The 209,915-nt window shown below is 52.0% G+C and carries 206 protein-coding genes, 3 tRNA genes, 3 rRNA genes, 2 pseudogenes, 3 riboswitches and 1 other annotated feature; of the genes and pseudogenes, 147 read left to right on the forward strand and 67 right to left on the reverse strand.

All coding sequences use genetic code 11. The features are described from left to right. The 27 genes from EVJ34_RS12440 to clpB form a co-directional block, all read left to right on the forward strand. Positions 1–121 (forward strand): 23S ribosomal RNA (locus EVJ34_RS12440); the annotation flags it as partial. Between the two features lie 58 nt (positions 122–179). Continuing rightward, positions 180–295, forward strand: a 5S ribosomal RNA gene (rrf, locus tag EVJ34_RS12445). A gap of 83 nt (positions 296–378) precedes the next feature. Further along, positions 379–570 carry an NETI motif-containing protein gene (locus EVJ34_RS12450; protein ID WP_131437343.1) on the forward strand — a complete coding sequence of 64 codons (192 nt, stop codon included), beginning with the start codon at positions 379–381 and terminating at the stop codon, positions 568–570. A gap of 138 nt (positions 571–708) precedes the next feature. Further along, a riboswitch (purine riboswitch) is annotated at positions 709–810 on the forward strand. A 70-nt stretch (positions 811–880) separates the two neighbouring features. Further along, positions 881–1,369: a 5-(carboxyamino)imidazole ribonucleotide mutase gene (gene purE, locus EVJ34_RS12455; RefSeq protein ID WP_131437341.1), complete on the forward strand. Its 489-nt coding sequence runs from the start codon at positions 881–883 to the stop codon at positions 1,367–1,369. After that, complete coding sequence (gene purK, locus EVJ34_RS12460) at positions 1,369–2,463, forward strand: 5-(carboxyamino)imidazole ribonucleotide synthase (protein WP_201739946.1); 1,095 nt, start codon at positions 1,369–1,371, stop codon at positions 2,461–2,463. The genes purE and purK overlap by 1 nt, the downstream gene beginning before the upstream one ends. Continuing rightward, entirely contained in the window at positions 2,460–3,752 is a 1,293-nt protein-coding gene (gene purB, locus EVJ34_RS12465) for an adenylosuccinate lyase (protein ID WP_131485826.1), read from the forward strand. Before purK ends, purB begins: the two co-directional genes overlap by 4 nt. A 48-nt stretch (positions 3,753–3,800) precedes the next feature. After that, positions 3,801–4,502: a phosphoribosylaminoimidazolesuccinocarboxamide synthase gene (purC, locus tag EVJ34_RS12470; RefSeq protein WP_131485827.1), complete on the forward strand. Its 702-nt coding sequence runs from the start codon at positions 3,801–3,803 to the stop codon at positions 4,500–4,502. Beyond that, positions 4,502–4,744, forward strand: a complete 243-nt coding sequence (purS, locus tag EVJ34_RS12475; RefSeq protein WP_131437333.1) for a phosphoribosylformylglycinamidine synthase subunit PurS — start codon at positions 4,502–4,504, stop codon at positions 4,742–4,744. The genes purC and purS overlap by 1 nt, the downstream gene beginning before the upstream one ends. Continuing rightward, the gene (gene purQ / locus EVJ34_RS12480; RefSeq protein ID WP_131437331.1) at positions 4,741–5,421 is read left to right on the forward strand and encodes a phosphoribosylformylglycinamidine synthase subunit PurQ; all 681 of its coding nucleotides are present in this window, start codon (positions 4,741–4,743) and stop codon (positions 5,419–5,421) included. Before purS ends, purQ begins: the two co-directional genes overlap by 4 nt. Further along, positions 5,405–7,624: a phosphoribosylformylglycinamidine synthase subunit PurL gene (gene purL, locus EVJ34_RS12485; protein WP_131485828.1), complete on the forward strand. Its 2,220-nt coding sequence runs from the start codon at positions 5,405–5,407 to the stop codon at positions 7,622–7,624. Before purQ ends, purL begins: the two co-directional genes overlap by 17 nt. Further along, positions 7,600–9,009, forward strand: a complete 1,410-nt coding sequence (gene purF, locus EVJ34_RS12490) for an amidophosphoribosyltransferase (protein WP_131437327.1) — start codon at positions 7,600–7,602, stop codon at positions 9,007–9,009. Before purL ends, purF begins: the two co-directional genes overlap by 25 nt. Before the next feature lie 12 nt (positions 9,010–9,021). Beyond that, positions 9,022–10,056, forward strand: a complete 1,035-nt coding sequence (gene purM / locus EVJ34_RS12495; protein ID WP_131485829.1) for a phosphoribosylformylglycinamidine cyclo-ligase — start codon at positions 9,022–9,024, stop codon at positions 10,054–10,056. After that, on the forward strand, positions 10,053–10,631 hold the full coding sequence (purN, locus tag EVJ34_RS12500; protein WP_131485830.1) for a phosphoribosylglycinamide formyltransferase: 579 nt from the start codon (positions 10,053–10,055) through the stop codon (positions 10,629–10,631). Before purM ends, purN begins: the two co-directional genes overlap by 4 nt. Beyond that, complete coding sequence (purH, locus tag EVJ34_RS12505) at positions 10,628–12,148, forward strand: bifunctional phosphoribosylaminoimidazolecarboxamide formyltransferase/IMP cyclohydrolase (protein ID WP_131437321.1); 1,521 nt, start codon at positions 10,628–10,630, stop codon at positions 12,146–12,148. The genes purN and purH overlap by 4 nt, the downstream gene beginning before the upstream one ends. A 13-nt stretch (positions 12,149–12,161) precedes the next feature. Further along, a complete protein-coding gene (gene purD / locus EVJ34_RS12510) occupies positions 12,162–13,415 on the forward strand; it encodes a phosphoribosylamine--glycine ligase (protein WP_131485831.1) in 1,254 nt (417 codons plus the stop codon). A gap of 100 nt (positions 13,416–13,515) precedes the next feature. Then, a complete protein-coding gene (locus tag EVJ34_RS12515; RefSeq protein ID WP_236636708.1) occupies positions 13,516–15,798 on the forward strand; it encodes a bifunctional diguanylate cyclase/phosphodiesterase in 2,283 nt (760 codons plus the stop codon). 182 nt (positions 15,799–15,980) lie between these two features. Beyond that, complete coding sequence (locus EVJ34_RS12520; RefSeq protein WP_131485833.1) at positions 15,981–17,723, forward strand: adenine deaminase C-terminal domain-containing protein; 1,743 nt, start codon at positions 15,981–15,983, stop codon at positions 17,721–17,723. Positions 17,724–17,791: 68 nt separating this feature from the next. Further along, positions 17,792–18,097 carry a YerC/YecD family TrpR-related protein gene (locus tag EVJ34_RS12525; protein ID WP_034781303.1) on the forward strand — a complete coding sequence of 102 codons (306 nt, stop codon included), beginning with the start codon at positions 17,792–17,794 and terminating at the stop codon, positions 18,095–18,097. 36 nt (positions 18,098–18,133) lie between these two features. Continuing rightward, positions 18,134–19,516: a TrkH family potassium uptake protein gene (locus tag EVJ34_RS12530; RefSeq protein ID WP_131437311.1), complete on the forward strand. Its 1,383-nt coding sequence runs from the start codon at positions 18,134–18,136 to the stop codon at positions 19,514–19,516. 12 nt (positions 19,517–19,528) lie between these two features. Continuing rightward, the gene (locus EVJ34_RS12535; protein ID WP_131437309.1) at positions 19,529–19,765 is read left to right on the forward strand and encodes a hypothetical protein; all 237 of its coding nucleotides are present in this window, start codon (positions 19,529–19,531) and stop codon (positions 19,763–19,765) included. A 93-nt stretch (positions 19,766–19,858) separates the two neighbouring features. Then, positions 19,859–20,536, forward strand: a complete 678-nt coding sequence (gene pcrB / locus EVJ34_RS12540) for a heptaprenylglyceryl phosphate synthase (RefSeq protein WP_131485834.1) — start codon at positions 19,859–19,861, stop codon at positions 20,534–20,536. 38 nt (positions 20,537–20,574) lie between these two features. Then, on the forward strand, positions 20,575–22,791 hold the full coding sequence (pcrA, locus tag EVJ34_RS12545) for a DNA helicase PcrA (protein ID WP_131437306.1): 2,217 nt from the start codon (positions 20,575–20,577) through the stop codon (positions 22,789–22,791). A 9-nt stretch (positions 22,792–22,800) separates the two neighbouring features. Then, complete coding sequence (gene ligA, locus EVJ34_RS12550; protein ID WP_131485835.1) at positions 22,801–24,795, forward strand: NAD-dependent DNA ligase LigA; 1,995 nt, start codon at positions 22,801–22,803, stop codon at positions 24,793–24,795. A gap of 238 nt (positions 24,796–25,033) precedes the next feature. Next, positions 25,034–26,545 carry a DUF7507 domain-containing protein gene (locus EVJ34_RS12555; protein ID WP_131485836.1) on the forward strand — a complete coding sequence of 504 codons (1,512 nt, stop codon included), beginning with the start codon at positions 25,034–25,036 and terminating at the stop codon, positions 26,543–26,545. Positions 26,546–26,686: 141 nt separating this feature from the next. Next, complete coding sequence (locus EVJ34_RS12560; protein WP_131437301.1) at positions 26,687–27,859, forward strand: CamS family sex pheromone protein; 1,173 nt, start codon at positions 26,687–26,689, stop codon at positions 27,857–27,859. 141 nt (positions 27,860–28,000) lie between these two features. Beyond that, positions 28,001–28,864, forward strand: a complete 864-nt coding sequence (locus EVJ34_RS12565; RefSeq protein WP_131485837.1) for a DnaJ C-terminal domain-containing protein — start codon at positions 28,001–28,003, stop codon at positions 28,862–28,864. A gap of 18 nt (positions 28,865–28,882) precedes the next feature. After that, entirely contained in the window at positions 28,883–31,474 is a 2,592-nt protein-coding gene (clpB, locus tag EVJ34_RS12570; protein ID WP_131437297.1) for an ATP-dependent chaperone ClpB, read from the forward strand. A gap of 38 nt (positions 31,475–31,512) precedes the next feature. Here the strand turns inward: clpB and EVJ34_RS12575 are convergent, their stop codons facing one another. Both EVJ34_RS12575 and hemG read right to left on the reverse strand, forming a co-directional pair. Further along, positions 31,513–32,586 (reverse strand): TIGR04053 family radical SAM/SPASM domain-containing protein, encoded by a 1,074-nt coding sequence (locus EVJ34_RS12575; RefSeq protein ID WP_131485838.1) that lies wholly within the window; start codon positions 32,584–32,586, stop codon positions 31,513–31,515. Further along, positions 32,583–33,947 carry a protoporphyrinogen oxidase gene (hemG, locus tag EVJ34_RS12580; protein WP_131485839.1) on the reverse strand — a complete coding sequence of 455 codons (1,365 nt, stop codon included), beginning with the start codon at positions 33,945–33,947 and terminating at the stop codon, positions 32,583–32,585. The genes EVJ34_RS12575 and hemG overlap by 4 nt, the downstream gene beginning before the upstream one ends. A gap of 111 nt (positions 33,948–34,058) precedes the next feature. Between hemG and EVJ34_RS15840 the strand changes: the two genes are divergently transcribed. Continuing rightward, positions 34,059–34,232 carry a hypothetical protein gene (locus EVJ34_RS15840; RefSeq protein ID WP_201739947.1) on the forward strand — a complete coding sequence of 58 codons (174 nt, stop codon included), beginning with the start codon at positions 34,059–34,061 and terminating at the stop codon, positions 34,230–34,232. 58 nt (positions 34,233–34,290) lie between these two features. After that, positions 34,291–35,232, forward strand: a complete 942-nt coding sequence (gene glsA / locus EVJ34_RS12585; RefSeq protein WP_034781271.1) for a glutaminase A — start codon at positions 34,291–34,293, stop codon at positions 35,230–35,232. On the opposite strand, the gene EVJ34_RS12590 is transcribed toward glsA, so the two are convergent. Beyond that, on the reverse strand, positions 35,229–36,002 hold the full coding sequence (locus EVJ34_RS12590; protein ID WP_131485840.1) for a CHAD domain-containing protein: 774 nt from the start codon (positions 36,000–36,002) through the stop codon (positions 35,229–35,231). The two genes, glsA and EVJ34_RS12590, sit on opposite strands and share 4 nt — an antisense overlap. Positions 36,003–36,039: 37 nt before the next feature. Between EVJ34_RS12590 and EVJ34_RS12595 the strand changes: the two genes are divergently transcribed. From EVJ34_RS12595 to EVJ34_RS12610, 4 genes are all read left to right on the forward strand, one after another. Further along, on the forward strand, positions 36,040–37,410 hold the full coding sequence (locus EVJ34_RS12595) for an MATE family efflux transporter (RefSeq protein WP_131485841.1): 1,371 nt from the start codon (positions 36,040–36,042) through the stop codon (positions 37,408–37,410). A 172-nt stretch (positions 37,411–37,582) separates the two neighbouring features. Beyond that, positions 37,583–38,728, forward strand: coding sequence for an N-acetylglucosamine-6-phosphate deacetylase (gene nagA, locus EVJ34_RS12600; RefSeq protein WP_131437287.1), 1,146 nt, complete (start codon positions 37,583–37,585; stop codon positions 38,726–38,728). Beyond that, positions 38,725–39,489, forward strand: coding sequence for a glucosamine-6-phosphate deaminase (gene nagB / locus EVJ34_RS12605; protein WP_131485842.1), 765 nt, complete (start codon positions 38,725–38,727; stop codon positions 39,487–39,489). Before nagA ends, nagB begins: the two co-directional genes overlap by 4 nt. A gap of 151 nt (positions 39,490–39,640) precedes the next feature. Next, positions 39,641–40,744 carry an LCP family protein gene (locus EVJ34_RS12610; protein WP_131437283.1) on the forward strand — a complete coding sequence of 368 codons (1,104 nt, stop codon included), beginning with the start codon at positions 39,641–39,643 and terminating at the stop codon, positions 40,742–40,744. Positions 40,745–40,776: 32 nt separating this feature from the next. Here EVJ34_RS12610 and EVJ34_RS12615 read toward each other — a convergent pair whose 3' ends face one another. Beyond that, positions 40,777–41,505, reverse strand: coding sequence for a GntR family transcriptional regulator (locus tag EVJ34_RS12615; protein ID WP_131437281.1), 729 nt, complete (start codon positions 41,503–41,505; stop codon positions 40,777–40,779). Between the two features lie 96 nt (positions 41,506–41,601). Here EVJ34_RS12615 and EVJ34_RS12620 point away from each other — a divergent pair, with 96 nt between their 5' ends. The 11 genes from EVJ34_RS12620 (at position 41,602) to EVJ34_RS12670 (ending at position 52,089) form a co-directional block, all read left to right on the forward strand. Then, positions 41,602–42,762, forward strand: coding sequence for an alanine--tRNA ligase-related protein (locus EVJ34_RS12620; RefSeq protein WP_131485843.1), 1,161 nt, complete (start codon positions 41,602–41,604; stop codon positions 42,760–42,762). Continuing rightward, the gene (locus EVJ34_RS12625) at positions 42,756–43,184 is read left to right on the forward strand and encodes a GNAT family N-acetyltransferase (RefSeq protein WP_131485844.1); all 429 of its coding nucleotides are present in this window, start codon (positions 42,756–42,758) and stop codon (positions 43,182–43,184) included. The genes EVJ34_RS12620 and EVJ34_RS12625 overlap by 7 nt, the downstream gene beginning before the upstream one ends. A gap of 77 nt (positions 43,185–43,261) precedes the next feature. Continuing rightward, positions 43,262–43,442: riboswitch (Lysine riboswitch) on the forward strand. 114 nt (positions 43,443–43,556) lie between these two features. Further along, a complete protein-coding gene (locus EVJ34_RS12630; protein ID WP_131485845.1) occupies positions 43,557–44,756 on the forward strand; it encodes an aspartate kinase in 1,200 nt (399 codons plus the stop codon). Positions 44,757–44,768: 12 nt separating this feature from the next. Then, a complete protein-coding gene (locus EVJ34_RS12635) occupies positions 44,769–45,764 on the forward strand; it encodes an aspartate-semialdehyde dehydrogenase (RefSeq protein WP_131437273.1) in 996 nt (331 codons plus the stop codon). A 12-nt stretch (positions 45,765–45,776) separates the two neighbouring features. Next, positions 45,777–46,658, forward strand: a complete 882-nt coding sequence (dapA, locus tag EVJ34_RS12640; RefSeq protein ID WP_131437271.1) for a 4-hydroxy-tetrahydrodipicolinate synthase — start codon at positions 45,777–45,779, stop codon at positions 46,656–46,658. Continuing rightward, positions 46,655–47,404 carry a 4-hydroxy-tetrahydrodipicolinate reductase gene (dapB, locus tag EVJ34_RS12645; RefSeq protein WP_131485846.1) on the forward strand — a complete coding sequence of 250 codons (750 nt, stop codon included), beginning with the start codon at positions 46,655–46,657 and terminating at the stop codon, positions 47,402–47,404. Before dapA ends, dapB begins: the two co-directional genes overlap by 4 nt. After that, positions 47,382–48,089 carry a 2,3,4,5-tetrahydropyridine-2,6-dicarboxylate N-acetyltransferase gene (dapD, locus tag EVJ34_RS12650; RefSeq protein WP_131437267.1) on the forward strand — a complete coding sequence of 236 codons (708 nt, stop codon included), beginning with the start codon at positions 47,382–47,384 and terminating at the stop codon, positions 48,087–48,089. The genes dapB and dapD overlap by 23 nt, the downstream gene beginning before the upstream one ends. Positions 48,090–48,135: 46 nt before the next feature. Next, on the forward strand, positions 48,136–49,062 hold the full coding sequence (locus EVJ34_RS12655; protein WP_131437265.1) for a branched-chain amino acid transaminase: 927 nt from the start codon (positions 48,136–48,138) through the stop codon (positions 49,060–49,062). Between the two features lie 12 nt (positions 49,063–49,074). Then, entirely contained in the window at positions 49,075–50,163 is a 1,089-nt protein-coding gene (alr, locus tag EVJ34_RS12660) for an alanine racemase (protein WP_131485847.1), read from the forward strand. Beyond that, a complete protein-coding gene (gene lysA, locus EVJ34_RS12665; protein ID WP_236636709.1) occupies positions 50,133–51,425 on the forward strand; it encodes a diaminopimelate decarboxylase in 1,293 nt (430 codons plus the stop codon). Before alr ends, lysA begins: the two co-directional genes overlap by 31 nt. A 115-nt stretch (positions 51,426–51,540) precedes the next feature. Further along, on the forward strand, positions 51,541–52,089 hold the full coding sequence (locus EVJ34_RS12670) for a nitroreductase family protein (RefSeq protein ID WP_131485848.1): 549 nt from the start codon (positions 51,541–51,543) through the stop codon (positions 52,087–52,089). A 142-nt stretch (positions 52,090–52,231) separates the two neighbouring features. On the opposite strand, the gene EVJ34_RS12675 is transcribed toward EVJ34_RS12670, so the two are convergent. Together EVJ34_RS12675 and EVJ34_RS12680 are read right to left on the reverse strand one after the other, a co-directional pair. Next, a complete protein-coding gene (locus EVJ34_RS12675; RefSeq protein WP_114167301.1) occupies positions 52,232–52,411 on the reverse strand; it encodes a hypothetical protein in 180 nt (59 codons plus the stop codon). 110 nt (positions 52,412–52,521) lie between these two features. After that, positions 52,522–53,058: a gamma carbonic anhydrase family protein gene (locus EVJ34_RS12680; protein WP_131437259.1), complete on the reverse strand. Its 537-nt coding sequence runs from the start codon at positions 53,056–53,058 to the stop codon at positions 52,522–52,524. 120 nt (positions 53,059–53,178) lie between these two features. On the opposite strand from EVJ34_RS12680, the gene ade reads away from it, so the two are divergent. The 3 genes from ade (at position 53,179) to EVJ34_RS12695 (ending at position 57,227) form a co-directional block, all read left to right on the forward strand. Then, positions 53,179–54,888, forward strand: coding sequence for an adenine deaminase (gene ade, locus EVJ34_RS12685; RefSeq protein ID WP_131485849.1), 1,710 nt, complete (start codon positions 53,179–53,181; stop codon positions 54,886–54,888). 116 nt (positions 54,889–55,004) lie between these two features. Continuing rightward, positions 55,005–55,289, forward strand: a complete 285-nt coding sequence (locus EVJ34_RS12690; protein ID WP_131437255.1) for a hypothetical protein — start codon at positions 55,005–55,007, stop codon at positions 55,287–55,289. A gap of 57 nt (positions 55,290–55,346) precedes the next feature. Continuing rightward, a riboswitch (Lysine riboswitch) is annotated at positions 55,347–55,521 on the forward strand. Between the two features lie 113 nt (positions 55,522–55,634). Further along, a complete protein-coding gene (locus EVJ34_RS12695; RefSeq protein ID WP_131437253.1) occupies positions 55,635–57,227 on the forward strand; it encodes a Na+/H+ antiporter NhaC family protein in 1,593 nt (530 codons plus the stop codon). 104 nt (positions 57,228–57,331) lie between these two features. Here the strand turns inward: EVJ34_RS12695 and EVJ34_RS12700 are convergent, their stop codons facing one another. Continuing rightward, positions 57,332–58,963: a peptide ABC transporter substrate-binding protein gene (locus EVJ34_RS12700; protein ID WP_131437251.1), complete on the reverse strand. Its 1,632-nt coding sequence runs from the start codon at positions 58,961–58,963 to the stop codon at positions 57,332–57,334. 223 nt (positions 58,964–59,186) lie between these two features. Here EVJ34_RS12700 and EVJ34_RS12705 point away from each other — a divergent pair, with 223 nt between their 5' ends. Then, positions 59,187–60,590, forward strand: coding sequence for a basic amino acid/polyamine antiporter (locus EVJ34_RS12705; RefSeq protein ID WP_131485850.1), 1,404 nt, complete (start codon positions 59,187–59,189; stop codon positions 60,588–60,590). Positions 60,591–60,630: 40 nt separating this feature from the next. On the opposite strand, the gene EVJ34_RS12710 is transcribed toward EVJ34_RS12705, so the two are convergent. Then, positions 60,631–62,673, reverse strand: a complete 2,043-nt coding sequence (locus tag EVJ34_RS12710; protein ID WP_131485851.1) for a bifunctional diguanylate cyclase/phosphodiesterase — start codon at positions 62,671–62,673, stop codon at positions 60,631–60,633. A gap of 158 nt (positions 62,674–62,831) precedes the next feature. Between EVJ34_RS12710 and EVJ34_RS12715 the strand changes: the two genes are divergently transcribed. The 3 genes from EVJ34_RS12715 (at position 62,832) to EVJ34_RS12725 (ending at position 64,874) form a co-directional block, all read left to right on the forward strand. Beyond that, entirely contained in the window at positions 62,832–64,034 is a 1,203-nt protein-coding gene (locus EVJ34_RS12715; protein ID WP_131437245.1) for an ornithine--oxo-acid transaminase, read from the forward strand. A 91-nt stretch (positions 64,035–64,125) separates the two neighbouring features. Further along, positions 64,126–64,533 carry a fluoride efflux transporter CrcB gene (gene crcB / locus EVJ34_RS12720; RefSeq protein WP_131485852.1) on the forward strand — a complete coding sequence of 136 codons (408 nt, stop codon included), beginning with the start codon at positions 64,126–64,128 and terminating at the stop codon, positions 64,531–64,533. Next, the gene (locus EVJ34_RS12725) at positions 64,530–64,874 is read left to right on the forward strand and encodes a fluoride efflux transporter FluC (protein WP_131485853.1); all 345 of its coding nucleotides are present in this window, start codon (positions 64,530–64,532) and stop codon (positions 64,872–64,874) included. Before crcB ends, EVJ34_RS12725 begins: the two co-directional genes overlap by 4 nt. Positions 64,875–64,908: 34 nt before the next feature. Here EVJ34_RS12725 and yhfH read toward each other — a convergent pair whose 3' ends face one another. Next, on the reverse strand, positions 64,909–65,067 hold the full coding sequence (yhfH, locus tag EVJ34_RS12730) for a protein YhfH (protein WP_131437239.1): 159 nt from the start codon (positions 65,065–65,067) through the stop codon (positions 64,909–64,911). 147 nt (positions 65,068–65,214) lie between these two features. On the opposite strand from yhfH, the gene EVJ34_RS12735 reads away from it, so the two are divergent. Continuing rightward, on the forward strand, positions 65,215–65,589 hold the full coding sequence (locus EVJ34_RS12735; RefSeq protein ID WP_131437237.1) for an ArsR/SmtB family transcription factor: 375 nt from the start codon (positions 65,215–65,217) through the stop codon (positions 65,587–65,589). Positions 65,590–65,695: 106 nt separating this feature from the next. Then, entirely contained in the window at positions 65,696–67,729 is a 2,034-nt protein-coding gene (locus EVJ34_RS12740; protein WP_131485854.1) for a heavy metal translocating P-type ATPase, read from the forward strand. A 38-nt stretch (positions 67,730–67,767) separates the two neighbouring features. Here EVJ34_RS12740 and EVJ34_RS12745 read toward each other — a convergent pair whose 3' ends face one another. Beyond that, on the reverse strand, positions 67,768–68,394 hold the full coding sequence (locus EVJ34_RS12745; RefSeq protein WP_131485855.1) for a hypothetical protein: 627 nt from the start codon (positions 68,392–68,394) through the stop codon (positions 67,768–67,770). Positions 68,395–68,553: 159 nt separating this feature from the next. On the opposite strand from EVJ34_RS12745, the gene EVJ34_RS12750 reads away from it, so the two are divergent. Then, positions 68,554–70,623, forward strand: coding sequence for an alpha-amylase family protein (locus EVJ34_RS12750; protein ID WP_131485856.1), 2,070 nt, complete (start codon positions 68,554–68,556; stop codon positions 70,621–70,623). A 40-nt stretch (positions 70,624–70,663) separates the two neighbouring features. Here the strand turns inward: EVJ34_RS12750 and EVJ34_RS12755 are convergent, their stop codons facing one another. The 3 genes from EVJ34_RS12755 to EVJ34_RS12765 form a co-directional block, all read right to left on the reverse strand. Then, positions 70,664–73,267 carry a putative bifunctional diguanylate cyclase/phosphodiesterase gene (locus EVJ34_RS12755; RefSeq protein WP_236636710.1) on the reverse strand — a complete coding sequence of 868 codons (2,604 nt, stop codon included), beginning with the start codon at positions 73,265–73,267 and terminating at the stop codon, positions 70,664–70,666. A 100-nt stretch (positions 73,268–73,367) separates the two neighbouring features. Continuing rightward, positions 73,368–74,234: a YitT family protein gene (locus EVJ34_RS12760; RefSeq protein ID WP_131437229.1), complete on the reverse strand. Its 867-nt coding sequence runs from the start codon at positions 74,232–74,234 to the stop codon at positions 73,368–73,370. A gap of 87 nt (positions 74,235–74,321) precedes the next feature. After that, positions 74,322–74,729 (reverse strand): YkvA family protein, encoded by a 408-nt coding sequence (locus tag EVJ34_RS12765; RefSeq protein ID WP_131485857.1) that lies wholly within the window; start codon positions 74,727–74,729, stop codon positions 74,322–74,324. 113 nt (positions 74,730–74,842) lie between these two features. Here EVJ34_RS12765 and EVJ34_RS12770 point away from each other — a divergent pair, with 113 nt between their 5' ends. Further along, the gene (locus tag EVJ34_RS12770) at positions 74,843–76,081 is read left to right on the forward strand and encodes an aminopeptidase (RefSeq protein ID WP_201739948.1); all 1,239 of its coding nucleotides are present in this window, start codon (positions 74,843–74,845) and stop codon (positions 76,079–76,081) included. A 42-nt stretch (positions 76,082–76,123) separates the two neighbouring features. On the opposite strand, the gene EVJ34_RS12775 is transcribed toward EVJ34_RS12770, so the two are convergent. After that, a complete protein-coding gene (locus EVJ34_RS12775) occupies positions 76,124–76,906 on the reverse strand; it encodes an alpha/beta hydrolase (protein WP_131485858.1) in 783 nt (260 codons plus the stop codon). A gap of 125 nt (positions 76,907–77,031) precedes the next feature. On the opposite strand from EVJ34_RS12775, the gene EVJ34_RS12780 reads away from it, so the two are divergent. From EVJ34_RS12780 to EVJ34_RS12805, 6 genes are all read left to right on the forward strand, one after another. Further along, positions 77,032–77,610: a TetR/AcrR family transcriptional regulator gene (locus EVJ34_RS12780; protein WP_131485859.1), complete on the forward strand. Its 579-nt coding sequence runs from the start codon at positions 77,032–77,034 to the stop codon at positions 77,608–77,610. Positions 77,611–77,621: 11 nt separating this feature from the next. Beyond that, complete coding sequence (locus EVJ34_RS12785; RefSeq protein ID WP_131485934.1) at positions 77,622–77,951, forward strand: DMT family transporter; 330 nt, start codon at positions 77,622–77,624, stop codon at positions 77,949–77,951. After that, a complete protein-coding gene (locus EVJ34_RS12790; protein ID WP_021065258.1) occupies positions 77,948–78,262 on the forward strand; it encodes a DMT family transporter in 315 nt (104 codons plus the stop codon). The genes EVJ34_RS12785 and EVJ34_RS12790 overlap by 4 nt, the downstream gene beginning before the upstream one ends. Before the next feature lie 67 nt (positions 78,263–78,329). Next, positions 78,330–78,887, forward strand: a complete 558-nt coding sequence (locus EVJ34_RS12795; protein ID WP_131437219.1) for a GNAT family N-acetyltransferase — start codon at positions 78,330–78,332, stop codon at positions 78,885–78,887. Between the two features lie 88 nt (positions 78,888–78,975). Next, positions 78,976–79,048: transfer RNA gene (locus EVJ34_RS12800), tRNA-Val, on the forward strand. 157 nt (positions 79,049–79,205) lie between these two features. Then, positions 79,206–79,907, forward strand: a complete 702-nt coding sequence (locus EVJ34_RS12805) for a DUF554 domain-containing protein (RefSeq protein ID WP_131485860.1) — start codon at positions 79,206–79,208, stop codon at positions 79,905–79,907. Between the two features lie 40 nt (positions 79,908–79,947). Here the strand turns inward: EVJ34_RS12805 and EVJ34_RS12810 are convergent, their stop codons facing one another. Continuing rightward, on the reverse strand, positions 79,948–80,730 hold the full coding sequence (locus EVJ34_RS12810; protein WP_131485861.1) for a pyrroline-5-carboxylate reductase family protein: 783 nt from the start codon (positions 80,728–80,730) through the stop codon (positions 79,948–79,950). Between the two features lie 175 nt (positions 80,731–80,905). Between EVJ34_RS12810 and yidD the strand changes: the two genes are divergently transcribed. Continuing rightward, positions 80,906–81,205: a membrane protein insertion efficiency factor YidD gene (yidD, locus tag EVJ34_RS12815; RefSeq protein WP_131485862.1), complete on the forward strand. Its 300-nt coding sequence runs from the start codon at positions 80,906–80,908 to the stop codon at positions 81,203–81,205. 130 nt (positions 81,206–81,335) lie between these two features. Then, positions 81,336–82,694 carry an alanine/glycine:cation symporter family protein gene (locus EVJ34_RS12820; RefSeq protein ID WP_131485863.1) on the forward strand — a complete coding sequence of 453 codons (1,359 nt, stop codon included), beginning with the start codon at positions 81,336–81,338 and terminating at the stop codon, positions 82,692–82,694. Positions 82,695–82,712: 18 nt separating this feature from the next. On the opposite strand, the gene EVJ34_RS12825 is transcribed toward EVJ34_RS12820, so the two are convergent. After that, a complete protein-coding gene (locus EVJ34_RS12825) occupies positions 82,713–83,072 on the reverse strand; it encodes a potassium channel family protein (RefSeq protein ID WP_131437209.1) in 360 nt (119 codons plus the stop codon). Between the two features lie 84 nt (positions 83,073–83,156). Here EVJ34_RS12825 and EVJ34_RS12830 point away from each other — a divergent pair, with 84 nt between their 5' ends. Continuing rightward, the gene (locus EVJ34_RS12830; protein WP_131485864.1) at positions 83,157–84,398 is read left to right on the forward strand and encodes a cytochrome P450; all 1,242 of its coding nucleotides are present in this window, start codon (positions 83,157–83,159) and stop codon (positions 84,396–84,398) included. A 16-nt stretch (positions 84,399–84,414) separates the two neighbouring features. Here the strand turns inward: EVJ34_RS12830 and EVJ34_RS12835 are convergent, their stop codons facing one another. Continuing rightward, a complete protein-coding gene (locus EVJ34_RS12835) occupies positions 84,415–85,164 on the reverse strand; it encodes a sugar nucleotide-binding protein (protein WP_131485865.1) in 750 nt (249 codons plus the stop codon). Between the two features lie 100 nt (positions 85,165–85,264). Here EVJ34_RS12835 and EVJ34_RS12840 point away from each other — a divergent pair, with 100 nt between their 5' ends. Both EVJ34_RS12840 and EVJ34_RS12845 read left to right on the forward strand, forming a co-directional pair. Next, entirely contained in the window at positions 85,265–85,819 is a 555-nt protein-coding gene (locus EVJ34_RS12840; protein WP_131485866.1) for a GNAT family N-acetyltransferase, read from the forward strand. 104 nt (positions 85,820–85,923) lie between these two features. Beyond that, the gene (locus EVJ34_RS12845; RefSeq protein WP_131437201.1) at positions 85,924–86,733 is read left to right on the forward strand and encodes a DUF368 domain-containing protein; all 810 of its coding nucleotides are present in this window, start codon (positions 85,924–85,926) and stop codon (positions 86,731–86,733) included. A gap of 65 nt (positions 86,734–86,798) precedes the next feature. On the opposite strand, the gene EVJ34_RS12850 is transcribed toward EVJ34_RS12845, so the two are convergent. Both EVJ34_RS12850 and EVJ34_RS12855 read right to left on the reverse strand, forming a co-directional pair. Next, positions 86,799–87,353, reverse strand: coding sequence for a methyltransferase family protein (locus EVJ34_RS12850; protein WP_131437200.1), 555 nt, complete (start codon positions 87,351–87,353; stop codon positions 86,799–86,801). 115 nt (positions 87,354–87,468) lie between these two features. Then, positions 87,469–88,317, reverse strand: a complete 849-nt coding sequence (locus EVJ34_RS12855) for an ABC transporter ATP-binding protein (protein WP_131437198.1) — start codon at positions 88,315–88,317, stop codon at positions 87,469–87,471. A 189-nt stretch (positions 88,318–88,506) separates the two neighbouring features. Between EVJ34_RS12855 and EVJ34_RS12860 the strand changes: the two genes are divergently transcribed. Next, positions 88,507–89,556 carry an NAD(P)/FAD-dependent oxidoreductase gene (locus tag EVJ34_RS12860; protein ID WP_131437196.1) on the forward strand — a complete coding sequence of 350 codons (1,050 nt, stop codon included), beginning with the start codon at positions 88,507–88,509 and terminating at the stop codon, positions 89,554–89,556. A 15-nt stretch (positions 89,557–89,571) separates the two neighbouring features. Here EVJ34_RS12860 and EVJ34_RS12865 read toward each other — a convergent pair whose 3' ends face one another. Next, on the reverse strand, positions 89,572–89,988 hold the full coding sequence (locus EVJ34_RS12865) for a VOC family protein (RefSeq protein WP_131437194.1): 417 nt from the start codon (positions 89,986–89,988) through the stop codon (positions 89,572–89,574). 102 nt (positions 89,989–90,090) lie between these two features. Between EVJ34_RS12865 and EVJ34_RS12870 the strand changes: the two genes are divergently transcribed. Next, a complete protein-coding gene (locus tag EVJ34_RS12870) occupies positions 90,091–90,462 on the forward strand; it encodes a hypothetical protein (RefSeq protein WP_131437192.1) in 372 nt (123 codons plus the stop codon). 53 nt (positions 90,463–90,515) lie between these two features. On the opposite strand, the gene EVJ34_RS12875 is transcribed toward EVJ34_RS12870, so the two are convergent. Next, the gene (locus tag EVJ34_RS12875; RefSeq protein WP_131485867.1) at positions 90,516–91,232 is read right to left on the reverse strand and encodes a hypothetical protein; all 717 of its coding nucleotides are present in this window, start codon (positions 91,230–91,232) and stop codon (positions 90,516–90,518) included. Positions 91,233–91,708: 476 nt separating this feature from the next. On the opposite strand from EVJ34_RS12875, the gene EVJ34_RS12880 reads away from it, so the two are divergent. Further along, positions 91,709–91,933, forward strand: a complete 225-nt coding sequence (locus EVJ34_RS12880; protein ID WP_131437188.1) for a hypothetical protein — start codon at positions 91,709–91,711, stop codon at positions 91,931–91,933. A gap of 182 nt (positions 91,934–92,115) precedes the next feature. Here the strand turns inward: EVJ34_RS12880 and EVJ34_RS12885 are convergent, their stop codons facing one another. Beyond that, entirely contained in the window at positions 92,116–93,030 is a 915-nt protein-coding gene (locus EVJ34_RS12885) for a hypothetical protein (RefSeq protein ID WP_131485868.1), read from the reverse strand. 202 nt (positions 93,031–93,232) lie between these two features. Here EVJ34_RS12885 and EVJ34_RS12890 point away from each other — a divergent pair, with 202 nt between their 5' ends. From EVJ34_RS12890 to EVJ34_RS12900, 3 genes are all read left to right on the forward strand, one after another. Next, positions 93,233–94,456 (forward strand): LCP family protein, encoded by a 1,224-nt coding sequence (locus EVJ34_RS12890; RefSeq protein WP_131485869.1) that lies wholly within the window; start codon positions 93,233–93,235, stop codon positions 94,454–94,456. A 79-nt stretch (positions 94,457–94,535) separates the two neighbouring features. Continuing rightward, positions 94,536–95,240 (forward strand): SDR family oxidoreductase, encoded by a 705-nt coding sequence (locus tag EVJ34_RS12895; RefSeq protein WP_131437182.1) that lies wholly within the window; start codon positions 94,536–94,538, stop codon positions 95,238–95,240. 27 nt (positions 95,241–95,267) lie between these two features. After that, entirely contained in the window at positions 95,268–95,486 is a 219-nt protein-coding gene (locus EVJ34_RS12900; protein WP_034781174.1) for a PspC domain-containing protein, read from the forward strand. Positions 95,487–95,520: 34 nt separating this feature from the next. Here EVJ34_RS12900 and EVJ34_RS12905 read toward each other — a convergent pair whose 3' ends face one another. Beyond that, the gene (locus EVJ34_RS12905) at positions 95,521–96,372 is read right to left on the reverse strand and encodes an aldose 1-epimerase family protein (protein ID WP_236636712.1); all 852 of its coding nucleotides are present in this window, start codon (positions 96,370–96,372) and stop codon (positions 95,521–95,523) included. Positions 96,373–96,446: 74 nt separating this feature from the next. On the opposite strand from EVJ34_RS12905, the gene EVJ34_RS12910 reads away from it, so the two are divergent. Continuing rightward, positions 96,447–96,998, forward strand: a complete 552-nt coding sequence (locus EVJ34_RS12910; protein WP_131485870.1) for a TlpA family protein disulfide reductase — start codon at positions 96,447–96,449, stop codon at positions 96,996–96,998. Positions 96,999–97,044: 46 nt separating this feature from the next. Here the strand turns inward: EVJ34_RS12910 and EVJ34_RS12915 are convergent, their stop codons facing one another. The 4 genes from EVJ34_RS12915 to EVJ34_RS12930 form a co-directional block, all read right to left on the reverse strand. Then, the gene (locus EVJ34_RS12915; RefSeq protein ID WP_016508383.1) at positions 97,045–97,251 is read right to left on the reverse strand and encodes a DUF3006 domain-containing protein; all 207 of its coding nucleotides are present in this window, start codon (positions 97,249–97,251) and stop codon (positions 97,045–97,047) included. Between the two features lie 396 nt (positions 97,252–97,647). Further along, positions 97,648–98,448, reverse strand: coding sequence for an MBL fold metallo-hydrolase (locus EVJ34_RS12920; RefSeq protein ID WP_131485871.1), 801 nt, complete (start codon positions 98,446–98,448; stop codon positions 97,648–97,650). A gap of 179 nt (positions 98,449–98,627) precedes the next feature. Beyond that, a tRNA-Gly gene (locus tag EVJ34_RS12925) sits at positions 98,628–98,701 on the reverse strand. Positions 98,702–98,717: 16 nt separating this feature from the next. Then, positions 98,718–98,791: transfer RNA gene (locus EVJ34_RS12930), tRNA-Gly, on the reverse strand. Between the two features lie 128 nt (positions 98,792–98,919). On the opposite strand from EVJ34_RS12930, the gene EVJ34_RS12935 reads away from it, so the two are divergent. Genes EVJ34_RS12935 through EVJ34_RS12945 form a run of 3 tightly spaced genes read left to right on the forward strand, consistent with a single transcriptional unit; the run spans position 98,920 to position 100,246 of the window. Beyond that, positions 98,920–99,279: a hypothetical protein gene (locus EVJ34_RS12935; protein ID WP_131485872.1), complete on the forward strand. Its 360-nt coding sequence runs from the start codon at positions 98,920–98,922 to the stop codon at positions 99,277–99,279. Between the two features lie 2 nt (positions 99,280–99,281). Next, complete coding sequence (locus tag EVJ34_RS12940; RefSeq protein ID WP_131437173.1) at positions 99,282–99,836, forward strand: hypothetical protein; 555 nt, start codon at positions 99,282–99,284, stop codon at positions 99,834–99,836. Continuing rightward, positions 99,833–100,246, forward strand: coding sequence for a hypothetical protein (locus tag EVJ34_RS12945; protein WP_131485873.1), 414 nt, complete (start codon positions 99,833–99,835; stop codon positions 100,244–100,246). The genes EVJ34_RS12940 and EVJ34_RS12945 overlap by 4 nt, the downstream gene beginning before the upstream one ends. Before the next feature lie 41 nt (positions 100,247–100,287). On the opposite strand, the gene EVJ34_RS15970 is transcribed toward EVJ34_RS12945, so the two are convergent. The 4 genes and pseudogenes from EVJ34_RS15970 to EVJ34_RS12960 form a co-directional block, all read right to left on the reverse strand. After that, entirely contained in the window at positions 100,288–102,255 is a 1,968-nt protein-coding gene (locus tag EVJ34_RS15970) for an SH3 domain-containing protein (RefSeq protein ID WP_304988508.1), read from the reverse strand. 90 nt (positions 102,256–102,345) lie between these two features. Next, a pseudogene (locus EVJ34_RS16015) lies at positions 102,346–102,936 on the reverse strand (SH3 domain-containing protein); the annotation flags it as partial. 275 nt (positions 102,937–103,211) lie between these two features. Further along, positions 103,212–104,135, reverse strand: coding sequence for an alpha/beta fold hydrolase (locus EVJ34_RS12955; RefSeq protein ID WP_131485875.1), 924 nt, complete (start codon positions 104,133–104,135; stop codon positions 103,212–103,214). Between the two features lie 21 nt (positions 104,136–104,156). Further along, complete coding sequence (locus EVJ34_RS12960) at positions 104,157–105,842, reverse strand: formate--tetrahydrofolate ligase (protein ID WP_131485876.1); 1,686 nt, start codon at positions 105,840–105,842, stop codon at positions 104,157–104,159. A 242-nt stretch (positions 105,843–106,084) separates the two neighbouring features. Between EVJ34_RS12960 and EVJ34_RS12965 the strand changes: the two genes are divergently transcribed. From EVJ34_RS12965 to EVJ34_RS13085, 25 genes are all read left to right on the forward strand, one after another. Continuing rightward, positions 106,085–106,990, forward strand: a complete 906-nt coding sequence (locus EVJ34_RS12965; RefSeq protein WP_483297331.1) for a carbohydrate ABC transporter permease — start codon at positions 106,085–106,087, stop codon at positions 106,988–106,990. Then, entirely contained in the window at positions 106,987–107,892 is a 906-nt protein-coding gene (locus EVJ34_RS12970; protein ID WP_131485877.1) for a carbohydrate ABC transporter permease, read from the forward strand. The genes EVJ34_RS12965 and EVJ34_RS12970 overlap by 4 nt, the downstream gene beginning before the upstream one ends. A gap of 107 nt (positions 107,893–107,999) precedes the next feature. Continuing rightward, positions 108,000–108,241: a binding site (T-box leader), on the forward strand. A gap of 66 nt (positions 108,242–108,307) precedes the next feature. Then, on the forward strand, positions 108,308–109,291 hold the full coding sequence (gene asnA, locus EVJ34_RS12975) for an aspartate--ammonia ligase (protein ID WP_131485878.1): 984 nt from the start codon (positions 108,308–108,310) through the stop codon (positions 109,289–109,291). Positions 109,292–109,470: 179 nt separating this feature from the next. Next, positions 109,471–110,766: an ABC transporter substrate-binding protein gene (locus EVJ34_RS12980; protein ID WP_131485879.1), complete on the forward strand. Its 1,296-nt coding sequence runs from the start codon at positions 109,471–109,473 to the stop codon at positions 110,764–110,766. Between the two features lie 147 nt (positions 110,767–110,913). Beyond that, positions 110,914–112,101 (forward strand): right-handed parallel beta-helix repeat-containing protein, encoded by a 1,188-nt coding sequence (locus tag EVJ34_RS12985; RefSeq protein ID WP_131485880.1) that lies wholly within the window; start codon positions 110,914–110,916, stop codon positions 112,099–112,101. Further along, positions 112,088–112,633, forward strand: coding sequence for a nitrous oxide reductase accessory protein NosL (locus EVJ34_RS12990; RefSeq protein ID WP_131485881.1), 546 nt, complete (start codon positions 112,088–112,090; stop codon positions 112,631–112,633). The genes EVJ34_RS12985 and EVJ34_RS12990 overlap by 14 nt, the downstream gene beginning before the upstream one ends. 3 nt (positions 112,634–112,636) lie before the next feature. Then, positions 112,637–113,437 carry an ABC transporter permease gene (locus tag EVJ34_RS12995; protein WP_131485882.1) on the forward strand — a complete coding sequence of 267 codons (801 nt, stop codon included), beginning with the start codon at positions 112,637–112,639 and terminating at the stop codon, positions 113,435–113,437. Next, positions 113,424–114,143, forward strand: a complete 720-nt coding sequence (locus EVJ34_RS13000; protein ID WP_131437704.1) for an ABC transporter ATP-binding protein — start codon at positions 113,424–113,426, stop codon at positions 114,141–114,143. Before EVJ34_RS12995 ends, EVJ34_RS13000 begins: the two co-directional genes overlap by 14 nt. A 63-nt stretch (positions 114,144–114,206) precedes the next feature. Further along, positions 114,207–115,667 (forward strand): MDR family MFS transporter, encoded by a 1,461-nt coding sequence (locus EVJ34_RS13005; RefSeq protein WP_131485883.1) that lies wholly within the window; start codon positions 114,207–114,209, stop codon positions 115,665–115,667. 35 nt (positions 115,668–115,702) lie between these two features. After that, entirely contained in the window at positions 115,703–116,812 is a 1,110-nt protein-coding gene (locus EVJ34_RS13010; protein ID WP_236636713.1) for a PQQ-dependent sugar dehydrogenase, read from the forward strand. A gap of 94 nt (positions 116,813–116,906) precedes the next feature. Continuing rightward, positions 116,907–118,106, forward strand: coding sequence for a M48 family metallopeptidase (locus tag EVJ34_RS13015; protein ID WP_161568920.1), 1,200 nt, complete (start codon positions 116,907–116,909; stop codon positions 118,104–118,106). Positions 118,107–118,213: 107 nt separating this feature from the next. Then, positions 118,214–119,962, forward strand: a complete 1,749-nt coding sequence (locus EVJ34_RS13020) for a sensor histidine kinase (RefSeq protein ID WP_131485885.1) — start codon at positions 118,214–118,216, stop codon at positions 119,960–119,962. Beyond that, positions 119,959–120,666 (forward strand): response regulator transcription factor, encoded by a 708-nt coding sequence (locus EVJ34_RS13025; RefSeq protein ID WP_131485886.1) that lies wholly within the window; start codon positions 119,959–119,961, stop codon positions 120,664–120,666. Before EVJ34_RS13020 ends, EVJ34_RS13025 begins: the two co-directional genes overlap by 4 nt. Positions 120,667–120,681: 15 nt before the next feature. Next, on the forward strand, positions 120,682–121,395 hold the full coding sequence (gene deoD, locus EVJ34_RS13030; protein WP_131437714.1) for a purine-nucleoside phosphorylase: 714 nt from the start codon (positions 120,682–120,684) through the stop codon (positions 121,393–121,395). Between the two features lie 141 nt (positions 121,396–121,536). Then, entirely contained in the window at positions 121,537–122,694 is a 1,158-nt protein-coding gene (locus tag EVJ34_RS13035; RefSeq protein ID WP_131485887.1) for an MFS transporter, read from the forward strand. 90 nt (positions 122,695–122,784) lie between these two features. Continuing rightward, entirely contained in the window at positions 122,785–124,170 is a 1,386-nt protein-coding gene (locus tag EVJ34_RS13040; RefSeq protein WP_131485888.1) for an aldehyde dehydrogenase, read from the forward strand. Positions 124,171–124,342: 172 nt separating this feature from the next. Beyond that, the gene (locus EVJ34_RS13045; RefSeq protein ID WP_131485889.1) at positions 124,343–125,053 is read left to right on the forward strand and encodes a Crp/Fnr family transcriptional regulator; all 711 of its coding nucleotides are present in this window, start codon (positions 124,343–124,345) and stop codon (positions 125,051–125,053) included. Between the two features lie 259 nt (positions 125,054–125,312). Continuing rightward, the gene (locus EVJ34_RS13050; RefSeq protein WP_236636714.1) at positions 125,313–125,432 is read left to right on the forward strand and encodes a cytochrome c oxidase subunit 2A; all 120 of its coding nucleotides are present in this window, start codon (positions 125,313–125,315) and stop codon (positions 125,430–125,432) included. A 21-nt stretch (positions 125,433–125,453) separates the two neighbouring features. Continuing rightward, positions 125,454–125,924, forward strand: coding sequence for a cytochrome c oxidase subunit II (locus EVJ34_RS13055; protein WP_131437724.1), 471 nt, complete (start codon positions 125,454–125,456; stop codon positions 125,922–125,924). Then, the gene (locus tag EVJ34_RS13060) at positions 125,925–127,610 is read left to right on the forward strand and encodes a b(o/a)3-type cytochrome-c oxidase subunit 1 (RefSeq protein WP_131485891.1); all 1,686 of its coding nucleotides are present in this window, start codon (positions 125,925–125,927) and stop codon (positions 127,608–127,610) included. It begins immediately after the preceding gene. 52 nt (positions 127,611–127,662) lie between these two features. After that, a complete protein-coding gene (locus EVJ34_RS13065; protein ID WP_131485892.1) occupies positions 127,663–128,268 on the forward strand; it encodes a kinase in 606 nt (201 codons plus the stop codon). 126 nt (positions 128,269–128,394) lie between these two features. After that, complete coding sequence (locus tag EVJ34_RS13070; RefSeq protein WP_131485893.1) at positions 128,395–128,787, forward strand: GntR family transcriptional regulator; 393 nt, start codon at positions 128,395–128,397, stop codon at positions 128,785–128,787. Beyond that, positions 128,765–129,445 carry an ABC transporter ATP-binding protein gene (locus tag EVJ34_RS13075; RefSeq protein WP_131485894.1) on the forward strand — a complete coding sequence of 227 codons (681 nt, stop codon included), beginning with the start codon at positions 128,765–128,767 and terminating at the stop codon, positions 129,443–129,445. Before EVJ34_RS13070 ends, EVJ34_RS13075 begins: the two co-directional genes overlap by 23 nt. Then, positions 129,442–130,242: a hypothetical protein gene (locus EVJ34_RS13080; protein ID WP_131485895.1), complete on the forward strand. Its 801-nt coding sequence runs from the start codon at positions 129,442–129,444 to the stop codon at positions 130,240–130,242. Before EVJ34_RS13075 ends, EVJ34_RS13080 begins: the two co-directional genes overlap by 4 nt. Positions 130,243–130,253: 11 nt before the next feature. Next, positions 130,254–131,339, forward strand: coding sequence for a hypothetical protein (locus EVJ34_RS13085; protein ID WP_131485896.1), 1,086 nt, complete (start codon positions 130,254–130,256; stop codon positions 131,337–131,339). 29 nt (positions 131,340–131,368) lie between these two features. On the opposite strand, the gene EVJ34_RS13090 is transcribed toward EVJ34_RS13085, so the two are convergent. The 3 genes from EVJ34_RS13090 to EVJ34_RS13100 are packed head-to-tail and all read right to left on the reverse strand — an operon-like array spanning position 131,369 to position 133,650. Further along, positions 131,369–132,010 carry a hypothetical protein gene (locus tag EVJ34_RS13090; protein ID WP_131485897.1) on the reverse strand — a complete coding sequence of 214 codons (642 nt, stop codon included), beginning with the start codon at positions 132,008–132,010 and terminating at the stop codon, positions 131,369–131,371. Next, on the reverse strand, positions 132,007–133,173 hold the full coding sequence (locus tag EVJ34_RS13095) for a DEAD/DEAH box helicase (RefSeq protein ID WP_131485898.1): 1,167 nt from the start codon (positions 133,171–133,173) through the stop codon (positions 132,007–132,009). Before EVJ34_RS13095 ends, EVJ34_RS13090 begins: the two co-directional genes overlap by 4 nt. Before the next feature lie 54 nt (positions 133,174–133,227). Continuing rightward, positions 133,228–133,650: a hypothetical protein gene (locus EVJ34_RS13100; RefSeq protein WP_131437742.1), complete on the reverse strand. Its 423-nt coding sequence runs from the start codon at positions 133,648–133,650 to the stop codon at positions 133,228–133,230. 360 nt (positions 133,651–134,010) lie between these two features. Between EVJ34_RS13100 and pflB the strand changes: the two genes are divergently transcribed. Next, entirely contained in the window at positions 134,011–136,257 is a 2,247-nt protein-coding gene (gene pflB, locus EVJ34_RS13105) for a formate C-acetyltransferase (protein WP_131485899.1), read from the forward strand. 59 nt (positions 136,258–136,316) lie between these two features. Then, complete coding sequence (gene pflA, locus EVJ34_RS13110) at positions 136,317–137,033, forward strand: pyruvate formate-lyase-activating protein (RefSeq protein WP_021067805.1); 717 nt, start codon at positions 136,317–136,319, stop codon at positions 137,031–137,033. A gap of 39 nt (positions 137,034–137,072) precedes the next feature. Here pflA and EVJ34_RS13115 read toward each other — a convergent pair whose 3' ends face one another. Further along, a complete protein-coding gene (locus EVJ34_RS13115) occupies positions 137,073–138,299 on the reverse strand; it encodes an NAD(P)-dependent malic enzyme (RefSeq protein ID WP_131485900.1) in 1,227 nt (408 codons plus the stop codon). A gap of 209 nt (positions 138,300–138,508) precedes the next feature. After that, positions 138,509–139,483, reverse strand: a complete 975-nt coding sequence (rsgA, locus tag EVJ34_RS13120) for a ribosome small subunit-dependent GTPase A (protein WP_131485901.1) — start codon at positions 139,481–139,483, stop codon at positions 138,509–138,511. Positions 139,484–139,727: 244 nt separating this feature from the next. On the opposite strand from rsgA, the gene EVJ34_RS13125 reads away from it, so the two are divergent. The 6 genes from EVJ34_RS13125 to EVJ34_RS13150 all read left to right on the forward strand — a co-directional run bounded on the left by EVJ34_RS13125 (position 139,728) and on the right by EVJ34_RS13150 (position 143,792). After that, the gene (locus EVJ34_RS13125; protein WP_131437751.1) at positions 139,728–140,111 is read left to right on the forward strand and encodes a lmo0954 family membrane protein; all 384 of its coding nucleotides are present in this window, start codon (positions 139,728–139,730) and stop codon (positions 140,109–140,111) included. 22 nt (positions 140,112–140,133) lie between these two features. Continuing rightward, positions 140,134–140,805: a PspA/IM30 family protein gene (locus EVJ34_RS13130; protein WP_131437753.1), complete on the forward strand. Its 672-nt coding sequence runs from the start codon at positions 140,134–140,136 to the stop codon at positions 140,803–140,805. Positions 140,806–140,891: 86 nt separating this feature from the next. Then, positions 140,892–141,584, forward strand: coding sequence for a cell wall-active antibiotics response protein LiaF (gene liaF, locus EVJ34_RS13135; RefSeq protein WP_131437755.1), 693 nt, complete (start codon positions 140,892–140,894; stop codon positions 141,582–141,584). Then, positions 141,581–142,609 carry a sensor histidine kinase gene (locus EVJ34_RS13140; protein WP_131437757.1) on the forward strand — a complete coding sequence of 343 codons (1,029 nt, stop codon included), beginning with the start codon at positions 141,581–141,583 and terminating at the stop codon, positions 142,607–142,609. Before liaF ends, EVJ34_RS13140 begins: the two co-directional genes overlap by 4 nt. Next, the gene (locus EVJ34_RS13145; RefSeq protein ID WP_034781089.1) at positions 142,606–143,241 is read left to right on the forward strand and encodes a response regulator; all 636 of its coding nucleotides are present in this window, start codon (positions 142,606–142,608) and stop codon (positions 143,239–143,241) included. The genes EVJ34_RS13140 and EVJ34_RS13145 overlap by 4 nt, the downstream gene beginning before the upstream one ends. Before the next feature lie 5 nt (positions 143,242–143,246). Beyond that, positions 143,247–143,792: a GNAT family N-acetyltransferase gene (locus EVJ34_RS13150; protein WP_131485902.1), complete on the forward strand. Its 546-nt coding sequence runs from the start codon at positions 143,247–143,249 to the stop codon at positions 143,790–143,792. Positions 143,793–143,801: 9 nt separating this feature from the next. Here the strand turns inward: EVJ34_RS13150 and EVJ34_RS13155 are convergent, their stop codons facing one another. The 5 genes from EVJ34_RS13155 to EVJ34_RS15845 all read right to left on the reverse strand — a co-directional run bounded on the left by EVJ34_RS13155 (position 143,802) and on the right by EVJ34_RS15845 (position 147,351). Beyond that, on the reverse strand, positions 143,802–145,694 hold the full coding sequence (locus EVJ34_RS13155) for an ABC-F family ATP-binding cassette domain-containing protein (RefSeq protein WP_131485903.1): 1,893 nt from the start codon (positions 145,692–145,694) through the stop codon (positions 143,802–143,804). Next, positions 145,691–146,392, reverse strand: a complete 702-nt coding sequence (locus EVJ34_RS13160) for a lysophospholipid acyltransferase family protein (RefSeq protein ID WP_131437763.1) — start codon at positions 146,390–146,392, stop codon at positions 145,691–145,693. Before EVJ34_RS13160 ends, EVJ34_RS13155 begins: the two co-directional genes overlap by 4 nt. A gap of 94 nt (positions 146,393–146,486) precedes the next feature. After that, positions 146,487–146,747, reverse strand: a complete 261-nt coding sequence (locus EVJ34_RS13165; RefSeq protein WP_034781079.1) for a hypothetical protein — start codon at positions 146,745–146,747, stop codon at positions 146,487–146,489. 83 nt (positions 146,748–146,830) lie between these two features. Further along, positions 146,831–147,073 carry a hypothetical protein gene (locus tag EVJ34_RS13170; protein ID WP_131437765.1) on the reverse strand — a complete coding sequence of 81 codons (243 nt, stop codon included), beginning with the start codon at positions 147,071–147,073 and terminating at the stop codon, positions 146,831–146,833. A gap of 128 nt (positions 147,074–147,201) precedes the next feature. Continuing rightward, positions 147,202–147,351: a hypothetical protein gene (locus EVJ34_RS15845; protein ID WP_201739711.1), complete on the reverse strand. Its 150-nt coding sequence runs from the start codon at positions 147,349–147,351 to the stop codon at positions 147,202–147,204. 289 nt (positions 147,352–147,640) lie between these two features. On the opposite strand from EVJ34_RS15845, the gene EVJ34_RS13175 reads away from it, so the two are divergent. The 5 genes from EVJ34_RS13175 (at position 147,641) to map (ending at position 152,508) form a co-directional block, all read left to right on the forward strand. Further along, on the forward strand, positions 147,641–148,492 hold the full coding sequence (locus tag EVJ34_RS13175) for a CvfB family protein (protein WP_131485904.1): 852 nt from the start codon (positions 147,641–147,643) through the stop codon (positions 148,490–148,492). A gap of 163 nt (positions 148,493–148,655) precedes the next feature. Next, the gene (cshA, locus tag EVJ34_RS13180) at positions 148,656–150,164 is read left to right on the forward strand and encodes a degradosome RNA helicase CshA (protein WP_131485905.1); all 1,509 of its coding nucleotides are present in this window, start codon (positions 148,656–148,658) and stop codon (positions 150,162–150,164) included. 101 nt (positions 150,165–150,265) lie between these two features. Continuing rightward, complete coding sequence (locus tag EVJ34_RS13185) at positions 150,266–150,517, forward strand: hypothetical protein (RefSeq protein ID WP_131437768.1); 252 nt, start codon at positions 150,266–150,268, stop codon at positions 150,515–150,517. A gap of 44 nt (positions 150,518–150,561) precedes the next feature. Continuing rightward, complete coding sequence (locus EVJ34_RS13190) at positions 150,562–151,746, forward strand: EAL-associated domain-containing protein (RefSeq protein WP_131485906.1); 1,185 nt, start codon at positions 150,562–150,564, stop codon at positions 151,744–151,746. A gap of 12 nt (positions 151,747–151,758) precedes the next feature. Next, on the forward strand, positions 151,759–152,508 hold the full coding sequence (gene map, locus EVJ34_RS13195; protein WP_131485907.1) for a type I methionyl aminopeptidase: 750 nt from the start codon (positions 151,759–151,761) through the stop codon (positions 152,506–152,508). Positions 152,509–152,547: 39 nt separating this feature from the next. On the opposite strand, the gene menC is transcribed toward map, so the two are convergent. Genes menC through EVJ34_RS13225 form a run of 6 tightly spaced genes read right to left on the reverse strand, consistent with a single transcriptional unit; the run spans position 152,548 to position 159,651 of the window. After that, a complete protein-coding gene (gene menC, locus EVJ34_RS13200) occupies positions 152,548–153,615 on the reverse strand; it encodes an o-succinylbenzoate synthase (RefSeq protein ID WP_131485908.1) in 1,068 nt (355 codons plus the stop codon). Further along, positions 153,599–154,969 carry an o-succinylbenzoate--CoA ligase gene (menE, locus tag EVJ34_RS13205; protein WP_131485909.1) on the reverse strand — a complete coding sequence of 457 codons (1,371 nt, stop codon included), beginning with the start codon at positions 154,967–154,969 and terminating at the stop codon, positions 153,599–153,601. The genes menC and menE overlap by 17 nt, the downstream gene beginning before the upstream one ends. 49 nt (positions 154,970–155,018) lie before the next feature. Beyond that, positions 155,019–155,843 (reverse strand): 1,4-dihydroxy-2-naphthoyl-CoA synthase, encoded by an 825-nt coding sequence (menB, locus tag EVJ34_RS13210; protein WP_131437778.1) that lies wholly within the window; start codon positions 155,841–155,843, stop codon positions 155,019–155,021. Then, positions 155,844–156,620 carry an alpha/beta fold hydrolase gene (locus EVJ34_RS13215; protein WP_131485938.1) on the reverse strand — a complete coding sequence of 259 codons (777 nt, stop codon included), beginning with the start codon at positions 156,618–156,620 and terminating at the stop codon, positions 155,844–155,846. After that, positions 156,620–158,269, reverse strand: coding sequence for a 2-succinyl-5-enolpyruvyl-6-hydroxy-3-cyclohexene-1-carboxylic-acid synthase (gene menD / locus EVJ34_RS13220; RefSeq protein WP_131485910.1), 1,650 nt, complete (start codon positions 158,267–158,269; stop codon positions 156,620–156,622). The genes EVJ34_RS13215 and menD overlap by 1 nt, the downstream gene beginning before the upstream one ends. Then, positions 158,266–159,651 (reverse strand): isochorismate synthase, encoded by a 1,386-nt coding sequence (locus EVJ34_RS13225; RefSeq protein WP_131437782.1) that lies wholly within the window; start codon positions 159,649–159,651, stop codon positions 158,266–158,268. The genes menD and EVJ34_RS13225 overlap by 4 nt, the downstream gene beginning before the upstream one ends. Positions 159,652–159,817: 166 nt before the next feature. Here EVJ34_RS13225 and EVJ34_RS13230 point away from each other — a divergent pair, with 166 nt between their 5' ends. Both EVJ34_RS13230 and EVJ34_RS13235 read left to right on the forward strand, forming a co-directional pair. Then, positions 159,818–160,717: a 1,4-dihydroxy-2-naphthoate polyprenyltransferase gene (locus tag EVJ34_RS13230; protein ID WP_131485911.1), complete on the forward strand. Its 900-nt coding sequence runs from the start codon at positions 159,818–159,820 to the stop codon at positions 160,715–160,717. A gap of 19 nt (positions 160,718–160,736) precedes the next feature. Then, the gene (locus EVJ34_RS13235) at positions 160,737–161,288 is read left to right on the forward strand and encodes a beta-class carbonic anhydrase (protein ID WP_131437785.1); all 552 of its coding nucleotides are present in this window, start codon (positions 160,737–160,739) and stop codon (positions 161,286–161,288) included. A gap of 41 nt (positions 161,289–161,329) precedes the next feature. Here the strand turns inward: EVJ34_RS13235 and EVJ34_RS13240 are convergent, their stop codons facing one another. The 4 genes from EVJ34_RS13240 to EVJ34_RS13255 form a co-directional block, all read right to left on the reverse strand. After that, a complete protein-coding gene (locus EVJ34_RS13240) occupies positions 161,330–162,277 on the reverse strand; it encodes a YihY/virulence factor BrkB family protein (protein ID WP_131485912.1) in 948 nt (315 codons plus the stop codon). A 68-nt stretch (positions 162,278–162,345) separates the two neighbouring features. Further along, positions 162,346–162,783 carry an NUDIX domain-containing protein gene (locus tag EVJ34_RS13245; protein ID WP_236634629.1) on the reverse strand — a complete coding sequence of 146 codons (438 nt, stop codon included), beginning with the start codon at positions 162,781–162,783 and terminating at the stop codon, positions 162,346–162,348. Between the two features lie 66 nt (positions 162,784–162,849). Then, on the reverse strand, positions 162,850–163,776 hold the full coding sequence (locus EVJ34_RS13250; protein WP_131437790.1) for a carbohydrate kinase family protein: 927 nt from the start codon (positions 163,774–163,776) through the stop codon (positions 162,850–162,852). Positions 163,777–163,895: 119 nt separating this feature from the next. Next, positions 163,896–165,803, reverse strand: a complete 1,908-nt coding sequence (locus EVJ34_RS13255) for a heavy metal translocating P-type ATPase (RefSeq protein WP_131485913.1) — start codon at positions 165,801–165,803, stop codon at positions 163,896–163,898. A 199-nt stretch (positions 165,804–166,002) separates the two neighbouring features. On the opposite strand from EVJ34_RS13255, the gene EVJ34_RS13260 reads away from it, so the two are divergent. Both EVJ34_RS13260 and EVJ34_RS13265 read left to right on the forward strand, forming a co-directional pair. Continuing rightward, positions 166,003–166,938: a DMT family transporter gene (locus EVJ34_RS13260; RefSeq protein WP_131437794.1), complete on the forward strand. Its 936-nt coding sequence runs from the start codon at positions 166,003–166,005 to the stop codon at positions 166,936–166,938. A 137-nt stretch (positions 166,939–167,075) separates the two neighbouring features. Then, entirely contained in the window at positions 167,076–167,378 is a 303-nt protein-coding gene (locus EVJ34_RS13265) for a hypothetical protein (protein ID WP_131437796.1), read from the forward strand. 38 nt (positions 167,379–167,416) lie between these two features. Here EVJ34_RS13265 and EVJ34_RS13270 read toward each other — a convergent pair whose 3' ends face one another. The 3 genes from EVJ34_RS13270 to yfkAB are packed head-to-tail and all read right to left on the reverse strand — an operon-like array spanning position 167,417 to position 169,959. Beyond that, on the reverse strand, positions 167,417–168,559 hold the full coding sequence (locus EVJ34_RS13270; RefSeq protein WP_131437798.1) for an MFS transporter: 1,143 nt from the start codon (positions 168,557–168,559) through the stop codon (positions 167,417–167,419). A 45-nt stretch (positions 168,560–168,604) separates the two neighbouring features. After that, the gene (locus tag EVJ34_RS13275; RefSeq protein WP_021067771.1) at positions 168,605–168,799 is read right to left on the reverse strand and encodes a hypothetical protein; all 195 of its coding nucleotides are present in this window, start codon (positions 168,797–168,799) and stop codon (positions 168,605–168,607) included. Between the two features lie 53 nt (positions 168,800–168,852). Continuing rightward, positions 168,853–169,959, reverse strand: a complete 1,107-nt coding sequence (gene yfkAB / locus EVJ34_RS13280; RefSeq protein WP_131437800.1) for a radical SAM/CxCxxxxC motif protein YfkAB — start codon at positions 169,957–169,959, stop codon at positions 168,853–168,855. Between the two features lie 85 nt (positions 169,960–170,044). On the opposite strand from yfkAB, the gene EVJ34_RS13285 reads away from it, so the two are divergent. The 3 genes from EVJ34_RS13285 (at position 170,045) to EVJ34_RS13295 (ending at position 172,130) form a co-directional block, all read left to right on the forward strand. Then, the gene (locus tag EVJ34_RS13285; protein ID WP_016510454.1) at positions 170,045–170,254 is read left to right on the forward strand and encodes a hypothetical protein; all 210 of its coding nucleotides are present in this window, start codon (positions 170,045–170,047) and stop codon (positions 170,252–170,254) included. Continuing rightward, positions 170,251–171,627 carry a 23S rRNA (uracil(1939)-C(5))-methyltransferase RlmD gene (rlmD, locus tag EVJ34_RS13290; protein WP_131485914.1) on the forward strand — a complete coding sequence of 459 codons (1,377 nt, stop codon included), beginning with the start codon at positions 170,251–170,253 and terminating at the stop codon, positions 171,625–171,627. Before EVJ34_RS13285 ends, rlmD begins: the two co-directional genes overlap by 4 nt. Before the next feature lie 95 nt (positions 171,628–171,722). Beyond that, the gene (locus EVJ34_RS13295; RefSeq protein WP_131437804.1) at positions 171,723–172,130 is read left to right on the forward strand and encodes a cytidine deaminase; all 408 of its coding nucleotides are present in this window, start codon (positions 171,723–171,725) and stop codon (positions 172,128–172,130) included. A 32-nt stretch (positions 172,131–172,162) separates the two neighbouring features. On the opposite strand, the gene EVJ34_RS13300 is transcribed toward EVJ34_RS13295, so the two are convergent. Beyond that, positions 172,163–172,372 (reverse strand): hypothetical protein, encoded by a 210-nt coding sequence (locus tag EVJ34_RS13300; protein WP_131437806.1) that lies wholly within the window; start codon positions 172,370–172,372, stop codon positions 172,163–172,165. Positions 172,373–172,498: 126 nt separating this feature from the next. On the opposite strand from EVJ34_RS13300, the gene EVJ34_RS13305 reads away from it, so the two are divergent. Then, on the forward strand, positions 172,499–172,786 hold the full coding sequence (locus EVJ34_RS13305) for a hypothetical protein (RefSeq protein ID WP_034781013.1): 288 nt from the start codon (positions 172,499–172,501) through the stop codon (positions 172,784–172,786). Positions 172,787–172,814: 28 nt separating this feature from the next. Here EVJ34_RS13305 and EVJ34_RS13310 read toward each other — a convergent pair whose 3' ends face one another. The 5 genes from EVJ34_RS13310 to EVJ34_RS13330 all read right to left on the reverse strand — a co-directional run bounded on the left by EVJ34_RS13310 (position 172,815) and on the right by EVJ34_RS13330 (position 177,897). Continuing rightward, the gene (locus EVJ34_RS13310; protein ID WP_131485915.1) at positions 172,815–174,200 is read right to left on the reverse strand and encodes a sensor histidine kinase; all 1,386 of its coding nucleotides are present in this window, start codon (positions 174,198–174,200) and stop codon (positions 172,815–172,817) included. Further along, a complete protein-coding gene (locus tag EVJ34_RS13315; protein WP_021067764.1) occupies positions 174,197–174,886 on the reverse strand; it encodes a response regulator transcription factor in 690 nt (229 codons plus the stop codon). The genes EVJ34_RS13310 and EVJ34_RS13315 overlap by 4 nt, the downstream gene beginning before the upstream one ends. 169 nt (positions 174,887–175,055) lie before the next feature. Further along, entirely contained in the window at positions 175,056–175,622 is a 567-nt protein-coding gene (locus EVJ34_RS13320; RefSeq protein ID WP_021067763.1) for a GNAT family N-acetyltransferase, read from the reverse strand. A 201-nt stretch (positions 175,623–175,823) separates the two neighbouring features. Next, the gene (locus tag EVJ34_RS13325; protein WP_131437810.1) at positions 175,824–176,975 is read right to left on the reverse strand and encodes an amidohydrolase; all 1,152 of its coding nucleotides are present in this window, start codon (positions 176,973–176,975) and stop codon (positions 175,824–175,826) included. Between the two features lie 13 nt (positions 176,976–176,988). Then, a complete protein-coding gene (locus EVJ34_RS13330; protein WP_131437812.1) occupies positions 176,989–177,897 on the reverse strand; it encodes a TIGR01777 family oxidoreductase in 909 nt (302 codons plus the stop codon). Between the two features lie 152 nt (positions 177,898–178,049). Between EVJ34_RS13330 and recX the strand changes: the two genes are divergently transcribed. The 13 genes from recX (at position 178,050) to EVJ34_RS13395 (ending at position 191,487) form a co-directional block, all read left to right on the forward strand. After that, positions 178,050–178,862, forward strand: coding sequence for a recombination regulator RecX (recX, locus tag EVJ34_RS13335; protein WP_131485916.1), 813 nt, complete (start codon positions 178,050–178,052; stop codon positions 178,860–178,862). 49 nt (positions 178,863–178,911) lie between these two features. Next, entirely contained in the window at positions 178,912–180,549 is a 1,638-nt protein-coding gene (locus EVJ34_RS13340; protein ID WP_131485917.1) for an L-lactate permease, read from the forward strand. A gap of 316 nt (positions 180,550–180,865) precedes the next feature. After that, the gene (locus tag EVJ34_RS13345) at positions 180,866–182,590 is read left to right on the forward strand and encodes an ABC transporter ATP-binding protein (RefSeq protein ID WP_131485918.1); all 1,725 of its coding nucleotides are present in this window, start codon (positions 180,866–180,868) and stop codon (positions 182,588–182,590) included. A 22-nt stretch (positions 182,591–182,612) separates the two neighbouring features. Then, entirely contained in the window at positions 182,613–184,658 is a 2,046-nt protein-coding gene (locus EVJ34_RS13350; protein ID WP_131437819.1) for an ABC transporter ATP-binding protein, read from the forward strand. A 9-nt stretch (positions 184,659–184,667) separates the two neighbouring features. Beyond that, positions 184,668–185,846 carry an RtcB family protein gene (locus tag EVJ34_RS13355; protein ID WP_131485919.1) on the forward strand — a complete coding sequence of 393 codons (1,179 nt, stop codon included), beginning with the start codon at positions 184,668–184,670 and terminating at the stop codon, positions 185,844–185,846. A gap of 124 nt (positions 185,847–185,970) precedes the next feature. After that, positions 185,971–186,360 (forward strand): hypothetical protein, encoded by a 390-nt coding sequence (locus EVJ34_RS13360; RefSeq protein WP_131485920.1) that lies wholly within the window; start codon positions 185,971–185,973, stop codon positions 186,358–186,360. Between the two features lie 49 nt (positions 186,361–186,409). Then, positions 186,410–186,724, forward strand: a complete 315-nt coding sequence (locus EVJ34_RS13365; protein WP_131437824.1) for a YfhH family protein — start codon at positions 186,410–186,412, stop codon at positions 186,722–186,724. Then, positions 186,721–186,990 (forward strand): YfhJ family protein, encoded by a 270-nt coding sequence (locus tag EVJ34_RS13370; RefSeq protein ID WP_131485921.1) that lies wholly within the window; start codon positions 186,721–186,723, stop codon positions 186,988–186,990. The genes EVJ34_RS13365 and EVJ34_RS13370 overlap by 4 nt, the downstream gene beginning before the upstream one ends. Positions 186,991–187,155: 165 nt before the next feature. After that, positions 187,156–187,695 (forward strand): helix-turn-helix domain-containing protein, encoded by a 540-nt coding sequence (locus EVJ34_RS13375; protein ID WP_131438327.1) that lies wholly within the window; start codon positions 187,156–187,158, stop codon positions 187,693–187,695. Between the two features lie 13 nt (positions 187,696–187,708). Continuing rightward, entirely contained in the window at positions 187,709–188,815 is a 1,107-nt protein-coding gene (locus EVJ34_RS13380) for an ABC transporter ATP-binding protein (RefSeq protein ID WP_131438325.1), read from the forward strand. After that, entirely contained in the window at positions 188,802–189,623 is an 822-nt protein-coding gene (locus EVJ34_RS13385; RefSeq protein ID WP_034780994.1) for an ABC transporter permease, read from the forward strand. Before EVJ34_RS13380 ends, EVJ34_RS13385 begins: the two co-directional genes overlap by 14 nt. Further along, positions 189,620–190,420 carry an ABC transporter permease gene (locus EVJ34_RS13390; RefSeq protein WP_131438323.1) on the forward strand — a complete coding sequence of 267 codons (801 nt, stop codon included), beginning with the start codon at positions 189,620–189,622 and terminating at the stop codon, positions 190,418–190,420. The genes EVJ34_RS13385 and EVJ34_RS13390 overlap by 4 nt, the downstream gene beginning before the upstream one ends. Further along, positions 190,417–191,487: an ABC transporter substrate-binding protein gene (locus EVJ34_RS13395; RefSeq protein ID WP_131485922.1), complete on the forward strand. Its 1,071-nt coding sequence runs from the start codon at positions 190,417–190,419 to the stop codon at positions 191,485–191,487. Before EVJ34_RS13390 ends, EVJ34_RS13395 begins: the two co-directional genes overlap by 4 nt. A gap of 48 nt (positions 191,488–191,535) precedes the next feature. Here the strand turns inward: EVJ34_RS13395 and EVJ34_RS13400 are convergent, their stop codons facing one another. After that, positions 191,536–191,895, reverse strand: a complete 360-nt coding sequence (locus tag EVJ34_RS13400; RefSeq protein WP_131485923.1) for a DUF779 domain-containing protein — start codon at positions 191,893–191,895, stop codon at positions 191,536–191,538. 1 nt (position 191,896) lies between these two features. Then, the gene (adh, locus tag EVJ34_RS13405; RefSeq protein ID WP_131438318.1) at positions 191,897–193,417 is read right to left on the reverse strand and encodes an aldehyde dehydrogenase; all 1,521 of its coding nucleotides are present in this window, start codon (positions 193,415–193,417) and stop codon (positions 191,897–191,899) included. 220 nt (positions 193,418–193,637) lie between these two features. Here adh and EVJ34_RS13410 point away from each other — a divergent pair, with 220 nt between their 5' ends. Next, on the forward strand, positions 193,638–194,171 hold the full coding sequence (locus EVJ34_RS13410; RefSeq protein ID WP_131485924.1) for a YceI family protein: 534 nt from the start codon (positions 193,638–193,640) through the stop codon (positions 194,169–194,171). A gap of 31 nt (positions 194,172–194,202) precedes the next feature. Here the strand turns inward: EVJ34_RS13410 and EVJ34_RS13415 are convergent, their stop codons facing one another. Beyond that, complete coding sequence (locus EVJ34_RS13415) at positions 194,203–195,183, reverse strand: metal-dependent hydrolase (RefSeq protein WP_131485925.1); 981 nt, start codon at positions 195,181–195,183, stop codon at positions 194,203–194,205. A gap of 87 nt (positions 195,184–195,270) precedes the next feature. Here EVJ34_RS13415 and mutY point away from each other — a divergent pair, with 87 nt between their 5' ends. The 6 genes and pseudogenes from mutY to EVJ34_RS13445 all read left to right on the forward strand — a co-directional run bounded on the left by mutY (position 195,271) and on the right by EVJ34_RS13445 (position 201,855). Beyond that, positions 195,271–196,305, forward strand: coding sequence for an A/G-specific adenine glycosylase (gene mutY / locus EVJ34_RS13420; RefSeq protein WP_131485926.1), 1,035 nt, complete (start codon positions 195,271–195,273; stop codon positions 196,303–196,305). Continuing rightward, on the forward strand, positions 196,292–196,717 hold the full coding sequence (locus EVJ34_RS13425; protein ID WP_131485927.1) for an SRPBCC family protein: 426 nt from the start codon (positions 196,292–196,294) through the stop codon (positions 196,715–196,717). Before mutY ends, EVJ34_RS13425 begins: the two co-directional genes overlap by 14 nt. Before the next feature lie 89 nt (positions 196,718–196,806). Continuing rightward, entirely contained in the window at positions 196,807–197,349 is a 543-nt protein-coding gene (gene ntdP / locus EVJ34_RS13430; protein WP_021067741.1) for a nucleoside tri-diphosphate phosphatase, read from the forward strand. A 37-nt stretch (positions 197,350–197,386) separates the two neighbouring features. Beyond that, positions 197,387–199,135 (forward strand): ABC transporter ATP-binding protein, encoded by a 1,749-nt coding sequence (locus tag EVJ34_RS13435; RefSeq protein ID WP_131485928.1) that lies wholly within the window; start codon positions 197,387–197,389, stop codon positions 199,133–199,135. A 91-nt stretch (positions 199,136–199,226) separates the two neighbouring features. Beyond that, positions 199,227–200,375, forward strand: a complete 1,149-nt coding sequence (locus EVJ34_RS13440; protein WP_131485929.1) for a DUF3238 domain-containing protein — start codon at positions 199,227–199,229, stop codon at positions 200,373–200,375. 290 nt (positions 200,376–200,665) lie between these two features. Further along, positions 200,666–201,855, forward strand: a pseudogene (locus tag EVJ34_RS13445) (transposase). 97 nt (positions 201,856–201,952) lie between these two features. Here the strand turns inward: EVJ34_RS13445 and EVJ34_RS13450 are convergent. Both EVJ34_RS13450 and EVJ34_RS13455 read right to left on the reverse strand, forming a co-directional pair. Continuing rightward, positions 201,953–202,369: a thiol-disulfide oxidoreductase DCC family protein gene (locus EVJ34_RS13450; RefSeq protein ID WP_131485930.1), complete on the reverse strand. Its 417-nt coding sequence runs from the start codon at positions 202,367–202,369 to the stop codon at positions 201,953–201,955. 53 nt (positions 202,370–202,422) lie between these two features. Continuing rightward, a complete protein-coding gene (locus EVJ34_RS13455) occupies positions 202,423–203,655 on the reverse strand; it encodes an MFS transporter (protein ID WP_131438354.1) in 1,233 nt (410 codons plus the stop codon). Positions 203,656–203,747: 92 nt separating this feature from the next. Between EVJ34_RS13455 and EVJ34_RS13460 the strand changes: the two genes are divergently transcribed. Next, on the forward strand, positions 203,748–205,385 hold the full coding sequence (locus tag EVJ34_RS13460; RefSeq protein ID WP_161566942.1) for an ABC transporter substrate-binding protein: 1,638 nt from the start codon (positions 203,748–203,750) through the stop codon (positions 205,383–205,385). A 33-nt stretch (positions 205,386–205,418) separates the two neighbouring features. Here the strand turns inward: EVJ34_RS13460 and EVJ34_RS13465 are convergent, their stop codons facing one another. After that, positions 205,419–206,717 (reverse strand): glutamate-1-semialdehyde 2,1-aminomutase, encoded by a 1,299-nt coding sequence (locus EVJ34_RS13465; RefSeq protein WP_131438350.1) that lies wholly within the window; start codon positions 206,715–206,717, stop codon positions 205,419–205,421. Positions 206,718–206,908: 191 nt separating this feature from the next. On the opposite strand from EVJ34_RS13465, the gene perR reads away from it, so the two are divergent. Continuing rightward, entirely contained in the window at positions 206,909–207,340 is a 432-nt protein-coding gene (gene perR, locus EVJ34_RS13470; RefSeq protein ID WP_131438360.1) for a peroxide-responsive transcriptional repressor PerR, read from the forward strand. Between the two features lie 28 nt (positions 207,341–207,368). Here perR and EVJ34_RS13475 read toward each other — a convergent pair whose 3' ends face one another. Beyond that, positions 207,369–207,728 carry a YgzB family protein gene (locus EVJ34_RS13475; protein WP_131438348.1) on the reverse strand — a complete coding sequence of 120 codons (360 nt, stop codon included), beginning with the start codon at positions 207,726–207,728 and terminating at the stop codon, positions 207,369–207,371. A gap of 169 nt (positions 207,729–207,897) precedes the next feature. Between EVJ34_RS13475 and EVJ34_RS13480 the strand changes: the two genes are divergently transcribed. The 3 genes from EVJ34_RS13480 to EVJ34_RS13490 all read left to right on the forward strand — a co-directional run. Further along, on the forward strand, positions 207,898–208,764 hold the full coding sequence (locus EVJ34_RS13480) for a nucleotidyltransferase-like protein (RefSeq protein ID WP_131438358.1): 867 nt from the start codon (positions 207,898–207,900) through the stop codon (positions 208,762–208,764). 32 nt (positions 208,765–208,796) lie between these two features. Continuing rightward, positions 208,797–209,282: a hypothetical protein gene (locus EVJ34_RS15850; RefSeq protein ID WP_201739950.1), complete on the forward strand. Its 486-nt coding sequence runs from the start codon at positions 208,797–208,799 to the stop codon at positions 209,280–209,282. Between the two features lie 527 nt (positions 209,283–209,809). After that, a 16S ribosomal RNA gene (locus tag EVJ34_RS13490) occupies positions 209,810–209,915 on the forward strand; the annotation flags it as partial.

A 209,915-nucleotide genomic window follows, 5' to 3' on the forward strand; every position in this document is an offset into this window, starting at 1 on the left:
TGAGATTTCCCTTTGAGCAATCAAGAAAGACCCCTCAGAGACGATGAGGTAGATAGGTCATGGGTGGAAGCACGGCGACGTGTGGAGCTGAATGATACTAATCGGTCGAGGCTTTGATCTAGTCTAATGGTTTGTATGAATTGATGAGTCTTCAGTTTTGAGAGAACAATCTCTCGATGTCTGGTGGCGATGGCGAAGTGGTCACACCCGTTCCCATGCCGAACACGGAAGTTAAGCACTTCAGCGCCGAAAGTAGTTGGGGGTCTCCCCCTGTGAGGATAGGACGTCGCCAGGCAAACGGTGGTTCTGGAGCATTCGCTCAAGGGCCGCCGCTTTTTTTATTTATATCGTGATTCAAATGAAAGAGAGGAAGAACAGATGGCCAAAAAAATCAAAGTATACGTCGAGCCAAACGAGACGATCGATGAGTGTTTAAATCGAATTGCTCAAATGGGGTATCGCCCGGTACGTAGGATTGAAAAGCCTGTCTTTGAACAAACGGGAACCAAAGACGAACCTGTACATTCCCATCAGTCGATTTTATTTGAGTGCGTTACTCTCGAATCGTAATGCCAAACCGTCACTCGTTCGTGACGGTTTTTTTGTATTTTGATAGCGCTAAAGACGAACGATGAATATTCAGACAATTAAATTGTTCGCAGTTTGTTGACATGTTTTAAAGGAACAAGGTACGATAGGCGTGTGAGTTAAGAAAATTAAATAGTGCTCCATATAATCGCGAGGAAATGGCTCGCAAGTTTCTACCTGATCGCCGATTCTGATCAGACTATGGGGTATAGTCGACATTTTTTTTGTCGTGGTCTATACCCTAAACTGGTTATTCGGTTTAGGGATTTCTTTTTTTAAGGGGGACATTTAAGTGAAGGCAACAGTAGGTGTGATCATGGGTAGTTCATCTGATTGGGAAACAATGAGCCACGCTTGTGAAATCCTTGAAGAGTTGAGTATTCCATATGAAAAACAAGTTGTCTCGGCGCATCGGACGCCGGACTTAATGTTCGACTACGCCGAGGAAGCACGAGCACGTGGCATACAGGTCATTATCGCAGGAGCGGGAGGGGCAGCCCATCTACCAGGCATGGTCGCCGCAAAGACGACGCTTCCTGTCATCGGGGTCCCCGTACAATCCAAGGCATTAAATGGACTCGATTCATTACTCTCGATTGTTCAAATGCCGGCAGGTGTGCCGGTCGCAACCGTCGCCATCGGTCGAGCTGGGGCGACAAACGCAGGTCTTCTCGCGGCACAAATCTTGAGCCTCCAATCTCCTGAATTGATTGAACGTCTCGAGAAGTACCGTCAAGCGAAACGAGATATGGCACTCAAAGCGACGGAGGAGCTGATTTGATGAGAATAGGAATTTTAGGCGGAGGTCAGCTAGGTCGGATGATGTCACTTAGTGCGAGTGCTATGGGATACGATACGCTAAGTCTTGATCCAAACCCAAACGCACCGGCCGCTCAGGTCTCACCAAGCATCGTGGCTACATTTGATGACGTCACAGCAGCTCGTGAACTTGCTCAACGTTCAGATATTATCACATACGAATTCGAAAATATCGATACAGCGATGATTGAAGCCATTGCTGACAAATGCCCGCAAGGGATGGATGTCTTGAAGGCGACACAGCATCGAATCTTTGAAAAGCAAATGATTGAAGGGGCAGGTCTTCAAGTCGCACCGTACATTCCAGTCCGTTCCGTCCGTGATGTCATTCGAGCAAGAGACGTGTTAGGTTTTCCGTTCGTGATTAAGACGTGCCGGTTCGGATATGACGGGAAAGGTCAAACGGTACTGAAGTCGGAACAAGATATTCGCGCATTTACGGATCAGTTCGAAGAGACGGAGTACGTGGCAGAAGCTTGGCTACCTTTTAAAAAAGAAATCTCTGTCATCGTAACGAGAGGGACGCACGAGACGACAACGTTCCCGATCAGCGAGAATATTCACCGGAACAATATTTTACACTTATCGATCGTGCCAGCACGAGTGGACCAAGACATTTTGGAAGAGGCCCGGCATTTGGCCCTTCAACTCGCAGACCACATCGGATTGATTGGAACGCTTGCGGTGGAATTATTCATCATGGAAGACGGTTCATTGTATGTGAATGAACTAGCCCCACGCCCCCATAACTCAGGGCATTATACGATTGACGCCTGTGAGACGTCACAGTTCGAACAACACATTCGGGCGATCGTCGGGATGAACCTTGGGAGAACGACGCTACGTACCCCGGTTGTCATGGTCAACTTGTTAGGCGAACACCTGGACGAGCTGAATCCGCAAACGTTACCGTCGAATGTTAAACTACATTTGTATGGGAAAGAAGAAGCGAAGGTTGGTCGGAAGATGGGGCACTTGAACGTGCTCGCCGATTCCGTCGAAGAAGCGCTTCAGACCATCGAACAATTGGCAATTTGGAAGGAGACCGTTTTATGATTTCACGTTATACCCGTCCCGAGATGGCGGCGATTTGGACAGATCAAAACAAATTTGAGGCATGGCTTCAAGTAGAGCTTTACGCATGTGAGGCGTGGAGCGAACTAGGCGTTATTCCGAAAGAAGACGTCTCGGTATTGTGGGACAAGGCATCGTTTGATGTCGAACGCATCCTGGAGATTGAACAAGAGACACGCCATGATGTCATTGCCTTCACTCGTGCCGTCTCAGAGACACTCGGCGAAGAGAAGAAGTGGGTACATTACGGATTGACTTCGACGGACGTCGTCGATACGGCCTTGTCGTACTTGATTAAGCAAGCGAACGACATTTTAGAAGCCGATATCGACCGTTTCATAGACATCCTCGCCGAGAAAGCAAAAGCACATAAGTACGACATCATGATGGGACGTACACATGGCGTTCACGCAGAACCGACGACGTTCGGATTAAAGCTCGCCCTTTGGTACGAAGAGATGAAACGTAACAAGAAGCGATTCATGGCCGCCCGTGAGACGATCGAGTTCGGAAAGATGAGTGGTGCGGTAGGCACGTTCGCAAACATCGATCCATTCATCGAATCGTATGTGTGTGACAAGTTAGGAATTCAAGCAGCGCCAATTTCGACACAGACGTTGCAACGTGACCGTCACGCCGAGTATATGTCGACGCTCGCGTTAATCGCCACATCAATCGAGAAGATGGCGACAGAGATTCGAGGACTCCAAAAGACAGAGACACGCGAAGTCGAAGAATTCTTCGCCAAGGGCCAAAAAGGTTCGTCAGCAATGCCGCATAAACGTAACCCAATCGGTTCAGAGAACATGACGGGCCTTGCCCGTGTCATTCGCGGTCATATGGTGACGGCGTATGAGAACGTCCCGCTCTGGCATGAACGTGATATCTCGCACTCATCAGCAGAACGAATCATCCTTCCGGATGCGACGAGCCTCCTCAACTATATGCTGAATCGATTCGGCAATATCGTGAAGAACTTGACGGTCTTCCCGGACAACATGCGACGGAACATGGACCGGACGTTTGGTATCATTTTCTCACAACGGATTTTGCTCGCGTTGATTGAAAAAGGATGGTCGCGCGAAGCGGCGTATGACGCTGTTCAGCCAAAGGCGATGCAAGCGTGGGAAGAAGAGACGATGTTCCGCACCTTGATTGAACGAGACGAAGAGATGGGCGCGCTCTTCACGAGTGACGAGCTCGACGAACTATTCGACCCGAGCCATCACGTGCGACGTGTCGATGTCATTTTTGAACGCTGTGGTTTGTGATCGTTGAGGGGCATCATGCCCCTCTCACTTTTAAGGGGGACGATACAGATGGAAGCAATTTACGAAGGTAAGGCGAAAGCGTTATTTGAGACAGAAGATCAGGGTGTGCTCCGCGTCTATTACAAAGACGACGCGACAGCATTTAACGGGGAAAAGAAAGAATCGATTGCCGGAAAAGGTGTTTTGAACAACGCCATTACGACGCGTTTGTTCGAGCTCATGCACGACAACAAGATTCCGACACATTTCATTAAGCGTCTATCGGACCGCGAGCAACTCGTGCGCCGTGTAAAGATCATCCCGCTTGAGGTCGTCGTGCGAAACGTGGCCGCAGGAAGCCTTGCGAAACGACTCGGTTGGGAAGAAGGGACACCGCTCCTGTCACCAATCGTCGAGTTCTACTATAAAGATGACGCACTTGGAGACCCGCTCTTAACAGAGGACCATATCCGTTTACTACAAGTCGCCACACACAAAGAAGTCGAAACATTGCGACAACTCGGGCTGTGGGTCAACGATGTGTTGCTTGATTTCTTCAACGGACACGGCATCGATTTAATCGATTTTAAACTCGAGTTCGGTAAAGTCGATGGCACGATTATCCTTGCCGATGAGATTTCGCCAGACACGTGCCGACTCTGGGACAAAGAGACGAAACAAAAGCTCGATAAAGACGTTTTTCGTAGAGACCTCGGATCTCTGACAGACACGTATAGCCAGTTGTTAACACGCATAGGGGGAATGAACTGATGAAAAAAGTAAACGTGTACGTGACATTACGTGAAAGTGTACTCGACCCACAAGGGGTCGCCGTCAAAGGCGGACTCGAACATCTCGGTTTTACAGGCGTTGAATCAGTACGGATCGGGAAAGTCATCGAACTCCAAGTTGAAGATGCAACGACCGAAGCGATGGTCCGTGACATGTGCGAGAAGCTACTCGTCAACACGGTCATCGAGAACTATCGGATCGAGATGGGGGTACTCGCATGAAATTCGCTGTCATCGTCTTCCCGGGATCAAACTGTGACCTCGACATGTACCATGCTGTAAAAGATGTCCTCGGCGAAGAAGCAGATTATGTGTTCCATACGGAAACGTCGCTTGACGGTTACGACGGTGTGCTCCTTCCAGGCGGATTCTCATACGGAGATTACTTGCGCTGTGGCGCCATCGCCCAGTTCTCGCCAATCATGAGTGAAGTCAAACGGTTCGCCGAAGAAGGGCGTCCAGTACTCGGCGTCTGTAACGGTTTCCAAGTGCTCGTCGAAGCGGGACTTCTCCCAGGCGTGTTGATGCGCAACCGAGACTTGAAGTTCATGTGCAAGACGGTCGAATTGAAAGTCGAGACGAACGAGACGATGTTTACGAACGATTATGGGCTCGGGGAGACGATTCAAGTCCCGATCGCGCATGGAGAAGGCAACTATTACTGTGACGAGGCGACGCTAGAGGAGCTCCGAGCGAATGGGCAAATCGCCTTCACATATACCGACAATCCGAACGGATCGGTCGCGAATATTGCAGGAATCACGAACAAACAAGGCAACGTGCTCGGAATGATGCCACACCCGGAACGAGCGGTCGAAGCATTGCTCGGCGGGGAAGACGGCAAACGATTATTCACTTCGATGGTGAAATGGGGGACTCGACATGCTACTTACAACTGAACCGACAGCAACACACATCCGTGAAGAGCGACTTTACGCCACGATGGGCTTGACCGACGAAGAATACGCGCTCGTTGTCTCACTCCTTGGACGTGAGCCGAATTACACAGAGATTGGGTTATTCTCGGTCATGTGGTCTGAACACTGTTCGTACAAAAACTCGAAGCCTGTCCTGCGGAAATTCCCGACCACTGGGAAACACGTCCTTCAAGGACCTGGGGAAGGTGCTGGCATCGTCGATATCGGCGATGGTCAGGCCGTCGCATTTAAAATCGAGAGCCATAACCATCCGTCGGCCATCGAGCCTTACCAAGGAGCGGCTACGGGTGTTGGCGGGATTATCCGTGACATCTTCTCGATGGGCGCGCGTCCGGTCGCACTCCTCAACTCGCTTCGCTTCGGAGATTTGAACGAATCACGTGTGAAACATCTCTTCGGACATGTCGTCTCAGGCATCGCCGGGTACGGCAACTGTGTCGGCATCCCGACAGTCGGCGGGGAAGTCGCCTTCGACCCGGCCTATGCCGGCAATCCACTCGTCAACGCCATGTGCGTCGGACTCATTCGCCATGAAGACATTCAAAAAGGAATTGCCGAAGGGGTCGGCAACTCGGTCATGTATGTCGGTGCGACGACCGGACGTGACGGCATTCACGGAGCGACGTTCGCCTCGGAAGAACTCGGTGAGGATGCGGACGAGAAACGTCCGGCCGTCCAAGTCGGTGACCCGTTCATGGAGAAGCTATTGATTGAGGCGTGTTTGGAAGTCATCAAGCACCCGGCGCTCGTCGGCATCCAAGACATGGGGGCAGCCGGTCTCACGTCGTCTTCGGCCGAGATGGCGTCGAAGGCGGGGATGGGGATCGAGATGAACCTCGACCTCGTGCCACAACGCGAGGCGGACATGACGCCTTACGAGATGATGTTGTCCGAGTCACAAGAACGGATGCTCCTCGTCGTTAAGGCAGGACATGAAGAGGAAATCGAAGCCATCGTCACGAAGTGGGGACTTCATGCAATCAAAGTCGGCGAAGTCATCGAAGACAAAGTGCTCCGTCTTCTTCATCACGGGGAAGTCGCGGCCGAAGTACCGGTCGACGCGCTCGCAGAAGATGCACCGGTTTACCATAAGCCGTCGAAAGTACCGGCTTATTATGAGACGTTCCAAGCGATGGAACCGGTCCAACCGGTCGTCACGGACGTGCTCACGACATGGAAAGATGTGCTCGCCATGCCGACAATCGCTTCGAAACGCTGGGTGTATGAGCAATACGATCATATGGTCCAAACGTCGACCGTGGTCGCACCAGGCAGTGACGCGGCCGTCATCCGGATTCGTGACACGGACAAGGCGCTCGCGATGACGACGGACTGCAACGCCAAATACGTGTACCTTGACCCACGTGTCGGCGGTGCGATCGCGGTCGCAGAGGCGGCGCGCAACATCGTCGCGAGTGGCGCCACGCCGCTCGCGCTCACCGACTGCTTGAACTTTGGTAGTCCGGATAAGCCAGAAGGCTTCTGGCAGCTTGACCAAGCGGTAGAAGGGATGGCCGAGGCGTGCCTTGCCCTCGACACACCGGTTATCGGTGGAAATGTGTCACTTTATAACGAATCGAACGGGACGGCAATTTATCCGACTCCGGTCGTCGGTATGGTCGGTTTGATCGACAAGCCGGAACATATCACGACGTCGTTCGCGAAAGCGACAGGCGATATCATCTTCCTTCTAGGCGAGACGAAACCTGAATTCGGGGGCAGTGCGCTTCAAATGCTGCAAGATGGTAAAGTGAGCGGTCAAGCGCCGACGCTTGACCTTGAAACAGAGAGCCGTCAGCAACAAGCACTCCTCACGGCAATCCGTGAAGGACTTGTCACGGCGGCCCATGACGTCTCGGAAGGCGGACTCGCCGCGGCACTTCCTGAGCTCGTGTTCGGCACGGGCTTCGGCGCAGACGTCACGGTCGACACAGATCTCGTGACGACGCTCTTCAGTGAATCACAGTCACGATTCCTCGTCACGGTCGCGCCAAGTCATGCTGATACATTCGCTTCATTGACGAAAGCGACACGCATCGGGCAGGTGACAGACACGACACAACTGACGATCCGTGCGAGCGATCGTTTGATTGAAATGGACGTCACGGAACTTGAACGGGTATGGGAAGGAGCTATTCCATGTTATATGACATCCGAGGCATGAACGAGGAGTGTGGAGTGTTCGGGGTGTTTAATCACCACGAAGCGTCACACCTCGCCTACTACGGCCTCCACAGTCTGCAACACCGGGGACAAGAAGGCACGGGCATCGTCACGGCTGACGGTGAGCACTTGCACGCCAAACGCGGGCTCGGGCTCGTTGCCGAAGTGTTCGACGAACCGTCGCTCGACGCATTGACCGGGCAGCACGCCATCGGTCATGTCCGTTATTCGACGGCAGGCGGTAACACGCTCGAGAACGTTCAACCGCTCCATTTCAAGTCACTCACAGGTGACCTCGCGATGGCGCACAACGGCAACCTCGTCAACGCGAACGAGTTGAAACATATGCTCGAAGCGGAAGGGGCCATCTTTCAGACGACGTCCGACACGGAAGTCGTCGCTCACTTGATTAAGCGGAGCCGCGGTAATTCGATGAAAGAGCGAATCGCAGACAGCTTGGCTCGTCTCGTCGGCGCGTTCGCCTTCCTTTTCTTGACGGAAGACGCGCTTTATGTCGGCGTTGACGTCCATGGGTTACGTCCACTCTCGCTCGGGCAAACTGAGGACGGGGCTTACGTATTCGCCTCAGAGACATGCGCGTTTGACGTCGTGGGGGCGACGTACGTACGCGATGTCGAGCCAGGAGAACTGTTGATGATCACAAAAGACGGGATTGTGTCGGAGCGGTACAGCGAAGCAGCGGTCCGCGCGATGTGTTCAATGGAATACATCTACTTTTCGCGGCCGGACTCCATCATCGACGGGATTAACGTGCATACGGCTCGTAAGGCGATGGGGAAAAAAATGTTCGATGAGGCGCCGGTCGAAGCGGATGTCGTCACCGGCGTCCCTGACTCGAGCATTTCGGCGGCCATCGGTTATGCCGAGGCGAGCGGGATTCCGTACGAGATGGGACTCATCAAAAACCGTTACGTCGGGCGGACGTTCATTCAACCGTCGCAAGAATTACGGGAGCGCGGCGTCAAGATGAAACTGTCGGCGCTTCGAGGCGTCGTGAGCGGGAAGCGGGTCATCATGGTCGACGATTCGATCGTCCGCGGTACGACGAGCCGACGCATCGTCAAGTTGCTCCGTGAAGCCGGGGCGACCGAGGTGCACGTGCGCATCACGTCACCACCAATCAAGCATCCGTGCTATTACGGCATCGATACATCATCAAAGGAAGAGTTAATTGCGGCCACCAAATCCATCGAAGAGATTAAAGAAGAGATTGGGGCCGATTCACTAGCGTTCCTCACATTGGACGGGACGGTCGAAGCGATTGACCGTCCGTTTGAAGGGAACTTGCGCGGGCAGTGTGCCGCTTGCTTCACCGGACTTTATCCAACTGAACTGGCGGAACTTGTAACCGAGACAAAAGCTTGAGGGGGACTGACGATGAGTTTAAGATATGAACAAGCGGGTGTGAATTTAGAAGCAGGCTATGAGGCAGTATCACGTATGAAGCGTCACGTTGCACGGACGATGCGTCCAGAAGTGATGACTGGGCTCGGCAGTTTCGGGGCGATGATTGACCTTGGCTCGATGCAGTTGAAACATCCGATTCTCGTCAGCGGAACGGATGGGGTCGGCACGAAGCTTAAACTCGCGTTCGCGCTCGACCAACATGATACGATTGGAATTGACTGTGTAGCGATGTGTGTCAATGACTGTCTCGTCCACGGTGCCGAACCGCTTTATTTCTTAGACTATATCGCGACCGGCAAAGCGGAACCGGCCAAACTTGAGCGCATCGTCGCAGGCGTCGCCGAAGGATGTGTCCAAGCAGGCTGTGCCCTCGTCGGCGGCGAGACGGCCGAGATGCCGGGTATGTATCCGGACGGCGAGTATGATATCGCCGGATTCGCCGTCGGTGTCGTCGAGAAAGAAGCACTCATCGATGGACGAACGATTGAAGCGGGGGATATCGTCCTAGGGTTAGCATCATCGGGTGTCCACTCGAACGGTTTTTCCCTCGTCCGCCATATCGTCGAGTCGCAAGGACTTGCCTACACCGATGAGATCGCCATGCTCGACACGACGCTCGGGAACGCCCTCTTGTTGCCGACGCGCATTTATTCCGAGGCGGCGAAAGCGGCCATCGCGACGGGACGCGTCCAAGGCATGGCCCATATCACGGGCGGTGGGTTTTACGAGAACGTGCCACGCATGCTGCCGGAAGGCTTTGGTGTCACATTTGATGCCTCGAGTTGGCCGAGCCTGCCGGTGTTCGACTGGCTCGAACAAGTCGGACACGTCTCGAAACAAGAGATGTTCAACGTCTTCAACATGGGTATCGGCTTCATCATCACGGTCCGTCCTGAAGATGTCGAAGCCGTCGAAGCCGCACTCGAGCGCGCCGGCGAGACGTCACATCGCATCGGGAAAGTCGATGCCAAACCAGGAGTCCGCATCATGGGGGTCGACCAGTGAAAAAGTTTGCCATCTTCGCCTCCGGGTCCGGTAGCAACGCCGAAGCGATTTGGCAAGCCATCGACCGAGGTGACTTGTCAGGGGAATGCGTCCTCCTCGTCACGGACAAACCGGAAGCGAGAGTACTCGAACGGGCGGAGCGATTCAACATCCCGAGCTTCTCGTTCGAACCGAAGACGTATGCGTCAAAAGTAGAATTCGAACAAGAGATTCTCGTCTTATTACAGGCACTCGGCGCAGACTATATCGTCTTGGCCGGGTATATGCGGTTGATTGGGGACGTGCTGCTTACCGCGTACCCAAAGCACATCATCAACATCCATCCGTCGCTCTTACCGGCGTTCCCTGGTAAAGATGCCATCGGACAAGCACTCGCGGCGAACGTGCCGACGAGCGGCGTCACCGTGCATTACGTCGATGCCGGGATGGATACGGGACCGATGATTGCGCAACAAGAAGTCGTCATTTCAGGCTGTGATGCGGCCGAAGCGACACGACGCATCCAAGCGGTCGAGCATCAGCTCTATCCGCGCGTACTACAACAAGTGTTTATCCAACAGGAGGTTTTCAAGTGAGAGCATTACTGAGTGTGTCAGATAAAACAGGAATCGTCGAACTCGCACAAGCATTGCATGAAGCGGGTATCGAACTCATTTCGACAGGCGGGACGGAAGCGGCGCTCATCGCGGCCGGCCTTCCCGTGAAAAACATCTCGGAAGTGACATCGTTCCCAGAGATGCTCGACGGTCGCGTGAAGACGCTCCATCCGCTCGTGCATGGCGGACTTCTCGGACGCCGTGATTTGGACTCGCACGTCGAGCAGATGAAAGACCACGACATCGAACCGATTGACTATGTCGTCGTCAATCTGTATCCGTTCAAAGAGACGATCGCGAAAGAGAATGCGACGTATGATGAAGCGATTGAGAATATCGATATCGGTGGGCCGAGCATGCTCCGTTCGGCTGCGAAAAACCATGCCAGCGTGACGGTCGTCGTTGACCCGGCCGACTATGGTCATGTGGCCGAAGCAGTTCGTGACGGCGGGACGACGTTCGAAACACGTCAACGTCTTGCGACAAAAGCGTTCCGTCACACGGCGGCGTATGACGCCTTGATTGCCGACTATCTAGGACAACAGATCGGCGAGACGTTCCCAGAGCAGCTCACGGTCACGTATGAGAAAGTACAAGACCTCCGTTACGGGGAAAACCCGCACCAGCAGGCAGCGTTTTATAAGACGCCCCTCTATCACGGGATGACGCTCGCAAACGCAGTGCAGCTCCACGGCAAGGAACTTTCGTATAACAACATCCAAGACACGAACGCTGCGCTCGAGGCGCTAAGTGAATTGACGGAGCCGGCTGCCGTCGTCGTCAAACATATGAACCCGTGCGGCGTCGCCGTCGGACGGACGATTAGCCAAGCGTTCTCAAGAGCCCATGCGGCCGATCCGGTCTCGATTTTTGGTGGGATCGTCGCTTTGAACCGTGAAGTCGATGTAGAGACGGCAGAGGCGCTTCGTAACATTTTCTTAGAAATCATCATCGCACCATCCTTTAGTGAGGCAGCACTTGACCGATTGAAAGAGAAGAAGAATCTTCGGTTATTGACGCTCGAAATGGGTCAGATGACCGGTATGCGTTTGACCGCGGTCGCAGGTGGCCTTCTCGTGCAAGACGGGGACGACGTCACACTCGACGATGCGTCATGCCAAATCGTGACCGACCGTCGCCCGACGGCGTCTGAGTGGGAAGACTTGAAACTCGCGTGGCGCGTCGTCAAGCACGTGAAATCAAACGCCATCGTCGTAGCGAAAGATGAGACGACAATCGGTATTGGCGCTGGACAGATGAACCGCGTCGGCGCGGCGAAAATCGCTTTCGAACAAGCCGGTGAACGTGCGCAAGGGGCTGCGCTCGGTAGCGATGCGTTCTTCCCGATGGGGGACACGGTCGAAGCCGCAGCTGCAGCCGGGATCACAGCCATCATCCAACCAGGCGGATCGATTCGTGACGAAGAATCAATCGAAGCGGCGAACCGACACGGAATCACGATGGTGTTCACGTCAGTTCGACACTTTAAACACTGAGAGGAGCGATACGATGAACGTACTCGTCATTGGACGCGGCGGGCGTGAGCACGCACTCGCCTGGAAGTTGAGACAAGACGGACATGAAGTGTTCGTCGCTCCGGGTAATCTTAATATGAGCGGAGTGACGTGTGTGCCGATCGAAGAGACGGATGCTTCGGCTCTTGTCGCGTTTGCGAAGCGTGAAGCGATGGACTGGACGATTGTTGGTCCGGAGTCATCTCTCATGGCCGGCGTCGTCGATTTGTTTCAAGACCATGGTCAAAAAATCTTCGGACCGACGAAGGCAGCGGCGTTGCTTGAAGGCAGTAAAGCGTTCGCGAAAGAAGTGATGCGCGAAGCCGATATTCCGACAGCGGGGTATGACACGTTCACGGACGCAGCGTCAGCGCTACGTCATATCGATCAGTCGGCAGCCCCACTCGTCGTCAAAGCGGACGGGCTCGCTGCCGGCAAAGGCGTGACCGTCGCGTTCACACTCGATGAGGCGCGGGCTGCGATTCACGACATCTTCGACACCGATAAGTTCGGAGACCAGTCTCGTGTCGTCATCGAAGAGTTTTTGGATGGGGAAGAGTTTTCGCTCATGGCGTTCGTCTCAGGAGAGCACGTCATCCCGATGATCACGTCACAAGACCATAAGCGCGCTTATGACGGAGACGCGGGACCGAACACGGGTGGCATGGGCGCGTATAGCCCGATGCCTCACTTAGATGATGCTGTGTATCAAGAGGCGGTCGAACGTGTGCTCTTCCCGCTTGCACGGACGATGGTCGAGCGGGGCACCCCGTTCGAAGGGTTCTTGTACGCGGGTCTCATTCTAACAGAGGACGGTCCGAAAGTGATCGAGTTCAACGCGCGGTTCGGCGACCCCGAGACCGAGGTCATTCTCCCGAACTTGGCGTCCCCGCTCCTCGAGGTCATCGAGGCGGTCGTGGAAGAGAAGCCGTATCCGATTGAATGGGTGGATGGCTACACGATCGGTGTCGTCGTCGCAGCGGAAGGGTATCCTGATAAAGCGGCGACCGGCCAAGTATTGTCAGGTTTTGAGCGTTTACCAGACGATGTGATTGTGTTTCATGCAGGGACGACCCGTGACGGATCCCACATCGTCGGTAACGGGGGACGATTGTTCGTGCTCACGTCAACGAAACCAACGTTGCTCGAAGCGAAGACGGCCGTTTATACGGCACTCGAACAGCTCGAATTGCCTCAGACATTTTATCGTCGAGATATCGGTGGACGGGCATTGGCACAGATTTTTTAAAGGATGGGTCAACCCGTCCTTTTTTTTCATGCGAAAAGAAGGGAATTCTCGCTTCCTGCTCTACAATAGTGGAGTAGATTGAAGGAAGAAGGTGGTCGACGTGCGCATTCGGACGAAGCTCATGATTGCAGTGGCCGTGAATATAATTGTGTTTGTCGGTGTCATCTTTTTTGGGGTCCGCCCTTATTTCATTGAGAAAAGCATGGAGCAAGACCGCCAAATGGTTGAACGGCGAATCGCCAGTGTGACTGAGACGTTGGTCAATCGAAAAAGTACGCTCGAACGGACGCTCGTCGATTGGGCGGTCTGGAATGATACGTATACGTTCGTTCAAAATCAGAATGATAAGTATATAAATAGCAACATCAGTGAGGAGACACTTGAAAATTTGGGTGTACAGGCGATGGTGTTTTTAAATCGTACAGGCGAGGTCGAATACTCGACATTCCGTCAAGAAGATTCGCCATTATCAAAAGCGAGTCAGCAAACGATTATCTCTGATATTACGAAACGGTTGAGACCGAACCTAGAACTACAAGACGGTGTATATGATAGCGAGTACGGGCCAATTTTATACGCCAGTCATCCGATTTTACGAAGTGATTCGAGCGGACCCGCACAAGGAACACTCGTCATGCTTGAATTCGTTGACGTTGATTTTTTGGCAGACTTAAGCGCTCAAACGAAAATCCCGCTGACCATTCAGCCTGCTCAATATAGCGAGACGAAGATGACGCTTCAAAATGATGGGACCGAGGTGATCGTGCCTCTCGATACTGTTTTTCAAACAACAGACTTCGAAGTCAGTTTTATCGTTGAACCGACTCATTATCAGAACACGATTTCGATGCTGCGACTAGGTATGTTTGCGTTACTTGTGCTCGGGTTAGGTTTGTTTTTATCGCTTCTATGGACGATTCATCATGTTGTGATTCGACGATTGATAGAAATTGTCGATGAGTTGAAACAAATCACGCTCGAGCGAGATAGCCGGCTTCGACTCAGTCGTGACAAACATAGCCGAGACGAGATCGAACAGATGGCAATGAGCATGAACGAAGTGCTGTCTGCACTCGAAGATACACGGGCAGAAGTACTCGATCGCGCGTTCCGCGACGCATTGACCCAACTGCCGAACCGCCTCGGTCTCGAAGACTATTTTTCAACCGTGAGAGGAAGACATGGACGAATCGGTGTGATTGGTTTGGATTTGGATGACTTCCGACGGATCAACGACCAATACGGACATCGAACGGGTGACTCGGTTCTGATCTATATCGCCTCGCGACTCAATTTCTATAAAGAAGCCGGATTCGTCGCCCGCATCGGAGCCGATGAGTTTATGCTCGTGCACCCGGGGTGGACGCTCGAGCAGTTACAGCCGGTCGCCCGGCACTTGACGAAAGATTTGAAGGACTGGGCCGATGTCAACGGAGTGAAAGGTATGGCGGTGACGATTGGAATCGATGTGTTTACTTGTGCCGAACCGCACCATACTTACGAGATCATGATGGGGCGGCTTGACGTCGTCATTCATGAGGCGAAAATGTCCGGGAAAAACCGTGTCCTCACATTCCAAGAGATTGAGGATGGGAGCCATTATTTACAGACGCTCGAGATGGAACGCGATTTGCGACATGCCCTCGAGCATGATGAGTTTGAGTTATACTATCAGCCCATCGTATCGCCTCGACCATTTTCGGTGCGAGGCGTCGAAGCACTCATCCGTTGGAATCATCCGAGCAAAGGTCAAATCTCACCGGGGTTGTTTATCCCGGTCGCTGAACAGCTCGGTCTGATTTCAGACTTGGGACGTTGGGTGCTCGAACAAGCAGTCAGAGAAATGACAGAGCAAGTGAAGCGCCATCACTTGTTCCTTTCGATTAACGTATCGAAACGCCAAATTGCCGACGGATCGTTTTTAGATTCATTGGAACACGTACTGACTGAAACGGGATTTGACCCTCATCGTCTTCATGTTGAAATCACTGAAAGTGAGGTCGGTGGGAACTTGTATGAACTTCAGCAGTTCATCCACGCACTAAAAGCAATTGGTGTTAAAATCTCGCTCGACGACTTTGGTGTTGGCACGTCGTCGTTGTCCTTTTTACAGTCGCTTCAACTCGATATTATTAAAATCGATCAAAACTTCGTCAAAGGGATTCCGGAGAATACGTTCGACCGGGCCCTCCTTGAAGGACTGTACCAGACGTTCCACACACTCGGTCTTGATATCGTCACCGAAGGGGTCGAACGTCCCGAACAGCTCGCCTTCGTGCTCGAGCATAGTAGTTCACTCATTCAAGGTTATCATTACAGTAAACCGGTTCCGCTCGCTCAACTCGAGCATTATTTGAAGCAAACGGTCATGATGTATGACTGATAAAGACGCCTCCCGAGAGAGGTGTCTTTATTTGTGTGAATTTCATGTGAATTCCGTTACAATGGTCAACATAGCTTGCGACCCTTTCATAGAAAAGGTAAACTTGAAACAGATGAAAGAAAACGCTTACAAAATTATTGTTTAATAATAATGGCGAGGCGATTAAGGGAGGATTGGGTTCGATGCCAACAAAACGATCGGCGCGGGCACCGTGGTCTAAAGCGATGATTCGGTCACAATTAGAAGTCGTGAGCCAAGTCAGGCCACCTTCGCTCGTATTGACGAATGCCACATACTTGAACATGTACGTGAAGCAATGGAAACAAGCAAATATTTGGATAGAGCATGACCGAATCGTCTACGTCGGGCCGGATTTGCCGAAAACGGCCGTCGAGACGGTGGACGTATCCGGAAAATATATCGTCCCCGGCTATATCGAGCCACACGCTCATCCATTTCAACTTTATAATCCGGCGACGCTGTCGAAGTATGCAGGCGAGCGGGGGACAACGACGCTCGTGAATGACAACATGCTTCTTTTTTTACAAAATAAGGAGCAAGCGTTTGCACAACTCGACGCGATGCAACAGTTACCGACGAGCACGTATTGGTGGGCCCGTCTTGATACACAAACCGAACTCGACCGGGACAGTGTCCTTGTCGATTCAGAGCGGATTCACGACTGGTTTAATCATCCAGACGTCATCATGGCCGGTGAATTAACAGCATGGCCGCGCACGTTAAAAGGTGATGACGAGATGCTCCAATGGATGCTCGACGCGGAGACGTGCGGGCTCCCGGTCGAAGGACATTTCCCAGGTGCTTCGGCGAAGACATTGACGAAGATGGCGTTGATGGGTGTTCACAGCGACCATGAAGCGATGACAGCAGACGAGGCGCTATGCCGGCTCGAACACGGCTATACGACGACGCTCCGTCATTCTTCGATTCGTCCCGATCTTCCAGGATTGATCCGCGGTCTTCTCGACGCCGGACTTGAGGCGTTCGATCATGTGATGGTCACGACGGACGGATCGACCCCAGGTTTTTATCAAGACGGGCTTCAAGACGCGCTCGTCAAGATTATGATTGATGCCGGGTTGCCGCCGATTGAGGCGTATCGGATCGTGTCGTTGAATGTGGCGCGACATTTTGGTCTCGACCACGTCCTCGGTTCGATTGCGCCGGGGCGCATCGCCCATCTCAATATTCTTGATGCGATCGACGAGCCACGTCCGACCGCCGTCATCGCCAAAGGTCAATGGATTTATCGGGACGGGACGTCATTGTTCCCGAACGAGCTCGTCGATGCGGCGCTCGCGCTCATGCCATCGACGGACGTCGATATCGAACTGACGCCGAACGATCTGTCGTTCAGCATGCCGGTCGGGCTTGATATGGTCAACTCGGTCATCATGAAACTGTTCAAAATCTCGCACGACACCGGGCAAGATGAACTGCCGCGTGAAGGGGACGAATCGTTCCTCATGTTGCTTGATAAAGAAGGGAAATGGCGCCTCAATACGGTGTTAAAAGGGTTTGCCAACGACTTTGGCGGTCTCGTCAGTTCGTATTCAATCAGTGGTGACTACTTGATTCTCGGAAAATGCAAACAAGATATGTTGATGGCGTTCGAACGAATGAAACAGCTCGGCGGCGGCATCGTTCTCGTCGACCGTGGCGAGATGATCGCGGAAATTCCGCTCCCGCTCTGTGGCATGACGTCGCAAGAGCCGGTCGAACAGTTGATCGTCCAAGAAGAGCGGTTGCGGTCTGAGCTGCTCGCGCGCGGATACAAGTTCGAAGACCCGATCTATACGCTCTTGTTCTTGGCATCGACACACTTGCCGTACGTCCGGGCCACACCGCTCGGAATTTACGAAGTGATGAAGAAACAAATACTATTTCCGGCGATTTTACGATGAACAGTTGAGTCCGAGCCGGTCGTGCTTTAGAATGATAAAGAAGTACGATGGAGAGAGGATGCTTGCGGATGCAACTCGATAAATTACGAGGACGAGAGCTCGATCAGCTGTTTGAGGCGATTTTGAAGCTCGATACACTCGAAGATTGTTATCAACTATTTGAAGATTTAGCGACCGTGAACGAAGTGCAGGCGCTCGCCCAACGGCTAGAAGTGGCCCGCCAAATTCGTGAAGGTAGCACGTACCATAAAATTGAAGAAGCGACAGGAGCTTCGACGGCCACGATTTCCCGCGTCAAGCGTTGCTTGAACTACGGGTCAGGCGGCTATGATCTTGCCCTTGAACGTCTACAACAATCAGAAGGTGACTCGTAAGAGTCATCTTGTTTTTGATGGGAGAGGAGGGGCGAGATGCAAGACAAGTTTATGAAGCGAAATTTACAGCTGTTCTTTCGGAAGCTGACACCGGTCCAGACACTCGTGTTGATTTATAGCGCTGCGGTCGTGTTGGCCGTCATTTTGCTCGCTTTACCGATTGCGCGACAACCGGGCGTCTCGATTACGTTCACCGATCTTGTCTTTTTCGCGGTCAGCTGTGTCAGCGTCACCGGATTGACCCCGATCGTCGTGACCGATACGTTCTCGACGTTCGGATTATTTATCATCTTGTTCATCGTTCAAGTGAGCGGGGTCGGTCTGATCAGTCTTCACGTCATCATGTGGATTTTGCTTGGCAAGCGCATCGGTTTTCGCGAGCGCCAGCTCATTTTACGTGACCAAAACCAGACGTCGATGTCTGGGATCGTCAAGTATATCACCGAAATCGTCATCACCGTTATCGCGATTGAAGCGGTCGGTGCGGTATTGCTTGGGGTCCATTACTTAAATTACTTCGATACGGCCAGCGAGGCGTTCCTGCAAGGCCTGTTCGGTTCGATCAGTGCGACGACGAACGCCGGCTTCGACATCACCGGCAGCTCGCTCGCACCATTCCGGGAAGATCCGTTCGTCATCTTTACGCAAATCGCGCTCATGACCGGTGGTGCCATCGGGTTCCCGGTCCTCGTCGAGATTCGCACGTATTTGACGAACCGGATCATTCGGAAGCGCGAGAATTTCCCGCGCCGCTTCTCACTGTTCACAAAACTGACGGTATCGACGTTCTTCATCTTGATTGCCATTGGGACCGTCGGCTTGTTCCTGTTTGAGTATGATAACGCGTTCAAAGAGTTACCGCTCTGGCTCGCACTCTCGGACTCGTTGTTCCAGTCCGTGACGACGCGAAATGGGGGGTTGTCGACCGTCGATGTCAACTTGTTCTCGGAAGGAAGTATGTTGCTACTGTCGATTCTCATGTTCATCGGGGCGTCACCGTCCTCGGTCGGTGGGGGGATTCGAACGACGACGTTCGCCGTCGCCGTGCTCGGGGTCATCGCGTTCATTCGCGGGGACTCGTCCATTAAAATCTTCGGACGTGAGATTGTGCTCGAGGACATTTGGAAAGCGTTCGTCATCATCACCGTATCACTGGCCGTCCTGTTGACCGGGGTCATGGTGCTGACGTTCTTCGAGGATGCATCGCTCACCCGGATTTTGTTCGAGGCATGTTCGGCGTTCGGGACGACCGGATTGTCGGTCGGCCTATCGTCTGAATTCAGTAACGTCGGCAAGTGGGTGCTCACCATTTTAATGTTCATTGGACGCATCGGTGTCATCGCCTTCATCTTGATTTTGCAGCGGAGACAGCCGAAGCGGATGTACAACTATCCGAAAGAATCGATCATCTTAGGGTAAGGAGATCAGAACATGAAAGCTTTTTGGATCAATTTCGGTTACGTGTTCGCCGTCCCGGTGTTGCCGTTCATCGCAGTCGTGAACGGAACGGCGCTCTGTTCACCAGATTCACCGCTACTTGATATTCCAGTGCTCGGCTTTTTCTTGGCCAACCCGCTTTGGTTCATCCCGGTGTACGGGCTGTTCGCGCTGCTCGTCGCCAAGTGGATGACGGCCCGCGAACAAAAGACGCACGCCAGACGTGCTTGAGACTTGCCTCGGCAAGTCTTTTTTTGTTCAACAGATGCAAGTGACGAGAAAAATCGCTACACTAGAGAAGGTATCGAAGGGGAGGGAAGTTGAATGAATTTTCAATCGTGGCGCCACGTGTTTAAACTAGATCCGAATAAACGACTCGATGATTCGGCGCTCGCGGCGCTCATTCGCTCTGGTACGGACGCCTTCCTCATCGGAGGGACCGACGGGGTCGATGCGGAGAACACATTCGCGCTCTATGCCCGACTCGAAGGGTGCGGCATTCCACTCGCGCTCGAGATGAGCCATCCCGAGCAAGTGATTCGTGGTTTCGATCACTATTTTATTCCGACCGTCCTGAATGCTGGAACGGTTGACTGGCTCATCGGTCATCAAGTGAAGGCGTTTGAACGGCATGGACACTTGTTTCATGACCATGTGACCGGACAAGGCTATATCGTTTTGAACCCTGAGGCGAAAGTGGCTCACGTGACCGAGGCGAAAAGCAATCTCTCGATCGAGCAGGCGGTTGCGTATGCGGAAGCAGGTCATCGCTTGTTCCGTTTGCCTTCGCTCTACTTGGAGTATAGCGGCACACTCGGGTCCGTCGAGCTCGTCAAAGAAGTTCGCTTGGCGGTGCCGGACGCCCATTTGTTTTATGGGGGCGGTATTACCGGGTACGAGTCGGCCCGGATGATGGCCGAACACGCGGACACGATTGTCGTCGGCAATGTGATTTATGACAATTTCGAAGGAGCGCTTGCGACTGTCGCGGCACTCCGATAAAATAAGAACAAACGTTTGGTTATAGAAAGGAAACGATTATGTACAACTTGAGTGAAGAATTAGTCAAAGGCATGAACCCCCCGCAGGCGGAGGCAGTCAAATATACGGACGGTCCGCTCCTCATCATGGCCGGGGCAGGGTCTGGGAAAACGCGTGTCTTGACACATCGCGTCGCCTACTTGATGGCATCGAAACAAATCGCCCCGTGGAACATTCTCGCCATTACGTTCACGAACAAAGCGGCCCGCGAGATGAAAGACCGGATCGCCCGCCTCGTCGGTGGCGTCGCGGACGATATTTGGATTTCAACGTTCCACTCGATGTGTGTCCGGATTTTACGCCGTGATATCGATCGCATCCGCTATGACCGGAACTTCTCGATTCTCGATTCGTCCGATCAGTTGACGGCAATCAAGCAAGTGCTCAAAGAGTTGAACCTTGACCCGAAAAAATATGAGCCGCGGACGCTCCTCGGCATGATCTCGAACCATAAGAACGAACTCCGCACGCCGCAAGACGCAGCCGCACTCGTTGGCAACAACCCATACGAGAAAGTCATTTCGGACGTCTATACGGCGTATGAGAAGAAGTTGAAGCAGAACAACGTGCTCGACTTTGACGACTTGATCATGAAGGCGATCCAGTTATTCCAAGAAGCACCGGACGTACTCGCGTTTTATCAGAAGAAATTCCAATACATCCACGTCGACGAGTATCAAGATACGAACCGGGCCCAATATACGCTCGTTAAACTGCTCGCGCAAGCGCATGAGAACTTGTGTGTCGTCGGTGACTCGGACCAGTCGATCTATCGCTGGCGCGGGGCCGACATCGCCAACATCTTGACGTTCGAGAAAGATTACCCGAGCGCGCACGTCATCTTACTCGAACAAAACTATCGATCGACGAAACGGATTTTGGAAGCGGCGAACGGTGTCATTCAAAATAACTCGAGTCGTAAAGACAAGAAGCTCTGGACGGAGAATGTTGAAGGGGAGAAATTGCTCCTTCACGTCGCTTCGGACGACCGGGATGAAGCGTTCTTTATCATCAATCAGATGAAAGAACTCCGCCAAGAAGGCGTCGATTACGGCGAGATGGCCGTCTTGTATCGGACGAACGCCCAATCGCGTGGACTCGAAGAAATGCTCCTCAAGTCGAACATTCCATATAAGATGGTCGGCGGGACGAAGTTCTATGAGCGAAAAGAAATCAAGGATATCTTGGCGTATTTACGCTTGATCGCCAATCCGGATGAGGATATTTCCTTCGTCCGTGTCGTCAACGAACCGAAACGCGGCATCGGCGCCGCGACGGTCGATAAGCTCGGTGACTTTGCCGGGATGCAAGGCGTGTCGCTCATGGAAGCGATCCGTGACATCGAACTGTCTGGGATTGCCCCACGCACAGCGACGAAGCTCGCCGAGTTCCGTCAATTGATGGTCGATTTGCGTCAAATGGCCGATTACTTGTCGATTTCCGAATTGATTGAAGAAGTGCTGAAGAAGTCAGGCTATGAAGAGATGCTCAAAATCGAGAAGACGCTTGAAGCCGAGAGCCGCCTCGAGAACTTGCAAGAATTCCTCTCGGTCGCTCAAAACTTTGAGAAAGAGAGTGACGAACAGACGCTCGTCGCGTTCCTGACCGATTTGACACTCGTCTCGGACCTCGACACACTCGAAGAAGTCGATGAGTTGCACCAAGTGACGCTCATGACGCTGCACTCGGCCAAAGGACTCGAGTTCCCGGTCGTCTTCTTGATCGGGATGGAAGAAGGACTGTTCCCACACAGTCGTGCCTTGAACGACCCGGAAGAGATGGAAGAAGAACGCCGCCTCGCGTACGTCGGCATCACCCGGGCCGAAAAGCGTCTCTATTTGACGCGGGCCCAGTCGCGCATGTTATACGGGCGTTTCCAAAACAACCCGGAATCACGATTCTTGCATGAGTTGCCAGAGACGCTCTTAGAGCGGTCGGGCAAAGCGAAAAAGCCGATGCCATGGAATCCGGTCGAGTCGCCTGGGAAACTTCCGGTGAACGGATTCAGCTCGAAACCAAAACCGAAACTCGCCCAGTCGTCCGGTGCCGAATCAATCGGTTGGGGAGTCGGAGACAAGGCAAATCATAAAAAGTGGGGACAAGGCACGGTCGTTCAGACGCGTGGCGAAGGCGATCAGCTCGAACTTGATATCGCGTTCCCGGCAGTCGGCATCAAACGCCTGCTCGCCAAGTTTGCCCCAATCGAAAAAGCGTGAGGTGATTCTATGGAGATGGCAGAACGCGTTGAAGCGATTCGTCAAAAGTTAAATCAATACGGATATGAATATTATGTGCTCGACCGGCCGAGTGTCCCGGATGCGGAGTACGACCGGCTCATGAACGAATTGATTGAAATCGAGACGGACTATCCCGAACTCCGGAGTCCGGACTCACCGACGCAACGTGTCGGCGGTGCCCCGCTCGATGCGTTCGTCAAAGTGACGCATGACACACCGATGCTGTCGCTCGGGAACGTGTTCTCGAAAGAAGAGCTCGTCGAATGGGTCGGGCGCATCGAAAAAGATCTTGGCTACAGTCCGCTCTTCGTCGCCGAGCTCAAGTTTGACGGGCTCGCCGTATCGCTGAAATACGAGAGCGGTCGATTCGAGCGGGGGGCGACACGCGGCGACGGGACGACGGGGGAAGACATCACACAAAACTTGAAGACAATCCGCTCAATCCCGCTCCGATTGAACGAGGACGTGACGTTCGAGGTGCGTGGTGAGGCATATATGCCGAAGCGGTCGTTCGAACATTTGAACGATGAGCGGGAACGCCTTGGGGAACCGTTATTCGCCAACCCACGAAATGCGGCTGCAGGCTCGCTCCGCCAACTCGACTCGAAAGTCGCGGCGTCGCGGAATTTGGCGTTTTTCGCCTACGGGCTTGTCTCGACGGACGATCTCGTCGCCTCGCACGACGCGTCGCTTGCGTACTTGGGCCGTCTCGGAATTGCCGTCAGCCAAGAATACACGACGTGTCATACGGCCGATGAGTTATGGGACTATATTGAAACGTACGTAACGAAGCGGTCGGAACTGCCGTACGAGATTGACGGCATCGTCATCAAAGTCGCGGCCTACGAGGAGCAAGAACAGCTCGGCTTTACGGCGAAGAGTCCACGCTGGGCCGTCGCGTATAAATTCCCGGCCGAAGAAGTCGTGACGACGATCGAAGACGTCGACTTCAGTGTCGGGCGGACTGGAAAAGTCACGCCGCGGGCGCGGTTCGCACCGGTCTCGGTCGCAGGGTCGACCGTGACGTACGCGACGCTCCATAACGAGGACTTCATTTTAGAGAAGGACCTTCATATCGGGGACCGCGTCGTCATCAAGAAAGCCGGCGATGTGATCCCGGCCGTCGTCTCTGCGCTCGTCAGTGAGCGGACAGGCGATGAGACGGAAATCGTCTTCCCGACCCATTGTCCAGCTTGTGAATCTGAACTCGTCCGGTTAGAAGGGGAGGCGGACCATCGTTGCGTCAATCCGGAATGTCCGGCCCAACTGCTTGAAGGGCTGATTCATTTCGTGTCGCGCCCGGCGATGAATATCGATGGCCTCGGCGAGAAAGTGATCACACAACTCCACGCGTCCGGGCTCGTCCATAACGTGGCCGACCTGTACCGTCTCGACCGGGACGCGCTCCTCGCGCTCGACCGGATGGGCGAGACGTCGGTGACGAACTTGCTCGCGGCGATTGAACAGTCGAAACAGAACTCGCTCGAGCGTGTCTTGTTCGCCCTCGGCATCCGTCTTGTCGGCCAGAAAGCGGCTGTGTTGATTGCGGAGCGGTTCGAGACGATGGACGCGGTCATGGAAGCATCCATCGACGAATTGACGTCAATCGATGGCATCGGGACGAAGATGGCGGAATCGATCGCCTTATACTTCGAGAAGCCGGAAGCCCGTGACCTCGTCCGTGACCTCGGTGAGGCGGGTGTCAATTTGACGTTCAAAGGTGCAAAACGACCAGTTGATCTGGATGCCCCACTCGCCGGCAAGACGGTCGTCTTGACCGGGAAACTCCATGAGATGACGCGCGGCGAAGCCGGGAAGCGACTTGAGTTGCTCGGTGCGAGCGTCACGGGAAGTGTCAGCAAGAACACCGATCTTCTCGTCGCTGGCGAGAAGGCCGGGTCGAAACTGACGAAGGCCGAATCGCTTGGCATCGAAGTCTGGGACGAGGCGGCGTTGCTCGCTTTCTTAGCAGAACAGTCTTAACAGAAAGGTCTTCCATGAGAAGGCCTTTTTTCATTGACCTGATTTTCAACGGTTTTGAGATGGCGACGGGTTCGTTGGAACGTGCGACGGGTAATGAATAGTATCTACAAATACTTTTTGACACCAAGAACTCACACCACGACTCGCGCACAATCATCCTCCATTCCTCTCCCGTGCCGGAGCGTGTCATCGCAGACGTTCGTCACAGTTTGGCAGACACCTTAGAGGAGGAACCATCATGAGAAACACAAAACGACGTATGTTTGCACTCATCACATTCGTCCTCGTATTGATTAGTATGTGGGCACCGAATAGTATTTATGCGAACTCGATGATGACACCGACCACGATTTACGCACAAATTGAGTTGAGCACCGACGAAATCGAGGTGTACGAGGAAGCGAGCCTAATCTACGCGGACGTGACGTATTATGGGGCTCGTGAAACGGAAACGGTTTGGCGGTTCATGATTGACGCGACCGAGGTCGACGTGACGACTATCGATCAAGTCACGTTATATAACAATGAGGGCGTTCCGTATTCATTTCCGAGTGCCGTCTATGCGTTCGAGATGGAGGAACTTGCAGATGAGTCGAGTGAACCGGGTGACGATGGGACGGAGACGGTTCCGGACGTCGAAACACCAATCGAGCCTCCGCTCGTTGAACCGGAAGCATCGCCAGAAGAACCTGTGACAGAAGAACCTGTGACAGAAGAGGTGACTGAACCGTCCGCCACACCCGATGTGACGAGTGAGACGGATGTGACGAACGAGATGATTGGCCTCGAGGTCGGAAAAGAGGCAAATATTGACCAAGCCGTCGTCGGTGGGATGATCCCGTATACGTTCGTCATCGAGAACACAGGCGAGACGACACTCACGATTACATCCATCGAGGATGAGTTCTTTAGTGGCGACATCGACGCTGACAAGGTCGAAGCATTCAATGCTGACGTGCGTGAGCAGTTGATGGCGCTCATCGGGAAAAACGGCCTCGCCGCAGGTGAACGCGTCGAGACGACGGTCCACTTAACAATCCCGAGCGACTATGACCGGACGAACGCGCCTGAAATCGGGAACGTGTTCCGCGTTGAGGCGACTGATCCTTACGGTCGGGTCATCGATGCCGAGAGTCAACAAATCGTCTTGTTGAATCAGGCCGATTTCACGGTCACGAAGACGGCGCGCCCGGAGACGGTGCACCCGGGAGAGACAATTCGTTACACGTATACGATCACGAACACGTCGAACGTCACGTTATATTTTGTCGACGTCATCGATGAATGGACGAGTGGGGCGTTGACGACCGAGGAACAACGCGAGACGACCGAGACACTTCGAGACGGTATGCGGGCCCTCGCTGAAATCGAGAACGGACTCGTACCGGGTGAAGAAGTTGTGCTTGAGATGGAAAAAGTGCTTTTGCCGTCCTATGATGTGCGAGCGGGCGCGATCTTGACGAACCGGACGACGTTCACGTTCGAGGTCAATCGTGAGGCGCGTGTGTCGCGGACGGTCGAGGCGACCGTGCACGTGAAGCAACATATTCCGAAACCGGACAACGATAACCATGATGACCAAGATGAATCGGTCTATGTGCCGGAACCGACGACCCCGGTGACACCGGACCAAGCGACGTTGCCGATGACAGGTTCGACGGAAACGCGGGGGACGGTCATTGGTCTCATCTTGATCGGACTCGGTCTCTTGTTCGTGACACATCGACGCCGTCCAACCTCGAAAGCGTGAACGTGGCACCCTTCAGCGTGAGTTGGAGGGTGTTTTTTTGTGAATCGGGACTGATTCCGCTTCGACACTTTTTTCGGCGGACGATTTTGTTATAATGGATGAAGTGTAACGAAACGAATCATCAAAGGAGTTTAGACATAGATGAAATGGAAACAATTGATCATCCCAGCTCTCGCCGCGACAGTTTTTCTCGGCGGATGCTCCATGAAAATCCCGATGGGGGAAGAGGAAGTCACACCGACGGGCGAAGAGACGGCGGCTGAAGGGGTCACGCAAGCGATCGAAGCACGCGACTCGTATTATCAAATGGTCATTCCGTTCAAACCTGCCGCGGCCCGAGGCTTGGCGCAGCGCCAAGTGAGCTCGTCGCTCGAACTTGAAGAAGTCGAACTTGGACTCATGCGTCATTCGACCGGTGCATTCAAACCGGGGGACTATGCGTATCAAGAAGGACAGCTGTTGACGAGCGAAGACGTCTCGCGTCTGCTCAGTCGTAAAGACAAAACAGCAGAGGGGCTCGTTCCCCTCAACCCGTCGTACGCGAACGGCACAGCCGAAGTGGCCGAAACCAAGTTCGTCGAAGAGAACAAAAAGTCTCCGCTTTATTTGGCGTCTCTCGTCGAACAGAATTACATGACGAAGACAGATAGCGGTTATGAACTCGGTGGCGTCTCATTCGCTTTGATTTTGAACCAGGAGTATGTGTTCCAAGCGCCGAACTTTGGTCCCACGTACACGGAGAAGCTTGACGAGAAGAAAGTCATTGCCGAAGGCGAGCGTATGGCCAACGAACTTATCGCCCAGCTACGTAAGCGGGAAGACTTCAAAGATCTCGACATCAACGTCGCTCTCTATATGAAGGCACCACAAGGCTCCCCGACGCCTGGTAACTATGTCAAATCGGCATTCGTCGGTACGGCCGAAGAGGTGACAGCGAACGACTGGAAAGCTATCGACGAAACGTATTATTACTTCCCGTCCGCGAAAGCGACGACGGAAGTGCGCGATGACGCCCAAAAATTCTCACTCTTCAGCGACCGGATCGCCGATGTGTTCCCGGATTTCAGTGGAATGATTGGAAAAGGGTTTTATCAGAACGGGGAGTTGTCACGGATTGAAATCGACATTCCGATCCAGTTTTATAGCCGGGCTGAACTCGTCGGTTTCACTCAGCACGTCGTCGGTCTGCTCGAAAATCGATGGGAGTATAACCGGAACGTACCTGTACGCATTAACGTCACCTCGCTCGGTGGCAATCAGGAAGTGACCATCGTGTTCGAAGAGGACATGGATAGTCCAAAAGTGTATTTCTAATCAACAAGAGGGCTTCGTGATGAAACGAATGCCCTCTTTTTTTCGTATGACAAGTAACGAGGAAAATCTTTGACCTTCTTTGACCAAATCGGTAGAATAGACTTAACAGAATCGGGAAAGGGATAGGTGAGGTGAAACGAGATGGCAAAAAACTATTATGACGTCCTTGGCGTGCCTAAACAGGCATCCGACCAAGACATTAAACGAGCGTATCGAAAGCTGGCAAAACAATACCATCCGGACGTGAACAAAGACCCGGGTGCCCAAGACAAGTTCAAAGCGATTCAAGAGGCGTTTGACGTGTTGAGCGATCCTGACAAGAAAGCGAACTATGACCGTTACGGAAGTCCGGATGGGCCGACGTTCGGCGGAGGATACAGCGGCGATGGTTACGGGGAAGGGTCGGCCCAGTTCGAGGACTTGTTCCGTCAATTCGGCGGCGGATCACGGACGACATCGCGGACGTTCGGGTTCGAGGACATGTTCGGCAGCTTCTTTGACCAGGCGGTCGAGGAAGACCTCGATGAGACGGTCCGCGTCAACGTCCCGCTCAGTCAGTTGACGAGTGAGGCCAAAGTGAGCCTGCGCCTACAGACGGGAACGGTCAACGTCAAAATCCCGCAAGGCGCACATGAAGGACAAAAGCTGCGGCTTAAAGGCAAGAGCAGTAAAGTCGGACAATCGGGCGATCGTGGCGACGTGTACGTCGAGCTCCACTTCACCGATGACGACACGTATCGGCGGGAAGGAGCGAACGTCATCACTGTCAAACGGTTGCGACCGCTCGCTTTCCTTGACGGTACGGAAGTCGTCGTGGCGACACTCGATGGCGGTCGGGTCAAACTAAAAGTCAAACCGGGATCACGTCCTGGTCAACGGATGCGCATCCCGGGACGCGGATTCATGACCGCCTCAAAAGTCCGGTCAGATCTGTTCGTCCAACTCGAAGTTGATTTGCCGCTAGACGCCGCCCACCGATCTGTTTACGAACAACTCGAGCGCTGAGCCTAAGGAGGAAGCAGAATGGATTTCAATCGATTTACCGATAAAGCACATGAAGGCATCGTCAGCTCGCAGGCACTTGCGAAACAGTACCACCATAGCGAGATGAACGAATGGCACGTCTTGGCGTCGATGATCTCACAAACGGACGGCATCGCGCCGCTCTTACTTCAAAAAATGGAACTGAGCGTCGCCGATATCGAGGCCGAGGTCGCGATGGCGCTCAAAAACGCACCGAAACTTCAAACGCCGCCGACGCCGATGATTTCAGCCTCGTTGTTGAACGTGTTGACGACGGCGGAACGTGAAGCGACAGGGATGAGTGATGAATACGTCTCGGTCGAGCACATCCTGCTCGGGATCGTCATGAACAAGAGTCAAGCGCAAAGCATGCTCGAGCGTAAAGGCGTAACCGAGGAGAGATTGCGTGAGGCACTCGTCGCCGTTCGTGGTAATCGACGGATCACGTCGAAATCACCGGAAGCGACATACGATGTCTTGACGAAGTACGGACGCGACTTGATTCAAGAAGTGAAGACCGGAAAAATCGATCCTGTCATCGGGCGCGATAGCGAGATTCGGCGTGTCATTCGCATTTTGAGCCGGAAGACGAAAAACAACCCGGTCTTGATTGGAGAACCAGGCGTCGGGAAAACGGCGATTGTCGAAGGGCTCGCCCAGCGCATCGTCCGCGGCGATGTTCCAGAGAGCTTGAAAGATAAGACGATTTTCAGTCTCGACATGAGTTCGCTCGTCGCCGGGGCCAAATATCGCGGCGAGTTCGAAGAGCGGCTCCAAGCTGTGTTGAACGAAGTGAAAGAAGCGGAAGGGAAAATCATCCTCTTCATCGATGAACTACACACAATCGTCGGGGCCGGCAAGTCCGAAGGGGCGATGGACGCCGGGAACATGCTCAAACCGATGCTCGCTCGCGGAGAGCTTCATTGTATCGGCGCGACGACGCTCGACGAATATCGGCAATATATCGAGAAAGATCCGGCGCTCGAGCGCCGCTTCCAACAAGTGATTGTCGATGAACCGGACGTCGAGGATACGGTGTCGATCTTACGTGGTTTGAAAGAGCGCTTCGAGATTCACCACGGGGTGCGGATTCACGATAACGCGCTCGTCGCGGCGGCCGTTTTATCGAACCGTTATATTACCGACCGGTTCATGCCGGACAAGGCGATCGACCTCGTCGACGAATCGTGCGCGATGATTCGGACGGAGATGGAGTCGATGCCGGCCGAGCTCGATGAACTCGTCCGTCGCGTCATGCAACTCGAGATCGAGGAGGCGGCTTTGAAGAAAGAGAGCGATGACGCCTCGAAGAAACGGCTCGACACACTGCAGCAAGAACTCGCCTCGATTCGCGAACAGTCGGACGCGCTCCGGCTCCGTTGGGAGAACGAGAAAGAGTCGACGCACCGCGTGCAACATATCCGTGGGGATTTAGAGAAAGTGAAACTCGAACTGCAAGAAGCCGAGAGCCGCTACGATTTGAACCGGGCCTCTGAACTCAAATATGGCCGTATCCCGGAACTCGAGCGCGAACTTGCGGAAGCGGAACGGCTTGCCGGGTCCGTGACGCGTGAACTCGTCCGCGAGGAAGTGACCGAGGAAGAAATCGCCGAGGTCGTCTCAAAATGGACGGGCATTCCCGTGACGAAATTGACCGAAGGCGAGCGGGATAAATTGCTCAATCTCGAGACGGTGCTTCACCAACGCGTCTTCGGACAAGACGATGCAATTCGTCTCGTCAGTGATGCCGTCATTCGGGCTCGGGCGGGTATTAAAGATCCGAACCGCCCGATCGGTTCGTTCCTCTTCCTCGGACCGACCGGTGTCGGGAAGACCGAACTCGGAAAAGCGCTCGCCGAGGCGATGTTCGATTCGGAAGACCATATCGTTCGTCTCGACATGAGCGAATATATGGAGAAACATGCCGTGTCGCGTCTCGTCGGGGCGCCTCCCGGCTATATCGGTTATGAAGAGGGCGGTCAATTGACAGAAGCGGTCCGCCGCAACCCGTATTCGGTGCTCCTGCTCGACGAGGTCGAGAAAGCGCACGCCGATGTGTTCAACATCTTACTGCAACTGCTCGATGATGGACGCTTGACGGACTCCCATGGGCGTGTCGTCGACTTCAAAAACACGATTGTCATCATGACGTCGAACATTGGTGCCGACATCTTGCTTGAAGCGGCGAAAGACGGCATCATCGATGAGGCGGAAGAACGCCAAGTCATCGAGCGACTCCGTCGCCACTTCCGTCCCGAGTTTTTGAACCGGGTCGATGAGACGATTTTATTCCATCCGCTCACGCGTGCTCAAATCGGTCAAATCGTCGAGAAAGCGGTCGCGCGCATGGGCAGTCGCTTGACGTCGCGATCGATTCAAATCGAGATTACGGATGCCGCGAAAGTGTTCATCGCCGACGAGGCGTATGAGCCACAGTTCGGGGCCCGTCCGATCAACCGGTACGTGCAACGGACGATTGAGACGAAACTCGCCCGTAGCATTCTCGCAGGAGACATCGAGGACGGCCAGACAGTCGTCATCGATGTCGAGAACGACGAGTTGACGCTTCGTCCCGCGACGGTCACTCACTGAATAAGGAAAGAGCGCTGGCTGATGCCGGCGCTCTTTGTTTATGCAATCGGTTCGGGTTGATAGATGCAATACGGTTCCTCGGCCTTATAATCGCCGGTGACGGCATAAGCGCGGGCTCGAGAACCTCCGCACACGTATCGATATTCACAGTAGCCGCATTTCCCATGGTGTGTATCGGGATCGCGCAGCGACTTGAAGACCGGGTGGTGCCGGTAAATCTCGGCGAGCGATGTCTGTTTCACGTTGCCGCACTGGATCGGCAAGAAACCGGACGGCTGCACGTCGCCCGTATGCGAGATGAAGACGAAACCGTTCCCGTCATTCGTGCCGCGGGGCGCCTTGGCGAGATCGTCATGCGGATGGCCGATGGGCGACAATCCAACTTGTTTTCGTTTCAAGTTCTCTTGCCGGGCGATGCGCCGATAAAACTGCGCCTCGGTCGTTGAGATGATGAACGGGACGTGTTCTTGCAACGCGAACGCCCAGCGGAGCACATCTTCATGCCGTTCCGGTGAGATTGGCTGTAAGAGCGACCCGCGACCGGTCGGTACGAGGAAGAACAACGTCCACACCGAGACGCCGAGTTCACCGACGAGCTTGGCAATCTCCGGGAGTTGGTCGACGTTATATTCCGTGACCGTCGTGTTGATTTGGAATGACATCGCTTCTTCTCGGAAGTAAGAGATGCCGCGCAGTGTCCGCTCGAAACTGCCGCGCGTACCGCGGAAGTAGTCGTGCGACTTGGCGTCCGGCCCGTCGAGCGAGAACGCCCAACGTGTCAAACCGGCGTCTTTTGCCCGTTTGACGGCGTCATGGGTCACACGTGGTGTCGCCGAGGGGGTCATTGACACGCGCATGCCGAGCGAGGCGGCATATTCCGTCAACTCGAACAAGTCTTCGCGCATGAGCGGGTCGCCACCGGTGAAGACTAGAATCGGATTGTCCATCGCGTGGATGTCTCGGATGAGTGCTTTACCTTGCTCCGTATCGAGTTCACCCGGATACCGATGGAACTGGGCCTCGGCCCGGCAATGGACGCACGACAGCGCACAGGCGCGCGTTACTTCCCAGATGACGATGAACGGGTTCTCATTGTAATCGACTCGCTTCATACGGACGCCGCCTGTCTCGCCATCACCCGGGAGACGGCTTGTTTGGCCGAGTCGACGCAGTCTGGGAGACCAACGCCATGCAAGATGGCCCCGCATGCCTCGACCCCGTCGAGCGTGGACAACTGCTCTTCGAAGGCACGCACGTATTGTTTATGTCCGACCTCATATTGAGGCATCGTATCGATATGTCGCTCGACTTTCGTGAAAATCGGAGTACCGACGTGTTGAATTTTCCGAAGCTCACGCAGCGCGAACTCGGCGATTGCATCGTCGGATTGTGTCAACAGGTCGGGAACGAACGCAGAGCCGATGTAGACACGTAATAGCGCTTTGTTTTCGGGCGCCATGTGCGGCCACTTCTTATGCATCCAACTGCAGGCCGTCAAGGCATTCCCTTCCGCTTTGGCGATGACGTAACCGGTCCCGTCGAGTGCCGCCACATCTTTCTCGTCGAACGCCGCGAGCACGGTAATGGAAGACGTTCGTTTCAACTCGGACAATGTCTCTGCTTCCGGGAGACCAAGAATCGGGCCGAGCATATCTGGTGAGGTCGCCAAAATGATGCCATCGAACGACTCGGTCATCCCGTTGGCAAGCGTGACTTCATGGGACCGGACCGATGCGACTTTTGTCTCTGTATAGAGGCGGTCGATCGACGGACGAAGCGCCTCGATGAGGACGCCGAGACCTTGCCTGAGCGATAGGAATTTCCCGGATTCACGAGGTTTGACGCCGGCTTGAACGGGCGGGGTCAATGCTTTCATGCCGAGAATCAGGCTGCGTGTTTTCTGTTCAATCGTGATAAACTGAGGGAAAGTAGACTCGATGCTCATATCGTCGAGCGTCCCGTTGTAAATCCCCGAGAGAAGCGGTTCAATCATCGCATCGACGACTTCGGATCCGAGCCGGGTTCGGAAAAATTTGTCGAGCGAGATGTCGGTTCCCGTGTAGACGCGTGGAAGCACCAGGTCCATCCCGGCCCGAAGCTTGCCACGCCACGTGAACAGGTCGGTCTTGACCATCGGCCAAAACTTGGTCGGGATGCCCATGACCGATCCGTCCGGCATTTGTCGAAGCTGTTGGCGGACGTAAATATACGATGTTCCGGTCATCGATCGGACGAGATCATCGTCGAGTCCGAGCTCGGTGATCAGTTCGGTCAATGTTGGTTTTCGGGCCATGTATCCGTCCGGTCCGCATTCTAAGACGAAGCCGTCTCGATAGACGGTCTTGATTTTACCGCCGATTCGATTGCTCGCTTCGTACAAGGTGACGTGCGCCCCGGCTTGTTTCGCGTAATAAGCGGCAGCCATACCTGTGATTCCTCCACCAATAATTGCAATCTTGTTCAATCGATTCACCCATTTCTATGTATTGTTCTCCTAACGGTACCGAGAATATCGATGTAGACATAGGATAAGTCTCACGTGGTTCTAGACAAATTTGTCACGAATGGGAAGGAGAGGCTCCATATGGTTTGGTTCGGTATAACGGCGACAATCGTTGTGGTCGGGATTATCGCTTTCATCGCTTCAATGAATCGACACGGGGAGAAGCTCGAAGGTGATGAAGACAACCCGTCGCTCCTTTGGGCCGATGAGGAATGGTATAAACCAGAAAAAGAAGACGGGCCACTTGATGGTTAACCGTCTTGGAATATGATAAGATGACCCGGTTGAAAACTATCGGACATGAGGTGATTGGATGAACGTATTGGAACAACAGTTGGCGCATTTGGTCGACGAGTGTCGTCCGTATACAGCACAAGGAAAAGTTGCCGACTACATTCCTGAGCTCGCGCATGTACAGGACGATTTGCTCGGTGTGGCGATTTGCCTGCCTGATGGTTCATATATACATGCGGGGGACGTCCATCATAAATTTACGATTCAAAGCGTCTCGAAGGCGTTGACGCTCTGTTACGTCTTGATGGAATTTGGGGAAGATTACGTGTTTTCGAAAGTCGGGATGGAACCGACAGGCGACGCGTTCAACTCGATTGCCAAGCTTGAAGAGACAGTGCCATCGAAGCCGCTCAATCCGATGATCAACGCGGGGGCACTCGCTGTCACGAGCATGATTTTAGGGGACACGGCGGAACTGAAAATCTATCAGTTCCGCCAGTTTTTGGCGACGTTGCTTGACGTTCCGGTCGAGGAAATCACATATAACGAAAAAGTCGCCCGCTCGGAATACGAGACGACCGACTTGAACCGGGCCTTGCTCTATTTCATGCGCCATCACGGGATCGTCGAGGGCGATGTTGATGAAATCATCGATGTGTACACGAAACAGTGTGCGATTGAGATTGACTGTTTTGACCTGGCCCGTATCGGTCGGATCCTGTCCGGTAACGGGGAAGACCCGGTCACAGGTGAGGAACTGATTCCGCGTCGCGTCGTCCGAATCGTCAAAGCGATCATGACGACGTGCGGCATGTACGATGCGTCTGGAGAATTTGCTGTCCGTGTCGGGCTCCCAGGAAAAAGCGGGGTGTCGGGTGCGATTCTCGCGACCGGTAAACATGAGCTCGGCCTGAGTGATGTCGGCTTCGGGATTTTCGGACCGGCCCTCGATTCGAAAGGGAACTCGATTGCCGGAATGAAACTACTCGAACTGCTCGTCGAGCGTTACACGTCCCGCTAAAGTTGGATGGCGTTGACTGATTCGTTGAGCCGGCTCTGTAGCTCGTGCAAGACTTGTTCGTAATCATCGGTCAGCGTGGCCGGTGGAGTGAACCCCGTCCAACGTAGCAAGAGTTGGTGCCGATCGTTCATATCGCCAAGCTCGGTCTGGAGGCGTTTCAGCTTTTGGATTTGATCTTTTGAAGCGCTCTCCTCGTAGTTCAACAAGTATTCGTTTAAATAGCGCTCGCGTTTCACGGCGAGCCTGACTTTGTGGAGCGTCTCGAGCCGGTCGGACATCTCCGTCGCGTCTCGATGTGTCTCGATGCGTCGTTTACGCTCACTCCTCGCTTTATCGATAAATGACGCGGCGTCCTGCTTTTTGAAGGCACGGAACAACTGTCCGCCGATAAAGCGACGAACTTGTTGGTCGAGCGAGGGGGTCATCTTTTCAGTGACGCGCGTATTTAACATCGTTCGGTCTTTGGCGCGGCTCGCTTCCACGTGTTCGGCGAAAGCCTGCTCGAGCTCGGTCTCGACGGCGAGCCCTTCGAGAAGAACGTCCCCGTCACGCACTGCGCCGAGCGCATCCATCAACTGTTTTAACTGGCGATACGTGGAAGGTTTCGTATCGTACAGGTGCATGAACGTCAATAGTTTCCGAAGGTGGACCCGCGCTTGGTGGATGTCTTCGCTGTTTTGGAACGTGAGCGCCTCGGTCATATAATGATTGAACGTATTCCACGTCTCCAAAAGCTCATATTTTAGTTTCTCCGCATTCCGTTGATTCATTCTAATTTTTCCTTTCTGAAATGAGATGAGGTTGTCCATGTATCAAACACATTCACTTAATGAAAAAATTAAACTGTTCTTCACCATCTTCTTCCCGATTTTGGTGACACAAGTATCCTTTTACTTAATCAGCTTTTTTGACACGGTCATGTCAGGCCGGGCCGGTGCCGTCGATTTGGCCGGCGTCGGTGTCGGTTCAAGTCTATGGATGCCAGTCTATACGGGGCTAAGCGGGATTTTGCTCGCTGTCGCACCGATTGTCGCGCAGGCGCTCGGAGCCCGTAATATCCAACAGATTCAACGCACACTGTATCAAGGGGTATACTTAGCGATCGGACTGAGCGTCGCGACGCTCGTGCTCGGCTTCCTTCTCGTCCCGACGGCTGTTGACGGCATGGGACTGAGCGAGGAAGGGAAACGGATTGCCAAAGGGTATTTGCTCGCCCTCGGATTCGGGGTGTTGCCGATGTTCTTGTTCAACGTGCTGCGCACGCTCATGGACTCACTCGGCAAAACGCGAATCTCGATGCTGCTTATACTATTAGGGTTACCCATTAACGTCGGGTTAAACTACATCTTCATCTTTGGAAAACTCGGAGTCCCGGCGTATGGCGGTGTCGGTGCGGGAATCGCCTCGGCCATCACGTATTGGTTGCTCTTCTTTATGGCGTTCGCGTTCGTTCGGAACGGCAAGCCGTTCCTCGAATATCGCTTCCTGCGGTCGGTGGAACGTGTCATGTGGCCGAGACAAAAAGAGTTGCTCAAGCTCGGCACGCCGATTGGTCTCGCCATTTTCGCCGAAGTGAGCATCTTTGCCGCGGTGACGTTGCTCTTGAGTGAATACGGCGATAATATCGTCGCCGCCCACCAAGCGGCGATCAACTTCGCGTCATTCGTCTACATGTTGCCGTTGTCGGCATCGAGCGCGCTGACGATCGTCGTCGGCTATGAGCTCGGGGCCCGGCGGCTGAAGGATGCCGTGCGCTATGCCAAAATCGGCATCGTCCTTTGTCTCGGTGTATCGTTGTTCTCAGGAGCGCTTCTGTTTTGGCAAAATGAACGGGTTGCTGCCATCTATACGAATGATGTGGCCGTCGTGGAACTCGCGGCTCACTTCATGATTTTTGCGGTCTTCTTCCAATTATCGGATGCGGTCGCCGCCCCGATTCAAGGGATTTTGCGCGGGTTCAAAGACGTCAACGTGACGCTCATCTTGTCGCTCATCGCCTATTGGGTCATCGGTCTCCCGCTCGGCTATGCGCTCGCCGAACAGTTCGGCTTCGGACCGGACGGTTATTGGATTGGGTTGATTGCGGGTCTAGCGGCCGGAGCCGTGTTGCTCGTCATGCGCCTCATCCATATCGTCAAACGATATGAGCCTAAACCACTCACGAACGAAACATCCTAATCGAGAAAGGTTGACGTTACGACGTCAGCCTTTCTGTTGTTTGAGGGAGAAACAGGACGGGCAAAGGATGGGGGAAATGGCGTTTAACTGTTAATTAAATTGGTCTATACAACTATACTGATTTTTGATATGATAACGATGAAGCTACTTGAAGAAAGGTGGATGACCGATTATGGTGATCATCAATGCACATATCGTTTCGGGGGACAACACGTGGGAACGAGGCTATATCCGGTTCGATGGCACGACGATTGTGAGCGTCGGTGCGATGGAGGACTATCAGGCAGGAACAGATTCAGAGCTCGACGTGCGCGGGGCGCTCGTGACGCCAGGAATGATTGACGTCCACATCCACGGCGGTTACGACGTCGATACGATGGATGCGGATGTGGACCGACTCCGTCACCTCAGCCATTCGATGTTCGCAGAAGGCGTGACGTCTTATTTTGCGACGACGATTACGCAGTCACCTGCTGCCATCACGAAGGCGTTGCAATCAGCCCGGACCGTCATCGAGGCGGGAGACACGTCACTCGTCGGCATCCATCTAGAGGGACCGTTCGTCAACGTCGATAACGCTGGCGCACAGCCGGCAGAATATATTATCGATCCCGACGCAGAACAGTTCCGGACGTGGCAACAGGAGGCAGGCGGACACATTCGTCTCGTCACATATGCCCCTGAACGTCCTGGGGCACGTGAACTCGAACGAGTGATGCGTGAGACCGGGGCGATCGGGTCGACCGGGCACACGAACGCCACGTTCGCCGAGAACAAGGAAGCGAACGTCAAACACGCGACGCACTTATACAATCAGATGCGCGGACTTCACCATCGGGAACCGGGGACGGTCGGCTATTGTTTATTGGAGCGTGACGTCATGGTCGAAATCATTCCAGACGGGATTCACAGCCGTCACGAGATGGTCGACTTCGCCTATCGCATGAAAGGGGCGGACGGTCTCGTCGTCATCACGGACGCGATGCGCGCCAAAGGGCTTCCGGACGGTCGCTATGAACTAGGAGGCCAACCGGTCATCGTTGCGGACGGGGCAGCTCGCCTTGAAGCTGGAAACTTGGCAGGTAGCGTCTTGACGATGGACGCGGCATTTCGAAATGTGGTGACGTTCACAGGGTGTACGTTACCGGAGGCTGTGAAGATGACGTCAACAAACCAAGCGCGTGAATTCGGATTGACGAAAAAAGGGTCGATTGCGGCCGGATTTGATGCGGACCTCGTCATTTGGGACGATACGCTGTCGGTCACGACGACGATTCATCAAGGACGCGTCGCTTATTCGAAGGAGGATATGACATGAACATATTAGTCGCGAAAACGCCGACAGATGCAGAAACCATCGCGTATACGCTCATCACTGAACGATTGGCCGGGAAACGGGAGTTCGTGCTCGGACTTGCGACCGGCAGCACGCCGGTCGGCATGTATGAGATGTTCAAACGTGACGCGCTCGACTGCAGTCATGTGACGAGCGTCAATTTAGATGAATACATTGGACTCGCACCGAGCCATCCGCAAAGTTATCATCATTTCATGGAAGAGAAGCTGTTCAATGACGTCCCGTTCAAAGAGAGCCATGTGCCTCGTGGTGACGCAGCCGATCCAGAAGCGGAAGCAGCCCGCTACGAACAACTCGTTCGATCAATCGGGGTCGATCTTCAATTGCTCGGTATCGGGGAAAACGGACATATCGCCTTCAATGAGCCGGGGACGGCGCTCGATGCGAAGACGCACGTGACCGAGCTGACCGAATCGACGCGGGAAGCGAACCGTCGTTTCTTTGATACGATTGAGGAAGTACCGACGCATGCTATCACGATGGGGCTCGATACGATCATGAACGCACGCGAAATTGTTCTCGTGGCGACAGGTACTCGAAAAGCGGAAGCGGTTCACCATATGATTGAGAGCGTACCGACAATCGAGTGGCCGGCCTCCATCTTACAGGCGCATCCGAGCGTCACGATCGTGCTCGACGCCGAGGCGGCGTCCGGATGTAGTGACGTGTTACAAGCACGCGGCAGCGAAGCGGGCGACCGATTCTTTTCAATCCGTGCTTAACGACCTGGGGACAAACGTCTCCAGGTTTTTTTATCGTCAACTGTGGGAAATTGTATGGAAATGGTTTTGTAATCAAAACGTTTTCGACAAAAGTCGAGGATTCCTCTATAATAGGTGAAGCTCATATCAATCGACCGTGAAGGAGAAAATCATGAATTCAAGAACCCAGGCTCGTAGACGTCGCAAAGGCCCGTCTGCGTTTTATAAGCTGTTCAGCGCCCTCGTATTGATCGCCGTCATCGTTGGCTCGAGCATGTATGGGACAGCGTTTTATCAAGCACATAACATGTTGTCCGGTACGCAAGTGACACTTGAGGATGATCCGACCCTCGAACCGACCCGATTCGATAAAGAGGATACCGAGAGCTTCCTCGTGCTCGGAACTGACTTGTCGCCGCAAAAGAAAGCGCGCGGTGAGTATGGTCGTTCAGATGTCATGATCGTCGTCATCTTGAATAAGAAGAACAAACAGACGACGATGCTAAGCATCCCGCGCGACTCGTACGTCAATATTGACTACACGGGCTTTAACATCCCATACGGCAAGACCGGTCTCGATCAAGATAAGATTACGCATGCGTATTACTTCGGATCGATGGACGAATCGAATCCGAACAACGGGATGCGGATGGCGACGAATACGATTGAGGATCTAGTCGGTATCGACATCGATCACGTCGTCTCGCTCAACTTCCAAGGGTTCGTCGACTTTATCGATGCCGTCGGCGGCGTCGAAATCGATGTCCCGTTCTCGTCTGAACAAAACAGTTATGACGCTTCTCGCGAAGTCGTTCAAGTCGAAGCAGGGCTGCAACAGTTGTCAGGTGAAGAGGCACTCGCTTACGTCCGGAACCGCTATGATGACCCGCGTGGGGATATCGGACGCGGACAGCGCCAGATGGAAGTGATCAATGCGGTCCTTGACCAAGCGCTCGGCACATCGCTCATCAACAACTACGACAAAGTGTTGAAAGCGGTCGGTGACAACATGCAGACGACGCTCGGTCCGAACGATTATATGCGTTTGATTGAAGACATCGGTGCCCTCAACAACACGGTCCAATATCAGTTGACCGGTGAAGGGGCCCGCGGCAATGACGGTCATTTCTATTACTTCTTGAACGAGCCGTTGCTCGAAGAAGTCCGTTATCGCGTCCAACAGGCCGATGCGGGCAATGAAGTGGAACCGATGACCGATACAGAGCTCGAAACGTATATGTACGACCCAGCTGGAATCACATACGAAGCACAATAAAAAATGGTTTGCCGTCCGCGGCAAACCATTTTTTACGTCCGGTCCATGGCCACGGTGAACGAGTAGGCGTCACCACGGAACAAGGAGCGGCTATATTCGAACATGTCCCCATTTTCGAGATACGTTCGTTGATCAATCAATAGGACAGGAGCGTTTGGAGAAATCGTCAACAACGTTGCGTCCTCAAGTCCCGCACTCCGTGCTTCGAGCGTTTGGGTCGCGTTTTTCAGCCGAAGGCCGGACTGCTCGGCAAACTCGTAAATCGAGCCGATGGCATCCGTCTCGGTCAAGTCCGGCAATAAGGCGACCGGGATGTACGCCGTCTCGAGGGCGAGAACTTGTTCATCGGCGAGCCGCAAGCGGCGCATCTCATAGACGGGGGTATCGAGGGACACGCTCAACTTTTGAGCGATTTTTGCCGGGGCCGGGATGGTCTGGAACGATAATAGGCGACTGAACGGACGCATGCCCCGATGTTTGATTTCTTCGGAGAAACTCGTCAATCCGGATAAGGCCATCGTGATTTTCTTATTGGCGACAAACGTTCCCCGGCCTTTTTGCCGGCTCAAATAACCGGCGTTGACCAAGTTGGTGATCGCTTGACGGACCGTCATCCGACTGACGTTATAGCGCTCGGAAAACTCTCGTTCGGACGGAATCGATTCACCGGGTTGGAGAATGCCGGCATCTATTTGTTGCTTTAAATAGGCTTCAATTTGATAATAAATAGGTAGCGGTGATTGTTTATCAATCTGTAACATGCATATCGCTCCTGACTTCAAAAGTAAGTGTTTCTTATTATAGACTAAATTAGACTAGTTGTCTGAACATATCCTACAGAAAAGGCGGCGACAGCAATGAATCCATGGCAATTTGAAACGACGGTGACCGAGACCCGCACCGATGCGCGCGGAACGTGGGTTGCGCTTGAATCAACGTTATTTTATGCGGAAGGAGGAGGCCAACCGCCTGACGCCGGTACACTCACCGGCGAGCCCGTGCTCGATGTGCAACGGGTCGATGACGTCGTTTGGCACTTGGTCGAACAGGAACTCGAACGTGGAGCGCGTGTGACCGGCGTCGTCGATGAGGCGGTCCGTCGCGACCACTCCATCCAACATACGACTCAACATGTGTTGACGGCCTTGTTAGAAGACGAGTACGGCATTCAGACGTTAAGCTTTGGCATCGGACAAGAAGAATCGTCGCTTGAAATCGGGACAGAGACGTTCGACTGGATTCAAATCGAGTCGTTAGAACGAGACGTGCAACGCATCATCTTTGAAAACCGTCCCGTCTCCACATACGAACTCGTGTCTGAAGAGGTCGAGGTCGCGCGGTTACGTAAACCGACCGATCGCACCGGGATGGTTCGGATCGTCGACATCGACGGCCTCGATTACAACGCGTGCGGCGGGACACATGTCGAGGCGACCGGTCAACTCGGGATTGTCCACGTGACCTCGATGAAGAAAGTCCGCGGGAACGTCCGTCTGACCTATGTCGCCGGTCACCGTGCTTTGTCCGCCATCCATTCGTCGCGAACCGCATTACGGACGATTCATCAAACGTTATCGACGACGAACGAGACGGTCGCTGCCCGCGTGATCGAGGAACGTAATCTTCGTCTAGAGCGGGACAAGGAAGTGAAAGCGCTCGAGGCACGGGTGGCGAAAGCGAAAGTCGCTGCCTTTTTGCAAGAAGACAATTATGTCATCACCCACATTGGCAAGACGGAAGCGGAGACGTTGACGACGACGATCGTCGAGCGCATCGCCGCGACGGGCCGGATTGCCGTCGGGGCAAACCACTCGGGACAAAAGTTGTGGCTCATGCACGACGGGACGCATGACATCGCCATCGGTAAATTTTTGAAACGGACGCTCGACGACCTCGGCATCGGTCGTGGCGGCGGTAGCCATAAACAAGCCCAAGCCCGCTTCGAATCGGTCAGCGAGTTGGAGCACGCGACGGCAGAAATCGTGAAACGGCTTCAGGAAGGAATGGTATCATGTTGAAAATTGAACACGGCACAGAAGCCGAACTGATTGAACAGGCACGGGTCGTGCGAGCGACGGTATTTATTCACGAACAAGGCATCGCCCCTGAACTTGAGTATGACGAGCTCGACCCAGACTGCATCCATTTTGTCGGGACGGTGGAGGGCGAGCCGGTGACGACGGCGCGTCTGCGTCCAATCGGCGACGGGATCGGAAAAGTGGAACGGGTCGCCACGATCGCGACGGCACGAGGTAACGGATACGCGAAGGAAATCATGCTCGCCATCGAATCCGTCGCCCGGACGAACGAGTTACGTGAGCTCAAACTTGGGGCCCAACTGACGGCGCTCCCGTTCTATGAACGAATCGGCTACGAGGCATACGGCGATGAATTTTTAGACGCCGACATCCCGCACCGGATGATGCACAAGGCGTGGTGACCATTGTTTGAAATTTTCCTTTTTTCTAAAAAAAGGTTGGCAAGCCGTGAAGCATTTGTTATAACTAAAACTAACAACTGACAGATAGAGGTTGCGAATGACATGAGTACGCTTGATCGACACGGACGCATTCCGGATCGAGCCGAAAGGGGAAATTCGCCGAAGTCGACGTTCGCATGCGTACGAACGAAGGCTGGGGTAGTCGTGAACAACGCCTACACTGCCATGGATGAAATGCCATGGAGCGCTATCTACGGAACGATTCTTTAATCGTTTTTCAACTGCGCGTACAAGCGGCAGACCGTAGGGAGAGTGCTTCCTACCGGTCTGCCGCTTTTTCTGTTGGTGGACATCATGAAAGTGGGGAACCTGATGACAACCGTATTGAAATTCGGAGGTAGCTCCGTTGCCACAATTGAACAACTCCAGGCCATTTCCGAATATTTACAGACTCGGGTCGCGGCCGGAGAAAAGCTTGTCGTCGTCGTTTCCGCGATGGGGAAGACAACCGACTCGCTCTTGTCACTCGCCAAACAAATCACGGAACGCCCGATGATTCGCGAACTGGACCGCTTGCTCGCGGTCGGTGAGGAACAGACGATCAGTCTGCTCAGCATCGCCTTGAACTCACGAGGCGTCGCCGCCATCTCGCTCACCGGCCAACAAGCCGGAATCGACACGATGGGGATTCACACGAAAAGTAAAATCAAGGCGATTCGCAAAGAAGTGCTCGAAGAGAAGTTGCGGACATATGACGTCGTCATCGTCGCCGGCTTCCAAGGCGTCAATGAGTTCGGTGATGTGACGACGCTCGGACGAGGTGGATCGGATACGACCGCCGTCGCCTTGGCCGCTGTCCTTAGCAAACGTTGTGAAATCTACACGGATGTCGCCGGCGTCTACACGGCTGACCCGCGCATCCATAAAGCAGCACGCCGGCTAGATACCGTCTCGTACGACGAGATGATGGAGATGAGTGCACTTGGGTCGAAAGTGATGGAGATGCGTAGCGTCGAGCTTGCGAAAAAATTTGATGTGAACATCTTTGTAGGAAAGACGCTTGCGAGCGAAGGAGGAACATGGATCATGGATATGACACAGGCGATGGAACAAAAAGCGGTGACGAGCGTGAGCGTCGTGAAGAACGTGCTCAGCGTATCGATTAAACATATTCCACATTCGGTGGCAGGAGTCGCCGACATTTTCGAGAAGTTGTCACAGCGTCATGTCAATATCGATATGATCAGTCAGACGGCGTTCGACGGGGAAGTGTTCTTATCGTTCACGTGTCCGCTCGATGAAGAGGCGTTTCTCGAAGAGGCGCTCGCGGAATTGACCGAGACGTTCCCACAAATCAAAATCGACCGTCATACCGAGCATGCCAAAATCTCTGTCGTCGGCATCGGCATGCGTGACGCGACCGGGGTCGCCGCCGAACTGTTCGCCACGTTCCGCGAGAGCGGGATTCCATTCTATCAAGTCACGACATCCGAGATCAGCATCTCGTACACGATTAACGAACAAGACGTCGAAGCAGCCGTCGCGGCCATCGCGACCCGCTTCAAGTTATAAGGAGGACGCCACATGTATAACGTAGCCGTCGTCGGTGCGACCGGTGCCGTCGGCCAAAAAATGATTGACGTATTGACTGAGTATGAATTTCCGATCAACGAATTGATGCTGTACGCATCGTCCCGTTCAGCTGGGAAGACCGTGAACGTGAACGGTACGGACGTCGTCATCCGAGAATTATCGGACGCGATTTACGCAGATCCGATTGATATCGCCCTCTTCTCGGCCGGTGGGAGCATCAGCGAACAATATGCGCCTCGCTTGAGTAAACAAGGGGTCATCGTCATCGACAACTCGAGTGCATTCCGGATGCAAGCGGACATCCCGCTCATCGTCCCGGAAGTGAACCGGGTCGAACTGAGCCCGGACAAGACGCTCATCGCCAACCCGAACTGCTCGACGATCCAATCGGTCGTCGCGCTCGCGCCGCTCGCCGAAGTATACGGGTTGACTCGCGTCGCCTATACGTCGTATCAAGCCGTCTCCGGATCAGGACAAAAAGGGATTGAAGACTTGGAGCGTGGCGCACGTGGGGAAGAGCCGAAGAACTATCCGTATCCGATTTATGATAACGTCTTGCCACATATTGATGTGTTCTTAGAGAACGGTTATACGAAAGAAGAGCAGAAGATGATCGAGGAGACACGCAAGATTTTAAATGCGCCGAACCTCGGTGTCACAGCGACGTGTGTTCGTGTCCCGGTCCGCAACAGCCACGCCGTCTCCATCACGGTCACGCTCGACCGCGACGCGACGCTCGCCGAAGTGAAAGCTGTGCTCGCGGACGCGCCGGGTGTCGTCTTGATGGATAACCCAGGGGAACTCGTCTATCCGACACCGCTCGATGCGAACGGGACAGACGACGTGTACGTCGGCCGTATCCGTGTCGACGAGTCGCAACCGAACACGTTCCATCTCTGGTGCGTCGCTGATAACGTTCGAAAAGGTGCGGCGGCGAACGCCGTTCAAATCGCCCAGTGCATGATCGGGCAGACCGCTACGAAATAAGGGGGAAATCAAATGTTTACAGGAGTCGCAACCGCACTCGCTACACCGTTCCAAGCAGACGGTCAGTTACATCTCACAGCGTGGGAAGCATTGATTGAAGATCAAATCAAAGAAGGCGTCAGCGGCCTCGTCATCGGGGGAACGACTGGTGAAGGCATGACCATCACGGACGAAGAGTTCGAGACGCTTCTCGTCAAAGCGATTGAAGTCGCTGCCGGCCGCACCGTCATCATCGCCGGAACCGGGTCGAACAATACGGCGCTCAGCATTCAAAAGACGAAACGAGCCGCCGAACTTGGAGCCGAGATGGCGATGGTCGTCACACCTTATTACAATAAATCGACGCAAGCGGGTCTGATCGCCCACTTCACAGCGATCGCCGACGCGTCACCGATTCCGCTCATGCTCTACAACGTACCTTCACGGACGGGCGTCGCGCTTGATCCGGCAACGGTCGGAGAACTCGCCGATCATCCACGCATCGCTGCGCTTAAGGAAGCGAGCGGCGATATCTCGGTCATGGCTCAAATGATGGCTCATGTACCGGAAGGGTTCCCGGTCTATTGCGGGAACGATGATCAAATTCTTCCTTATATGGCTTGGGGGGCGCAAGGTGTCGTCTCGGTCCTCTCGAACGTCTATCCGGGTGCGACGGTTGCGCTCGCCGAGGCGCTCCTCGCGGGAGACTTGGAGACGGCGCGCACATGGCAGCTCCGACTGCTCCCGGTCATCGACGAATTGTTCGCTGAAGTGAACCCGATTCCGGTCAAAGCGGCACTAAATGCGCGCGGCTTCGAGTTTGGCGCACCACGCCTCCCGCTCGTCCCGATGAGCGCGACGGCCGAAGCACGCCTCTTGTCGGCGATGGAGCAGTTTAATGAGGTGAGACAGTGAATTTACTCATTCATGGATACGGAGCGATGGGACAAATCGTCGAAGAAGTCGCCCGGACACAAAACGTGAACGTCGCGGCGATTGTCTCGCCGGCTGGAGGGGAACATCCTGCCTCGCTGCAAGACGTCACCGCCGATGTCGACGTCGTCATCGACTTCTCGAACCCGGCACTGTTGGATGACGTGCTCGCGTTCGGAAAAGCCAAGCACATCCCGCTCGTCATCGCGACGACGGGGTTCTCCGAGGCAGAGCTCGCTAAAATTGAGGCGGCGTCTCAGGAAATCCCGATTTTTCAGTCGTACAATACGTCTTATGGGATCGCTCTCCTGAAACAGTTGCTCGACCAACTCGTCCCGCTCACGCTTGGGTATGACATCGAAGTGATTGAGGCGCACCACCGTAAGAAAGTCGACGCACCGAGCGGGACAGCGGAACTGCTCGCTCGTGCCATCGAGGCGAAACGAGACGTGACACCGGTATATGACCGGACACCGCGGCGGGAAGCGCGTGCGGCTGATGAACTCGGCATGCACTCGGTACGTGGAGGGACGATTTTCGGTGAACATACCGTCCTGTTTGCCGGAGACGATGAAATGCTCGAATTGAAACATACGGCCCTGTCCAAACGTGTCTTCGCGAACGGGGCACTCGCTGCGGCGGCAACGATTCTTGACCGCCCAGCCGGATTATACAATTTAACGAACCTATACGAGGAGGCCACTCATGTTACTCACAAACGCTTATGAAATCGCGCAATACATTAAAGATGCCAAGAAAGAAACGCCTGTCAAACTATACGTCAACGGTCAATTGGCCGGTCTCACGATCGAAGATGCCAAAGCTTTCGGAACGGACGAGTCGAAGCTGTTTTTGACGACAGCAGAACGTGCGGCCGCTTTCGTTGAAGCGAACGCAGCCGTCATCACGGACACACATCTCGAGTACGATCGCCGGAACAGTGCCGTACCGATGCTCGACACGACACAGTTGAACGCCCGCATCGAACCAGGTTCGTTCATCCGTGACCACGTTCAAATCGGCAACAACGTTGTCGTCATGATGGGGGCCGTCATCAATATCGGTGCCGTCATCGGCGACGGGTCGATGGTCGACATGAACGCGGTCATTGGTGCCCGCGGAACGCTCGGCAAAAACGTCCACCTTGGCGCCGGCGCCGTCGTGGCGGGTGTCCTTGAGCCACCTTCAAAAGACCCGGTCATCATTGAAGACGGTGTCATGGTCGGTGCGAACGCCGTCATCTTGGAAGGTGTCCGCATCGGTGAAAATGCCGTCGTCGCAGCAGGCAGTGTCGTCACACAAGACGTACCGGCCGGCGTCGTCGTCGCCGGTACGCCAGCCCGCGTCATCAAGCAGAAGGATGAAAAAACAGCAGAAAAAACACAACTTGTTGATGACTTACGCTCCCTGTAACGTATAATAGACAGAAAATATAAACAATGAATGGGAGAGTTGAACTATGGAACAGTATGGACAATGGATGTGGAAAGACGGGGCTTGGATTGAACCGAGTGACGCGAATACGAGCATTATGACACACGCGATTCACTACGGTAGCGGGTTCTTCGAAGGAATTCGGGCGTATCATACCGAGGAAGGCCCAGCCATCTTCCGACTCCGTGAACACTTGGAGCGACTCGTTCGGTCGTGTGCTTACTATCACGTCGAACTCCCGTACACGGTCGATGAGCTCGAACAGGCGACGATTGAATTGATCGAACGCAACGGCTTTGAAGCGTGTTACATCCGTCCATTCGTTTTCCTCGGCACACCTTGGCAGGCACTCATGCCGACGCAGGAAACGAAAGTACACGTCGCGATTTCGTGCTGGCCGCTCGGCGAATACTTCAGCAAGACGGTCGGGATCCGCGCGAAAGTCGCATCGTACCGTCGCGTCTCTTCGACGATGATGCCGATGCAAGCGAAAGCGGCAGCGAACTATATGAACTCGCAACTCCTTAAAGGAGAAGCGGTCCGCGACGGGTATGACGAAGCGATCGCCCTCGACATGAACGGAAACGTCAGCGAGGCGAGCGTCGCCAACATCTTCCTCGTCAAAGGAAACAAAATTTTCACACCGTCACTCGACTGTTCGGTGCTCGACGGCATCACGCGTCAAACGGTGATCGAACTTGCCCGTGAGGAAGGGTTCGAGGTCATCGAACGCCACATCGGACGTGACGAACTATATGTCGCAGATGAGATTTTCTTGACGGGAACAGCGGCTGAAGTGACGAGCGTCATCGAAATCGACAACATTTCGATCGGTGGCGGCGTCCAGACAGTCGCGACGAATATGCTCGCGCGTTACCGTGAGGCTGTAACAGGACAAATCGCAAGCCACCGCGATTGGGTCACATTCGTCAAAGCAGGAGTCATAGAATAAAGGAGTTTTTGTATGGGAGTCACAATTGACTTAAACGCGATTCGCGAAAACAAACGTCGGATTGAAGCACTTGGCCGACCAGTGTTTGCCGTCGTGAAAAACAACGCCTATAACTTAGGGATGGAGCCAGTTGTGACGACACTGTACGAAGAAGGGGTGCGTCATTTCATGGTGACGACGCTTGACGAGGCGCGCGAGGTGCGGACATCAGCGCCAGAAGCGCGCGTCCTCGTCATGAACCCGGTATACGAGTGGACGAACGTCCATCGCGACGGACTTGACGTCGCCATCAGTTCCTACGACTGGCTCGTCTCGCAACGGGATCAGTTGAATGGCGTCCGGCTTCACTTGAAGCTTGACGTCGGGATGAACCGCTTCGGTGCCAAGACGTTCAAGGAAGCGTTGGCCATCGTCGCCTTCTGCCAAGATGAAGGGCTCGACCTTGTCGGGTTATGTACACACTTTCCACTCGCTGACGCGGACAATGCTGAAATCGAACATAGCGTCCACGTCGAACGGTTCGCCGACTGGTCGAATCGTCTCATCGAACGCCATTCGTTTGAAATCGTGCACGCGGCCAACAGCGCCGCGACGCTTCAAGCGGACCCGCGTCTCGGACATTGCACGCACGTTCGTGTCGGCATCTTCCTTTATGGCTATTCCTCGGTCGAACCGGTCGAGTGGCTCGTCCCAGCGTTTCGCTGGGAGACGGAAGTCGTCGCCGTGCATGACATCGAGGCCGGTGCCCATGTCGGTTACGGTACGGGCTACACGGCGGAGACGAATGAACGCATCGCCGTGCTCTCCGTCGGCTATGGCGATGGACTCATGCGCGCCCGGCGCTTCTTGCCGGCCCATATCGAAGGCCGCGCTTATCCGTTCATTAGCAACATCTTCATGAGCCATAGTTTCTTGCGTGTCGATGACACCGTTCAAGTCGGAGACCGTGTCGAACTATACGGCTATCTCACGAAAATCGATGACGTGACCCGCACCGGGCACGCCAATAACTCAGAACAATTATGCGCACGCTCATGGCGTGTCCCGCACCGCTTTGAAGGAGGCAATGTATGTACACCACCAACCAATCAGTTTGTATGATCGAAGGCGTGTCCGTCCGTGAACTTCAAGCGACGTACGGGACGCCACTCTATATCATGAGTGAACCGGAGCTCGAACGTCGTCTTGGCCTTGTCCGGAGCGCATTCCTCGACAAGTATCCGAACACGTACGCACTTTACGCCTCAAAAGCGATGTCGATCGCGGCCGTGTATGAGAAAGTGATTGCGGCGGGCTTGAGCATCGACGTCGTCTCACGCGGTGAGATGTTCGTCGCGCTCCACGCAGGTGTTCCAGCTGACCGGATTCACGTCCATGGGTCGAACAAGACGGTACAGGACATCACGTTCGCACTCGAGAACGGCATCACCCACTTTACGATTGACAACATGCGCGAGATTGGACTGTTGTCGGGTCTCGCCGTTGAACAAGGGGTAGACGTCGATGTGTTACTCCGCATCGTCCCACAGGTCGTCGGAGGCGCTCACGAGGCGATTCAGACGGGTGGGGTCGATACGAAGTTCGGTTTCCCGACTCATGACGATGCGTATCTCGAAGCGATCAAGGCGACGCTGCAGGCGGAACGTCTGCAGTTACAGGGAATTCATTGTCACGTCGGCTCGCAGATTCAAGAACCGACGCTGTTCATCAATACGGTCAAGACGATGGTCAACTTCATCGAGACGATTCGTCAACAGACGGGCTATACAGCCGACGTCTTGAACATCGGTGGCGGCTTCGGTGTCGCCTATCTCGAGTCGGACGATCCGCTCGACTTCGCCGATACGATGACGCAAGTGATGGACACGCTCGTCGCAGAAGTAAACCGCTTCGGTCTACCGCTCCCGAAAATTGGGATCGAACCGGGTCGTTGGCTCGTTGCTAACGCCGGTGCGACGCTCTATGAAGTTGGGACGGTGAAAGAAGTGAGCGGTGTCCGCACGTACGTCTCGGTCGACGGGGGGATGACGGATAATATTCGTCCGGCCCTTTATGACGCCGAATATGATGTGATTGCGGCGACGCGGATGGATGAGCCGAAGACACTCGAAGCGAAGATTGTCGGGGCGTGCTGTGAGTCGGGAGACATCATCTCGAACCGTTCACTCATCCCACCGGTCGAAGCGGGCGATCTCCTCCTCGTCAAAGCGACGGGGGCGTATAACTTCTCGATGGCGAGCAACTATAACCAGATGCTCCGCCCGGCCGTCGTCTTCGTGAAGGACGGGACACACCGTCTCGTCGTCCGCAGACAGACGCTCGAAGATTTGGTCGCCTGTGAGATTGTTGGACAGTCGACATGATACGATGAACGCATTCCTGAATCAGGGATGCGTTCTTTTTTCGAAGTCATTCCTCTTCAAATGAGAACTGTTTTCAATTATGATGGTAGAGAGAATAGAGGGGGAAGTGATGGGAATGGAAAAGACAGTAGGACAGCAGTTGATTGAATCGCGACGGACGATTCGGATGTTCACGGAAGAACCGATTGCGACGAAAGTACTCTATGAGTTGCTGGCATCGGCGCATCAAGCACCGTTTCATAATAAAGTCGAGCCGTGGAATCTCTATTTGTTCAACGGGGACGGAAAAGACGTCTTGCTTCATGCGCTCGAACCGGCGTTTGACGACGGTCCCGAAGCGAAGCGCGAGAAAATTGCGGGACGAATTCGAAATGCGGCCGCCTGTATATATGTGACGACGAAACAGTTCGAGACGGACAAAGGGAAGAAAGATGCGCTGCTCGCCACGGCGACGATGATTCAAAACTTTCATTTATTATGTAGTGAGCAACAGATCGGCCTCGTCTGGCGGACGGGTGGCATTTTCGAAGACGCCCGTCTCCAAGAGCTGATCGGGGCCGAGGGGGAGACGTTCGTCGGATTGCTTCAGCTCGGACGATATGAGGATGTGCCACCGATGAAACAGCGTGAGTCCATCGATGCCAGTTTGACAATCTTTGAATGAACGAAAAGCCCGGTCGTGAGTAGACTACGACCGGGCGAAGATGTATGAATGGATAGACTGAGACGTTCTTTTGGGCGCTCAGTTTATTTTTTTAGCTTGTTTGCGAGCCAATCTTGAATGACATTCGTTGGAATCATTTTGTTCACGTTCCCTTAATTTTAGTTTCTTCCTCTTTAGTATTATCCGATTGCAACCGTTCCCAAACCTCTCGATGTGTGCCTTGTAGCGTATCGTCGAACGAATCCTCGATATGCAGGCAATAGCTTGGGTTTACGGACGAGGCGTACAAGTCTAACATGAGTTCGGCATGGTTTGGATACATTACAATTGGCCCCTTTCGACACGTCGGCTTGACTACATCCTCAGTATACAAAGGAAACATGAAGAAAAATCGGGATAATCGTTAACAATTTATGAATCTTGTAAACGCTTTCACAATCTTTGGGTCGATGTGAGTGGCTCGCATGTCGTCAAGTACTGCTCAGCCCGTTTGGCGTATTTGTTGACGGTCCGTTCCATGATGAAGCGATCCTCGTCATTGAGCGGACGGACGACTTTGGCGGGCACGCCCATGACCATGACGCCTTCTGGGATTTGCATATTTGGTGTGACGAGTGCACCGGCCGCGATGAATGAACCTTTGCCGATCTTAGCCCCGTCGAGGACGGTCGCATGCATGCCGATGAGACAGCCTTCTTCGATTTCGCAACCGTGAATCATCGCCATATGACCGATCGACACCCGGTCATGGATGATGGTCGGGGACCCTTCATATTGGTGGACCATCGATCCGTCTTGAATATTCACGTAAGAACCAATTTGAATCGGTCCCTCATCTCCTCGAATGACCGTATTGAACCAGACGCCGGAATGGGCGCCGATGGTAACGTCACCGATGACGTGGGCTCCTGGTGCGATGAAGACTGTCTCATCGACGTGTGGAATCAGTTCGCCTAATTTATATTGCATATGTGTAACCCCTTTCAAATGGATATGCTTTCATTGTCGCATAAGTTGAAAAAGAAATTGCACCGGAAAGATTATTCTTGTTAAGATAGTAAAAATACGTAGAAAAAAGGAGACACACAGATGGAGAAACAACATTTGATCGACATCGCGGCGAAAAAAAAGAAAGCAGCGGTCGTCTTTAAGGATGTGGCGGTCATCGATGTCTACAGCCGTGAGACGATTCGCACCGATGTCGCGATCGACGCCGGCTATATCGTGGCCATCGGGGACGGTTACGAAGGGGAGACCGAATACCATGACCCGTCATGGACACTCGCGCCGTCGTTCATCGACGCACATGTCCATATCGAGTCATCGATGGTCCCCCCTCATGAGTTTGCCAAAGCCGTGCTTCCGCTCGGGGTGACGACGGTCATCGCCGACCCGCACGAGATCGCGAACGTGAACGGGGCGCTCGGCATCGAATATATGCTCGCCGATGCCAAGGGGTTGCCGCTCGATGTCCGAATGATGCTACCAAGTTGCGTTCCGGCGACGCCGTTCGAGCACGCAGGGGCGAAGCTATACGCCGAGGATTTGGCACCATTTTTAGGGGACCCGGGCGTACACGGTCTCGGTGAAGTGATGGACTATCCGTCCGTCGAGTCCGGGAGCGAGGACATGCTTCAAAAGATCGCCCAGACAGAACGCGCTGGGAAAGTCGTCGACGGTCATGCCTCAGGCCTTGGACCTGATCAGTTGAACGTGTACCGTACAGCGGGTATCATGACCGACCACGAGTGTACGACGGCGGAAGAAGCACTTGAACGCGTGCGTCGCGGCTTTTACGTTCAAATTCGGGAAGGGTCGGTCGCTCGAAACGTCGAGAAAGTCAGCCGTGCCATCACCGAGAGCAACGCCCACCGGTTCTTGTTCTGTACGGACGATAAGCATTTGGACGATCTTGTCGCCGAGGGCGGTATCGACTACAACATTCGCATGGCCATCAAACAAGGCGTCAAGCCAGAGACGGCCTATGCCGTTGCCAGTCTTCACGCGGCCGAGGCATACGGTTTGAAAGACGTCGGTGCCATCGCCCCGGGTAAACGAGCGAACTTCGTCATCTTGTCAGACGTCCAATCGGTGAAAATCGAAACTGTCTACGTGAACGGGGAGGTCGTCGCCAAAGAAGGCAAGGCGACGTTCGAGGCTGACGGGATTGAAGTGCCGAAACCGATGAAAGGGGAACTCAAACTGCCGGACTTGACAGCAGAATCGTTCCGCTTAGCAGTGAAGGAAGAAGCAGTCGATGTGATTCAAGTGTTACCGAACAGTCTCTTGACGAAGCGGGAGCGTCTTGTCTTCACACCTGATGCGTCCGGAGCGGACCTCGCCCAAGACATTGCCACGCTCGCTGTCATCGAACGTCATCATGGGACGGGGCACATGGCCCTTGCCCCGGTGACAGGTTTCGGTTTGAAGCGAGGGGCACTCGCGGCGACGGTCGCGCATGACAGTCATAACCTCGTCATCGCCGGGGTGAGCCCGGACGACATGTTGCTCGCAGCCGAGACGCTCGAGAAAGTAGGCGGTGGTGTCGTCGCGGTCGCGGATGGCAAAGTGTTAGCCGTCTTGCCGCTCGAAATCGGGGGACTCATGACAAGACGTCCGTACGGAGAAGTGGCGGACGTGCTCGAACAGTTGAACGACGCACTCGACGTCGTCGGGGCACATCGTCACTTCAACCCCTATTTGACGATGTCGTTCCTAGCCCTCCCGGTCATCCCGGATTTGAAGTTGACCGATATGGGACTATTCGACGTCACGACGTTCTCATTTATCGAGTCGTGAGTCCGTCTAACGTATGATTTTTGTTAAGAACGACCCGAAACGATTGAACGCTTTTGTTTAAGTTGGTATAGTTACGACAAGTTTCATCGGTACAAATGAAAGGGGGGATATCACAGATGGAACAAGTTGCATACAACCGGTCGTATGATGAACATGGGGATTTGATCAATTCTGTATATCGTGCCTTCCAAGACCGATGTCAAGAATTGCCTGACGAGACGCGGACGAAACGACGGTTGCGTCACCTGATTTTCTTAACGATCAAAGAACAAACGACGTCACACGCCGAACGATTCGTCTTGTATCATTTCTTTAGTGATTTCTTTAAAGCGGTCGAGTCTGACGATCAAGCCGCACTCGCTGTATTAAAACAAATCATCCGAGATGAAAAAAACTATTGATTAGTCACTATGACCTATGATAATTTAGACGTAACTTTAAATGAATATTCGTGCTATCGATGAGGTAGAGGTGCGATGCTGATGAGTAAGTAGTCCGAGGATGACAACGGTGAAGACTACAGAAAGGCAAGATCGCCGAAGTGTAAAGTCATGTCTCTGACTTTGTGCTGGGCTGACGGGAAATACCCGTCAGACTGCCATACATATTTACGTATGGAGCGCTCCAAGTCGGCTAAGAAAGACGGAACATCCAGCGAGGGTGTCGGCTTTGTTGCCGATGCCCTCGCTTTGCGTTTTTTTAAGCATAGGGGGGCCTCATCTCAAATAGAAGAGGAGGAAATCAGCATGGTAGATTATTCAACTTCGGTACTCTCACTCGTACCGGCTTTACTCGCCATTATTATGGCCATCACAACACGGAAAGTCATTCCGTCACTCGGTGTCGGGATTGTCGCAGGGGTCTTATTGCTTCACAATTTCAACCCGCTCGAATCGATTCAGTATTTATGGTCAAACATCATCGCACTATTCTGGGCGGATGGGGCCATCAATGAATGGAACGTGCTGTTGATCGCGTTCTTGCTCTTGCTCGGCATCTTGTCATCCATCATTCAAACATCAGGCGGTGCCCGTGCGTTTGGTGAATGGGCAGCTTCTAACGTCAAAACGGCTCGTGGCGCCCGCCTCGTCTCGTTCGGCCTTGGAATCTTGATTTTCATCGATGACTATTTCAACAGTCTTGCCGTCGGGAATATTAGCCGACCGCTCACGGACCGGAAAAAAGTATCGCGCGCGAAACTCGCTTATACGATTGACTCGACGGCCGCACCGGTCTGTGTCATTAGTCCGCTCTCGAGTTGGGGAGCGTACATCATCGCCATCATCGCCGGAATTCTTGCGAAGTACTCGATTGATAGCTACTCGTCATTCTCAGCATTCATCCAAATCATTCCGATGAACTTCTACGCCATCTTCGCCCTTATGTTGACGGCTTACGTTGCCTACACCGGACTTGCGATCGGACCGATGCGGACGCATGAGCTACGTGCCCTTCAAGGTGAGCTCTACGATTCATCGAAAGGCGCACCGATGGGGATGAGTGAAGATATTAAAGAACACGATGGCGGGAAAGTCCGCGACTTGATCGTCCCGATCATCGTCTTGATTATTGCCACCGTCTCAGCCATGTTATACACAGGCGGTCAAGCGCTCGCTGCTGATGGTCAAAGTTTCTCGCTTCTCGGTGCGTTCGAGTCAACAGACGTGACGCGGTCACTCGTGACTGGTGCCGTGATCAGCTTGCTCGTTGCTCTCTTGCTCTTGATTGGTCGCAACATTCCAGCCAAGGACTACGGTCATGCGACATGGGCTGGTATCCGTGCCATGTGGCCAGCCGTGCTCATCTTGCTCTTTGCCTGGACGATCATTGCCGTCATCGGGGATATGAAAACCGGTGATTACTTGGCAAGCTTCGTCACGGACTCGATTGCAGCATCTTACTTGCCACTGATCTTGTTCGCAATCGCCGGTCTGATGGCGTTCTCGACAGGGACAAGTTGGGGGACATTCGGTTTGATGCTTCCAATCGGGGCTGACTTGATTATGGCGGTCGATCCGGAGCTGTTGCTTCCGACACTCGCGGCGGTACTCGCTGGTGCGGTATTCGGTGACCACTGTTCACCAATTTCGGATACGACCATCCTCAGTTCGACGGGTGCCGGATCGCACCATATCGACCACGTGTTGACACAACTTCCATACGCTTTGATTGCGGCTGGTGTGTCAGCGGTCGGATATTTGGTCCTCGGCATCACAGGCTCGATGTGGATCGGATTCTTTACAGCATTCGCGACATTCGTCGTATTACTTGTCATCGCTCAAATCATTTCTAAACGCGGACGTGTTCCAGCCGAAATTCGCGCTGAACGTGAAGCTTGATCACTTAAATGAGAGGCGTGCCACAACTCGTGGTACGCCTCTTGGCTTGTCCTAAGTGACGATACACAAACAAACCCTGTCACATGAGTGACAGGGTTTGTTAATTAGTTGACGTCCAACCACTTGAAGCTAGCGTCAGCTCCGAACGGATGGCGGTGCATGTTTTTAATGTTTGAGCGTTCGAGGTACGCCTCACCTTTTTGGTAGATCGGTGCAATCGCAAAGTCATCTTCGAGCAAGATGCGTTCTGCTTCTTGCATCGTTTCCCAACGTTTCATTTGATCGGCTTCTTGTTTCGCACTTTGGATCAATTTGTCATACTCGTCGTTCGAGTAGGCCATCCGGTTGAACGGACCGTCCGTTACCCACATGTCGAGGTACGTCATTGGATCCTGGTAATCAGGGCCCCAGCCAGCAGCAGAGACGTCATAGTCGCCTTCTCCTTCGAGTTCAAGGAAGTTTTTGAACGGTTGTTGCTTGATGTTAAGTGTGAGGCCAGGAAGGTTCTTCTCGAGCTCACCTTTGATATACTCGTTAACTTTTTTGAACGCTTCTTCATCACGTGAGAGGAACTCAAGTTCGACCGTCTCGACACCAAGTTCGGCGAGACCTTTCTCCCATGCGGCTTTCGCCTCGTCGACGTTATAGTTTTGAAGGTCCGGATATTTCTCGCGGAAGTCGGCTCCGTCCTCTGTGAACGTGAAGTCTTTCGCGACGATAAAGTTAGCCGGCTGTGAACCGTCTGTCAAGATGACGTCTGTGACACCTTGCTTATCGAAGCCTTTCGCGAGCGCCTCACGAATGTTGACGTTTTGGAGCGCTTCGTTCTTTTGGTTGAAGCGAAGGAAGTTGATGCGTGCGTCAGCACGAGTCTTGAACTCTTCACTGTCTTGGAATTGTGGCACGAATTCAGACGACAAGAGTGTGTAGTCGACTTCGCCCGATTCGAACAAGTTGACGCCTGTCGCGACTTCTTTGACGACTTTAACGTTGATTGTCTCCATCTTGACGTTGTCAGCATCCCAGTAGTCCGGATTCTTTTTGTACACCCAACCTTCATTGTCTTGCCAGCTGTCTAAGACGTAAGGGCCGTTATAGAGCGTCTTATCGACCGCTGTCGCGAACGACTCGCCTTGCTCTTCGACGAATTCTTGCTTTTGTGGCATGTACGTCGGGAATCCTGTCAACCCGAGGAAGTAAGGGGCAGGTGCCTCCAATTGAACTTCGAGTGTCTTTTCATCGAGTGCTTTCGCACCGAGTGCATCGAGTTCTTCTTCGCCTGCAAGAATCTTGTTGGCGTTTTTCAAGTCCTGAAGGATGTATGCGTACTCGGCGCCTGTCTCAGGGTTGAGGGCGCGTTTCCAAGAGTAGACGAAATCTTCAGCTGTGACTGGTGATCCGTCTGACCAGTTCGCATCACGCAATTTGAACGTGTATGTAAGTCCGTCTTCTGAAATTTCAACGTCTTCAGCAATTCCCGGTACCGGCTGGTTGTTCTCATCAAGACGATACAGTCCCTCGAAGACGTTGTTCGTCACGATGATTGATGTTGAGTCCGTAGTGAGCGTTGGATCGAGCTGTGGTAAATCTGTCGCCGAAACGAGCGTGATTTCCTTCTTCGCATCACCCGATGATGATCCTTCTGATGTGTTAGACGATGATTCTTCTCCGCCGCCACATGCTGCTGTCGCAAGCAAGGCAACACCCGATAAAGCTAACCATTTCTTATTACGCATTGTCATACCTCCCGAAAATTCTGATTGTTTCGAATATATTGTCATTAAACTATAAACAGAATGAATAAGCAATTAATTTTTTTAATTATTCGAAAATATAAACATTAGTAAAATACCTATCTAAACGTCATTGTATTCAGTAGAATAAGGAAATCGCCGAATGAATATACATTATTGATGTATAGTTATTCGTCAGACGTCAACTGTTTTTGGAGGGTTTGGAATGAAAGGACAATCAGCCGGAATCGGCTTTTTCGGGCTTGCTGCGATGGTCGTCGGAACGATGATTGGCGGAGGCGCATTTAACTTGCCTGGCGCGATGGCGCAAGGTGCCGGGGTCGGTTCGGTCTTGATCGGTTGGACGATCACGGGTATCGGCATGGTCATGCTCGCGTTCGTGTTTCAATTTTTAGCGAATACGAGACCTGAACTTGAAGGTGGGATTTACGCCTATGCGAAGGAAGGGTTCGGCAAGTTTGTCGGATTCAATAGCGGATGGGGCTATTGGATGTCCGCATGGATCGGGACGGTGGCAAACATCACATTGATTTTTAGCACGCTCAGCTACTTCTTTCCGATTTTTTCGTCAGAGCATCGAACGTTTCGTTTAATCATGAGCGCAGTCGTCATTTGGGGATTGTTTTGGATTATCTCACGCGGGATGAGAGAGGCGGCACTCCTCAATATCGTCACGACGATCGCAAAGCTCGTCCCGATTTTCTTATTTATCGTCCTGATCTTGTTCGCCTTCCGGATCGACACGTTTCAAATTGATTTTTGGGGGCAATCCGGATTTAGCTGGTCACAAGTGTTCCCACAAGTGAAGTCGACAATGCTCGTGACACTTTGGGCCTTCGTCGGCATCGAAGGAGCGGTCGTCTTGTCATCACGCGCCCGCCATAAACGGGACGTCGGACGGGCGACGGTGATCGGTCTTATCGGGACGCTCGTCATTTACATGATGATTTCAATCCTCTCGTTCGGGGTGATGACACAAGAGCAACTCGCGTCGCTCGCAGAACCGTCGATGGCGTACGTACTCGAGGCAGTCGTCGGTCCTGTCGGTGCGACCATCATTAACATCGGACTCCTCGTCTCACTCTCCGGTGCGTTGCTTGGGTGGACGATTCTTGCGACCGAGATTTCTTATTTGGCAAGTCGCGATGGGGTGTTCCCGAAACTGTTCAACCGAATCAACCGAAACGAGACACCGGTGAGTGCGCTGTTCATCACGCAAGTCTTCACACAACTCGTCACCATGATCGCCTTGTTCTCCGAACAGACCTATTTGGTGCTCTCGAGCATCGCCGGGATTGCAGCACTCGTCCCGTACTTGTTTTCCGCCTTGTTCGGCTGGAAAGAGGCGCGACGCACTGGGGCACGCTCGATGCTCGTCATGTCGGGAATCGCGACCATCTATGCGGCCTGGCTCCTCTATGCGTCAGGTGTCGAATATATGCTCATCGCGATGATTCTTTACGCGCCAGGCGTGTTCGTCTTCATGCTAGCCGAACGCGAACAGGGACGGCCGTTCCTCAGCCGCCTGCAATATATGATCGCGCTCGTCATCCTATTGGCAGCCACGTACGGTGTCTACGGACTATGGACAGCAACGATCAGCCTGTGAAAAAAACCATCGGATGTCGTGAGACATCCGATGGTTTTTGTTATGGTCGTTCGCCCGTTAACAAACGAAATACTTCGATTGGAGGCATCGGTTTGGCGTACAAGAAACCTTGGAACGAATCGCAGGCGGTTTGTCTCAAGTGATCGAGCATCTCCTGGTCTTCGACCCCTTCGGCCACGACGTGCAAGTGTAGGCTCTTCCCAAGATGGACGATGACGTCGAGCAAGTGTGACTTCGATGCTAGCCAGTCGTCTAAAAAGACTTTATCGATTTTTAGTTCGTCCACCGGGAACGACTTCAAGTATTGAAGTGAAGAGAAGCCAGTCCCGAAGTCATCAATCGATAAGCGATAGTCGAGGCGCTTGATTTGATTCATCCGCGCAATGATTTCATCCGTCTGTTGCATGACGAGACTTTCCGTGATCTCGAGAATGATATCGGACGGGTTTAAATTGAGTTGTTGTTTAATGTTTCGAAGCGTGTTGATGAAACTATCACTCCGGAATTGATTCGGTGAGATGTTGACGGCCATCGACAACGGATAATCGACGAGACGTTGCCACGCTTTCAACTGTTTGGCTGCCTCCAGGATGACCCAGTTGTTAATTGGGACAATGAGCGCCATTTCCTCGGCGAGCGGAATGAACTCCGATGGCGGGATTTGACCGAGTTCATCGTGATGCCAACGAAGAAGCGCTTCGAACCCGATGAGCGTATCGGTCTTCAACTCGAACTTTGGTTGATACTCCAAATAAAAATGTTTTTCCTCGAGCGCTTGATAGAGCGCCTTTTCGATATGGATTTGCCTAGAGAATGCATCGTCCATGTCTTTCGTGACGAACTGAATCGTCCCGACGCCAATCCGTTTTCCTTTGAACAAAGCGCTCTCGGCTCGCGTATATAGTTCTTCTAATGAAGACGTAGCCGATGGATAGAAGACGCAACCGATTGAAATCGACACCATGATCGAATGATGATAAATCCGGAACGGGCGTTGCAGTTCATGTTGTAGTTGACGCAACAACTGGAACACTTCTTCTTTCGACTCTTCAAAGAACAGCAGTCCGAACAAACCACCCGATGGATGGAACATGACGCTCGTCTCCGGTATGAACTGAGTGGCCCGTTCCTTGATTTGGATGAGCAGTTCGTTGCCGACGCGAGAGCCGAACGATTCGTTGATGATTTTGAAACGATCAATGTCGAACAAAGCGACATGAATCAAGCCGTCCCCTTGATCGATATCCTGCAGGATATGGGCATATTGACGAAGCCATCCCTTTTTATTCAATAGACCGGTCAAATCGTTATGATAGGCGAGGTACTTGACATCTTGCTCGAGTCGCTTTTTATCTGAGACGTCAAACCCGAAGGCGGTATATTGCAAGACGTCGCCATCTTCGTTCAAAATCGGAATGATCGTCAAATTGAGCCAGCACGTGTTCGTCACATGTCGCTCGGAACGGATTGGCATCTCGCCGTTCCAAATGCGATTGGTCGTAAGCGCTTGAAGCACGTCCTCGCAAATCGGGTCGTTCTCGAATGAGGGATGGATGAGCTCGAACCAATTACGACCGATAAATTGATGATCAGTTGCTCCGATGAATCCACATAACAACGGGTTGATCTCGGTGATTTCCCCGTGTGCGTTCGTAGCCAAATAATAAGTCGACTGCTCAATCATCGCTTGAAAGTGATGGAGCAAGTTGAACTGTTCCGTGCTTAGGAGGGGACTAAACCCTTTCGGTAAAAAGGCTAGAAAATAGCCGGTGAAGTCATTGATGGAGAAGGTTTGTAAATAGGCGGTCGCATAGACGATCGATCCGTCCTTATGTTTGAACGGCGTCATTGCCGTCGTCGAGAACGGATATTGAAGGAGCAGTGGAGACCACGTCTCGAGCGTATATTCTAAGTGCTCGACGACCGGGAGCGGGCGGTGAAGGACATCGCCGCGTCTCCATCCGAAGAGCGATTCAGCATGTTCGTTCCAAAGAAGGACGTTGCCATCGAGATTGATATAACAGCATGGGACAGATAAAGCATCGATGAACTCGTCAATCGGCAAATCACGCAATGAAGCCACAACCTTTCCCCCAATCTACGTCAAATGAGTCATACTCTACGTTTAGTGTACCTTATTTTCCCAACTCGAGGAATGGGCAAGTTGGTCGTTGTCAAAAGAAAGACGGTCATCATATACTGAAGGAGTAAGATAGTTTTTTTTGATAAGGGGGAAATCAAATGTCAAAGACACAAGAAGTGATTGAATTAACAGAGAAGTTCGGGGCGCACAACTATCATCCACTTCCGATCGTCATCTCGGAAGCGAAGGGGATCTGGGTGACGGACCCGGAGGGGAACCGCTACATGGATATGTTGAGCGCATATTCAGCTGTCAACCAAGGGCACTGCCATCCGAAAATCATTCAAGCATTAAAAGATCAGGCAGATAAAATCACGTTGACGTCACGTGCATTTTATAACGATCAGCTCGGTCGCTTCTATAAAAAAGTGGCAGCGCTTACAAACAAAGAGATGGTACTACCGATGAACACGGGCGCGGAAGCGGTGGAAACGGCGGTCAAAGCATCACGTCGTTGGGCGTATGAAGTGAAACAAATCCCGGGACAAGCAGAAATCATCGTCTGTTCGGGCAACTTCCACGGTCGGACGATGGCGGCGGTATCGATGTCGACTGAAGCGGAATATCAACGTGGATTCGGGCCGTTATTGCCAGGCTTCAAAGTCGTCCCGTACGGTGATATCGATGCCTTCGAAGCGGCGATCACGGAAAATACGGCAGCGTTCATCGTTGAGCCGATTCAAGGCGAAGCAGGCATCATCATCCCACCGGCTGGTTATTTGAAACGCGCCAGTGAACTGTGTCAGCAGCATAACGTCTTGTTCGTGGCCGACGAGATTCAATCAGGGCTCGGACGCTCAGGCAAATGGTTCGCCATCGAATGGGAAGAAGTGGAGCCGGATATGTATATTCTCGGAAAAGCGCTCGGGGGGGGCGTTTTCCCGGTATCATGTGTCGCGGCCAATGAGAACGTATTAAGTGTGTTCAATCCAGGGTCACACGGATCGACGTTCGGTGGGAACCCGCTCGCGGCAGCCGTCTCAATCGCGTCGCTCGAAGTGCTTGAAGAAGAACAATTACCAGAGCGTTCACTTGAGCTCGGGACGTACTTCATGGATCGGTTGAAATCAATCGACAATCCACTCATCCACGATGTCCGTGGGCGTGGCTTGTTCATCGGGATCGAATTGACGGAAGCGGCGCGTCCTTACTGTGAGGCGCTCAAAGAACGCGGTCTGCTCTGTAAAGAGACGCACGAGACAGTGATTCGTTTGGCGCCACCGCTCGTCATCACGAAAGAAGAGCTCGACGAGGCGTTCGAGGCGATTTCGGCCGTGTTCGCACCAGCAGCTATTTCGTGATCGCGCATCGCTTGGTATAATGAATGCAGAATTAAAACACCTGTCTTGCGATCTGTTCGCGACAGGTGTTTTTTTGAAGGGAGGCGAGGCCATGCTCTATGTATACGTCGGGTTGGCCGGTGCTCTCGGTGCCCTCACGCGTTACGGGCTCGGGATGGCGATTGGGTCGTATTGGATCGGGGTGTTTCCGCTCGGGACCCTCGTCATCAACGTGATAGGCAGTTTTATTCTCGGATGGCTGACGCATTTCTTATTCCGATCCGGAAGATTGTCACCGACGGCCGTCACCGCACTCGGGACCGGGTTCATCGGTTCATTCACGACGTTTTCAACGTTCAGTGTGGAGACGATTCAACTGCTAGAGGCCGGTGCGCTCGGCTCAGCCCTGCTTTATGTGACGCTCAGTCTCGGCCTCGGGCTGTTCAGTTCATGGCTCGGATTTCGGCTTGGTCGGCGACGGTTCAATCGATTTTTGGCGCGAGAGGAGGGAACACGATGACGCTTCTCGTCATCATGATTGGCGCTTTCTTCGGCGCGATGGCGCGATTTGGGATCGGTCAGTTCGTCAAAACAAGGACGACATCGGCGTTTCCTTGGGCGACGCTCATCGTCAATGTGACCGGTTCGTTCGGCCTTGGGTATTTATATGGAGTGAGTGTTCACCCGACGCTCATGCTCGGTCTCGGTGTCGGTTTTCTCGGGTCGTTCACGACGTTCTCGACGTTCAAGCTCGAAGTGATGCGGTTCGTCGCCAAAGATTGGGTTCGTTTCGGCACCTATCTGCTCGCAACGTATATCCTCGGGCTGATCGCGGCCTATCTCGGTTATCATCTGCCATGACAAATCCCTCGGAACACGTTTCCGAGGGATTGTTTTATTCGCTAAGTTGCAGTTTTTCAGCACAAGATGCGCATGTGCTCTCATATGACTCGCACTGCTCATCCATATGTTTTCCGCATTCTTGACACGTCTTGTCCGGTAACTTCCGATAAAATTCGACCGAAGACTCAAGTCGGCTCGCCCACTCATTCATAAAAACTGCCTCCTTTATTTAAGTAACGTGACTGTTAAGGTTGTTTTAATTGTATTATAACAGTGGTTTATAAGTCAATGATAATATATAACAGATTTATCGGGATGAATTTGTTAAAATGAGAGTACAGAAAATGAGGTGAGATGAATGAAAGCACCCCAGTGTGAAACGATTGCCATTCAGAACGAGGATGTGACGGTATTACAACAAGCGTTGACCGATCTTGATGCGACGCGGGTCAGTCGCTTATTCAAGGCGTTCGCCGATCCGACCCGGCTCAAAGTATTGTACGTCCTGACGCTAGAACAGGAACTATGTGTCTGCGATGTGGCCGCCGTGATTGGACATTCAAACGCTACAGCGTCGCATCATTTACGGACGTTGCTCGAGCAAGGGCTTGTCAAATATCGAAAAGATGGCAAAGTCGTCTACTATTCACTCGATGATGACCATGTCCGGCTACTCGTCGAAATTGCGATGGCTCACAGTGCCGAACAACTTGATGTGCAGCCCGATGCGTGACGAGAGCCAGCTGGAATTCCAGTCGGCTCTTTTTTTGGTTGTAATTGTTCGCTTACAGCGTTACGATATATTCAAATGAACGTTTGAATGTAAAGGGGCGAAGGATATGAAACGGGATGTATTGCCTGTCGAAGGAATCACGTGTACGAACTGTGCCGCCAAAATCGAGAAAAGCGTGACGGGAGTAGACAGTGTCGCCGCTTGTCAGATTGATTTTGCGACAAGTCGAATGATCATCGAATGGAATGATTCGAAGGATCACACGGAGACGCTTCGTGCCATCGAAGCAACGATGGGTCGAATTGAACCGGGTGCGCATTTTGTTAAAGATGAGGCGGAAGTACCGATGTCGAGTCGCTTATTATGGCGGTTTGGAGTCGCGTTCGTCCTCCTACTCGCCGGTCTGTACACCGATTCGATTGTCGTGTACGGAATCGCCTACGTGGTCGCGGGCTATGACGTCGTCTATGCGGCAATTCGTAATGTATGGCATCGGGAATGGTTTGACGAAAAATTTTTAATGACAATCGCGACCATTGGTGCGATTGCGATTGCGGAGTATCCGGAAGCGGTCGCCGTCATGCTGTTCTACCAGCTTGGTGAATACTTCCAGGCACGGGCCGTCCACGCATCGCGACGGTCGATTCAATCGCTGTTGAACATGAAACCGACGATTGCGCGCGTGTTCGAAGATGAACGGGAAATAGAAAGACGTCCTGAAGAGGTCGCGGTCGGTAGCATCATCATCGTTCGAGCAGGCGAACAGATTCCGATGGACGGTCGTGTACTGCGAGGCTCGAGCTCATTGGATACGGCTTCGCTGACAGGAGAGTCGTTACCACGCCCCATCGGTCCCGAGGAAGACGTCCTTGCGGGAATGGTCAACCTTGACGGGCGGCTCGAAGTACGAGTCGAACGCCCGGCGACTGAATCGAGCCTGCAAAAAATGATTGCTCTCGTTGAACAAGCGAGCATGAATAAGGCGAAAACGGAACAGATGATCACGCGATTGGCAAAAGTATACACGCCGATCGTCGTCGTGCTCGCAGCGGTCGTCGCTTTTGTTCCGCCGCTGTTTGTTGGAAATCTCGAGGAGTGGGTATACCGGGCCTTGATTTTCCTCGTGATCAGTTGTCCATGCGCCTTAGTGATCTCGATTCCACTCGGTTATTTCGGTGGGATCGGAGCAGGTTCACGGCGTGGCATCCTGGTGAAAGGCGGCGAATATTTAGATGTGCTCGCCGAAGTCGATACGGTCGTATTCGATAAGACCGGTACGCTCACGACGGGCCGCTTTGAAGTGACGGACGTCGCGACGAACGGGGAACTGACGCCGGATGAATTGCTCCGGCTGGCCGCTCGTGTGGAGATGGCCTCGACACATCCGCTCGCGAAAGCGATTGTCGAACATACGGATCCGGTCTCACCGTTCTCGATGATTAAAGAAGAACCGGGATACGGGTTGATGGCGACAGATGGTGAAGATCGCATTTACGTCGGCAGCGCCCGCTACGTCCAAAAACTGGGCTACCCGATTCCGGAGGAGACATCGGGGACAATCGTCCATATCGTTAAAAATGACCGATGGCTCGGACGTGTCGAGTTGAGCGACCAAGTAAAGCCGGATGCGCAAGAAACGATTCAAGCTTTGAAGCGCTATGGTTGTCAGACGGTCATGTTGACCGGGGACCGGCAAGAAGTCGCGGTGGCCGTCGGTTCAGCGATTGGGATTGATGCAGTGAAGAGTGAATTACTTCCGCATCAAAAAGTCGCAGAAGTCGAAAGATTGGCCGCAACAGGCAAGGTCGCCTTTGTCGGGGACGGGCTGAACGATGCGGCAGCGCTCGCACGGGCCGATGTCGGACTCGTGATGGGTGGTGTCGGGAGTGATGCCGCCGTCACGGCAGCCGATCTCGTGCTGATGAACGACGCTCCGCGAGACGTCGTGGCAGCGATTGAACTAAGTAAGCGCACGCGACGGATCGTTTGGCAAAACATCACGTTCGCGTTCGGGATGAAGGCACTCTTCCTCTTGCTCGGTCTCTTCGGATTCGCTTCGATGTGGGAAGCCGTGTTTGCAGACGTCGGGGTTGCATTGCTGGCGATTGGGAACGCCGCACGCCTCATTCATTCCAAATAAAACGACCTCACCTTGAATGGTGAGGTCGAAGGACCGTCTCATTGGGGACGGTCTTTTTTTCGTGTTTTAAAGATGAGGAACGCTAAAACGAAAAGTATGGCAATAAACAACACGGCAATCGAAGTAAGAACTTGAATCAACACATCAATTTGATTCTCGGTCGCAACGAGCTGTTTACGGATATCTTCATATTGCATTTTTTTTAAGGCACGCAAATCCTCAAGGATGGTTTGACGTTGATCAGTCAATGTTTCTGCGAGCTCGGTTGCGCCTTTGACATCCCCTTGTTCATAAAGAAAAAGTACTTGGGTGGCTCCTTTTTCCCAAATTCCGTCACGATGAAGCAGGTCGATTAACGAGCTCGGTGTGCGCGGGTCGTTCGCAATCGATGTCTTCAACTCTTCTGCCTGCTGGGACATACTATAATACGACTCTAAAAAGCGGCGGTCTTCATAGGCGAGAAGTCCACGGATGGCGTTTGCCCGTTCGATATTAAAGTACATAATATCTTCGATTGCATCATGGGAATCAAGACGTTGGCTATGGATGGATTCGATTTGATTCATTGTGTCTCGAAGTTGAAATGTGAAGCTTGTGAGGACCAGAATACATAAAACGGATAACGAGACGAGTAAGGTTAACCATTTTTGTTGAGACACAGTCATCCCTCCTTCTATACAATCCTACAATATTTACCGATTTCGTCGCAAAATATTTTTTTGGAAAAGGAAAATATCGGGTAAAGGTATAAATATATAGTAATGCGTTTCTTGTTATCGTTTACAATGAAACGAGGAACGATTTTATTCATAAGGAGAATACACATGCCAGAGAACTCATCGTTACACAAGCTGCACCAGGTCTTGAAAGAGAAACGAGCGAACATGCAATACGAAATCCCGACCTTATGGAACCGCCTGCAATTCCCTTCAGAGCCTGTCCGAGATGGTGTCGAACGGGTCAATCCTTACGATTTTTTAATCGAGACGATTGAAAAAGCGATTCTTCCGCATGCGGTCGATGGACGGGAATATCATCAATCGGTCGCCCAAGCGGACGGATACCTTCAAACCGGAGGCGATTGGATCAAGCGTGCCTCGGTATATTCGATGCAAGTCCGGACTTCGACGTCATGGGATCATGACGGTTCAGGTTATGTCGAGATGGAAAACTCGATTGGGATGAAGGATACGGGCACGTTCGTCAAAACGCTCGCGTTGATTCCGCACCTGTTGTACATGGGAATCGATACATTGTTCTTATTGCCAATCTCCCAACATAGTCATAAAAATAAAAAAGGTGAATTCGGTTCTCCTTATGCCGTACAAGATTTCTTTGGAATTGATGAAGAATTGAAAGAGACGTTGACCGGAGACGGGTTAACGGTCGAGGAAGAATTCGCCGCGTTCGTTGAGGCGTGTCATATGGTCGGGATTCGCGTCGTCATCGATGTCATCCCGCGCACGTGCGCGCGTGATAACCGGCTCATTTTAGAAAATCCCGAATGGTTTTATTGGATTCCGGTGACGGAACTTGACTACTACCATCCACCGCACGTGCCAGGCATCGGTGAAAACGTAAAGCCAGAGCACGCCTTTTTGCCGATGATTTATGGGTCGGAGGACGTGTGGGCGCATTTACGTCGCTTCTCGATGGCGCCGAACCTCGTTGATGCGGACAAGTGGGAGACGGTGAAAACATACTTACTCGAACACCCAGAAGAGAACTTACTCGCCGTCATCGAGCGTGAGTTCGGCTTGACGACCGCTCCAGCGTTTTCCGATTGTATCAATGATCCGCAACCGCCATGGTCGGACGTCACATATTTCCGTCTGTTCCTCGATCACCCGACAGTGGCTGCACCTTACGTCAGCGAGGCAAACTTGGCGCCATACATCCTGTTCGATTCAATCAAGTCGAATCAATTCCGTGGCGATCAAATCAATGAACCGTTATGGGCGATGCTTGCCGATATCATTCCGCACTATCAGCGTGAATATGGGATTGATGGGGCCCGCATCGACATGGGACACGCCTTGCCGGTCGATTTGGCGCAACGGATCCTTCAACAGCCACGCGCACTCGACGCCAACTTCAGCTTCATCGCTGAAGAGTTGATTGAAATCGGAGCATGGGCAGCGAAAGAAGCAGGGTACAACATGATAATCGGCTACGGGTTTTATAAAGAACCTCGTTTTGATACGCATGAGACACACCAGTTCATTTATGATTCACGCTTCTTGCCATTGCCGGTATTCGCCGCCGGAGAGACGGCCGACACCCGCCGCGTGGCGACACGTGACGGTGGACGCCGAGCGAGTCGCTTGCTCACCGTGTTGAACGGGTTCGTGCCGAACGGTGTACCGATGACGAACTCCGGGCTCGAACTGTATGAGACACAACCGATGAACACAGGGCTCGACTGCCGACCGGAAGAGGCGTATCAACTGTTCCCGACCGACCCTTATTTTGGGAAACTCGCTTTCTTCGACGCGTACCAGTTCCACTGGGATCATCCGGAACGGAACGAGATGATTGAACTCATGCATCAAGTGGCCGAAGTGCGCCGTCGTTGGTTGGATGTGCTCGTCAATCCGAGTCATTTCGAACCACTGGCGATGCAACAGATGGATGCGCCGTTCATCGGGCTGGCCTGGTTGCGTCCGGACACGAACGAGACGCTCCTTGTCGTCGCCAACACGAACATGCATCATGCTTTGCAGGGCAAAGTCCCGCTCGATGGGGTGCGCCGCCGTAACTGGAACGCGAGTCGTTTCGCTGAAATGGTCTATTCGCCAACTTCGTGGCCGTATGCCGAGCATTCGTTCGATGAGAATTGGGACCTGTGGGTCGATTTAAAACCAGGTGAAGTCAAAATTTATGAAATGAAATGACAAAATACCTCGAACCGGGTCCCGGTTCGAGGTATTTTCGTTACATCGACTGTTTCATGTAATAGATGACAAACTCATCGAGCGGCATCGGTTTCGCATAGCGATACCCTTGCATCGAGTCACAGCCGATTTTCCGCAAAAAGTTCTCTTGGTACTCTGTCTCGACGCCTTCGGCGACAAGCGCCATCCCGAGTTGACGGGCCATTGCGACGATGGTCGCGGTGACAGTCTGATATTCTCGGTTCTCTTCGAGTTGCATCGTGAACTCGCGTGGGATTTTCAACTCATCAATCGGATAACGGACGAGATAGGCGAGTGAGCTGTAGCCGGTCCCGAAGTCATCAATCGACAGTTTGATGCCGAGCGCCTTGAGTTCGAGAATCCGTGTCAACACCCGGTCGGAATGGTGGGCGGCGACGGTCTCGGTCAACTCGAAGTTGAGTCGGCTCGGCTCGATTGGGAAGCGTTCAAACAAGGTCGTCAAATACTCGATTAAATGTTCATCGAACAATTGACGGACGGATAGGTTGACCGACAATTTTGGTAAATGGATGTCTCCTTGTTCGAAGGCGTACATCAATTGGAACGTCTCATGGATCATCCAGCGACCCAGGTCGTGGATGTGCCCCGTCTCCTCGGCGACTGGGATGAATTGACTCGGCGGGATGAAATCTCCGTCGCGTTGCCAGCGCATCAATGCCTCGGCACCGATGATGGCTTTTGTCGAAGCGTCGACTTGAGGTTGGAGATAGAGTGAAATCTCACCTTTTTCAAGGGCGGTATCGAGACCTTCCATCAACAGCTTGCGCTCTTCTTTATCCGCACGTAGCTCAGGTGCGAACAGAACGGTCTCGTTCCGTCCTTTGTCCTTCGCCTTATACATCGCAAGGTCTGCGTTTGAGAGCAGGTGTTTGAGCGTCGACCCGTGATCAGGATAGCGGACAATCCCGATCGACGCATGGATTTCAACGAGTGTCCCGCCCATAAAGTAAGGCGGACGATAGACGAAGCGTCGCAACCGTTCGACGAGCATCTCGTCATCCTCATGTTCAGCGACGACGATAAACTCGTCACCGCCGAGACGTCCCGCGTACTCGTTCGGCAATAAGGCACCTCGTAGTCGTTTGCCGATGTGTTGTAGCAATTCGTCTCCCATATGATGGCCGAACTGGTCATTGATTTCCTTGAATCCGTCGAGGTCGGAGAACATGAGCGAGAACGGTCGGCCCTCTGCGATGAGCCGTTCGATTTGTTCTTGCAGCGCATAGCGGTTGTGTAGTCCTGTCAGACTGTCGTGGTTCGCCTGATAGTAAATTTGATCTTGTTGGACAATCATTTGAGTGATGTCTTTGACGATCGCATAAATGCCTTCGACCTCCCCGTCGATGATCATCGGGATGTTCATCAACTGCCATACCCGTTTCGACCCGTCCTCGGTGACGACATCGACGTCGAGCGTGCGCGGACGTCCGTTCTGCAACTCATGCAACACGGTCGCGTAAGCGGACCGGTCTTTTTGTTCGATGATATCTAATACATTGGAACCGATCAATGTCTCTGTGTCGTGGCCGAGTACCGAGCTCCCAGCCTCGTTCACGGACAATACTTCACCGTGAAGGTCGAACAAGAAAATCGGTTCGGCATGATAAGCGAACAATGATCGATATTGCTGCTCCCGAATTTCAAGTTCATGTGCTTTTGTCGTCACGGCAACCTCAAGGTCGGTATTGACAGTATGTAAGCGGTGGCTGATCAAGGCGTTTTGCTTGGCGACGACGAACTGACGAATGAGCAGCAACAAGACGGCGTTCGCCGTCATCGAATCGAGCAAGGATGTACCGAGCAATCGGTCGGAGGCGAGCATGAACAACATGACGATTGTGCTATAGACGACGTAATCGAACACAGAGTCATGGACGAGGGCGTCCTCGGTCGATTCGTCAAACATGTAACTGATTGAAATGATGAAAATGCTGCTCACTTGAACCAAGTGCACCAACTCATGGCCGATGCCATTGAAAATCAGCAATTGATTTACGATCGAAGCGGTCGTAAAGCCGAGAACGCCAATCAATAAGAGCACGCGGAAGCTCTGACCGGCCGAAGTGATTCGATTCAAATAGAGAAAACCGAGCATCATGTACAGGCTGATCAACACCATCTGTTCTTCAAACCCATTCAAGTTAGCCGCATAGCTTCCGTCCTGGTTCGAATAAATGAACAGATGCAACGCACCGATCAACAGAAAACTGAGCAAAGCGAAAATATCAAACGTTCGTAGTTTCAATGTCCGAATTTCAATTGACTGGGTGATGACAATCAATGACATGATCAAATAAAAGAAGTTTTGAATAAACGGCATAAGCTCGATTCCGGTCGACACGGCAAAGTGATGTCCGACCAAATAGGCGATGAAACAAATGTTGCCGGCGCTGATCAACAAATGGATGTAGCGGCGCATTCCGCGATTTTGAAAGACGGCGGTGATGCTGAAGGCAGACGCAATGAGCGTGACCACCGTAAAATAGACGAATAGACTCGTCTCCCTCAAGTCATAAGGGGTGAACAGGATCAATAAAAGGCCGAGAAAAAAGGTCCCGACGAGCAAAGCGGGGACTGTTTGGCGCAACGAGTGATTAGACAACTCATGCACCTCCTTCTGTATATGTCTAAGAGGCTCATCAGTATTATCGGATTGTTTCTGGATTTGTTACACAAAAAAATCGACAGCAAGTTGCTGTCGATTAAAGCGTATACGAATGTTCTTTAAAGTTACCGACGACCGAATCGATTTCCGAGACCGTGATGAACGCTTCCGAATCGATGTCGGAGACGATTTGACGCAGTTTCGGAATCTCATTGTTCTGCACGACGACGTACAACATCTTCTTCGAGTCGTTCGAATAACCGCCGATCGCGTCCATGATCGTGACACCGCGTTTCAAGTTTTGTTTGATGACAAGGTTGATCTCATCGGATTTTTTACAGATGATGAAGCACTGCTTTTGTGCCGAGAAGAACCGGTGAATCGTCAACAGCGTCCGCGACCGGACGAAACTGAGCACGAGCGCGTACATGACCGCTTTAATGTCGAACGTGATGAACACGAGGACATAGACGATGATGTCTTGCGTCAAAAAGATTTTAGGGAGCGATAAATTCCGATTGTTCGTGTAAATCACTTTTCCGAGAATATCAAGGCCGCCGGTCGAGGCACCCGCGAACAACAGCAAGGCGAGCCCGAGCCCGGAGACGATTCCGCTGAACACCGAGGCGACGAGTGGATCGTCGAGCGGGGTCGGTGGGATCAGGACCGGCAACGTATCGATCAAGATGGACGACAAGACGACGACGAGGCCGGTCATCAGGATGAACCGTTTCCCAAGGTATTTGATTCCGACGATAAAGAGCGGGATATTCAACACGAGTTGAGTGAATCCGATCGGTGTGCCAAACAGCTCGTTGATGATCAAGGTGATCCCGACGATGCCCCCAGACCCAATCTCGTTTGGTTTGAGCAATAAGCCTACAAAGATTGATTGTAGAATCGTCCCGGCGATGATGAACAAAGTCGTCTCGACGGCGATCCGTTTTCTTGATTTTGCGTACATAGATGATGGCTAGGCGCCATACGCCCCCTTTAAAATAAGCTCATTCAAGCGTACTCCGACGATGGCGGAATTTCAAGCGCTGAACGATTACAATTCGTTGTGGAAGCGGTCGATATCACTTGCGAGCTGCTCGTGTACGTAATCAATGACTTGAGCATCGTCGAACAAGCCGAGCGGTGCGTCGTCTGGAATCGCATCGAACGGGGATACAAAGTATAAGACAGCCGCCACGAGAGCGTCTTGTTTATTCGGTTGCATTTCAAACTGGTTGTTATAGATGGCCCGCAAGATGTTAAGCAATTGTTTCATTTGAAAATAAAGCGTGAGTTCTTCTTCGCGTTCGATATTGCTAATCTCGTTTGACGCGACGTCGACCGTCACTTTAGCTAAAGCGAGTTCGCCTTGGACCAACAGATCACCCAATTTTTCATTGTCGGTATACTCCTCGGTCGCGCTCGTTAAAAAGTGTGTGTACGTTGTTTTCCAATCTGACATGTATATTCCTCCTTCTGTCTTCCTCTACTAATATGCCCGTTTTTGCGATTTGGTTGCAACTTTTCCGAAAATTTAAGAAAATAGAAATAAGTGAAAAAGGAGGAACTGTACATATGTCTACCGTAACCATGCCGACTGAGGCAGAATTTGCCCGCTATGCTGAACTGGCCGTCAAAAAAGGCGTCAACATTCAGCCGGGCCAACAGCTCGAAGTTCGAGCTGATATTAGCCAAGCACCGCTCGTCCGTCAAATCGTGAAAGCAGCTTACACGGCTGGCGCGAAACAAGTGTATGTCAACTGGAGTGACGAAGAGACGACGAAAGTCCGTTACTTCAACGCTCCGGCGGATGCCTTCAAAGAATACCCGGAATGGCTCAAGGCTCGCTTTGAGCAACTGGCTGAAGAGAAGACGGCGTTCCTATCGATCGTCAGCGACGACCCGGACGCTTTGAACGGCGTCGAGTCGTCACGCATCGCGGACTCGAACCGTGCTGCCGGCGTGGCGCTCGCGAAATGGCGTAAATATGTCATGAGCGATAACGTCAGCTGGTCAATCGTCGCCGGTGCGTCCGAGGCGTGGGCGAAGAAAGTCTTCCCAGACCGTGAAGACGCAGTGCCTGCCCTGTGGAAAGCGATTTTCGAAGCAACACGCATGGACCAATCGGATGTCGTCGCCGCATGGGACGAGCATGACGCATCGCTCCGTGAGCGGGCGACGTTACTCACGAACAAGAAATATGCGAAGCTCCATTACAAGGCACCGGGCACGGAGTTGACAATTGGCTTGCCGAAGAAACACGTCTTCCTCGGCGGCGGTGGTCCGAACATCGACGGTGTCGACTTTATCGCCAACATGCCGACCGAAGAAGTGTTCACGCTCGCCGATAAAGATTCGGTCGAAGGACACGTGTCGAGCACGAAACCGCTCAGCTATAGCGGCAACTTGATCGATGAGTTCACGCTTTGGTTCGAAGGTGGGAGAGTCGTGAAGGCGGAAGCGAAGCAAGGGCAAGCCGCGCTCGATGAATTGTTGAACCTCGACGAAGGCGCGCGCCGCATCGGGGAAGTCGCCCTCGTGCCGGACGATTCGCCAATCTCGAACTCGGGCCTTCTTTTCTATAACACGTTGTTCGACGAGAACGCATCGTGCCACTTGGCGCTCGGACGCGCCTACTCGACATGTCTCGAAGGTGGACCGCAAATGTCGGCCGAAGAACTCGCTGAGAACGGCGCGAACGACTCGATGACACACGTTGACTTCATGATCGGTTCGGCCGAGATGAACATCGACGGGGAACTTGAAGACGGTTCACGCGAAGCCATCATGCGTGACGGGAACTGGGTCATCTAAACAAGCAAGAGACGAATTCCTTCGCGGAGTTCGTCTCTTTTTTTACGTTAATTCATAGAGGAAAGCGAGGGCGTTCGGTAGCCGTCGCCGCCACGCGACTTCATTATGGACGGCGCCGGGCTCGACCTCGTACCGAAAGGTGATCCCTTTGCGTGCGATCGTCTCGACAAGTTTCGCATTCGTATATAAGTAATCTTCGGGCGTGATCGGTCCGCTCGTCTCGTTCGTCCCGATGTCCATATAGAGGCGCGCTGTCACATCAGCCTGCTTCACTTCCTGAATGAGCGAGTCGAGATTGGCCCACACGGCCGTCGAGAGCGAGCCGACGCGCCGGATGGACGGATAGGTGGTCATCATATAGAGCGAGATGACCCCACCCATCGAGCTACCCATCACGCCGACGTCTTCCGGGTCGGTCGCATAGCGCTCGTCAATCCACGGCTTCAATTCCTGCATGATCCAGTCGGCGTAAGCTCGACCTTTTCCCCCGAGGGTGGGCCGGGTCTTGGCGAGTTCAGGCCCGATTCGTCGATACAGCATCTCATCCTCATAAAACGAGTATTCGTCGTATCGGTCGAGCCAGTCCGGTGCGCTCGAGATGGCGACGACCATAAGCGGCAGTTGCAGATCCTCGATCTGGCGGTCAATCGACCAACCTTCCCCAATCGTGGCGGTCTTGCCGTCGAACACGTTTTGACCGTCGTGCATATAGAGGACCGGGATCCGCTCGTCAGCCGACACAAAGTCGGGACGATAGACGCGCACGATCCGTTTCCGTCCGCGTGTCGTCTCGGTCGGTAACGTAAAGCTGAATTGCTCAAGCATATAAAGCGCTCCTTTCCCATTAGCTGTCTCCATTTTGCCGGGTGGAACTAGACAATGCAATCCTCATACTTGACTACCTACCGTTCGTTAGGTAAGGTGATGGGAGAGAAAGGGGACGATCATGGATGAACACGAAACAGCGAATCGAACTGGCGGCGCGGCGCCGGTTTGCGCTTGAAGGATATGAAGGCTTGTCGCTCGCCTCGCTTGCTGAGGATGTCGGCATCAAAAAGGCGTCGCTATACGCCCACATTGAAGGGAAAGAACAACTGTTCAAACAAGTCGTCGAAGACATGGCGAAGCGTTATGAACACGTCTGGCAGGAGGCTCGGGACGCGACCACAGACGCGACACCGCTCGAGCAGATCGAGGCGATCATTGAGGCGCTGATTCGCTTCTTTGAAGAAGAAGAGACGTGGATGCTGACGAAACGGATGTTGCTCGTTCCGCCACCGGAACTGCGTTCGTTCATCGAGACGACGCTCGGTTCGGTCGAAACAGATCTGCAAGCGTTCGAGAAAGAACAGTTTCGCTTGGCAATGGAGCAGGGAGCCTTACCGGAACAATCGCTGGAGGATGTGTATGACGCGTATTATTGTTTTTTAGACGGGGCGCTCCTTTCGCTCTTCACACTTGAGACGAATCGCGTCAAACGGCAACAGGCCGCCTTCAAGATTTTCAAGAAAGGAGTCGGTTGGATATGAAACGAGAGCAAATGGCTTGGATTTGGCTCGTGCTCGCCGGTCTGCTCGAAATCGTTTGGGCGACGACGATGAAATTGTCGAACGGATTCACAGTGCTCGGACCGACCGTGATTACCATTGTGTTGTTGATTGTGAGCTTTGGACTGCTGGCGCTGGCGTTTCGTGTCTTGCCGGCAGGGACCGGCTATGCGGTATTCACCGGAATCGGGGCCGTCGGAACGGTCATCGTCGGTGCAGTCTTGTTCGATGAGGCACTGACCGGGATGAAGCTCGTCTTTATTGTGACGCTCCTCATCGGTGTGATTGGATTGAAACAAGTGACGGGAGGAGAGTCGGCATGAGTTGGGTATTTTTGATTGGTGCGGGTCTTGCCGAGATGATGGCCGTCTTTTGGATGGGGAAATCGAAAGGCTATCAGATTGTTAAATGGTCGATCTTGTCGGTCGGAACGTTTGCCTTAAGCTTTTATTTATTATCGCGTTCGCTCGAGACGCTCCCACTCGGATTGGCTTATTCGATTTGGGTCGGGATTGGAGCGGCCGGTGGCGTTGTGCTCGGTATGCTGTATTTGAACGAATCGCGTGACCGTTGGCGTATTTTCTTCCTATTGCTTATTATCGGCAGCGTCATCGGGTTGAAAGTTGTCGCGTGATCAGGATTAGCTTCGAATAAAAACGGGAATTGAATAATTCAGACTGTGAATGAAAGGGGCGGGGACGATGAGTCAGATCAAGCTGCAATCCGAGCGTCTACGACTCGAACCTTACACGATTGCTGATTTTTATTTCGTGAAATCGCTACTCCAAGATCCGCGCGTGATGCGTTTCATTAGCCCGGACGGAAAGCCATATACGGATGAACAGACGATCGAATGGTTCGAGCGCCAGTTGGCCCGCTATCAGACGGGTCGTCAAACCGGATTGCTCAAATTGATGTCGCATGAAAATGACGAACCGATTGGCCATGCCGGCACGTTGCTCCATGAACTCGACGGCACGATTGAACTTGAAGTCGGATATTGGTTGGCGCCGAAGCATTGGCATATGGGCTACGGACGCGAGGCGGCGGCACGTCTCATGCGTTACGCGTTCGAAGAAGGGGAGAAGGAGATTATCTCCTTGATCCATCCGGATAACGTCCCATCACAGCGGGTCGCGAAAGCGAACGGACTGCATTGGGACCGCGACACCGAGTACCAAGGCATGCTCGTCTCCGTCTATGCCGGGGATTTAGAGCGGTTGTGCCGCCATATGAAACGGGAAGAAATGACGCGTTGAAAAAAAGTAAAAAAAAGTTTTAAAAAACAGTTGCCAAGGCATTAGTTTCTTGATATATTAATAGTGTCCTTAAGAGAGGACACGACCTGATTCTGTAGCTCAGCTGGGAGAGCGCTACCTTGACAGGGTAGAGGTCGCTGGTTCGAGCCCAGTCAGAATCACTTGGGTGCCAAACCCGATGCGAAACCCATAGGAACGTGGGTTTCCGCGACGCCACTTCTTGCGAGAAGTGGCTTTTTTTGTTTTTCTTTCAATTGACAGCTCATATAAACAGTTGGTATATTCCTCTCAATACATACAGAAACGGGGAATCATCGAATGGTCTTAACCGGAACCATCGTCAATGCGGCGTTAATCGTGATTGGCACATTACTTGGACTCTTGTTTCACCGCATCCCCGAACGAATGAAAGAGACGGTCACTGCAGCCATCGGTCTCGCGGTCGTCTTGCTTGGGATTCAAATGGGGATGAAGAGTGAGAACTTTTTAATCGTGATCGGCAGTCTCGTCATCGGGGCGGCGCTCGGTGAATGGTGGAAACTTGATGAGAAGTTGAACGAGGTCGGCTATCAATTGGAACGCCGGCTCGGGGGCAAGAGTAAGTCGAGTATCGCCGAAGGGTTCATCACGGCGACGCTCATCTTCGTCATCGGGGCGATGGCCGTCATCGGCGCGCTCGACAGCGGATTGCGCGGGGACCATGACGTGCTGTACACGAAAGGATTGATTGATGGCTTCACGGCACTCGTGCTCAGCTCGACGCTCGGCATCGGGGTCATGTTCTCGGCCGTCCCGGTGCTCTTGTATCAAGGGGCAATCGCTTTGCTCGCCATCCAAATTATGAAGTTCATCCCCGAGTCGCTCATGGATGATTTCATTTTGGAGATGACAGCGACTGGTGGTGTCATGATTGTCGCGATCGGGTTGAACTTGGTCGGCATCACGCGGATTCGCGTCGCGAACTTATTGCCGGGCATCTTGATGGTCGCGGTCATCGTCTCCATCTTACATATCGTCTAATCAAAAAATCCGAGACACGCGATGCATGTCTCGGATTTTTTTAGTTCTTCGGTTGTTCGACTTCCTCTTTCGCACTTTCGCGAAGCGCTGAAGCCATGACGTCCGCTAAATCGCGCGAGCGGAGAACGCCGACACCACGATCAGTCGGACCGTCCGGCGCGGCCACGTCTGCGATCAAGTCGTTCGTCGGGCGTGTCTCGTGAAGGAGCAGCTCGGCCGACCCTTTCATCGCTTGGGCGACGATTTGGCGAGCCGTCGTTTCGTCAAAGCCAGCTTCTGTCAAGACGGGCGTCATCGACCCGACGATCTCATAAAAGAACGCAGGACTGCATCCAGCGGCAGCCATGAACGCCGACATCGTCTTCGCATCTGTCACGGCCGTCCGACCGACACGTTCAAACAGCGCGGTCACGGTCTCACGGACCGCATCATCCGTTTCGGGACCAAACCAGAGCCCAGTCATCCCGCTTTGATAAGCGACCGGTGTGTTCGGCATCGCGCAGACGGCAGGGAGTCCTGACATCTCTTCAATCTCGCTCGGTTCGATATGAGCTGCGACTGATACGAGAAGCGGTGTGTTCCACGTTTTAGATTGCACGTAAGGAAGGACGCCGTCCGGTTGCATCGCGAGGACGACGATGTCATACGCGTTGACATCCTCTTCGTCGACGATTTGCACACCGAGCTCGGCCTGGAGCTCTGTCAAACGGGTCCGGTCACTTCGGTTCGTCATCGTGATTTGTTCAGGTGACAGGCCTGAGGCAAGCCATCCGCGTACGAGTGACTCACTCATCGATCCTGCACCCACCATTAAAATATTCATTCTCGTCACCTCTTCATGATAGATTCGGTCATGTATATGTTGCTTATCATAACAAATGAGACGTCAAATAGCGCCTCTTGTGCTCAAATTGTAAAACAAAGGAAAAACGTGACCCCAGTTTGTCACTGGATTGTCGCAACCGTCACGGATGACAAGTCGAACCGGTCGAGCTATCATGACAGTAATCAATCAGGAGGCGATAAAAGTGAAACGAGTGCTAGTCCGGGGGATTCAAGGGTATCAACGCTTCATTTCTCCGTTGAAACCACCGACTTGTCGGTTTTATCCGAGTTGTTCACATTATGGGATTGAAGCGATCGAGAAACACGGTGCTGTCAAAGGTGGGTATTTGACGACACGTCGGCTCATGCGGTGTCAACCGTTCCATTCAGGTGGACTTGACTACGTGCCGGACGAGTTCGATTGGAAAGCACCATTACAACGTGAAAAACCCCCATCTCAGCGAGACGTCTAATCGGCGGCTCGCTGTTTTAGATACAGCTACCATTTCTCCGTCTTGTTTTATTACAATACTTTTGACAATCTTCTAAGTATTCTGAAAAAATAGAGATGCACGATTACATAAGGGGAAAGGGGAATACAACATGGGTCAATCGTTCAGTGAACTGATTGGTACGATTTCAAACTTTGTGTGGGGACCACCGTTATTGATTTTGCTTGTGGGGACAGGCATTTACTTGACGGTACGTCTCGGGGGGATTCAAATCACTAAGTTGCCTTATGCATTGAAACTCGCATTCTCTAAAAATCAAGACAAGTCATCGGAAGGGGATATCAGTCACTTCCAAGCGCTCATGACGGCGCTTGCGGCCACGGTCGGTACGGGGAATATCGTCGGGGTCGCGACGGCCGTCGTACTCGGTGGTCCAGGCGCGATCGTCTGGATGTGGGTGTCCGGATTCTTTGGGATGGCGACGAAGTACGCGGAAGCCGTGCTCGCGGTCAAATATCGAGTCACCGATGAACGGGGGCAGATGGCCGGGGGGCCGATGTATTACTTGGAGCGTGGCCTGAAACAACGGTGGCTCGCCGTCGCCTTCGCCGGGTTCGCTTCACTCGCGGCGTTCGGGATCGGGAATGGGGTTCAGACGAATTCAGTGGCGATGGCACTCCAAACGACGTTTGATGTGCCACTTTACGTATCCGGCATCTTGATCATGATCTTCACAGGGGCCGTCATCTTAGGCGGGGTCAAATCGATTGGACGCGTCGTCAGTTATTTCGTACCGGTGATGATCGTCTTTTATCTCGGTAGCGGGCTGTTGATTATGATCATGAACTATACACTTATTCCAGATGCGGTCGCACTCATCTTCAGTAGCACGTTAAGTCCTGAGGCGATTGGAGGAGGAGCTATCGGGGCCGCCATTCGTTACGGGGTCGCACGTGGCGTCTTCTCGAACGAGGCAGGTCTCGGATCGGCACCGATCGCGGCTGCGGCCGCTAAGACGGATATGCCGGGACGTCAGGCGCTCGTCTCGATGACGCAAGTGTTCCTCGATACGCTCATCGTCTGTTCGGTCACAGGGATCACGCTCGTCATGGGGGGACAAATCGGATCCGGGCTTGAAGGGGTCGCGTTGACGACGGCGACGTTCGAGCAGTTCTTAGGACCGGCCGGCGGTTATATCGTGACGATCGGACTTGTGATGTTTGCCTATTCGACGGTGCTCGGATGGTCATATTATGGCGAACGTTCGATTCACTACTTATTCGGTCAGAAATCGATTCTTCCGTATCGGATCGCCTTCGTCCTAGTCGCCGGTCTTGGCGCGATGACGACGAATTTGAACTTGGTCTGGGCGCTCTCAGATGTGTTCAACGGCTTGATGGCGATCCCGAACTTGATTGGGCTATTGTTCTTGTCGGGTGTCGTCATTGCGGAGACGAAACGATTCAATCAGCAGCTCGAGCTCGAGAATCGAAACAGAAAAGCATCTTAACAGCAGACGCCACCATCCTCAAGGGGACGGTGGCGTCTTTCGCTTGCGGATTTCTTCAAGTCGTGCTTGCTGAAGATGATCAAACACTTTCGTGATGAAGCCGACCATGATGCCGACACCGGTAATGACGTAACCAATCGTGAACACTTTTCCTAAGTCAGTCGTCGGAACGAAATCTCCATAGCCGATTGTCGTGAGCGTGACGACGCTGAAATATAAGGCGTCGAGCCAACGCATATCCTCGAACCGCGAATAAAATAGCGTCCCCGAGACGATGGTCAGGAGGGCGAGGCTAAACAACACTTGAAACTCAGCGTCCTTCAAACCGCGCCAAATCCCGCGAAACATGCGCCGAAACGTCAAAATGAATGAGAGCATTCGTCCGCCTCCTTTCTATAATAGGTTTGTTCGCGATGAACAGGGGAACATCCTCTATAGAAAAGTTGGAAAGGATGATCCATGATGACGCGACCAATCCCGAAAGAAGAGGGTCTAGACCATAGTCTGGCGTTCCTGCGGGAGGGCTATTTGTACGTCCCGAACCGTAGGAGGAGCTTTCAGTCGAACGTATTCGAAACCCGCTTGCTCGGTGAGCGAGTCCTCTGTCTCGGTGGTGCCGAGGCGGCAGCCTTATTTTATGACGCCGATAAATTCGTTCGACAAGATGCGGCACCGAAGCGGTTGCTGAAGACATTGTTCGGAGAAGATGGCGTGCAGACGTTGGACGGTGCGGCGCATACGCATCGAAAAAAGATGTTCATGTCGCTCATGTTCCCTGGAAATATCGAGCGGCTGACGAAACTCGTCAGCCGTGAATGGGAACGGTCGCTCGATGCGGCCGAAGGCGAGACGGTGCTCTACGATACGGCGCAAGAAGTTCTTATGCGGGCCGTCTGTGAATGGGCCGGGGTCCCACTCGGTGAGCATGAAGTGACACGACGGACGGACGAGCTGCGGTTGCTGTTCGAATCGGGGACCGCCCTCGGACCGAAGCATATCCGGGGACGAGCGGCCCGGTCATCGGCCGAGTCATGGGTCCGAGAGATGGTCGAGGACGTACGGACGAACCGGTTGCTACCGAACGAACAGACGGCCTTGTACGAATTTTCATGGCATCGGGATGAGGCGGGTGACCTACTTCCGGCCGATGTCGTGGCCGTCGAGGTGCTCAATATATTACGACCGACCGTGGCCGTGTCGATTTACGTCTTGTTCACCGTACTGGCCCTGCATCAGTTTCCGGAGGCTCGTGCCCGGTTAGCCTATGGCGAGACGGATTCGACATGGTTCGTCCAAGAAGTTCGACGCTTCTATCCGTTCTTCCCGGTGACGGCTGCGCGCGTCAAGCAGGACTTCGAATGGGATGGTTTTGAGTTCGAACAAGGGACGCTCGTCTTGCTCGACTTGTATGGAACGAATCACGACCTCTCACTGTGGACGGAACCCGAACAGTTCAATCCGGACCGATTTAAAGATTGGACCGAGAGTCCGTTCACGTTCATCCCGCAAGGTGGCGGGGATGTGGATTTTGGTCATCGTTGCGCCGGGGAGCATGTGACCATCGCCATCATGCGTGAAACAATTGACGTGTTCCTGAAACGTTACGACTATCAAGTGCCACCTCAAGATCTCAGCTACAGTTTTGTGGACTTACCGAGTTTGCCGAAAAGTAGGCTCGTCTTAAAACAAATTGAGCGCAAATGAGTCGCCGAGAGGCGACTCATTTTGTGTGTAATGCTAACCGTTTCGTGATCGGTTGAATCGTGATGTTCGTATCGACCATGCGATTGTCCCGCTTCGGTCCGTCCGCTCGTTCGATTTGCCATGACGTGTCGTGTAACTCTTTCAAACCGAATGCGATGTCATAGAAAGAATGACTCGGATTGCCGTTCAATTGATACAGTCCCGGTCCTCGTTTCGTCAAAATCTCGAACAACGCGTCTGCTGTGTCTTGTAAAAACGAGCAGGACGGATACCAGTGCGCGCTAGCGACGATTACACCTTTTTGTTTCATCTCGCTCTCGAAATAATCCATCATATTGTTCGAACCCGCTCCGTCTCCGATTTGCCAACCGAGACGGACGATTTGGGCACCTGGGTTGGTCCGGGCAATCGTTTCTTCACACGCCCGTTTATAGGCGCCATATTCATCCGTTGCATCGGGCGGTGTGTCCGGAGTAATTGGTCCGGTCACGTTGTCGGAGAAAACGGAGACGGTACTCGTGAAGAGGAACGGGATGTTGTACTCCCCGCACAGACGTGCGAGTGTATCGGCCCATTCGACGGCGCCCATGCCGATGTGAAGAAAATAAGTTGGTTGGACCGATTCGATAAAGACCCGCATTTCTGCCTCGTCTGAGGTGGACACTTTCGTTCGATCCCAGGCGACCGGCTCGATGCCGTGTTGTTGGAGTGTCTCGGCGACGACAGGAGCGACCGTCCCGTTCATGCCTGTCAAAATTGCTTTCATTATTCATTCCTCCCTTCTGTTTGTATCATCCCACACTTTCTGGTCACACAAACCCCTTGAATGGCACTTTATGCTAGACTGTTGGATGGAGGCGATCAAGATGAATATTCGAAAAGCGACACCGGATGACAGTACACAAATCGCGCCGCTCGTTTACGCGGCGATTCACGAAATTGCGTACTCGTTGACCGGTACGTCAAATCAACAACAAGTGCTCGAGCGACTCTCGATGTGGGTTGGTCAACCGGGAAACCGCTTGAGTTACGAAAACGTTTGGGTGGCAGAGACCGAGGCGACGGTGGCGGGGATTTTGATTGCGTATCACGGCGAACGGGCCGCGCAGTTGGATGAACCGATTAAAACGTGGCTCAACGCACAAGGGCAGCCGGACGACCTTGATGTCGAAACGTCAGGCGATGTGCTCTACATCGATTCGGTCGCCGTCGACGCGTCGTTCGGTGGACGTGGGATTGGAACGAAACTGATTCAACAAGCAATCCATCACGCGCGTGAGACAGGTATCCCGCAAGTTACGCTCAACGTCGACCAGACGAACCCGGCAGCCGGGCGGCTATATGAGCGTCTCGGCTTCAAGAAAGAGAAAGAGATTGACATCTCCGGGGGGCGGTTCGATTATATGGTGCTCACGCTTTGACTGAACGATCAATCCCTTCTCAGTCTTAAAACCGATGCAAAATGATTGTGACTCGGCTATACTAAATGCTTGAAATGAATCAGTAGCGAAAAAGGAGATCATGTATGGAATGGAAAAATATCCTGCGCGGCATCGCGATGGGGACGAGTGACTTGATTCCTGGCGTCAGCGGCGGGACGATTGCAGTTATTTTAGGGATTTATGACCGGTTGATTGAAGCAATCAGCGGGATTTTCAGTCGACATTGGAAACAGCACATCTTGTTTTTGATTCCGCTCGGGATCGGGATGGCGGGTGCGATTTTAGGTCTCAGCCGCGTCATTGAGTTTTTGCTGCTTGAATATTATGAGCCGACCCAGTTCTTTTTCATCGGGTTGATTCTCGGGATTATCCCGTTGCTCTTGTTTGAATTTCGATCGCGTGCGGTCATGCGTCCGGTACATATCGTCGCCATGGTGATCGGAGCGATTCTTGTGGCGAGCATGGCCATCATCAAACCGGCGGATACGGCGATCATTACGGAACTTTCGACGGGGACGGCGATTCTGTTGTTCTTCTCGGGATGGCTCGGTAGTATGGCTATGTTGTTGCCAGGGATTAGTGGTTCGTTCGTCTTGCTCCTGATCGGTGTCTATCCGACCGTTATCAGTGCGTTATCGAACTTGAATATCCTCATTATCGGCATCGTCGGTCTTGGGGTGGCGGTCGGGTTCATCGTCAGCAGTAAAGTGATTCGCTATTTGCTCGGTCATTTTCCAGGCATGACGTTTTCTGTCATTTTAGGCCTCGTCATCGGTTCGCTCGCGGTCGTCTTCCCGGGTCTCCCGGACACGACGGTCATGTGGGTGCTCAGTATTCTCTCATTCGTGGCGGGTTTTATGATTGTCCGTCTGCTCGGACGTTTCTCTGTATAAAAAACATGCACGACCGTCATCGATTGACGGCGTGCATGTTTTTTTCGTTCGTTCCGGAGCGGTAATCAATAGATGAATGGGATCAATCGTTTGCGCGATTTGGCCCATGTTCGATACGCGCTCCCAAAATGAGAGGTCAGCATCTTCTCTTCAATGTGAATTCGCCATAACAGCGCTAAACCGATTGAACATGTGCCGAACAAGGCGATGCCCCAATGTGTGAAGTAAAGCGAGAACCCAAGCGTGATAAACAAAAGGCCTGTGTAGAGCGGGTGCCGTAAATAACGATACGGACCCGAACTGACGATTTCATCGGCGGGTCGGACGACGACGTGGCGGGTGAATTGATGGCGCAACTGCCCGATGCCCCAATAGCGAAGTGACACTCCGGCTGCGAAGCAACCGAGTCCGAGCAGACGCTGTGGAAGCGTTTGACGTACATCCGTCCAGACGGATAATCCGATGGAAACGGCGAACACGGTGACCATGATGAACGAAACAATGTAAAAACTAGCGTGCTCGCTGGCACCGTCGGTCGGCTCGGACCGATTTCGGTAACGCCATATTTCATAAATCCATGCGACCGAGATGAGAATGAATAACCCGTCTAACCAATCCATAACGTGCCCCCTTTCCCATATCTTCCACTCAATACCCGTGTCTTCCTCCCTGAAAACGCGCAATGAATGAAAAAACGTCTCGCGATGTGCGGGACGTCAAATAGCGCTTGATCAGTCAATAAGCGTTGGCAAGTAGTGCCGCGGCAACCTGTTTGTCTTGAGACGCTTCGCGGATGTCTTCTTTGATCAAGTGATACGTGAGACACATCGGCTTTTCGGTCCGTGGATCGCGGCCGATAATCGCATCGATGTGGAATACTTGTCTGAGGACGAGCGGACAGATAACTTCCTCAGCCGTTCCCGTCGCAAGCACTTCGCCGTCTTTCATCGCAACGATGTGATCGGCAAAACGAGCGGCCTGGTTCAAGTCGTGGAGCACCATGACAATGGTTCGTCCTTGCTCTCGATTGAGCGTCTCGAGCAGCTCGAGCACTTCGAGCTGATGGGCCAAATCGAGATACGTCGTCGGCTCGTCCAAGAAGATTAAATCGGTCTCTTGGGCAAGTGCCATCGCGATCCATACACGTTGACGTTGTCCGCCTGAAAGGGCATCGACGCTACGGTCTTTATAAGCGAGCGTCCCGGTTACGTCAAGCGCCCAATCGATGACTTCGTGGTCATGTTTCGAGAGGCGGCCAAATCCGGATTGATAGGGGAAGCGACCGTAGGAAACGAGTTCGCCTACCGTCAAGCCACCGGCACCTTCAGGCGTTTGAGGCAAGATAGCCATCTTACGGGCGATTTCTTTCGTATTACATTTCGCGATGTCAGCTCCGTCTAAATGCACAGAGCCGTTGGATGGGGAAAGAATCCGTGTCATCGCTTTTAAAAGCGTCGATTTTCCACAACCGTTCGGTCCGATGATTGTCGTGATTTTATGGTCAGGAATCGACAAGCTCAATTGTTTCACAATCGTCTTGTCCCCATATCCGACCTCGATATCCGTCGTATGTATCCGTGACATAATGGATTCCCCTTTCCGTAGATGACACCCATGATAATGATTCTCAATATCGTGTTTACTATAGCAAGCCCGCTCCGTCGTGTCAATGTTTGTTTGATATCAAAATAGATTGTCGAGAAGCGTGTTTCACGGTATAGTGAATGAGAATGATAATCAGTGGCGATGGAGTTTGAAGGAAGGGTGAGGAAGATGAGCGAACAAGACCTATATGATGTAACGATTATTGGAGGCGGACCGGCCGGGCTATATGCGACGTTTTACAGTGGACTCCGTGGAATGAAGACGAAGTTAATCGAGTTTCAACCACATCTCGGCGGCAAGATCCATGTCTATCCAGAGAAGATGATTTGGGATGTTGGAGGTGTCACCCCGACGACTGGGGCCCGACTCATTGAACAGTTGGTAGAACAAGGCTTGACGTTTGATCCGACCGTCGTGCTCGGAGAGAAAGTCGAAGCGATGACGAAGAATAGCCAAGGCCATTTCGTACTCGATACGACACACGGACAGCACATTTCTAAGACCGTCATCGTCGCGACAGGGAGTGGCATCTTACAGCCGCAAAAAATCGACATCAGCGGTGCGGAGCGCTTTGAGGTCTCGAACTTACACTATACGGTCAAATCGCTCATGGCGTTCAAAGGGAAAACGGTATTGATCTCAGGGGGCGGGAACAGTGCCATCGATTGGGCCAATGAGCTCGAACCGATTGCCGAGCGCGTCATTTTGACGTATCGGAAAGAAGCGTTAAAAGGTCATGAGTCGCAAGTCGATAAGTTGCTTTGTGGCCGTGTCGACTGTCGGTTGCATACGCAAATCGAAGACCTCATCTCCCGGGATGGGATGACGATTCACGCGGTGGCGCTCGTCGATTGCGGGACAGGCGCGCGCGAACTCGTGGAAGTGGACGAGGTGGTCATCAACCACGGGTATGAGCAAGACTCTGCGCTTCTCGGTGATTGCGAACTTCAGATCGAGATGGTAGACGGTTTTTACGTAAAAGGCAACGCGAGTAGCGAGTCGTCAGTGCCGGGTCTTTACGCAGCTGGTGACATTTTGACGCATGAAGGAAAAGTACACCTCATCGCGGGGGCTTTCCAAGATGCGGCCAACGCTGTCAACCGGGCGAAGACGTTCATCGATCCGGATGCTACGAAAGCGGCGATGGTGTCCTCGCACAACGAACGATTGAAGACCAAGAACCGTGATATCATCGAGCAGGCATTACAAAAGCAGTGAGGGCGTTCAAATCCCTCACTGCTTGTTTGTTGTCGGATAGTCACATAGTTCGACGATGACGCCACCCGAATGACGGGGGTCCATATAGATGAGACGTCGGCCTTTTGCCGTCGTCCGCAACGTGTCCTCTAAAAAGGAGATGCCGTCCTGTTTGAGCGACTCGATTGATTGCGTTAAGTCGTCAACACGATAGGCGATATGGTGGACGCCTTTGCCTCGTGCTTTCATGAAACGAGCGATCGGACTCGTTGGGCTCGTCGGCAACAACAGTTCAATCACATCGTCACCGACGTGGATGACGGCGATCTCCGTCTCGACGCCGACCGCCGTGTTCGTGTAGCGATCGACGAGTTTCCCATGTAGGACAGTCGTGTAAAAAGAAATCGCTTCGTCTAAATCACGGACGGCGATTCCGGTATGGTCAATGTGCATCATAATCCCTCCTCAAACTCTAGTTTGACGAAACTTGAACAAAATGTCACTTCACAACGTTTTGTCAGAATCCGATATACTAAAAGAGGGAGGGACGGCGAAATGAACGGAAAGATCACTCTTGGATTGATCAGTGCATTCGCGCTGGTGTCATTTGTGTTTGGACTCTCACTTGCGACGTTTGTCGATTATCGGATCAATGAAGAACAAGTCGTCCTGGAGCGATTGACGACACATAAAAAAATTGGTCCTTCCGAAATCTTGTCGACGGAAGTGGACTTTCACTTGAACGGTTCCAATTACGCCTTGCGTTTCGCAGACGAACCACACATCACCTATTGGTTCAGTGTGGCGGACCGCGAGATCCAATTCGATCGAATCGAATCGTTGGACCGACGCGATACAGGACTTAGAACCGATCTTTTTGAACAGATGCCACCGCTCGCGATGGAATCGACAAACGCTGCCGAATAAAAACACGAAACGAACGAGTCCGCTGAAGGGCCCAGTACGTTTCGTGTTTTTTACTATGCAGAAGGATATGGAGTCAACTCTTTCAATAGTGTGTAAGTGCTGACAGGTGTTCGGGTTGCTTTTTGTATGAGTAGGGCGTCTCGTACGCTTGGTTGAAGCGATGTTACAGTTACCTTGACGTCCTGAAGGGTTTTCATTTTTATGTAGGATGATTGCTGGAGAAATGAGACCCCTTCTCGAACCGTAGACGAATTGCACGTCATGTGGAGCTCGTGAATATGCAAGCGCGAACATTCGATTCGGCTATACATCGTGCCTACGACAGCCCCGTCCCGTTTTAATAAATGGAACGCGCCTTGTTTTTGGTGCCATTCGTCAACGGTTCGCTCTGAAACCGGTAAGGCGCCAGGGAGAAGGCGAGCATACTGATTGCGGGTCGATGACCATACCCCGTACGTGTCTGGGTGCTCAAGACAGATTTGCCATTGCGCGAATGTATGTTTTCGGAACGGAAGTAGCGGTAAGTCATAGACCGTCGACTCGAGGTGAGAGGTGAATCCGATGGCAGTGAAGGGATCGAGGCGTTGGAGATTCCGTTCGTTCCGGACGTTTAAAGAGACCGTTGTTTTTTGCCGGACCTGTGAATGAAATTGATACAGCACGCGGTCAATCAATCCACGTAATGATGTGGTGTCTTTGTACGCCGCATCAGCTAAGCGAATCTGGTGGGTGGTGTGGAGGTCCCGATAATCCACGGTGACGGCGGCCACGAGATTATCCCCTAGCCAACCGGTGTATACCAAGCACTTCGGTGGGAGGCTGAATAAATTTGGGACGCGTTGAGAGGGATAAAGACTGTGTAGCAAAAATCGAAGGTGGGGTGGAAGGTGGCGACTTTCTTTGATTGTAAACGTCTGCTTCATCCGAGCAATCCTACTTTCTGTATAAAATGAGATACCCTTAAATTGTAAGCGCTACCACATTTAAATGTCCGTATTAAATTGATGAACATTTTTTGGGAGGTGAACGCGGTGTCCCTATAAAAAATTGTCGCCATTTCTGACGAGATACCGTAAAAAATGGCTTAAGAGAAGGCGTAGACCTAGACTAAATATGTAGAGGGAATCCAGATGGGGGAGAATGAACTAGGGTGTGAGATTTGTTTAAGTTGGAAACAGTCCAAGCCATGTCAAATGAAAAAGACATGCTATACTGATGAAATAAGAAACAAGTCAAGGAGACGACTATGCGATACGTAATCAGTTTTTGGTTGTTAGCAGTAGTGTTGATCGGTATACCGGATACGACGCAGGCGGAAACGAATCCGGTTGTTGTTCATGAGAACGTCATCGTTGATGAAGCGGTAGAACTATATGAAGGGTTTCGCTCCCCGAACGAGATGGTGTTCATTTTTGTATTGATTGTACTATTGTCCGTGATTGGTCTTGGGATTATCAATGCCATTGAATAACGTGAAAACGTTCACAAAAATGCAATATCTGGACCGGAAGCGGTTTCAAATCTATTTTATACTAATGATGTAGGAAGGAAGTTCTGCACCAACTCCCCTCCTCCTTTTCAGATGAACACCCCTCGTTCATATCATGTTTTGGAGTCAACCGACGCTGTCGATTGACTCCCTTTTTTGTATGGTTAAAATTGAATCCGTTTTTCTTTGGCGAGTCGTCGCAACCGTTTCGTTTCGTTCGCGTGTCCACGACTTTCAAGCATATTGACATACACTTTAAACGGCTCAGAACGATGGGCGAAGAAAGGAATGTATTCAGCGAACAATTTTTGCTCGGCTTCTGATAACTGGCCGCGTTCCACGAGTAACTCCAGTTCAAGCATTTTCAAGGCTTGATAATCGGCAAGTGCGTTCTCGTCTGTGTGAGCTTTGGCTAATGTGCGGTCGCACAACGTTGTCAGGCGTTCGTGCAGCAAGTTCCATTCGGATGAGTTATACGAGTGATCGAGGAGTGTCGAGAGCAGGTCGACCCGGGTAGAGTCAACGTCTTTTGGGACATGGAGTGCGGTATATAAGGAACGGTCGATCCAAACGGCGGTGGTGGGGGCGTCGAGTTGATAGTAATGAATGAGTTGGGATAACATCGTGGTTTGAGACAATTTTAACAACCGGAAAGGATCGCTCGTTGTGAAGAGCGGTTCTTCTCCCGCTGAAGACGACAGCAATAAAAACATTTCTTCGTACATCGTCCGGGCCTCTGGCTCGTCATCCGCGTAATAGGCTAAATCGCGAATGATTTTTTTCGCATGAATGTACCAGTTTTTCTGGTCACGTTCACTCATCACTTGGTTCGATAATAAATATAAGTGATCATAAGCCAATTCGACAAAACGCTCGGCGAGGACGATCGCTTGTGAGAGCGAATGACGCTCGTCTGACGATTTTTGTTCTTTATATCGTGTGAACTGGCTGACCATAAAATCGATCTCTTTTTCTTCAATAACGGTTTTAGGGATGTTTCGATACATCTCGACAATCACATCACGAAGCGTCGCTTCGCCGTACTGTTCGAGCAACATCCGTAACTTCCCGATACGCATTAGCTCTCCCTCCTTTCAAGAGGACGTCGAACAAACTGCCTGTCTGAAGATAGGCAGACACCAATTATTATTCCTTTCCCGCTTTCGATTCAAAACAACCCTTTCGTCTCATGCTTGAGACGGATTTTTGCGCTAACCGTTGTCAGAATGACGTTTGTCGATGATAATGTAGGAAAATCTAACCATAATAGAGGGATTGCATATGAGTGACGATCAACACTTATCACGTGTCGAACGTAGAAAACGTGAGCTCGAACGAGAACAGGCTCAGTTAAACGAACAAGCTCGACACGAAACGATACATCATCAAACAAACGAAGAAGACCTGGAAAGAAGCGAGTCGGGTAAGCAAGAAGAGGCCACACAAGGCGAGCATCCGTTTCTACACCGCGCGGACGAACAGTCGTCTGAACCAAAAAAGACAGCGCGTGACATTCGGAAATCGAAACGGAAACCGAAGTTAACCCTTCCGTTCGGAACGAAACGCAAATCAAAGCCACGTCGAGATGAGCGACGTGAACCGAGACGCCAAACACGTGAACCGGAACGAAACCATGTCAAACACGAGGCGGTCGCACCGAAAGGCAAACCTCGCCGCCGGAAGTGGAAAGGAAAACTGCTCCTGGTCATGTTGCTCCTTCTGATCGGGGTCGGTTATTTGGCAACGCGTCCCGTCACGTTTTTAGTGATGGGGAGTGACGCTCGCGTCGGAGAGTCATTATCCGGATCACGGACGGACTCTTTGCAGCTGATGGAATTTGTCCCGCGTTCACGCACTGTCCAAAACGTCTCGATTCCGCGGGACACGTATACAGCGATTCCTTGCGAACCGGATCGAGAAGGCGATAAGATCACCCACGCGTTCGCGTATGGCGGTGCGGATTGTACGGTCGGGGCGGTGGAAGGACTGACGGAAACCTCGGTTGACGGCCAAGTCGTGATCACGTTTGAAACATTCATGGAATTGATTGACCTCGTCGGTGGCGTCAACGTCACAGCGACACACTCGTTCAGTGAGAAAGGCTTCAATCAAACGTACGAGTATACGGAAGGCGTCTCATATGCCATGGACGGGGATATGGCGCTTGCTTACGCCCGTCACCGGAAGACAGACACGGACGGGGCTCGTTCGAACCGCCAGACCGAGGTTATGTCGGCAGTTGCCGACAAGTTGGCCAGTCCGACGGGATGGACGAAAATCCCGGCGACGTATCGTTTCATGAAAGACGAGATGGGGCTCGAAATGAACCCGTTGCAGATGGCGTCAATCGGAATGACGATGGTGCTACAACCGCAGGTGGATAAACTTCAAATTGAAGGGGAAGACGCCTACATCGATAACATCTATTACTATCAACCGACGGAAGCAAGTGTTCAAGCCATCCGTGACGCTCTCGACTTGACGGTGTGGGGAACGGTGAGATAATTTCACGAAATGGGTTTGATTCTGTTCCGAAAGAGGAAATTTAATCAAATGAACTACTCTTTTGAGGAGGGAAATTTGAATGAAAGTTTTAGTCATTGGAGCAACAGGAAAGATCGGTAGACGTGTATTGAAAAGTTTAGCCAAATCGCATCAAGTGACCGCTTTAATTCGTTATCCTGAACTACAGGCAGAGTATGAAAAGATGGGTGCACGCGTGCTCACCGTCGACGTCGAGAAAGAATTGGATAAAGGGATTCACGAGGCGACTTCGGGACAAGATGCTGTCATCATCGCAGCAACGGCAGGAGCAGATGGGTCGAGCAAGGAGATCGAACTGCTGGACCGCAATGTCGCGATGAAAGCAATCGACGCTGCTAAAAAAGAACGTGTCCGTCACGTCGTCTTGCTCAGTGCATACGGCGCGGATCAACCGGACGCGGCACCGAAAGAACATTTCAACTTCTTGTCTGCCAATAATGCGGCCGATGAGTATATCGAACATAGCGGTTTAAACTACACGATCATTTGCCCAGTGACCATTGTGGATGGGCCAGGAAAAGGCTCGATTGAGGCATCGGAAGATTTAAGTGATGCGAGTGGTGCGACGATTTCTGAAACGGACGTCGCGACGATCATTGCTGCCTCGCTTGATAATCGCGGGTTGTATGGCCGTCGAATCGAAGTGAAATCTGGCAGTACCCCAATCAATGAAGCGCTCGATTTTGATAGTCGTGGAGAAGTGGCGACCGGTGGCAGAACGACGCTTCGTCGACCACAACGCTAACGAAAATCTGGAGAAGAAGGTGTCCTGATGGAACGAAAATTGTATAAAGATCCGTCTGATCAAATGATTGCCGGTGTCTGTTCGGGACTTGGGAAATACCTCGGCGTCGATGTCACGTTAATGCGTATCATTTTCGTCGTGCTCGCCTTGTTCGGGGGTCCCGGTCTATTGATTTATATCGTCCTGGCCATCGTCATGAAAAAACCGCCATCAGAGTATGAGGCGGAGCAAGAGAATCGCTTTTAACAAAACGTGCTGACCATATCGGTCAGCACGTTTTTTATTCGGTGTATAGGGTGTAAGTCGCCTCGAACGACTCGCCTGGGTCGAGCAGTTGCATATCTTCTTTATGGCGGATGTCTTTTCGAGGACCTTTGTAGTCGGCGTGTCCGAACCAAGGTTCGAGACAGACGAACGGGGCGTCAGATTGTGGAGGCGACCAGATGCCAAAATGGGTGAAGTGCGGGGACTCCATGACGATGGCCCGACCGCTCGGCTGATGTCTGAGCGCCGCGTATTCGATTTGTTCAAAGATGAGAGCGTCCTGGTCGAACAGGTGATGGGTCAACGGGATGTACCGGCGTTCTCCGAGCGGTTGATAGGCACCCGTCAAGTACGGACCTTCCAGCAATAACCGGTCGAGCGTTCGCGTCTCCCCAAAGTCGATTGTGTAGTCTTCGAACGTGCCCCCCGCAAACGGGATGTTGAAGGCAGGATGTCCGCCGATGCTGAACGGGAGGACGGCGTCATCTCGGTTGACGACACGATACGTCACACTCAACTCTTCGCCGATGAGACGATAAATGACGTTCAGTTCGAAGGAGAACGGATAGTGTTTACACGTCTCGACCGAATCGCGAAGGCGGAAACGGACATGTGTATCGGAAGCCTCGGCGACCTCAAACAGTTCATCGCGCGCAAACCCGTGTTGGCTCATCGTGTACGTCATCCCGTCATATAAGTAACGGTCGTCGAGCAGTCGTCCGACGAACGGGAACAGGATGGGGGCTTGCCGCCCCCAATATGTCGGATCGCCTTGCCAAAGGAGTTCCGTCCCATCGACTTTCCAACTCGTCATTTCGGCGCCGTGCGCTTTTAAAGTGACGCTAACTTTCTCATTGTGAAGTTGCAAGATAGTTACTCTCCTTTGAATGATGTGATAAGTTAAGTTTAGGAGTGAATAGTACACAGGACAAGGGGTAAATCATGCGATTTCATAAACTAGCTATCGGGCTGATCATGGCAGGCCTCATCGCCGGATTGGGCTATAAAGGATATGACGAGTTTAACAGCCAAGCGAATGAGCCGGCAGTCAGCATCGCCACGGACGATAGCGTCCTCGGTGGACTCGAGGTCGGTCAGCGAGCGCCGAAGTTTGACCTCGAAACAACCGAGGGAGAACGGTTGTCGCTCGCCGATTACGAAGGACAACCAGTCGTCTTAAATTTTTGGGCGTCGTGGTGTCCACCGTGTCGAGACGAACTGCCCGAGTTGATTGCGTTTGGTGAAGAAACGGGTATTCCGGTGCTCGGGGTGAACGCGACGAAAAACGAACGCCGCGGCAAACAAGACGTCGACGCTTTTTTACGGGAAGTCCCGGTCAGTTTCCCGGTCTTATTGGACGAGGACGGGGCGGTCGAGAAGACGTATCGCGTCGTTGCTCTCCCGACGACCTATGTCATTGGTCCAGACGGTGTGATTACCGCCAAACAAGTCGGACCAGTTGATTTCGATTGGTTGCGTGATCAAACGAAATGAATGGAACGGACAAAGACAGACTGGGAGTGAACCGGTCTGTCTTTGTCTACTTTTTATAATGTTGTTTGATCAGTGCATCGAAATTCGGTGTCATGTCTTCCTCGAGATAATAATGGTGGTTATCTCGAATAATTGTATCGCCAACACGTGCTTCTGATGGCAAGAATCGTCTCGGGATAAAACTCGAGCCGTTGTTCCAACGTAACACGGCATACTTCCCTTCGACCCGCACCAATGTGCCGTATTTAATCATGCCTCTTCCTCCTCAACGAACAGCTTTCTGTCTCTTTATTCTTATAGAGTGTATTCCCACATTACACAAAAGCTACACATATTTGAGCGAGGTTGGACAAGCAAACATGAACATGAAGCGTTGACGGAAATGTGAAGAAAGTTAGAAGAAAACGCTTTCTTTTTTGTTTATTTTCTTCTATAATGAAGGCACGGGGTGATTTTGACGAATTTGTGAACAATGGGGGTATGGTCAATGTTTTCATCAGCTATGATTGGATTGCTCGCTTTCACCGGCGTGACCATTTATGGGATTGACCGTATGTTCACGGTCCGTTCAGAGCGCGTCACAAAGAAATAGGTCTACATAATAGGGGGGAATCGCAACGTCTTGGGGAGACGTTGCGATTTTTTTGTGTCAATAATCTTGTTGGCGCGACTCGCGCTCTTTCGTTTTTTGTTCGACATGCTTCCGATTCCGTTCATGAACACGTTGGAAGAAAGCGTGCTCGGGCCAATGGGGAGACCAGACGCGTTCCTCGGGCAGAGCGAGGATATACTCTTCGGCCGCGCTCAGCCGTTCTATCATCTTGCTGCGATCATCGCATAAATCACCGTGACCTGGAATGAGCCAACGAATCTCATACTCGTAAATGGCAGACTGAAGCTTTTGCAAGGAGTTTACATACGCTTCGGCGTCATGCTCGATGAACGGAGGTTCGATATTGGAACCGTAATCTCCGCATACGAGAAGTCTCAGCGGTTCGACGATTAAAGACATATGAGTCGATTCGTGACCAGGGGTTAATAAAAACGTGATGGGAGTGGAGCCGAGTGCGAGGGTACCATCTTCCGAAATCATAATATCGACAGTAGGTTTGACGATGGGACGATCGATGTAATACTGTTCGTAGAACGATTGGATCTCATTGAGCTGAGAACTCGCATCCGTCTCGACGAACGCTTGAGACGCAATCACGGTCGCATCAGGGAACGCATAAGCCCCGATGATATGGTCATAGTGCTGATGTGTATAGATAACATACAGCTTTTTTCCTTGTCGACGCAGTTCGACGTCGCGGCGAATGGTAGCAATCTCTTCAGGCAACCAGTTCGGATCGATGACGATCAAGCTCTCATTCGTCTCGACTAACGTCGAAGTCGTCCGCATTAAAGCGCTCTCGTACACGGTGAACGGTTGAAGACGTACTTGAATCACGGGAATCCCTCCTTCTTGTCTTCCATCCTTTTCCCGAATCGCCATCATTTAAGCGTCGTCGGTATGACTGCTATTATCGTAAAAAACAAAAAAGCAGAACGTCGAATGACGTCCTGCTTCAGGCACGGTACACCGTGCAGTTATGTGTGCGAGCAAACTCTCGCGTATATGTCGGTAATTGGAGCGGGTGAAGAGAATCGAACTCTCGTCATCAGCTTGGAAGGCTGAGGTTTTACCATTAAACTACACCCGCATATGAAATTTAAAATTGGAGCGGGTGAAGAGAATCGAACTCTCGTCATCAGCTTGGAAGGCTGAGGTTTTACCATTAAACTACACCCGCGAAACGCTTAACGTTACGGTAATATAATAGCACAGGATTTTAGCTTTGCAAACCCTTTTTTGAAAAAACATTGGTTGTTGCGGCTAGGTCGTCTTGCTAAGATAATAGAAGAGAGGAGTGGATGGGGCATGAGTGAGCGTAAATCCTATTTACAGATGATGAGCGAAGGGTTTCGGATGATGAAACAATCCAAACCACTCAACCACGATATGAAGCTTCGTCAATGGATGTTCTCAATTAATCACGAGACGGACTGGCAGGTGATTCTTCGAACGGAACGATTGAAATGGATCGGTCCGGCCACGAACGAGTTCATCGTCGAACCGCTATTCGTTCAAATCGGGGCACTTCAGCTCACGCGTCATCTCGAAACGAATGAAGTACGTTTGACTATCGATGAAAAATGGGGAATTGAAAGTAAGGTCGTCTGTGATGACCAAGAGTGGGAACGATTCGTCGCGTCGCTCAAACAATTGAAGGGGGAGTAGTCGTGGGACGAGAAAGGTTATATCGGATTGAAGCGGAAGCTCGTGGGAGTGCATGGCGGGCCCGTGTATTGACCGGCATCCAACGATTCCGCTTTTTTAAAGGGGAATTGCTCGCACCGACTGAACGCCCTTATGTTGTCTTGAGTATCTCTCAAGACAAACAGGCGCTTCCCGATTTGATTGAGACGGATATGGGCGTCTTACTTATCCACGAACGAATCGGCCCAATTTTTATGAATGTATGCCCATACGATATTCAACTCGTTCGAGTCGAGTTGCACACGAGCACCGGGAAGACGGATCAATACTGCGCACTCAATGTGTTACGTCGCTTTGAGATTGAACATCTCGAAGATTCCGGTGAGTATCGACCGTTAGATCCGGACCGGCTCTATTTTTTATCACATCAAACAGTACGATTGAACTTATTCGGGCACATGATTGCCCAAGATCGAAACAGCCAACGCCTTTACGTGACGGAGCGTCTCAAATATGCGCTTCAAGCGAAAATGGTGACTGGGCTGGCATTCAAGAAAACGAAGGAGCAAACAGCATGAAGGAATATGAGATCGACGGTTGGATCCGTCTATCCTACCCAGAACACTTTGAATACAACGAAGAAGAAGACCACGTCAGTTTTTACTCTGTTGAGACAGATGCACAAGGAACGCTTCAAATGTCGATTTATGAAGCGGAAGAAGCGCAAGCCCCAAGTGATGCGGCCCTTCAAGAGTTGAACACGTTTTTAGGCGAGTTCCCGATCGACATCAAAGTCGCCCCGAGCGTTACAACGGAGGCCGGCGGCATGACGACGGCCTATGCGAGCGGAATCGAGGACGGCATGCATCTTGATGTGTGGTCGTTGACAGACGGAAAGCGGCTTTTGTTTTTGACGTATGTCGCCGACGAAGTGACGAATGAGAAGTTAGAGATCGAATCGATTATCGACTCGATTGAATGGACATGAAAAGAGACACGCGCCCATGACGGCTGCGTGTCTCTTTTGTGTTATTGGAATTTTGGAACTTCAAAGTAAAGCGTGTAAGCGTCGAGCTGTTGGTACATGTTATAAATATTGGCCGTTTGTTTTGTCGCCCACGAAATATCGGTGGCATATTGATACGTACCAGGATTGCTCGGATTGAACCGCATCTTATAGAGCGTGTTCTGTTTCCGGTTCGGGTTGTTGATATACGAGTCGCCGATAAACTTGGCCCCGCCGATGATGGCAGCTTCTGGTGTGAACCAGCCTTCTTTATAAGCGCGTTCGGCCCCTTTGACATGGGCGTTCCCATCGATTGCACCGATGCCATACATGTTGTAGACCGTCTTCGGAGTAACGGCTTTGCCGTCGACAGTCGAGACGAGCGTCCCGGTGGCGAGGGCGGATGTGCCGTGACCGGTTTCAAGCAGCGCATGCGACAACAAGTAAATTTCGTTGACGTTGTGTGTGCGTGAGGCGTCGATGAACGCCTGGCCACGACCTGCTAAAATCCCTTTTCCGATGAGCGATTTGTTTAAGACGGTTGCCGTCAAATCGGCACTCTTCGACAAGTCGAGGAATTGGAAATATTCACGTGACGTCGTGGCGAACGATGTCGGTGAGACTTGACGCGTAATTTCCTCATCCGTCGCGAGACGCCATGCGCGGTCGTAGACACGGATGTTATAGCCGCTCGGTCGGTAGTAGCTGATTGTGTAATATTGACCGATTTCACCGGTGATTGCCACCGCTTCGCCTGGATTGAGCACCCCGAACGAATGTGCCGTCATCGAGGCATCTTTCAACACTTTGACGTTTCCAGCGACGTTGGCTGCGCTGACGTATCCAGTGAATAGACCAGACTTTACTTTAAACCAAGTCGTCGAGCCGACCTTTTGAGTGCCGAGATACTCGAGCTTCGTATTGGTCGAGAGACTAGCCAAGTTTGTCGCTGATGATGAAGCGGTTGCTTTCAAGTATTGGAATGAAGTCGTAAATAGCTCTGTCGAGTTGACTGTCCCGGTTGTAGCAGTCGCTGTAGCGCGTGTGATGTACGCTTTTGGCACGTAAGCGTACGCTGTCCGGTAAGCATCCGACTGGGCGAACACGTTGCGCTGCGTCGCGATCATCGAAGTGAGCGTGTACGGATAAGCAGTGTGTGTGATCACCATCTCTTTGCTACCGGCAACAGGTGGCGTATACGGTTTCGTATACGTGAGAGAGATATATCCTTTTACGAGCGAACCGTTAAGGAGATACGAGATGAGCCCCCAGTCGCTGCCGACGATTGGTTTTACTTTGACGACTGTCCCGTTAGCGAGCGTACCAATGACATCGCCGTCCACGGGCTTCGTTCGGACGTTCAACGTGCCATTGTTGGCGACTACGACTTGAACTTCCCGCTCGGTTCCGTATTGTTCTGTTACAGGAGGCGTTAACGCAAAGTTGCGAGATGCGACATAGCCTGTCTGATTCGCATAGCGAACTTTATACCACGACTTGTTTGTTCCATAGGTCTCAAGATGTTCGACTTTTGCCCCTGATGGAATTGTTTGAATCACTTTACTCGATGTCCATCTTGATGTATACATCAAGGCCTCTTGTTGAGCAAAATACGGAGTGATTGTTGCCACGACTTTTGTCTCAGCGAGATCTCGTTTCGGAATGTATCCGGTAATTGATCCTACAGACACTTTAATCCATGATCCCAAATCAGATAGTTGTTTAACCTCTGTATTCAGTGGGAGTTGTTTTAAGACAGTGCCAGCCGTCCATTTGGTTTTATAGACCGCAGTGTTGCGTTGTGTGTAAAGCGAAATCGTATTTTGCTTCTCGATCGACTGCAAGCTACGGTTTGGAATATATCCTGTCAACTTGTTATACGTGATTTTTGCCCAAGATCCTGTCGCTCCATGTAAGGAAATTAATGTGACGTGTGCCCCTGAAGGAATGCTTGTAAGTGTCTTTGCACTGCTGTATGTTCCTTGCTTCAAGCTAACAGCCTCTTTTGTCGTATGAGTTGATGACGAAGAAGGTGTAGAAGGAGTAGAACCGGAAGAAACTTTAGTGAAGTATGCCGCTGCGACATACCCGGTTTTTCCATTGTATTTAATCTTCATCCATGATCCTGACGCACCATGTGAAGAAATATAACTGACAATGCTTCCTTTTGGCACACTTCCAATAATCGAAGCTGTTGTCGAAGTACTTGAACGTAAATTAACCGTTGCTTTTGCTGCATAATTCACAGAGGTCGATTGCTGAACGACAGTAGAGGAATCTTTAATTGTAAAGTAACGTGCCGCTACATATCCTGTTTTGCCCTTGTAAGACACTTTTAACCACGAACCAGTAGCACCGTAGGATGCCAAATAAGTGACGGTTGACCCTTTAGGAATGGTCGTGATGACAGATGATGAAGTTGTCCGAGAAACTCTTACATTCACGTTTTCTTGAGCGATATATTCTTTAGATGGTTGAGCCGTCTCTTGATTAGAAGCCGATTTTAAAGACAGATAACTGGCAGAGACGTATCGCTTTTGGCCATTGAAGTCAATTTGAGCCCAATTATTGCTTGTTGAGTAGACAGTGACGACACTGCCCTTTGTAAGTTTTCCTACAATTGGTGAGGCTGTAGATGTTGAGGAGCGAACATTCAAAATTGACGTATTCACTGTTCCTTCGTACGTTGCTGCGTATGATTGAGTCGGCGCTTGTGTAATAAATAATGTACTAGAAAGCAGTACGGCTGTACTCAATCTTGTGATCGTTGGTTTCAATGTCTTACCCCTTTCGGTGAATACAGACTTGTGAATTAGTATTCGTTTATGGCTTTGCGGTCTAAGTATATCTTATTTGAAAATTGGAAAGAAGGAGTGGAATTACAAAAAAGGTAAATGAATTAGAATGAATATGTATTATTTTGTAAATTAAAAAGAACCTCCATTTACTAGGAGGTTCTTTTTGTGATTTGTACGGTTTGACCCATCCAATCGCCGATATCGGTCCAGACATCTTGTTGTTGTCGTTCACGTAGAATCTCATGTCTGGCGTCGTCATAGGAGAGGACGGTCAACTCGATGTCAGCAGACTGATGCTTGCGGACGATTCCCGTTAGTCCCTCACCGTCATGGACGACTGGATCGTCGGCTCCGACAACGAACAACATCGGTAACGTTTTCGGATGTTCGTGGATTCGAGCGGTGGACGTCACATCGAGCGATGCGCGTGCTACTTCGTGCAAGTAACCGAGCGTCGGAATTCCGCCGCAATTCGGGTCACTTAAATAGGCGGATACTTCTTCAGGAACACTTGAAATCCAATCGCTCTCGGTCGTGGCCGGTAAGAATTTCAAGTTATACCGTCCAAATAGTAAGCGTTCGAAAAAGCGAGAGTTATAGTTGCTCCCTTTGAACCGGATGGCCAGTTCAATCGCATAGAGTCCGACGCGTCCAATCCATCCCGAGTGGGGAGGTGGAGAGACGGCGATCACGCCAGCTAGGCGATGACCTAACTGTTGCCCGAGGCGACGGGCAAGGAGTGAGCCGAAACTATGCCCGAGAATGACGGTCGGCAAATCGTCTTGATAATGGTCGAGGAGCGAGATGGCGTCGTCGACCATTTGATCGAAGCCTGCATGTGGAGACAAGTGAGCGTAAGTGGATTGATCCCGTGCTGAAGAACCTGCGCCTCGGAGGTCACATAGGAATACGTTAAAACCAATTTTTGACAAATAATCAGCGAATTCGACATATCGACCATGATGCTCTAGCATGCCGTGAAAGATGAAACAATTTCCAATTGGCTGTCTCGCCTTGACGTGCAGGAGTTGTGTCCTGTATCCGTCCGCATACGTATGTTCTGTGACGTCCATCCCTATCCCTCCATCGCTTTTTTAAAATAAACCGATCGCTTTACCGGTGTCGTCGATTCCCATATTCAAGGCGGCCGGTTGTTTCGGCAACCCTGGCATCGTCAAGACGTTTCCTGTCAAGGCGACGAGGAAACCGGCGCCGACCGACGGTTTCAACTCTCGCACTGTCACAGTGAACCCGTGTTGGTAGCCGAGTTTTGTCGGGTCATCCGACAGTGAGAACGGCGTCTTCGCCATACAGATCGGCAAGTGCTGCCAGCCGTTTGCTTCAATTTGTGCCATCTGCTTTTTCGCGGTCGCGGTGAACGCGACGTCGGCCGCCCCATACACTTCGCGGGCAATCGTCAAGATTTTTTGTTCGATCGAATCGGTCAACGCATAGAGGGGAGTAAACGTACTCTCGTTCGACTCAATCGTTTCGATGACGGCCTCGGCGAGGGCGAGTCCGCCTTGTCCGCCATTTGACCAAACCTCACTTAACGCGACACGAATGTGGTTCGCTTCACACCACTCGATGACGGCCGACAATTCTTCTGGCGTATCCGAATTGAATCGGTTGAGTGCGACGACAGTCGGCAATCCGAGTTTCCCCATCGTCTCAACGTGTTTGGCGAGAAGTTTCAATCCGTTCCCGACGGCTCCGACGTTCTCGACGTGGAGTTGATCTTTGGCGATACCGCCATGCATTTTCAAGGCACGAACCGTTGCCACGAGGACGACGGCGTCTGGATTCAGTTTTCCGATACGCGACTTGATATGACAGAACTTCTCGGCCCCGAGGTCGGCTCCGAATCCGGCTTCAGTGACGACGTATTCGCCGAGTTTGAGCGCGGTTTTCGTCGCGATCAACGAGTTGCAGCCGTGGGCGATGTTGGCGAACGGTCCGCCGTGGACGAGGGCAGGCGTCTGTTCGAGCGTCTGCACCAAGTTCGGCTTGAACGCTTCTTTCAACAGTAGTGTCGCGGCTCCGGCCGCACCGATTTGTTCGGCTGTGATCGGCTCATTGTCCTGATCGTACGCGACGACGATTCGTTTGATGCGCGCCTCAAGATCGGTCAACGAATCGGCGAGGCAGAGGATGGCCATGATTTCAGAAGCGACCGTGATATCGAACCCGTCTTCACGAGGCACTCCGTGGGCACTGCCGCCAAGGCCGATCGTCACGTGACGAAGCGCGCGGTCATTCAAGTCGAGGACACGTTTCCAAACGATTTTACGGACGTCGATCCCGAGATCGTTTCCTTGGTGGAGATGATTATCGAGCATGGCGCTAATTGTGTTATGTGCGGAAGTGATTGCGTGCATGTCACCTGTGAAGTGAAGATTGATGTCTTCCATCGGCAACACTTGGCTGAACCCGCCGCCGGCCGCACCGCCTTTTAAGCCCATCGTCGGGCCGAGCGACGGTTCACGAAGACAAACGATCGCTTGTTTGTCGAGTTGGTTGAGTGCTTGGCCGAGGCCAACGGTGACGGTCGACTTTCCTTCACCGGCTGGGGTCGGATTGATTGCCGTGACAAGGATGAGTTTCCCGTCTTCGCGAGTCGACATCCGATCAAGTACATCGAAGGATAACTTGGCTTTATATTTCCCGTATAGATCGATGTCATCTTCTTGTAAACCGAGTTTTTCCGCAATCTCTTTGACGGGTAACATCTCGGCTTGTTGGGCAATTGTTAGGTCGGATAACGGTTTAATCGTCGTCATGTATAAAATCCCTCCACTTTCGAACATTGTAGTATTTTTAAGTATTTTCATTCGTGAATCGACTTGGAATCAAGGTTTAAATCTCCATTAGGGAAGACTCGTTCGTGTTGTCATTGAGTTTATCATAACTCATCGTCTCGTAGAATTCACCCATTGAGTGCAATATATTCCACCCTTTCTGTCAAATGTATCCGTTTTCATTCTTGGCTGTAGACGGTAAGTTGATAGTGGAGGCGATGAACATGACAGAAACATCGAAACGAATCAAGCAGAAACGGAACTGGAAAAAGCCGGCGATTTTTATCGCATTCGTCGGTCCGGCGTTTTTAGCGTTTGTGGCGATTGTGCTTATTCCATTCTTCAACGGGATTTACTACAGTTTCACGGATTGGAACGGCGTGACAGGACAATTGAATATGGTTGGACTCGACAACTATCATCGGATTTTATTTGAGGATGAGCAGTTCCGTGCCTCGTTCTGGATCACGACGAAATATACGCTCGTGGCCGTGGTGCTGACGAATATTGTCGGCTTCCTGTTGGCTTTGCTATTGACGATGAACATCAAGACACGCAACCTGTTGCGAACGATCTTTTTCATGCCGAACTTGATCGGAGGACTCATCCTCGGATTCATTTGGCAGTTCATCTATGTGAAAGGTTTCGAGTCAATCGGGGCGCTGACAGGATGGAGTCTGTTCGAACTACCGTGGCTTGGTGATGCCCAAACAGCGTTTTGGGGCATCGTCATTGTCGCCATCTGGCAAGGTGGGGGCTATGTGATGGTCATTTACATCGCAGCGCTTCAAAATGTGCCGACAGATTTACTCGAAGCGGCTAAAATCGACGGGGCGAACAAGTTGAAAATGTTGCGTCACATCACGTTACCGATGATTATGCCGTCAATCACCATCTGTCTGTTTTTGACGATTTCCTGGTCGTTCAAAGTGTTCGACACGAACTTGTCGCTCACGAACGGAGGCCCGTTCAAATCGACCGAGATGCTCGCCTTGAACATCTATACGGAATCGTTCGTGAATAACAATTACGGTCTCGGGTCGGCGAAAGCGGTCATCTTCTTCCTTGTCGTCGCGGCGATTACCGTCACTCAAGTCTACTTGACGAAAAAGCGGGAGGTGGAGGCATGACAACGGAAAAAATGGAACGCATCGAAGCAAACATCGACCAGACACCGCGACAGTTGTTGCCACAAAAACCGCTGCGTACGGGTGGATATACGGCGGGGCTCGGTCTTGTCGAGCTGGTAGCGATTTTGCTCGGGCTGTTATATCTCGTCCCGTTCTATTACGTCATCGTCAACTCGTTCAAATCGATTGCTGAGATTTACACGAACACGTCCGCCTTGCCGAGCGTTTGGCTCGGCTCGAATTATTCAGAGGCGTGGGAGGCGATGAACTACGGACGCGTCTTCTTGAACTCGCTTCTCATCACGGCAGGGGCAAACCTTCTCATCGTGCTGTTCACGTCGATGGCGGCATGGAAGCTCGTCCGGACAAAACATTGGATTTCGACCGTCATCTTCTTCTTGTTCGTTGCGGCAATGGTCATCCCGTTCCAATCGATTATGATTCCACTCGTAAAAGTGTCGAGCGTACTCGGTCTGTTAAACAGCCATTGGGGGCTGATGGTCATGTATCTTGGCTTCGGCTCTGGAATCTCCGTCTTTCTATACCACGGTTTTATGAAGTCGATTCCGGAAGAGATTGAAGAAGCGGCCATTATTGACGGTTGCTCGACGTGGGGTGTCTTTTGGCGGATCGTGTTCCCACTCCTGAAACCGATCACGGTGACGATCGTCATTTTGAACAGCCTTTGGATTTGGAACGATTTTCTCTTACCTTCACTTGTCCTCCGAGACATCGAGCTGCGGACGATTCCGCTCGCGACGTTCTATTTCTTCGGACAATATACAAAACAATGGGATTTGGCACTTGCTGGTTTAGTCCTTGGGATCGTTCCGCTCCTCGTCTTTTTCTTCGGTATGCAAAAGCATATCATCAAAGGGATCACGAGCGGCTCGATCAAATAACCCTTCCCAAGGGATCTCCCTCGTCCGCTACACGGGGGAGAATTTTTTTTTTGAAAAATCTGTTGACATTCGTCTGAATATTGATAATAATTGGGTCAATTCAATTGTGAACGACATTGAAAGGACGAGTACACAGAAGACGTAAGCAAAGCGAGCCGGGGAAGGTGAGAGCCCGGACTGAAATCTCTGTCGAAGAACCTCCTGGAGTCGCTACCCGAAAGCTCTGCAAGTAGACGTAGCCGGACTGTTCCCCGTTATCGGAACTACGAGATGTTCGTCTCGAAAAAGTGAGTAGATTCGTCTACTAATTTGGGTGGCACCGCGGAGCTTGAAGCCTTCCGTCCCATAGTCCATGGGATTGGAGGGCTTTTTTCTATTGCTCCATCCCGAAATCCCACAATTGGAGGAAGAAAAAATGACAACAACAGCAACAAGCAAGATGAAAGCAAAACAACAGGCGATTACAGTAGTGAAGGCGACATTCGAAGACAAGTTCAGCACGGCACTCGGACTCACACAAGTTCAAGCACCTCTGTTCGTCACATCGGCGAGCGGTGTCAACGACCATTTGAACGGCGTCGAACGCATCATCCAATTCGACACACAGTATCCAGGACACGAACTCGAAATCGTTCAATCGCTCGCAAAATGGAAACGTGAAGCGCTTGGCCGCTACGGATTCGAAGTCGGTGAAGGGTTGTACACACAGATGCGCGCCATCCGTCGTGATGAAGAGCTCGATGCCACACACTCGCTCTACGTCGATCAGTGGGATTGGGAACGTGTCATCGCTCGGGAACACCGGACGATCGAATATTTGAAGGCGACGGTCGAATCAATCTACGCGGCACTGCGCGAAACGGAGCAGACGGTCGAATCGATGTACGGGATTGAGGCGATTTTGCCAGAGGCAATTCATTTCTTGACGAGCCAAGAGTTGGAAGACCTTTACCCGGCGCTCACACCAAAAGAACGTGAGCACGCGATTTGTAAAGAATATGGCGCGGTCTTCCTCTCGCAAATCGGCGGCGCACTCGCTTCGGGCGATAAGCATGACGGGCGTGCGGCGGATTATGACGACTGGTCACTCAACGGCGATATCCTCGTCTGGCACCCGGAACTCGAATCGGCGTTCGAATTGTCGTCGATGGGAATCCGTGTCGATGAGAAGGCGCTTGAAGAGCAGTTGGTGACAGCCGGTGCTGAAGAAAAACGGAAATATCCGTTCCATCAAGCAGTCCTTGAAGGACGCCTCCCGCTCACGATTGGCGGCGGCATCGGACAATCACGTATCGCGATGTACTTGCTTCGCGCTCGCCATATCGGCGAAGTTCAATCTTCGGTTTGGCCGAGTGAGATGATCGCAGCATGTGAAGAAGCTGGAATCAGTCTGTTGTAATTATATAGAAGAAACTAGAACCAGGACTTTCTTTCCAACAAGAAAGTCCTGGTTTTCTGTGCAACATTTTCCACCCTACACGTCAATTTTGACACCTACATAATGGAAGCGTTTTCATCTAAAGTTAGGGTGTACCGAATGTTGAAGGATTGTCGACTCTATACTTAGGAGGAAGCGAAATGAAACGTAAATGGAGATTATCAACCGCCGTCATGACGGCGGGAATGGTATTGACACTTGCGGCCTGTGGCGGCGGGTCGCTTACGGAAGATGAAGGATCGAACGATGCGAACGCGGATAACGGGGATAAGCAAGATGTCACGTTGAACGTCTTCCAGTTCAAAGCGGAAATTGCCAAAGACCTCGAAGCGATGGCGAAAGAATACGAGGAAGAGACCGGCGTCAAAGTGACCGTTCAAACAGTCGGCGGCGGAGCCGATTACGGCGCTGCGCTCAAGTCACAGTTCGCGTCGGGCAACGAGCCGGATATCTTCAATAATGGTGGCTTTACCGAAGCGCAGACGTGGAAGGACAAATTGGAAGACTTGTCAGGCGAGAAGTGGGTCGGTGATTTGACGGAAGTGGCCAAAGAACCGATGACGATGGACGACAAACTTTACGGAATGCCGATGAACTTGGAAGGGTATGGTTTCATCTATAATAAAGAGCTGTTCGAAAAGGCCGGCATCAGCGAACTGCCGAAGACGTTGTCAGAGTTGACGGATGCGGCTGAGAAATTGGACAAAGCGGGCATCACACCGTTCTCAGTCGGTTACGCCGAGTTCTGGATTCTCGGAATCCACTTGCTCAACATTCCAATGGCGCAACAAGACGATCCGGATGCGTTCATCCAGGCATTGAACGAGAATAAAGGGAAATTTGAGGACAACGAGCAGTTCCAACAGTTCTTGAAACTGTTCGACCTCACCATCAAATACGGCAATAAGAATCCACTCACGACGGACTATAATACGCAAGTCACACAGTTCGCGCAAGGTGAGACGGCAATGCTCCAACAAGGGAACTGGGCCCAACAGATGATTCTCGACGTAAACCCGGACATCGAGATGGGCTTCGTGCCAATCCCGATTAACGATGACAAAGAGAAGATGGACCGCTTGCCGGTCGGTGTCCCGAACAACTGGGTCGTCAACAAAAACTCGGAGTATAAGGAAGAAGCGAAAGACTTCCTCGAGTGGATGGCGACATCCGACACAGGTAAAGACTATATGGTCAACAAGTTCAAATTCATCCCGGCGTTCAAATCGATTGAAGCGAACGACCTTGGACCACTGGCTGATGATATCTTGGCCTATTCGAACGAAGGCAAGACGATCTCATGGAACTGGTTCAAGTACCCGGATGGTGCGGTCAACGAATATGGTGCGTTGATGCAAGCGTACGTTGGCGGTCAAAAGACCGGCGACGAGATGCTCCAAGACTTCACGAAAGTATGGGCCGACAAGGCGAAATAACAGCAACACAAGCGGCGAAATGACCCCTTCGCCGCTTGTGTTTTTTTTATGAAGAAACTGTCAAACGAATCCCATAAAAACGACACACATACCCCCCTAGGTTTTCGTACAATATGGTTTGTAAGCGATTCATCAAGAGGAGGGGTTATGAGACAACTAGGCTGGTTACTCGCGTTATGGTTTTTCGCGCCCGCAGCAGTACACGCGGATACAGGGGCGGTGTCGCTCGAAGCACCAATCGTGATTCAATCGAACGAAACGTTTAACGGCGAAGGAAAGCGATTCAGCAGTTGCGAACGCCCTGCATTTCAACTTGAAGGGACCGGGGCCGTGCTCGAGAACGTCGAGATCGAGCAGTGCAATCAGGCCAGGGGACCCGCGGTATTTATCGTAGGACTCGGCCATCAAGTCATCGATGTCACAATCGAGGCGGCCGGGACCGGGATTGCTGTCGAGGATAGTTACGGGGTCCGATTGATTCGCCCGAACGTGACGGGCAAGGGCCGTGAAGACGGCATCTCCATCCACGATAGCGAAGCGACTGTGATCAAAGGAGCCAGCATCGACCATGTCCGTGACGGGATTTATATCGAAAATGGGACCGGACACGAATTGGTCCGACCGCTCGTCACGAACTCAAGGTACGGCATTCATCTCATGTTCCCGACGGACGTCTCGATTCTATCACCGAACCTGCACCACAATAAAACGGGCGCGATGGTGATGGGGACCGAGCGCGTCCGCATCGAAAATGGACAAATCTATGACCAAGTCGGTGCGAGCGGGATGGGACTCATGTTGTTCGAAGCGGTTGAAACGAGCATCCGCGCCAATGCGATCTATGGGAACCGTGTCGGCATCTATGCCGAGAAGTCGGAATGGACAGCGATTCACGACAATGGAGTGAACGGAAATGATATTGGCCTGCGTTTAAAACGGGCTAACGGGATGACGCTGACCGGGAACGATGTGACGAATAATCGCTATCCCGTCGTATCATTCGAAGCGGCCGATAACGTGGTCGTCGGGAACGATTGGGGTGGACAGACACTTGATTTGACACGGGATGGACAGAGTGAGATCCCGTATCGGGCCGATCCGTATTTGTTTTTACTCGCTGATTCATATGAAGCGTTTGAATTATTGTACGGGGCCCCAGGATTGACCGTACTCGAGCGTGTCCTCAGGAGCCCCGACGAGGTCACGCTCACCGACGTTTCGCCCCGGGCGACGTCGTTCGAGTTGGAATGGCAAGGAACAGTTGGGGCAACCGTGTTGAGTGGATTATTGATTTTATTATGGCGATTTGGGAGGAAACAAGATGATTACTTATAAGAAGATGGCAGGATTACTCACCGCGTCAGGATTGACGCTAGCCTTAGGGGCATGTTCGAGTGCGGCGGCGGAACCGTTCGACATCAAATGGGGCGAGACCGAATGCGAGGTGTGTAACATGAAGATCATGGACGAACAGTTCGCTGCCGAGGCGATCATGGACAACGGAAAAGGCTATGCGTTTGATGACATCGGGTGTTTGATGCGGGACTGGTATCCAGAACAAACGGAGGAAGACATCGCGGCCATGTACGTCAAAGACTACAACACGAAAGAATGGGTCGACCTCGAAGAAGGGGCGTTCGTTTACGATAAGATGTCGAAGACACCGATGGCTTACAATATCGTCTCGTTCGCGAAGGCAGCGGATGCTGAGGCTTATGTGGACGAGAACGGTGGCACGGTCATGGACCTCGACGACTTGAAGAGCCATTCATGGGAACGCGGAGAAATGAAACAACATAAAAAGATGCACACAGATGATGACAACAAGATGAGTGATAGCGATTCGTCAGAAGGCCACGGACAGTAAATGATGCTGTGGCGGATCGAGTGGTCGCGCACGTTACGTCAAAAAGAGAGTTATGTCTTCCTGTTCACCTGGATGGTGACACTCGTGCTGCTCGGCGGTCTCGGGCAAGCACTGCCGGTGGCGACCGCCTACACGAACATCAACGCGACATTGCTCACCATCATCGGCCTCGTCTTGCCCCTGTTCGTCATGTTGACGACGGCGCTCCAGTGGGGGGGAGAACGGGAGTCGAAACGGTTGCGACTATTGACGACGTACCCGCTATCGATGTTTCGACTCGTCTGGATGCGTTACAGCGCCTTTCTCACGACGCAGGCTTTGATTGTCACGCTCGCCTATGCGCTCTCGTCATTCTTCGTATCGATGCCTCTCAAGACGTGGGTCGTCCTATGGGCATATTCGTTTGGCCTCATCGCGTATGGTACGGCGCTCGGGACATTCGTTGGCGTCATCGGCCGAAATCGGCTTCAAGCCGTCCTCATGTCTTTCCTCGTCTGGATTGTCATGATTTTATTATGGCCGACGGTGCTCGTGAGTGTCATCGCGTGGATGCCGTACGGGGTTCAGGCGGAAGCGATGGTCGGTGCCCTTTTCTTGAACGGATTCGAGCTGTTGCGAGTCTGGGTGAGTGCAGTATTGGCGGCCCCCGATTTGTTCGGGGCCATCTATGAGACGTTTATTGGTTGGCTCGACGGCCCGGTCGGTACGGCCGTCGTCGGTGCGACGATCGTCGGGGTCATTCTCAGTCTATTGGGCGCGGCGGCTTGGTGGTTAAGATGGGAGGGACGACATGATTCAGCTTAATCAAGTAGGGAAACGCTACGGCGAGTCATGGGCGCTCCATCCGCTTGATGGAATGATTGCTTCAGGTCAGATCGTCGCTTTATGTGGCAGCAACGGTGCTGGGAAGTCGACGCTGTTGAATCTCATGAACGGCACGATTTCCCCAAGCGTCGGGAGCGTGTCCTTGAACGGTCTGACAATCGATGACGGCAAGGCGTACCATCAGACGTTTGGATACATGCCAGACGACTTTGCGTTCGACCCGTCTTGGACCGTCGGTGAAACCTACGCCTACTACGCATTATGGCAAGGTGTGAAGCCGGATTTGGCACTATTGAAGCGCGTCGGTCTCGACGGATTGAGAAGTCAGGACGTCGGGAAGTTGTCAAAAGGGATGCGTCAACGTCTCTTGCTGGCGCAGGCGCTCGTGACGAAACCAGACATCCTACTCCTCGATGAACCGACGAACGGACTCGATCCGACTTGGATGCGTCTGCTCGGTGGCCTGTTGCGGGAAGAAGCTGAGCGCGGGGCGACGATTGTCTGCTCGACGCACCAGCTCGACGTTGCGGCGATGCTCGCTGACGAGGTATGGATGCTCAAGGGTGGTCAGCTCGCGGGTCGTGTCGTCGTAACAGACGAAGCGTTGGCCTACGCTGAAATCAAACGTTTCTTTTTTGAATCGGAAGTTGAGGCTTGTCAAACGGTCGTCGCTCGCACAAAATAATAGATAGTTGAAGTGGTGCTCGGAACCTTCCGGCACCACTATTTTGTTGGGGAGATGAAACAAATGAGAAAGAATGTTACGGTCGCGCTGTTGTTGGCGACTTTTTTAGCGGCGATTGAAGGGACGGTCGTCTCCGTCGCGACGCCGGTCATCGCGAGTGAATTGAACGGGGCCGCCCTCGTGAGCTGGGTGTTTGCCGCCTTCTTGCTGTTCACGGCGGTATCGACACCAATCTATGGGAAGGTGGCCGATTTGTTCGGCCGCAAGCGTGTCCTGTTATTCGGGATCGGGCTGTTCACAATCGCCTCACTTCTTTGCGGACTTGCCACATCGATGGAACAACTGATTGTCTTCCGGGCGCTTCAAGGGCTCGGCGCCGGTGCGGTCTTACCGATTTCGATGACGATTATCGGTGATTTATATAAATATGAAGAGCGCGGCAAGATTCAAGGGATTTTGAGCGCGGTGTGGGGCGTATCGGGCGTGCTCGGTCCGGTCATCGGCGGTTTCTTGGTCGAGACGTTGTCTTGGCGCTACGTCTTCTTATTGAACGTACCGTTCGCGCTCTTATCGTTCATCATGATCATTGTCTTCTATAAAGAGACGGTGACGGAGACGACGGAGCGGATTGACGTCAAAGGAGCGCTGTTGTTCGCGTTTGGGACGACGGCATTCTTATATGGATTGATCACGTTCAGCGAGACGAACGTCTGGACGCCGTCGATTATCGTCAGTGCCGTTTTCAGCGTCATCTTGCTCACCAGTTTCTTCTTATCGGAACGACGGGTGAAGACACCGTTGTTGCCACTCGAATTATTGAAACAACCAATCATCGCGTCCATCAACGGGGCCGTCTTCTTCGCGGCGTGGGTGCTCGTGTCAATGTCGGCCTATATCCCGATTTGGGCACAGGCCGTCCTTGGGAAATCAGCGACGGAAGCCGGATTCATGCTCATGCCGCTCTCGGTCGCATGGACGTTCACGTCAATCATTGGCGGTCGCACGCTCGGGGCAGCATCCCCACGCCGTCGGGCCGTCACGGGGATGAGCCTGCTCTTGATTGGGACGATCATGTTGACGCTGCTCACGCAATCGAGCCCAGACCTTTTCGTCTATCTAGCCGTGGCAATCATCGGGGTCGGTTTCGGCTTATCACAGCCGATGTTCATCGTCGTCTTACAGACGGTTGTATCGTATCGTCAACGTGGTACCGCAACGGCGGCGAACTCATTTTTGAGCACCGTCGGTCAGACGCTCGGTGTTGCCGTGTTTGGTGCCGTGTTCAACTTCATCGTACTCAGCGGTTTCCGTGACGAGGCCGGGTTAAGCGGTGTGTCGCTCGAGTCGTTCTTCAATCGAAGTGTCACCGAGACGTTAGACGCCACGGTCCGGCTCCAAGGCGAGCAACTCATCGCCACAGGATTGAACACCGTCTTCATCGGAGCGGCACTCGCGGCGTTCATCGCGCTGTTGATCGCGCTTCGCTTACCGGCTAGCCCACCCGAACCTTCACGCGACAACTAAAGACACGGTATGATGGTGAAAAGGAGGCGATCATGTTGAAACGATGGATCCTCATATTGTCACTCGCCGTATTGGCAGGTTGTGCATCGGAACCTGCTGACGCACCGGAACCAGAAGAGGCACCGGTCGAAGAGTCGACCGAAGAAACGCCTGCGGGCGACACTCCTGTCGAAGAGGAAGCGCCGGAAACAGACGGTTCGTTGACAGTCGGTTCGAGCGAATCTGTCGTCGAGCAATTGGACGTACCGTGGTCGATGATCAGGACCGATCAAGGATGGCTCATCTCGGAACGGGGTGGCACGATCGCCGTCATTGATGCGGAAGGGAACCTTGACCGACAACCGGTCGTCCTCGAAGAAGACGTGCTCGAAATCGGGGAGGGTGGTCTACTCGGCCTGGCCTTGGCGGAAGACTTCGCGACATCTCGACAAGTGTACGCCTATCACACGTACGGGACACCCGGGGACGTACGTAACCGGGTCGTCGAATTGACGTGGGACGGGGAACAGTTTCAAGAGACGGCAGTCGTACTAGATGACATCCCAGGCGCCCAGTTCCATAACGGAGGCCGGTTGTTGCTCGATGGCGACGCACTTTGGGTCACGACGGGAGACGCCCTCGTTCCGGATCTCGCTCAGGACGAGACGTCAATTGCCGGAAAAGTGTTACGGGTGCCGTTATCAGGAGCAGGCGAGCCGACCGATTGGATTTATTCGTCGGGTCACCGTAATCCTCAAGGGTTGACGCAAGTCGAGGACACGCTCTATGCGAGTGAACATGGAGCGTCCGGCCATGACGAAGTGAACATCCTTGAAGAGGGCAATAACTATGGCTGGCCGCTCATCGAGGCAGATCAAGAACGAGACGGGCTCGAGACACCGTGGTTCGAGGTCGGAGAGACGTCGTGGGCCCCGTCGGGAATCGAGGCGGATGATCGTTACGTGTACATGGCGACGCTTCGTGGGAATCGCCTTGTTGCCATCGACCGAGAGACGAAAGAGGTCACTCCGCTCGTCGAGGATAGAGGGCGCATCCGTGACGTCTGGTTAGGCGACGGAGAACTCTACTTCATCACGAACAACACAGACGGACGCGGGAATCCGAGCAATGAGGACGATCAACTGTATCGCTTGACCATCGAATAGAAACTGACATCTGTGTCAGTTTCTATTTTTTTGTTGTCGATATCCAATTATCCGGTATAATGGACTTCATATGGAAAATGAAGGGGAAATTTACATGAAACAATCGCAATTGGTACATAAGAACGAAAAATTGTATTTTGGATTACTCGTCGCAGCCAGCGTGTTGACGGTAATTTTAGGAATTGTCTTCACGATCGCCTCGCTCGGCATCTTTTTATGGGTGATCGTCTCGATTTTGGCGTTGTCGCTGTTCACGCACTGGCTTCAAATCGGATATATTCGCACGAACGGCGTCAAAGTGACGGAGCGTCAATTCGCCGACTTGTATCAGACGTATCAGCGTGTCGGACAGGAAATGGGAATTCGTTTACTTCCGGACGTGTATATTCTTCAAGCCGGAGGCGTCTTGAACGCTTTCGCGACCCGTTTCTTCCAAAAAAACATGGTTATCTTGTATTCGGATATCGTCGAGTTGTCACGTGATGGGTACACAAAAGAAGTTGAGTTTGTCATCGCACATGAGTTGGCACACATTCGCCGTAATCACGTCCAAAAACAGTGGGCCATGATGCTCGGCGGCTGGATCCCGTTTTTAGGGTCAGCCTATTCACGTGCCTGTGAGTTTACGTGTGACCGTATGGCAGCTCATCATATTCAAGACCAAACGGCATCGAAACGTGCCCTCACGATTCTTGCCATCGGTGGGAAGTTAGCAAAAGAAGTGAGCGAGTTTGACTACTTATATGAAGCGAGCCGTGAGAACGGATTTATCGCCAAGCTGAGTGAGCTGTTATCGTCGCATCCGCCGCTCCCGAAACGGATCGCGGCCATCGCGACGAACGCGGGGGAAACGAACGTCCCGGTCTTCAAGACGGCCGGATATGTCAAAGGATCAATCATCAGCACAATCGTGTTGAGCGTGATTGTGAACGTGGCGATTGTCGCTTGGTTGTTCACGAGCGACGGATTGACGGGCTTCTCAGAAGGTTTTGGCTCGCTTGATACAATGACGGAAGAACCAATTCAAGAACTTGCCTATAACGATGCATCGTACGAAGAGTTCGCGGCATTGCTGGCAGACGGGGCCGATGTCAACACGCAAGATCTGTATGGGGATACGCCGCTCCATAACTTGCTATACAGGGAAGGCGCGGATATCGATACGATCGAACTGTTGCTCGAGAGCGGGGCTGACGTGTCCCTCGAGAATGAGGACGGGATGACACCGGCTGAGCTCGCTGCCGATTCGGGTCAACCAGCAGGGATTATCGAATTGATTCAATCGTATGAATGAACAGAGCGGTTTATGGCCCTGCATGTGGCCGTAGACCTTTTTAGTTCTAGGTGTTGCAAACGCTTGCATAAGCCGTGATATAATGACATCGAGGAGGCGATGCGTGGATGAGCATTCGGACGAAGCTGACGGGGATGATCGCGTTGACGATTATCGTCCCCGTCATTTTGGCGACGGTCATTTCGTTTTGGTACGTCAAAGACCGGGAGCGGGAACGGGGGCTTCAGCTCACCGAATGGTCGCTTGAGCGCGGGACGTTGCAGATGGAACGGTATGTCTCGGACTTGAGCCGTTTGCCGACAAGTCTGTATGCGAACCGTGACGTGCTCGATATTCTCGAATACGGGCCAGGGCTGTCACTTGAGCAGACCGAGCTCGAAGTACGACGGGCGCTCCTCGGGATGTATTTGTCCCGGGAAGACGTCGCCCAGATTCAATTGCTCATGCTCGAGGACATGGACTCGTTCGCCGCCTATAAAATGAAAGTGTCGCCGCGGTCGAAAAGACAACCGAGCGCGATTCAGCAGCAGTTGTTGAAGTACGAAGAGAGTCGCGTCCTGCTCGAGGCCTCACATCCGCTCGTGCCGTATCATGATTTCGGTCCGCTCGTCTCAGAAGAAGAGGTCGTCACGCTTCATTTCCGACTCGATAAAATCGAGACGGACCAGCCACTCGCGATTTTGTCGATTGATATCCCCGAGGACGTCTTCACCGGCCAGCTCGCCTCGCTACAGAATAACCCGAGCGAGAGTCTCTGGTTCATCGGGGGCGGCAATCAAGTCTTTGCTCAACTCGGGGATGGCGAGATTCCGCAGAACGTATCGACGAACTCGCTGTCGAGCGATGGGAAGCACCACCGCATCGTCAAATCGTTCGAGTTTGAAAATCAGACGTTTTACGTCGGGAAATCGATTCCGGATCGTCTGTTGACCGAGCCGGCTTCACGTACGTCGTTCATCGTTTTCGTCGTCGGGATGGTGTCGCTCGTGTTGGCGTTGATTGGTGCGACGTACGCATCGATGCGTTTGACGACGCCAATCAAGACACTCACCTCAAACATTTGGCGCATCGAACAAGGGGATATGACGGTTTCATTCGATTCCCTAGGAAATGATGAGTTCGGTGTGCTCGGTCGACAGTTTAAGCGGATGATTGAACGAATCGATGATTTGATTCAACGAGAATATCGCCTGGCGCTTGAAAATCGAACGAACGAGCTGAGAGCGCTCCAAGCCCAGACGAACCCACACTTCCTGTTCAACGCCCTACAGTCGATTGGGACGCTTGCCCTGAAAGGAGACGGCAAGACGGTGTATCGGTTGATTACCCAGCTCTCCTCGATGATGCGTTACACGATGCATCCGGACGAATCGATGGTGACGCTCAAACGTGAAGTCGACCATCTGAAGTCTTATGTTCGGTTGCAACAAGTCCGTTTTCCCGATCAATTTGAGATTGAGGTCGACGTGCCTGATTCGCTTCTCGACTTGACCGTCCCGAAGATGATTTTACAGCCGCTTGCTGAGAATTTCTTTAAGCACGGGTTCGAACGGGATGGCGCGACAGCATCGAACCGCTTCTCGGTCCGGATTCACCAAGTGGGACCTGACCTCGTGATTCGATGTGAGAATAGCGGACGAGACATAGCGGACGAAGAGTTGGCGCTGTTAAAAGAACGGATTGAGGTGTCGACCCAGCCTTTGAATGGGACAGAAGGTACCGGTTTAAAGAACATTCGGGATCGACTCATGTTAAACTATAATCGGGAGGCTCAGTTTATGTTGGCTACACCAGAGACAGGCGGATTTCGTATTGTCATGCGTTTCCCGGCCGTGAAGGAGGCGGATGCGTCATGACGAAAGTATTGATCGTCGACGATGAGTCGCCGGTACGGGAAGCGGTGAAACTGCTCGGGGAGTGGGAGCGACTCGGTGTCACGAAATTGATTGAGGCGCAGGACGGGGAAGAAGCGAAACGAATCATCGCCAAGGAACGGCCGGCTTTGGTTTTATCGGACCTGCAGATGCCTCGATGTAACGGCATCGAGTTGATGGAATGGGTTCATCAGGAAGCTGAGACGACTAAGCTGATCGTGTTGACGGGCTATGACGAATATTCGTACATGCGTCGTGCGATTCAGCTCGGTAGTTTTGATTACTTGCTGAAGCCGATTGACCCAGACGTCTTGAACGAGACGCTCGCACGCGCTCTCGCGGACGTCACTCCTGACGAAGACGATCCGATTCTACAGATTGGCGCGTTCATCGAACGCCATTATGCGGAAGAACTCAGCTTACAAGGGATGAGCGAGCGCTTTTACTTGAGCCGCGAATACATATCGCGTCGCTTCAAACAGCAGTACGGCGTCAACTTATCCGAATACTTGCTGTCGATCCGAATGCTCGAGGCGAAACGTCTCCTTGAGACGAGTAGACAACGTATTTATGAAGTCGCCCAAGCGGTCGGCTTTTCGGATGATAAATATTTCCGGAAAGTCTTTAAAAAACAAGTTGGCATCACTCCCAATGAATATCGGGAACAGTGCCAACGACTATCTTGAAGGAGGAATTTAATCATGAGTGTACACATTGGGGCAGAACCAGGACAAATCGCAGAAACGGTATTATTACCAGGAGACCCGCTTCGCGCGAAATATATCGCGGAAACGTTCCTCGAGGACGTCGAGCTATACAACGAGGTCCGTGGGATGTATGGTTTCACAGGGACATATAAAGGAAAACGCATTTCGGTCCAAGGGACAGGAATGGGCGTTCCATCGATGTCGATTTACGTGAACGAATTGATTATGTCATACGGCGCGAAAAACTTGATCCGTGTCGGTACGGCTGGCGGGATTCAAGAAGATGTCAAAGTACGTGACGTCGTCATCGCCATGAGTGCATCGAGTGAGATGGGTCAAAACCGCGTCCGTTTCAACGGGATGGATTATGCACCGACAGCGACGTTCGACCTCCTACATCGTGCGTATATGAATGCTGAAAAAGCCGGCATCCCGGTCAAAGTCGGTCAAATCTTCACGGCCGACCAGTTCTACCAAGATGATTTCCACCATTTCAAAAAGTGGGCCGACTTCGGTTGCCTCGCGATCGAGATGGAAGCCGCAGGCCTCTACACACTCGCTGCGAAACATAAAGTGAACGCGTTGACGATTCTTACGATCTCGGACCACTTGTTGACAGGTGAAGAGACGACATCGGAAGAGCGTCAATCGACGTTTGACGAAATGATCCGTGTCGCACTCGACACAGCGGTCGAAGTCACAAACTAATGAACACGCCTTACAGACCAATGGTTTGTAAGGCGTTTTTGTGTCCGCACGCTTTCTCGTGTATACAAAGTGAAACCGGCAGGCTAGACTGAAGCTGAAACGAACAGTTCAAACATCGAGCTGTACGAAGGAGTTGTGATCATGAACAAAGCATCCGCTTTTGTCATTTATAGTATCGTCTTTTTCGCTTTCTTTGATTTATTCGCCCAACTTCCCGTCATGAGCACGTTCGCGACATCGGTCGGAGCGACACCGTTCATCGCCGGACTCGTCATCGCCATCTATTCGTTGTCGAACACGTTCGGGAACATTTTGTCCGGCATTTGGACCGACCGGATTGGTCCAATTGTCATTTTGCTCGTCGGTCTCGGGCTATCGAGCCTCAGTCTAATCTCATATCACCTCGTCGATTCATCGACGACGCTTCTCATCGTCCGGATTGTGCACGGCTTTGTCGCCGGCTTGATCGTCCCGGCCGCGTTCACGTTGTCTGCCAACTTGACCGCCGCGAACCGTCAAGGTAAAAAAGTGGCGTTGACCGGTAGTTTTGTCGGTTTGGCAGCCATCGTTGGTCCGGCGTTCAGCGGGATCATGGCGAGCCAGACGACCGTACCCGTCGTCTTCACGTACGTCGCGCTGTACGGGGCAGCGGTCGCGTTCCTCGCATTCGTCTTTTTGCGCCCGTCGACGTTAACAGTTGAAACTTCCCATCGTACAGATGAAGAGCCGTCGCGCCTCGATCGTGACGTCGTGAAGGCGTATATCGGCGCTTTCCTGTTGATGTTCTCACAAGGGGCGCTCGCGTACTTGCTTCCCTTATACGTGCAGTCACTCGGGTATGACTCTCGTCTGAGCGGGACGTTGCTCAGCACGTTCGGCATCATGGCGGTGCTCGTGTTTGTGTTGCCGACGAACCGTTTGTTCGATCAAATCGAACCGGCGAAGCTCGGGGCACTCGGTGTCGGGATTCTCGGGGTGAGTCAACTGTTGATCGGCCGGGCTGAGACGTCGGGTCTTCTGTACGGCGTGCTCGCCTTGTATGGCGTCGGGTTCGCGATTTTATTCCCGGCAATCAATACGATGTTGATTAAAGCGACGAATCAAGCTAATCGGGGCAAGTCGTACGGCTATTTTTATGCCTTCTTCTCGCTCGGAACGGTGACGGGATCGGCTTTTTTAGGCTGGCTCTCCATCTCGGTGACGCAAAAATTTACGGTAACCGGAGGCATCTTGCTCGCCGCTGGCTTGATTCTCGTCGTCATGCAGAAAACGAAAAAACGTGACGTGCCTGTCAGATAGACTGGACGTGTTTCGAAGGTTCAAAATGGTCGATGGGTAATAGGAAATGATAAGATGAAGCTAGCGCTATCATCCAAGGGAGGCAGATTTATGCTCGCACCAATCGAACAGTTGACCATTGAAGAGCTCATTCGTAAACAACGTCGCTTCTTTCGGACGCAAGCGACCAAGTCGCTCGCATTCCGTCTCAGCATGTTGACGTTTTTAAAAGAATCAATCAAGCATCATGAAGCAGAGATTCTTCAAGCGTTGGAGCAGGATTTGAACAAATCAGAACTCGACGCGTTCACGACGGAAATCGGTTTTGTCTATGACGAGATTACACGGACGACGCGTGAGTTGAAGCGTTGGATGCGGCCGAAACGTGTCCGTGGCGCCGCGATCCATCTCGGAACGAAAAGTGAGGTCATGTATGAACCTTATGGCACGGTATTGGTGATCGCTCCGTGGAACTATCCGTTTCAGTTGGCGATCGCGCCGCTCATTGGAGCAATCGCCGCAGGGAACACGGCCGTCGTCAAACCTTCAGAATTGACACCGAACGTCGCCCAAATGATTACAAAAGTGCTCGAACGGGCGTTCACTGACCGCTACGTCGTCAGCGTCGAAGGGGACAAGGACGTTGCGTCCGAGTTGCTTGCCCAAAAGTGGGACCATATCTTTTTCACCGGGTCGACACCGGTCGGTAAAATTGTCATGGAAGCGGCGGCGAAACATTTGACGCCGGTCACGCTTGAACTCGGCGGGAAATCGCCGGCAATCGTCCATGACGATGCCAATATCGAGATTGCTGCGAAACGGATTGCCTGGGGCAAGTGGATGAACGCTGGACAGACGTGTGTCGCTCCGGACTATGTCCTCGTCCATGAATCAAAACGCGAGGCGTTCCTCGAAGCGATTAAACGCGAGGCGTTCACGATGTTTGGGAACGGTGTCGGGACAAAGCGGTTCACACGGATTGTCAATGCGACACACTTCGACCGCCTGACCGGATATTTGACCGAGGGCGACGTGTTCTTCGGAGGCCAGACCGACCGCGATCAATTAAAAATCGCCCCGACCGTGTTGACGGATATCGAAGAAAACGCGAACGTCATGAAGGATGAAATCTTTGGGCCGATTTTACCGGTGCTCACGTATCGTCAACTCGACGACGTGATCGACTTTGTCGGAGCACGTCCACACCCGCTCGCGCTCTATTTGTTCACAGAGACAAAAACGGTCGAGCAGACGGTGATGAAGCACCTCACGTTCGGCGGAGGCTGTGTCAATGATGTCCTCATGCATTTGACCAACCCGAACCTTCCGTTCGGTGGAGTCGGTGAGAGCGGTATGGGCTCGTATCACGGTCGTTACAGCTTCGAGACGTTCAGTCACGCCAAATCGATTTTGCGCAATACGACGAAATTTGATTTACCGGTTCGTTATCCAAACTTTAAAGGGGCCGAGAAGTTGATTCGACTCGTCTACCGATGATTGGATTGGACTGCAGGCTTCCTGCAGTCTTTTTTTGTGAACGAAAACATGAGAAGATTGTTTGAAATGTCACATACTTTTATGAAAATGTCCATTTTCCTCCTGTATAATAAAGCCATAGATCACGCACGAGGCCTGATTAGGCATGAGACCAGTGGAGGGAGCAGACAACATGACTATGAAATGTGGGACGACCCAACCGAACAGCTTCGTTTTTTCAGAAGAGACGAAACAGCTATTATTCGAGATGATGACGTTTCAAGAATATTCGAAAGCAAGTATCGTTTGTTGGGAAGGCGAAAAATGCAGTAAATTCTTTTACTTGAAGAGCGGTACCGTCAAATTCACGAAGCTGACGAAAAAAGGAAGCTCGCTCATCATGTTCATATACGGAGTTGACGATTTCTTTGGAGAGTTCGATATCGATGAGGTGTTCCCAAGCTCATATAGTATCGAGACGACTGAAGACAGTGTCATCGGATGGATTTCGAAACAAGAGATGGACGAGCTCGTTCGTCAAGATGCGCAACTGGCCTCGGAGGTGTTGCGTTGGACGTCGATGATGCGTAAACAGTCCGAGATGAAACTACGTGACTTGTTGCTCTACGGGAAGCCAGGTGCGCTCGCCTCGACGTTGCTTCGCATGGCGGCGATGCACGGCGTGGAGGAGCAGGAGGGGATCGTCGTCCCGAAACATCCATCTGACGGCGAACTCGGTCAATTGATTGGTGCGCCTCGAGAAACGGTCAATCGAATGATGAACCAGTGGCGTAAAGAAGGTGTGTTGACGACGACTCCGACGTCGATGGTGTTGCATGACATCGATTTCTTAAAAGAACTATGTTATTGCGAAGGCTGTCCCGCAGGCATTTGTCGGCTTTGATGTGCTATTTGTCTATCCGTTTTGTAGAGGATCAGACAATTCGTGTTGTCACAACATAAGAGAAGAAACGGGTGATTGGACCGACCGATATCGGAGCAATCGCCTTTTTTTTATGCCTATTTTCTAAATGTGAACTTTATGTGTGAAAACTACGCGAATTTGATGTGATTGTCACTTTTGAAGTGACAAATGTCACATATTAATCCACGTCCCATTTCATACAATGAGAGTGGAAATCAAAGGGAAAGGGGTCCTTCACGTGGAGAAAAACGATGGACAAGAACCGAACTTAAAAGGCGCGTTCACATCGGTCATGATTGTCGCTGGCGTCATCATTGCCATGTGGTCGTCGGTCTTTTACTTATTTGTGACACGATAACGAGCAAGGGAGAGAAGCACGATGCATATTCATAAACTTGAGAAGTATTGGTTAGTATTCGGCATTATTCTATTAGGCGTCTTTTTGACAGTGCTCGGCATCTCTGCGTTCGCGGCAGGGAATCAGCCAGCCTCGGACGCTGATTTGATCGACCCGGCAAAAGTGCATCAAACCGCACCGTTCGACAAACCAGGGCTTCATCAGATCGGCGACAACGAGTATGAACTCGTCATGGTCGCTCAAGCGTTCACGTTCACACCGGGCAATGTGGAAATTCCAAAAGGTGCGAAAGTCACGTTTCTCGTCACCTCACCGGACGTCGTCCATGGGTTCCAGTTGACGGGGACTCCGGTCAACATGATGGTCGTACCCGGCCATATCAACTCGCTCACGTATACGTTTGATGAGGCAGGCGAGTTCTTGATTTTATGTAACGAATACTGTGGAACCGGACATCATATGATGTCGACAAAAATTAAGGTGGTGGACTAAATGAATGACGTAGCCTCAAAACTAAAGCAGTGGGAAATGGAGCGCGGCGTACCGGTACCGAGTATAGGTGCCAAAGAAGCACGCCTCGCATACGCCCACGTCGTCATCTCAGTCCTCGCCGTCTTGATTGGCGGTTTGGCAGGACTCATGCAAACGCTCATCCGGACAGGTGTCATTCCGGAAGTGTTCGGCTATTATCAATTGTTGACCGCACACGGAATCATGCTCGGTCTCGTCTTCACGACGATGTTCATCATCGGTCTTCTTTACGCGCTCCTCGCCAAGTCGTTCGGACGTTTTGAGTCGTTCCCGACCCGGGTCGCCTGGCTCGGATTTTGGATGATCATCGCCGGCGCCGTGCTCGTCACAATCATGGTGCTCGCCAATAAAGCGACTGTATTGTATACGTTCTACGCACCGCTCATGGCAGACCCGATTTTCTATATCGGTCTCGTCTTGTTCGTCGTCGGTACCTGGTTGTCTGCGTTCGCCATGTTCCGGATGTATGCCGACTACAAACGAGAGAATCCGGGCGTTCATCCGCCACTACCAGCGTATATGAGTATCATGACGATGCTCCTATGGGTCATCGCCACGCTCGGTGTCGCCGGAACGATTTTGTTCCAACTTCTCCCGCTCTCGCTCGGTTGGAAAGACATGGTCGGAATCGAGTTGTCACGGACGCTCTTCTGGTACTTTGGTCACCCGCTCGTCTATTTCTGGCTCATGCCGGCTTATATCGTCTGGTATACTGTCGTACCAAAAGTCATCGGCGGGAAGATTTTCTCGGATGCACTCGCGCGGATGGCGTTTCTCTTGTTCCTCTTGTTCTCGTTCCCGGTCGGTTTCCACCACCAGTTGACAGAGCCAGGGATTGATCCGTTTTGGAAGTTCGTTCAAGTCATCTTGACGTTCCTCGTCGTCATTCCGTCGTTCATGACGGCGTTCTCGCTGTTTGCGACGTTCGAGTTGCGCGGTCGCGCACTCGGTGCCCGCGGTCTATTCGGTTGGGTCAAGAAGATGCCGTATGGGGATGTCCGCTTCCTCGCGCCGTTCGTCGGGATGTTGTTCTTCATTCCGGCAGGTGCCGGTGGGATCATCAACGCGTCACACCAATTGAACGCGATGGTCCACAATACACTATGGGTCACGGGCCACTTCCATATCACAGTCGGGACGGCCGTCGCCTTGACGTTCTTCGGTACTGCGTATTGGCTCGTTCCTGTCCTTCGAGGTCGTACACTCACGAAATCGATGAACCGACTCGGATTGATTCAAACGGGAACGTGGGCGTTCGGGATGTCAATCATGTCTTATGCGATGCACATCTCAGGTCTACAAGGTAACCCGCGTCGGACTGGTCCAGCGACATACTTCTCGGACGCACTCACGCGCGAATGGATTCCGTACCATATCGCCATGGCGATCGGTGGGACGATTCTCTTGATTTCGGTCCTCATCTTCGTCTACTCGATGTTCAACTTGTCGTTCCTCGCGCCGAAAGGAGAAGAGGAGTTCCCGCTCGCTGAGACGGAAGAGGCAGCGATGGAGACGCCTCGTTTCTTCGAGAACTGGAAACTTTGGATCACTGTCACGTTCGTCTTGATCGCCTTCGCCTACACGATCCCGATTTGGCACTTGATTGAAAGTGCACCTCCGGGAGCGAAAGGTTGGGTGCTTTGGTAAACTGAAGTCAGCCCTAGCGGCTGACTTTTTTTTGTGGGAAGGGGATGAGGAGATGGACACCTTACGGGACACACTTCGCCAAGAATATGCCAAGCATCCACAAGACCGTCCGTTCATCGTGGCCATCGATGGCTTGAGCGGAGCCGGGAAGACGACGCTCGTCGAAAAGTTGCGCGGGACCTCATTGAATGAAGTGGTGCTACATATCGATGACTTCATCGTCGAACGACACCGGCGTTACGAGACGGGACAACCGGAAGCGGTGGAATATTATGCGCTGCAATGGGACGTCGACTTGCTCGTGGAGACGTTGTTCAAACCGCTTCACGAAGGGGAGACGACGCTGACGTTGCCATATTATGAACGAGACCGGGATGAGGTCATCATGCGAACGGTTGAGATTGCTCCGAACGCGCTCATCCTGATTGAAGGTATCTTTTTACTCCGTGACGAATGGTGCACTTATTTCGACTACGTCATCTATCTCGACTGTCCGCAAGAGGTCCGGTATGAACGTGTCCTGCATCGTGATACGTATATCGGCGACTTGTCGGAGCGGCTTGACAAGTATGAGCGCCGATATTGGCCGGGAGAAGCGCATTATCTCAAGACGGTCAATCCGAAAGCCAAAGCCGATCACATCATTCGATCTAGTTGACGCATCCGCATGAGCAGCGGATGCGTTTTTGTTTTGGAAAAAAACGGTTGACTCTGTTAGTGTACTATGGTGATAATACAGTTAGGTAGTGTATTAGTCGCATCATACACTTAGAGAGGTGACCACATGATTATACAATTCAACACGAGAGCTCCCGTCTACATCCAAGTCGTCGACCACTTCAAAAAGAAGATGGCGCTTGGTGAACTGCAGGCGGGCGAAGAGATGCCGTCGCGGCGAGAACTCGCGACCGAACTGAAAATTAACCCGAACACCGTCCAAAAGGCGTTCAAAGAGATGGAGGAACAACAATTGATTACGACCGAACGGAACCGTCCGAGCCGAGTGACGACGGATGAACATGTATTGAAACGCATCCGCACCGAGCTCGTCGATGAGGCGATCGCCGTCTTCGTCGAATCGATTCAAGAACTCGACGTCACGATGGATGAGCTTGTCGATAAAATCAAACGACAATACGGGGAGGGGAATCTCAATGATCGAAGTACTGGGAGTTAAGAAACGTTACCGCAAAAAACAAGTCATCGAAGATGTGTCGTTCACGGCTCAAAAAGGGGAAATCACCTGCCTGATCGGCTTGAATGGGACCGGGAAGTCAACCATTCTCAAAGGCATCATGGGACTGACACCGTTCGATCAGGGGACGGTGCTCGTCGACGGAAAACCGATCGATTTGAATCGCGTCGCGTTCGTACCGGACCACTCGACGTTCCCGATTCACTTCACGATTGAACAGTGCGAAGCGTTCATGCGCGACTTTTATCCAACGTTCGACCCGAAATTGTTCGCGCGTCTCGTCGACGAGTTCAAGCTGTTCCCGGAAGACAAGTTGAACGAGCTGTCGAAAGGGACGCTCGCCAAAGTGAACTTGGCGCTCGGGATCGCCCAAGACCCGGATTATTTATTGCTCGATGAACCGTTCTCAGGGATTGACGTGTTCTCAAAAGAACAAATCGTCGAGTTGTTCTCGAGTGACTTGATGGAAGACCGTGGCGTCTTGATTACGACGCATGAGATTGAAGATATTGAATACTTGGTCGACAAGGCTGTCATGTTGAATCGAGGACGGATCGCTCGAGAGTTCGACGTCGAGGACGTCCGCTTCATTCATGGGAAGTCGATTGTCGATGTCATGAGAGAGGAGTACGGGGCATGAATCTATTGAAATTGATTGGCTGGGAACTCGATCGCGTCAAAAAGATTTACGGGTTGTTGCTAGGGGTATTGATAACGATTCAATTCGGTTGGTTGGCCGTGTTTCTATGGCGGAATACAGTACTGAATGAAGAATACAGACGGGAAGGTCAAAGCTTGTTGGTAGTGTTTCATTCCTATCTCATGAGCACTCCTTACATTTTATCGATTGGGATTGGACTCATCGTGATGCTCGTCTTCAGTGGCTGGATTTGGTATCGAGAATTTTGGGGCCGTGGCACGTTCATGATGCGTTTACTGACGTTACCCACGAAACGGATTCAACTGTTCATCTCGAAATTCATCACGATCATGATGATGATTTTAGGGCTGATTGCCGTGCAATGGTTCGCGCTCGTTATCGAATATCAGATTTTCACGACATGGTTGGACGGACAGGGGATACGACAACAAGATACGTTCGCAGACATTCGACAATTAGATGTGTTCTCCCTTTTATATCCGACATCATTCGTCAATTTTATCATTCATGTGATGCTTATCGCTTTCGTCGTCTTAACAATCTTCACGTTCGTATTGGTGGAACGGAGTTTATGGCAACGAACAATCTTTTCTCCGCTCGTGTCCATCGCGCTCATCGGAGGCGTCCTCGCGATTCCGTCAACCATCTTTTATGTCATTGAACAATATTTGTTTATGGATGAGCTCGCACTCATCCTCGTTATAGGGTTTCTCTTCAGCGTTGCGACATTGACGATAATTGCGCGACAGTACTTACAAAAAAAATTAAGTGTGTGAGGTGAAGTGACATGAGACGTATACTGAATATCGTCGCTTTAGGCGCAATCATCGTAGCGGGAATCGGTACATATGCCGTCAATGGGGAACAAAACCAGGACGACTGGATGTTACACGTCGATTCGAACGAGGCCGTATGGAAAAATCGCGCGGTACGCCTCTCGGCTACTGATATGGATCAATCGGGTCAAGATGTAGAGGTGTCTATTGAAGGGAGTCGATTTGTCAATGGAAGTTATATTGACGAAGTCATGCAATATCGAAGCGATATCGGGGGACAAGACCGCTCGTTCGCTCGTGCTTTAAAGCAACTTAATTATGCGCAACAAATTAAAACGGAAGACGGCTATGTGGCTATCGGACAAAAAGGCCAAGACACGCTTGTATTATTGCAATCGAGAGACGGGAATATGGTCGAACGGACAGAGTTTCCTAACGTACAGTCGATTGTCGACAGTGGATGGGGCGGAATGTTTGTTTATGACGGTACTGTTCATATCGTGTATAACGAAAACTATGAACTGACGAATCAGCATGTAGCGGTGCTCGACGTTGCGACAACAACGATTGACACGAAAAAAATCGAACGTGATGGTGTGCTCATTGAATACGTGATGGGTGAAACGTGGGGATTCGCGTTAGGTGATGGTCAGCGAACGACAATCGGGAAAGACAATCGCTACATCCCGATTCAAGCGACACGCTTAGAGACGGTCGAGGCAGACGATGGTGAAGCATATTCAGAACATATGTCTTTATCTGGCTTATACGTCTACGACGTCGAAGAAAATCGGGTCGTTTCATTAGATGTTGAGCAAGAAGCGATTGCAACTAACGTATTCGGGGATACGTATCAGGCCCTTCTCGCCGATGGGACGGAGACGAATATCAACTTAAAAACGTTAACCGAAACGTCACGGACAATCATTCAAGACGAAGTCGGGACAGCAAGTTATTACGATGGGTTGCTTTACCATGTGAGTCCGACAGAAGATGGGGCCAAAGTCGATGTCTATGACGGAGCCGACCTCGTCTCAGAGGCGACCGTGACAGGGAAAGAGGTCAATCCCGACTCATTCCAATACTATGTCTATTAAAAAAGAGGCAGCGCGAGAGCTGCCTCTTTTTACGTGGTCGGTTTCGGGATAATGACCCCTTCTTCTAGATCAAGCAACATGTCGATCAGTTCCGCACAAAACTCGGGGAACTGGTCGAGGAACGCACCTGGACCGACTTCATCAGTGAAGTCGATATACAGGTCCGAGACGTTGCCGGCCATCTTCGCCGGGAGGGCGAGGAATGCCGACCCGAACCGCCAGTTGCCGCGGATATCGAGCAGTTTGCCGAGCATCACATCGCCCGGTTCACGAGCTTCCGGAAGCATCACTTTGTAGATCTCTTTCGTCTCCCAGTCACGTAAACCGTCCTCGGTCACTTCGAAGACCGAACAGCGCGGGACCGCCAAGCCCCGGAGCGCGTGATAGAGGGCGGGAGACATGTCAGCCTTATGGTCCGCCAAGTAGCGTCCGTGCGGCGTCATCCCGTCCTCGTCTGTCTCGAAGAAGACGGCCCAATCGATGAACAAGTCGCGGAACAGCTCCGCGTCTTTCAAATGCCATGTGCCTTCCGAGGCGATTTCTTGTATATAGTTCGTCCATTGCGTGCTGCGCGCGAGCGCGGCTTGCTCGTATAACTTTTTCAGCTCGGCCAGCAATTCGGACTCTTCTACGAGCAAAGGGAATGGAATTACTTTCCGGTCTTTTTTCATCGACGCGGTCCTCGCTTGTTCGCAGGGCGTTTGACGACCGGCGGTTTATCCTCGATGCGCTTCTCGATGACGTCGCCACGATAAATCTCGAGCTCTTTCAATTCGACGCCGAGTTGACGGGCGAACGATTTCAAGTGCGTCAAATCTTCATCCGTCACGAGCGAGAGGACAGTCCCAGTCGCGTTTCCACGTGCCGTCCGGCCTGAGCGGTGAATGAAGTCATCGATTGATTCTGGCAAGTCGAAGTGGACGACGTGCGTCACTTCCTCGATATCGAGGCCACGGGCTGCTAAACCTGTCGTGATGAGGAGCGGGTAGTCGCCTTTACGGAACTCACGAAGCGTTTCGACACGTTCGCGCTTTCCTTTCAAGCTGTCGAGCATGCGATAGTTTACTTTCATTTTGTCGAGCTCACCTTTCAACGGTGGCAAGAACGAGCGGTTATTGATGAAGGCGAGCGCTTTGACGTTGTCGACATGCGACAGACGGCGGAGCAACTCGGGTTTGTAGCGGCGTGTCGTCAACATGTAGCCGTACGTGACTTGACTGCTCACGGCCCGCTCGATTTTCACGTGTGCCGACTCTTTTAAGAACGGGGCAGCCCACGCTTGAAGCGTGTCCGTGAGCGTCGCCGAGACGAGGGCGATTTGATGTTCATGCGCTGTGTGCTTGATGATCCGCTCAGCCGATTCTGTCAAACCGCTATCGATGATTTGGTCGGCTTCGTCGAGGACGATCGTGTGCGTCTCGTGAAGTTTCAACTTCTTCTTCTCAATGAGTTCGACGAGTCGACCTGGTGTCCCGACGATCAAATGTGGTTTTTTCTTCAATCGGTCGATTTGACGTTTCAACTCGACGCCGCCGATGAACGAGGCGATGCGGACGTCACCTTTCTCGGTGAAGCGTTGCGCGACCGTTTGAATCTGCATGACGAGTTCACGCGTCGGTGCGACGATGACGACTTGAATACGGTCGTTCGAAGCGTCGATTTTTTCAATGGCGGGTAACAAATAAGCAAGCGTCTTCCCGGTTCCTGTCGGCGCTTCGATCGTGACATCTTTTCCGTCCAACAGAAGCGGGAACGCTTCGGCTTGGACTGGCATCGGTTCAGTAAAGCCAAGGCGATCCCAGGCTTCGTTAATAAATGGTTTTGTAAAGTTCATATCATTTCTCCTTATCGTTGGGCAAAAACAAAGGAAGCATAAGTGCTCCCTGTCTTAGATATAGCGAACATGTTCTGTGTCTTGGTCGAATGAAGAGCGGAGTGTCTGTGTGAACGTCTGTCCATCCTCGATGAGTTTGATGTGTACATCGATCTGGTCAGTCGACGCTTCGACGCCTTCGACGGTGAAGCCTTGATAGACACGATACTGCAATTCTTTCGTCAACCGTTCGTATGAAGCGAGCTCCGGATACGTCGCTGCCACGTCAATCGGGCGCGAGATAAGCGCCGCGAGCAAGTGATCGCGGTAATCGATGAAATCCTCGTTTTCGATGTCGTCGTCAAAGCGAATCCAAAAACCTGCTTCTTCAAACTCAGTGATAAATCCGTCACGCTGTTCCCCGTTCTCTTCTACTTTAAGAGAGATCCGGTCACCTGTCTTCAAGTCGTGAGCGGGTGTCAATAATTCGTACGTCATGGGAAGAACCCCTTCCTCTTCTACAATGTTCTGCCTTCATTGTGTCCGATATAAGGCAAAAATTCAAGTTCTATCCCCGAGGTGTGAGGTACATCACTCTAAAAACTGTATAAATCGCCACATCCTATTTGAAATGGTACAGAAACGAGTAGAATCCTATTCCAACAAGACTTATCTGTTTCAGAAGTGATTGAGTTTGCATTGTAACAGTATTTGAAGCGCTTACAAAAACGGCTTTATGCCAACGTTCATGAGATTGTTACAACTTTCACAAGAATGTAAAACATAATGTTCACGTTTTCACGTACACTCAACTTATAGAAAGCACGCAGTTATCTCAACTATGAGGAGTGACCCACAATGGCAACCGAAATTAAATCAGCCTGGTCAGGATTTGTACCTGGGCAGTGGACGAACGAAGTGAACGTTGGTGAGTTTATCCGTTTGAACCGACACGAGTACACATCGGACGATTCGTTCTTAGCAGGACCGACCGAAGCGACGAAACGTCTTTGGGCACAAGTGATGGAATTGACGAAAGAAGAGCGGGAGCGTGGCGGTGTTTGGGCAGTCGATCAAAATAACCCATCGACAATCGTCTCGCACGGACCGGGATACTTAAACAAAGAACTCGAGAAAGTGGTCGGCGTTCAAACGGACGAACCGTTCAAACGTTCGATTCATCCAAACGGCGGCATCCGGATGGTCGACGCTGCTCTTGAGTCATATGGTTTCGAGCCGAACGCTGAAATCACAAAGATTTATTCGGAAATTCGCAAAACGCATAACCAAGGTGTATTCGATGCGTACACACCTGAGATGCGGGCGGCGCGGAAGTCAGGGATCATCACAGGTCTTCCTGACGCTTACGGACGTGGCCGAATCATCGGCGACTACCGTCGTGTTGCCTTGTACGGGTTAGACTTCTTGATTGCCGAGCGTAAAAAAGATTTGGCGAACCGCGGTGGCTTCTTGTCTGAGTCAGACATTCGGACGCGTGAAGAAATGTCTGAGCAACTGCGGGCGATGCAAGAGTTGAAACAGCTTGGTGCGGCGTACGGGTTTGATCTCGGCCGTCCAGCAGAAAATACGCAAGAGGCATACCAATGGGTGTACCTCGCGTATCTCGCAGCCGTCAAAGAACAGAACGGTGCCGCGATGTCGCTTGGACGCGTCTCGACGTTCCTTGACGTATACGCCGAACGTGACATGGCAGCAGGTCGTTTGACAGAATCAGACGTTCAAGAGATCGTCGATCACTTCATCATGAAACTCCGCATCGTCAAATTCTTGCGGACACCTGACTATAACGAATTGTTCTCAGGTGACCCAACGTGGGTGACCGAGTCAATCGGTGGGATGAGTGAGGATGGACGTTCGAACGTGACGAAGAGCTCGTTCCGCTTCTTGCATTCGCTCTCGAACCTCGGCCCAGCGCCAGAACCGAACTTGACGGTGCTATGGTCGACGAAATTGCCAGAAGGATTCAAACAGTATTGTGCGAAGATGTCGATTGAGACGTCTGCGATCCAATATGAGAACGACGACCTCATGCTTCCACAGTTCGGCGACGATTACGGCATCGCCTGCTGTGTGTCACCGATGAAAATCGGGAAACAGATGCAGTTCTTCGGAGCCCGTGCCAACATGGCGAAAGCACTCCTTTACAGTATGAACGGAGGACGTGACGAGAAGAGTGGCGACCAAATCGCGCCGGTTTGGGAGATGAACACCGAAGACGTGCTCACGTACGACAAAGTGTATGCCGACTTCGACCGCACACTCGATTGGCTCGCCGAACTTTACGTCAACACGCTCAACGTCATCCACTTCATGCATGATAAATATGCGTACGAACGGATTGAGATGGCGCTCCACGACCCTGAGATTTTACGGACAATGGCATGCGGAATCGCCGGCCTCTCGGTCACGGCAGATAGTCTATCGGCCATCAAATATGCGACCGTGAAACCGGTCCGCAACGAACAAGGCATTGCCGTCGATTTCGAGACGGAAGGCGACTTCCCTAAATTCGGAAACAACGACGACCGCGTCGATGCAATCGCCGTCGAACTCGTTGAGTCGTTCATGGAAAAAGTGCGTAAACATAAAACGTACCGTGACGCACTCCATACCCAATCGGTCTTGACGATCACGTCAAACGTCGTCTACGGCAAAAAGACGGGGAACACACCGGACGGACGCCGTGCCGGCGAACCGTTCGCGCCAGGTGCGAACCCGATGCACGGCCGCGATACGAAAGGTGCTGCCGCTTCACTCTCTTCAGTCGCAAAACTTCCGTTCGAGCACGCGCAAGACGGGATCTCATACACGTTCTCGATCGTACCGAAAGCACTCGGCAAAGAAGAAGTGGCTCGTGAACTCAACTTGGCTGCCTTGCTTGACGGCTATATGGGCGGCGAGCATAAGGGACATCACTTGAACGTGAACGTCTTCAACCGGGAGACGTTGCTCGATGCGATGGAGCATCCGGAAGAATATCCACAGCTCACGATCCGTGTCTCTGGTTATGCGGTCAACTTCATCAAGTTGACACGCGAGCAACAGATCGACGTCATCAACCGGACGTTCCACGGTTCATTGTAAGTAGTCAAGGCTTGGCGGCCTTCACGTGAAGGCCGCTCATTCGTTAGGAGGTCATTTCGATGACAATGGGATATGTACACTCGGTCGAATCGTTTGGAACCGTTGACGGCCCGGGAATTCGTTTTATCGTCTTTTTACAAGGTTGTGCGCTTCGATGCTTATATTGTCACAACGCAGATACGTGGGATTTCAAAAAGAATAACCATCGTTCGGCCGAGGACGTCATCCAAGAAGCGCTCAGCTATCGTCCGTTCATGGAAGCATCAAAAGGCGGCATCACGATTTCAGGGGGCGACCCGCTCGCGCAGCCAGAGTTTTTAGAGGCACTTTTGCGTGAAGCGAAGAAACACGGGCTTCATACGACACTCGACACATCGGGTGCACTACGTCCTCCTAACTTGGACGCAATCTTGGATCATACCGACCTTGTCTTGCTCGATATCAAACATATCGATGACGACATGTGCAAGAAACTGACAGGACGGAGCAACGTCAACACGCTCGCGCTCGCTGAACATCTGTCCGAGCGCGGAACGAAAATGTGGATTCGCCACGTCCTCGTCCCAGAGTGGACGCTTGATGAAGGGGCGCTTCGCCGCACGGCAGCGTTCATTCAAAAGCTCGACCACGTCGAGAAAGTCGAAATCTTGCCGTACCATGAGATGGGTGTCTATAAATGGGAGGCACTCGGTCTAGACTATCCGCTCAAAGGGATTAAACCCCCGACGACGGAAGAAGTCGAATGGGCGGAAGGGATCTTACAAGGTACCGTCTAAAAAACTGCGCAGACCAATACGGTCTGCGCAGTTTTTGGATTATAGATGTTTTTGACTGACGTGTAAGCGAATCGCGGCCTCGTCGAGCGGACGTTTGGCGACGCCTGTCTCGACGGCGGATTTGGCGACCGCAACCGCGACAGCCGGTGCGATTCGCTCATCGAACGGGCTCGGGATGACGACCCCGTTCGTGAGGTCTTCCTCGGTCAACAAATCGGCGATGGCGTGAACGGCCGCTTCCTTCATCTCTTCGTTAATCTCAGTGGCGCGAACGTCAAGCGCCCCGCGGAAAATACCAGGGAAGGCGAGGACGTTGTTCACTTGGTTGGCGAAGTCGGAACGTCCCGTCGCGACGACACGCGCACCGGCTTTTGTCGCGAGGTCCGGCATGATCTCTGGGATCGGGTTCGCGAGTGCGAAGATGACCGGATTGACAGCCATCGAACGAACCATCTCTTCGGTGACGGCACCAGCTGCCGAGACGCCGATAAAGACGTCGGCACCTTGAAGCACGTCGGCGAGCGACCCTTCGTGTTGCTTCCGGTTCGTCGCTTTGGCGATTTGATCTTTGAACGGGTTCATCCCCTCGACACGCCCTTCGTAAATCGCACCTTTCGTGTCACAGATGACGAGGTCTTCGACGCCGAAACGCTTCAACAATTTCGCGATGGCGATGCCGGCAGCCCCGGCACCGTTCATAACGACCCGAAGTTCAGGCATCGTCTTGTCGACGAGGCGCAAGGCGTTGACGAGACCTGCTAGGACAACGATGGCCGTCCCGTGTTGGTCGTCATGGAAGACGGGGATCGGGAGCGTCTGTTTCAGGCGCGCCTCGATCTCAAAACATTCGGGCGCCTTGATGTCTTCTAAGTTGACGGCACCGAACGTCGGTGCAAGCAGTTCGACGGTCCGGACGATCTCATCGACGTTATGCGTGTCGAGACAAATCGGGAACGCATCGACGCCGGCAAAGCTTTTAAACAAGACAGCTTTCCCTTCCATGACCGGGAGCGCGGCCTCTGGACCGATATTGCCGAGGCCGAGGACGGCACTTCCGTCCGAGACGACGGCGACTGTGTTGGCGCGGAGTGTATAGTCATAAGACAATTCTTTATCTTCAGCGATGCGACGGCACGGTTCGGCGACACCTGGTGAGTAGGCGAGGCTGAGCGCTTCTTTTGTATCTACATCGACTTTTGGTGTCGTTTCCAATTTTCCGTGGTGCATGGCGTGCATCTCGAGTGCGCGTTCGTTCAATGTTTTCATAAGTCTCTCCCTGTGTGCTAGCGATTTTGAGCTGCGACAATACGAGTCCATTGTAACGGAGAAACCGCTTACTTTCGAGGATTTTACCTGCATTTGGACGAACTATTTCTGAACGGTTGTTCAAAAATGTCGGATTGATGATAAGACTTGGTGCTAGGTCAGGAAGGTCAAAAAAGGAGCCACAGTTTTTCTGTGACTCCTTTCGTAGATTAAGCTTTCGTTTTTCGTTTCTTCTTCTCAGCGAGACGAGCCGCTTCCGCTTGTCGTTTTTCGGCGTAGCGTAGTTCGCGCTCGAGTTTGACGAAGCTTTGATAGCGTTTCGCATCGAGCGTTCCTTTTTCGATGGCGGCTCGGACGGCGCAGCCCGGTTCGTTGCCGTGCGCACAGTCCCGGAACCGACACGTCTCGGCGAGCGCCTCGATATCCCGGAACGTATCGTCGAGGTGGTCGGCCCCGTCCCAAAGCCCGAACTCACGCATGCCCGGGGTGTCGATGACGAACAAATCGTCAATCCGGAACAATTCCCGATGCGTCGTCGTATGCTTACCGCGTTCATCGCTCTCGCGGACGGCCTGTGTCTCAGCGACGGTCGTCCCGGCGAGCGCGTTCGTCAGCGTCGATTTCCCGACGCCGGACGAGCCGACGAGCACGATCGTGCTTCCGCTCGGCAGTGCGGATCGCAACGCTTCGACGCCGTCACCAGTGACTGAACTGACAGGGAAGACGTCAACCCCAGGAACCGTCAAAGCGAGCTCATCGACGAGCGTCTCGGTGTTGTCGACTTGGTCTGATTTCGTCAAGACGATGAGCGGCGTGGCGCCGGTTTCCCACGCGGCAAGTGAGTAACGCTCGAGCCGACGCAGATTGAAATCGTGTCCGCACGCCATCGTGATCAAGATAAAGTCGACGTTCGCACAGATCAGCTGTTCGCGCGTCTCGTTGCCGGCGGCTGCCCGTGATAGGACAGTGCGCCGTTCAAGGAGACGTCGAATCACGCCTTGACCATGTTCGCGAACGATGAACTCGACGAAGTCACCGATGACCGGATAGTCGCGCTCGCTTTCGGCCTCATGTCGAAATTTTCCGGTGACGCTGCACGTGTAGGCGGCATTTTCGGTCGTGACCGTGTACATATGTTGGAACTGTGCCGTGACACGTCCCGTTGTGATTGTTGTTTGATTCAAATAGAATCCTCCTCTTAGTAATGGAGGACAGTCGCCCTCCGATTGGCTGACAAGGTGTATACTGCGTTGAATACGGTGCTCATAAAACATCATCCTTTCATTGTTCGATGCATCCAGTATAACACACGATTTGGGAACGCTATCATCTCAGTCTATAGACCGAGGGAAAACAAGCCTTCCGCTCGTCGCACTATCGAAAATAACGTATTATGATAAGAGTGTACTTAACGAGGAGGGATAATCGATGAATCGCCAGGTGAAGCAAGTATTGTTCATTGTGGCCGCGATCTCTTTAGTTCTCGTTCTAATCGGCTTTTTACCGAACATGATTATGTTCGGTTTGGGGGCGCTCTTAGCACTGTGGGCTGGAGTCAGATTCATGGCCGTGACACATGTCGGCGCAAAAATCGGTTACGGCACGCTTGCCGTGATCGGGATCATCACCATCTTATCGAATATTTGGGCATTAATCGGGATTGTGGTGGCATGGGTATTGTTTAAAGGGTATATGATGTATGCCAACCAAAAACAAGACGTCGAGATTTTCAATGCGGACGGGTCGCGTGCGAGCCGCAGCAGCTTTCAATCGTTCGATCAAGTTTGGCAGAAGTTTGTAAACCGTCGCTAAGATTCAAAAGGAGGACATCAAGATGAAAACACCATTTGACCAGTTTCGTGATTTAGCTAACGAGTTGACGAAAGAACTATCGAAAGAAATGAAGAAGTTCCAAGAAAAAGAGGGTCCACGTTCGGCACCACGTTCGAGTGGGGAAGCCGAATTGAACCGCCATATCCGTGGGGCTGAGAAAGAGGCGCTGTCAGTCGAACGTCTCGTCGAACGTCAAAAGGCATTACTTGAGGAACTCGCGACGAAACGCGATGACGCCAAGCAGATGGCCGATAAGCGTTATGAGCAGACCGAGCTTGCCAAACAAGCGGGCGAAGACAAGCTCGCCGAACGGGCGGCGCTTGAGTCGAAACACTACGGGGAGCAATATCGTTATTTCGAAGGTCTTCTCGACGAAGGAACACGTGAACTCGATGCCCTTGAACGTCGTGCCCTCGAGATGCGGCTGAAGCTCGATGAGATGCAAAACAAACGGTACGAATTTGCGATGCGTGAGAACCTGGATCTATTGAAAGGTGCGCTCGATCAAATTTTCGGGGCGGAGACGTCGAAGACACATCCGTTCACGGAAGAAGAGAAAAAAGAAGAAGACAAGCAACAAGAACCGGCCGCTGAAGAGAAAATTGATGCAGCGGACGAAGATGATTTCGAAGCAAAATTGAAAGAACTTGAGCGTCGCTTCAAACAAGACTGACGCAACGGTTCAGCGATGGTCCGGCGAATTGTTGGGCCATCGCTTCTTTGCTTCATGTTACATACTGTCAGAGAGGGGGAAGCAACGTGGAACGTTGGAACACACGCCAAATCATCGGCTTTATGATTATTTTATTCGCGATTGGACTATTTATCGATATCATGACGGGTGGTAACAGCGTCCTCTTTAGCATGGTCGTTCCGTTATTGCTGCTGTATATTGGGCGTCGTTTCAGTCGTAAAGGCAATCAACCGGTCAGTTATATCTTTTATGGGATTGGCGGTATTATGCTCGTCGGGCTCATCTTCTCGTCGGCGGCGTTCGGCTTTGTGTTATCCGGCTTATTGCTCATGTTCGGCTATCGGCTGTATAAAAACCGTCCACTCGAATCGAGCCGGTTCAAGTCACATATCCGCCAAGAACAAGCGTTTTCGTTCGGGACGAAAGAGAGCGGTCACTACGTACTTCAAGACACGAATGAATTCTTTTTGTTGCGTGACGTCGAACTCGACCTATCGCGCGCCATTATCCCTGAAGGAGAGACGTTCCTGTTGTTGAACGGACTCGCCGGGGATATCCGAATTCTCATTCCGGCCGGCTACGATTACTCGATTGATGCCTCGATTGGTTTCGGCAAGATTCAAGTCGATGAGTCGAACTATTCACCGGTGTTCAACCGTCGCTTTTACACGGCCTCGGACGACTATCCAGCGGCGACACGGAAAGTCCGGATTCATATCGTGCTCATGAGCGGAAGTGTCGAGGTGATGACCGTATGAAGAAGGATTCGTATCCAAGGACGGTCGTCTGGCATCAGCTATTCAGCAGCTTGCTGACGGCGTTGTTCGTGACGATTGCGTTTTTAATAGGTGACTCGACTTCACTCCGAGATTTGTTCACACGTGAAGAAGGGTTGCCTTTCGGTGTGTCTATCCTCGTTATCGCTGTTTTGATCGGCAGCATCTTCGGGGTTGGTTCTTATTTTTATTTACGACGTGACTTCCGGGAAGTGGCGATCGCCTTGTGGAAGCTCGAGAATCAAAAAGAGATCACGTTCCGTCCGCTGTCGCCTTACCGCGATACGCTTGAGCGGATCGCCCGGATTGCTAAGCAACGCACGGAAATGGTCGAGATGGCCAAACGGGTAGGGGACCGGCCTGTCAGCGTCGAGGAAGCACGGAGTGAGGCGGTCGTCGAAGAACGACGTCGTGTCGCTCGGGAGCTGCATGACTCGGTCAGCCAACAACTATACGCCATCTCCATGATGACGACGGCGGCCAAACAGACGATCACTTCAAAACCGGACGTGGCTGCCAAACAAATCGAACAAGTCGAGGTGATGGCACAAACCGCTCAGGCGGAAATGCGCTCGCTCTTGTTGCAACTTCGTCCGGTCGAACTCGAAGGGATGACGCTCAAGACGGGAATCGAGCGGCTGTTAGAAGAATTGTCACGTAAACAATCGACCGAGCTCGTCTGGCGTCTCGAAGAAGTCGAGTTGTCACGCCATACCGAGAACGAACTGTTCCGCATCGTTCAAGAAGCGATCAGCAATACGCTTCGCCATGCGAAAGCGAAACGGCTTGAAATCGAAATGCGGACCGTGCAACAGACGGTCATCTTAAAAATTAACGACGACGGGATCGGCTTTAATGTCGATGATACACAAGTCGCCTCATATGGCTTACAATCGATAAGAGAGAGGACGGCTGAGGTCGGCGGGACGTTACGACTCGTCAGTGTGCCTGGCGTCGGTACTCAGATTGAAGTGCGTGTGAAACAACAAGTGGAGGGGTTACAATGATTCGAGTCGTATTGATTGATGACCATGAGATGGTACGGGCCGGTGTCTCGGCGTTCTTGTCGACGCAGCCTGACATCGAGGTCGTCGGAGAGGCATCGGACGGCGCGACTGGGGCCGAGCTCGCCATCGCCGAGAAGCCTGATGTCGTCTTAATGGATTTAGTTATGGAGCCCGTCGATGGGGTCGAGTCGACGAAGCGGATCAAGGCGAGTTGGAAAGAGGCCAAAATTTTAGTCGTGACAAGTTTTTTAGATGACGAAAAAGTGTATCCGGTCATCGAAGCCGGGGCGATGAGTTACGTCTTGAAGACAGCGAACGCCAACGAGATCGCCGATGCGATTCGTCAAACGGCAGCCGGTAATCCGGTCATGGCTGCCCAAGTGACGGGCAAGATGCTCGAACGGCTCCGTCACCCGGAAAAGACGTTGCATGAGAGTCTGACGGCAAGGGAACGTGAAATTTTGCAATTGATGGCGGAAGGGAAATCGAACCAAGTCATCGCCGACGAACTATACATCTCGTTGAAGACGGTAAAAACACACGTCTCCAACATTTTGACGAAGCTTGACGTCTATGACCGGACGCAAGCGGTCGTCTATGCGTTTCAACATAACATTGTCAGTAAAGGGTGAGCGACTTGCTTCCAACGATTGAAACGGAACGACTCCGTTTACGACAGCTTGACTTAACAGACGCCGGACGGCTGTTCACCATCTTTTCAGACTCCGATGTCTTGCGTTATTACGGCATGGAGCCTCATACGTCGTCCTCCGAGACGGAGCAGATGCTTGCCGGTATGATTGAAGGGGTGGAGTCCGGTGCGGTGATACGCTGGGGCATCGTGACGAAAGAGACGTCCGACTTGATTGGGACGATCGGATTCCACAATCGGGCACCGCGACATCGACGAGCTGAGATTGGCTATGAGATTCACCCGGACTACTGGCGTCACGGTTACGCCACGGAAGCGCTCCAGGCCGCCTTAACCTATGCCGGGCAAACAGGCGAAATGGAGCGAATCGGGGCCATCGTCTTCACCGAGAATATCGCGTCGCAACAAATGCTCGAAAAGAACGGGTTCTCGCGGGAAGGGACGCTTCACCGCTATATGCGACAAGGTGACCGTGCGCACGATGTGCATGTATATGGCTATACGACAAGCAAGGATCACGCCGACGCGTGATCCTTGTTTTCATTTCTTCTGTGCTTGAATTTGTTCATCGAGCTCCGATAAATATTCCCAACGCTCCATTTTCGCGTCGAGTGCTTCTTTTAAAGAGGCGATATCGGCGTACAGTTCATTCACTTTGCCGAGGTCGCTTCCGGCTGCAGCGAGTCGGGCCTCCGCTGCTTCAATGTCAGACTCGAGAGATGCGATGTCATCCTCGATCGTCTCCCATTCCTTCTGTTCTTTGAAAGTGAATTTGACGACGTCGACTTTGACGCGCTCTTTCTTTTCTTTCGATTCTTTCTTCACTTGTTGCTTCGTCTGTTCTTGGAGCGTGGCCAAATAGTCACTGTACTCCGCATGATAGACGTTGATCGTCCCATCTTCAAAGGCGATGAGCTGTTCGGCGATGCGGTCTAAGAAATAGCGGTCGTGACTGACAGCGATGACCGTCCCTGGGAACGACTCCAAATAGTCTTCAAGGACAGACAGTGTCTCCGTATCGAGATCGTTCGTCGGTTCATCTAAGAATAGCACGTTCGGCTCGTCCATTAAAATTCGGAGCAAGACGAGGCGGCGTTTCTCACCACCAGACAGCTTAGCGATTGGTTTATATTGTGCGTCCGGTGTGAATAAGAAGCGTTCGAGCATCTGACTGGCCGTAATCGTCTCGCCGTCCGGCGTATAGATGACTTGGGCGATGCGCTCGATCTCGTCAATGACGCGGCGCGTCGTGTCTTCGAATTCGACTTGTTGTCCGTAATACCCGAGATGGACCGTCTCACCGTGGATGACCGTTCCGTTCGTCGGTTCGAGGCGGTGGGCGAGCAAGTTCATGAGTGTCGTCTTCCCGCTTCCGTTCGGTCCGACGATGCCGTACCGTTCACGTCGTCCGAACAGCCATGTGAAGTCTTGAATGAGCAAGTTGTCGTCATAACCAAAGGACAAATTCTCCACTTCGATTACTTTCTTCCCGAGGCGGCGTGAACCGACAGACACTTCGAGCGCCTCATCCTCAGCGAGCGTCTCTTGATGCTTCAAATCTTCGACGCGTTGGATGCGCGCCTTCTGTTTGGTCGTCCTAGCCTTGGCACCGCGGCGCAACCAGGCGAGCTCGCGGCGCAAGATGTTTTGGCGCTTCTGCTCCATCGAATGCGACCGGGCCTTACGTTCGGCCCGTTTCTCAAGGAAGAGCTCATAGTTGCCGTCATAGAAGTAACTCGTCCCGTCGGCAATCTCGAGAATGTGGTTCGTGACCCGATTCAAGAAGTAGCGGTCGTGGGTGATGAGTAAGATGGCGCCTCGATAATCGGCCAGAATCGTCTCGAGCCAAGCAATCGTATCGGCGTCGAGTTCGTTCGTCGGCTCATCGAGTAACAACAGGTCGGCTTCGTCGAGTAAGGCGGCGGCCAAGGCGACCCGTTTTTGTTGTCCTCCGGAGAGCGAGCTGATTTCTGCCGTTACGTCCGGAAGACCGAGTCGGTTCAAAATCGACTTCAGCTTTGCTTCGGTCTCCCACGCGTCGGCGGCGTCGATCGCTTGTTGGGCTTTCATAAAGCGTTCTAAGCCTTTTTCACTCGTCGGGTTCGCCTCGAGTGCTTGGCGCGCTAGTTCGTATTGCTTTAATGCCTGGACGGACGGGGTGTCACTTGTGAACAAGGCGTCTAAAATCGTTTGACCGGGTGCGAAGTCGACCGTTTGGGTCAAATAACGAATCCGGTAATCGTTCGGGTGTTGCATCGAACCGCGGTCTGCCGTCTCGACGCCGGCGATGATTTTTAAGAACGTCGACTTTCCGGAACCGTTGACGCCGATGATACCGATGCGATTGCCCGGATGGATGGTCATCGTGACGTCATCGAATAACACTTTATCTGCAAATTCTTTATGGATCCCTTCGATTGCTAATAAACTCATGATTCTTCTCCTTCAACGACGCGGCGAATCATCGTTTCCGCAAGCGCGGCGATTTCTTTGTTCGGGACGTCGGCCGGGTCGATGACCGGTAAAAAGGTGACGTCGACCGTACCCGGGGTGATGCGGTTTTTCGTCTCGAGCAAATGGTGACTTCCTTTGATGGCGACCGGGACAATCTTGGCGCCGCTTGAAGTGGCGAGCGTCAGGCTACCGGCTTTAAATTCTTTAATCGGCCCGCCTTTTGAGCGGGTGCCTTCTGGGAAGACGATAATCGACTGTCCTGATTGGATTGTCTCGACACCAGAACGAATCGCTTTAATGGACTGGCGGCGGTCACCGCGGTCGATAAAGATACAGCCCATCAGCTCCATCCAGCGTGGGATGATTGGGAATTTTTGAACTTCGATTTTTGAGATGAACGCTTTCGGATGTTTCGTTGCCGTAATCATGATCGGGACATCAAAGTTCCCTTGGTGGTTCGCGACGTAGACGACCGGTTCGTTCGGAATGTTTTCTTGACCGTGAACGCGGACACGGGTGCCGGCAATGCGGAGTAGAAAACTTGCCCATTGATAGGCGACGGTTTGAACGTACGCGTAACGTTCAGGTGGTGTCAGACGTTTTGCTTTCGGATAAAACGGAAGCGTCAGCGGTAAGACGGCGAAAAAGGCGATAAACCAGATGGCGGTGCGGATCATACATATTTCTCCTCTCGATCGTTCAGTTATAAGTCTAGACACGAAGAAAGAGTCTTCCTCTCTTGACGAGAATCCGACTCTTCGGCATGAATCTTTATTCCCAGAAGCGAGAATCGCTTTCCTCTTCTTCTTCCTCGAGTTCGAACGTGATTCGTTTATTCACCGGGTCGACGGCAAAGTAAGCCCCGTCTTGTTCGATGCTCTTGAACTGCATGACTTGGTCACTGCCGATTTCGAGCGTGAGTCGAATGCGGTTGTCATCGTCAACGAGCAAGATGCCGTCTTCTTTCAGCCATAGCTCCATGACAGGTGAATAACGTAATAGCCATTCGTTCGATAAAGGGATTTCATTCATACGTGTTTGTGCCTCCTACGGGTTGAGTCCGTTTTGCTCTCTGTCTACAATAGAATAACAAAAGTGGAGGGGGAAGACGAGCGTTATGTAGAACGTTTACGCGTACTCGAATGCATGCGTGCAACGATGCGTTTAATTTTTTTCTCGTTGCGGCGTTCGATGAGCAAGACGTTCGTTTGTGCGACTAACTGTTTAAATGAAGATAAGCCCATGGCGAGCAATACAGCGAACAGGAATGTACCGATCGGGTCTTTGAAAAAACCGGTTTGGAGCGAGACGGACAAACCGACGACCGAAAGAATCGTGGTGAGAAAATAAAATAGCATGAATGACTCTCCCTTCCCAGATGATTCAATTGTAAAAGCCGAACGTTATGTTCGTTCGACAAACACATAAAAAATCCCTTTTTCTGTCGGAACAAAACAAAAAAACGCCTTCTGTCAGGAGAGGGCGTTTACTCTTGGACCGTCGTGATGGATGAGGATACGTTTGTATCGACTCCGTTAGAAAAAATGAAGCTAAGTGAAGCGAGTAGCGCGAAGAAAGCAATCAATAAACCTTTCATGAAGCGCTTCGCGAATGATCGAGATTGTACATCAAACATTTTATATCCCCCGTTCGGCCATGGCTGAAACCTAAATCGCTAAACAACACTTCCTTAATAATAACGTTTTCAAAATGTGGATACTAGATGGAAAATGCACGTTCACAAAATTGTCATAAAATTTGAAATAAGGACGTTAGAACGACCGCCAACTAGTTCGCTAACTTGATCAACCCTTGTTCACAAATTAGACACAATTGGATGGAGCAGTGAAATCGAACGTGATATGATTAGGAACGTGTGTAGGTAGGTATACTGACAGTAATAGATGAAAAAGGATGTGGATTGTATGGCATTACGAGCAGGAGAAGTAGTAGACTTGGTCGCTGAACGTTCAGCTGATTTTGGTGTGTTTATCGGAAACGGTCGCGAAGAGGTACTCCTTCATCGAAAGGAACAAACAGAAGAAGTCGCAGTCGGGCAGACGGTACGTGTCTTCCTTTATCATGACTCGGAAGGGCGCCTCGCTTCGACGATGACGATTCCGAGCGTTACGTTCGATGACTATGAGTGGTATGAAGTGACGGGAGTCCGATATAACACCGGTGTATTCGTCAATATCGGGATTCAAAAGGATGTGCTCGTCTCATTAGATGATCTTCCTGAGAACCGGTCGTATTGGCCAAAAGAAGGGGACAAGCTTTGCGTTCGTCTCAAGTACGACCAAAAGAGCCGCCTTCTCGGGGAACCGGCCCATTATGCGTACTTGAACTTGTTGGCGCGTCCCGCTAAAGAAGAATGGGGCAATCAAGATGTTCATGCGATCGTCGTCAATCGACGCGAAGTCGGTGTGAACGTCTGGGTCGAAAATGAGTCGCTCGGTTTCTTACATGAAGCAGAGATGACACGTTGGCCACGTCTCGGTGAGCAATTGACCGTACGTGTGACGCAAGTGAAACAAGACGGGACGGTACTCGTCTCGATGAAACCTCGGGCCTATGAAGCGATCGACCCGGACGCGGAAAGTATCCGTGCTTATATAGAAGAACGCGGCGGTCAAATGCCTTACGGCGACAAGACGGCGCCAGACGTGATCGATCGTGAGTTCGGGATGAGTAAAGCGGCGTTCAAACGCGCACTCGGGAAACTGCTGAAAGAAAAGCAAGTTGAAAAACTCGACAATGGCTATAAATTGAAATAAGATAACTCATGTCCAGGTGGCTATGAAAAGTTTTAGAATGTATTTCTTTCATTTTAGAAACAAATGCGTTATAGTAGTAAGAGTTGACTACGAGGAAACATTGGAAAAACGTCTGTAGAACTAAACCTCAGACGTTTTTTGTATGAAAAAAGGAGAATATAATTTGACAAAATTCCAAGATTTACAGTTAAGTGAAGCATTAGTAAAAGGTGTACTCAAAATGGGCTTCGAAGAAGCTACACCGATCCAAGCTGAGACAATTCCTGTCGCACTCACAGGAGTGGACGTATTAGGTCAAGCGCAAACAGGTACAGGGAAAACAGCAGCTTTCGGTATTCCGACAATTGAGCGAATCGACACAAAGGCACGTCAAGTCCAAGCACTTGTTCTTGCACCGACACGTGAACTTGCGATTCAAGTTGCAGAAGAATTGAACAAAATCGGTGAAGCGAAGCGCGTTTACGCACTTCCAGTATACGGTGGTCAACAAATCGACCGCCAAATCCGTGGTTTGAAAAAGAACCCGCAAATCGTCGTTGCGACACCTGGACGTCTCATGGACCACATGAAACGCAAGACGATCAAACTCGACGAGATCCAAACTGTGATCTTGGACGAGGCAGATGAAATGCTCAACATGGGCTTCGTTGAAGATATCGAGATGATTTTGAAAGGCCTTCCGGCTGAACGTCAAACACTTCTCTTCTCAGCGACGATGCCACCACAAATCAAGAAGATTGCTGAGCGCTTCATGAAGTCGCCGACAATCATCAAAGTAAAAGCGAAGGAAATGACAGTTGAGAACATCAACCAACAATTCCTCGAATTGCGCGAAGGTCAAAAATTCGATACGCTCTGCCGTTTGATCGACATCGACTCGCCAGAACTCAGCATCATCTTCGCTCGTACGAAGAAACGTGTTGACGAAGTGACAGAAGCGCTCATCAAACGTGGTTACACGGCTGATGGTCTTCACGGTGACTTGACGCAATCAAAACGTGACCAAGTCATCCGTCGTTTCAAAAATGGCACAATCGACATCTTGGTCGCGACAGACGTTGCAGCCCGTGGTCTTGATATCTCAGGCGTTACACACGTTTATAACTTTGATGTGCCACAAGATCCGGAAAGCTACGTGCACCGTATCGGACGTACAGGCCGTGCTGGTAAAACAGGTACAGCCCTTACGTTCATCACGCCACGTGAATTCGGTCAAGTCAAAGCAATCGAACGCGTAACGAACAAGAAGATGAACCGTCGTCACGTACCGACAATCGCAGAAGTGCTCGAGGGCAACCAAAAGCAATCGGCTGAAGAATTGATCGAACGTGTACAAGCGGGCGACTTCAAAGCTTACACGCAACTTGCGACTGAGCTTCTTGAAGAATACGAAGCAGTCGAGCTTCTTGCAGCGGCACTTCGTGGATTGACGAAAGAGCCAGATTCAACTCCGGTTGAAATCTCGTATGCAGAACCAGTTCGCGTCAAACGTCAAGGTGGACGCAACGACCGTGGTGGATACCGTGGAAATCGCAGTGGCGGCGGCGAACGTCGTGGCGGCGGTGACCGTGGTGGACGCAGCGGTGGCGGCGGTGGATACCGTGGCAAACGCACGGGTGGAGACGACCGTCGTCGTTCAGACGACCGTGGCCCACGCCGTCCGCGTGACTAATCAATAACCAAAAACCGCATCTCCTTAAGTGGATTTGCGGTTTTTTTTTTGGTGTCATGCTACACTAAACGAGTAGAGACAGAAGAATGAGGTGTCAACGGATGATTGAACTAGGTTTTGGTCTCGTCATACTAATGGCGTGCGTCCTGGCTTTGAAACCGATTATAACGCGGACCGAGCGTCCGAACTTCCGATATATCCCGGTCGCCACGCTCTTGTTCGGCGCCATGATTTGGCTTGTGATGTCCATTGGCGTCGGCGGGAAGATGGGGATTGGCTACGGCGTGATGAGTATCGTATATTTCATTGCTTGTTTCGGTGCCTATATGTATGTGCATACACGAGCGAGCTGAACCCAGCTCGCTTTCGTGTTTAGAAAAAAGACGAGGTGATCAAAGTGGATGCAGTGGATGTGATGATGAACCCAGAGGAAGTCGAAGTGACATTTGAACCGATTCTCGGGGCTGCTACCTTTCAAGTAGAGGGGTATATGGTGCATGGACAGTTCAGGGGTGAATCGCTCACCCCATTCTTTTATGACGATGACGTTCCACTCGAATACCAGCTCGATATCGCTAAACGGATGGAGCGTTTAGCGGCCGAGCAGTTACGAGATGCGACGCAATTCGTCACGTTCCGATGTCGTTCAGAATGGATTCTCGAGCAAGGTGGCGAGGCGTTTTTGGCTCCGCTTCGAGAATTGAATTTTCCGCTTCATCGCATTTATGTGACGCTCCAAGGGACCGATCTCGTCGACGTATCGCGTTTGTCCCGTGTCGTCCAGTATTATCGTTCTTCCGGTGTCAAAGTGGCGCTCGACTTTGCGGAGTCAACGAGCATCGAAGATATCATGACTGTCGCACCTGAGATGCTGCTCGTCGATTTGGCGACGATGGTCGAGAAGAAGACGTTGTCGGTCACGTATCCGCAAATGCTACAGACGATGGAATATATCGCGTCTCGTCTTGGGGCGCCGCTCCTCTATAAATCAATCGACCATCTTGGACAGCTACGCTATGCATGGCGTCACGGCGGACGTTATTATATGGGAAGTCTCCTCGGTCAACACGATGCGACACCGCCGCGCGAAGCGAAGGGAATGAGCGTGTTGACGCAAGAAGTGCCGTCTTTCTTCCTGCATGACCAAGAGCGGATCAAGCGCTTGTATGAGCTCGAGTTCGAACTCCATAAACAAATCCACGACCTCGTCCAAAGTGGGAAATGGTCGCGCGATAAGAAAGATGAATGGCTGCTCCACATCGCCCCGAAACTCGAAGGGACGTTCGTCCGTTACTATTTGACGGACCAAACGGGCTTCCAAACAAGTGCGAACGTCTATCAGACGCAGTCCATTTGGACAGTCGATAACACGTATCGCGGTTACAATTGGAGCTTCCGGCCGTACTTCATTCGAACGATGGCGGCAATGGACGTGCGCGGACGAGGTTATTTGTCCGAGGATTATCGCGACTTCAGTTCGAACGAAGTGACGCGGACGTTCAGTTATCCGTTACCGGACGGCATGTTTCTGTTTGCGGATTTATCCGAAGAGTTCTTATACCAAAATCGATTATTAGATTGAGAGGGAAAAAATATGTTTGATTATGATTACGATGCATTGCGCGAGATCGGGCGGATTGTCGCCTTGGCCCGCGACGAGATGGCGAAAGCGGTCAAACCGGGCATGACGACGAAACAGTTGGATGAGATTGGACAACGTATTTTGGAAGCGGAAGGGGCCGCCTCGGCACCGATCACGATGTACGAGTTTCCAGGATATACGTGTATCTCCATCAATGAGGTCGCAGCTCACGGGATTCCGGGTGACCTCGTCATCCAAGACGGGGACGTGGTCAACGTCGACGTATCGGCTGTGAAGGACGGCTACTATGCGGACACAGGACGTACGGTCATCGCAGGAACGCCGAAATCCGCGAAACACGAGCGTTTGGTCGAGGTGTCATTGACTTCGCTCGAAGCAGGTCTCAGCAAAGTGAAGGCTGGGGTCAAGGTCAATCAAATCGGGAAAGCGATTTATGCCGATGCCCGTAAGAATGGCTTCACGGTCATCCGTAACTTGGCGGGCCATGGCCTCGGTCGCACGCTTCACGGTGAGCCGGAGACGATTTCAAACTACTATAGCCGTGAAGAGAACGACATCTTGAAAGAAGGACAAGTCATTGCCGTCGAGACGTTCATCTCGACGAAAGATGAAATCGTCTATCAATCGGAAGAGGACGGTTGGTCGTTGTTCACCCCGAATAACAGCTTCGTCTCGCAGTTCGAGCATACAGTCGTCGTTACGAAAGATGGCTATGAAGTGTTGACGGGCACGTTCCGTTAACCATGAAAAAGGCAGCAGACCTCGTGTCTGCCGCCTTTTTTAGATGAGTCGGATCGTCTCTTCGCTCAGTCGCTTGATGATTGTCCAATCCGGTGCGACCTGGTCGGGGAGAAGCAGCTGTCCGTTCGCAACCTCGAGTGGGGTGTCGAGTAGGTCGGTCTCAAAGTAAGCGCTCGTTCCGGCCATATCAGCCGGATAAGCGGCTCCGCTCAATGAAGCGAATAAGAGCGTGTGATAGCGGCCGATTGAGGACTCGTACATCCCTCCGACCCAATATGGGGTGTCGCTGTCGCGAATCGCGAGTGCCGCATTCAACCCGCCGACACGGGCCGGTTTAATATTGACGATCCGGCCTGCTTTGAGCCGGTTCATCGTTTCGACGTCTTTGACGTCGGTAATCGATTCGTCGAGGCAAATCGGAGTCTCGAGTCTCGTCTGTAAATCGGCCGATGCGGACCAATGTTGACTTGGATACGGTTGTTCAATCATCAATAGGCGATAGGCATCTAACGCCTCGAACCAGTCGAGTGGTTGCTCCGAGCCACTGCCGTTCAAATCGATCATGAGCGGGGCATCCGGAAAGACGCTACGAATCTCACTGAGCGCGGGAAGCAGTTCGTGCGGGGACGCTTTTAATTTGATGCGTTCAAATCCAGAGTCGAGTGCCGCCTCAATCGAGTTCAGTGTTTGACTGAGCAGACCGATGCCGATTGTTCGGCCGCACGAGACGGTGTCTCCCGCTTTGAGGTATTGCTTTAACGTCATGTTCGAACGGGCGGCTTCAATCTCCCATAATGCGCTTTCCCACATCGCTTTTGCCATCTGATGTCCGATGATGGAATTGACTTGAGTACCAAACGAGGCAGCGGACAACGTCATGCCTTTCAATAGTTGGACGATCAAGGCAGATACCTCCGTGACAGAGCGTACCGTCTCGGCCGTATACCAAGGTGTCTCGAACGCGACACCTTCTCCGTATCCGATTATTCCGTCGACCGTCTCGACGCGGAGGATGACGGTTCGTCTCGTCGTCAAGACGGCGTGGGCGGTGACGATCGGATGTTTGAACGTGAGGGGAACGATATATAGTTCAGCGCGTTGAATCATGGTCGGCCTCCTTTAGACGATGACGCATCAATTTTCCGTTGGCGTTACGTGGGAGTACGTCGATCTCAATCCAATCTTTCGGATGTTTATATGCCGCCAAACGGTCGTGCAGCAATTGTTTCGCTTGGTCGAGGTCGAACGAGCCGACCGTGAAGGCGATCGGAACTGCTCCCCACGTCGGGTCAGGACGGCCGATGACGCCGACGTCCTCGATACCCGGACAACGTAAGAGGACACTTTCGATTTCAGCCGGATATATGTTTTCGCCGCCAGAGATGATTAAATCACTACGGCGGTCATGGACATACAAATAACCGTCCGTCATCGTGCCGAGGTCGCCGGTCTGCCAATAACCGTCGTCGGTCCAGGTGTCGGCCTCAGGTTGCTGATAATAGCCGGAAGTCACCGTCGGACCTTTCACTTCGATTTCCCCGTCCGGATTGATTCGAATCCGTGTCGGAGCGATGGCTTGACCGCTTGACCCGAGGTGAGCCAGCGCCTCGGAAGGTAAGAGCGTCGCAACTTGTGAACACGTCTCGGTCATCCCGTATGTTTGGGCGACAGGTAACTGCCGCCGCTCGGCTTCTTCGAGCAGTGGCTTTGGTACCGGGCCTCCGCCGACGAGAAGGAGGCGCAACTGATGGCGGGACAAGCCGGCATCGAGCAGACGGTGGAGCATGACCGCAACGAGTGAGATGTGGGTGATTCGTTCCGTCACGATCAACTCGAGTGTCCGGGTGACATCAAACTTCGATTCGACATAAAGTGTCGAGCCGAAACGGGCGCTCCGATATACTTGGGCGAGCCCGCTCATATGAAACAGCGGCGTCACGACGAGCGTTCGGTCGCTCGCCTCGTAGCCGAGGTGAGCGTTGGCCGCTTCGGCGCTTGCGATGTGATTGCCAAACGTCTGTTGGACGGCTTTGGGGCGTCCGGTCGTGCCAGAGGTGAACATAAGCGACATGACGTCCTCGTTTTGCCAATCGTACGATGTGAGGATTGCTGTTTCATCTCGGGACGTCACGACGAGTTGCTCGATCGGGTGATCAATCGGTGCATCGACGAGCAACACATCGACATCAGCCGTCTCGATTTGTCCCGCGAGTTCGCTCGTCGTCAGCCGTGTATTGAAGGGGACGAGCACTTTTCCGAGAAGCTGAACGGCATGGACGGCGATGACGTAGTCAGCGCTGTTGGCGGCGAATAATCCGATGTGACGGGCATCCGGAACGGTGCGATTCAGGAAATGGGCCAAACGCGCACTCTCATCCATCAACTCAGACCAAGTCCATCGACTAGAGGCGGTGACGAGCGCCATTGCGTCATGCTGATGTTGTTTCAAATAACGATTCATCTGAATGACCTCCAAAAAAAGAGTAGCGAAGTCGCTACTCTTTGTCGATTTACGGGAAACGTGGGAACTGACCGAAGTCTGGATCGCGTTTTTCTTTGAAAGCGTCGCGTCCTTCTTTCGCTTCGTCTGTCGTGTAGTAGAGAAGTGTCGCATCTCCTGCCAGCTGTTGAAGACCTGCGAGTCCGTCCGTATCGGCGTTCATCGCTGCTTTCAAGAAGCGAAGAGCCGTTGGAGAGTGTTGCAAGATCTCTTGGCACCATTGGATCGTCTCGGCTTCAAGTTGGTCGAGTGGAACGACTGTGTTGACGAGTCCCATCTCAAGCGCTTGCTGGGCGTCATATTGACGGCAAAGGTACCAGATTTCACGAGCTTTCTTGTGGCCGATGATGCGAGCCAAGTAACCTGAACCATAGCCGGCATCGAACGATCCCACTTTTGGTCCAGTTTGACCGAAACGGGCATTGTCGGCTGCAATCGTCAAGTCACAGACGACGTGCAAGACGTGTCCGCCCCCGATGGCGTAACCTGCCACCATGGCGATGACCGGTTTCGGGATGACACGGATCAAACGTTGAAGGTCAAGGACGTTCAAGCGCGGGATTTCGTCGTCACCGACGTAGCCGCCGTGGCCGCGTACTTTTTGGTCGCCGCCTGAGCAGAAGGCTTGTTCGCCTTCACCTGTTAAGATGATGACGCCGACTTCTTTATCGTCACGAGCGCGAGCGAACGCGTCGATGAGCTCGTTGACCGTGAGCGGACGGAACGCGTTCCGTACTTCCGGACGGTTGATGGTGATTTTGGCGATGCCGTTCCACTTCTCGTACTTGATATCTTCGTACGTACGGACCGATGTCCAGTTTGCTACTGATTCCATTTAAATTCCCCCTAAAATCAATTTCTCTATCATTGTACCAAATTGTTGGGCATTCTCGATATGTGGAGCATGGGATGCGTCCGAAATTTCATGAATTACAATATCGGGACGGATCGACTGCATATTCCGCGCGATTTGTTGAAACTTCACATCGTGCTCCCCGACGATCAAATCGGTGCGAGGTAAACGATTTAGTAATGGCCAAAGCGACGGCATGCTCCCAGTCCCGATGGCGCGAAGACTGTCCGCGAGAGCGGCCGGATGTTGGGCCAGCCGCTCGGGCCGAAGGGCGCGGCGCATTGCATCTGTCTGATGCCAAAGCGGGAGTTGTTCCCATCGCTCAACGAACGCCTCGATGCCATTCTGTTCAATAAATGTCGCAAGGCTCTCGTCTTGAAGCCGTCGTTCGCGGCGTTCGGTCGCCGAGTCGAGTCCAGGTGTCGTGCTGATCCCGATGAAGTGGGCAACCCGATCATCATAGATAGCGAGCGTCATGCCGATCCGACCGCCGAGCGAGTAGCCGACGACCGTCCACGGACCGTCGTACCTGTCGAGAAGTACCGATAAATCTTTAATCTGTTGACTCATCTTGACGCGTTCGACCGCTTGCTGCGCGGTGCCGCCATGTTGCAATAGCGACGGGGCGACGAGCCGGACCGGCAACTCGGGGAAGTTGGAAATCCATTCTCCACTACCGGTGAACCCGTGTAGAATCAACACGGGACGGCCGCTGCCGCGTTCGAGCACCTCATAGGAGACACCACGTAACGAACGCATCACGACTCGTTCTCCGTCGTCAAACGGTCCGTGAGCGAAGCGGTCCAACGACGATGCTCGGCCACGTTTCGAGCACGATCAGACGGAAACTCGATCAGTTGAACGCCTGCTTCAATCGCGGCTGTGACATCTTCCGGCCGCTCGAGCAAGCGATAGCTGAGTCCGTATGTCTCAGCGAACCCACGTAAGTTCAAGTGGAGCGGTGTCCCGAATAAATCTTCGAACATTTGCGGTGCGATTGAGGCTTGCGGCAAGAAAGAGAAGATACCGCCCCCGTCGTTATTGACGACGACAATGGAGAACGAGCCTGGATGTGATTTGACGAGTTGTAAGGCGTTACTGTCGTGATAGAACGCCAAGTCGCCAATCAAGAGCGCGGACCGGTCTGTATCGTAACAGGCGCCGAGTGCACTTGAGATAATCCCGTCAATCCCGTTCGCCCCACGGTTGGCGAGGACGTCAGTTGATTGACCGGCTGAAAGCGTCGTATCGATATCGCGAATTGGCATACTATTGCTAACGAAGATGCGTTCAAGACGAGACGCCAGCAAATGACGCGTCAATGCGCTTTCTCCGCTCAAGCCAGGTTTTGCCGACTCGGCGACGCGCTCGAGCAACGCGAAACAGTCGAATAGGTCGGCGTCATACGTTTGAGCGATGGTGGCTACGTAGTCGGTCGCATCGCCGTACACGACGATGGCGCGGTTCGACGGGTCCCGGAATGATCCGGGTTGTTCGATCAAGACGCACGGGACGTCTTGAAGCCACTGGTTCAGCCGTTTTGAGACGGGTGCGGCCCCGAACCGGACGACTGCGTCAAGCGCCCATTCCGCTCGATGCTCACTCGCGAGCCACGCGTCATAGTTCGTCAAGACGTGGTCGAACCGTCTCATCCCGCTCAATGGATCGGCGAAGACCGGGATGTGGTGGGCCAGTGCAGACGCATAAATGTCTTCAAGCCATGCCAGTGGTGTTCCCGGGCCGACGACGAAGGCGAGACGATTGACATCGATCTCGTGTTTGAACCGTTCCAAGTCGAGGCCTGTCGGTTTGAGATAAGTCGGTTCAGCCAGCTTTGTTTTACCGTTCAAGAGTTCCGTCAAGCGCTCGATATCCGGCAACAACGGCTCACGGAACGGAATGTTCACATGGACCGGACCGAACGGCGTATGCATGCTCGCTTGGACGAGGCGGGCGACGGTTTGTTCCATGTAGCGTTGGCTAGCGGCTTCTGGAACGGGCAGGTCGATGCTCGCTTTCACATGCTCACCGTACAGTCGGACTTGGTCGATCGCTTGAGGCGCACCGACGTTCCGGAGTTCATGCGGCCGATCGGTCGTCAACACGACGAGCGGTAGTTGCGAGATATTCGCCTCGGCCACCGCCGAAAAATAGTTGGTCGCAGCGGTGCCACTCGTGCAGACGAGCGCGACCGGACGGAGCGATGATTGTGAACGCGTCAACCCGAGGGCGAAAAAGGCGGCCGACCGTTCGTCGACGATGATATGGTGTCGGACGCTCGGGTGAAGGTAGGCGGCCATGGCGAGCGGTGTCGAACGCGAACCGGGACTGATCACGACGTCCTCGATTCCTTGTTCGACGAGCCGATTCATCAGACCGGCGACCCACTCCGTTAACGTTTCATTCATGCTTGATGGCCTCCTGCGCGTGCTTTGTCTAATCCGAGTGCTTGCTTGATTGGACTGAGCTTGATTTCCGTCTCGGCGAGCTCTGCGTCGAGTTCAGACTCTTGGACGATTCCACAGCCTGCGTATAACGCCACGAATTGATGGTGGACGAGAGCGGACCGGATGGAGACGACGAACTCGCCTTCACCGTCCGTGTTTAGCCACCCGAACGGTGATCCGTACCAGCCGCGATCGAATCGTTCAATTTCACGCAACAAGCGGACGGACGCCCGTTTCGGCGATCCACCGAGTGCCGGTGTCGGGTGGAGCGATTCGATAATCGATAGCAAGGACGCGTTCGTGTCGAGTGTCGCTTGAATCGGCGTGTGCAGATGGAACACCGAGCGGTTCTCTAAAATGCGCGGCGACTCCGGCGCTTTGATGGTAGCGGCGTAAGGCGTGAGGGCGTTTTTAATATCCTTCACGACGATTTGGTGCTCCTCTAGATTTTTAGTGTCGTGCAGCAACGTCTGTTTGGCTATCTCCGATTCGATTTCTGTGTCCGGTCGTTTGATCGTCCCGGCGATGGCGGCCGTTTCAATATAAGGTCCTTGTTTTTTGACGAGTCGTTCGGGTGTCGCCCCGAAAAATCCGATCTCTCGTTTCGGTTGATATAAAAAGACGTAACTGCCCGTTTGATTCTCTGACAAATGGCGTAGCGTCGTCGCGAACGGGAACGCTTCTTCCGATGTCTGATAAATCTCTTCACGGGCGATGACGATTTTCTCGACTCGCTCTTCGGTGATACTCAGTTTGGCTTGTTGGAAGCTCGACTTGAAATGGTCGACGCCATCTTTGACTTGCGAGTATGTCGGTGTCTGTTCATCGGGCGCGTGTAGCGCGTTGAACTGGGCGAGTTGATCGGCCAATTGAATCAAATATTGTTCGACCGAACGTTTGGCGGAGACGAGCGTTGAAACGGTCAACGTGTGCTTGTCGCCCGAGCGGCGATATAAAAATTTTGGCACGACCAACGACGCCTCTCCGAACGCTTCCCACATGTTTTTTTGAGGGCGGACGAATGTGTCGAACGAGAAGCCTGAGAATGCGTAAATGACCGCGTCGACGTCTCGGCGGTGTAGGCTCCAATCGTACTGTAGACGTTGGAAACGTTCCGGACCAGAAGCCGTCAACACGAGCGCATCGGAACATCCGAGCATCTCGAGGGAACGGTCGGGTGTCGAAAAATAGTAGTGTGACGTTTCGGTGTTTTGAATAATATGAAACGCGTCGAACGAAGGGATTTCCCACGTGTACGAGGCAAGTACCGGTCGTTGCCAAGCACGTGCCCGTTTATGGGCTTGCTCGATTCGTTGTTTAATGTGTGTTTGAGTATCTGGCATGAAAGAAAAGCCTCCTCAATCCAATGGAATTCTCATTCTTTAGTGTATCATGACTTTACGACAGAACTGGCCGTCAAATGCTCGAGAAAGTGAAGGTAGCCGTCCGAGCGGCGGGCATTGACAGTTTTTTTCAAAGAGACGTAAACTAACGAAGGGAGGGAAGTGCATGAAGCAGAGAGAGAAAGGTGCGTATTGGCGCATGATTCGCCCGCATACATTGACAGCGAGCTTCATACCGGTGCTGTTAGGGACGTTCATCGTCCTCGGGCAAGTCGAGTTGAAATGGGGATTATTCTTGGCAATGCTCATCGCCTCGATTTTGATTCAAATCGCGACGAATTTATTCAATGAGTATTATGATTATAAGCGAGGTCTTGACCATGAAGGGTCGATTGGAATCGGTGGCTCGATTGTACGCGACGGATTCACACCCGGGCAGGTGCTCGGAATCGCCCTCGGGATGTATGGAGTAGCGGCCGTGCTCGGTCTTTACATTGCGGCTTCGACAAGCTGGCATTTGATTTGGATCGGTGTGCTGTCGATGGTCGTCGGATTTCTGTATACGGGTGGCCCGTTACCAATCGCCTATACGCCGTTCGGCGAGCTCGTCGCCGGCTTATTCATGGGTTATATCATCATCGGGATTTCCGGATATATTCAAATCGGAACGGTGACGACGGAATTGTTGCTCGTCTCGTTCCCGATGGCGCTCTTGATTGGAGCCATCTTGCTCGCGAACAACATTCGTGATTTGGATAATGATAAAGTGAACGGACGCAAAACGATCGCCTGTCTCGTCGGACATCGTCGTGCCGTCCTCGTCTTAGCCGGATTCTTTATCGCGGCGTTGATTGGTATCATCGTCGCCGTATTCGGGTTTGGCGTGACGCCTTGGGTACTGTTGTCGCTGTTCACGGTTCCGATCATGGTCCGGGCGGTGAAGCGCTTCTGGGTCAAACGTGAACCGGCTGAACTCATGCCGGCGATGGCGATGACCGCAAAAGTGAACACATTGTTCGGCGCGTGGATGGTCATCGGATTAATCGTCGCGCGGTTGATCGCGTGAACAAAAAGGAGGGAAACGCATGTCAGTCGTTCAAGAAATGCTAGCATTCAATGAAAAATTCGTAACAGAGAAACAATATGAGCAATTCGTCTCGGACAAGTTTCCCGATAAGAAAATCGTCATTTTAACGTGTATGGATACTCGTTTGACGGCATTGTTGCCTCAAGCCCTCGGTCTAAAAAACGGGGATGCTAAAATCATAAAAAATGCGGGAGCCGTATTGTCACATCCGTTCGGATCGGTCATGCGTTCCATCCTCGTCGCGTTATACGCGCTCGGAGCCGAAGAGGTCATCGTCATCGGTCATTATGATTGCGGCATGGCGGCAATCGACCCGAACGCGGTCATCGCGGAAATGGAACGTCGTGGCATTGAGCCGCAGACACTCCACACGCTTAAATCGTCAGGAATGGACTTAGAAAAGTGGTTGCACGGGTTTGACTCGGTCGAAGCGAACGTCATCAACTCGGTCAGCCTCGTCAAAAACCATCCGCTCTTACCGCCGGGCACGAACGTCCACGGGTTTGTGATTGACCCTGCGACTGGACGTCTCGATACCGTCGGAGCATAACGTAAAAGGCGCCCTCTTTCGAAGAGGCCGCCTTTTGGTCGTCATCCGTATGTGTTGACGGGAATATCCTTATAGTCGTCTTCGTCCGAATCATTTGATTTGGACTTTTTGTTTTTCTTATAGTTTTTCTCGTACTCGCGCTCGCTCGGCGTTTTGAAGAACCGCTGCCACGTGGCGTTGATCTCTGACCCGATTAAAATGATCATCCCGGTCAGTTGGAGCCAAAGCAATGTGACGATGATCCCTCCGAGTGAGCCGTACGTCGAATCGTAGTTGCCGAAGTTCGAGACGTACAGGCTGAAACCGAGTGAGACAAGCTGCCAAGCGATGACGCCGAAGATGGCGCCAGGAACGGTACTCTTCCAAAATACGTGTTGTTGTGGTGCGATTTTATAGAAAACCGACAGCGTGATAATCAAGATGACTGTCGTCAACACGTACCGGAACAGGTTGATGAGAATAACCTCTGCACCTGAAATTGGAATGTAGCGCGAAATAAATTCGATGATTTGTGAACCGAACACGTTCGAGACGATGAGCAATAACATGCCAACGCCGAGTAATAACGTCAATCCGAGGGCGATGCCTTTGCTGACGAAGAAGTTGCGTTCATTGTCCTCTCCGTATGCGTGAATCGACATATTAATCAACCGTTCAACGCCTTTAGCTGCTGACCAAATCGCTAAAATCGCACCAATCGAGAGGAGTCCACCGCGAGGTTCACCGATGGCGTCAAAGATACCGGTCAAAAATTCCGTCGCGGCCGCTCCTGGCGCCAAGTTGTTCAACTGTTCTTGGAACGATGCCTGCGAAATGTCGAAGAACGACAGCAACGCGAGAATGAAGATGATACCCGGGAAAATCGATAAGAACCAAAAAAAAGCGAGTGTCGCGCCGTAATCTTGAACATCATGTTCTTTGAAACGACGAAGCAACTCTTTCCCGAAGGCGAACCAATTCTTTTTTTCTTTCACTTCTGTAGTATCCATACGTGTGCCTCCTGAATGTTATCGTTAGAAACTTTCTTTCCCGAAATGTCGGGAGGCTACACATGAAATCAGTCTTCCGCCAGCGTTTTATTGAAAAAACGCTCAGCCTCATTTGACAATAAATCAGCGAGTGACGGTGGTCGTACCGGCAGGTGGCTGAGCGCGCTGCGTTTCACCCACATGGGCGTATACGAGCCGTTCGTTTGCTCTGCTTGAAACTCTTCACCTGTCCCGGTCCCGAATTCACCGCCGGTCACACGGGCCCAGTAGTATGGGTTCAGTTCTCCGTTGAAGGCAACGTGAGCGGCCACGCCTTCAAGTTCGACGTGGACGCCGAGCTCTTCAAACGCTTCACGGACGGCCGTTTCTTCGGCCGTATGGCCGAATTCGACACCGCCGCCTGGGAACACGTAATACAAAAGGTTATCTTTCTCGCGGCGAATGAGCGCGACTTCATCATGTTCATTCACGAGGATGATGGCACTGCGTAATTTCGTTCTGACCAATGGAATCGTTCCTTTCGATTTCGTATCGTGAACAAAACGCATCGACTCGCGGCCGATGCGTTCTGGTCAATCTGTTGCGGGTTGTTCGAGTGAGGCATACATATCAGGTGTCAGCCCGTTATCGTGTGAGGCGATGACTTTCCCGGCGACGCGCATCCCGAGTCGGAGCGCATCTTCAATCGGATGACGTTTCATCAACTCAGAGATGACAGCGGAGAAGAATGAGTCACCGGCACCGGTCGAGTCGGCGACTTTTACTTTCGTCGTCGGGACGTGACCTTGTTCGTTCGTTCGTAAGTCGACATAGACAGCACCGAGTTCACTCATTGTAACGATTGTGAGCGGGGCTCCTTTCATCGCGAGCACTTCGGCGACGCGTAACGCGTCGTCGACTGTGACGATGGACATGTCAGATAAAATCTCTGCTTCTTCACGACTACAAATGAAGCCAGTAAAACCTTGGAGCAAATGACGGTTTCGTTCGATCACCGACAGATGACCGCACACACCATAAAGCGGAAGCTTCATCTCGCGGCACAGTTCAATTGTCTCGTTCAACACGTTGACTGATAAGTCGAGGTCAATCGCGACTGCCTGACTTTCAGCAAACACCGTATCGATGCGACGGAGGATACATTCTTCCATCATCGCTTCGTCCGGTTGCTTCGAGATTGACGTTTGCAGGTCGCCATTGTTATCCATGACGGCAAGCCACATGCCCATCCCGTTATCGTCGAGTAAATCGACGTGATCGACATTGACGTTCAGACCGCGGAGCTCCTCGAGGACGCCCATCCCGATCTGGTCATTCGTCACGGTCGACACGAAACGGACATCATTCCCGAGAACGCCTAAGTTTTGAGCGACGTTTCGGCCAGTCCCACCGTTCGAGAACGCGATGTCACCGACGTTCTTGGCATCTTTATGAAGCGGGGCGAACGAGGTTCCTTTAATATCGACAAACACCTTGCCGATTACTGCAATCGTATTCATACACTGTACCACCTTTAGCCAATCTTCCTATCAGTTCCGGTCTAATTAGACACATTGTTTCTATTATAGCGAAACCGCGAACGGCTTTCAACGACGGTTTCGCTAGATGTCGATTTTTGTCACTCCCACGACGAGCTGAGCAAGCGGAGGCCGTTCAAAATGACGAGAATGGTCGAACCTTCATGGCCGACAACCGCGAACGGCATGACGAGCAATTCAAAGATGTTCGTCGCAATCAACACGAGAATGACACCTAAGGCGAACACGACGTTTTGGAGGACGACGCGATTCAATTTACGGGACTGTTTGATGGCGGAGCTCAATCGGCGAAGGTCGTTTTTCATTAAGACGACGTCGGCCGTCTCGAGAGCGGCATCGGTACCTTCACCCATTGCGATTCCGACATCGGCTGTCGCGAGGGCAGGTGCGTCGTTGATGCCGTCGCCGATCATCCCGATGCTACCGTACTCTTGTTTTAATCGTTTAACCTGTTCAACCTTGTCTTCCGGAAGACATTCAGCGATATAACGGGTCAACCCGGCCTCAGAGGCGATGGCACGTGCGGTTGCCTCGTTATCGCCTGTGATCATGATGGTCGCGATACCGAGATGGTTGAGGCGTTCAATCGCTTGTTTGGCTTCAGGGCGTAGTGTGTCGCGGAGCGCGAACGCTCCGATTGTCTGCTCTTCATCGCTGACGAACACGAGTGTATGGCCAGCTGCTTTTAAACGTTCGACATCGTCGCGGAAGAAGTCTCCGCTCTGATCAGCGAACTTTTGTTTGCCGACCCGATAGGCGACACCGTCAATCGTTGCCTCAATCCCGGACCCGGTCACGTCTTTGAAGCGTTCCATCGTGCCTGTATAAGTGCCTGTGAACTGGACGAGCGCTTCGGCGAGCGGGTGCATCGAATGTTCTTCAATCAAGCTGACGATGCGATAGAGGTGTTCTTTGTCCACATCTGGATGGATCAATGCCGATTGGACTTCTGGTTTACCAATGGTGAGCGTACCGGTCTTATCGAAGGCGATCGCTTTCAAGCGCCCCATGTTCTCGATATGGACGCCACCTTTGAATAAAATGCCGTGCTTGGCGGATGAAGCGATGGCAGCGAGTGCGGCCGGGGTGATGGCTGCGACGAGTGCACAAGGCGATGCGACGACGAGCAAAATCATACCACGATAAATACTCGTCTCAAGCGACCACGATGTCAAAACGGGACCGAGCAAGATGATCGCCGTGACGGATGCAAGTACGACTTGGACATAACGCCCTTCGTAGCGGTCGATGAATTGAGCGGACGGTGATTTTTCTTCTTGGGCTTGCTGCACCATTTGAATGATTTTCTGAAACAATGTTTCCGTCGCAAGTTTCGTCACTTCTAGCGTCAAGACGCCGTTCAAGTTGACACTAGAACCGTACACCTCGTCGCCGACATTGCGATCGACCGGAATCGATTCGCCGGTGATGGCTGCTTCCTCAATCGAGGCGCTACCGCTCAAAATACGGCCGTCAACCGGGATGCGTTCGCCCGGTCTAACATAAATGTGATCCCCGACGCGAAGGTCGTCGATATGGACGACTTCGAGTCCGCCAGAGGCGTTCAACCGTGTTGCTTGTTCAGGTTGCAATTCCATCAATGACTCGAGGGCGCGTTCGTTTTTGTTCATCGTGTACGTCTCGAGCGCACCGGATAAAGCGAAGATGAAGATGAGGATGGCCCCCTCCATCCAATAGCCGATGGCGGCAGCGCCGATTGCGGCGATAATCATGAGCAATTCGACGTTTAATGAGCGGGTTTCCCACGTATCCGTTAGCCCTTCCTTCGCTTTGGCGTATCCGCCGATTAAGAAAGCGGTCAAATAGAGGGTGACGTAGAGCCCGGGAGCTCCGTCTTGTCTTTCCGCGATATATGCGAGTACAATCAATACACCACTGATGAGCGCCATGATGAGCTCGATATGTTCAATCCAGTTGGCCCGTTTGAAAACGTGGCTTTTTTCATGTGTGACGGTCGATGTGTTCATGTGAGCACCTCTTTCTAATTGAGAATATATATCATTTAAATGATAATGATTGAGGATGATTATCATTATCTATTGTTGATTTGATAGGATTTAAACCTATTTTCAAGGCAACTCCTTATTTATAATGATTATCATGTAAGTTCATTTTAACACCAAATGTAATCACTCACAAACTAAAAGATTAAGGAGTTTTTGTGTCATGCAGAATGTATTTCAACGCCCTTGGACGGTCACGTTCCTAGCGCTATTCAACACGTTTTTATGGGGGAGCGCGTTCCCATTCATTAAATTGAGCTATGAAGCGCTTGAAATCCAAGAACATGAATACGGACAGCAGTTGTTTTTCGCCGGCGAACGTTTTTTATTGGCCGGTCTGCTCTTACTCGTCATCAGCCGCCTCGTCTTTAAACGGCCGATTCGATTAAACGCTGAAAAACTGAAGGCGTATGCACATTTAGGAGCTTTTTTGACGTTCTTACAATACTTGTTCTTTTATATCGGGCTTTCCATCTCGACCGGGGTACAAGGCTCGATTATCGCGGGATCGACATCGTTCTTCCAAATGGCGCTCGCTCATTTTCGTTATGAGGATGACCGTCTCAATCGGTTGAAAGGGATCGCCCTCACACTTGGTTTTTCAGGCATCGTCATCGCCAACTGGCCGACGGCACACGCGGAGATAGGGTTTGGGATTGGTGAGATTCTGCTCATTATGGCGATGATCTCAGGAGCGTTTGGGAATTTGATCGCCAAAGATTATTCCCGTAGCCATGACGTCGCGCCGATGACTGCTTGGGCGATGGTGTTCGGTTCAATTGGTTTACTCGTCGTCGGCTATGTGCTCGCGCCAGGAGACGTGTTGCTTCCTTACACAGTGACGACACTCTTCTTCTTGTTGTACCTCGCGCTCTTGTCTGCGATCGGGTTTACGTTATGGAACACACTCATGAAATATAATCCGGTCAGTCGCGTATCACTCTATATGTTCTTTGTTCCCTTGTTCGGCGTCGTCTTATCGAGCGTTTTGCTCGGAGAAACGATTCCGTGGAACGCGCTCGTCGGGTTGCTGTTCGTCATCGCGGGCATTTATCTCTCCACTTATTTTCAAGGGAAAGCAAGCCGGTCGGCCCGCTAACGAATCAACGTCGAGGCACAGTTGACGGAATTTTGTTCCCATGGCAAAATATATTAAAAATTCTGAATTCTTTCAGTTGAAATCGGTCTTCGTTGTAAAGACTTGCGTGCGAATCTGATTGAAAGGAGGGTTATGCCATGGCAAGAAATCCGATTGTCCGACACATACTCATCTCGCGCCAGCCGCGTGACGAGTACGTCAAATACGTGATGAAGTGCGTGAGTCGCGGATTGAAGGAGCACCATGAGCAAGTGGACGCGCGTGCCATGCGGCAAGGCGATGATATTCAGACGAAGTGGCAAATCAATGATCGTATCATTGAAGTCACACTCAAGTCTGACGTATTGGCCTCGCTTGAAACGGAACCGTTCGCGCTCGATGAAGTGTTCATGCGCGCATTTGAACGGAACGATGTCAGGCTTGGTCCAGTGAAAGAATGATACGAAAAAGGGTGGATCTCCAAGGAGACCCACCCTTTTTAGACGTCAATCGGTTTGGCTTTCGCCGTGAACAAACTGACGGCCAAAATTCCGAGAATGAGTGTGTACATCAAGAAATACACTTCTTTCGGTAACGCGATCCAAAATGCACCAATCATCGGACCGCTAATTGAACCGACGCTAAACGAGATGCTATAGAGCATATTGCCGGTTGGTAACAGAGAGCGCGGTAATACTTCCGTCATGTGGGCCAGTCCGAGTGAATACGTCGAGCCGAGCCCGGCACCTGCTAAGGCGAACAGGACAAGGAGCCAGGCGTAATGGTCGACGGCGAGGTTGGCGATGGCGAAGACGAGCGTGCCGAGCGTCAACACGATTTGCAGGATCCGTTTCTTCCCGAAGTGATCGGCGAGGCGGCCGAGCGGTAACTGCACGACAATCGAGGCGACGATGAACGTCGTGATCAGCGTGCTCGTCTGGGTGAGTCCGATGTCGTTTCGGACCGTGAAAATCGGCAAGTTCGCATTCAAACTCGCCTCGAGGAATCCGTATGTAAAGGCGGGCAAGAGCGTATAGCCGCCACCGATGAGGACAAGACGAATCCGTCCTTTTGAATCGGTCTTCACTTTCTCGGCTTCCGGGTATTCGTTGTCGACCTTGAAGATCAAAAATAACGATGCGAGACAGAAAACGATCAAAACGAGGAACGGTAACCAAAAATGTAAATCAACGAGCGGGGCGATGAGCGGACCGACCGCAAAACCGAGGCTGAACGCCATGCCGTAATACGCCATCGCCCGGCCGAGGCTCCGCTTATCGCTCGCGGACGTGACCCACACTTGTGAACCATAGTGGAGCGCCGAATCACCGAAACCGATCACAAAACGCATGAGTGCCCACATGAGGAGCGACGGCCAGAGCGGCAAGAAGAACGTAGCGAGTGCCGTCAACACGATCCCGAGGACGATGGTCGGCCGGAACCCGTACTTGCGGACAAATCGTTCAAGCAGGGGCGCGGAGACGATGACGCCGAGATAGAGCATCGTCGCATTCAATCCGTTCAACCAGGCCGGATTGCCGTCACGCTCGATCAAGGTCGATAATAACGGGATCAGAGCCCCTTGAATCAAACCAGAAATAAAGACGACAAGTAATAAAATCGAAAATCGAAATCGTTGCATAGTGCACCTCATCATTCATTGCATAGTAAAAAGCTGAGAAAGGTCTCAGCTTTTTGGCTCGTCAATCGGTTGGGGTACATGGTTCAAGTGTAAGAGTTCATCATCCCAACTGCCTTGACTAAATACTTCATCACGGTCTACTTTGTCTGAAACGAATGCGGCTGTCAATAAGATGCTGAGCACACCACCGAAAATGATGATGGCCATGACGGTAATCATGAATACATAGATGGCTGTCATCTTCAAACACCTCGATTCAGTTTATATACTGAACATTTCCCGAATCGAAACAATTAAAACGGCTCGGCTACGCGTTCTCGGAAGTTTACGTTCGGATAGTACGCTTGTTTGACGAGCGCATTCGGACCGAGACACTTGACGGCTGGGCAGTGGCACGACAGCGTGGCGTTCAAGCTGCTATTGGACCACGTGTCGTACGCCTCTTGAAACGATGTATCGTACAGTGTTCCGAGCGTGCCGAGTTCATCTCCAAAGTCGGTGACAATGATCTGGCCATCAAAAATATTTGTGTTGAGACGTGAGCGGCCATCCGGGTCGTTCCGCACGGTCACGTTTTTCGCCTCGTGGAGCCGTTTTAATAAAGCACGGTCTTCCGGCAAGTCGGAGCAAGCATAAAACGGCAACGTCCCGAACAGCATCCAAACGTTCTCATCACGGACGTCGAGCAGGTCGTGGATGGCCTGACGGGTGTCCGGTAGCGACGCTGACTCGAGCGCACTTGCGAAGTCGGCGGGGTACATCGGGTGCACTTCATGGCGCTGACAGCCGAGGGTGACGATTTCTTCATGAATTTCTTTCAAGTGCGGAATCGTCCGCTTATTAATCATCGTCTCAGCCGATACGATGATGCCTTCGGCAGTGAGTGCCCGCGCGTTATCTTTCATCGTCTGGAGCATCTTCAAACGTGCCTCCGCGCTCGGTTTCCGGTCCATCATCGCGAAACCGCCCTCTAAGAAATCAGCGTCCGTCCCCCAGTTATGCGAAATGTGCAAAACGTCGAGGTAAGGGGTAATAAGATGGTAGCGAGAGAGTGGGAGGGTCAAGTTCGAGTTGATTTGTGTCCGGGCGCCGCGCTCTTTCGCATAACGAAGCAATGGGACGACGTAGTTCCGTACCGACTTCATCGATAACATCGGTTCGCCGCCCGTAATCGAGAACGCGCGCAAATGCTCGATCTCATCAAGGCGCGAAATCAATAGGTCGAGCGGGACTTCAGGTTCTTCCGTCTGATCAAGCATATAGCCGACCGCGCAATGTTCGCAGCGCATATTGCATAGCTTGGTCGTCGTCACTTCGACGTTCGAAAGGACGAGGCGACCGAACTCAGTTTGATCGAGGTAAGCTTCCCATGGATCAAACGTTGTCGAGATGTTTTGCATATCAATTCCACCTTTTCATCAAGTCACACGAAATAGTATGCTATAATAACAACTCTTTGTCACGAACCAAAGGAGCGATCACGAGATGGGTAAATCACGAACAGATACGGCAGGAAAAATGAATGTGTTAAAATCGAGAACGGAATTACTGTGCTTATCAGTCAATACGTTGGACGAATTTACGACGCCAGAGGATTTGCATCGATTGTTAGCTGATATTGATTCCTTACGTGCGAAAGTCGTACGTTACGCCAAAGATTTAGAACAAGTATCTCGAAAGGATGAAACACATTGAAACTGATCGTAGGAGAATACACTAGCGCCCAAGCCGAACGGCTAGGCATAAACGGAGAGGGCATCGCGACGATTGATCGGATGGTCATCTTCATCCCGAACTTATTACCAGGTGAGAAGGCGAAAGTCGAGATCACACGCGTCGAGCGGAACTACGCTGAGGCCCGCGTCATCAAGCGGGACAACGACTCGCCGGAACGGGTCAAGCCGCCATGTCCGATTTATGATGAGTGCGGCGGCTGCCAAATTCAGCATATGAGTCCGCGCCTGCAGATGGACTATAAAGAAGAAATCGTCCGTAACGCCTTCCGTCAAAAGACAAAATTGAACGTCGACAAGTCGGATATCCGTGGTACAAAAGGAATGGACAATCCTTGGTACTACCGCAATAAGTCACAGTTCCCACTCTCGACACGACGTGGCGAGATCGTGTCAGGGCTCTACAAGCCGAACACGAATGAGCTCGTACCGATTGAACACTGCATGGTGCAACAACGGGACACGACGAACATCAACAACGCCATCGTCCGCATTTTGAACGAACTCGACATCCCGGTATACGATGCGCGTCGTGACGTCGGCTTCGCCCGTACCGTCATCGTCCGCTCAGGTTACAAGACAGACGATGTACAAGTCGTGCTTGTCGTTGGGAATGAAGACGTGCCACGTTTAGACGAATTGAGCGATCGGATCATGGCGTTACCGAACGTCGTGTCGTTCCATATCAATATCAACTCGAACCGTTCGGGTGTCATCTTCGGTTACCGCACGGTCCACATTGCCGGGCAAGACAAGATGGATGAACAACTTGATGACGTTCATTATCATTTGTCGCCACGTGCGTTCTTCCAGCTCAATCCGGCCCAGACGGAAATTATGTATCGTGAAGTCGTCGAGGCGGCAGGGCTCACGGGCGAAGAGCGCGTCATTGATGCGTACGCCGGTGTCGGTTCGATCGGGCTATGGCTCGCCCCGCACGCGAAAGAGATTCGCGGGATGGAAGTCGTCCCGGAAGCAGTCGAAGATGCAAATGCGCACATGCGTGAGAACGGCTTCAACCATGCGACTTATGTCGAAGGGCGGGCCGAACATTGGATTCCGCGCTGGGTGAAGGACGGTTGGATTCCAGACGTCATCGTCGTCGATCCACCGCGCACAGGAGTAGATCATCAACTGTTAAACGCGATGATCTCATCGAAAGCGAAACGGATCGTCTACGTATCTTGTAATCCACAGACGCTCGCACGTGACGCGGATCAACTCATGAAAGCTGACTATAAGATCAACTATATCCAGCCGTATGATATGTTCCCACAGACGGCGCACGTCGAGTCAATCGTCGTCTTCGAGAAGAAGAAAAAGAAAAAGTATTGACGGGGTTGTGAAACCGCTTGCAAAATAGCGGTTTTCACGCTATAGTTCAGATGTCAGACTTCTTTAATAAACGTTAAGAAGCGGAGGAACATCAGATGATCCCACAAGAAAAAGTGAACGAGCTCGTCCATAAAGCAATTGATGCGCAATCACGCGCCTATACACCTTATTCGAAGTTCAATGTCGGGGCAGTCGTCATCGATGAGACCGGCAAAGAAATCTCAGGTTGCAACGTCGAGAATGCCTCGTACGGCTTGTCGATGTGCGCTGAACGGACCGCCATCTTTAAAGCGGTATCGGAAGGCAGCAAGTCGATTGAGACGGTCGTCGTCGTCGGTGATACGGACGGACCAATCTCGCCATGCGGGGCCTGTCGTCAAGTCATCGCCGAGTTTGCGAGTGACAACTTTACGTTGATTCTCGCGAATATGGCGGGGGACACGAAAGTGATGACGAAAGAAGAGATGCTGCCATACGGCTTCTCACCAAAAGATTTAACGTAACGTAAAGATGCGGACGAAATTCGTCCGCATCTTTATTTGTTGCTGTCATATTTTTTCTCGCTGACCGAGTCATCTTTCGAGTGTCGCTTTTGTTTCTCGTCTTTCACTTTCTGATTCAGCTCTTCCACCGGGATTGGGTCGACGGTCTCCATCCCTTCCTGGTCGAAGATGCTCTCTTTGTCCGTATCGACGGCATCTGGGTTGTCGAACGGTCGTTTGGACGGATCTTTTGACTGTTTCATCTTCATCGCCTCCTTGTCTTGACTGTTATTCCACTTCCTGAATGGGTGTAAACGCTTTAGAAAGTTGGTTTCAATTTCCTGGAACAGTGGAATTATCCGTACATAGTGACTAAGGAGGGTATTCGGATGGATAAGAAAGTATTGATGGGAATCGTGCTCGGGGTAGCGGGGGCAGCACTCGTCGCACCGAAAGTAGCGGCGCTCTTGACCCAGGACCGCGATGACGATACATGGAGCAAGATGGACAAGATGGAAAGCGTCGATTCGGATAAGGATGAGGCGGAGGAAGGTCTCACTCAACTGGATTCGAACTATCGGGCCGAGTGGCAAGCGAACGGCTATCCGCAGACACACGCCGAGCGTGAACGTCTCATGAATGAATCGGATGATGCCTACAAAGGGAAAGACATATAAAAAAGACAGCTCGCGTGAGCTGTCTTTTTTATATGTCTTCGTCCGGCAAGAGCGGCAAAGTGAGCGTGACGGTCGTTCCGTTGCCGACTTCTGAAGTGAAGTGCATCGAGCCGCCGTGACGTTCCATAATGTGCTTAGCGATGGCAAGTCCGAGTCCGGTCCCGCCGTCCTCGCGTGTTCGCGACTTATTGACACGATAAAAACGCTTCGTCAATTGATCGAGGTCCTCTTTCGGGATGCCTCGGCCTTCGTCTCGAATCTCGGTGATGGCATTGTCGGCGGTCGCATACGTCTTCACATGGATCGACTTCCCAGCCTCGGTGTAGCGGAGGGCGTTATCGAGCAAATTCCCGACGACTTGCTCGAGCCGGTCGTGGTCCCCGAGAATAATCAAGTCGAAGTCGAGGTCCGTCTCGATGGTGACGCCTTTCGCCCCGGCAATCGGCTCGAAGCGGTATAAGACGTCTTCGAGCACTTGCGAGTAGACGACTGGTTCTTTCGTCATCGGATATGAGTCACGTTCGAGTTGGGCCAAGTCGAGCAAATCGTTGACGAGCCGTTGCAAGCGCTCCGTCTCGTTCTCGATGATCTCGTAATATTGATTTTTCGTTTTCTCGTCGAGCGACGGGTCTTGGAGCATTTCCGTATAGCCGCGAATATACGATAGCGGTGTCCGTAATTCATGGCTGACGTTCGCCAAAAACTCTTTTCGTTGCTCTTCGACGAGACCGAGCGATTCGGCCATCCGGTTCAGCGTCTCGGCGAGTTCGCCAATCTCATCATCGGAATAAATCGGGATGCGGTGCGAGAAATCACCTTTGGCATACACTTGCGACGCTCGTTTCATTTGAATGAGCGGCTGAATGATCGTATCGATGATTTGTGTCCCGAAGATGAGCAAGTTTACAATCATCAAGATAAGCAAGAACGTGATCATGAGCCGGATCGGTTGGAACGGCTCGCTGATTTTACTCAGCTCCATATACAAGATGAGGGCGTTATCGAGCTCACCGTCCCGGATGAGCGGAAAGGCGGACATGAGGATATCGACATCCTCGGTCGGGTGTTTACGGGTGACGGAAATCGCATAGCCGTCTTGTAGCTTGGCGAGATCTTGTTCCCGTAAAAACGTCTTGCCTGATCCGAGGCTGTCTTCTCGGACCGATGAAAGGAACACTTTCGTTTCGGTCAGTTCGTTCGTGTACGTCATACTGTCGGAAAACGCGTCAGAGAAGCCGTCCGCCTTATAGATGGTGACAAGCTTCTCGCCGCGATTGATGAGCAGTTCTTCTTGTGTCTGAATATAGAACTTGTCGTACAAGTAAAACGTCATGATGATGAACACGAACGCGGAGAAAAGGCTAGCGGTCCAGATGGTGATCCAAATCCGCTTCCGGATCGTGTATTGCTTCATACAGTCGCCTCGAACTTGTAGCCGATCCCCCAGACAGTTTGAATATAGCCGCCGGCTTCACCGAGCTTGAGCCGAAGTGTCTTGATGTGCGTGTCGACGGTCCGTAGGTTACCGTGGTACTCCGTCCCCCAAATTTGGTCGAGCAATTGTTCACGTGAGAATACTTTCTCTTCGTTCGTGATGAACAAGTAGAGCAAATCGAACTCTTTGCGGGTCAAGTTGACCGTTTTGCCTTTCACGCTGACCGCGCGGCCATCGATATCAATCGATAGGACACCTGTATCGAACGTCGCTTCTTGTTCTTTCGAGAAGTTATGTGTCCGCCGAAGTGTCGCCTCGATTCGGGCGAGCAGCTCGCGCGGGCTGAACGGCTTCGTGATATAGTCATCCGCACCAATCTTCAAGCCATGAATGCGGTCGAGCTCCTCTGAGCGAGCCGTCAGCATGATGATCGGCACGTTTGAGAACTCACGGATGCGCATGCATGCTGTGAGGCCGTCAAGTTCAGGCATCATCACATCAAGCAGGACGAGGTGGAACGACTGTTCTTTCAATAAGTCGATTGCCTCGAGACCGTTCGTGGCTGTGACGGTCTCATATCCTTCCTTCTCTAAATTCGAAACGAGCAAATCTCGCATTTGTTCTTCATCATCGGTCACTAAGATGCGAAACGTTGGTTCTGACATTGGGCATTCTCCTTTACAAAACGGTTAACGAGGACGTGTGATCATTCCCTCATACCTCTATCATACCTATCTCTCCGAATTAGAACAGAAATATTCATTGACGTAAAGTTGTCCTCATGAAATCCACACAAAAACGCCACAAAAAAGCCAATTCTTTGTCAGAATTGGCTTATGCTTCGAGCTGGGCTTCATAGGTATGGTCGAATTCAGGCGCATGGAGTGAGTGCAAGTAAAGTTGGAAACTCGACTTCGACACTTCATACAGAACGTATTCGACATCCCCTTGATTGATTTCAGTTAATAATTCAGACCGAATCTCATTGGCGCAGAAGGCGTACGGCAATTTTTCTGCCGCCGCGATCGAGCGCTCATTCGATTGACGGATTTTCAAAAATACACTTTCGATGTCAAGTTCGAAGAAAAGTTCGGAGAAGAACGCTTCTTTCGCGACTTGATTGTAACCTTTGCCGTGATACGGTTTGCCAAGCCACGTCCCGAGGAATCCATAGCCGGATTCCACATCGAACAAGCTGATTGTCCCAATCGGGGTACCAAACTCGTTCGTAATGGTGCGTGAGATGATATTTCCTTGCTCTTCTAGCTCGATAATTTGCTTCGTGCTAAATAAAAACTCGTCAAAGTGGACCGTCTTTTGACGGACATATGGAAAGACATCTGGGTGTTGCATCAGTTCGAACAACTCCGCGCAGTCGGTAAGCTCACGAAATTTGAGCACCTTTACATTCCTCCTCCTATTTCAGACCGCTGAAGAATAGTTGTAACGAAAGCATACTTCTGGCTTCGTTGTTCGAACTTGCCTTGGCTGCTCCCTTTTATGAAGTTACAAGATTATTTTATATAGTTTTTTTGAAAAAGCAAGTAAATAAAATGCAACTTCATAAAAAAAAAATAAGAGCGCTTTCAAGACTAGTGTCACTCACATCTCATGGTGCGTTTTTGAACGACTCGTCGAGTAAACGATGTGACCGTCGACGATGGTCATAATCGGCTTGGACATGTAATCGAGCGGGAAGTGGCTCCACAAGACGAGGTCGGCGTCTTTGCCGATCTCGAGCGAGCCGATCCGGTCGTCTACTCCAAGCGATTCGGCCGGATGAATCGTGATGGCACGAAGCGCGATATCGACCGGGAGGCCTTCTCGGGCAGCAAGACCGGCACAAAGGTTCAAATATTGGACCGGTGTGTACGGATGATCCGTCGTGATGGAGACGATCATATCGTGCTCATGCAAGATTCGATATGTCTCCCATGTTTTGTTTTGGAGCTCAATTTTCGACTTGCGTGTGAACGTCGGTCCGACGGTAACGTGTTTGACACCGAGTTCACGCAACTTTTCAGCGACGAGATGTCCTTCCGTACAATGTTCGATCCGATAGTCGAGGTCGAACTCTTGTGCGAAGCGGACGACTGATAAAATATCGTCGGCGCGGTGGGCGTGGACGCGAATCGGCATCTTGCGATCGAGGGCGAGTTGAATCATCTGGCTACCGAACGTGCCAATCGTCTTCGTCGAGTCGACGGTCCGGAACGCTTCACGCAACAACCCCATGATGCCCATACGGGTCAACTCACCGGATTTCCCCATACTGTGGACACGCTTCGGGTTTTCTCCGAGGGCGAGCTTGAGACCTGCATAACGACGGAGCACCATGTCCTCGATGAAACGGCCATGGGTTTTAATGACACTTGTCACCCCGCCGATGACGTTCATACTGCCGGGCATGACTTGAACGGCCGTGACTCCGGCCATGAGCGCTTCTTGAAATCCTTCATCGAGCGGATAGACGCCGTCGATGGCCCGGGCGTGTGGCGTCATCGCCTCGACGGTCTCGTTCGCATCGTTCCCGACGGAGCCCGTCCCTTCGTCATACAGTCCGAGGTGAGTGTGGGCGTCGATGAAGCCGGGGAACAAGAAATTGCCCTCGGCCTCGATGACCGTCTCTCCGTCGAGTGGGTCCAACAAATCCGCCATCTCGACGATTTTGCCGTCCTTGACGCGGAGGTCCCCATAAAAGTGTGGGGCAGTGATCGGATAAATATGGGCGTTACGAATTAACAAATTACTCACGTGCTGGCTCCTTTCAAGTCAAATGAAGTAGTTGTTTCAAAGCGGGTTCTAACGTTTCATAACGGAAGCGGAAACCGTGGTTGAGCGCTTTCGTCGGAACGACTTTGGCTCCCTCGAGGACGATGACACTCTTCTCTCCAAGCGCGAGCTTCAGGAGCGGTGCCGGGGCAGGTGCCCAATGCGGGCGATGCATGATCCGGGCGAGTGTTTTTCCGAACTCGTCCATCGTGACGGGCGTCGGTGCCGTCCCGTTAACAGGTCCCTCAATCGAATGCGTATCAATCACGTGAACGAACAACCGGACGAGGTCGTCCAAATGAATCCATGGTACCCATTGCTTGCCAGAGCCGAGTCGTCCACCGACACCGAACGTGTATGGCAGTTTCATGAGTGGGAAGGCACCGCCATCATTCGATAAGACGACGCCGGTCCGCATCGTGACGAGACGGATGCCCATGTCTTGAACGGGTTTCGCCTCGTTCTCCCACAAGACACAGACGTTACCTAAGAAGTTGGTCCGGTCCGGGAGTGGGGTCGTCTCCGAATACGTGATGGAGCGGTCTTCTCCGTAAATCCCAATCGCGGACCCGCTGATGACGACGTTTGGCTTGCGCTTCATATTTTTAATGATCCGGATGACTTCTTTCGTCCCATCGATCCGGCTTTGAAGAATGGCTTGTTTCTGTTTATGTGTCCAACGACCATCGTTGATCGAAGCACCAGCCAAATGAATGAATGCGTCGACATCTTGAAGGTCGGACTCAGGATGACTGTCTGGCGTCATCCATTCGACGAACGAGATCCCTCCTTGCCGCGGACGCGGGCGGCGTGTCAAGACGACGACTTGATGTCCGGCTTCGGCGAGTGCGCGAACGAGCGGCCGGCCGATCAATCCAGTGCCACCGGTGATTGCTATTTTCATGGGTCTCCCTCCAATATCCTTTAAGCGATTTCAAAACGGGTATGAGGACTATAAGAATAACTAGTACAGATAATACCCCTTCTTCTAACTTATCAAAAATCCTGCTCGAAAGGGGAACGTGATATGTTAGAAGCAGGAAATGGAGGGATTTCGTGAAAATCGCCAAGTTTACGACCCAGAAGAAAAATCAAGACCGGCTCAACGTATACGTCGAGAAGGATGGGCGTGAGGAGTTTGCGTTCGCCATCGACTTAGATGTCTTCATCAAATATGGATTGACGAAAGGGATGGAGCTTGAAGACGACTTCGTCCGTGACGTCCTTCAAGCTGAAGAAGAACAGAAAGCGTATAAAGCGGCCGTCAATTATTTATCGTACCGAATGCGCGCCGTTTCAGAGGTACGTGACTACCTCGTGAAGAAAGAGATAGATGAGGCAGCCATCAAGCGCGTCATCGAGCGATTGATCGAACAGCGCTATTTGAACGATGCCGAATTTGCCAAAGCCTACACCCAGACGAAATTCAATACGAGTCCGAGCGGGCCAGTCAAAATCAAACGAGAACTCACTCAGCTTCGAATCGACCCGGACATCATTGAAGAAGTGATCAGCGCGATTTCGCACGAAGACCAGCTTGAAAAGGCCGGAAAGTTCGTAAATAGGAAACAAATGGAAACAAATCGTCGTTCTGCCACAGAAGTGCAACAAAGAATTCAACAAACCCTGATGCAAAGGGGATTTACGTTTGATATTATTTCAGAGGCGATTCTCACGTTTTGGGAGAACGAGGATGAGGACGTTGAACTTTCGGCTTGTTTGACACAGGCGGAAAAACTGAATCGGAAGTTCAGTGGATATGCTCCATATGAGCGGAAACAGCGGATGAAGATGCAGCTTCGACGCAAAGGTTTTCCATATGAGGTGATTGACCGGGCTTTAGATCGACTCGCTGAACAAGAGTCATAATGGGAGATTCATTTACGGTAGGGGAAAAATCTGAAAAGGTGGGTCTACATTGACGATTTTCGAATGGATTACAGCACTGATGCCGATTGTGGCAGTGCTCGTATTATTGGTCATTATGCGTTTACCGGCGTCAGTCGCGATGCCGCTCTCGCTTGTATTGACGGCAGGACTTGCGTTCTTCGTCTGGCAACTCGATGCGACGCGGATCATGGCGGCGACGTTACAAGGGCTCGTGATCGCCGTCACGACAGTCTGGATTGTGTACGGTGCAATCGGGATGATGAATACGATGAAAGAGGGGGGCGGTATGAACGCGATTCGATCTGGATTCGTTAACATTACACCAGATCCCCGAATTCAAGTGCTCATCGTCGGTTGGTTGTTCGTCTCATTCATCGAAGGTGCTTCAGGCTTCGGGACACCAGCTACGGTCGCGGCTCCGCTGTTGATCGCCCTCGGCTTCCCGCCGATTGCGGCGGTCGTCATCGCCTTATCGGCCGACGTCTCGGCGGTCACGTTCGGTGCGGTCGGAACTCCGGCTTTAATCGGAATTGGGAACGGGTTGTCGCTTGACGTCAATCAGCCTGAGACCATCGAGTTTTTGACAAGTGTCGTCTTACAGACGGTACTCATCGACATGTTCGTCGGTTTGCTCATCCCGTTTATTTTGATTTTGATGCTGACTCGATTCTTCAGTAAAGAGAAGTCAATCAAGCCAGCGCTCGAAGTGTTCCCGATTGCCATTATCGCGGCACTCGCTTACAGTATCCCGGCTTACATTTGGACGCTCATTCTCGGATTTGAATTCGGAGGCATGCTCGGTGGGTTGACGGGTCTCGTCATTCTCGTCACGATGGCACGGAAAGGGATTCTTATGCCAAAACGGGTGTGGACGTTCGACGGCTATGCCGACGAGATTGACCAACCGCTCGATCAACCGACGATTGGCAAAGGCAAACGTGAACTGCCACAGTGGAAGGCGTGGGCACCGTATTTGATTTTGACGATCTTCCTCGTCTTGACACGGACTGTGCCATTCTTGAACGAATTGACGCGCAGCGTCCGCATCGACTTGCCAAATATTATCGGGGTCGAAGGAATCTCGACGTCGTGGGAACCGTTCTATTCACCAGGGTTCATGTTCATCTTGACGATGATCGCGACGTTCTTCCTCCACAACATGAGCTGGTCACAAGTGACCTCGGTGTTTAAAGCGACGACGCTCGGTGTCGTCGGGACGGCCATCACACTCGCCGCATCGGTGCCGATGGTCCGTATCTTCATTCACTCAGAAAACGGTGGAGCTGGCCTGGCCTCGATGCCGGTCGAGCTTGCAACGGCCGCAGCCGATACGTTCGGCGGGGTTTGGCCGCTTGTCGCACCGTGGATCGGGGCGCTCGGCGCCTTCGTTTCCGGATCGGCCACGTTCTCGAACATGATGTTCTCGAGTTTGACGACGAATGTCGCCGAATCCGTCGGGTTGAACGAGACGCTCGCGTTATCGATGCAAATGGCAGGAGCGAACGCCGGTAACATGATTTGTGTCATGAACGTCGTCGCGGTCGCCTCGGTCGCAGGTCTTCTTGGAAAAGAAGGGACGATCATCCGCTACACGCTCATGCCGATGATTTATTACGTGACAGCGACCGGACTTGTCGGTTTGATGCTCGCCACGTTCTTCTTGTAAAAAAGTTACAAACTATTTACAACAATAATATTGACAATTTTCTGAACAGTCTGCTAAGGTTTTAGTAGATTTTCAAACTATGAACAGAGAGGAGCCAGCATGATGAAGTACATTCCAACACTACAACGCACACACACAACATCATATGGCTACTCGTATTTGACTGCGTAATTTGGCAGCTGGATAGGGGTAGTGTCCTTTCCCTGACCATGCAAAAGACTGAAGACTCAGAAGCGTACTTCATCCGATTGGTTGCACAATCAGGTGACGTGCGCTTTTTTTGCGTGCGCGGAAAGGACGAAAGGGGGAATCAGTCATGAAACTGATTAAACAATTGGATTGGTTTATTAAAAGACAGAAGCGGACGTATATCGTCGCCATCATCCTACTCATCATCACCGGCGTCGTCGATATGCTACCGCCGTGGATCATCGGGCAGGCAATCGATGCGATCCGCGAAGGGAGCTTGACGACAGAACGTCTCGTTATGATCGTCGGTTCATTGCTCGGCATCATGGTATTATCGTACGTCCTTTCGTATTTATGGATCGCCCGCCTGTTCGGTACGGCGTTCCTACTCGAGAAAAAATTACGGGCTCGCTTCTTCGGCCACTTGCTCCGGCAGACGCCGCGCTTTTATCAGCAGCATCGCACGGGGGATTTGATGGCGCTCGCGACGAACGATTTGAAAGCGGTTGAACGGACGGCCGGTTTCGGCGTCATGACGCTCGTCGACTCGTTCAATATGACGCTGATCGCGCTCACGATTATGGGTGTCTTCATCGATTGGAAGTTGACGCTTGCGGCGCTCTTGCCGATGCCGCTTCTCGCCTGGTCGATGAATAAGCTCGGCCGCCAAATCCATGCCCGCTTCACAGCGGCGCAAGACGCGTTTGGCGTGATGAACGACCAAGTCGTCGAATCGATTTCGGGACTTCGAGTCGTCCGCTCGTTCGTCCAAGAAGACGCGGATACGAAAAAGTTCGATACGATCACCGACGACGTGATGGCGAAAAACATGCATGTCGCCAAAATCGACGTCTTGTTTGAACCGGTCATTAAACTGCTCGTCGGCTTGAGCTATTTGATTGGGTTGTCGTTCGGCACGTATCTCGTGTTCACGAACGACATCACGCTCGGTCAGCTCGTCTCGTTCAATATCTATCTTGGGATGCTTATTTGGCCGATGTATGCGTTCGGTGAACTGATTAACGTCGTGCAACGTGGTACGGCCAGCCTTGAACGCATCGAGGCGACGATGAATGAACCACCGGACGTCGTCTCAACCGGAACGGTCGAAGTCGGCGTCCCGGAAAAAATCACGTTCAAATCACTGTCGTTCCAATATCCGGGAACGACTCGCGCGTCGCTTGAAGACATCGTCTTGCACGTGTCACGCGGTGAGACAATCGGCATCGTCGGACCGACGGGGGCCGGAAAGACGACGCTGTTGCGTCAGTTGCTCCGAGAGTATCCGATTGATGACTCGTTACTCGTCAATGGAATCCCGATTCACGACATCAAGCTTGATACCGTTCGGGGTTGGAGCGGTTATGTCTCGCAAGAGCATTTGCTGTTCTCGAAGACGGTCCGTGACAATATTTTGTTCGGCGCCGATGACGCGACGGAACAAGACCTCGAGACGGCGATTCGGCTCGCGGCGTTCGATACCGATATCGAACATTTAGAGAACGGCCTTGACACGGTCGTCGGGGAGCAGGGGGTTATGCTCTCGGGCGGTCAGAAACAACGGCTGTCTATCGCCCGCGCGCTCTTGAAAGATCCAGAGATCCTCTTGCTCGACGATTCGCTCTCAGCAGTCGATGCCAAGACGGAAGCCCGCATTATCGATTCGGTCCGGACGAGCCGGGCCGAACAGACGACGTTTATCGTCGCGCACCGCCTGTCCGCTGTGGCCCATGCCGACCAGATTCTTGTATTACAAGACGGTCGCGTTACAGAACGGGGCACACACGACCAACTGATGGAACGACACGGTTGGTATTATGAACAATACGTTCGACAAGGAGAGTCGGAGTAATCCGGGAAAGGGGGAATCTCTCATGATCGATCAATACGAATTAGATCCAGCTCGTAGGAAACGGACGATTCGCTCACTCGTTGGGTACGCCAAACAAGTGAAGCGCTCGATTTTCCTCGGCTTGACGTTACTCTTTTTAGCGGTCGGCGCGGAACTCGCGGGACCGTATATCGCAAAAATTATTATCGATGACCATATCGTCGCCATCGAGCGCGATTGGGTTCAAGTCGAGTCAGGCGGGAGTGTCGACTTTGACGGCAACTCCTATGAGAAAGAGACGCGGCTTGACGAAGAGACTGTCGTCCGACCTGTCTCGATCGTTCAGACGACAGACGGATACTATCTTGTTCCGGATGCCGTTATGAGCGGTGGGGTACGTGAAGTCGAAGACGGCGTCCTCACCATCACACGAAGCGAGGAATCAGCGACGTACGACAATATTGTGCCGCTCTCCTCGACTGACGTGTTCAAGTTTTATGAGACGGATCTTCGGGCTGTGCTTATGTTGTCTGCCTTGTACGTCGTCTTGCTTCTCATCGCGGCAGGGTTGAACTGGGGGCAACAGATGCTCCTCCAACGGTCGGCCCATAAGATTGTCAAGACGATGCGACTCGATGTCATGCGGCACTTACAGACGATCCCGGTCCGCTACTTTGACCAGACGCCGATCGGAAAAATCGTCAGCCGTGTCACGAATGACACTGAGACGATTCGCGACTTGTATTTAGGTGTGCTCGCACGTGTCTTCCAAAGCGTCGTCATGATGATTGGTGTCTTGATCGCCATGTTCTTCTTAGACGCGCGCCTCGGTTTCGTGTCGCTCATCATCATCCCGGTCGTCATCGTATGGATCAAGTTGTTCCAACGGCTGTCGACACGAAACAACTTCCGTGTTCGCGCCCTCGTCGCCGACATGAACGCGCAGTTGAATGAGAGCATTCAGACGATGCCGATCATTCAATCGTACGTCAAAGAAGATCTCGTCTATGACGAGTTCAACGAGAAAAATAGCGACAACTTCCAGACGCGCCGGAAACTGCTCAAACTCGATGCACTCATGTCGCACAATTTGGTCAACTTTTTCCGCAACATGGCGCTTGCCTTACTCATCTGGGTCGTTGGCGCGCAGACGCTCGGCACGGGCAGCGTGCTCACCCTCGGGATTTTGTACGCTTATATCGATTACGTGTCACGGATTTTCGAGCCGGTCACGCAAATCATGAACCAGCTGTCCCCGCTCCAACAAGCGCTCGTCTCGGCAGATCGGATGTTCCAATTGCTCGACGAGAAGGGGGAAGACGTCTCCTCAGAACGCATTGCACGCTTTAACGGCGAGGTCGCCTTCGAGGACGTGTCCTTCAGCTATGAAGCCGGAAAACCGGTGCTCCAACACATCGATATCCATGCAGAGCCAGGTGAAACGGTCGCACTCGTCGGCCATACGGGTAGCGGTAAAAGTTCGATTATGAACTTGCTCATGCGTTTTTATGACCCATCAGAAGGAACGCTTAACATCGACGGTATGGATGTTACGAAATTGCCGACACAAGCTGTCCGCGATCATCTCGGCATCGTGCTTCAAGACCCGTTCTTATTTACAGGTTCGATTCGCACGAACGTGACGCTCGGTGACGAAAGCATTTCTGACGACCGGATTTGGCAAGCGTTGACGGCGGTCGGGGCCGACCGTTTCGTCAAACAGTTACCGCACGGTCTCGACGAACCGGTCATCGAACGCGGTGCCTCGCTCTCGAGTGGGGAACGTCAGCTGATCAGCTTCGCCCGTGCCCTCGTCTTCGACCCGGCCATCCTCGTTTTAGACGAAGCGACGGCAAGCGTCGATTCAGAGACGGAAGCGCTCATTCAAGAAGCGCTTAAGACGCTCACGTACGGCCGGACGACGTTCGTCATCGCCCACCGTCTCTCGACGATACGGGAAGCGGACCAAATCCTCGTTCTCGATCACGGTCACATCATCGAGCGGGGGAACCATCAGTCGCTCATCGCAGATGGCGGCGTCTACGCTCGAATGCATGAGCTACAAAGTAAACAACAGGCCATCAGTTAAGGAGGCAACATGGAAATCATCGGAATGTATAACCGCGCCAAAGTCTTCAATGAACGGATTGACGATACGACGCGGGCCCAAATCCAAACACTTCTCGACCAACCGTTCACGAAAGGTGCCTCGATTCGAATCATGCCGGACATGCATGCCGGCAAAGGATCGGTCGTCGGGACAACGATGACGATTCACGACAAGGTCGTGCCGAATCTAGTGGGTGTCGACCTCGGGTGCGGCATGCTCTGTACGGAGATCAAAGTGAAGCGAATCGACTTTCAACGGCTCGACGACGTCATCCGTCAATACGTACCGAGCGGGATGAACATCCGGGATGCGGCACACCCATATGCCGCCGAGCTCCCGCTCGAAGATGTGCGGGCACCGTATAAGCTCGACCGGGCATTGCGCTCGGTCGGCACGCTCGGCTCAGGTAATCACTTCATCGAAGTGAACCGCGACGAAGCCGGTCGCACGTTTCTCGTCATTCATTCCGGCTCACGCCACCTCGGTGTCCAAATCGCCGACCATTATCAACAGTTGGCGGTCGAGCACATGATGAAGACGGTCGACATTCGAGACGAGATTGAACGGATGAAGGCAACGGGACGGCAGCAGGATATCTCGGCTTATCTCGAGACGGAGCGCGAGACACGGAAACGTTTCCGCGACCTCGCCTACGTCGAAGGGGAAGCGATGGAAGATTATATGCACGACGTACGCATCGCCCAGCAATATGCGGCCGCTAACCGTCTTGCCATGACCGATGTCATCGTCGAGGCGATGAACTGGAATGTCGTCGATCAATTCGACACGGTGCACAACTATATCGACCATGATGCGATGATTCTTCGGAAAGGTGCCATTTCGGCGCGGGACGGCGAGCGGGTCATCATCCCGATGAACATGCGCGACGGCTCGCTGATCTGTACTGGCAAGGGGAACCCGGACTGGAACTTCTCCGGACCACACGGCGCCGGTCGCGTCATGTCACGCTCGGCCGCGCGGAAACGCGTCGACTTCAAAGAGTTCAAACAAGCGATGGACGGCATTTGGTCGAGCTCGGTCCGGCCGTCGACGATTGATGAATCACCGTTCGTCTATAAGTCGATGAAGGAAATCATCCGTTATATCGAACCGGCTGTCACGATCAATCAACGGATTAAGCCACTCTACAATTTTAAATCGAATTAAATGAAGACGGAGCTCGATTTTTAAGTTCTTCCTCTACTTTAAAGAGGGGGAACCTAGAATCGAGCTTTTATGCATTTGGGAATGATCGGATGCTGCGTTACACTAAGATAAAGGGGGGAGCGGGTTGAAGAAAATAACCAATCCACTAATCGTGTTGATGTTCATATTAGTGTTAAGTGCATGCGCTAAACCGATAGCGTCAATTGATGAAGTCGATTCTATACCGATCGAAATTCAAAATAATTTAAATAAAGAGGCACGCTTGCAACTGTTTACGAACAATCAAGGCGATCAATATATCCTCTTCGGCTCAAATGCAAGAGTGAATCGTGAGGTGAACGAAAAAAATAATCACGTCATCGTATCGTTTAAAGAAACGGAGGCGGATGGACAACAAGATGACGTTTATCGAGTCCATGCATACAAACTTAACGTCAATCAAAGTGAGGATACAACGCTCGACATCTATGTAAATGGTGAATTAACTCCAATCGATAACGTAACGAGTTTTTGACGAACCATTTCAATCTGAAATCTGATAGGCTACAAGTGAGGTGAGCGAAATGGAAAAACGATTGAGTGATTTATCAAAGTATGAGCTCGAGCAAGAGATTCGAGCGCTCCATGAACGGAAGCGGAAAGCCGAACAGATGGGCATGGTCAGTGAGATCGAGGTCGTCTTGCGACGAATCGCGATTGCCGAGAGCTATTTGATCGACCCGAACTCGTTCAAGCCGGGAACGACGTATATTGTCAACTATAATGAGCGTCCATTCCGCTTGAAGTTCGTGAACGGTGTCATGGGCTGGGGGACGTTTGAAGGAGAGACGGCCGAGCACGCCATCCCACTGTCGGAGCTATCGGAGGTGAAGGCATGAACCGGACCGAACAATACGAGCGTTTGGCTCATATCTTGAAACAAAAAAACGATGTCTTGAGCGACGTCGAGGCGTTGACGTGGGTCGAAGTACTATGGGAGGATTTTGAGACGACGCTCGCCCGTGCCGGCGAGCCGTATCCTGGGGAAGCGAAATCGTTCCAATACGTCGTCCAACAAATCGATGCGTACGGGTCGCAGCTCCATTTGTTCCAAACGAAAAATGAGAAGTTCAAACACTTGATGTCCAAGCGCGACATTCATTAAAAACCACGTCGAAATCGGCGTGGTTTTTTTACTTGCAAACCGCACATAATCCGTTATAATAAAGGTCGCTATTAGTTCGCTTTGTAGTTAAGTATTTATAAACTTTCTTTAGTTGGAATCATCTTTCACTAAACTTGATTCAAAGCCGGAAGGAGGGGGTTTCACTTGGACGTCGGTCAAAAAATCAAGCGACTCCGCGTCAAGAAGGGCTTGACGCAAGAAGAGTTGGCCGAACGCACGGATTTGAGCAAAGGCTATATCTCTCAAATCGAGCGCGATTTAAGCTCTCCTTCGCTTGAGACGCTATTCGACTTGTTGGAAGTGCTCGGTTGCTCACCGAAAGAATTTTTCGATGAAGAGATCTTTCAAAAGGTAAGCTATACCGCAGATGACCGGACTGTGTATGTTGATGAGGAACGAAAATACCGGACCGAATGGCTCATCCCGGAATCGAACGAAAAAGAGATGGAGCCGATTTTGCTGACATTCTCCAAACAAGGGGAATTCAAGCGCTATGAGCCTTCCCGCTCCGAGACGTTCGTCTATGTTCTATCGGGACGAATCGCCTTGAAACTTGGCAATCACACGTATTTCGCGAGAGCGGGAGAAACGTTATATTACGTCGCCTCTGATTCACATCAACTCGTCAACGACTGTGACGGTGAGAGTGAATGTCTGATTGTCGCGACCCATTCATATTTATAAGGGAGGAACTGAAATGAATCCAGAAACGATTATTCGCTTTGACAACGTGTCGAAGCGTTACGATGACACCGTCGTCTTGGAAAACATTAGCTTTGAGATTGAACGAGGGAAATTCTATACGTTGCTCGGCCCATCTGGATGTGGAAAGACGACGATTTTGCGTCTGATCGCCGGCTTCACGGATGCGTCAGAAGGCGATATTGAGTTCAACGGGAAACGCATCAACGACGTCCCGGCGAACAAACGTCAAGTGAACACCGTGTTCCAAGACTATGCGCTTTTCCCGCACTTGAACGTGTTTGAGAATGTTGCGTTCGGTCTGCGCATCAAAAAGATGAAAGAGGCGGACGTGAAGACGAAAGTCGAACAGGCGCTCAAATTCGTCAACTTGAAAGGGTACGAGTCACGTGAGATCGACGAGATGTCAGGCGGACAACGCCAACGTGTCGCCATCGCCCGTGCCATCGTCAACGAACCGGAAGTCATCTTGCTCGATGAACCGCTCTCGGCGCTCGATTTGAAACTTCGGACCGAGATGCAATATGAGCTCCGCGAATTGCAGCAGCGTCTTGGCATCACGTTCATCTTTGTCACGCACGATCAAGAAGAAGCGCTCGCGATGTCGGATGAGATTTTCGTCATGAATAACGGGAAAATTGTCCAAAGCGGGACACCGACCGATATTTACGATGAGCCGATCAACCGTTTCGTCGCCGATTTCATCGGGGAATCGAACATCGTACCGGGCGTCATGCCAGAGGACAACGTCGTCACGTTCGCCGGGAAGACGTTCGATTGCGTCGACCAAGGGTTTGACCGTAACGAGAAAGTCGAAGTCATCATCCGTCCGGAAGACTTGGAGATGACATCGGTCGATTCGGCGAAACTTGTCGTCGACGTCGACTCGCAACTGTTCCGCGGTGTCCACTATGAGATTTGTTGCTATGACCAAGAAGGCAATGAATGGCTTGTCCATTCGACGAAAAAATCGGTCGTCGGTTCGAAAATCGGCCTCACGTTCGATGATGAGGCGATTCACGTCATGCGCTTAGGGGAGACGGAGGAAGAGTTCGACCGTCGTCTCGAGTCCTATGAGGAGGTCGCTCATGAATCAAACTAGTCAAACCGCGAAGACGGTCTATTTAACGACGTATTGGTTATGGATCGCGTTGTTCGTCATCGCGCCGCTCCTGCTCGTCGTCTACTACTCGTTTTTTGATATCGAAGGGAATTTGAGTTTAGAGAACTATCAGATGTTTTTCACGTCGACGTATTTAACGATGACGTTGTCTTCCTTCTGGTATGCGTTCCTCATCACATTCTTCTCGCTCTTGATCGGGTATCCGACCGCTTATTTATTGACGAAGACGAAGCATAAGCAACTTTGGCTCTTGCTCATCATCTTGCCATCGTGGATCAACTTATTGCTCAAAGCTTATGCGTTTCTCGGCATCTTCGGGACGTACGGCATCACAAACCAATTTTTAGAGGCGATTGGTATCGGGACGCAACAGATTTTGTTCACGGACTTCAGTTTCGTGTTCGTGTCAGTTTACATCTTCATCCCGTTCATGATTTTGCCGATCTATAACGCCATCGAGAAACTCCCACCGTCGCTCGTCTATGCGTCGCGTGATCTCGGTGCTTCGAACTGGACGACGTTCCGCCGGGTCATCTTCCCGCTCACGCTCGATGGCGTGAAGTCAGGGATTCAAATCGTCTTTATCCCGGCGTTGTCACTCTTCATGATCACGCGACTCATCGCTGGGAACCGCGTCATCACGCTCGGGACGGCGATTGAACAACAATTCCTCGTTACGCAAAACTGGGGCATGGGCTCGACGATTGCCGTGTTCTTAATTTTGGCGATGGTGCTCGTCATGGTCATCACGCGTGACTGGGGCGCGAAAGGAGCGGTGCGTCGATGAAACCGAAAAAATTTAAATTAGCCAACCTCTATTTGATGGCGGTGTTCTTCATTTTGTACGCGCCGATTGTCTACCTGGTCGTCTACTCGTTCAACAGTGGCGGGACGATGAGTAATTTTGAAGGCTTCACGCTCGATTGGTACAAGTCGCTCTTTACCGATACGCGCCTGCTCGTCATCGTCTTGAACACAATCGTCATCGCCTTGCTGTCGGCGACGATTTCGACCGTGCTCGGAGTCATCGGGGCACTCGCGATTTATACGGCGCGACAACGTTTTACGAAGACATCGCTCTTGTCGCTCAACAACGTGTTGATCGTCAGCCCGGACGTCATCATCGGGGCGTCGTTCCTCATCTTGTTCACGATGCTCGGGATTCAGCTCGGCTTCTATTCGGTGCTGTTGGCACACATCGCTTTCTCGGTGCCGATCGTTGTCATTCTGGTCTTACCAAAACTACAAGAGATGAGCCCGACGCTCATCGATGCGTCGCGTGACCTCGGGGCGAGCACATGGGATGTGTTGACGAAAGTCATCTTACCGTACATCACGCCAGGCATCTTCGCCGGTTTCTTCACGGCGCTCACGTATTCGCTCGATGACTTTGCCGTCACGTTCTTCGTGACCGGCAACGGTTTCACGACACTTGCCGTCGAAGTCTATTCACGGGCCCGCCAAGGGATTTCGCTTGAGATCAACGCCTTGTCGGCGATTCTATTCTTATTCACACTCGTTCTCGTCATTGGGTATTACGTGCTCGCGCAACGTGGGGCAAAAGGGAAGGAGGTAAGACGATGAAAAAATTGGTCATCATGTTAACGGTGCCGGTCCTCGTCAGCGCCGCCCTCTTGCTTTGGGTGTATCAAATCAATATGGCGCAAGGGTTCGGCGGCGACAATACGCTCGTCGTCTACAACTGGGGCGATTATATCGATGAAGACTTGATTGGAGAGTTCGAGGAAGAGACGGGTTTGAAAGTCATTTACCAAACGTTTGATTCGAACGAGGCGATGCTCACGAAAATCGAGCAAGGCGGTACGGCCTTCGACATCGCCGTCCCGTCTGACTATGCAATCAGTAAAATGATCGAAGAGGACCTGCTCTTGCCGATCGACTATGACAAGCTTGAAAACTTCGGCAACATCGACCCACGTTTTCTCGACAAGTCGTTCGACCCAGGCAATACGTACTCGGTCCCTTACTTCTGGGGAACGGTCGGCATCGTCTATAACCCTGAGCTCGTCGACGGTGAGATCACGTCGTGGAACGACCTTTGGGACATGCCGCTTGAAAATGACATCTTGCTCGCAGACGGGACACGGGAAGTGATGGGCTTCGGTCTGAACTCACTCGGCTACTCGTTGAATACGACCGACAAGGATGAGTTGCTCGAGGCGGAGAAGAAGCTCGAGACACTCTGGCCGAACATTAAAGCGATCGTCGGCGACGAGATCAAGATGCTCATGGCCAATCGCGAAGCGGCTGCGGCTGTCGTCTGGTCTGGAGATGCTTCCGAGATCATGTACGAGAACGAAGAGTTGACGTACGTTATCCCAGAAGAAGGAACGAATCTCTGGTTCGATAACCTCGTCATCCCGAACACATCGAAAAACGTCGAAGGCGCTCATCAGTTCATCGACTTCATGCTCGACGCGGAAATCGCGGCACGAAATACCGACTATGTCGGCTATTCGACGCCGAACGAAGCGGCGCTTGAATTTTTAGATGAAGAAGTGACGTCAGATGAACGCTTCTATCCGACGAAAGACGTGACGGATGAGCTCGAAGTGTATGAGAACTTAGGCAAGCGCATGAACGCGTATTATAACGAATTATACTTGCGCTTTAAAATGCAGAGTAAATAAGCAAAGTCCCGCTCCGAGTAGCGGGACTTTTGTTTATAGGATAGACATTCAACTCTGTTGCAATTCGGCCCGTTCTTCGTCCGTGAACACCCGGGAACGGCTCAAAAACCGCTTTCCTTCGACGCCCTCGACCGAGAACATGCCGCCCCGGCCCTCGACGACGTCGATGATGAGCTGAGTGTGTTTCCAGTAATCATATTGTTTTTCGTGGATGTAGAACGGACACCCACCAATCTCACCGAGTAGGACGTCGTGATCCCCGATCATGAACTCATCTTGCGGGAAACACATCGGGGAGCTCCCGTCACAACAACCGCCCGACTGGTGAAACAAGAGCGGTCCATGTTTTCGTTTCAGCTGTTCGAGGAGTGCGAGCGTGGCGGGGGTGGCCTCGACGCGGTTCACCATCTCAGAAGAACCCGAGTTTTTGTTCGCTATAGCTGACGAGCATGTTTTTCGTCCGTTGATAATGGTTGAGCATCATCTTATGGTTCTCACGACCAATCCCAGACATCTTATACCCGCCGAACGCGGCATGGGCCGGATATTGGTGATAGCAGTTGATCCAGACACGACCTGCTTGAATCTCACGACCGAACCGGTAAGCCCGATTCATGTCACGCGTCCAAACGCCGGCACCGAGACCGTACAACGTGTCGTTCGCGATGGCGAGCGCCTCGGCATCGTCTTTGAACGTCGTCACCGATAACACCGGTCCGAAGATCTCTTCTTGGAAGATGCGCATCTTGTTGTGGCCTTTAAAGATCGTCGGTTGCACGTAATAGCCGTCGGCGAGTTCGCCGTCCATCATGTTGCGTTCACCGCCGATCAAGCATTCCGCGCCTTCCGATTTCCCGATTTCGAGATACGACAAGATTTTTTCCATCTGCTCATTCGAGGCTTGGGCGCCCATCATGACGTCAGGGTCGAGTGGATTGCCGAGCTTGATCGCTTTGACCCGTTCGAGCACACGTTCCATGAACGGCTCGTAAATCGACTCATGGATGAGGGCGCGCGATGGGCACGTGCATACCTCACCTTGGTTCAAGGCGAACATGACGAGTCCTTCAATCGATTTATCAAAGAAGTCATCATCCGCATCCATAATGTCGGCGAAGAAGATGTTTGGTGACTTCCCACCGAGTTCGAGCGTGACCGGGATGATGTTTTGTGACGCATATTGCATGATCAAACGTCCCGTCGTCGTCTCGCCAGTGAAGGCGACCTTGTCGACGCGATTGCTCGATGCGAGCGGTTTGCCGGCCTCGAGACCGAAGCCGTTGACGATATTCAACACGCCTGGTGGGAGCAAATCTTCAATCAGTTCCATGAGCACCATCATCGAAGCCGGTGTCTGTTCGGCTGGCTTCAACACGATGCAATTGCCGGCGGCGAGGGCCGGTGCGACTTTCCAGACCGCCATCAAAATCGGGAAGTTCCATGGGATGATTTGAGCGACGACACCGAGTGGCTCGGTGAAGTGATAGGCGACCGTATCTTGATCGAGTTCACTGATGCCACCTTCTTGTGACCGAATGACACCCGCGAAATAACGGAAATGATCGATGGCGAGTGGAAGGTCGGCGTTTAGCGTCTCACGGACGGCTTTGCCGTTCTCCCACGTCTCGGCGTAGGCGAGCATCTCGAGGTTCGCTTCCATGCGATCGGCAATCTTATTTAAAATGACAGAACGTTCCGTGACAGACGTTTTGCCCCATGCGTCCTTGGCGGCGTGGGCCGCATCCAAGGCGAGCTCGATATCTTCTTTCGTCGAGCGGGCGACTTCGCATAAAACTTTACCATTTACCGGAGAGGTGTTCTCAAAATATTCTCCCCCTGCAGGCGCGGTCCACTTTCCGTTGATGTAGTTCTCATAGCGGTCTTTAAAGTGTACTTTCGTGCCTGTCGAGTTTGGGACTTCATAAATCATGGTCGTTCCTCCCTTTTCCGTAAAGTATAGGGACTCTATGTATGCGCTTACATTTTACTGTAAGACAACGACTCCCTTTTCCATCGTACCGGGTCGATGTGATAAAAGTCAAAATTTTTCGACAATAATTTGTCACATTTGAATCGAAATGTTTTGAAGTCAAGATTTGTGGTAAACATCATATTAGTATCAATCTCAAATCGAAGGAGTGGACGGATTCATGGCAAAAACATATCAAGTCGATCCAGCGCACAGCACCATTAACTTTACAGTCAAGCATATGATGATTTCGAAAGTAAAAGGAGAGTTCAAAGATTTTCACGTCGAGGCGAACGGGCAACCGGACGATCTCGCGAACGCGCGTGTGAACGTGACAATCAAAGCAGCATCGATTGATACGAATAACACCGACCGTGACAACCATTTACGGTCCGGCGACTTCTTTGATGTGGAGCAACATGAGGACATCGTGTTCGAGTCGACATCGTTCCGCTCACAAGGTGGCGGCGAGTTCGAATTGACCGGGAACTTGACGATTCGTGGGACAACTCGGGAAGAGATGTTCGCAGTCGAGTATGAGGGAAGCGCGAAAGATCCATGGGGCAACATGAAACACGCCTTCACCGGGGGCGGGTCGATCAATCGGGAAGATTATGGATTGACGTGGAACCAAGCGCTCGAAGCGGGCGGCGTACTCGTCGATAAAAAAGTGAAATTTGACTTCGAACTTCAGTTCACCGAGTCGGAAGCATAATAAAAAGTCGCTCTCGCCGAGCGACTTTTTATTATTCATAGGCCAATTTCTTTTGCAGGCTCTCTTCACTGAACACCCAACCGGTGAACGAAGACAACACTTCATTTGACTCTTCGTCGACGATGACGACGGCGACGAATGGATAGATATCTTTCGCGAAGTAGCGCAAGTTCGTGAAGCGATACTCGATCATCCCGTTATGACGTGTGACCGTATACGTATGAATCTTCGAGAACTCGAGGAACGATTGTAGGTCCGTATTTTTACGCGCTTCCACGAAGTGAAGGTCATCTTCACCTGGCATCGGTTTGTCGCGGAAACGGCCGCATTCGATGACCGTCCCTTTTTTCACTTTGACCGCACCTAAACCGTTGCGGAATCGAACGGCGACATGCCAGTCATCCCAACCGATACCCGGCGAGATGAACAATTCGTGGGCACCGGCAAAGTGACGGGCGACCGTGGCAAGAGCGCGGTTACGCAATTTGAACTGAATCGCGTAATAGCTGATGACGAGCGCAATGAGCAGTGCAAAAATCGGGACAGTCGCCCCTGTGATAAGCCATAATACATATGCCCCGTAGTAGGCAGAGAACAAATACGGATCAAACGTCCCGATGACGCCCCAACCAATCCATTTTTTTGAAAACGGTTGGAGGGCCTGCGTCCCGTAAGCGTTGAACAAGTCGACCGTAACGTGAAGCAATACAGCGATTTGTGCCATGACCCATAATGAAGCAGGATTGACGCCAAGCGCGAGTCCGATGACGGCGCTGACGATGATTGGCCAAGCGAGAAGTGCGGTGATTCCGTGTGAACGACCGCGGTGCTGACGTAAATACGTGCTATTTCCTTTTAGTTTGAAGACCGTGTCAAAGTCCGGAGCATGCGAGCCGACGAGAGCAGTAGCTGTCATGGCTAGAAACATTTGTGCGTCGCCTGACACCTCTGGGCTGAGTGTCGCGATTGCACTTAAACCAAGTCCCATCCCAATGTGAGTAGCAGTATCCAATGTGCTTCAGCACCTCCATAAAAGTTGAAAATTCGCATATGTTAATCCATTTCATCATACAATATTTTTAAAACGAGGGGAAACGAAATGCTCGATATTGATAAATTGTTCACAAATTATAATATTCAAGAATTCAACACAAATTTAGTGACATGGTTCAATCGCGAAAAGCGTGATTTACCATGGCGTCACGGCAAAAATCCGTATCGTGTCTGGGTGAGTGAAGTCATGCTCCAACAGACGCGTGTCGATACGGTCATCCCGTATTACAATCGTTTCATGGAGCGTTTTCCAACTATCGAGGCGTTAGCGGCGGCTGAACCTGACGAGGTCGTCAAATATTGGGAAGGGCTCGGGTATTACTCACGGGTCCGTAACCTTCATCAAGCCGTCCGAGAAGTCGTCGCGGTATACGACGGCATCGTTCCTGAAGAAAAAGAACGATTCGAAAAGTTGAAAGGCGTCGGACCGTATACGACCGGGGCCGTGCTCTCGATCGCCTATAATCAGCCGGAACCCGCCGTCGATGGGAATGTTATGCGTGTCATGTCTCGTCAGTTCGGGATTTATGACGATATCGTCATCCCGAAAACGCGAAAACTGTTCGAACAGGTCGTGCGCCGACTGATGGACCCGAATCATGCCTCGGACTTCAATGAAGGGGTTATGGAACTCGGGGCGACGGTATGCACCCCGAAAAACCCGATGTGCTCGCTCTGTCCCGTTCAAGACGATTGTTATGCGTATTCGCATAACGTCCAAGATGAACTCCCGGTCAAGACGAGAAAAGGGGCGGCCCGGATCGAGATGTACGACGCGCTTTACTGTCGTCAGAACGGCCGGACCGCATATGTGAAACGACCGGACGCCGGTCTTCTTGCCGGAATGTGGCAATATCCGCTTACAGACCGGGGAACGGGGGAACAGATAAACGGAACCTATGTTGGACAAGTGAAACACGTGTTTTCCCACATCGTCTGGTATATCGATTTATACGAAGTCGAGACGTTACCGATAGGGGAATGGACTTGGCTCGACGAAGAAGAACGCAACGTGGTGACCGTATCGGTCGCCCAACAAAAATTAGAGCAGATGGCAGGTGTGAATGATGAGACAGTTTGATGTACGAACTCCATACGATACGACCGTTGACAAGCTTTGGACATTGCTTCAAGATGCTTCACTGCTATCAGAACTGACATCGTTTCCGAAAGTGACGCTTCTTGGGGAGGGGGCGTCGGTCGAAGGAAACCTCGTTCAATTACGGGTTGGTATCGGTCCCATTTCATTACCGTGGAACAGTGCCATCACATTGACGGGGAATCACGCATTTTGTGATCAAGGCGTCAAGCTGCCATTTCCGTTCCGTCGCTTCAGTCACGTCCATCGGGTCGAACAAGTAGGCGGACAGGCTGTCATGGTCGACGAGGTGACGTTTGATAGTTACGTGCCGACTGTTCTCGTCGAATTCTTCGTACTTCGGCCGATGTTCAAAGCGCGAGCCGAGGCATTCCAAAAAACACTAAATTCGTGAAAATAAGAGATTTCCTTTTTCATTGGTTCTGAAAGTCGCTATAATTAAATATGAGAATTGTATAGCATCATAGCGGAAAGGAGGAGCTTATGAGCTTATTTCCCAAAGCAGGTAGCAAGATCGAGATACAGAGCTACAAGCACAACGGAACTTTGCATCGCGTTTGGGAAGAAACGCTCGTCCTTCAGTCGTCAAAAACGGATATGATCGGATTCAATGACCGCATCATGGTCAGCGAGTCAGACGGCCGGCAATGGAGAACACGTGAGCCGGCAATTTGCTACTTTTCATCTGAGTTTTGGTTCAATGTCATCTGCATGATTCGCGAAGATGGGATTTACTACTACTGTAATCTAGGTTCGCCGACAACGTTCGATGGGGCAGAACGTGCCATCAAGTACATCGACTACGATTTGGACATCAAGGTGTTCCCAGATATGTCGTACACGATTTTAGATGAGGATGAATATGAGCGGCATCGTCGCGAGATGAATTATCCGAAAGCGATTGATCGAATCTTGAAACAGAACGTTCAAGAACTTATTAACTGGATTCGAGGACGGAAAGGGCCGTTCAACCCAACATTCGTCGATGAATGGTATCGCGAATACGAAGCACGTTACCGGAGATGATTGCTCATCTCCGCTTTTTTTCTTGAAGGAGGAACTAATGGGTAGTATTAAACGTTATTTAAAGTTCGTTAAACCGTATAAGAAACAAATCGCGCTGACCATCTTCGTCGGGATTTTGAAATTCTCCATCCCGCTCGGGTTGCCGCTCCTTTACAGATATGTGATCGACACTTATTTGACAGACCCGGAACCGGCGAGAGATTATACCGAGCTCGTCTGGCTGTTCAGCATCGTCTTCTTCGTCTTCCTCGTCTTGAAGCCACCGATTGAATACTTACGCCAATATTTGGCGCAATGGGCAGCGACACGCATTTTATTCGATGTCCGGAACCGATTGTTCGACCACGTTCAAAAGTTGTCGCTCCGCTATTATTCGAACAATAAGACGGGACAGATCATCTCGCGCATCATCAACGACGTCGAGCAGACGAAAGATTTCGTCATCACCGGCCTGATGAACATTTGGCTCGATATGGTCACGATTTTGATTGCCATCGCCATCATGTATACGATTGATCCGCAACTGACGCTCATCGCCATCTTGCCGCTCCCGTTCTACGCCATCGCCGTCCGCTACTTCTACGGACGATTGCGCCGACTCACGCGCGAACGCTCGGCCGCCCTCGCGGACCTTCAAGGACATTTGACCGAACGGGTCAACGGGATGGCCGTCATCCGCAGTTTCGCGCTTGAACCGTATGAAAACAAGGCGTTCGAAGAACAGAACGGTGGTTTCTTGAAAGCCGCGCTTCGCCACACCGGCTGGAACGCGAAGACGTACGTCGTCGTCTCGACGATCACGGACATCGCACCGATTTTAATCTTCACGTCGGCGTCTTGGCTCGTCTTGCAAGAACAAGTATCGCTCGGTACGCTCGTCGCCTTCATCGCGTATATCGATCGTCTCTACGCACCGCTCGGTCGTCTCGTCAACTCGGCGACGACGCTCACACAGTCGGTCGCTTCGATGGACCGCGTGTTTGAGTTCCTCGATGAGCCGTACGACATCGAAGAGAAACATAGTGCGTTCGTGCCCGTGAAAACGGCGGGTGACATCGAGCTCGATCGTGTCAGCTTTGCGTATGAGAAAGACGGCGCCCGTGCCCTCCATGACGTCAACCTGCATATCCGCTCCGGGGAGCGGGTCGCCTTCGTCGGCATGTCCGGCGGTGGGAAGTCGACGCTCGTCAGCTTGATTCCACGGTTTTATGACGTCACGTCGGGTAGCATCAAAATCGATGGCACCGACGTCCGTGATTTTAAACTGCGGGCCCTTCGCGATCAAATCGGGATGGTCATGCAAGATTCGGTCCTATTCAGTGAATCGGTCGCGATGAACATCCGGATGGGGAATCCGGAAGCGAGTGACGAAGATGTCATCGCCGCCGCGAAAGCAGCGAACGCACATGAGTTCATCTCGAACTTACAGGACGGCTACAATACGCCGGTCGGGGAGAAAGGCGTCAAACTGTCAGGCGGTCAGAAACAACGGCTCGCCATCGCCCGTGTCTTCTTGAAACATCCACCGATCATCATCCTTGACGAAGCGACGAGTGCGCTTGACCTTGAGAGTGAGGCGATGATTCAAGACTCGCTCGCGCGCTTGACGAAAGGGAGAACGACGCTCATCGTCGCGCACCGCTTGTCGACGATCACCGATGCCGATAAGATTGTCGTCGTCGATAACGGACAAATCATGGAGACCGGTACGCACGAAGAATTGATGCGTCGCCGTGGCGCCTATTATGATTTGTATATGATTCAAGATTTAGCAGTCGTCGAATGAGACGGGGCCTCGAGGAAACTCGAGGTCTTTTTGTTTTCTACGACAGTGAGACGGGAATGAAGAAACGACATGCCAAAAGGGGGATGATTCAATGATGAACGGGGAAGGCTTAATCACGGTAAACCCGCTAAAAGACGCACTCGAACTGACGTGGTCAGTTGAGGGGACGGTCCGTCTTACGCGAAACGGGAAGTATGTGTACGAAGGAACCGACCAACACTACGTCGATCACGACACAGGTGTGGGGGAACAAGTTGCCTATCGGATCACGGACGAACAAGGGGAAGTGGCGAAAGTGTATACGGCCGCCGTGAACCCAACTGACGACCTGTACTGGAATCGACATCTCACGTCGGCAGTCGTCGCATCAAACGGTACCCATCTGCAATGGGACCCGATCGCTGACGTCGAGACGTATGCGATTTACCGGCAAGGACGACGCATCGCCGAAGTCGTCGGCAATGCCTACTTGGACGAGACACCGCTTCATGAGCCGACGATGTATGAAGTGAGGGCGCTCCGTCCCGTGAAACGAGACGAGAAACCGGGGACGAGCTTGATTCACGCCGTCGGCAAAGGGATGTCGCTCGCCAAGGAGTTGAAGACGGACACACGACGGGACAAGGAACTATACGTCATGTATTTCCTCGTCAGTCCGATTCGACCTGATGTGGAGACGGTGGACCAAATTCAGCTTCGCGTCCAGACGTTCATCCGTCCGCCGATGATCAAAAACCCGAACTTGTTGTCACCCCATCCGTATTTTGAAGGAGACGGTCGCCCTTATAACGTTCATGCGACCGACTATCGGACACGAACGGAAGTGAAAGCTGAAGGGTTGAGCGACATTCCGATTGTTTCTATCAAAAAAGACGCGAATGTGACGCGTGGCTATACAAAGCATCATCGATTGACAGGTGAAGATATCGCCTCGGTCGACCAAGTATATCTTGAAGATGTGGTCATCGACCGTAGGCGTGCCGCGTATCGGTTGCAACATTCCGTCGGCAACCCGCTCGTTATCGCGCCGGACATCAAATATACGATCGTCGCGCAGTTGAAGGATACCGCCACGTTTAAACTAGCGGGCAGCCATACGCAGTCGCCACATCATGAAGTGTACCTTCAAGTCGGCGATGCCCCATGGATGACGATTCACCGTGCCGATGACCTCGGTGTCAGTTTCATGGGTAATCCGATGCCTGAATGTCACTGGACGTATTTGACCTGTATGGACTAAAAAAACCGTCGACTCATTGAGGAGGACACTGAAAAACTTCAAATGTTTTTGAACAGAGGAGCGCCGTCCCGGAAGGGATGGCGCTCCTCTGTTTTCATCGCCCTTCAGCCGCCCTGTCCGGCACGCCGCTTTCCTGGGGGCGGGCTGCGAGCCGCATCGCGACGGTGTCGCTGCTAGGTCTCGCTTTGCCCGCTGATTCCCCGGGAGTCGGCGTGCCCTCGGGCGGCGCTGTACGCGCCTTCCATTCCGGAATATACTGGCTGTAACCAACCAATTTGGAGGCGATTCCGATGATGCCCGACCTGCCGAACATGCCGCCGAGCCCGTATGCGGCCCTCTATGACCTGTTGATCCCGGCCGATGATGAGCTGCGACTCAGCCATGACCTCGTCTCGTTCGATTTCATCACCGGCCTGCTCGAGGATACGTATTGCCACGACAACGGTCGGATGGCCGTCCATCCTGTCCGGATGTTCAAGTATCTGTTCCTGAAGGCGCATTCAAACCTGTCCGACGTCGACCTCGTCAGACGGGCGAAGACCGACCTCACTTACAAATATTTTCTGGACCTCGCACCGGAAGATGACGTCATCAACCCCTCCTCGCCTATGCGCTCGCCGTCGCCGAGACCGTCGAGACCGTGATGCCCGAGCTGATGTTTCGCGAACACATCCGAGACCAGGTGAACCAGGTGCGTGAGCTCGCGGAGGACGCGCACGTCGAGCTGCAGGTATCCAAAAACAGTGATGCCCGGACCGGGCACAAGAGTGCCGACTCCTCGTTTTTCGGCTACAAGCATCATCTCGCGATGACGGAGGAGGGAATCATTACGGCCGTCATCGTCACATCTGGCGAGGCGGCAGACGGTCCACAATTGGCGAGCCTTGTCGAGAAGAGCCATCTAGCCGGTGTCGAGTTCGACCACATCGTGGGTGACGCCGCCTATTCTGGCCGTGACAACCTGATTTACGCAGCCTCGCAAGGATGTAAGCTTGTCGCTCCGTTGAATCCGCGTGTCTATTCGCCTGCCGATAACCGCGGTGAAGGGTTCACCTACAATAAGGATGCCGAACGCTACGTCTGTCCCGCCGGGCACATGGCCATCCGAAAGGCCCGGACAGGGACAAGGAACATCGGTAAAAATCAGAAAGAGACGCATTATTTCGATATCGAGCTCTGTAAGCAATGCTCATTGCGCGATGGCTGTTACAAGGATGGCGCAAAATCGAAAACGTACAGCGTGTCCTTGAAATCGAGGGAGCATAGTGAACAGTACGAGTACGAGCAGACGGATGAATTCAAGGACTATCGCCGCAAACGGCACGCCATCGAGGCGAAGAATAGTCAACTGAAGAACCCGCAAGGTTTGGCGCGCAACAAGACGTCAGACCTGAAAGGCATGACGTTGCAGGCCGTGATGGCGATCATCGCGGTCAACCTGAAGCGGATCATCGTCCTTCGAAAAGAAAATACAGGATGAGGGCAAGGAAAAAGAGCGATCGTCCCGACTTGAGTCGGTCCAATCGCTCTTTTTTCTGTCCACGCTCGGATAGAGCGGAGGTTTTTCAGTGCCCTCCTCATTGAGTCGGCGGTTTTGATTGTTGATCGAGAAACCGGCTTCGTTCTTCCGGTGTCGGCAGTTTACACGTCTGTTTTTGACCGAACCATTCATAACGATGTTTAGCGATTACGTCATAGCCGAAATCACGAATCGGTTTTGGGACGAATCTAACAAACCGGAGCCAACGCCAGTTCCCATCCAATCCTTCAGCGATGCGGACCGCCGCGTCGGATTTAATGTACGGGACACCCTCACGAATCAACACGATGCTGTCGACCGAGTCGATGATCCGATGACGTTCGCGCAAAGTTTGACCAGCCTCGCCTTGAAGCGAGGCGAAATGAAAATTCCCTGTCGTGTCCCGGTTCAAGATGAACTGGACACTGGCGTCGCAAAAGTTACAATCTCCATCAAATAATACAATGGCTGGCATACCATTCGCCTCCTTCACTCTTGCTTGTTTCCGTTCCAGGGTCGGTTCAAACGTCAGGCGGCGAGCTGACGCACCGATTCCATCTTATAAAGTGAGATGTAGTAGAGGTAGGCACCGAGCGCCCCGAACAAGAAGATATAGCCACTCATGAACACGGGGCCGATGAACGCCCCGACGACGATGCCGGCCGCGGCCACGAGTTTGGCCCCATGGAATGTGAGTCCCCCAAAAGCGAGATATGAGGCGCGGCGCTCTGGGTCGAGCAGGTCGACTTGCTTCACTTGGCGAATCGGCGAGTACAACAACTCGCCGACCGTGAACACGACGGCCAAGACGGCGAGAATCAGGAACGAGTTCATCGACGTGATGGCAGCGTACGCCGTGATATAGAGCGACAAGCCGATGAAGAACACGTATTTCTCACGATATCGTTTCACAAAGGCGGTGACGGCGAACGTGATGGCGACGACGAGGAGTGTATTCTCGAGTTGCATGAACGCCATCATCCGGACCCCGTCGAACGGGACCCCAATGATCGAGCGCTGTTGGAACGATTCCGCTAAATGAACACCGATATAGTTCGCCATATGGAATTCGGTCGAGAAGACGAGCATGCTGCCGAGCACGAACAACATCCAGCGTCGGTCATTGAGGGCGATCCGGTAGTTTTGAATCACGCCGACAATCGGATTGGCCGGCGTCGACCGGTTACCTTGATGCGAATCAACGAGATAGCGCTGTAAGATGATTGTCGTGATCATCAAGACGAGCGTCATCCCGACGAACAAGCCGAAGCGGAAGTCGCGATAGAAGGCACCGCCGAGCATGACACCGCCAGCGATGGCCAAGTTGACGAGCCAATAGTCATATACATAGATCGCTTTTCGATTCGATTCTTCCATCGAATCGATGACGATCGCCTCTAAGGCCGGGTAGTTCAACCCGTTGGCGACCGCGTGACCGAAGTAGAGAATGGCCACGGCGAGTGCCCAATTGTTGGATGGGTGAATCGCCACCGTCATCCCGATGAAGCAAAGGATTTGAACGAATTGGCCGATTTGTAAGACTTGCTTTCGATTAAAGCGATCCGAGAAGTACCCACCGAACAAGCCAGTGACATACCCGACGATGACGAATGACGTCATGATGATCCCGGCAGCGATTTTGCCGAGTTCTTCTGAAAAGTATAAAGCCATGAATGGAAAGATGGCCGAGCCGACGATGCGGATGAAAAAGCCGCAGACGAGTCGAAGTCGGACGTTGGTTGGAAAATCTTTGAATTTCACGTGAGCACCTCCTTGTCACTACTTTAAACGTGGACTACACTTGGTAAAAAGAGACAAATTATTTAGACATGTCCACTTTTAGGGGGAACGATATGAATGCGAAACTAGTGGCCATTTACCGCCATGCGGTGGAGACGGGCAAAGGGGAAGTGACGTTACGGGAAGCGGTCGAGGCGGTCGGCTATAGCGAGAAACAAGTAAAGCGCGATATCAAAGTGTGGCAATCATTGGGCTTAGTGGAGTATCAGGCCGGGAAAGGACGCGGTCATGAATCTGTGCTCCGCTTTCAGCCGGACTTTGCTCGGACGCTCAGCGGGTGGGTTGACACTTCCTTCTCGACAGCCTCGATGGCGGATGCGGCCAAGTGGTTGGAATGGGATTGGCCACCTGCGTTGCGTGAATTGATTCAAGCCCGGGTTTGGAGCCGTTTCGGTTTCGAACAGACGGAAGAAGACCGATTTGTGTTTCCGCGCACCCGGACGCTTGAATCCCTCGACCCGCTCGACATCCATATCGCGATGGAAGCATCCTTGTCGAGACACGTCTTCGATCGTCTGTTCGAATGGGACGGCACTATGGTTCAACCGTCCCTAGCCCACCATATCGAAGACACACCGTTCGGGTTTCGATGTTACATCCGTAAAGGTGTCACGTTCCACAATGGGATGACGTTAGCGGCCAAAGACGTCGTGTACTCGTTGAATCGATTATTAGCGCGCGGTAAACAAGTATGGTTGTTCGCGCCAATCGAACGGCTCGAGTCTCCGGCACCTTACGTGGTCGACATCCATACGAAAGCGCACCGGGCCTACATCGAACGGTTGCTTGCTCAGACGCCGGCATCCATCACGTATGAAGGGGCGGAAGGGGTTGTCGGGACAGGGCCTTTCAAATTGGAGAAACAATCTGATGACGTCGTTCGGTTGCGAGCGTTCGAGCGTGGGCTACGGCCGCGACCATCATTAGACGTGGTCGAATTCGTCACGTTCTCGGAAATGGATTATGCCAAGTGGAGCGACGGTGATGAGCAGAGCCTCGTCAAATGGATTGCCGAGGCCGGGGCGCGTTACCTCATGTTCAACTTGCAACACTCTTGGCTCAAAGATGATGTGGAAACACGACTTGCGATTCAACAGGCGATTGACAAAAAAGCGTTCGTTGAATTAGGAGGAGAACGTCATCAAGTGGCCCATGGCTTTTTCCCGGAGACGAGTCGACCGTTGCCACGGCCAAAGGCAGCGGGAAGTTTGCGTCGTCCGCTCCGGTTGTTGCACTTGCCTTTCGATGTGGCGACAGAAGATGCGATGCTTATTGCGGCACAGTTACGTACCGCCGGCTTTACTGTCGAGACCGAGACGTATACGCTCGGCTGTTTGTTGCAAGAGGAGACGCTTCGCCGGGCCGACTTGATTTTGTGCGGGGAGATGATGAGTGAAGATCTCGATTTGGCGTTTCTCGCTTTTTTGACGAGTGAACTGTCACTCGTCGGCAAGCTTGTCGCGCATGAAACCGAGCTGCGAACGATGATGGACCGCTATCGTCAGACTGATATGAGCGCTTGGCCATTGCTCCATCGGGAAGTGGAACGCCATCTGACGGAGTCGGCGCTCGTCATTCCGCTGTATCACGTTGCGCGAGAGCGGCGTTTCCCGAGTTTTCTTGGCGAGGTTCCTGTCGATGTGTTCGGACACCCCCGTTACGACCAGCTATGGATTCGGCATTCGGTGTAAACGAAAAGGAGATGCCGCGGCATCTCCTTTTGCTTATAGTTGGGCGAACGCGCGGTTTACCGCGACAATCGTCTCTTCGATATCTTGTTCAGTATGCTCGGTCGTCAAGAACCAAGCTTCGTATTTCGAAGGTGCCAAATTGACACCGTTCTCGAGCATCAATTTAAAGAAGCGGCCGAACACTTCGCCGTCCGACTTTTCGGCGCCCTCGTAATCGGTCACAATCTCATCTGTGAAGTAAACCGTGAGTGCGCCTTTTAAGCGGTTCAACGTGATGGTCACACCGTGTGCTTCGGCGGCTTCGCGAATCCCTGCTTCGAGTTGGGCGCCGAGTGCGTCAAGCTTTTCATAAACGCCCGGTTGCTCGAGTACCTCTAGACAGGCGAGACCTGTTGCCATCGACGCCGGGTTGCCGGCCATCGTTCCGGCCTGATAGGCTGGGCCGAGTGGGGCGACCGTTTCCATAATTTCAGCTTTTCCACCGTAAGCGCCGATTGGAAGTCCGCCACCGATGATTTTCCCGAGTGCGGTCATATCCGGCTCAATCCCATATACTTGCTGGGCGCTTCCGTACGTGAAACGGAATGCTGTAATGACTTCATCGTAAATGACGAGCGCGCCATGTTCATGCGTGATGTCATTGACCGCCTGCAGGAATCCTGGTTTCGGTTCGACGATCCCGAAATTCCCGACGATTGGTTCGACGAGGACGCAGGCGATTTGACTTCCCCATTCGCGCATCATGTCGCGGAACGCATCGACGTCATTGAACGGTACGGTGATCACTTCTTTCGCCGTAGCCCGTGTGACGCCGGCTGAGTCGGGCGACCCGAGTGTAGCCGGTCCGCTACCTGCCGCGATAAGCATCAAGTCCGAGTGACCGTGATAGCAACCGCTGAATTTGACGACGAGCTCACGGCCGGTATAGGCGCGGGCGACGCGAACGGTCGTCATGACCGCTTCGGTCCCTGAATTCGTGAACCGGACTTTATCCATTGACGGGATGGCAGCTTTTAATTTTTTCGCGAACTCGACTTCGAGTGCGTGCGGTGTTCCATAGAGAAGCCCTTTTGACGATGCCTCGATTAACGCGTTATGGATATGCGGATGGGCGTGACCGGTGATAATCGGACCATACGCCGCCAAATAGTCGATATAGCGATTGCCGTCGACGTCATAGAAATAGGCGCCGTCTCCTCGCTCCATATAGACGGGTGCACCGCCGCCGACTGCCTTGAATGAACGGGAAGGGCTGTTGACCCCGCCGACGATATGCGTCAAGGCGTCGCTATACAAAATGTCTGATTTGTCACGTGTAGATGGTGTTGCCATATGTATTGCCTCCTTTTACAAATTCGCATTTATTGTATCACAGCCGTCAACCGCTTAAGCTCAACGTTTGACGACGGTTCAAGAAATCAGTACACTATTTATAAAGATTACTATGTAAGAAATAGGTTAATTCTAACTAACATTTCGCATGAATTCTATAGAAGAAATGAGGGATTGACGTGGGAAGCGAAATGCTTGACCATGCTGTTCAGTCGCTCCGAGAACATGGAGTCAGAATGACGCCTCAGCGCCAGGCCATTTTGGAGTACCTCGTCACGGAGCACAGTCACCCGACAGCGGATGACATTTATAAGGCACTTTCGGCTAGGTTCCCGAACATGAGTGTCGCTACCGTCTACAACAACTTACGCGTCTTTAAAGAAGTCGGACTCGTCCAAGAGATGAACTACGGGGACGCTTCGAGTCGTTTTGATTTCGTGACGTCGCGCCACTATCACATCATTTGTGATGCATGTGGAAAAGTCGTCGATTTCAACTATCCGGTCCTCGATGAAATCGAATCGGTCGCGTCTCAATTGACAGGGTTCAAAGTCGATCGTCACCGTCTCGAAGTATACGGGACGTGCCCTACTTGCCAAACTGAACAAGCGCATAAACATTAAAAAACATCCTCGCTGTGAGGATGTTTTTTTATTCGTGTGAATGTGTTTGGCGTTTATTATATTTTTCGTCGAACTCTTTACCTTCGAGCGATTGATCGATTGTGAGTGGTTCGTCGCAATGCATACATAAGTCGACCCGACCGAGCATCTTTGTCTGTTTCTCACAATTCGGGCAAGTGACGACGATGGCTTTCGTGGATGCCATCCCAATAATGAAGTAGAGCGCTGAACTCGATAACACCATCACAAAGCCGAGCAACATGAAAATAATCATCAGCCATGTGATGCTTTTCGCCAATAGGCCGAGATACATGACCCCGATTCCCGCAAAGACGAGCAACAACGCAAGGTTTCGAGCGCGGTTGATTTTATTCCCCCGTTTTTTCATTTCGTAATCCCTCCATGTCTGTCTTTACTATAGCTTATCTGCACGGACCTGAGAAGTTCATACAATCGCGGGCAGGAGAATTTTATAAAGAAGGCGAATCATTTTCGTATCAGATTATTGGATGGACGATTGTGGTCCATCATTATAGAAAGAAGGTATCAAGGTGACTATGGAGTATGCGACGCGAACGATCTATTCGGAATATGCGGCCTTGAAGACGACGCTTGGCATCATTGAGGTGAAGAAGAAACGGCCGAGAGATCCTTTGACCGATCAATCCGACCGGCTGTTGATTGTGATTGAAGCAAGGGAAGAACCGTTCTGGACAGTGAAACATTATCAAGTCGGGCAAGAGAAAATCATTCTTCATCTCGTGAGTGATTTGATGATGGATCGTTGGATTATAATGAACGAGAACCGCCGAGCCATCCACTGGATTGAAGATGGTATGGTGTTGTTCGAACGGAATACGTTTTTACTCGACCTTCGACAGCGTCTCCGTAATTTCTCGAACGAAGAGCAACGTCTTCAGCTGTCGCTTGCTTTTGCGAAGTTGTTGCGACGTTTTGAAGATGGACGAAGCCTGTTTTTACAAGGGGAGCATCAAGATGCCTTCACGCAAATTCATCACGCTTTGACCCATTTAGCGCGCTTATCGGTTTTAGAAGCCGGAATCCATCCTGAAATCGTGTTGTGGAAGCAAGTGCGCACACTCGATTTGGAAATATACAAGCTTCACGAAGAATTAGTGAGCGGACAAGAGTCGCTTGAACAGCGGATTCATTTGGTGATCATCGGGATTGAACATTTGATTCAATCGAAAGTGTTGCCCGGCACACTCCTTCTATTACAAACGATGCAACTACGGGATGAACCGTGGCCGTTCTCCGAATTAATGGAACACCCCAACTTGCAAGCATTGAAAGTCGACCTCGGCAGCATTGTCGGTTTCCTCGTCCGCAAAGGATATGTTCGGTCAGTCGCCCGGCCGACCAAAGGTGTCGGTGTCGAAGCGATCGCTTATGAGATTGCTTGACTATATAGAAGCAAATGGGGTAGTTGAATCCAATGCAGATCGTCAAGTTTATATTAGGTAGTGTGTTGACCGTTCTTTCGACCGCAGTTATATCAGTCTTTGCAGCACTCTTTACGATGGGTGACCCGATTGCAGGGGGACGCCCGATTCTTTGGACAATTTGGTACGTAGCCGGCTTATTCATTGTCATTATGGCGCTATATGACTTCTCTTCGTTAACGAAGGAGAAAATTAAACGAGTCGGATTAATTAGTACCGCGATTGGAGTCGTGTTCTTCGGTTCAGTGAAAGGGTACTATGTGTACACAGAAGGTTTGCGGATTGAAGAACGCGGCGTCGAGTTGTTGGACGATCAACCGTTCAAAGGAGAATCGGATTTAGTGCAACTGAACGGTGCTTCTACGTTTAAACTAGATTCGGAGTTGCCGCGTCTGGATGGCGCGAATGGGTATGCCTGGGCTGCGGCGTCCACCACGACGCGATGTGAACGCAGGACTGAACATCAAACGAGAGGCTGAACGAATCTTAGCATCTTCAACCGTCGGGACGACGGGGCTAGCCTGATCAGGTTTCGACTGTTAGGTCGAATAACTCAGGAATCTTCCACCTCTAAGCGAAGCGTAGGTGGGGTAGTTCAAGCCATCACGTCAGAAGGGCATTATGAAACATACAAGCCGTTTTTAGATTGGATGACATCTGAAGAAGGGCAGACATTGGTAGAGCGGACGGGCTATGTGCCGCTAGCAAAAGATTGAAGCGTTGAGCCTCATCGCGGAGGTTCAACCTTTTTTATTTTTTTTTGTAATATTTCTATTGACGAAGTGGTAAATAGAGATTATAGTTATAAACGTTGTCACGGCGAAAGATTATTTCAGTAAAACAATTTGTGAAAAAAGTTGTTGACGCGGAGATAGACAACGTGATAAATTAATGAAGTCGCCAAGAGCGGCAGACGAACTTTGAAAACTGAACGATGAGGCAAAAAATGTTTTACAATTTTTGAATGAAGCGCAAGCTTCGTCATTTTTAAAGAGCTATATCAAATTCTTTGGAGAGTTTGATCCTGGCTCAGGACGAACGCTGGCGGCGTGCCTAATACATGCAAGTCGAGCGCAGGAAATCATCTGAACCCTTCGGGGGGACGTTGATGG

The organism is Exiguobacterium sp. SL-9, from assembly GCF_004336985.1.
Classification (GTDB): domain Bacteria; phylum Bacillota; class Bacilli; order Exiguobacteriales; family Exiguobacteriaceae; genus Exiguobacterium.

What these genes read in the sequence shown, in the direction of transcription:
- EVJ34_RS13315 (WP_021067764.1), bottom strand. Translation starts at nt 174,886, where the DNA reads ATGTCAGAACCAACGTTTCGCATCTTAGTGACCGATGATGAAGAACAA.
- EVJ34_RS13230 (WP_131485911.1), top strand. Translation starts at nt 159,818, where the DNA reads ATGAAGCAGAGAGAGAAAGGTGCGTATTGGCGCATGATTCGCCCGCAT.
- EVJ34_RS12845 (WP_131437201.1), top strand. Translation starts at nt 85,924, where the DNA reads ATGGAATGGAAAAATATCCTGCGCGGCATCGCGATGGGGACGAGTGAC.
- EVJ34_RS13100 (WP_131437742.1), bottom strand. Translation starts at nt 133,650, where the DNA reads ATGACGTACGAATTATTGACACCCGCTCACGACTTGAAGACAGGTGAC.
- EVJ34_RS12715 (WP_131437245.1), top strand. Translation starts at nt 62,832, where the DNA reads ATGTCAAAGACACAAGAAGTGATTGAATTAACAGAGAAGTTCGGGGCG.
- menE (WP_131485909.1), bottom strand. Translation starts at nt 154,969, where the DNA reads ATGAATCGTTATTTGAAACAACATCAGCATGACGCAATGGCGCTCGTC.
- pcrA (WP_131437306.1), top strand. Translation starts at nt 20,575, where the DNA reads ATGTACAACTTGAGTGAAGAATTAGTCAAAGGCATGAACCCCCCGCAG.
- EVJ34_RS12450 (WP_131437343.1), top strand. Translation starts at nt 379, where the DNA reads ATGGCCAAAAAAATCAAAGTATACGTCGAGCCAAACGAGACGATCGAT.
- EVJ34_RS12960 (WP_131485876.1), bottom strand. Translation starts at nt 105,842, where the DNA reads ATGACGACGATTAAACCGTTATCCGACCTAACAATTGCCCAACAAGCC.
- EVJ34_RS12995 (WP_131485882.1), top strand. Translation starts at nt 112,637, where the DNA reads ATGCTGTGGCGGATCGAGTGGTCGCGCACGTTACGTCAAAAAGAGAGT.
- EVJ34_RS13370 (WP_131485921.1), top strand. Translation starts at nt 186,721, where the DNA reads ATGAACCGGACCGAACAATACGAGCGTTTGGCTCATATCTTGAAACAA.
- EVJ34_RS12945 (WP_131485873.1), top strand. Translation starts at nt 99,833, where the DNA reads ATGAAGGAATATGAGATCGACGGTTGGATCCGTCTATCCTACCCAGAA.
- EVJ34_RS12790 (WP_021065258.1), top strand. Translation starts at nt 77,948, where the DNA reads ATGAGTTGGGTATTTTTGATTGGTGCGGGTCTTGCCGAGATGATGGCC.
- yhfH (WP_131437239.1), bottom strand. Translation starts at nt 65,067, where the DNA reads ATGAATGAGTGGGCGAGCCGACTTGAGTCTTCGGTCGAATTTTATCGG.
- EVJ34_RS12870 (WP_131437192.1), top strand. Translation starts at nt 90,091, where the DNA reads ATGAACGGAAAGATCACTCTTGGATTGATCAGTGCATTCGCGCTGGTG.
- EVJ34_RS13395 (WP_131485922.1), top strand. Translation starts at nt 190,417, where the DNA reads ATGAAAAAATTGGTCATCATGTTAACGGTGCCGGTCCTCGTCAGCGCC.
- EVJ34_RS13440 (WP_131485929.1), top strand. Translation starts at nt 199,227, where the DNA reads ATGATGAACGGGGAAGGCTTAATCACGGTAAACCCGCTAAAAGACGCA.
- EVJ34_RS13345 (WP_131485918.1), top strand. Translation starts at nt 180,866, where the DNA reads ATGAAACTGATTAAACAATTGGATTGGTTTATTAAAAGACAGAAGCGG.
- EVJ34_RS12760 (WP_131437229.1), bottom strand. Translation starts at nt 74,234, where the DNA reads ATGTACGCAAAATCAAGAAAACGGATCGCCGTCGAGACGACTTTGTTC.
- EVJ34_RS13250 (WP_131437790.1), bottom strand. Translation starts at nt 163,776, where the DNA reads ATGAATACGATTGCAGTAATCGGCAAGGTGTTTGTCGATATTAAAGGA.
- deoD (WP_131437714.1), top strand. Translation starts at nt 120,682, where the DNA reads ATGAGTGTACACATTGGGGCAGAACCAGGACAAATCGCAGAAACGGTA.
- EVJ34_RS12630 (WP_131485845.1), top strand. Translation starts at nt 43,557, where the DNA reads ATGACAACCGTATTGAAATTCGGAGGTAGCTCCGTTGCCACAATTGAA.
- EVJ34_RS12750 (WP_131485856.1), top strand. Translation starts at nt 68,554, where the DNA reads ATGCCAGAGAACTCATCGTTACACAAGCTGCACCAGGTCTTGAAAGAG.
- EVJ34_RS12595 (WP_131485841.1), top strand. Translation starts at nt 36,040, where the DNA reads ATGTATCAAACACATTCACTTAATGAAAAAATTAAACTGTTCTTCACC.
- EVJ34_RS12535 (WP_131437309.1), top strand. Translation starts at nt 19,529, where the DNA reads ATGAAAGCTTTTTGGATCAATTTCGGTTACGTGTTCGCCGTCCCGGTG.
- ntdP (WP_021067741.1), top strand. Translation starts at nt 196,807, where the DNA reads ATGAGCTTATTTCCCAAAGCAGGTAGCAAGATCGAGATACAGAGCTAC.
- EVJ34_RS12835 (WP_131485865.1), bottom strand. Translation starts at nt 85,164, where the DNA reads ATGAAAGCAATTTTGACAGGCATGAACGGGACGGTCGCTCCTGTCGTC.
- pcrB (WP_131485834.1), top strand. Translation starts at nt 19,859, where the DNA reads ATGAATTTTCAATCGTGGCGCCACGTGTTTAAACTAGATCCGAATAAA.
- purB (WP_131485826.1), top strand. Translation starts at nt 2,460, where the DNA reads ATGATTTCACGTTATACCCGTCCCGAGATGGCGGCGATTTGGACAGAT.
- EVJ34_RS12850 (WP_131437200.1), bottom strand. Translation starts at nt 87,353, where the DNA reads ATGGATTGGTTAGACGGGTTATTCATTCTCATCTCGGTCGCATGGATT.
- EVJ34_RS12840 (WP_131485866.1), top strand. Translation starts at nt 85,265, where the DNA reads ATGAATATTCGAAAAGCGACACCGGATGACAGTACACAAATCGCGCCG.
- EVJ34_RS13270 (WP_131437798.1), bottom strand. Translation starts at nt 168,559, where the DNA reads ATGCAACGATTTCGATTTTCGATTTTATTACTTGTCGTCTTTATTTCT.
- purC (WP_131485827.1), top strand. Translation starts at nt 3,801, where the DNA reads ATGGAAGCAATTTACGAAGGTAAGGCGAAAGCGTTATTTGAGACAGAA.
- EVJ34_RS12985 (WP_131485880.1), top strand. Translation starts at nt 110,914, where the DNA reads ATGAGACAACTAGGCTGGTTACTCGCGTTATGGTTTTTCGCGCCCGCA.
- EVJ34_RS12530 (WP_131437311.1), top strand. Translation starts at nt 18,134, where the DNA reads ATGCAAGACAAGTTTATGAAGCGAAATTTACAGCTGTTCTTTCGGAAG.
- purK (WP_201739946.1), top strand. Translation starts at nt 1,369, where the DNA reads ATGAGAATAGGAATTTTAGGCGGAGGTCAGCTAGGTCGGATGATGTCA.
- mutY (WP_131485926.1), top strand. Translation starts at nt 195,271, where the DNA reads ATGCTCGATATTGATAAATTGTTCACAAATTATAATATTCAAGAATTC.
- EVJ34_RS12885 (WP_131485868.1), bottom strand. Translation starts at nt 93,030, where the DNA reads ATGCGTATCGGGAAGTTACGGATGTTGCTCGAACAGTACGGCGAAGCG.
- dapD (WP_131437267.1), top strand. Translation starts at nt 47,382, where the DNA reads ATGTTACTCACAAACGCTTATGAAATCGCGCAATACATTAAAGATGCC.
- purL (WP_131485828.1), top strand. Translation starts at nt 5,405, where the DNA reads ATGCTACTTACAACTGAACCGACAGCAACACACATCCGTGAAGAGCGA.
- asnA (WP_131485878.1), top strand. Translation starts at nt 108,308, where the DNA reads ATGACAACAACAGCAACAAGCAAGATGAAAGCAAAACAACAGGCGATT.
- EVJ34_RS12980 (WP_131485879.1), top strand. Translation starts at nt 109,471, where the DNA reads ATGAAACGTAAATGGAGATTATCAACCGCCGTCATGACGGCGGGAATG.
- purF (WP_131437327.1), top strand. Translation starts at nt 7,600, where the DNA reads ATGTTATATGACATCCGAGGCATGAACGAGGAGTGTGGAGTGTTCGGG.
- EVJ34_RS13055 (WP_131437724.1), top strand. Translation starts at nt 125,454, where the DNA reads ATGCATATTCATAAACTTGAGAAGTATTGGTTAGTATTCGGCATTATT.
- EVJ34_RS13125 (WP_131437751.1), top strand. Translation starts at nt 139,728, where the DNA reads ATGAATCGCCAGGTGAAGCAAGTATTGTTCATTGTGGCCGCGATCTCT.
- EVJ34_RS12780 (WP_131485859.1), top strand. Translation starts at nt 77,032, where the DNA reads ATGAACACGAAACAGCGAATCGAACTGGCGGCGCGGCGCCGGTTTGCG.
- EVJ34_RS13155 (WP_131485903.1), bottom strand. Translation starts at nt 145,694, where the DNA reads ATGAGTTTATTAGCAATCGAAGGGATCCATAAAGAATTTGCAGATAAA.
- EVJ34_RS13065 (WP_131485892.1), top strand. Translation starts at nt 127,663, where the DNA reads ATGGACACCTTACGGGACACACTTCGCCAAGAATATGCCAAGCATCCA.
- yfkAB (WP_131437800.1), bottom strand. Translation starts at nt 169,959, where the DNA reads ATGCAAAACATCTCGACAACGTTTGATCCATGGGAAGCTTACCTCGAT.
- adh (WP_131438318.1), bottom strand. Translation starts at nt 193,417, where the DNA reads ATGATTTATGAAGTCCCAAACTCGACAGGCACGAAAGTACACTTTAAA.
- EVJ34_RS12520 (WP_131485833.1), top strand. Translation starts at nt 15,981, where the DNA reads ATGCCAACAAAACGATCGGCGCGGGCACCGTGGTCTAAAGCGATGATT.
- EVJ34_RS13115 (WP_131485900.1), bottom strand. Translation starts at nt 138,299, where the DNA reads ATGAAAACATTGAACGAACGCGCACTCGAGATGCACGCCATGCACCAC.
- EVJ34_RS12590 (WP_131485840.1), bottom strand. Translation starts at nt 36,002, where the DNA reads ATGAATCAACGGAATGCGGAGAAACTAAAATATGAGCTTTTGGAGACG.
- ligA (WP_131485835.1), top strand. Translation starts at nt 22,801, where the DNA reads ATGGAGATGGCAGAACGCGTTGAAGCGATTCGTCAAAAGTTAAATCAA.
- pflA (WP_021067805.1), top strand. Translation starts at nt 136,317, where the DNA reads ATGACAATGGGATATGTACACTCGGTCGAATCGTTTGGAACCGTTGAC.
- EVJ34_RS13025 (WP_131485886.1), top strand. Translation starts at nt 119,959, where the DNA reads ATGACGAAAGTATTGATCGTCGACGATGAGTCGCCGGTACGGGAAGCG.
- EVJ34_RS13450 (WP_131485930.1), bottom strand. Translation starts at nt 202,369, where the DNA reads ATGCCAGCCATTGTATTATTTGATGGAGATTGTAACTTTTGCGACGCC.
- EVJ34_RS12735 (WP_131437237.1), top strand. Translation starts at nt 65,215, where the DNA reads ATGAAAGCACCCCAGTGTGAAACGATTGCCATTCAGAACGAGGATGTG.
- crcB (WP_131485852.1), top strand. Translation starts at nt 64,126, where the DNA reads ATGCTCTATGTATACGTCGGGTTGGCCGGTGCTCTCGGTGCCCTCACG.
- EVJ34_RS12805 (WP_131485860.1), top strand. Translation starts at nt 79,206, where the DNA reads ATGGTCTTAACCGGAACCATCGTCAATGCGGCGTTAATCGTGATTGGC.
- EVJ34_RS15840 (WP_201739947.1), top strand. Translation starts at nt 34,059, where the DNA reads ATGGTTTGGTTCGGTATAACGGCGACAATCGTTGTGGTCGGGATTATC.
- purQ (WP_131437331.1), top strand. Translation starts at nt 4,741, where the DNA reads ATGAAATTCGCTGTCATCGTCTTCCCGGGATCAAACTGTGACCTCGAC.
- purS (WP_131437333.1), top strand. Translation starts at nt 4,502, where the DNA reads ATGAAAAAAGTAAACGTGTACGTGACATTACGTGAAAGTGTACTCGAC.
- EVJ34_RS13140 (WP_131437757.1), top strand. Translation starts at nt 141,581, where the DNA reads ATGAAGAAGGATTCGTATCCAAGGACGGTCGTCTGGCATCAGCTATTC.
- EVJ34_RS13355 (WP_131485919.1), top strand. Translation starts at nt 184,668, where the DNA reads ATGGAAATCATCGGAATGTATAACCGCGCCAAAGTCTTCAATGAACGG.
- EVJ34_RS13460 (WP_161566942.1), top strand. Translation starts at nt 203,748, where the DNA reads ATGAATGCGAAACTAGTGGCCATTTACCGCCATGCGGTGGAGACGGGC.
- EVJ34_RS12890 (WP_131485869.1), top strand. Translation starts at nt 93,233, where the DNA reads ATGAGTGACGATCAACACTTATCACGTGTCGAACGTAGAAAACGTGAG.
- EVJ34_RS13410 (WP_131485924.1), top strand. Translation starts at nt 193,638, where the DNA reads ATGGCAAAAACATATCAAGTCGATCCAGCGCACAGCACCATTAACTTT.
- EVJ34_RS13070 (WP_131485893.1), top strand. Translation starts at nt 128,395, where the DNA reads ATGATTATACAATTCAACACGAGAGCTCCCGTCTACATCCAAGTCGTC.
- EVJ34_RS12795 (WP_131437219.1), top strand. Translation starts at nt 78,330, where the DNA reads ATGAGTCAGATCAAGCTGCAATCCGAGCGTCTACGACTCGAACCTTAC.
- EVJ34_RS13095 (WP_131485898.1), bottom strand. Translation starts at nt 133,173, where the DNA reads ATGAACTTTACAAAACCATTTATTAACGAAGCCTGGGATCGCCTTGGC.
- EVJ34_RS13165 (WP_034781079.1), bottom strand. Translation starts at nt 146,747, where the DNA reads ATGAATGAAATCCCTTTATCGAACGAATGGCTATTACGTTATTCACCT.
- EVJ34_RS13475 (WP_131438348.1), bottom strand. Translation starts at nt 207,728, where the DNA reads ATGAAAAAACGGGGGAATAAAATCAACCGCGCTCGAAACCTTGCGTTG.
- EVJ34_RS13310 (WP_131485915.1), bottom strand. Translation starts at nt 174,200, where the DNA reads ATGAAGCAATACACGATCCGGAAGCGGATTTGGATCACCATCTGGACC.
- EVJ34_RS13035 (WP_131485887.1), top strand. Translation starts at nt 121,537, where the DNA reads ATGAACAAAGCATCCGCTTTTGTCATTTATAGTATCGTCTTTTTCGCT.
- menD (WP_131485910.1), bottom strand. Translation starts at nt 158,269, where the DNA reads ATGAATGAAACGTTAACGGAGTGGGTCGCCGGTCTGATGAATCGGCTC.
- EVJ34_RS12560 (WP_131437301.1), top strand. Translation starts at nt 26,687, where the DNA reads ATGAAATGGAAACAATTGATCATCCCAGCTCTCGCCGCGACAGTTTTT.
- EVJ34_RS13040 (WP_131485888.1), top strand. Translation starts at nt 122,785, where the DNA reads ATGCTCGCACCAATCGAACAGTTGACCATTGAAGAGCTCATTCGTAAA.
- EVJ34_RS13295 (WP_131437804.1), top strand. Translation starts at nt 171,723, where the DNA reads ATGATCCCACAAGAAAAAGTGAACGAGCTCGTCCATAAAGCAATTGAT.
- dapA (WP_131437271.1), top strand. Translation starts at nt 45,777, where the DNA reads ATGTTTACAGGAGTCGCAACCGCACTCGCTACACCGTTCCAAGCAGAC.
- EVJ34_RS12655 (WP_131437265.1), top strand. Translation starts at nt 48,136, where the DNA reads ATGGAACAGTATGGACAATGGATGTGGAAAGACGGGGCTTGGATTGAA.
- EVJ34_RS12990 (WP_131485881.1), top strand. Translation starts at nt 112,088, where the DNA reads ATGATTACTTATAAGAAGATGGCAGGATTACTCACCGCGTCAGGATTG.
- EVJ34_RS13260 (WP_131437794.1), top strand. Translation starts at nt 166,003, where the DNA reads ATGCAGAATGTATTTCAACGCCCTTGGACGGTCACGTTCCTAGCGCTA.
- EVJ34_RS13265 (WP_131437796.1), top strand. Translation starts at nt 167,076, where the DNA reads ATGGCAAGAAATCCGATTGTCCGACACATACTCATCTCGCGCCAGCCG.
- EVJ34_RS13185 (WP_131437768.1), top strand. Translation starts at nt 150,266, where the DNA reads ATGATTGAACTAGGTTTTGGTCTCGTCATACTAATGGCGTGCGTCCTG.
- EVJ34_RS12965 (WP_483297331.1), top strand. Translation starts at nt 106,085, where the DNA reads ATGACAGAAACATCGAAACGAATCAAGCAGAAACGGAACTGGAAAAAG.
- EVJ34_RS13145 (WP_034781089.1), top strand. Translation starts at nt 142,606, where the DNA reads ATGATTCGAGTCGTATTGATTGATGACCATGAGATGGTACGGGCCGGT.
- EVJ34_RS12970 (WP_131485877.1), top strand. Translation starts at nt 106,987, where the DNA reads ATGACAACGGAAAAAATGGAACGCATCGAAGCAAACATCGACCAGACA.
- EVJ34_RS13300 (WP_131437806.1), bottom strand. Translation starts at nt 172,372, where the DNA reads ATGAAACAGTCAAAAGATCCGTCCAAACGACCGTTCGACAACCCAGAT.
- EVJ34_RS12855 (WP_131437198.1), bottom strand. Translation starts at nt 88,317, where the DNA reads ATGTCACGGATACATACGACGGATATCGAGGTCGGATATGGGGACAAG.
- EVJ34_RS12775 (WP_131485858.1), bottom strand. Translation starts at nt 76,906, where the DNA reads ATGCTTGAGCAATTCAGCTTTACGTTACCGACCGAGACGACACGCGGA.
- EVJ34_RS12900 (WP_034781174.1), top strand. Translation starts at nt 95,268, where the DNA reads ATGGAACGAAAATTGTATAAAGATCCGTCTGATCAAATGATTGCCGGT.
- EVJ34_RS13090 (WP_131485897.1), bottom strand. Translation starts at nt 132,010, where the DNA reads ATGAAAAAAGACCGGAAAGTAATTCCATTCCCTTTGCTCGTAGAAGAG.
- pflB (WP_131485899.1), top strand. Translation starts at nt 134,011, where the DNA reads ATGGCAACCGAAATTAAATCAGCCTGGTCAGGATTTGTACCTGGGCAG.
- EVJ34_RS12635 (WP_131437273.1), top strand. Translation starts at nt 44,769, where the DNA reads ATGTATAACGTAGCCGTCGTCGGTGCGACCGGTGCCGTCGGCCAAAAA.
- EVJ34_RS12740 (WP_131485854.1), top strand. Translation starts at nt 65,696, where the DNA reads ATGAAACGGGATGTATTGCCTGTCGAAGGAATCACGTGTACGAACTGT.
- EVJ34_RS12690 (WP_131437255.1), top strand. Translation starts at nt 55,005, where the DNA reads ATGGAACAAGTTGCATACAACCGGTCGTATGATGAACATGGGGATTTG.
- EVJ34_RS12770 (WP_201739948.1), top strand. Translation starts at nt 74,843, where the DNA reads ATGTCTACCGTAACCATGCCGACTGAGGCAGAATTTGCCCGCTATGCT.
- EVJ34_RS13305 (WP_034781013.1), top strand. Translation starts at nt 172,499, where the DNA reads ATGGATAAGAAAGTATTGATGGGAATCGTGCTCGGGGTAGCGGGGGCA.
- lysA (WP_236636709.1), top strand. Translation starts at nt 50,133, where the DNA reads ATGTACACCACCAACCAATCAGTTTGTATGATCGAAGGCGTGTCCGTC.
- EVJ34_RS13130 (WP_131437753.1), top strand. Translation starts at nt 140,134, where the DNA reads ATGAAAACACCATTTGACCAGTTTCGTGATTTAGCTAACGAGTTGACG.
- EVJ34_RS12525 (WP_034781303.1), top strand. Translation starts at nt 17,792, where the DNA reads ATGCAACTCGATAAATTACGAGGACGAGAGCTCGATCAGCTGTTTGAG.
- nagB (WP_131485842.1), top strand. Translation starts at nt 38,725, where the DNA reads ATGAACATATTAGTCGCGAAAACGCCGACAGATGCAGAAACCATCGCG.
- EVJ34_RS12615 (WP_131437281.1), bottom strand. Translation starts at nt 41,505, where the DNA reads ATGTTACAGATTGATAAACAATCACCGCTACCTATTTATTATCAAATT.
- EVJ34_RS13380 (WP_131438325.1), top strand. Translation starts at nt 187,709, where the DNA reads ATGAATCCAGAAACGATTATTCGCTTTGACAACGTGTCGAAGCGTTAC.
- glsA (WP_034781271.1), top strand. Translation starts at nt 34,291, where the DNA reads ATGAACGTATTGGAACAACAGTTGGCGCATTTGGTCGACGAGTGTCGT.
- EVJ34_RS13285 (WP_016510454.1), top strand. Translation starts at nt 170,045, where the DNA reads ATGGGTAAATCACGAACAGATACGGCAGGAAAAATGAATGTGTTAAAA.
- EVJ34_RS15850 (WP_201739950.1), top strand. Translation starts at nt 208,797, where the DNA reads ATGCAGATCGTCAAGTTTATATTAGGTAGTGTGTTGACCGTTCTTTCG.
- purM (WP_131485829.1), top strand. Translation starts at nt 9,022, where the DNA reads ATGAGTTTAAGATATGAACAAGCGGGTGTGAATTTAGAAGCAGGCTAT.
- EVJ34_RS12810 (WP_131485861.1), bottom strand. Translation starts at nt 80,730, where the DNA reads ATGAATATTTTAATGGTGGGTGCAGGATCGATGAGTGAGTCACTCGTA.
- EVJ34_RS13015 (WP_161568920.1), top strand. Translation starts at nt 116,907, where the DNA reads ATGAAACAATCGCAATTGGTACATAAGAACGAAAAATTGTATTTTGGA.
- EVJ34_RS13215 (WP_131485938.1), bottom strand. Translation starts at nt 156,620, where the DNA reads ATGCGTTCGTTACGTGGTGTCTCCTATGAGGTGCTCGAACGCGGCAGC.
- clpB (WP_131437297.1), top strand. Translation starts at nt 28,883, where the DNA reads ATGGATTTCAATCGATTTACCGATAAAGCACATGAAGGCATCGTCAGC.
- EVJ34_RS12620 (WP_131485843.1), top strand. Translation starts at nt 41,602, where the DNA reads ATGAATCCATGGCAATTTGAAACGACGGTGACCGAGACCCGCACCGAT.
- EVJ34_RS13160 (WP_131437763.1), bottom strand. Translation starts at nt 146,392, where the DNA reads ATGATCCGCACCGCCATCTGGTTTATCGCCTTTTTCGCCGTCTTACCG.
- EVJ34_RS13225 (WP_131437782.1), bottom strand. Translation starts at nt 159,651, where the DNA reads ATGCCAGATACTCAAACACACATTAAACAACGAATCGAGCAAGCCCAT.
- EVJ34_RS12680 (WP_131437259.1), bottom strand. Translation starts at nt 53,058, where the DNA reads ATGCAATATAAATTAGGCGAACTGATTCCACACGTCGATGAGACAGTC.
- EVJ34_RS13060 (WP_131485891.1), top strand. Translation starts at nt 125,925, where the DNA reads ATGAATGACGTAGCCTCAAAACTAAAGCAGTGGGAAATGGAGCGCGGC.
- EVJ34_RS12555 (WP_131485836.1), top strand. Translation starts at nt 25,034, where the DNA reads ATGAGAAACACAAAACGACGTATGTTTGCACTCATCACATTCGTCCTC.
- EVJ34_RS13480 (WP_131438358.1), top strand. Translation starts at nt 207,898, where the DNA reads ATGGAGTATGCGACGCGAACGATCTATTCGGAATATGCGGCCTTGAAG.
- EVJ34_RS13275 (WP_021067771.1), bottom strand. Translation starts at nt 168,799, where the DNA reads ATGACAGCCATCTATGTATTCATGATTACCGTCATGGCCATCATCATT.
- ade (WP_131485849.1), top strand. Translation starts at nt 53,179, where the DNA reads ATGGAGAAACAACATTTGATCGACATCGCGGCGAAAAAAAAGAAAGCA.
- EVJ34_RS13390 (WP_131438323.1), top strand. Translation starts at nt 189,620, where the DNA reads ATGAAACCGAAAAAATTTAAATTAGCCAACCTCTATTTGATGGCGGTG.
- EVJ34_RS13000 (WP_131437704.1), top strand. Translation starts at nt 113,424, where the DNA reads ATGATTCAGCTTAATCAAGTAGGGAAACGCTACGGCGAGTCATGGGCG.
- EVJ34_RS12880 (WP_131437188.1), top strand. Translation starts at nt 91,709, where the DNA reads ATGCGATACGTAATCAGTTTTTGGTTGTTAGCAGTAGTGTTGATCGGT.
- EVJ34_RS12935 (WP_131485872.1), top strand. Translation starts at nt 98,920, where the DNA reads ATGAGTGAGCGTAAATCCTATTTACAGATGATGAGCGAAGGGTTTCGG.
- EVJ34_RS13435 (WP_131485928.1), top strand. Translation starts at nt 197,387, where the DNA reads ATGGGTAGTATTAAACGTTATTTAAAGTTCGTTAAACCGTATAAGAAA.
- EVJ34_RS13235 (WP_131437785.1), top strand. Translation starts at nt 160,737, where the DNA reads ATGTCAGTCGTTCAAGAAATGCTAGCATTCAATGAAAAATTCGTAACA.
- EVJ34_RS12675 (WP_114167301.1), bottom strand. Translation starts at nt 52,411, where the DNA reads ATGTATCCAAACCATGCCGAACTCATGTTAGACTTGTACGCCTCGTCC.
- EVJ34_RS13465 (WP_131438350.1), bottom strand. Translation starts at nt 206,717, where the DNA reads ATGGCAACACCATCTACACGTGACAAATCAGACATTTTGTATAGCGAC.
- EVJ34_RS12860 (WP_131437196.1), top strand. Translation starts at nt 88,507, where the DNA reads ATGAGCGAACAAGACCTATATGATGTAACGATTATTGGAGGCGGACCG.
- EVJ34_RS13400 (WP_131485923.1), bottom strand. Translation starts at nt 191,895, where the DNA reads ATGGTGAACCGCGTCGAGGCCACCCCCGCCACGCTCGCACTCCTCGAA.
- menC (WP_131485908.1), bottom strand. Translation starts at nt 153,615, where the DNA reads ATGATTCAACGCGCTGAACTATATATCGTTCCCCTCACGTTCAAACAT.
- perR (WP_131438360.1), top strand. Translation starts at nt 206,909, where the DNA reads ATGCTTGACCATGCTGTTCAGTCGCTCCGAGAACATGGAGTCAGAATG.
- EVJ34_RS12705 (WP_131485850.1), top strand. Translation starts at nt 59,187, where the DNA reads ATGAAAGGACAATCAGCCGGAATCGGCTTTTTCGGGCTTGCTGCGATG.
- EVJ34_RS12610 (WP_131437283.1), top strand. Translation starts at nt 39,641, where the DNA reads ATGAATTCAAGAACCCAGGCTCGTAGACGTCGCAAAGGCCCGTCTGCG.
- alr (WP_131485847.1), top strand. Translation starts at nt 49,075, where the DNA reads ATGGGAGTCACAATTGACTTAAACGCGATTCGCGAAAACAAACGTCGG.
- EVJ34_RS13350 (WP_131437819.1), top strand. Translation starts at nt 182,613, where the DNA reads ATGATCGATCAATACGAATTAGATCCAGCTCGTAGGAAACGGACGATT.
- yidD (WP_131485862.1), top strand. Translation starts at nt 80,906, where the DNA reads ATGACAGTAATCAATCAGGAGGCGATAAAAGTGAAACGAGTGCTAGTC.
- EVJ34_RS13175 (WP_131485904.1), top strand. Translation starts at nt 147,641, where the DNA reads ATGGCATTACGAGCAGGAGAAGTAGTAGACTTGGTCGCTGAACGTTCA.
- EVJ34_RS12695 (WP_131437253.1), top strand. Translation starts at nt 55,635, where the DNA reads ATGGTAGATTATTCAACTTCGGTACTCTCACTCGTACCGGCTTTACTC.
- EVJ34_RS12765 (WP_131485857.1), bottom strand. Translation starts at nt 74,729, where the DNA reads ATGTCAGATTGGAAAACAACGTACACACACTTTTTAACGAGCGCGACC.
- EVJ34_RS12725 (WP_131485853.1), top strand. Translation starts at nt 64,530, where the DNA reads ATGACGCTTCTCGTCATCATGATTGGCGCTTTCTTCGGCGCGATGGCG.
- EVJ34_RS13045 (WP_131485889.1), top strand. Translation starts at nt 124,343, where the DNA reads ATGACTATGAAATGTGGGACGACCCAACCGAACAGCTTCGTTTTTTCA.
- EVJ34_RS13080 (WP_131485895.1), top strand. Translation starts at nt 129,442, where the DNA reads ATGAATCTATTGAAATTGATTGGCTGGGAACTCGATCGCGTCAAAAAG.
- menB (WP_131437778.1), bottom strand. Translation starts at nt 155,843, where the DNA reads ATGGAATCAGTAGCAAACTGGACATCGGTCCGTACGTACGAAGATATC.
- EVJ34_RS12895 (WP_131437182.1), top strand. Translation starts at nt 94,536, where the DNA reads ATGAAAGTTTTAGTCATTGGAGCAACAGGAAAGATCGGTAGACGTGTA.
- EVJ34_RS13240 (WP_131485912.1), bottom strand. Translation starts at nt 162,277, where the DNA reads ATGGATACTACAGAAGTGAAAGAAAAAAAGAATTGGTTCGCCTTCGGG.
- EVJ34_RS12910 (WP_131485870.1), top strand. Translation starts at nt 96,447, where the DNA reads ATGCGATTTCATAAACTAGCTATCGGGCTGATCATGGCAGGCCTCATC.
- EVJ34_RS13020 (WP_131485885.1), top strand. Translation starts at nt 118,214, where the DNA reads ATGAGCATTCGGACGAAGCTGACGGGGATGATCGCGTTGACGATTATC.
- EVJ34_RS12820 (WP_131485863.1), top strand. Translation starts at nt 81,336, where the DNA reads ATGGGTCAATCGTTCAGTGAACTGATTGGTACGATTTCAAACTTTGTG.
- EVJ34_RS13365 (WP_131437824.1), top strand. Translation starts at nt 186,410, where the DNA reads ATGGAAAAACGATTGAGTGATTTATCAAAGTATGAGCTCGAGCAAGAG.
- EVJ34_RS12955 (WP_131485875.1), bottom strand. Translation starts at nt 104,135, where the DNA reads ATGGACGTCACAGAACATACGTATGCGGACGGATACAGGACACAACTC.
- EVJ34_RS12825 (WP_131437209.1), bottom strand. Translation starts at nt 83,072, where the DNA reads ATGCTCTCATTCATTTTGACGTTTCGGCGCATGTTTCGCGGGATTTGG.
- EVJ34_RS15845 (WP_201739711.1), bottom strand. Translation starts at nt 147,351, where the DNA reads ATGTTTGATGTACAATCTCGATCATTCGCGAAGCGCTTCATGAAAGGT.
- EVJ34_RS12830 (WP_131485864.1), top strand. Translation starts at nt 83,157, where the DNA reads ATGACGCGACCAATCCCGAAAGAAGAGGGTCTAGACCATAGTCTGGCG.
- EVJ34_RS12915 (WP_016508383.1), bottom strand. Translation starts at nt 97,251, where the DNA reads ATGATTAAATACGGCACATTGGTGCGGGTCGAAGGGAAGTATGCCGTG.
- EVJ34_RS12575 (WP_131485838.1), bottom strand. Translation starts at nt 32,586, where the DNA reads ATGAAGCGAGTCGATTACAATGAGAACCCGTTCATCGTCATCTGGGAA.
- EVJ34_RS13425 (WP_131485927.1), top strand. Translation starts at nt 196,292, where the DNA reads ATGAGACAGTTTGATGTACGAACTCCATACGATACGACCGTTGACAAG.
- map (WP_131485907.1), top strand. Translation starts at nt 151,759, where the DNA reads ATGTTTGATTATGATTACGATGCATTGCGCGAGATCGGGCGGATTGTC.
- EVJ34_RS13330 (WP_131437812.1), bottom strand. Translation starts at nt 177,897, where the DNA reads ATGAAAATAGCAATCACCGGTGGCACTGGATTGATCGGCCGGCCGCTC.
- EVJ34_RS12865 (WP_131437194.1), bottom strand. Translation starts at nt 89,988, where the DNA reads ATGCACATTGACCATACCGGAATCGCCGTCCGTGATTTAGACGAAGCG.
- EVJ34_RS12670 (WP_131485848.1), top strand. Translation starts at nt 51,541, where the DNA reads ATGGAAAAGACAGTAGGACAGCAGTTGATTGAATCGCGACGGACGATT.
- nagA (WP_131437287.1), top strand. Translation starts at nt 37,583, where the DNA reads ATGGTGATCATCAATGCACATATCGTTTCGGGGGACAACACGTGGGAA.
- EVJ34_RS13385 (WP_034780994.1), top strand. Translation starts at nt 188,802, where the DNA reads ATGAATCAAACTAGTCAAACCGCGAAGACGGTCTATTTAACGACGTAT.
- EVJ34_RS12785 (WP_131485934.1), top strand. Translation starts at nt 77,622, where the DNA reads ATGGCTTGGATTTGGCTCGTGCTCGCCGGTCTGCTCGAAATCGTTTGG.
- EVJ34_RS13170 (WP_131437765.1), bottom strand. Translation starts at nt 147,073, where the DNA reads ATGCTATTTTATTTTCTCACCACGATTCTTTCGGTCGTCGGTTTGTCC.
- EVJ34_RS12625 (WP_131485844.1), top strand. Translation starts at nt 42,756, where the DNA reads ATGTTGAAAATTGAACACGGCACAGAAGCCGAACTGATTGAACAGGCA.
- EVJ34_RS12565 (WP_131485837.1), top strand. Translation starts at nt 28,001, where the DNA reads ATGGCAAAAAACTATTATGACGTCCTTGGCGTGCCTAAACAGGCATCC.
- EVJ34_RS12700 (WP_131437251.1), bottom strand. Translation starts at nt 58,963, where the DNA reads ATGCGTAATAAGAAATGGTTAGCTTTATCGGGTGTTGCCTTGCTTGCG.
- purD (WP_131485831.1), top strand. Translation starts at nt 12,162, where the DNA reads ATGAACGTACTCGTCATTGGACGCGGCGGGCGTGAGCACGCACTCGCC.
- EVJ34_RS13005 (WP_131485883.1), top strand. Translation starts at nt 114,207, where the DNA reads ATGAGAAAGAATGTTACGGTCGCGCTGTTGTTGGCGACTTTTTTAGCG.
- EVJ34_RS12745 (WP_131485855.1), bottom strand. Translation starts at nt 68,394, where the DNA reads ATGACTGTGTCTCAACAAAAATGGTTAACCTTACTCGTCTCGTTATCC.
- EVJ34_RS13085 (WP_131485896.1), top strand. Translation starts at nt 130,254, where the DNA reads ATGAGACGTATACTGAATATCGTCGCTTTAGGCGCAATCATCGTAGCG.
- EVJ34_RS13255 (WP_131485913.1), bottom strand. Translation starts at nt 165,803, where the DNA reads ATGAACACATCGACCGTCACACATGAAAAAAGCCACGTTTTCAAACGG.
- EVJ34_RS13075 (WP_131485894.1), top strand. Translation starts at nt 128,765, where the DNA reads ATGATCGAAGTACTGGGAGTTAAGAAACGTTACCGCAAAAAACAAGTC.